The organism is Halomonas mongoliensis (assembly GCF_052496345.1).
Genome location: NZ_CP199288.1, coordinates 2,964,737 through 3,191,167, shown reverse-complemented (window position 1 = coordinate 3,191,167; position 226,431 = coordinate 2,964,737). Strand labels below are relative to the sequence as shown.

Below are 226,431 nucleotides of genomic sequence, written 5' to 3'. Positions count from 1 at the left end.
GCCGTGGGGCTGCCGAGCTCGGAGGCGCGCAGGCCGCCGCGGCGGGCGCGCCGTACCAGGTCCTGCAGGCGCTCCATCAGCGCCGGCAGGGCCAGCGCCGCGGCATCGGCAAGCGCCGGGGCGATCAGGCCGCCCCCGCGCAGGTGAATGGCCATGCCCAGATCGACCCGCTCGGCCGGCTGGAAGCCCGCCTCGCCGTAGTGGCCGTTGAGCTGCGGGTAGCGCGCCAGAGCCCGGGCGGTCGCCTTCATGAACAGCGCGGCCATCAGCAGTCGCGTCTCGGGCGGCCGCTCGCGGTTGTAGTCGGCAAGCCAGGCATCGGGGGCGTGCAGGTCCACGCTGGTGGCCAGGTAGAAGTGGGGGATCTCGCGCTTGGCGCGGCTCATGGTGGCGGCGATGGCGCGGCGCATCTCGTCAGGGTCGAAGCCGCCCCGGGGCGCGGGACGGGACGCCCTCCCGGCGGCCCCGTCGAGGTCGCGCAGCACGATGGCGCCTTCGGGCCCGCTGCCGCTCAGCGCGCCCAGCGCCACGCCGAGCTCCCGCGCCCGGCGCCTGGCGGCCGGCGAGGCCGCACTCCGCAGCCCTTCGGGTGTGGCCGCGGCGACAGGCGCTGCGCTGGCGGGTTCGGCGGCAGGCGTCGGGCTCGGGGCCGACTCCGCCGCGGGGGCCGGCGCCACGCCGGGCGCGGGTGCCATGGTATCGGCCTCGGGCGCCGACATGGCGGCGGGGATCTCGCCGGCGGGAATCTCGCTCACCACCCGCTCGCCGCTGCCGATGCGGGCCAGGGGCGTGCCCACCGGCACCTTGGTGTGCGGCCCCACATAGCAGGCCTCCACCACGCCGCTCTCGAACACCTCGACGTCGATGGCGCCCTTGGCGGTCTCCACCACGGCGATGACCTGCCCCTTCGTCACCCGCTCGCCGGGCGCCACCAGCCACTCCACCAGGGTGCCCGCCTCCATGTCGGCGCCCAGCGAAGGCATCAGGAAATCGCTCATGGAGCGGCCCCCATGGCCCGGCGGGCCGCGGCCAGGATGTCCGCCACCTGGGGCAGCGCGGCGTTCTCCAGGTGCTGCGGGTAGGGAATGGGGATCTCGTCGCTGCAGACCCGCTCGATGGGGGCATCCAGCGCCCAGAAGGCCTGCTCGGCGAGGATGGCGGCGAGCTCGCCGGCCAGGCTGCCGGTCTTCCACCCCTCGTCGACGATCACCGCGCGGTGGGTGCGGCCCACCGAGTCGAGCAGCGTCGCGGTGTCCAAGGGGCGCAGCACGCGCAGGTCCACCACCTCGGCGTCGATCCCCTCCTCGGCCAGCGCCTCGGCCGCCTCCAGGGTCTTGGGCAGGCTGCCGCCGTAGGTGATCAGGCTGAGGTCGCGCCCCGGGCGGTGGATGGCGGCCCGCGCGATGTCCACGCCCTCCGGGCAGGGGGCGAGCTCGCCCTCGCGGTTGTAGAGCATCACATGCTCGAAGATCAGCACCGGGTTGGGGTCCTGCAGCGCCGCCCAGAGCATGTAGCGGGCATCCTCCAGGGTGCCGGGGGCCAGCACCTTGAGCCCCGGCACGTGGGCGTACCAGTTCTCCAGGCTGTGGGAGTGCTGGGCGGCCACCTGGCGGCCGGCGCCGGTGGCCATGCGGATCACCAGGGGCACGGCGAACTCGCCGCCGGACATGTGCAGCAGGGTCGCCGCGGTGTTCACGATCTGGTCCATGGCCAGCAGGCTGAAGTTGACCGTCATGATCTCGACGATGGGCCGCGCTCCACCCAGCGCCGCGCCGATGCCGGCGCCGGTAAAGCCGTTCTCGGCGAGCGGCGTGTCGCGGATGCGCTCGGGGCCGAAGCGTTCCAGCAGCCCGCGGCTGACCGCATAGCAGCCGCCGTAGTGGCCGATGTCCTCGCCCATCAGGAAGGTGCGCGGATCGTGCTCCAGGGCCTCGATCAGGCCGAGCCGGAAGGCCTCGCGAAAGCTCAGCACCACCGGCTCGGGCTCGGCGGCGGGCGGCGGCGAAGGCGCCTGGCTCGCCTCGCGCAGCACATGCTCGAAGCGGCCGGCCTCGGGCTCCCACTCGGCGGCCTCGGCGAAGGCCACGGCCCCTGCCACCTCCGCGGCGATCTCGGCCTCCAGCGCGGCGAGCTCCTGTTCGGGCAGGAGCCCCGACTGCTGCATCCACTGCGACAGGCGCTGGATGGGGTCGCGGGTCTTCCACTCCTCCACCTCGGCCTTGTCGCGGTAGAGCTCAGGGTCGAACATCGAGTGGGCGCGGAAGCGGTAGGTGCGGCACTCCAGGAAGCGCGGCCCTTCGCCCGAGCGCAGCGCCGCCAGCAGCCGCGCGCTGGCCGCCTCGACCCGGGCGATGTCCATGCCGTCGACGCTCTCCGCGGGCACCCCCAGCGCCTCGGCCTTGCGGTAGAGCTCGGTCTGGGCGTGGGCGTAGCGCAGCGCCGTGCCCATGGCATAGAGGTTGTTCTCGCAGACGAAGAGCACCGGCAGCTGCCACAGGGCCGCCAGGTTGAGGCTCTCGTGGAAGCTGCCCTCGGCGGCGGCGCCGTCGCCGAAGAAGCAGACGGTGACACGGTGTCGCCCGGCGAGCCTGTCCGCCAGGGCCAGGCCCACGGCCAGCGGCAGGCCGCCGCCGACGATGGCGTTGCCGCCGACGAAGCGCGCGCTGGCGTCGAAGAGGTGCATGGAGCCGCCCCGGCCCATGCTACAGCCGGCCTGCTTGCCGTACATCTCGGCCATCACCCGCTCCATGGAGATGCGGTTGAGCAGCGCGTGACCGTGCTCGCGGTAGGTGGAGACCACGGCGTCGTCGGGGGCGAGCCCGTGCATCACCCCGGTGCCCACCGCCTCCTCGCCGATATAGACGTGCAGGAAGCCCCGGATCTTCTCCTGGGTGTAGAGCTCCACGCAGCGCTCCTCGAAGCGGCGGATGCGCAGCATCTGGCGCAGCAGGTCGAGCAGGTGCGCCCGGGAGAGGCGCGGCTTGTCGGTCGATGGCGTGCTCATTCGAAGCCTCCCTCCAGCGTCGAGGTATCGCCTTCCGGCAGCCCCAGCTCCCGGGCGCGCAGCAGGCGGCGCATGATCTTGCCGCTGCGGGTGCTGGGCAGGCGCTCGCGGAACTCCACCTGGCGGGGCGCCACCGCCGGCCCGAGGCGCTGGCGCGCGAGCCCGAGGATCTCCCTGCGCAGCGCCTCGTCGGGCGCATGGCCGGGCTTGAGCGACACGAAGGCCTTGACGGTCTCGCCGGCGATCTCGTCGGGGATGCCGATCACCCCGGCCTCGGCCACCGCCGGATGCTCCATCAGCACGCTCTCCACCTCGAAGGGGCCGATCAGGTGCCCGGCGGATTTGATCACGTCGTCGGCGCGGCCGATGAACCAGAAGTAGCCCTCGGCGTCGCGGCGGGCCAGGTCGCCGGTGAGGTACCAGGCCCCGGCGAAGCACTGCCGGTAGCGCGCCTCCTCGTGGAGGTAGCCGCGAAACATCGAGGGCCAGGGGGCCTTGAGCACCAGTTCGCCGGTCTCGTCCGGGTCCTCGATCAGTTCGATGCCGCTGTCGGTGCGTCGCGCCACGCCCGCCTCGATGCCCGGCACGGGGCGCCCCATCGAGCCGGGCTTGATGGGCATGCTGGCGAAATTGGCGATCATGATCCCGCCGGTCTCGGTCTGCCACCAGTTGTCGTGGAACGGCAGCCCCAGGGTCGCCCGCCCCCAGTGGACGGCCTCCGGGTTGAGCGGCTCGCCCACGCTGGCCAGGAAGCGCAGGCTCGAGAGGTCGTACCGGCGAGCCAGCTCCGGGCCCACCTTCATCAGCATGCGGATGGCGGTGGGCGCGGTGTACCACACCGCCACCCGCTGCTCCTCGAGGATGCGGTACCAGCGCTCGGCGTCGAACTCCTCCTCGTCCACCACCAGGGTCACGCCGTTGGTGAACGGCGCGATGATGCCGTAGGAGGTGCCGGTGACCCAGCCGGGGTCGGCGGTGCACCAGTAGATGTCCCCCGGGTGCAGGTCCAGGGCGTAGTGGCCGGTGATGTGATGGGCCACCACCGCCTCATGGACGTGGAGCGCGCCCTTGGGGCGCCCCGTGGTGCCGCTGGTGAAGTGCAAGAGCGCCGGGGCCTCCGGTTCCATGGGGCGAGTCGGGTAGTCCGGCGACTGCGCCGCGAGGGCCGGCTCCACCGCCAGGGTGCCCGGCGGGGCCTCCTCCACCTCGCCGATCAGCAGCACCTGCTTCACCGAGGGCATCCGGTGGAGCCAGCCGGCCAGCTTGCGACGATAGAGGCGCTCGGTGGTGACGATGGCCACGGGCGCGCCGATCTCCACCCGGGAGCGGATCGGCTCCGGCCCGAAGGCGGAGAAGAGCGGCGTGAAGACGCCGCCGAGCTTCAGCGTGCCCAGGGCGGCGGCGTAGAGGTCGGGGGTGCGATGGGCCAGGCAGTAGACGCCGTCGCCGGGCTCGAGCCCCAGCGACGCCAGCAGGTTGGCGAAGCGGTTGGCCCGCTCGGCGAGTTCGCGGTAGCTGATGTCGACGGCAGCGCCCTCGCGGGGCAGGAAGCGGATCGCCGTCTGCTCGGCGGTGGGGGTGTCGAGATGACGATCCAGGGCCGCGTGGGCAATGTTGATGCCGCCGCCGGGCATGACGGGAAGCCGGCTCCGGGCATCGCGCCAGCTGAACGACGCGCAGGCGGCGGCGTAATCGGGCAGGGTCGGGCTCGGGCGCATCGGCCACCTCCTTGGATCGCCGCCACGGAAACAGCGCGGCGCTTCTCAGGAAAGCGTAGTGCGCTTTTCCCGGGCGTCACCATGATGAGGGTCATGTCGGGCGATGCCCCGGGTGTTGGCCCAAGGTGGCGGCGCGACGCCGCCCTCGCTCAGGCCGGGGCGCGCATCCCCGCCCGGCGGGCCCGGGCGGCGTGGAGCTTCCTGTAGCTCTCGATCAGGCGCTGGTGCTTCTCCAGCCCCTCCAGCGCCAAGCTGGTGGGCGTGAGGCCGTGGAAGCGCACCCTGCCCAGCACCGAGCCTATCACCGCCTCGATGGTCGCCTCGCCGAACATGCGGCCGAGGTTGTGGCGGAAGTCGTCGAGTTCGAGCTCGTCATCCAGCACGATCTCCAGCACCGCCTGCACCGCGCGGTAGAAGAGGTTGCGCTCGACGGTGTTGTCATTGAACTGCAGGAACATCTCGACCCGCTCCAGGGCCTCCTCCTGCTGGCCCAGCGCCAGGTTGATCAAGAGCTTCAGCTCGAGGATGGTGAGCTGGCCCCACTCGGTGTTCTCGTCGAACTCGATGCCGATCAGGGTGATGATGTCCATGTGCTCGTCGAGCTGGCTCTCCTCCAGGCGCTCGAGCAGGTCGGCAAGCCGGTCATCCTCCAGGCGGTGCAGGTTGAGGATCTCCTCACGGTACTGCAGCGCCACGTTGGTGTTGTCCCACACCAGATCCTCCACCGGATAGACCTCGGAGAAGCCGGGCACCAGGATGCGGCAGGTCGGTGCGCCGAGCTCGTCGCGCACGGCCACATAGGCCTCGAGCTCCAGCTCCTCGAGGATGCCGAACAGGGTCGCCGCCTCCTGCTCGTTGCTGTTGGCGCCGCTGCCGGAGAAGTCCCAGTCGCAGAAGTCGATATCCGAGCGGGCGCTGAAGAAGCGCCAGGAGATCACCCCGGAGGAGTCGATGAAGTGCTCGACGTAGTTGTTGGGCTCGGTCACCGCCATGGAGTTGAAGGTGGGCGGCAGAAAGTCGTTGAAGCCCTCGATGCTGCGCCCCTGCAGCAGCTCGGTGAAGGTGCGCTCCAGGGCCACGTGGAAGCTCGGGTGGGCGCCGAAAGAGGCGAAGACGCCGCCGGTCTTGGGGTTCATCAGGGTGACGCACATCACCGGGAACTGGCCGCCCAGCGAGGCATCCTTGACCAGCACCGGGAAGCCCTGGGCCTCCAGCGCCTCGATGCCCTCGACGATCTCCGGATAGCGCGCCAGCACCTCGGCCGGCACGTCGGGCAGCGCCAGCTCCTCCTCGATGATCTTGCGCTTCACCGCCCGCTCGAAGATCTCCGAGAGACACTGCACCTGGGCCTCGGCCAGGGTGTTCCCCGCGCTCATGCCGTTGCTGAGGTAGAGGTTCTCGATCAGGTTCGAGGGGAAGTAGACCGTCTCGCCGTCGGAGTGGCGCACGAAGGGCAGCGAAACGATGCCGCGATCCGCCCGGCCGGAGTTGGTGTCGATCAGGTGCGAGCCGCAGAGCTCCCCCTCCGGGTCGTAGATCTCCCGGGTGTAATCGTCGAGGATCTCCGCCGGCAGCGCGTCGCCCGGCCCGGGCTGGAACCACTTCTCGTCGGGGTAGTGGACGAACTCGGCGTCGGCGATCTCCTCGCCGAAGAACTGGTCGTTGTAGAAGAAGTTGAAGTTGGTACGCTCGATGAACTCGCCCAGCGCCGAGCAAAGCGCGCTCTCCTTGGTGGCCCCCTTGCCGTTGGTGAAGCACATCGGCGAGGCGGCGTCGCGGATATGCAGCGACCACACATGAGGCACGATGTTGCGCCAGGAGGCGATCTCGATCTTCATGCCGAGCTCGGCCAGGATGCCGGTCATGTTGGCGATGGTCTGCTCCAGCGGCAGGTCCTTGCCCTCGATCCAGGTGTAGTCGTCGCCGTCCGGCTGGCCCATCAGCAGCGCCTGGGCGTCCTCGTCGATGTTCTCGACCACCTCGAGCTGGAACTCGGGGCCCTCCTGCACCACCTTCTTCACCGTGCAGCGGTCGATGGAGCGCAGGATGCCCTGGCGGTCCTTCTCGGAGATGTCCTCGGGCAGCTCGATCTGGATGCGGAAGATCTGCTTGTAGCGGTTCTCCGGGTCGACGATGTTGTTCTGCGACAGCCGGATGTTCTCGGTGGGGATGTCCCGGGCGTTGCAGTAGACCTTGACGAAGTAGGCCGCACACATCGCCGAGGAGGCCAGGAAGTAGTCGAAGGGCCCCGGCGCCGAGCCGTCGCCCTTGTAACGAATGGGCTGGTCGGAGATGACCGTGAAGTCGTCGAACTTGGCCTCCAGGCGGAGGTTGTCGAGATAGTTGACCTTGATTTCCATGGGGCACCGGGGGGGTTGGCGTGGGCAGCGGGGGCGGAAAACCCGCCATTATCCAGCTTTTCGCGCCGGGCGTCATGGCAGGTAACAAAATTGCACCGCACACGCCAGGAAACATCATAATGATGTGCACCAGGCATCAAATCGCAGTACGCTTGGGGGTAGCCCCCTTCAGGAGACGCCGCCATGGCTACTGCCGAACTTCACGAGGTCGTCAGCGAGAGCCTGGACCCGGCCATCTTCGACGACAGCGCCGCTTTCATCCGCGCCGTGCGCCGCGGCGTGCCCGGCAGCGTGGTGCGCGAGGCCATTACCGCCCTGGGCAACACTCCCGAAGCACGCGAGCTCTTCGTGACCCTGCTGGAGACCACCTCCGGCAACCTGCACCGCTACTACAAGCGCGCGGCGCTGGGCCGCACCGAGAGCGAGAAGGTGCTCGATACCCTGCGTCTGGTGCACTACGCCCAGGCGGTGTTCGATGATGCCGAGCTGGCCGCCGACTGGCTCGCGACCCCGGTCGCCGCCCTGGCGGGCGAGACGCCGCTATCGCTGTGCGACACCTTCCAGGGCCGCCGGCTGGTGCGTGACGCCCTGGGCAAGATCGAGTACGGCGAGTTCAGCTGATGGCCAACCGGCTCTATCGCATCGCCCCGGCACGCTTTCTCGAGGCCTATGCCGGTACCGGCGCCAGCTACCGGGACGGGGCGCGCTGGAACCGCCCGGGCGACCCGGTGCTCTACTTCGCCACCTCGCCCAGCCTGGCCATGCTGGAGATGAGCCACTACCTGCCATCGCCCCGCCACGTGCCGGCAAGCTACCGGCTCGGGGTCTACGAAGTGGAAGCGGAGGAGGACGCGGCCGAGACCCTGGCCCCCAGCGCGCTGCCCGACGACTGGGCCGGCTTCCCCTACCCTGCCGCCACACAGGCGCTCGGCTCGGCGTGGCTGCGCTCGCGCCGTGGTCTGATCCTCAGAGTACCGAGCTGTGCGGTGCCCGGCGGGCTGGAGAGCATCGCCGTGGTCAACCCGCTGCATGAAGCCATTGCGGGGCTGCGGCTGGTGGACACCCTGGCGGCGCGCTACAACCCGCGGGCCTTTCGGCGGGGTTGAGGGCACGCCGGGCGGGGCCGTGCGGCCCCGCGCCTCGGCCTACTGGGCGCAGTAGCCGCCGTCCACCACGTAGGTGTTGCCGGTACAGCCCGAGGCCAGGTCGGAAAACAGATAGACCGCCATCCCCGCACACTCCTCGTTGCTGACGTAGCGGCCCAGGGGAATGCGCGCCGTGAAGGCCTGCTGCACCTCGGCACCGTGGCCCGGATTGGCCTGGTCCTCGATGGAACGCATCATGCGATTGTCCACCGGGCCGGGGTTGAGGGTATTGACCCGGATGCCCTCCGGGCCGAGCTCCGCCGCGAGACAGCGCATCATGCCCACCACGGCATGCTTGCTGCTGACATAGGGCGTGAGCCCGGACGCGCCGCGCAGGCCTGCCACGCTGGAGGTGATCACGATACTGCCGCCGCCCGTCTGGCGCAGCGCCGGCAGCGCCGCCTCCACCCCGAAGCGCACGCCGTGCACGTTCACCGCGAAGACCGTTTCCCAGGCCGTATCGGAGCGGCTGTCGAAGGGGCCCACCTCGCCCTCGATGCCGGCGTTGAGAAACACCCCGTCCAGCCGGCCGAAGTGCTTGAGCGCCGCCGCGACCATGCGCTCGTTGTCCTCCCGCCGGCTAACGTCCACGGCGAGCCCCACTGCGCGCTCGCCCAGCGACTGGGCGATTGCCTCGACGGGCCCGGCCTCGCGGTCAGTGATCACCACGCTTGCCCCCTGGGCGTGCGCCATCCGCGCTGTGGTCTCGCCGATGCCGCCCGCACCGCCGGTTATCGCGATCACTTTTCCCTTCAAGCTGCTCATGACATGCTCCCTGAGGTGACGAGGATTCTCGAGCCGCCATCGGGCTCGGGCTAGGAAAGTCTAGCCGTTCTTAGACAACTTGATACCTGGCGCACCCCGGCCTGCGACAACCTGTCAACGAGAAGGCCCTTTCGCCACGCATCCAGGGGAATCGCGATGATGACATGGCGCCATACCGCCCGAAGGCTGGCCACTGCCGGCATGGCGATGGTCTCGATGATGGGCCTGGCCGCCGCCAATGACCCAGGCCAGGCGTCTCAGGGCATCTCGGGAGTGCCAGTGCCCTCGGCGATATCCGAGCGAACGACAAGCGACACGGGACGGAGTGAGCCCATGACCTACCTGATCGACTTCCAGGACCCGGGCGAAGCCAACCGCTGGCGCGCCATCAACGATAACGTGATGGGCGGCGTCTCTCGCGGCGGCCTGACCGTTGAGGACGGCACTGGCGTCTTCAGCGGCGAGACCTCGCTTGAGAACAACGGCGGCTTCGCTTCGGTGCGCCGCGACCCCGAGGCCTTCGATCTCGCCCGCCAGGCGGGCATGGCGCTGCGGGTGCGAGGCGATGGGCGTACCTACCAGCTGCGCCTCTATACCGACCAGCTGCCACGGGGTGCCGCCTATCGGGCCGAGTTCCAGCCCACCGCCGACCAGTGGCAGCGCATTGAGCTCTCCTGGCAGGACTTCAAGCCGATGTTTCGCGGCCGACTGCTGGAGGGCATCCCGCCTATCGATCCCGCCGGTATCCGGCAGGTGGGCCTGATGATCGTCGACCGCCAGGCCGGCCCCTTCCGCCTGGAGCTGGCGTGGCTCGATACGCCCTGAGGGGTGCCTTGCCGGGCAGCAGGCACCGCCCGACTTCAGACTTAAGTGGAATATTGTTAGCATACTGTCGCTCTAGTCCGCGCCGTGGCTGTCTCGGCGCGCTCCTCCTCCGCCACTAGAGCATCCGGATGTCATCCCAGAACACCCCCGCCCCCACCGGGGCTTCGCTACTCTCACGCCTCGGCGACCCCATCGTGCTGCTGCTCACGGTCGGCTTTATCGTGGCCTTCGTCGGCCTGTCGCTCTTCGACATCGACCGGGTCGCCGACACCATCGGCGCCGGCTTCGCCTGGACGGCGGCCACGTTAGGCACCTACTTCCAGCTCCTGCTGCTGCTGACCTTCCTGGTCGCCATCGGCGTGGCCATCTCGCCGGCGGCGAGCGCACGGGTCGGCAACCTGGAGAGCCCGCAGATCGGCACCTTCAAGTGGCTGTCGATGATCATGTGCACTCTGCTGGCCGGGGGCGGCGTCTTCTTCGCCGCGGGCGAGCCGGTCTACCACTTCGTGGTGACCCCGCCGGCCTTCGACACCGAAGCGGGCACCGCCGAGGCCGTGGCCGGGGCCCTGGCCCAGTCGTTCATGCACTGGGGCTTTCTGGCCTGGGCGGTGCTGGGCTCGCTCTCCGCCATCGTGTTGGCCCACGCCCACTACGTGAAGGGCCAGCCGCTGCAGCCCCGCACCCTGCTCTATCCGGTATTCGGCGAGCGCGTCATGAAGGGCGCTCTGGGCAGCATCGTGGACGCCTGCTGCGTGATCGCGGTGGTCGCGGGCACCGTCGGCCCCATCGGCTTCCTCGCCACCCAGGTGAGCTTCGGCCTGCATGAGCTGTTCGGGGTCAGCCAGGGCTACGGCACCCAGCTCGGTATCCTGGCACTGCTGGCGGTGGTCTACGTCACCTCGGCCATGACCGGCATTCACAAGGGCATCCAGACGCTGTCGCGCTTCAACGTCTTCCTGGCACTGGCCATCGCCGCGGTGATCCTGGTGGCGGGCCCGACCCTGTTTCTGGTCAACGCCTTCGCCCAGGGCTTCGGGGAGTACCTGTCGTCGTTCTTCGCCATGGCGACCATGACCGCCGAGACCGCCCCGGCCTGGTGGATGCAGTGGTGGACGGTGTTCTTCTTCGCCTGGTTCATCGGCTATGCGCCGCTGATGGCGATCTTCGTGGCGCGCATCTCGCGGGGCCGCACCATCCGCGAGATGATCCTCGCCGTGGCCGTGATGGCCCCGGTGGCCACCGCCATCTGGTTCACGCTGCTCGGCGGCTCAGGCATCTACTACCAGCTGACCGGCGCCATCGACCTCGGCGAAGCCCTCAACAACTTCCAGTTCGACGTGGCGACCCTGACCGTGGCCCAGGCCCTGCCTGGCGGGGCCCTGATGGCGCTGGCCATCCTGCTGCTGACCAGCATCTTCGTGGCCACCACCGGCGACTCCATGAGCTACGCCATCGCCGTGGTCTGCGCCGGCCACGATGCCCCCCACCGCCTGGTGCGCGCCTTCTGGGGCATCGCCATGGCGCTGATGGCAGGCATCCTGCTCTACATGGGTGCGGGGCAGATCAGTGCCCTGCAGCAGTTCATCGTGATCACCGCCATTCCGGTCTCGCTGATCCTGCTGCCCACGCTCTGGACCGGCCCCCGCGCCGCCTACGCCCTGGCCCGGGAGCAGGGCATCCTGCCGCCGGCGGAGCACCTGACCGGCCAGGCCCGTTAAGCGACAGAAGCTATTCACCTTGGCAACCGGTTCAGGCACCATGAGGTTTCGAACAGCCGTCAAGAACGGATCGGCAACGGCCCACCGCTGGAGGAGCCCCATGCAACCGCTGAGCTACTACTACTACAACGTGCTCGAAGGTCTCGAGAAACCGCACGACGTGCCCACCGACCGGCTGCAGGAGGGCTACGACATCCTCTACCGGCACGGCGGGCGCATCGAAATGGACCTGATGCACAAGGCTCGGGAAGGTGACGCCAGGGGCCAGCCCTACCGCTGGTATGAAGCGCTGGACGAGGAGCAGCGGGCGAAGCTGCACAAGGCGCTGGACGACGATGACCCCGCCAAGATCCTCAAGATCATTCAGCGCAACGGCTATGCCGGCGTGCTCTACCACCACGCCTGGGAGCACTTCCGCGACGCCTCCTGAGCCGGCCAGCGTCTCCCTCTATTGCCTACGCCAGGGCCCGCGCAGTCGCGCGGGCCCTTCTCGTACCAGGGAAGAGCGCCGCGGGGCCGAACGCTGCGCTCACCTCACGGAATCGACCACGCCGGCAAAGCGCACGCCGCTGAGCAGGGCCATCTCGCGCTTCCAGGTGGCCAGGTCGTCGGCGTTGAGGCCGGCCAGGCTGTCGTGACCGCAGGCCCGCGCCATCACCTGCATCAGCGCCGTGGAAGCGCGCAGGAAGCGCTCGAGCTGGGCCGCGGACTTCTCGACGTCGAGGCGCTGGCGCAGATCGCCGCGCTGGGTGGCGATCCCCGCCGGGCAGTTGTTGGTGTGGCAGATGCGCGCCGCCACGCAGCCGATGGACTGCATGGCGCTGTTGGCGATGGCCACGCCGTCGGCGCCCAGCGCCAGGGCCTTGACGAAGTCGATGGGCAGGCGCAGGCCACCGGTGACGATCAGGGTCACCCGGCCACTGGCCCCCTCGGCGTCCAGGTAGCGGCGCGCCCGGGCCAGCGCCGGAATGGTCGGCACGCTGATATGGTCGCGAAACATGGTGGGAGCCGCCCCGGTACCGCCCCCGCGGCCGTCGAGGATCAGGTAGTCGGCCCCGGCATCCAGGGCGAACTGGATGTCGCGCTCGATATGGTTGGCGCTGAGCTTGAAACCCACGGGTATGCCGCCGGTGATCTCGCGCACGCGGTCGGCGAAGCGGCGGAAGTCCGCCACGTCGTGCAGGTCCTCGAAGGTGGCCGGCGAGACGGCGGGCTGGCCCTCCTCGAGCCCGCGCACCTCGGCGATCTTGCCGGTCACCTTGCTGCCCGGCAGATGGCCGCCGGTGCCGGTCTTGGCCCCCTGGCCGCCCTTGAAGTGGAAGGCCTGCACCTTCTCGAGCAGGCGCTCCTCATAGCCGAACCTGGCGCTGGCCAGCTCGTAGAAGTAGCGGGAGTTCTCGGCCTGCTCTTCGGGCAGCATGCCCCCCTCGCCGGAGCAGATCCCGGTGCCGGCCCGCTCGGCGCCGCGGGCGAGCGCTATCTTGGCCTCCTCGGAGAGGGCACCGAAGCTCATGTCGGAGACCAGCAGCGGCATCCCCAGGGCCAGCGGCTTTCTCGCCTCGGGGCCCACCACCAGGCGGGTGGACACCTCGGCGTCGTCGAGCAGCGGCTGGGTGGCCAGCTGCGCCACCATCAGCTGCAGGTCATCCCACTGAGGCAGGCGATGGCGCGGCACCCCCATGGCGGCCACCGGGCCGTGGCGCCCCACCCCGTCCAGCCCCTCCCGGGCCAGCTGGTGAATGAACGCGACAGTGGGCTCCTCCTCGGTGGCCTCGGCCTTGGGGGCCCGCTCCTCGCCGCCCTCGTCATCGGGTTCCGGCGCCTCCTGGCCCACCTGATCGCTGGCGAACTGCTTGTGGGTACCGTCGCAGTAGGGGGCGTCACCGGTCTGCTTGCACTGGCAGAGGTACGCCTCGCCGTCCTTCTCGGCGGTGAACATCTGCGGCGTGAAGCCGGTGCCCTTGTGGGAGCCGTCGCAGAAGGGCTGGTCGCCGGAGCGGCCGCAGCGGCAGAAGGCGTACTCCTTGCCTTTCTCCAGGGTGACCTTCTTGGGCTTGTTGTCGGCGATGACAGGCTGGCTCATGGCTGGCTCCTGAGTGCGTGGGAAGGTGGCATCGCCGTCAGTCTGGAAGAGGGAGCCAGCCCCCGCCAGTGGCGACGCGGGCGCTGGGTAAACGCAGGGGTCCGGCAGCGCCGGCCCAGCCTCGGCCCCTCGCCGGGGCTCACTCAAGCCGCAGCCGCATGCCGCGAAAGCGCCGCCGGTAGTGGCTGGGGGTGAGGCCGACGCGGCGGCGGAACAGGGCCCGGAAGAAGCTCGGATCGGCGTAGCCGACCTGCTCGGCCACCTCATCGATGGGCGCCTCGTCGCTCTCCAGCATCTGCTTGGCCTCCTCCAGGCGCAGGGTGTGGACGTAGTCCATGGGCGTCATGCCGGTGGCCTGCTTGAAGCGGCGCTTGAAGGAGCGCTCGGTCAGGCCGCTCCGCTCCACCATGCCGGCCACCGGCGAGTGGGTGTCGTAGTGCTGCGCCACCCACACCTGACAGGCGGCGATCACCGCATCCTCCGCCTGGCGAGCACTGATGAGGGCGGCGTAGGGCTGCTGCCCCTCGCCGTGCCAGTCGATCAGGTAGACCCGCGCCAGGTGCATCGCCTCGTCGACTCCCACCAGCCGCGCCACCAGGAACAGCGCCAGGTCCATCCAGGTGGTGCCGCCGCCGGCCATGATCAGCCGCTCGCCCTCCCCGCTCACCACCAGCGCGCGGTGGGCATGCACCTCCACGCCGGGATAGCGCCGCGCCAGCACGTCGCAGTAGGCCCAGTGGGTGGTGGCGGCCTGCCCCTCGAGCAGCCCCGCTTCGGCCAGCAGCAGCGCGCCGGTGCAGGCGGCGGCGAGCAGCACGTCGCGGTCGTGGGCCGCGCGCAGCCAGGCGAGCTCCGCCTCGTAGCGCCCGGCCAGGGGCTCCTCGGGGGCCACCAGCAGGTCGGGAATGCAGATCGCCACGGGCGCAGGCAGGTCCGCCAGGGCGCCGTCGGGCTGGATCCAGGCGCCGTTAGCGGTGCGAAAGCCCCGCCCGTCCCGGGAGAGGATGCAGGGGTTGAGCAGCGTGGGGCCGCTGCGGCCGTGCACCAGCAGCTCCCAGTCGCGGCCGGTGGCGCCGAACAGGTCGTACATGCCATAGAGGGTCGAGGCGGTGGTCTCGGGCACCGCGAGAAGTGCGATGGTGGCGGCGGGCTCGCCCATGGCAGGAAACCCCCGGTTGCGGCACGAAGCGCCTGCGTGTCAGCGATGCCGCGGTCCTAAGCTGGTCGCGTCACTCCCCACAACGACAAGAGGACCCGATCATGTGTGACATCGCCATACCCCATGCCCACAAGGCTAGCACCGACGACTTCGAGTCGCGTCTGGTTTCGGCGCTCAACGAGGGCGGCGTGATGCTGCTCACCTCCCTCGGCCACCGCACCGGCCTGTTCGAGGCCCTGGCCGGCGCCGGGCCGCTCTCGCCCGAGGCGCTGGCCGAGCGGGCCGGCCTTCAGGAGCGCTACGTGCGCGAATGGCTCGGCGGCATGGTGGCCGGGCGGGTCATCGAGACCGACCCGGAGCGCGGCACCTACTGGCTGCCGGCCGAGCACGCCGAACTGCTCACCGATGCCGGCCCCGCCAACCTCGCCATCTATGCCCAGTTCATCTCGATGCTGGGCAGCGTCGAGGACGACGTGGTGCGCTGCTTCCGCGAGGGCGGCGGCGTGCCCTACTCGCGCTATCCGCGCTTCCAGGAGGTAATGGCCAGCGACAGCGGCCAGACCGTGCTGCCGGCGCTGTTCGACGCCATCCTGCCCCTGGCGCCGGGCCTGCCCGCGCGGCTCGAGGCCGGCATCCGGGTGCTGGACTGCGCCTGCGGGCGCGGCCGGGCGCTGCTGGCCATGGCCGAACGCTACCCGGCCAGCCGCTTCGTCGGCTACGATCTCTCGGCGGAGGCGATCGAGTGGGGCCGCGAGCAGGCCGCAGCGGCGGGGCTCGACAACCTCAGCTTCGAGATCCGCGACCTGAGCGACTTCGACGCCACCGCCGAGCCCGGCGCCTTCGAGCTGGTCACCACCTTCGACGGCATCCACGACCAGGGCCAGCCGCGCCGGCTGCTCAAGGGCATTCACCGCAGCCTGACGCCGGACGGCGTCTACCTGGTGCAGGACATCCACGCCTCGAGCCACCACCACCTGGACCGGGAACACCCGCTGGGCGCACTGCTCTACGCCGTCTCGGTGAGCCACTGCATGACGGTATCGCTGGCCCAGGGCGGCGAGGGGCTCGGCACCATGTGGGGCCGCGAGCGGGCGCTCTCCTACCTGGAGGAGGCGGGCTTCCGCGATATCCGGGTGCAGCAGCTCGAACACGACATCCAGAACGACTACTTCGTCTGCCGGCCCTGAGCCAGGGCCCCGCCCGATGCCTCGAGGACGCCGGGCGAGCCCCCTCGCCTGGCGTTTTGCGCTCGGCTAGAATGAAGGGTTTTCCCTCTCGGATCGTCACAGAGCCAACATGCAAGCCACCCTCGAACAGCGCGCCCTCAAGGTCTCCATCATCGTCACCCTCGTCGTCTCGAGCCTGGGGGTCACCTTCGGCCTGCTGGCCGGGTCCCAGTCGATCCTCTTCGACGGCGTCTTCTCCACCATCGACGCGGCCATGTCGGGGCTCTCGCTGGTGGTGGCGCGGCTCGCCATCCGCGAGGCCAGCCAGCGCTTCCAGCACGGCTACTGGCACCTGGAGCCGCTGGTGGCGGCGCTCAACGGCGCCATCCTGATGCTGCTCTGCTTCTACGCCTTCCTTAACGCCGTTCAGGGGCTGATGGAGGGCGGCCGCGAGCTCGACTTCGACCTCGCCATCGCCTATGCGGTAGTGGTGGCCATCGCCTGCTTCAGCATGGTGATCTACCAGAAGCGCCTGAACCGCCGCGCCGACTCCGAGTTCGTGCGCATCGACATCCAGGGCTGGCTGATGGCCGCGCTGATCACCACCGCCCTGCTGGTGGCCTTTGCCATCGCCCTGCTGCTGCAGGACACCGCCTGGGCCCACCTGACCCGCTACGTCGACTCCGCGCTGCTGATGGTGCTCACCGCCTGCTTCATGCCGGTGCCGCTGGGCATCGTGCGCCGGGCGGTGCGCGAGATCTTCCTGATCGCCCCGAGCGCGGTCGACCGCGAGGTGCACGCCGCCATGGTGCCGGTGATGGCCCGGGAGGGGCTGCTCAACTACCACAGCCACGTGGCCAAGGCCGGTCGCGGCCACTTCATCGAGATCCATATCGTCACCGCGCCCGAGTTCGGCGCCGGCCAGGGGGTGGCGGTGATGGACGAGATCCGCGAGCAGATCAGCGCCGGACTCTCCATCCCGCCGGAGCGGCGCTGGTTTACCGTGGCCTTTACCGCCGACGAGCGCTGGGCCTAGGCACGGTTCACCCCTCCCGAGAGATCCACTCGCCGTCGCGCTGCTCGGCGCGCCCCTCCCCCTCCAGCTTGAGCAGGTGGGCCAGCGCCGAGCGCGCCGCCACCCCGAGCCGCGCCTCGGGCACGTCGTCATAGGCGTGGCGGGTCAGCGCCTCGAGGCTCGCCGGACCAAAGCGCACCAGGGCCCGGGCCACCTTGTGCTCCCGGGCCAGGCGGTGAGTGATCAGGAAGTCCAGGGCCGCATGGGCCTCGCCGATGAGGAAGCCGTGACCCGGAGCGATGGTATCGAACGCCTCCTGCCCCAGGGCGTGCAGGGCCGCGATATAGGCCGCCATGTCACCATCCGGCGGGTTGATCACCACCGTGGAGCCCTGCATCACCTGGTCGCCGGCAAACAGCAGCCGCGCCGGCTCGAGCAGGTAGCAGAGGTGGTTGGAAGCGTGCCCGGGAGTGTGCAGCACCTTGAGGGGCCCCGCCGGCGTGTCGAGGCGCTCGCCGTGGCGGGGCCGGTGGGCCGGGGCGAAGGTGGCGTCCTGGCTGGCGCCGGGTGGCGGCGGCAGGCCCACCAGCCGGGCGCCGGTGCGCGCCTTGAGCCAGGCCGCCCCCGGCGAGTGGTCGATATGGGTGTGGGTCACCAGCACCCGGGAGAGGCGCCCGCCGGCCAGCGCCAGCAGCCGCTCCAGGTGCTCAGGGTCCGCCGGGCCGGGGTCGATCACCACATGATCCCGGCCATCGCCCAGCAGGTAGCTGTTGGTGCCGGGGCCGGTCATCACCCCCGGGTTGGGCGCGGTCACTCGGGTCACCCCGGGGGCCAGGGCCACCGCCCGGCCGGGCACGATCTCGGCGTGGGCCGTGCCGTGGCGGTGCGGGTCCAGGCGGCGCACCTCCGCATAGGCCGGCGCATCCGGCTCCACCTGCCAGTCGGCGCCCCCCTTGCGGGCGGGCCAGGAGCGGCTCGGGCGTGGCGTCGGCGGGTTGGCGTGGGCATGGCGCAGCAGCGCCTCGGCATCGCGGAACTCGGCGAGCAGGCGCAGCGTGCGCAGGGTGGGATAGCCCAGCGCCAGCCGGCCATGGCGGTGATCGGCCAGGGCCTCGGCGGGGGTCAGCCAGGCGTGGGCGATGGTCTCGCTGCCGTCATGGCTCGCTTGCTGCCCCGGCGGCGCCAGGGCCACGAAGAAGCGCGTATCGAAGCGCCGCGGCGCCCCCGGCGGCGTCACCCAGTGGCCCACGTAGGCCAGCCGGTCCAGCGGCAGCGAGAGGCCGTGGCGCTCGCACAGCTCGCGGAAGCCGACCTCCTCGCCGCGCAGCACCTCGCGCCCTTCGGTCAGGATCGGGTGATCCCCCGGCACCGGCTGCCCCTGCCCGTCCAAAGCCAGCAGCAGGCCCGCCTCCTCCAGGCACTCGCGCAGGGCGGCGATCATGTAGTCGGCGCCGCCCTCGTCGAGGCTCAGTGTCTGGCTGACGGCGGCATCATCGCGGCCCGAGGCACAGGCCCGGACCTGCGGATCGCGGGTGTCCACGGCGCCGCCGGGAAAGACAAAGTAGCCGGGCAGGAAGGCGGCCTTCCAGGTGCGTTGCAGCAGCAGCACCTCGAGCCCCCGGTCGCTGTCGCGCACCAGGGCCAGGGTCGCGGCGGGACGTATCGCGGTCATGGGCGGCCCGGGGCCGGGTTGGCCGGCAGGAGGTCATCGAGCTGGGGCATCACGGGGGTCCTTGTGGTGAGGAGGGCATCCCCAGCAATACCATGCCAGCCGCCCCCGGCCAATCGGCCCATGGCAGGGGGCAGCGCCGCTCCCTACTCGTCCACCACCACCTCGAAGCCGCCGTAAATCAGCCGCTTGCCATCGAAGGGCATGGGGTGGGGTTATCGTTCATGGGATCTCTCCTCCGGTCGGGGGACGCGACGGGGCGGTCTCGGGTGCCGGGTCACGGGGCGGCAGCTCGCGGATCGGCCGCACCTCGACGGTGCCGAAGCGCGCCGGCGGAATGCGCCCGGCGAGGCGCAGCGCCTCGTTGAGGTCGCGGGCCTCGAGCAGATAGAAGCCCGCCAGCTGCTCCTTGGTCTCGGCGAAGGGGCCATCGGAGACCAGCGGCTCGCCGTCGCGCAGCCTCACGCTGACCGCGCTCTCCACCGGCTGCAGGGCCTGGCCGCCGAGGAAGTGCCCCTGCTCGGTCAGCCGTTCCACCCCGGCCACGCACTCCTGATTGAGGTCGTGCCACTCCTGGTCGGTCATGGCGGCGATCAGGCTCTCCTGGTAGTAGACCAGGGCGGCATACTTCATGACGCACCTCCCGTTTCCTGATCTAGGCAGTGGCCGGTCCGGCAGGCGATCATCCAGGGCATCCCGAAGCGGTCGGTGAGCATGCCGAAGCGCCGCGCCCAGAAGGTCTCGGCGAAGGGCATGGCGACCTCCCCGCCCTCGGCAAGCCGTCGGAACACCTCGGCGGCCTGGGCCTCGTCGTCATACTCCAGGTGCACCCGGGCGCCCTGGGGAGCACGGTAGTCCTCTCCCGGCATGTCCGCCCCCATCAGCCGACGACCGCGCAGGTTGAGCGAGGCGTGGATGATGCGATCGTGCCAGTCCGCCGGGACCTCAGCGGCGGTCGGGGTCTCGCCGTAGGGAATCAGCGCCTCCAGATGGCCGCCGGTGACCTCGGCGTAGTAGGTCATCGCCTCCCGGCAGGTGCCGGGGAAGGTCAGGTGCAGGTTGAGCTCGTCGGGCAGCCGCGCCTGGACGCGATGCTGCTCGAGGCCGGCGCTCGGCGCGAAGTCCTCGAGGGTGTAGTAGCGGCGCAGCTCCAGGGTGACGTTGCCGTTGCTGTCCTCCGGGGGCCACTGACTGGCCCAGCGGATCGCCTCCTCCAGGGAGTCGACCTCGAGCACGCTGTAGCCGGCCAGCAGCTCCTCGCTGGGCGCAAAGGGTCCGGCGACCACCCTGGGCTCGCCGTCGCGAAAGACCAGACGGCAGCCCTCGCGACTCGGCCTCAGGCCATCCCCGGAGACCATCACCCCGGCCCTGAGCATCCGCTGGTTGTAATCGGCCATGGCGGCGAGCACCTCCACGTCCGGCTGGGGGTCCGACTCCGTCCGGGCATCGGCCTTGCGCATCATCATATAACGCATTCCATCTTCCTCCGTTGTGGCTTGCCCCCTGGAGTCGCGCCGGCTCGACGGGAATCGACAACCGCCGGGAGATTTTTTCGTCACCTCAGGGGCAGCGCTCGAGCTCGGCCAGCCGGCGTTCGAGGTAGCGCCGCTCGGCTCCCTGGCCGCACAGCGCGAGAGCCTGCCGATAGGCGAGGCGCGCCTCGTCGGACCGGCCGGCGCGGCGCAGCAGGTCGGCCCGGGCGGCATGGAAGAGGTGATAGTCGGCCAGGGCAGCCTCATCCCCCAGCGTCGCCAGCTGGTGCAGGCCCGCCTCCGGGGTATCGCGCATGGCCACCGCCACGGCCTGGTTGAGGGCCACCACCGGCGAGGGCTGGCGGCGCTGGAGCGCCGCATAGAGCCGCACGATGCGCCCCCAGTCGGTGTCCTCGGCCCGGGGCGCCTCGGCGTGCACCGCGGCGATGGAGGCCTGCAGGGTGTAGGGGCCGGTGGGAGTGAGTTCCAGCGCCCGGGCCAGCCAGGCCCGGCCCTCCTCGATGCGCTCCCGGTCCCAGCGCCCTCGATCCTGCTCCTCCAGGGGGATCAGCTCGCCGTCGGCGCCCTGGCGGGCGGCGCGGCGGGCATCATGCAGCAGCATCAGCGCCAGCAGGCCGAAGGCCTCGCCCCGAGGCAGCAGTTCGACCAGCGCGCGGGCGGTGCGTATCGCCTCCTCGGCCAGGCTGACGTCGAGCAGCGCCTCGCCGTCGCTGCGCGAATAGCCCTCGTTGAACACCAGGTAGAGCACCCGCAGCACGCCGGTCAGGCGCTCCGGCAGGGCCGCGGCCTCAGGCACCTCGTAGGGCAGGCCCAGCTCGCGCAGGCGCCGCTTGGCTCGCACGATACGCTGGGCCAGGGTAGCGGGCCTGGCCAGCAGGGCCGCGGCCACCTGCTCGGTGGTCAGGCCGCACATCTCGCGCAGGGTGAGCGCCACCCGGTCCGCCATGGCCAGCGCCGGGTGGCAGCAGGTGAAGAGCAGGCGCAGCATGTCGTCCTCGATCGTCACGGCATCGAGCCCGGTCCGCGGGGGCTCCTCCTCCAGAGGGGGCTGCTCCCGGGCATGGCGGCGAATCACCTGGCGCCGCCGGATCTGGTCGACGCCGCGGCGCTGGCCGACGCGAATCAGCCAGGCGACGGGATGCTCGGGCACGCCCTCCCCCGGCCACTGCTGCACCGCACTGGCGAAGGCCTCCTGCATCGCCTCCTCGGCGAGGTCGAAATCACCGGTCAGCCGGATCAGGGTAGCCAGCACCCTGGCAGAGTGCTGCCGGTAGAGCCGCCCGATCTGCTGCTCCATGCGCATGGGGAATCACCGCTGCCTGGACATCCCTTCAGCATAGACGGCAAGCCGCATCACCCTGGCCGTTGACCAGCAGGGGGCGAGGCGACGCCCATGCCGGGCCCCGCCTCGCCTGTCGTCGAGTCGAGAAGCGCCGCAATGGGCGCCATGGATCAGTGGGCGCCATGGAGAGGGCTGCCGTGCCCCCCATGATCAGGCACGAGGCCCGGCAGCCAGGCCGGATCCACCATCATCAGCAGCCCGAGCAGGATCAGCAGGCCTCCGACGGGGCGCGCCAGGCGCGCCCCGTGACGCCCCACCTTCTCGTAGAGCATCAGGGCGGCCAGCGGTGCCATCCAGGTCAGGTTGGCGATCCCGACCACGAACATCACCAGCATCAGCGCCCAGCAGCAGCCGAGACAGAAGGCCCCGTGGCGCAGCCCCAGGGCGAAGCCGCCGGCCACGCCGCGCCGGTAGTGGTTGAGCAGGAAGGCGCGAGGGGCTCGGCACTTGTCCAGGCAGGCCTCCTTGAGGGCGGAGAACTGGAAGGCCCCGGCGAGCACCAGCACGCCACCGGCCAACCATTCGGGCCGCTGGTGCAGCCAGTGCCAGCGGGCACCGAGCCCCTCCAGCAGGGCCATGCCGACCAGCGCCGCCACGCCGAAGGCGGTCCAGACCACCAGGTAGCCGGAGAGGAAGCTGACCCGCGCCAGGCGGGGGTGAGGCTGCCCCGCCGCCACCTGGCGATAGAGCCCGACCATGGGCAGGGTCGTGGGCAGCATCATCGCCGCGATATGCACCTGCCAGGCCACCAGGAAGAGCGCCAGGCTGGCCCAGAGGGCCAGTCCGTCGACCACCAGCCGGTGATGGTGCACCCACTGCACCTCGCCGGTCACTTCGGCGGTGATGGCCAGCAGCCAGGCCAGCAGAATGGCCCCCATCAGCAGTGGCGCGCCCGCCCAGGCAGGGCGCGCTTGTGTAACGGCACTCATGGCCGATGCTCCATCATCCAGGGGGTCTGGATGGCGTTGTGGCCGTCGAAGGACCACGCCATGCCGTGCTGGGGCAGGGTCACCCGGTAGCGTACCGACTTGCCGAGATAGGCCGGCGCCCCCTTCACCGTGGTGAAGGCGCTGCCGTAAAGCGTCGCGGTGCTGCCATCCGGCGAGGACTGGATGGGCGCGAACTCCGCCTCCACCATCCCCTCGGCCTCCAGGCGCCCGCTGGCCTCAGAGGCCTCATGGGTAATCGGCACCCGCTCGACGGCGACCACCTCCCCGACCAGGCTCGCCAGGTCGGCCAGCGGCCCGCCCAGCTTGCCGCCGAAGGCGTCCAGCAGGGCCTCGGCCTGCGCATCGTCGGCGCGGCTGTCGACCAGCAGCACCGAGCGCCAGCCGCCGGCCAGGGCATTACCCGGGATATGGGCCACATTGATCAGGCTCAGCCCCGAGACGTCGACCCCACGGGCCTCGCCCTTCTCCAGATGAAAGGTAATCACGCCGAAGCATTCGCCCCGGTCCGGGTCCTCGCCGATAAAGCAGGGGCAGGACACCGCGCAGGAGCAGAGCTCCAGCATGGTGCCTTCCAGACGGTAGCTCGCATCGGCCGTTGCGGTGTCTGTTGCTGCGGTATTTGTCGTTGTGATGTTCATGGCGCACCTCCACCAGCGTCAGGGTTGGATTTCCCCGGGTGGTGAGATGTCGTGAGCGGTCACGGCACCGGCCACGCCGGGGCAGTCGCGCTCCACAGGCCGCCTGGTGCGGCCGGGTCCCTGGCAACCTCCTGGCGCTTCGTCATGACGCCCGGGTCGCCGCCGAGAAGGTGAAATCCAGCATCCGATCGAGGGGGGCCGGATCTCGCAGCAGGCGGCTGCGCAGGGCAGCGCCTTCCCAGCAGTTGAGCAGCAGATTGGCCAGTTCTCGCGGGTCGGCATCCTGGGGGAGTTCACCCTGCTGGCGCGCCTCCTCCAGACAGCTGGCGATACGGCCGCTGATCTCGCCGAAACAGGCTTCGATCCTGGCCGCAAAGGTGGCATTCACGCCGGAGAGCTCCTGTCCCAGGCCGCCCAGCATGCAGCCCATATAGCCATCCCGACGGTACTTGTCCCGCGACAGCTCGAAGAAGCGCCGGGCTCGCGCAAGCGGGGCGAGCCGGGTGTCGCCCAGGGAAAGGTCCAGGCCCTGGTGCACCTCCTCCATGTAGCGATCGACGACCTGCAGGGCGAAGTCCTCCTTGCTGCGAAAGTGATGATAGAAGGAGCCCTTGGGAATGCCGGTCTCCTTCAGCAGCACCTGGATCCCCAGGTCGTTGTAGCCGTGCTCCAGCAGCAGACGAAGCCCCGCCTCGAGCAGCCGTTCGCGGGTTGTCGCCATCTCACCTCCACTAGACTGACCGGTCTACTCACAATCTAGACCCGCCAGCCGAGCTGTCAAGGCAACCCGGCACGGCTCCGTCGCATGACGACCGGCGCGGGCGCTATAGTGTCGACACCACCCGCCGTGACGCCGGAGGCTCCATGCCCGAATTTCGCAACGATCCCACCCTGCCGGTTCCGCTCTTTCCGGGCAGCCATATGGTGCTGGACGACCGCTACGTGTTTCTGTCGGGGCTGACCGCCGTGGATATCCAGGGCGGCGAGACGGTGCTGGGAGATATCGAGGGCGAGACTCATCTGGTGCTGCGGCGGATCCGTCGCATGCTGGCATCGGTCGGCTGCGGCATGGAGCAGGTGGTGCGGGTGGACGTGCATATCACCAACCTGGAGGATATCCGCCGCATGGACGCCGTCTACGCCGAGTTTTTCGAGACGCCACGCTATCCGGCCCGCACCTGCACCCAGTCGCCGCGGCTCTTCGGCGGCGCCCGGGTGGAGATCACGGTGATGGCCCGGCGCCCGGCCGATGACGAGAGAGGTGATTAGGGCCCCAGCCACCCCGACTCACGAATCGCCCGCCCCACTTCGCGCAGCGTCGCCTCCGAGCGCTCGATATCCCGCTCTCCCCGGGTGCAGGCGACCACCACCCAGCGCCGCTCGGTGGCCCCCGCCCCGCGAAAGGCGATGCCGGCGTCGCAGCTGCGCAGGTGCTGAGTGCCGGTCTTGTGGGCGAAGCGGATATCGGGACCCAGGCCCGCCTTGAGCCGCGCCTCGCCGCTGGTGGTGCGCGCCATGATGGCCAGCAGCTCGGCGGTGGCCGCGGGGCCCAGCGCCCGCCCCTCGCCGATGGCGGCGAGCAGCGCGCCGAAGGCGTCCAGGCGCCCGGCGTTGAGCCCGCTCGCGTAGTAGGCCGCGAAGGCGGCATCCAGGCTGGGCAGCGCCAGGGCCGCAGGCGTCACGCCGAGTCGCTCGGCCAGGGCATCGAGGCGCTGCTCGTCATCCTCGACCTGGCGCAGCAGGATGAAGTCCATCCCGGTGAGTTCTCGCGCCCCCGGATGCAGTTGCCCATAGGCCTCGCGGCGCACCGCCAGCAGCGTGGTGATGGGACCGAGCCCGCCCCCGGAGAGCGCCTGGGCGCGGGCGTTCACGGCGCCAAGCCCCAGCCGGCCGATCAGCAGGTCGGTGGCGGTGTTGTCGCTCTCGGTGAGCATCGGCTCGAGCAGCTCGCCCAGGGTCAGGGTCGTGCCCGGCTCCGCCCAGTTGGTGGGCCCGGCGCCGTCCACATAGTCGCGCTCCTCGAGCACCAGGGGCTCGTCGAGGGAGAGCTCGCCCGTCTCCCGGCGCGCCAGCAGCGCCACGGCCACCGGCACCTTGATCAGCGAGGCCAGGTACCAGGTTTCATCGTCGCGCCAGCCGAACGGCTGTCCCCCCTGCGTCAGGCCGCCCGCCCCCAGCTCCTGAACGTAAAGGCCGATCTCGTCATCGCCCTCGGCCTCCAGGGCGGCCAGCCGGGCCTCGAGCTCGGACTCCCAAGCGCCGCCGGCCAGGGCCGGGGCGGCCATGACCAGGCTCGAGAGCACAATCGCGGCGAGCCACCTCATCCCCGCTTCTCCCGGAACCAGCCGGTCAGGGCGATCCAGCCAGCGGTGGCCAGCACCAGGGCCACCCCGATGCCCAGCACCTGGGGGTAGTCGTAGACCCGCCAGGCGTCGAGCAGGAACCGAAAGACGCCGAAGATCACCACGATATGGAAGATGAAGGCCTTGAGGGCGTCGCTACCGATCAGGGTGAGCGGGCGCAGCCAGCGCGCCGCCGCCGCGCCGCCCTGCAGGCAGAGCGCCAGGATCACCAGGGCCCCGCCCAGGCTGAAGAGCATGAAGGCGAGCTCCGGCGGGTGCTTGCCCGCATTGCGCGCCACCGCCATCAGGGCGTCGTGGACCGAGGCCTCCGGGGCGGCGACGGCCAGGGAGAAGAAGGCGAGCAGCATCAGCGCCCCGCCACCGGCGATGGCGAGCAGCAGCCGGGCGCGCCAGGCGCGCCAGTAGCCGCGCAGCAGCGCCTCACCGACCAGCAGGCCCAGCAGCACCAGCGGCAACCGCGAGAGCTGGCCCCAGGTGTAGTGGTCGGCATCCTCCACCAGCAGCGCCTTGAGCGGCTCGATGCCCCAGAAGGTGGCGTGGCGCTCCAGCCAGCCGGCGGCCAGGGCGATGGCCACCGGCAGCAGCAGCCGCGACCAGAGCGGCAGCCGGCACCAGAGCGGCAGCACCCAGGGCAGCCAGAGCAGGGCGATGGCGTAGAAGCCGAGGATCTCGACCCAGATCGGGAAGCGCTGATAGAGCAGGGCGTCGAGGATGTCCTCCCGGGGGAAGATGGCCATCATCTCCACCACGGTGAGCACCTTGTACCAGAAGAGCACCTCCAGGCCGCGCAGCATCAGGCGCAGGCGGCGCCTGGGCCAGTCCGCCTCCCCTACCCGGGGCAGGAAGGCCACGGCGAGCGCGATGCCGAACACCACGATGAACAGCGAGGAGGAGAACTTGGTGACGAGATGCACCGGCACCAGGCCCCAGTCGGGCAGCTGGCGGATGCCATAGAGCCCGCTCACCGCATGGCTGAGGATCATCAGCGCGATGGCGACGCCCCGGGCCAGGTCAATGGCCTCGATACGCCCCTCCGCCCGGGGCAGCTGGGCGCGTTCGGCGAGCCGGTCGCGGATTGCCTTCCCTTGCATCTATCGATCTCCTGAAGGCCGTCTCCCGGCGCTAGTCGTCCAGCACTTCGATGCTCTCGATGGTGAGGCGTCGCCCCTCCTCCCGGGAAAAGGCGAACTCACCCTCCACCCGCACCCGCTCCCCAAGCAGGGAGGCAACCTTGTCATGGGGGAAGAGCTCTACCCGGTTGAGGCCCTCATCCTCGACCCAGTAGTGCAGCGGCTCCTCGAAGTGGCGCACCACCCCTTCGGTGACCACCCGACTGCCGTCGAGGGCCTCACCGTCGGTGGCCAGCACCGCCAGGGGCGCCTCCCGGGGGCCCGGGTCGCCACCGCAGCCGCCGAGCCACAGCAGAAGGATCAGGAGAGGCATCAGCAGGCGAGACATCATCGGGGACCTCGTGGGCAGGGGGATTGAGTAGTGACCGTGCAGAGCCGGCTCGAAGGCCAGGCCCATGCTACACCGTCAGGGCCTTATCGACCCCGTCTCGATACATGCCGGTGCTCCGATACTTTTGAGTCTAGGGCCCCAGCCAACCGGCTGCATAGCGGCAAGCGGACTATCCTCAAGGGAGGGACAACACGTTCAACCTGAAGGGAGGCAACCACCGCCAGTTCACGGCCCAACCGGCCGAAGGAGAGAGTGCCATGACCATCCCGATGACCCTGCAGGAGTACCTGAGGTCCTGCGATATCGACTTCGAGGAGCTACCCCACCCCCGCGAAACGACCGCCAGCCGTATCGCCGAGAAGTCTCATATCTCCGGCGACCGCATGGCCAAGGCGGTGATGCTCCAGAGCGACTCCGGCTATCGCCTCGCCGTGGTGCCCAGCAGCTGCGATGCCGATCTCGAGCAGCTCTCCCAGCTGCTCCACGAGAAGGTGGCGCTGGCCTCCGAGCAGCAGATCCAGGAGCACTTTCGCGACTGCGACCCCGGCGCCACCTCCCCGGTCGGCCAGGCCTGGGGCCTGCAGGTCTACGTGGACGACATGCTCCGCCACCAGCCCGACGTCTACTTCGATGCCGGCGACCACGAGACCCTGATCCATATGAGCGGGCGGGAGTTCGACCGCCTGATGCACGATAGCCCCCACGGGCGCTTCAGCCGCCACTACTGACCCGGGCACATGAGGTGGTGCCCGCCGGGCCGCGATCCGCGTTGATCGCGGCCCTTTCCTGCCGGGGCGCCGACTGCGCTATGGTAGCGGCCTGAGTCCCGCCGACCTGCCCCCAGGAGCTCCCATGCCGCGCCTTGCTTTCCGCTCGTCTCCCCCATGCCTTGCCGCTCCCCTCCTTGCCCTGCTCCTCACCGGACTGCCCGCCGCCGCCCTGGCCGATGAGTGCCCTGCCCCCGGCCAGTGGCAGCACCATGGCCAGGCAGCAGACGCCGCCGCGCTGCTGGCCGACCTGGCCGAGCGCCGCGTGGTGCTGCTCGGCGAACAGCATGAGCGCCTGGCCCACCACCGCTGGCAGCTGCACACCCTGGCCGGCCTGCACGCCCATGAGCCGCGAATGGCCATCGGCCTGGAGATGCTGCCCCGGGAGGCGCAGCCGGTGCTGGACGCCTGGGTGGCCGGCGAGCTCGACGAGGCCGGCTTCCTGGCCGAGAGCGACTGGCTGGGCAGCTGGGGCTATGACCCAGACGCCTACCTGCCGATCCTGCACTTTGCGCGCATGCAGCGCATCCCGCTGCTGGCCCTCAACGTCACCCCGGCCCTGCGCCAGCGCATCGCGGAAGAGGGGTGGGAGGCGATCCCCCCGGAGGAGCGCCACGCCATCACCCCGCCCACCTCCGCCTCCGAGGGGTACCGGGAGGCGCTGGCCGAGGTCTATGCCAACCACCCCAGCGCCGAGGACCCCGAGGCGGGGCTCGAACGCTTCGTGGCCGCCCAGCTGGTCTGGGACCGCGCCATGGCCCAGGGGCTGGCCGATGCCAGCGCCGACACGCCCCTGGTGGTGGGCCTGATGGGGCGCGGCCATGTGACCTACGGCCACGGCGTCCCCCATCAGCTGGCCGATCTGGGCATCGAACAGACGGCGACGCTGCTGCCCTGGAGCGCGGAGGAGAGCTGCACGCCCCCAGAGGGCATCGCCGACGCCCTCTTTATCCTGGGCGACGAGACGCCCTTCGAGCCCGCCGAGCCCCAGCGCCTCGGCGTGCTGATCGGCACCGCCGAGGGGGGCGTGCGGGTGATGAGCGTCATGGAAGAGAGCCTGGCGGAATCCCTGGGCCTCAGGCGCGACGACCTGATCACCGAGGCCGCCGGCCGCCCCCTGCGCCGCCCCGGCGAGCTCACCGACCTGGTGCGCCGCCAGACCCCGGGCACCGTGCTGCCACTCACCGTCAGCCGGGATGGCGAGCGCGAGGAGCTGCTGGCCCGCTTCCCGCTGCGTAACGGGACGCCCTGAGCCATGCCGTGCCGCCTGAAGCCCCTGAGCACCGGCCGAGCCATGGCGCGGCTGGCGCCTGCCCTGCTGGCCGCCTCCGCCTGGGCGGGGCCGGCCGCGGCGTCCAGCGCCCCGGAAGGCGCCGACGCGCCTCTCCAGGAACCTGCCCAGCGACACCTGAGCCTGCGCCTGGATCCCGCGGGGCGCACCCTCGCCGGCGAGCTGGTCCAGGCGCTGCCCCGGGGCGGCCAGTTCCGGCTGCTGCCCGGCCTTGAGGTCGAGACGGCGCGCTGCGACGACGCGCCGCTGGCGGTGGCCCACGAGGGCGAGGGGCTGTGGCGGGTCGCCCCCTGCCCGGGCCAAATCTCACTAAGCTGGTCGGGCCGCCTCGGCGAAGGCAGCGGCGAACGGGGCCTCCGGCTCTCGGAGGCCGGCAGTCTGCTGCCCACCCGGGCCGGCTGGTATCCCCATCTGGCCGAACGCGCCGGCCCGCTGGTGGTCGAGGTCGAGACGCCCTCCACCCAGCGCGCGGTGGCCAGCGGCTCCCTGGTGGAGGAGCGCACCACGGCCGAGGGTCGGCTCGCCCGCTTCCAGCACCCCCACACCCTGGCGCTGGAGGTGGCAACCGGCCCCTGGCAGCGGCGCGAACGCGAGGTCAACGGCGTGACGCTGCGGGTGCTCTTTCCCGAGGCCCTGGACGCCGCCTTCGGCGCCACCTACCTGGACAGGGCCGCCGCGCACCTTCAGGCCTTCGAGCAGCGCCTGGGGGACTTTCCATTCACGAGCTTCAGCATCGCCGCCTCGCCGGCGCCGGTAGGCGTGGCCTTTCCCGGCTTCACCCTGCTCGGCGAGCGAGTGATCCCGCTGCCCTTCATTCCCGAGACCTCACTACCCCACGAGATCATGCACGCCTGGTGGGGCGCCGGCGTGCTGGTGGAGTACGCCGACGGCAACTGGGCCGAGGCGCTGACCACCTACCTGGCGGATCACGCCGTGGCCGAGGCGGCCGGCGAGGACGCCGAGCTGCGCCGGGGCTGGCTGCGCGACCTGGCCGCCCTGCCCTCCGGGCAGACCGGCAGGCTGCGCGACTTTCGCGGCGGACCGGACCCCGCCGGGCGCCTGATCGGCTACCAGCACGGCGCCCTGCTCTTCCATATGCTGCGAAAGCGCCTGGGGGACGACGCCTTCGACGCGGCCCTGGGCGAGCTGGCCGACGCCTGGATGCATCGCCGCGCCGACTGGCAGGCCCTGGAGGCCGCCTTCAGTGCCGCCGCCGAAAAGGACCTGGCGCCCTTCTTCAGCGCCTGGCGCGACCGCTCCGGCCGCCCCGACCTGGCCCTGGAGGGGGTGCGCCTCGAGGACGAAAGCGGCACCTTCTGGCTGCGCGGCGAGCTGGTGCAGCGCGGCGACAATGCCCCCTGGCCGCTGACCGTGCCGCTGGTGGTGGAGACGGCGTCGGGGCCGGTGACCCTGAATCAGGACATGGAGAGCGAGCGCCAGCCCTTCGGAATCCCCCTGGGCGAGCGCCCCCTGGCGCTGGAGGTGGACCCCGACGCCGACCTGGCCCGCCACCCGGGCGCCCTGCCCAGCCTGCTGCGCCGCCTGCTGCTGGACGCCGACACCAGGCTCGTCGCCCTGACACCGGCGCTGGAACCCCTGGCCGAGCGCGCCCTGGCCCGTCGGCTCGAGACGTGGCCCGCCGAGGCCGGGCTGGATGACGCCCCGCCGCTGCTGGTGGTGGGCACCACCGAGCAGGTTGCCGAATGGCGCCGGTCGCAGGGCCTCAGCGCCCCGCCGCGGGACGCCCTGAAACAGGAAACGCTGGAAACGGCGGGTCGCGCGCGCTTCTGGATGCACCCGGACCACCCCATCGGCCTGCTCAGCGGCGACGATGCCGAAAGCCTCGCCCTGCTGGCCGCCCGACTGCGCCACCACGGCCAGCGCAGCCACCTGGTACTGGATGAAGACGGCGAGACCCGCCGCGCCGGCACCTGGCCGGCAGGCGAGAATCCGCTAAGGGTGGCGTTCCCCCCGGAGTGACCAGAGAGGGCCAGGGGATGGCCAGCGCGCGCCCGGCCAGGCATCATGGGCGCCGCTTTTCCTGATCCCAGCCCGACTCAAAAGAGGTCCATTTCACCGATGCGAATCATCATCCGCACCTTCTTTCGCGGCCTGCGCCTGGTGCTGGCGCCGGTCGTGCTGATCGCCGAGAAACTCTCCACGCCCCAGTCCGTGGAGCGCACCCCGGAAGAGCAGGCCGAGGTCGACCGCGCCTGCGAGAATCTCGCCCTCTACCAGTTCCGCACCTGCCCCTTCTGCGTCAAGGTGCGCAAGGAGATCGCCCGCCTGGGCCTGAAGAAGATCGAGGTGCGCGACGCCCAGCTCGACCCCGAGCACCGCAAGGCCCTGGCCGAGGGCGGCGGGCGCATCAAGGTACCCTGCCTAAAGATCACCCACGAGGACGGCAGCGACGAGTGGCTCTACGAGTCCGACGCCATCAACGCCTGGCTGCACAAGCGCTTCGGCAAGGCCGCGTGACACTCTCCGTTTGACACCCCCCGCCTGCCGCGGGACCGATTCGGCGCCGCCGCGGGTCACCGCAACGAGGGCGCTGGCGCCGAGCCTTCGGCCTCCACGCCCGCCAGCAGCCGATTGGCCAGGGCATCGGCCCGCTCGGCGCGCAGATAGGGCAGCGTGACCGGCCCGTTGGCCAGATGGAGATGCAGCGTCGCCACGCCGCGGCGGCGCTGCAGCCAGCTCTGCTGCACCTCTACCGCCACCAGGCTGCCCGTGGGAAACAGCCGGGTGCGCTGCCCCAGAAGCCCCTGGCGCACGATCAGGTACTCCCCCTCCCGGGCCCAGCCCAGGGCGCACCAGCGCAGCTGGGCCAGCAGCGCCGCCAGGGCGGTCAGCCCCCCAAGACCCACCAGGAAGACCGCCGAAAGCACTCCGGGCCCTGCCCCCGGGGCCAGCGAGCGCAGCGCCAGGCCGCCGGATGCGGCGTCGCCGGCGGATTCGCCGTTCAGCACGGCGCCAACCAGCAGCCAGGCGCCGACCAGCGCGGCGGCCAGGAGCGCCAGCAGCATCCGCAGAAAAAGCACCCGCCGATAGAGCGGCTCGACCCGCGCCAGGGGCGTGGCCATCGCAAGCCCGGGCCAGAACACGCCGGCTAGCCGGCGCCCGTCGGCCAGGCCGAGCCCCGGCACCACAAAGCGCCGCGCCTCGGCCTCCGCGCCCCCCGCCGCGCCAAACTGGTGACAGACCAGATAGCCGCGCCGCAGCAGGCGGCCGAGGCCGGTCTGCACCCACTCCACCACCTGCAGCCGCGACAGCATCAGCACCTGCTCGCGACGGTTGAAGAGCCCGCTCACCTGGCGCTGGCGCTCGCCGTCGTCGTCGTGGAGCCGGTAGCCGTGAAAGCGCCACCAGGCCGCCAGCACCGAGAGCAGCGCCAGCCCCAGCAGCAGCGCCGCCATGCCCAGCGCCACCGCCGCCGGGGCTGAGGTCGGCAGCCAGGCCGGCGGTGTCGTCTGCGGCAGCGTCTCGTGCAGCCAGCGCTCCAGGGGACGCACCAGCGGCGAGAGCATGGCGGCGATCACGTAGACCGAGCGGCTGGCCAGGCCATGCAGCACCAGGGCGCCGGGGGTGATGCGATAGCGCAGGCGCGGAGCCGGCCGGGCCGGCTCAGCGGCGGCCTCGTCGGGCTCCGACGCTGCCTTGGCTACGCCCCCGGCGGGGCGCAGACGGCGGTCCAGGGCCTCGGCCACGTCGCGCCGAATACCCGGCAGGGCGATCCGCGAGGCCTCGCCGGCCCGGGTCTCCACCTGCCACTGCACCAGGCCGAAGGGGCGCATGTAGAACGGCTGATGGATCTCCACCTGCTGAACGTGCTCCGCCGCCACCTTGAACTCGCGGCGCTCGAGCAGCCCCCGGCAGATGATCAGCAGATCGCCGTCGAGGCGAAAGCGGAAGCGCCGGTAGTAGGCCAGGCTGAGCAGCAGCGCCGCGCCCAGCAGCAGCACGCCCCCCAGGGCCATTTCGCGCAGGCCGATGCGCTCGACCATGGCCAGGCCCGCGCCGGCACCGGCCACCAGCGGCAGATGCTGGCGCAGCAGGGAGGCGCCGCCGCTGATCAGCAGGAGCCCCATGGCCCAGGGCGAGAGGCGCTGCCAGCCCTCAAGCGCCGGGGCGTCAGGGTCAGGCTGCGTCATCGCCGTCCTCCCTCGGCGCCGGCGTGCCGCTCACCCTGGCCAGCAGATGCTGCTTGACCGCCTCGGCGCGCTCGGCGGGAAGCCCTTCCAGCACCAGGTCGGCGCCGCGCCCGCCAGCCGTGAAGCAGACCAGCCGGACCAGCCCGAAGCCGCGCTCCAGGGGGTTGCTGAGGGTCTCCACGTGCTGCAGGCGGGCGACGGGCAGCACTCGGCTACGCTGCACCAGCAGGCCGCGGCGATAGATCAGGTCGTGCTCGCGCAGGGCGTAGCCGCGCCGGCGCGCCTCGACCCAGCCCAGGCCGGCCAGGAGGAGCCCCAGCAGCAGCACCCCGCCCGCCGCCGCGGGCTTCCAGCGCGCCAGCTCCTCGGCCGGGGCGGGAAAGAGCCACACCAGCCCCGCCACCAGGGCCCAGCGGCCAATGACCGACAGCGCATGGCAGGGTGCCAGGCGCCGGGAGACCGGCGTCAGCGCGACCCGCTCCCAGCGCGGCAGCGCCGCCGGGTCGAGGGCCTCATTGTGAAAGGACATGGCAGGCGTCTCCTGTTTTCCGGTGCGTGTTCCATGCGGCCGAGCAACGCGCGGCCAGCTCAGTTCGCGGGCGGGGCCGGCTCGTCGAAGAGCCAGCACGCCACCCGACGCGCCGGGGCGGTGGCGATCTCCGGCGGCGCCTCCACCTCGCAGCACCCGGCGATGGCCCGGGCGCAGCGCGGGTGGAAGCGGCAGCCGGCCGGCGGGGCGATCAGGCTCGGCGGCTCGCCGGGGGGAACCTCCCGCTGGCGGGTGGCGTTGGCCGCGTCGGGGTCGGAGAGCACGCCCAGCAGCGCCCGGGTATAGGGGTGCTCGGGGGCATCCAGCAGCGCCTCCACCGGGGCGCTCTCCACCACCTTGCCGGCGTAGAGCACCAGGATGCGCTCGGCATAGTGGCGCACCGTGGCCAGGTCGTGGGTCACGAAGGCGAGCGTCAGGCCCCGCTGGCGCTGGATGCCCCGCAAGAGCTCCAGGATCTCCACCCGCACCGAGGCGTCGAGCATCGACACCGGCTCATCGGCGATCACCAGGGCCGGCTCGAGGATCAGCGCCCGGGCGATCACCACCCGCTGCTGCTGGCCGCCGCTGAGCATATGCGGAAACTTGCCCAGAAACTCCTCCACCGGGGTGAGGCGCACCTCCTCCAAGGCCGCGCGGATGCGCCGCTCGCGCTCGGCGCGGTCGCTCACGCCATGCACCTTGAGCGGCTCGGCCAGGATGCGGCGCACGTCCAGGAAGGGCGGCAGCGCCCCGAAGGGGTCCTGCTGCACATAGCCCACCCGGGCGCGCCACGCCTTGAGCTCGGCGCCCCCGAGCGAGGCCAGATCGCGCCCCTCGCAGCGCACCTCCCCCGCCGTGGGGCGATGCAGCCCCAGCAGGGTGCGCACCAGGGAGCTCTTGCCGCAGCCCGACTCGCCCACGAAGGCCACCGCCTCGCCCCGGGCCAGGGTAAAGCTGACGTCGTCCACGGCGCGCACCGCCCCCACGCGCAGAAAGCCCCACTGGCGCAGCTCGAACCAGGTGTGCAGGCCCCGGGCCTCCACCAGCGGCGTCTCAGCCATGCTCACCTCCTCCGCTCGGCGCATGGAGCCAGCAGCGCACCCGGTGGCGGCTCTCTCTCACCCCGCCACTCACCTCGTCCCCCACGCCTGGCTCTCCCCCTGGCTCCACGCCTGCTCCCGCCCCGTCGGCGGTCTCCGGCACGAAGGCCGGCGGCGACTCAGCGCAGCGGGCGAAGCGCGCCGGGCAGCGCGCGGCGAAGCGGCAGCCGCCGGGCGGGTCGAGCAGGCTCGGCGGCTGACCGGCGATGGCCCGGGGCCGGCGGCGCTCATGGAGCCGGGGCACGCTTTCCATCAGCATACGCGAATAGGGATGGGCCGGGGCGGTGAAGAAGCGCTCGGCGCTGCAGGTCTCCACCAGCTCGCCGGCGTACATCAGCGCCACCCGGTCGGCCAGCTCGCTGGAGGTGGCCACGTCGTGAGTGATCAGGATAAAGCTGGTGCCCTGGTCGCGCTTGATCTCCTTCAAGACATTCATGATCGCCGCCTGGGTCAGCACGTCCAGGGCCGAGGTGGGCTCGTCGAGGATCACCAGCTCCGGCTCCGCCACCAGCGCCATGGCCAGCACCGCCCGCTGGCGCATGCCGCCGGAAAGCTCGAAGGGGTAGCGGGCCATGAAGTCCAGCGGCAGCCCCACCCGCTGAAACACCTCGGCGGCGCGCTCGAGGGCCCGGCGCCTCGGCCAGCGCTTCAGTTCGCGCAGCGGCTCGGCCACCTGCTCCCCCACCTTGACCACCGGGTTCAGGGCGTTCATGGAAGCCTGCATCACCAGCGCCAGCCGCGACCACTGCACCTCGCGGCGAAAGCGCTCATCGGAAAGCTCGCTGATCAGGGTCTCCCCCAGCCACACCCGGCCGCCGTGGTGGGCCAGGTTGCGAGGGTGCAGGCGCATCAGCGCCCGGGCGAGCGAGCTCTTGCCGCAGCCCGACTCGCCGAGCACCACCAGCGCCTCGCCGCGCTTCACATCGAAGGTGAGCCCGTCCACGGCGCGCACCGCTCCCTGGCGGGTTCGGTAGTGCAGGGCCAGCGCCTCGACCCGCAGCAGGGCTTCCCCCGCCGCGACGCCTGTCGTCGTTGTCGCCATTACAGGCTCCTCAGCCGCGGATTGAACACCCGATCCAGGGCGAAGCCGAGCATGGCGAAGCCCAGGCCGGTCAGCATCAGCAGCAGCGCCGGCGACACCACCCAGTAGACGTAGCCGTTGTAGAGCGCGCTCTGGGACTGGGCGTCGTTGAGCACCTTGCCCCAGGTGGGCAGCTCCGGATCGCCGAGCCCCAGCACCGCCAGGGACGCCTCCAGGAAGACGAAGGTGGGAATCAGGGTGACGAAGCTCGGCACCAGCACCGGCAGGATCCGCGGCAGCATGTAGCGCATCACGATGCGCAGGTTGGAGGCGCCGTAGGCCCGGGCCGCCTCGATATAGGGCGCCTCGCGGATCGGCAGCAGCATGGCGCGGTAGGTCTTGATGCCGGCGCTGAAGATGCCGAGCAGCACCACCACCCCGAGCATCAGCCAGATGCTCGTGGAGTAGAGGGTGCCCACCATCACGAGTATCGGCAGCACCGGCAGGATCATGTTGACCTCGGTGAGCCGCTGGATGACGGCGTCCACCCAGCCCCGGTACCAGACCCCCACGGCGGCGATCACCAGGGTGGTGAGGGTGGTGCCCACCGCGGCGATCAGCCCGAAGGCGAGCGCCACCGGCGTGCCCCAGAGCAGCGCCAGGCTCAGGGCGCGCCGCTGATGGTCGGTGCCGGCAATGCCGTGAACCCGCCCGTAGACCACCAGCTCCGCCTCGAGGGGCGCCTCGGCGTCGAAGAGCACCGCCTCCAGCACCAGACCGTAGCGCCCCGTCTGCAGCCTCGGCGCGCCCGCCTCCCCCTCGGCCTTCTCGGCGGAGAAGAGCCCGATATGGGGCGCCAGGCCGCCCAGGCGCTGCGCCAGGGCGCGATCCTGGGAGATGGAGATACGCTCGCGCTCGCCGAGCCGATGGCCCCCCAGAGGGATCTCGCGGCCGTCGGGGGTCTGCCACAGCAGGCGCACGAAGGGCGGCCGGGCGTGCCCCTCGGCGGCAAGAAAGAGGTTGAGCTCGCTCGGGAAGTCGTCGAAGGCGTAGTCGAAGGTGAGCGGCAGCGTCAGCCGCCGCCCCCCGGGGAAGGGGTGCACCTCCGCCTCGACGTCGCGACTGGCGATCACCCGAGTGGTGGGCGCCCTGCCGCCGCCCAGGCGGTCGACCCACACCGGGGCGGCATTGACCGGGTGGTGCTGCCAGCGCTCGCCGCCGCGCCAGCGCTCCAGGGCCTCGCCGTAGGGCACCGCCAGGGGGGCCGCCAGGGCCACCCCGACCAGCACCAGGATGATGGCCACCCCGGCGATGGCCGAGGGGTAGCGGGCCAGCTCCCGCCAGCGGGCGCTGCGCCAGGCGATCATGAGCGCCCTCCCCTGACCCGCACCCTGGGGTCGAGCAGCGCATAGAGGAAGTCGAGCAGAAAGACCGTGGCCGCCAGCAGATAGGCGAAGATCACCACGCCGCCTATGATCACCGGGGTATCCCGGTGGCCGATGGCCTGGAAGAGCAGCGAGCCGAGCCCCGGCCAGTTGAACACCTGCTCGAGGATGATGGCGCCGCTCCACAGGCCGATCAGCATCAGCAGAAAGCTGGTGATGATGGGCGCCAGGGTCGGGCGCAGGATATAGCGCCGCTCGATGCGCCGGGCGCTGAGCCCCTTGGCGCGGGCCATCTCCACGTGGTCCTCGCTCGAGTGGATCAGAAAGAAGGTGCGCCAGGAGTAGATGGAGACGAAGATCGAGGAGAGAAACATCGCCGCCACCGGCAGCAGCATGTGGCGCGCCAGGCTCGCCGCGTACTCGAGCCGGCTCTCCGGGGGCGGCGCGGTGACCATGCCGCCGGCGGGCAGCAGCGGGAAGAGAAAGGCGAAGAACAGGATCAGGAAGATGCCGTAGAACCAGCCCGGGGCCGCCGAGCTCGGCGCCAGGGCGATGACGGTGCGATCCAGGGCGCTGCCGTAGCGCCGCGAGAGATGCAGGGCGGCAAATACCGCAGTGAAGAAGACCAGCAGGTTGGCGCTGCCGAAGAGCAGCAGGGTCGCCGGCAGGCGCTCGACGATGATGTCGCGCACCTCCCGGGAGCCGCGGTCGCTGTGCATCTGCTCGGCGCGGCCCAGGTCGAGGCTCATCGCCCGCCTGAGGTAGTCGAAGCTGCGCACGATGAAGGGCTGGTCGAGGCGCAGCCGCTCCACCTCCAGGGCCACCTGGCGCTCCACCAGGGCGCTGCGCTCCTCGCCGGGCATGTCGAAGAAGGCGGGATCGGCGCGCACCGCCTCCACCGCTTCGCTGCGGATCTGCACCAGGCGCAGTTCATCCACCTGGCCGCCCATATTGGCCACCAGGATGGTCAGGTAGACGCCCACCACCACCGTGGCCAGCAGCACCAGCAGGCGGGCGGCGGCATAGAGCAGCAGATGGCGCAGGTCGCGCAGCCGGGAGCGTCGCAGGTCGGGGCGGACGGGCCTCCCCGCGGAGACGGGCTTCATCGGGGCACCTCCTCGCCGGGTGGCACAGTCTCGCCGGATGGCACAGTGGCAAAGACATGGGAGGCGAAGGCCGGCAGCGCCACCCGGCGGCTGATCACGGCGAGCTCCAGGCTATTGGCGCCGCTGCCCAGCCCCGCCAGGGTCTCGGCATCCAGGCGCACCCGCCACTGGCCCTGCCCCAGGGGCTCGGCCTCGCCGCGGCCTGCCAGGGCGCCGTCGCCGTCGAAGAGCAGGTAGCTCACCTCGCGGAGTTCCTCCTCGGGATAGGGCGCCCCCTCCACGGTCACCGCCAGGCGAAACTCGGCGCCCTCCCGCCCCTCGCGCCCACCGGCGGCCAGGCCGTTGGCGCCGGGGGCCCGGCCCGCCGCCACCACCAGGGGGCCGTCGAGCAGCAGCTCGGGGATGGGGGCGCGGCTCAGCCCCAGCCAGCGGTCGGCGGGATCTCGAAAGCCCTCGAAGCGGCGCAGCACCACGCTGCCCTCCACCGGATGCACCGAGTGCAGGCGGTAGGGGCCGCTGCCCACCCAGAAGTGGCCGAAGGCGCGCTGCCAGGCGTCCAGGGCGGCAAAGCGCCTCTCCGGCTCCCCGGGCGCCAGCCAGTCCCCCAGAGCGTCGCCATAGGGTAGCGACAGCGGTTCCTGCAGCTGTTCCTGCACCCCAGCCAGCAGCCGCTCGAGCACCGGCAGGCTGGGGCCGGCCACCAGGCTCAGCCAGTCCACCCGCTGGCGGTCCGCCTTGTTGGAGGAGAAGGCCAGCTCGCCGCGGCGCTCGCCGAGGATCCCCAGCATCAGCACGTGCCAGGGCAGCGGGCTCGGCGCCCGGGCGGCGACGATGCTCTCGGCGTCGGGAAAGATCTGGTCGCTGTAGACCTCGATGACCAGGGGCTCGGTGGAGAGGATTCGCCAGCCGCGGAAGTGGCGCCGGAAGGCCTCGAAGGTGGCCAGATGAGCGGGATCGAAGAGCGGGCTTGCCTCGCTTGCGCGCTCGAAGTCGAGGATCCAGGGCAGCACGAAATCCGCGGGGGTCAGCCAGGAGCCGTCGTGCCAGCGCCGGGCGAAGAGCTCGGGATCGTAGTGGACCCGCACCCGGGTGCGGGCGGTGAGCCCCTCCGGATGGGCCTCATCGACGGGGATGAAGCGCCCGTGCAGGGCGTCCCAGTCGACCCAGGCGTCGCCGGGCACGGCGATCTGCGCCTCCCGGGTCAGCGTCAGCCAGTCGAGGGTCTGCTCCACCGGAATGCCCGCTTCTACCGCCAGCTCGGCGCGGGCGATGCGCTGGGGGTGGTAGAGCCCGGTATAGGGGTCGGGCAGCACCACGGGGTCCTGGGTGGCCCGGGTGATCATGCGATCGAAGGCCCAGTTGCTCCCCGCCACCGGGTTCCAGGGCTCCCCGAGCAGCCCCGGCAGGCCCACCACCAGGCGTCCGCCGAGCCGGTCGGTATAGCGCAGGGTGTAGGGCCACAGCGCCGAGCCGGAGACGCCGCCGGCCAGGTCCGCCGCCACCTCCACGTTGGCGGCTCGGGCCGAGGCGTTGAGCTGGTCCACCAGCCAGACCCGGGAGGAGTCCACCAGGGCCAGCTCAAGGGCGCGAGCCATCATCGCCTGGCGCTCCTCCCAGCTGGCATAGTCCCGCCGGGAGAGCCGGTCGGCGAGCTCGTCGAACTCGGGCGCGGGGCGATAGGCCTGCCACAGCGGCTCGGCGCGGCCGCGGGGCGTGTAGTAGAAGCTGAAGTTGTCGGCCTGGTCGCGCTGGATGACGATGGAGATCCAGGCCCCGGTGTAGAGGTGCCACTCGCCGGCGGCGGGGTCGGTGGCGATCCAGAGCCTGGAGGCCTCCTCGGCGGTGCGGTAGCGGCGCTCCACTTCGAAGCCGAGCCCCTGGAGCAGATTGGCGAGATAGTCCCCCACCCGGCGGCGCTCGTCCTCGGTGCGGATCAGCAGGCGCAGGCGCACCGGCTCCTCGTCGAAGAACCAGCGCCCGGCCCGGCGCTCGGCGCCGAGCTCGCCCATGCCGGCGTCGATGGCCTCCCGGGCGCGGTCCGGGTCATGGGCGTAGCGCAGCTCCAGGGCCCGGGACTCTTCGGCGAGCCTCGCGTAGTCGGGAAAGGCGGTGGAGAGCGGCAGGGTGCGCGGCACCGCCAGGCCGCCGTAGAGCTCCTCGGCCACGTGGCGCCGGTCGACCAGCCAGTTGAGGGCCTCGCGGATCTCGGGCAGGGCGAAGGGGTTGAGGCTGCCGTCGGCCAGGATCGGCCCCGCCGGGTTGAGGGTGAGCTCGCTGGACGTGCCGAAGGCCAGGTCCATGTCGGCCTGCACCGAGTCGCGCAGGCGATTGACCACGGTGGGGCTGGAGATGCCCTGGCTGAAGAGCTGATGGCTGCCCGCCTCGATCAGCCCGGTGACCCGGCCGAGGTCGGTCTCGCGCAGGAAGACGATCTCGTCGAGCAGCGCGCCCTGGCGCTCGGCCAGGGCCGCGGCGTCCACCGCGCCCGCCACCGTTCCCGCCCGCTGCCCCGCCTCCCGCTCCGTGCGCTCACGGTCGGGAGACAGCGCCACCAGGAGTACCGCCGCCAGCAGCAGCGCGCTGATGCCCAGACCCACTCCCTTCATGCCCCGCTCCGACTCGCGCACCCATTGGCTCCAAGCCTACTGTGACCTAGCCGTGGCGCTGAAGGACAGGCAGAGGAGCGGGCAGGCATTCAACGCTGTCCCAGGGGGCGGCCGCCGCTGGTGGACCCCGGCGCCCGGGACGCCTACACCTGAGACATGCCCCCCGATCCTGCACTCACCGAGCGCGGCCCCGTGGCGGTGCTGCGCTTCCTCGGCCTGGTGCTGCTGGGCGCCGCGGTCGGCGGGGTTGCCGCCCTGGCCGCGGTGGGCTTCGTGACGGCGGTGCTCTGGCTCAACGAGCTGCTGCTGATCTCGCCACGCAGCCGCATGATGGTCGACCACCCCGGCCTCCTGGTGGCCGCCACCCTGGTCGTGCCGGCCCTGGGCGGCCTGCTGGTGGGGCTGCTTCACCGCGCCATTCCCGAGCGCCGCCCCCATGCCCCGGCCGACGTCATCGCCGCGGTCCAGACGCGGCGGGGCCGTCTGCCGGCCCGGGCCGGGGGGATCACGGCGCTGAGCGCCATGGTTTCCCTGGGCGCCGGCGCCTCGGTGGGCCAGTACGGCCCCCTGGTCCACCTGGGGGCGACCCTGGGCTCCCAGGGGGCCAGGCTGCTGCGCCTGGGGCGCTCCGAGGACAACATCACCATCGCCTGCGGCGTGGCGGCCGCCATCGCCGCCGCCTTCAACGCGCCGCTGGCGGGCATCGTCTTCGCCCACGAGGTGGTGCTGCGCCACTACGCCCTGCGCGCCTTCGCCCCGGTGGCCGCGGCGGCCATCGTCGGCTACGTGGTGGCCACCACAGTGCTGGACCAGGGGGCCCTCTTCCACGTGGCCGATACCGCCGTGCCGCGCCCCTGGGAGTTCGCGCTCTTCGTCGTCATCGGCGGACTCGGCGCCCTGGTCGCCGGGGCCTATATGCACGCCATCCTCCGCGTCGGCAAGTTCGCCGCCGGGCTGCCCCTGCCGGCCCCGCTGCGCCCGGCGCTGGCCGGTGCCCTGCTGGGGCTTACCGCCCTCTGGGTGCCGGATATCCTCGGCATGGGCCAGGAGACGCTACGCTTCGCTACCATCGCCGGCGCCTTCGGCGGCGGCGAGCTGCTGCTGGTCCTGCTGCTCAAGCTGGCGGCCACCGCGCTCTGCCTGGGCATGGGCTTCAGCGGCGGGGTCTTCAGCCCCGCCCTGGTGATCGGCACCCTGTTCGGCGCCCTCTGCGGCACCCTGGTCGGCCTGGTCGGCGGCGCCACCCCGGACACCTTCATCTTCTATGCGGTCTGCGGCATGGTGGCGGTCACCGCCCCGGTGATCGGCGCGCCGCTGACCAGCCTGCTGATCGTCTTCGAGCTGACCGGCAGCTACGCCCTGACCACCGCCGCCCTGGCCAGCGTGACCCTGGCCAGCCCCATCGCGGCCCAGCTGTTCGGCCGCTCCCTGTTCGATATCCAGCTTGGCCGGCGCGGCCTGGACCTCTCCGCCGGCCGCAGTCGCGCCGTCCTCCAGGCCACTCCGGTCACCGAGCAGCTGACGCCGGAGTGCGTGACCCTGCCGCCGGAGACGCCGGTGGGCGAGGCGATCGCCGCCCTGGGCCGGGCACGCCACGGCGAGGCCTACCTGGTCGATGCCCGGGGGCGCTACCGGGGCTGTGTCCTGCTCCACGACCTGGAGGCCGCCCACCAGGCCGGCGGCGCCGGGCACCCTGTCGGCGACCATAGCGACGCCGACCGGCCGGTGCTGCACCCCGACAGTTCGCTGTGGGAGGCCATGGCGCGGCTCGAGGAGGTGACCGGCGAGGCCCTCGCCGTGGTCGATGCCGACCGGGGCGACGCCTTCCTGGGGGTGGTCTACGAGGCAGGCATCGCCCGGGCTCACCGGATCCAGAGCGATACCCTGAGACGGGAGGAGCATGGCAGTGGCTAGACGACTGATCCTCGCCCTGGGGCTGATGCTGGCCGGCCTGCCGGCCTCCGCCGCGACGCCTGCCGACGACGCCCTGGTGGTGCTGAGCTGGGGCGGCGCCTACGAGCGCGCTCAGCGGGAGGCACTCTTCGCCCCCTTCACGGCGCTGACGGGGCGGGAGGTGGAGGTCCATCAGTACGACGGCGGCCTCGAGGCCCTGGGCCGGGCCGTGGCCGACGGCGAGGTGCCCTGGGACCTCATCGACATGACCCGCAGCGACGCCATGGCGGCCTGCGAGGCGGGCCTGCTGGCGCCGCTGCCGCCCGACCTGGCGGCGCCGGCGCCGGACGGCACGCCGCCGGCCCGAGACTTCCTCCCCGACGCCATCGGCCGCTGCGCCCTGACCCATACGGTGTTCGCCACCGTGGTGGCCTACCGGCGCGATGCCTTTCCCGGCCGTCGCCCCACCGCCATCGCCGACCTCTTCGACCAGCAGCGCTTCCCCGGGCCCCGGGCCCTGCAGCGCACCCCGGCGGTCAACCTGGAGTGGGCCCTGCGCTCCTACCGGGTCCCCCGGGAGGAGCTCTATCGCCTTCTCAGCACCCCGCGGGGCCTGCGCCTGGCCCTGGAGCGGCTCGCCGAGCTGGAGACGATCCACTGGTGGGAGGCCGGCGACACCCCGGCGCGGCTGCTCGCCGAGGGCCGGGTAGTGATGGCCTCGGGCTACAACGGCCGCTTCTTCGACGCCATGCTCCGGGAGGATGCCCCCATCGAGATCCTCTGGGATGCCCAGGTCCAGGAGCACGAGGCCTGGGCGATCCCCCGGGGCGCGGCCCGCCCCGAGGCCGCCCGGGAGTTTATCCGCTTCGCCACCACCACCGAGCGGCTCGCCGAGCTGGCCCGGCGCATTCCCTATGGGCCGGCGCGTCGTTCGGCCGCCCTCCAGGTCACCACCCACCCGGAGAGCGGCCTGGACATGCGCCTGCATATTCCCACTCACCCCCTCAACGCCGCCGGCGCCATCATCAAGGACGAGGCGTGGTACGCCCGCACCCGGGCGCGGCTGGACGACCACTTCGAGGCCTGGCTGGCCACCGACGGCTGCCACCGCTCCGTAAACGTCCCCTGCCCCTGAGGCGGCGCCGCAGCCCGGCTGGCCGGCATCAGGCCCCGGCGGCCGAAGAATCGCGCCGGGCCCGCAGCAGCAGGTTGCGCGGCGTCAGCGAGCGCGCGCAGAAGGTGCCGAGCTCGACCGCATAGCCGGCCTCTTCGAGAAAGGCCAGGCGGTCCAGGGCCAGCCACACCTCCAGGGGCCGGCGGTAGAGGTGGCGGACCAGCTCCAGGCGCGCCACCTCCCTATGGCGCCGCCACCCCTCGGCCTCGAGGGCGGCCCAGTCGACCTCCTCGGGCAGCGCGAGGCCCTTCTGCGCCGCCGCCCAGCGGCAGAACTCGGAAAAGCGCGACGGCATCCTGCCGTAGGCGAGGCTCGGCACCGGCAGGTAGGCATCGACGCCGCGCACCCGGCGCTGCAGCCGGTCGAAGCCGAGCCGCCAGGCCGAGGCGCGCTCCCGGTGGCGCTGCACGCCCCGAGGGGCGGTCACCGTCTCCTGCACGGCCAGGGTCAGGGCGTCGCGGTCGAGCGTAAGACCGGCAGCCGCGGCGAGGGCGCGCCCCCGGGCCGAGAGCGGACGATAGCGCTCGTCGGCGGTGCGCTGATAGCAGCAGGGCGCCAGCACCACCTCGCTGCCCGCCTCCGCGGCCAGCGTCAGCAGGCGCCGGTGCAGATCGCCGCAGGCGTGCAGCGCCACGGCCCGGCTGCCGGCGTGGAGCCAGCGCCCGGCCTCTTCGGCCATCACGTCCTGGACCCGAAAGCGCACCGCGGCGCTTTGCCCCTGGGCCAGGACGCTACCCGCCGCGCAGAGCGCCGGGTCCCACTCCAGTGCCGTGACCTCGACGCCGTGTCGCTGGGCCAGGGCCCGGGCCAGGTGCCCCTTGCCGGCACACCACTCCACCAGGTCCACCGGCGCCTCGTCAGGGCTCGCCGGCACCTGAGGCACGAAGGCCTCGAGCTGGCGCCGCTTGCGCTCGGCGATGCCTTCGGCCCAGGCCTCCGGCAGGGTGACGTGACGCGACAGGTCCGGCAGCGCCACCAGCTCGGCCAGCGCTGCCACGGGCAGCCAGGCGGCCAGGGGGGAGTCGGCCAACGCAGCGCTGGCAAAGGGGTCCGCCTGCAGGCGGGCGAGCGTATCATCGTCCAGGGCCAGCAGCGCCTCGGCGAGCCCGGGCCAGCGCGAACGCCAGGCGGGCTCCGGCTCCTGGAAAGGCAGGCAGCGCCACAGCGGCGCGCCCTCGGCCAGCCGCTCGGTGAGCCGCTGGAAACGTGTGTCATGCATCACGGCGTCGACTCAGATAGCGTTGCGCAGCCCCAGCTCGTAGGGGTGAGGGTCCAGATAGGTCTGGCGGCGAATATACCCGGAGCCGTGGCGCTTGAGGTAGTGGCTGAGCAGGCGGATCGGCACCGCCAGATGCACGTGGCCCTGGCGGTACTCCTCGATGGCGGCGAGCAGGTCCTGGCGGGTCTCGGCGTCCAGGGCCTCCTTGAGGTAGCCGAAGACGTGCATCAGGGCGTTGGTGTGGGTCTTGCGGGTGGCCGGCCGCGCCAGGGCCGTCATGAAGCGCTGCAGGTAGTGCGCCATCGCCTCCTCCAGGGGCAGCCTGCTGGACTCGGCCAGGTAGCGCCCCAGCTCGCGGTAGGCCTCCACGTGGTGGGCCATCAGCAGGTACTTCTGGCGGCTGTGGAACTGCAGCAGCTCGTGGTAGCTGGGGTTAGCCTCCACCTGGCGCTTCCAGTCGTCGAGGGCGTAGACCCGGGTAATGAAGTTCTCGCGCAGCACGGCGTCGTTCATGCGCGCCTCCTCCTCGAGCGGCAGGGTCGGGAAGTGGCGCTTCAGGGCCCGCACGAAGGCGCCGGCGTCGGAGTGGCTGGGCATGCCGTTCTCACCGTAGACCTTGACCCGCTCGAGGCCGCAGCTGGGCGAGCCCTTCATCAGGATAAAGCCGCGCAGGTGGCGGTGCTTCGCGATAAAGGCCTGGCTCACCTCCTCGAGCCGGTCGGTGACATCCAGGCTCGCGTCCACGGTGCCCACCACCCGGGGCTCCTCCCCCGGGCTGCCCACCAGACGGATCGGTTCGCGGGGCACGCCGAGGCCGGCCTCGAGCTCGGGGCAGAAGGGCTCCAGGGCGAAGCGCTCGGCGAGCACCTCCAGGCAGTAGCGCGACCGCTTGTGGCCGCCGTTGTAGCGCACCTGCTCCCCCATCAGACAGGCGCTGATGCCCACCGGAATCCCCGCCCGGCTTGCCACCGTCTCACTCATTCCTTTCTTCTCCTGTGTTATAACCCCCTCGACGTCACCATCAACAGCTATAGGGAGGGGGCCATGGGCCGCTTCGTCGTAACTCTCGCACTGCTCGCCGCCCTCGTCTACGGCGGGCTCCACTGGTACTACGGCCACGCCGCCGAACGGGCCATCGAGGAACAGCTGGAGGCCCGGGGCCTCGACGCCGTGGAGCTGGAGGGGGTCGACTACGGCTGGCTGGCACCGGTCAGCCGGGAGGCGCGGATCACCGCCCGGGTACGCTACCGCGGCGCCTCGGCCAGCCTGGATATCCGGGTGGTGGGTCACCCGCTGTTCGACGATGAGGTGCGCCTGGAGCTCGACGGCCTGCAGGCCCTCAGGCTCAGCATCGGCCTGGGTGGCTGAGGCCGGCCAGCGAGCATGCTATGCTCGCTTCTTCACTCTTCACTCACTCATTCAGGGGCCGGCAGAGTCGCCGGCCTTCACTGCAACACTCTCGGGAGAGATCCATGGCCAGGGCAACCGCGCGTCATATTCTGGTAAGCAGCAAGGAAAAGTGTGAGGCCTTGAAGGCCGAGATCGAGGGCGGCCGCGACTTCGCCGAGGTGGCCCGCGAACACTCTAGCTGCCCCTCCGGCCGCCAGGGTGGCGATCTGGGCAGCTTCGGCCCGGGCCAGATGGTCCGCGAGTTCGACGAGGTGGTCTTCTCCGGCGAGCTCAACAAGGTGCACGGGCCGGTGAAGACCCAGTTCGGCTTCCACCTGCTCGAGATCACCAGTCGCAGCTGAGCCTTCGGCAGCGTGAACTGTTCTGATCAAACCGAAGCCGCGCATGGCCGCCATGTGCGGCTTTCTTGTACCATACCTGTATAAAAACCAGCCGCGTATCAAAATCATCCCTGCATCCAGTGGCCCAGCCCTTCGGGTCAGGCCACCGCTTCGCGACCAGGAGGCCCCCTTGCACCATGATCCGGTGATCAGCGTCGAGCGACTCTCGAAGACCTATGCCGGCGGCTTCCAGGCGCTGAAGGAGGTCTCCCTGGAGATTCGGCGCGGCGAGATCTTCGCCCTGCTGGGGCCCAACGGGGCCGGCAAGACCACCCTGATCAGCGTGATCTGCGGCCTGGTCAACGCCACCTCGGGCCGGGTGCTGGTGGATGGCCACGACAACGTGCGGGAGTTCCGCGCCGCCCGGGAGCGCATCGGCCTGGTGCCCCAGGAGCTGACCAACGACGCCTTCATCCGGGTCTGGGACACGGTCGCCTTCAGCCGCGGCCTGTTCGGCAAGCCGAAGGACCCCGACCATCTGGAGAAGGTGCTGCGCTCGCTGTCGCTGTGGGAGAAGCGCCACAACCGCATGATCACCCTCTCCGGGGGCATGAAGCGCCGGGTGCTGATCGCCAAGGCGCTGGCCCACGAGCCGGAGATCCTGTTTCTCGACGAGCCCACCGCCGGCGTCGACGTGGAGCTGCGTCGGGACATGTGGGAGGTGGTGCGCCAGCTGCGCGACAGCGGGGTGACCATCATTCTCACCACCCACTATATCGAGGAGGCTGAGGAGATGGCCGACCGCATCGGCGTCATCCGCGGCGGCGAGCTGGTGCTGGTGGAAGAGAAGCGCACCCTGATGCGCCAGCTCGGCAGCAAGGAGCTGACCCTGCATCTGCGCGAGCCTCTCGAGGCGATTCCTGCCGCCCTCGACCGCCACGCCCTGGCCGTGGCCGAGGAGGGCCACGCCCTGGTCTACAGCTATGACGCCAGCGAGGACGACGAGGAGTCGAGCGGCATCGCCGAGCTGCTGGCCGATCTCGAGGCCGAGGGGATCGGCTTCAAGGACCTGAACACCCGCCAGAGCTCGCTGGAAGAGATCTTCGTCAGCCTGGTCAAGGAGCGCCCATGAACCTGCACGCCGTCAAGACCCTCTACCAGGCCGAGATGGCCCGCAGCCTGCGCACCGTGCTGCAGAGCATCGTCTCGCCGGTGATCTCCACTTCCCTCTACTTCGTGGTGTTCGGCGCCGCCATCGGCACCCGCATCAGCGAGGTGAACGGGGTGAGCTATGGTGCCTTTATCGTCCCCGGCCTGATCATGCTGCTGCTGCTCACCCAGAGCGTCTCCAACGCCTCCTTCGGGATCTTCTTCCCGCGCTTCTCGGGCACCATCTACGAAGTGCTCTCGGCCCCGATGTCCTACCGGGAGATCGTCATGGGCTACGTCGGGGCGGCGGCCACCAAATCCATCGTGCTGGGGCTGATCGTGCTGGCCACCGCCCGGCTCTTCGTCCCCTACAGCATTGAGCACCCGCTGATGATGGTGCTCTTCCTGGTGCTCACCGCCCTCACCTTCAGCCTGCTGGGTTTCATCATCGGCATCTGGGCCGACGGTTTCGAGAAGCTGCAGCTGGTGCCGCTGCTGGTGATCACTCCCCTCACCTTCCTCGGCGGCACCTTCTACTCCATCGACATGCTGCCCCCCTTCTGGCAGGCGGTGACTCTGGCCAATCCGGTGGTCTACCTGGTCAGCGGTTTCCGCTGGAGCTTCTACGGCATCGGCGACGTCAGCCCGGTAGTGAGCCTCGTCGTGATCACCCTCTTCCTGGCCGCGGCGCTGGCAGTGGTAGAACGCATCTTCCGCACCGGGTACCGGCTCAAGCCGTGACGCGCACGGGCCGCCGTTATCGGCGAGAGCCCTTCGTTCCAGGGGCTGGCGGCCCCTTCTAGCGGGCCATGGGCACGCGATCCCAGGCTTGCCGGGCACTGAACTCCCCCTCGATGACCAAGGGCAGACTGTCGGTCAGTCGATCCAGCGGCGTGACCTGGCCATCGAGCCTCAGGTGACCCGACAGGGTCTCCTCATCGACCCGCTCCAGTATCACCTCGCCGTCGCTTCCCAGGCCGGCGGCCACGACACGGCTTCGCCCCGGCTCCGTCAGGTCGGTGAGTGCCAGGTAGGCCACCAGCTCGCCGGGCTTAGCCTGATCCGGCCCCTCGGCCACCGCTAGCCGCTGCGGATCATCCGGCATGGCCGCGTCGACGCGCAGCAGGGTGAGGCAGGCGGCCTGATGCAACTCGGGATCGTAGGACTCCAGGGTCAGCATGAAGCCGCGGCCGAAGCTATCGTCCTGACTGCCGAAGCTCGCCTCGCCTAGCACCTCGCCGTCGATGCTTCCCTGCATCTGTCCCCGGAAACTCGCGTTCTCCTGCATGGCGGCCAAAAGGGAATCGGCGCCCCCGAGTTCGACACTTCCAGCTCGATTTTGGCCTGAAATCGGCACTCATGGCATGGGAATTCAGAGACTTAGCCATTTCTGGCCGAATTCTTTGTAGTGACACGTTTTTCTCTTGGCACCTTGCCAGGCATGGATTGACCGGTCTATCGTGGTGACATGTTCGTCAAAGTCACCAAATCCGGCCCTCGCCGCTATGTGAAGCTCGTCGAGTCCTATCGCGACGAGGCCGGCAAGCCGCGCCAACGCGTGATCGCGACGCTGGGACGTCTTGAGGCCGTCACGGCCGGGGAATCCAGCGCGCTGATCAACGGCCTGCTGCGCGTCACCGGCCAGCCAACACTCGAGGAAGGCACCGGCGAGACCGACTTCGCGCCGGCGCGCTCCGTGGGTGATACTTGGCTGCTGACGTCACTCTGGAAAGAGCTCGGCCTGGATGACGCCTTCCGGCGTGTCTTGCGTAGCAAGCGCCAGTTCGATGCCGAGCGGCTGCTGCGGGTCATGGTGTTCAATCGGCTATGTGATCCGGAATCCAAGCTCGGGGTGCTGCGCTGGCTGGAAGATGTACTGGTGCCCGACGTCGACACGGCCTCGATCAGTCACCAGCATCTGCTGCGCACCATGGATACCCTGTCGGACTGTAGCGAAGCCCTCAATGACGTTCTGGCACAGCAGCTCAAGCCACTGATCGACCAGGAACTCTCGATCGTCTTCTACGACCTCACCACAATTCGGGCAGAAGGCAGTACCTCACTCGACGGTGATGTCCGTCAATACGGTCCCTCGAAGGAGGGCGGCATCGCCCGCCAGTTCATGCTCGGTGTCGTGCAGACGGCGGAAGGCTTACCCATTCACCACGAAGTCTTCGATGGCAATGTCGCGGAAACCCGCACGTTGCTGCCGACCATCGAGACGGTGGTCAAGCGCTTCAATGTGCGGCGAGTCGTACTGGTCGCCGACCGTGGCCTGCTCTCGCTGGACAATCTGGCTGCTCTGTCCGCCGTGCGTATCGAGGATCGCCCTCTGGAATTCATTCTGGCGGTGCCGGGCCGCCGTTATGGCGAATTCGATGCGCTGCTGAAGGCGTTTCATCAAGCGCACTGCCAGGATGTCGACGCCGAACACGAAGCCTACGGCGAGATGACATGGCAGGATCATCGGCTGATCGTGGCGCACCGGCCGGAGGTCGCCAAGGCGCAGACGGCGGCACGTGATCAGAAGATCGAGGCGCTGCAGGCCGATGCACGCCAGTGGTTCGAGAAGCTGGACAACCAAGATGCTGGGCGTCGCTACCGCGGCAGAAAGCTCTCCGATGCCGGCGTCACCGCCAGGTTCTACAAGGCCGTCACCGACGCTCACCTCGGGCATATCCTAAAGGTCGATCTGACCGCCGAGACGTTCAACTATGTCCTGGATCAGCGCGCGCTCGATCGCGCCAGGGTGATGGACGGCAAGCTGCTGTTGGTCACCAACATGGCCGACCACGACCCGAAGGAGATCGTGGAGCGCTACCGGGCGCTGGCAGACATCGAGCGCGGCTTCCGGGTGCTGAAGAGCGACATCGAGATCGCGCCGGTCTATCACCGGCTGCCGGATCGCATCCGTGCCCATGCGCTGATCTGCTTCCTCGCCCTGGTGCTTTACCGGGTGCTCCGGATACGGTTGAAGGCCAGCGATCACTCACTGTCGCCGACGCGGGCACTGGAGATTGCCCGCAAGATCCAATTCCACCAGGTCCTGCTTCACCGTCGCGAGACGGCGAGCGGCCTGACCAAACTGAAGCCTGAACAACGCGATCTCTTCGAGGCCATTGGACTACCGGCGCCGACTGCATCTCGCTTGTAGTGCCAATTTTGAAAACGCGTTTCCAGGCTAATCAGTGGCTTACGCTTCTATCTGTCGAACTCGGGGGCGCCCATCTCCTCCGGCAAGGCCGGACACAAGCCCAGGCGATTGACCATCATCAGCGGCGTCTCCAGATAGTCCAGGCTTGCCGCATCCAGCCGACTCATGCCCTCGAGCACCGCATAATCGAGGGGCTCGGTCTCGGTATTCAGCTCCGTGGTCAGCAGCTCGAAACGATAGCCCTGTGCCTGTCCCGGCGGCTCATCACCCTCGACACGCCAGCCGTCGGCTTCCAGCTCGGCCAGCCCCTCCGCCGAGATCTGCACTTCCTGCATACGCGCCCCGGCCAGCATGCCCAGCGGCGCCAGGGCCGAGATCAGCTGCTCATGGTAGTACTCCTCGAGCCCGCTCACCGAGTGGGGGGCAAAGACGAGGTTGAAGACATAGCGACTCAGCTGCAGGGGAGCCGGAGAGAAGGCAAGATCCTCGAACACCCAGACGGTCCCTAGATTCAGGGCGTGGTAAGGGTGCCACGCCTCGTCCCGCCAGCGGCTCTTGTCGCTGACCACCGCCAGGGTATAGGCACTGGCCTCGCGGCCGGCCAGCTCCCGGGTCGCCCCGGTCGGCTCCACGGCCACCCTGACCGCGTCGGTTCGCTGACGATTGTCGAAGACATCCTGATATTCCAGGGGCGGTCGCCCCGACTCCGCCGGCATCCGGGATACCAGGGCATCGAAACGCGAGGCGACCTGATGGGGGCGGTTGTCCAGCGCCTCGCCGGTATAGAGGGGGTCGAAACCGCTGACCTGGCTCAGGTGCTCCTCATCGGGAGCCACCAGGGTAACATCCGGGCCCTGGGTCAGGTCCCAGAACAGGTCGTCCCCCTGGATCGTCATGTGCATTCGGTACTGGTAATGGTTGCCCTCCGTCTCGACCGTCAAGGGGGCCACCGTCACCGGTGAAGCCTCGGCCTTGACGCCCCAGGACATTGCCATCAAGGCGGCTCCCATCATGGCCCGACCAAGGGGCCGCCGCCTCTCCATTGCCACCATCATCACCTCTCCTCCTTCGTGGTGCTTTCCTGCCTGCGTCGATCGCTGGTCCCGGTGGTCCTAGCGGGCCGCCTGTTCCCGCACGGCATCGAGATCCCAACCGCGCATCAGCTCGACGGCGGCATCCTGGGATTCCAGGTTCTGCCCTTTCACCTGCATCAAGATGCGACCATCCAGCAGCAGGGTGACCTCGGCTCGCGAGCGGTTGGGCTCCCACTTGACGATGGCCGACTCGCGGCCCAGGCGTATCCGCTCGGTATTGGGCTGGGCCGCGACCAGGGCCGGGTTGTTGAACATGGCGGCCATGCCCTGAACCATAGGGTTGTCGATCATCATGCTCGCCTCCAGCTGACCGTTGCCGTCATCCTGACGGTACTGTCGTTCGAGCATGCTGCCGCCGCCGCCCAGCATGGCCGCGGCGCCTCCGCCGCCGGCCGACGCTACCTCATCGGCACTCCACCCGGCCGGAGCCTCGGGGAAGGTGGCGGCGATACGCCCCGACATCAGCTTGCGAATATCATTGATGGCGAACTCCAGTTCGGTAATGGCCCCGCCGTAGTCCTCCTCCTGGTAGAGTTCGAGCCCCAGCTCGATCTGCTCCACGACCTCGTCCTGGGCCAGGGCAGTCATCGGCAAGAGCAGCGCGGTTCCCAGAGCGGCGATACCCAGGCGGCGATTCAAGCTTCCCATGATGTGTCTCCTTGCTCGTGTGATCCTTTCGTTTCGCTGGCTCAGCGATCGAAGTCGAGTTCTTCGAGGCGTCCCGACAGCTGGACCTCATCCTCGCCGCTGGCCTCGAGGCTGATCTCGGCATCGAAGACGCCGTTGCGCTCACTGAAGCGAATGGCGCCATCGATCTCCTCTACCTCATGACGCATCAGAGATACTCGGATGGCGCCGTCACCGGCCTGATCGGACAGCGCATACTCGCCGGCGCCGACCTCCGTCGGCACATCGAGGACGATGCGGTTGCCTATCGATACGGCGAAATCATTGGGTGTTTCATGAATCGATACCCGGCCCAGGTATTGTTCGCTGTCGCCATTGACGGTGATCGCGTAGCGCGCCTCCCGCTGGGGGGTGAAGTCGAGCCCTTCCACGGCGCCCTCCGCCACGACACGACGCGCTTCCTCGCCCCGCCCCTCGGCGGCCTCGAGGCGCCAGGCGGCGCTGACCTGCTCCCCCAGCTCGGCCAGGTAGAGCTCACCGGCGACCTGGCGGGAGAACCCCCAGGCATTGCCGTGCCCCCGCACGTGGGCCTGAACCTCGCGCTCCTCCGCGTCGCTGAAGCCGGCGATGGTGTAGCGCTGTCCGGCCTCGGCGCCGGCCGGCAGCACCAGGGTCACCCAGGCCCTGACAACCTCCTCGGGCGAATCCTCATGAATGGCATCGGTATAGAGGGTCAGCGCATAGGGGCCGTCGGCATTGCTGCCACGCCGTGCCGCTCCCCCACCGCGTCCCGGGCGATAGCTGTCGACACTGACCCCGCCATAGCGAGGGTCCTCCGCCGTGGTGTATTCACCCATCGAGGTCACCGCTCCGCTCAGTGTCAGGCGAGACCCGGGGCCGGCCAGCTCATCCAGCCAGGCCTGCATCGCATCATCTGTGCCTCTGCCATCGGCCGCGGTATCGCCATTGCCGTCACCGCAGGCGGTCAGAATGCCCACCGCGGCCAGCCCAACAACACAGCGAGGTACGAATCGGGCCAAGGGTAATAGAGTCATGGATCATCTCCTCCTCGGTTACGGAGTCACTGTCCCTCGGTGACCGGAGACGCCTCGGTATCGGACACCCGGTTCTTGAGCTTGCGAAACTTGCGCGAGAGACCATCGAGCTTGGCCTCCCACTCCGGATCGGGCGTCTGCCCCTCGATGGCCTTGAAGTAGGCCTGCATCATGCAGGTGATGGCGAAGGGCTCGAGCACCGCCACCTTGACGCTCCAGGCAAACAGCAGCGCCACCACCACGCCGGTGGCCGACCAGCCGCCGGGAATCAGGTAGGCCACCGCCGCCGCCGGCGCCAGCATCACCAGGAAGATCACGAAGGAGAGCCCGTAGACGATCAGCGCCAGCCAGGCGGCGTTCTTGAACATCGGCTTGAGATTCTGGCCGTAGAGCACCAGGCCGTCGCGAGAGGCGCCCCAGGGGTCGTCGGCCCGGGTGCGGAAGCTGTAGGCGAGAATCACCTCGTCGATAAAGCCCACGGCGATACGCAGGAACATCTGCACCACGCGCAGGAACTGCTGCGCCCCGGGAATCGGCAGCAGGCGGAAGACGCCGCGCACCAGCCCGGTCAAGGCCTTCAGCACGCCCTTGATCAGCTGATCCACGGCGAACAGGACGCCGGCCTGACCGAAGCGCTCCTTGACCGAGGCGGTGGCGTGCTGGATCTGGCTGCGCCCCTGGGGCAGCGATTGCCCCTCGAGCAGCTCCACCAGCACGGCGATGTGTCCCGCCTTGACCATATAGAGCAGATACTCGCGCAGCACGTACATGATCACGCCGACGATGCCGAAACCGATGGCGCCGCCCCAGAAGGTGGTGGCCGCCCGGAAGCCTTCTTCACCGAAGCCGCCGATGCCCCAGCCGACGCCGGCCCCCACGCCGGTCATCAGCACATAGGCCAGCGCCACGCCGAAGTAGACCGCCAGCCGGAAGAGCAGAAAGGGCATTGTCTTGACCATCAGTCCCACCGACTGACCGATACGAAAGTCCCACATGGTTCCCCCTATGGCATGACCAGGTAATCCGATAGGCACAGGCTAGACGCGGATCGGTCCGGCGGCCCCCTTCATCCAAACGGGGCACCGGCCGCGCGAACCCACTAGATGCAAAGCTGCGTGGTCCACTCCTCCGGCTCGGTGGGGCCACGCCAGCACTGGTGCTTGCGCTCCACCCGCACCAGCTCCCAGAGGCCTTCCTCCCGCGGCTCGAAGGTCAGCCGGTAGCGCCAGGCTCGCAGGGCATCGTCCTTCAGGTTGCTCAGGGTCAGCATGACGCGCACCTCCCCCGACTCCAGCATCCGCTGCTCGATCTGCTCCACGGTCACCGGGTTGGGCAGCTCCCGGCTGTAGTGCTCGCGCGCCAGGGTCACGGGATCACGCGCGACGGTCTCTCCGGGCAGGTCGAGGACAAGATAGTCCGCCTCGTCACCGCTGCTCTGATCCACGGCGGCGGCATCGGCAGTCGCTGCGGCCAGCCAAATGCGCAGAATCGGGGAGGGATAAGTCGGCGGCCGGCCGGCCCAGGCCAGGTGGGTGCCCTCCTCGCTCACGGCAAGGGCGGTTGGCGGTCCCTGCCGGGGCATGGGCAGCTCGTCGGCCGCCGCCTCGGCGTTGCTCGCCGTCAGCAGCCCCTCGGGGACCTGCCCGGCACGTTCGACCACCTCGCCGGTCGCCAGGGAGTAGCGCTGAGCATCCCGGCCACAGGCCGCCCAGACGCTCTCCCCATAGGCCGTGAAGGCGACCTCCCGGCACCCCAGGCTACCCGCCAGGGACCTCAGCAGCTCCCCTGTTGCTGGATCCCAGAGCTTGAGCGATGCCTTGGGGATCACGCCGGGATTCCAGCTAGTGCTCGCCAGAACGCTGCCATCGGGGCTGAAGGCCAGGCCGGTGACGGGAAGCATCCACTCCACCTCCGGGGAGCGATGGCCATCCAGCTGCTGTTTCAGCCTGCCGGTGGCTATCTCCCACACCTTCAGGGACGACTCGCTGCCGCTCGCCAGTCGCATACCGTCTGGAGAGAGCGCCAGCTGTATCGCGCTCTCCTCAAGCTCCAGCTCATGCTGGATGTCGGCGGCCTGCCAGTCCGCCGCAGCGGCGCCCTGGGCCAGGGCCGGCAGCATTGCCGCCATGCTAAGCACCAACATGCGGCAGGCCGTCGGGCGTCGGGACATGGCGGCGTTGGGCCGGTCTAACGCTGCCGATAGAAGCATTGTCGATACCTCCTCTTGCCGTGCCTTTATGCGTTCGGAGCCTGCTATATATGGCATGAGTGGTTAGGGGTTGCCCTGGCTGCCTGGCGCCGCTACCGGCTCGGGGTCTTCGGCCTCCATGCGCAGATAGGCCTCCAGCTCGCCGCGAATCTCCGGGACGATGTCATCTGCGTGGGTGATGCGCATGTAGAAGATCGAGAAGTAGATCACCTTGACCGAGGCGGCCATACGCTCCAGCACCACGCTGAACAGCTTGGCGATCCACAGGGCGATCAGAATGGGCAGGGCCGTGATGGGCAGGGTGTCCGGCAGCGGCCCGGCACCGGCCATCGCCGTGCCCCCCAGGGGGTCCCCCAGGTAGTAGGGTGACTGGGGATCGCCCACCCAGATGCCGATCAGCAGGCCCACCAGCACCATCAGGGCATAGATCGGGAACATGATGGTGCCCACGGCCCGGGCCGCCACGTCGATCCCGAACACACCGGCCAGGGTCTCGGGCACGTTCTCCTTGAGCCGCTTCATGCGCGATATGCTCTCGCGAATGCCGTAGCCGTCGATGACCACCGAGGGCAGCAGATAGTGGTTGACCAGGTCCCACACCTCACGGAGCCCTTTCAGCAATATCGCCATCAGCACGCCAACGCGACCGATACGCAGCGCCCAGCTCAAGGCCCCGTTGAACACCATCTCGAACAGCGCGATGAGCCGGCTGGCCCCCTTGAACCCCTTGACCCTGGCCTTGGCTTCCGACGCCGTGCGCCGATGACCTTGCAGGGCCTCGCTGACCAGCCAGCTCTGCCGGAGCTCCTGACGCACGTAGTAGAAATACTTGTAGATGAACATCAACAGGCACAGCAGCAGCGCCGGGGTACCAATGTCACCGTTGTTGACCCACAGGGCGATCACGCTGATGAAGAATAGGCTGGCCATCACCACCCCGTAGACGGACATGCGAATCCAGGGCCTGAGAATCCCCGGGTCGCGGCCCACTAGGGTGAAGGTGTGCTTGAGCAGATAGCCCAGCTGAACGACACGCTCCTTGACAGCGGGCTGGCGTAACGTATTGGAATCAATCATATATCCCTCGATGCAAGATCATTGTCAGAGCGCCTCGATCCCGCTTAGCGGGACAACGGCAGCGCCAGCGTCTCGACGACGGCTACCCCGCCATATTCGAACTCCAGCGTCTCGACGTCCGCGGGATAGCGATAGAGCAGCTGGAAGTGACGCGGCTCATCCCCGGCCGGCAGCCAGAAGGGTTCCGGCTGCGGCATGGGCCCGGCCTGGTAGACCCCCAGCAGCTCCCCCTCCGGCGCACGCGGCCGCAAGCGATGCCCGACCTCCATCATGCCGCCGACCTCGCTCTGGTTGGCCATGGCCGCCTCGATCCAGACCAGCGCTTCCCCCTCCTCGGCGACGTGGCCGGCGAGGGCGTCGACTCGCGCCAGGTCGTGGACCCGGAAGCGAATCGGGCCGTCCTCGATCACCGCTCGCGGCTCGGCCTCCGGCTCGCGCTCGCCCTCCTCCAGCGTAAAGCGCAGGGCCGGACGAATCTCCGAGGAGATATCGGTGCCGCCGAACTGCGGCATATAGGCCACCAGCTCTACGTGCTCGGCCGCCTCGGGTATCGGGAACACCGCCTCGCCGCCGGCCCAGGCATCGGGCAGCAGCGCCGGGTCCGTCTCCAGGGTGCTCAGTGCGAGGTCGCGCACATAGCCATGGCGCCCGTCCACCACCGCCTGCAGCAGCCCCGCCGCCTCGATATACTCCATCACTCGGCGTAGCGAGGCCTCGGCGTCGGGTTCGGCGGAGGGGTCCAGCGCCCGGGCGTCCACCGGGGTACGCCACTCGCCCTGGCCGCGCAGGTCCACCACCAGCCACTGCATGCCCTCGGGGGCCGCTTCGCCCTGCCAGCGTTCATGGCGAGCGGCACCATGAACGCCAAGCGCGAAGAGGTCATGGCCCGCCTGTCGACCCGTGGCCTCACGCCCCTCGCCGGGGTCGGCACGCTCACCGAGCAGCGGCACGACGATGGGCGCGTACTGGTCGTGGTAGTAGTGCAGCGACAGCTGCGACAGAGCGTCATCGGGCACGGCGAAAGCGACTTCCCCCTGGCGCCGAGCACCGGAGCGGGGCAGCACGAACTCATCCCTGAGGGACGAATCTGCCGGCAGGGTCGGCCTCACCACCTGCCGGTCATCCACCAGCAGGTAGAGCTGGCGCTCCAGCGAGGCGACCAGCAGCGGCTCGGGATAGCCCAGGCCAAACACCAGATCGCTGGGCATCCAGCTGTCGAAGCTCACCTCGAGGGTGACCCAGCGACGCCCCGCCGGGGCCGGCTGGCCATTGAGCTCATCCTGGAAGGCCATCTCCTGGACCTGCAGGGTGAACGCCCGATTGCACCCCAGGGCGGGCAGGCGCTCCTGTACTGCCTCGGCGCAAGGCGACTGAGCAAGCGCTGGCGTTGCAGCCCCCAGGGCCAGCAGCCCGAGCAAGCCCACCGCGCCCCCGCGTATGCTTGGCTGATTCATTGGCACCTCCTCAATTGCAGCGGCCCCAGGAGTCCACGATGAATTCGGCGCCGGCGCCGGCCACGTCGCCGGCCGCCTGGCTGATGCCCGCCGAATTGAGCCGATCGAAGGCCCCTCCAGACACCAGCTCGCGCCCGATGATGATGTTGATGTCGTGGGCCTCGGCCAGGCCGCTCAGGCCATAGCTGGCGGCGCGGCTGATCATCTCCTGGGCCGCGGCATCCTGGGTGCAGCAGAGTGGGTCGCTGGCGGTAAACAGGCAGTCCCAGATGCTCTGCACCATATTCACGGCGCCCACGGCATTGTCGCCGGCGCTCATCAGGGTCAGGATCCCCTCGATGTACTGGCCGCGACGATCTCGTCCGTAGCCCAGCAGGTCACCGGTGGCAGGATCGAGCTGCCACCAGGTCGGCGCCTCCTGGCGTGCCGGTGCCTCGGGCAGCAGCAGCGCCTGCCCCGCGTCCAGTCGTGCCGCGAAGTGGGCGCGTAGATCGGCACTCGGCGCCCAGTCGAGGGCCGCCAGGTCGTCCAGGCGCTCCACCTGCCGCCAGTCGGCGCCCTCGTCGAGGTCGTGCAGAAAGGCCCGGGCGGTGTTGCCCAAGGCGGCGGATGGCGCCACGGCGAGTTCGGCCTCCAGCAGCGTATCCAGCGCCCCCTGGGCCAGCCGGGTCTCGGCCACCGCCTGGCCGTCGGGCACTGCGACCCGGTTGTCGAGAATGTCGAACCCCTCCCGGCGGCGGTACTCGCCCCCCTCGAACTCCATCAGGGTCACATAGCCCAGCAGGTTGAGGCGGGTCAGGGCGACCCGCTCGGGATAGGGGCTGTAGGCCAGCCGCATGGCGGCGAGCTGATCCAGCGCCGCGCGGCGAGCGCTGCGCGCCTCCAGGGCCTCGCCGATAAAGCTGTCATCGCCATAAGCGCCGAGGTAGGCCCCGGCCAGGGCCGCCTGGCGATTGTCCATCAGCCCCTCGTAGTGCCAACCGGCCAGCCGGGCCGGCGGCACCCAGGTCGTCTGACCGAGCACCTCCAGAGTGCTCAGCAACTCGATGGCGCGCTGCTCGCGAAGAGCGTCATCGACCGCGAACGCCTCGACGCCCGCATCGCGCCGGGCGGGACCGATCAGATCCATCATGGGACGCTCGACGGTGTGCGGCTCGTGGCCCGGCGCCTCGACGTGGAAACGCGCCATCACGGCGGTCAGCTCCGGCGGAGTGTCGGGTGCCTCGCTGCGCCGCCCGCCGACGCCGATCTCGCCCAGGGCACTGCTGGCCTCGCCGAAGGCCCCGGCGATAGAGGCATCCGAGCCGAGCTCGACAACGCTGCCATCCGCCATGATGCCCTTCTCGCGCGCCAGGCTGTCGCCCAGGCGCAAATAGGGCACCCACTGCTCCTGACCGAACAGCGCCTCGGGCAGGGTGTCGAGTGCGAGGCCGCCGTCGAGCAGCGCCTGGGGCGACGGCAGCTCCATGGGGTAGAGCTCCAGCTGCAGCTGCTGCCCCAGCAGCTCGGCGGCCGGCAGCCGGTGAGACAAGGCCACGGCTTCATCCAGCCGGCCCTCCTTGAGCTGCTCGGCGGCCACCTCGACGGTCAGCCAGTGGCGAACGTCGTCGGGCAGCGCCTCGGGGTAGACCGACTCGACCTCTCCAGCGGCGACCAGGCGCTCGCCCGCGGCGTGACCGGGCAGGGCCGGATCGAAGTCCGACCAGCCATCGGCAGTGCGTCGCTGCACCCACCAGTGCTCGGTCAAGGCGGGCTCCGGCATCCCTTGGCGGCCGGCAGCCTGCAGGCTATCTCCCAGCATGGCCATCAAGGCCTGCGTCTGGTGCCGGTTCTCATCCAGCAGCCGCGACTGCCGCTCTTCGGCCGCCTCTCGCTGCGCCAGCAGCGACTCGGCCATGGCGTCTGGGTCGCTCTCGAGACGCTCGGCCAGGGCGGCGATGGCTGCATCCGAGAGATCCATCTCGGCGGGGCCATCAGGCCGCCGGGCAACCGGCTCTCCCGCCCAGGTTGACTCGAGCCGCGCGAGCGCTTCCTCGGGCAGCGCGGCCCGGGCCAGACGCACGGTATGGCCGGCCTCCTCCATCAGCGCCGCCAGCAGCAGCGCCCGGTCCAGGCTGGAGCCCATCCGATCCAGCATCACCCCCTCGGCGCCGCGCAGCTCCCCGGCGTAGGGCAGCCAGCGGGTCTCGTCGCGCACCCAGGCAAAAAGCGCCCCGGGATCGAGACCCACCGCCTGCTGGGCCTCGGCCACCCGCAGCGTTTCCCAGGGCAGCTCGTCGTAGGCGTCGCGCACCGCGCGATCGAGGCTCACTACCCGCTGCTCGAGATAGCGCGCGTCGCTCTCGCTCATGCCGGGCGAACCGGGGCACATCATCGCCGCCGAGGCCATTGGCGCCAGCGCCAGCGAGGCACCCAGCAGGGCCAGCCTAGTCGTCACGTCCCACCTCCAGTGTCTTGCTCTGATTCGCCCCGATAGTGAAGGCCCGACGCCGCTCACCGGCCTGAGTCTCCACCACTAGCTCGTAGTCGCCGACCTCCAGTTCGACGGGCGCGTCGCCGACCCGGCCCCGGGCAATCACGGCGCCCTCGCCGTCCCGTACCCGCCAGGTGGCCGCCAGCGCCTGGGCCAGCCCCTCGATCAGCTCGTCTCCGTCCTGGCTGTCGAAGTACTCGCCGCCGCCGCGGGCGGCGAAGCGCTCGAACTCGGCCTGCAGGCCGATCTCGTCGATATGGAAGCCGACGATGTTGAGGCGCACGTCCAGCCCCTCCTCGATCAGCTCGTCCACTGCCGCGGCTACGTCGCCGTCGCAGGTCTCCTCGCCGTCGGTGAGCATTACCACCAGGCGCGGCTGCTCCTCGAAGCCGGTCAGGTCGTCGCGCACCGCCTCAATGGAGGCGGCCAGCGGCGTGCGCGCCAGGTTGATGGCCTGGATGCCCGCGACCACCTCGCGCACCTCGTCGTGATTGCCGGCGCGGGGGGGCACCAGCAGCTCGGTCTCGCAGCTGTGGGGCTCGGTATGGCCGTAGGCGCGCAGTGCCACCGGCACCTCCTCGGGGATTCGCTCGTCAAGGGTCTGCTGGACGATGCGACGGGCCACCTCGATGCGCCGGCCCCCCTCCATCCGGCGCAGCATGGAGCCCGAGGCGTCGAAGATCAGATGCACCACGCCACCGGCCACCGCCGGCTGCTCCGGGTCGGCGCTGACCACCTGCAGGCTGCCGGGCTCGGGGGGCGCCTGGTAGCGCGACTCGGCCTCGATGAAGAAGGTGGTGCCCTGGCGCAGCTCGCGCATGCCGGTCTCGAAGGCGCGAATCAGGTCATCGCGGTCGGTGGCATAGGCATAGCGCCCACCGCCGACGTTGGCCCAGCTCTTCATCAGATTCTGGTACCAGCGGGTCTCGTCGCTGGAGCGCTCCCGATTGTGGGAGATCTCCAGCGCCAGGATGCGCGGCTGCACCCGGGCCAGGTCACGCCAGACCGACATCTCCCGTGACTGCAGTTCGGCATCGGTGATCAGCACGATGATCGGTTCGACGTCCAGCCGCTCCAGTGCACGCGATGCCAGCTGCAGGGCGGGCTCCGAGTCGGAGCTGCGAAAGCCGCCTTCGTAGCCGGCCAGGGTGCGGCGCAGCTTGACCGGATCCTCCGCCCAGCCGCGCATCAGCAAGGGGCCGCCCAGGGGCATCAGGTTGGCCACCTCCTGCTCGGGGTCCAGGCCGTCGGCGAAGCGGCTGACCGCCCGCAGGATCGACGGCTGGTGATGGCTGAGGCTGCCGCTGGCATCCCACAGGAAGGCGATGGCGCGCCTGGGCTCGGTGACGTCGAGGCGATAGTCGCCGGGGGCGATGTCGATGGCCACCCCCTCGCGCCAGCCGCCGGCCTGGCGCGTCCAGTCCAGCACCAGCGTCTCCCCGTCGGGTCCTTCGAGGCGGCTCTCGAGCCGGCCGTGTAGCCCTTCGCGCAGACGCACGGCCAGGGTGTTCTCCCCATCGGCGACCTGCAGGCGGTAGCTGCGGGTATCGCCCGGCTCATGCACACGCGCGCTGATGCGCGCCTCGAGTGCCCAGGGGGCGTCGGGGCTGCTGGTCGTATCCTCTACTTCGGCGGGCAGGTCCGGCTCGGCCAGCGCCCGCTCGAAGGGGCCGGCCTGCTCATCCTGGCCCCAGTAGCCGAGGATCGACTCGCCGCTGCCCAGGGGATCTGCCTCGAAGGCGGAGAGCTGGGCGGGGCGCCGCCAACGCGGGCTCCGTTCATCCTCGGCGTCGGGCTCGAGAATCTCCAGGCGCAGATAGCGCGCCCAGACCGGTTCATCGAACGTCAGTTCGGCGCGCAGGTCGTCGTCGCGCTCCAGGCGCCAGTCGGCCTGTCGCTCCCAGGGCCCTACCGGGCTCTCGGTGGCGGTGTAGACCCGCACGTTATCCACCAGCAAGCCTTCCCACTCATCATCGTCCTGCCAGGCCAGCCGCTCGAGCCGGGCGGCCCGCTGCTGGTGGAAGCCGAATACCAGGCTCGCAGGTTCTCCGTCGTGACGTATTCCGCGGCGCATCCGGCGCTCGCTGGGATGAAACCGTGAGCGGGCCGCCAGGGTGAACTCATGCAGATTGCGATGCTCCGGGTCGCTGTAGATCCAGTGCCCCCCGCGGCTGCCCGCCAGCAGATCGGGGGTCGCCTCGGCCAGCGCCGCCGAGGGCTCGCCGAGCACACGAAGCTGGCCGATGCCGCTGTCCGCCCGGCGCGAGAGCTGGCCCCAGAAGCGCAGCGGCCGCACGCTCACGTAGCGGGCTTCCACCGGCGTCTCCAGCGGGAAGATCTGCTCCCCATCGGTGGCCTCCAGCGGCAGCACGGTCAGGGGCTCCAGGGTATCCGGTGAATCGCCCACGCTGATCTCGACCTCACGCCAGCGCTCCACCGGGGCGTGGCCCGAGCGCTGATTGATCACCAGGGCGTGAATCTCGCCGCCCTCGCCGGCCAGCCGCAGGGGCGGCAGCGCCTCGCCCGGCTCGCCCTGGAACCCCAGGTAGCTGCCGGCCGAACTCAGGCCGTCGATCAGATAGCCCAGGCCGTCCACCAGGCGCTTATACGCCTGCTCCAGGGGCTCGCCGCTATCCGGGTCGACGAAATGCGCCCCCAGCCCGCTCCAGGCCAGGTCGACTCGCCCCAGCAGCGCCTGCTGCGCGGCGTCATCCTCTGCCCCACCCCCGGCGATGGTCTCCACCGCGGTCAACCGCGCTTCGGCGACCTGGCCGCCGAAGTGCACGAACAGCGCCACTGGCTGATCGTCGGCAAGCCCCGGCGGCAGGGTCCAGGTCAGGGTCAGGTCGCGCCGCTCACCGGGGGCAAGGGTCACGCGCTCCTCGAGACCCTCGACGCGCCAGCCGGCATGGCTGGCGTGGGCCGCCAGGGGAATCTCATGGGTCTGCTCGCCGGTGTTCTCGACCCTGAGCACGCTGTCGATGGATTGCGGCCGGCCGTGCCAGGCGGCCAGCATCATCCCCGCCACCTCGAGCCTGCCCTCGATATCGGCCTGCCAGGCCTGCTCCCGGGCGTGGCGCTCGGCGAGCAGTGGATCGTCCACCTCAAGTTCGATGTCGCCGCGTCGCCCGGAGGTGGTACGCAGGTACCAGGGGCCGCCGGCAGGCACCTCGACGCGATCCACTACCGACCGGCGCCGCTCGCTCTCCACCGCCTCGCGCTCCAGGGCGTCACCGTTCTCATCGACGATCTCGAAAGGCGCCCGCGCCAGCCGGTTGGGGCCCAGCCGAGTCACCGTGATAGACCGCGGCTCCTCCCCCTCGGGCAGCCGGAACCACTGGTACTCCTGCCCCAGCTCGCTATGGGCCAGGCTCAGCTTTCCATCGCTGGGGAAGGGGGCCGCGCGGGCCTGGGCCACGCTCATGGCATGGCCCGATGCCTCGCCCCAGGGAGATGCTAGGTCATAGCTCACCGCATAGGTTCCGGCAGGGCTGCGGTGGTTCATGGCCAGGTAGTACTCTCCGGCCGGCAGCCGACCGGTGAGCACCAGCGCTTCGTCGTCCCTGTCGAGAGTGCCGCCCCGGGCAATCTGATCATCTCCCCAGTAGAGGGTCGGGCGGATACTGCCCTCGTCGGGCGGAGTGACCTCGATGCGCACGCCGTTCTCGCCGGGCAGATAGAAGCGATACCAGTCCACCCGTGAGGGGTGATGCAGATTGCCTCGCAGGGGTTCTCCGGCCTGGAGCTCATTGGCGAGTCCGGTTTCGTGGTTGGGCTCGCGCTCCCAGCCCTGTCGATCGGGGTCGTGGGTCTCGGCCACCAGTCGGTAGTCGGTGTCCCCGCCCTCGATATAGACGATGTACTGCCCGGCAGCCAGCTGCAGGTTGTCGACACCAACGCCCTCGAGCTCGCCGAGTCCCGCGGTCACCCCGCCGGCCAGGTAGTGGCGCCCGCTCTCGCTGGCGCGATAGACCAATACTTCGTCGATGCCCTCGCCGACGGCCTGGATGCGCCAGGTATCGCTGGAATCGGCGACATGGAGCCGGAAGTAGGCTCGGCGTTCGCCGAGCATGCTGCCGGTCAGGGGCATGCCATCGCCCAGGGGCATGGCCCAGTCGCGATGGTCCACCGGCTCCACCACCTCGCCGTCGGCCGGTGGCGCATCCGATGCCAGACTCACCCGCAGCGTATCGGGGTCGGGGCGGCGGTCGGCCAACGAGACCGCCAAATAGTAGTCGCCGGGCGGTGGCTGGAGGCGCGCGAAGCGTACCTCGCCCTCGCCTTGCCGGCAGGCTTCCTGCTCGGTGATCAGATCGCCCAGGCAGGCCTCCAGCATCTCCCCGCCCAGCCCTTCGGCCTGGATCGACCAGGCCTGGTCGATAAGCCGCTCGGCCGGCAGCGGGATACGGAAATACATGCGCTCGCCGGACAGCAGCTCGGCCTCGAAGGACTCATCCGGCACCAGGGGGTGGGCCTCGGCAAGGGAGCCCGCGACCATCTCCGGTTCCGGGTCGGGCACGGGGCCCGCCTGCTCGAGACGCAGCATGACCCGGCCGATGGCCTGGCCCTCGGGGTGGCGAATCTCAACTTGGCTTCCCTCAGGCAGCGCCTGGGCATCCCAGCGCTGTGCCAGGGCAAGTCCGCTTGCCTCTTCGGCCAGCGGAGCGCCCTCGGCGTCGACCAGCCGAATGGTAAGTTCCGTGTCGAGCTCGCCCCAGGCCGCCAGGCGCCATAGCCACTCGCCGGCCTCCTCGAGTTCCAGCGGCAGCGACCAGCGGTCGGTATCGAGCTGGAAGGCCCAATCACGCCCCGGCGCCACCATCAGCTCGTCGGGAGGGGTGTCGGCATCGGCCCGGCCATGCAGGGCCACTTCGCCGACCGGCTCCAGCGTCAGCTGGTACTCGCCGGAGAGCCCGGACAGGGTGATCAGATAGTCGCCGTGGGAGACCAGCAGCGGCTTGCGGCGCTGCACCGGCCGCTGGGGAGGGGATTCCAGGGCGAACAGCGCCTGGGGCGATGCAGACGCCTCCTCCTCCGGCGCGCGCTCCTGCGCCTCGCCGAAGGCCGCCACCCCCGCAGCCGGCTCATCGGCCGCTGCGGCGGGAGGCAGCGCGAGCGTGGCCGTCAGCGGCGCCTCGCCCTGCATCTGCAGCTCGAGGCGCCACAGCCGGTCCGCCTCGGCGTCATCCACCGCCCACAGGTACTTGTCGACGTCGCCTTCGGCCACCTCGCCCACCAGCCTGGCGGCGCCGCGAAAGCGCTGGGCGGTGTCGAGGGTATCGTTAGGTTCGCGCTCGAAGATCATCTGCGGATAGGCAGCAGCCGGCTGAACGAAACCCAGCATCAGCGCCGCGAGCAGGCCTGCCCTCCAACCATTGGCTCGCGTCATTGCTCTGTCTCCCCTCCGGCCTCAGTCATATGACGTATCCCTGCAGGTTAGCGCTTTCAGCATGCGGCGCCCCATGCGTTTAAAGGGGGCAGCCTGAGACAGGCAGCGCTAAAGTGGTGAGGAGACAGACGCTTGCAAGACGTATGCGACACATCACGGGAGGACGGATGTCATTCAGGCTCTTGCTCATCGCGGCCGCCCTGGCTGCCTCAGGCACGGCGCAGAGCCAGCCGACCGAGCTGCCCACCCCCGAGGGCCAGGTACTGCTGGTCGTCACAGGCGAGATCGCCGCTACCAACAAGGCCGACGCGGCCCACCTCGACCGCACCCTGCTCGAGGCGCTGCCTCGCCATGAGCTCGAGACCAGCACCTCGGTGACCGACGGCGTCAACCGCTTCGAAGGCTTTCTGATGCGCGACCTGCTGGAATGGGTCGGCGCCGAAGGCGATACCGCCGCGGCGATCGCCCTCAACGACTACCTGATCGAGATTCCCATGGCGGACTTTCACGACTACGACGTGCTGGTGGCCGACACCATGGACGGCGAGGCGCTGACGCCTCGGGACAAGGGGCCGCTATGGATCGTCTACCCCCGGGACGACCACCGTGAGCTGCAGGACATCCGCTATGACTATCGCTGGGTCTGGCAGCTGTATCGTCTCGAGATTCAGTGATGTCCTCGGGCCGTCCCGCCTATGTGCTTCCGGGAGTGGCGATCCTGGCCTTCGTCGCCTTCCTGGGCTTCGCCCTGTTTCGTCTCTTCCTGATCGAAGAGGACATGCGCGACAACGTCGACGAGAACATGCTGTGGGTGACGACCCAGGCCCAGGTGGCCAGCCATCGCTTCGAGCAGGCCGTCAGCCGCCAGGCGCTCGGCCACCCCCACGACTCGCCCTCGCTGCGGCTCGACGTCCTGTTCAGCCGCCTGATGCTGATGGATGAGGGGCCCCAGCGCCGCTACCTGCGCCGGGTCGACCTCGAGGCGCCCCTGGACGATGTCCTGGCACGCCTCGAGGCCATCGACGCCCTGATGCAGCCGCCGGCAGAAGGTGTTGCCGAGCGCGCCCGGGCCATTCAGCGCGAGCTCGACCCGCTGATGACGGGACTCAACCGTATCGCCACCGGTGTGATGAAGGAGGAGTGGGAGGCCACCGGCGCCCGCCTCGACCGCTATCACGCCAGCCTCCTGCAGGTAATTGCCGCGGCGGTAGGCATCCTGATCTGTGGCCTGCTGCTGACCAGCCTGCTGATCCACGCCCTGCGCCAGCGGCGCACGGCTCAGCGGGATCTGATGGCCCACCGCGACCACCTGGAAGAGGAGGTCGAGCGTCATATCGGTCGCTACCGGCAGACCGCCGAGGCGCTGGCCCGCTCGCTGAAGCGCGAAAAGGGGGTCAGCGAGTTCTACCGCAGCTTCGCCGGCATGGTCTCCCACCAGTTTCGCACGCCCCTGGCGGTGATCGATTCGGGGCTGCAGCGGCTGATTCGCCGTCACGACGACATGCCGCCGGCACAGCGCCTGGAGCGCTATCACCGGCTCCGCGAAGCGGTGGCACAGATGACGCGCCTGGTGGAGAGCTCCCTGACCGCGGCACGCCTCGACGGCGACCAGGTGGAATCACGCCCCGCAGCGTGCAGCCTCACCGACCTGGTGGCGCAGGCGTGCCGCCTCCAGCGGGAAGCCCACGGCGAAGCGCGTCTCCAGGTATCGGAACCGCAGGCGCCGCTGGAGGCCTGGTGCGATCGCAGCCTGGTGGAGCAGATCCTGGCCAACCTGCTCTCCAATGCGCTCAAGTATTCCCCCGCGGCTGAACCGGTCAGGGTGCAGCTGGGCGCCGAGGGTGCCAGGGTCTATTGCCGCATCGAGGACCACGGCATCGGCATCCCCGACGAGGAGCTGCCGCGCCTTTTCGAACGCTTCTTTCGCTCGAGCAACGCCCGGGGGATCTCGGGCCTCGGCCTGGGCCTGAACATCGCACGCCACCTGGCCCGGCTCCAGGGCGGCGACGTCACGGTGTCTTCCGTGGAAGGCGAAGGCACCACCTTCACCCTCTGGCTGCCCGCCGCGACCTGGAGGAATCAGGATGTGGAACCCAGCTGATCACGACACCCAGCTCGGTGTGATCCTCTGCGCCGAGGACCAGGACTCCCTGCGCACCGATATCTGTGACGAGCTCAGGGAGGCCGGCTACGGCGTGCTGGAGGCGACCAACGGCGACGAGACCCTGCGCCAGATTCATGCCGCCACCCCCGACCTGATCCTCTGCGACATCAATATGCCGGGGCCCAACGGCTACGAGGTGCTGGCCGAGATACGCCGCCAGCGCCCCGACCTCGCCGACACCCCCTTCGTCTTTCTTACCGCCCTGAGCGACGCCCGTGAGGTCGTGGAAGGCAAGCGGCTGGGCGCCGACGACTACCTGGTCAAGCCCGTCGATTTCGACCTGCTGCTGGCCACCGTGGAGGCGCGCCTGCGCCAGGTGCGCCGCATGCGCGACAAGGCCGCCCGGGAGGTCAACGAGCTGCGTCAGGCCATGGCTCGGCTTCACCAGAAGGCCTCCGACCGCGCCCTTGAGGGCGTCACGCGGGCCCTCGACCTGGTGGCGCCCGGAATGCTGCTGCTGACCCACTGCGGCGAGGTACTATTCGCCAACCGTGCCGCTCGTGCCCTGGCCGATGAGTCCAACGGCCTGCGTCTCGGTGAGACCCTGTCCGCCACCCGGCCGGGCCAGGCCCAGCGGCTTCGCCGCGCCCTGAACGCGGTCATGGATGCAAACAACCGCAGCGACGAAGTCGAATGTCTGCGCCTGCCCCGCCAGGGCGAGCGCCGCGACCTGCTGATAATAGCCTGTTCGTTGAACCCTCCTCCTCAGGAACCGGCCGCCGTGGTGCTGATCTCCGACCCGGAACAGCGCTCCCATATCCCACAGCAGGTGCTGGCCCGGCTCTTCGGCCTGACCCCCACCGAGGCCCGCATCGCCCTCGCCCTGGCCGAAGGACGGCGCAGCGAGGAGGTCGCTGCCCAGATGAGCATCTCACCGACCACGGTGGCCTTCCACCTGCGCAACCTCTTTCAGAAGACCGACACACGACGGCAGGCCGAGCTGATTGCCGTCATCCTGACCGGTGCGATGGCGGTGGCGCTGGAGGAGAAGGCCGTCCATCAGAAGTAGCAACCGCCAGGCGACCTCCCGGGCGGTCACGCCGCATCGGCGATGAGGGTGGTATCATCCAGCCCCCTCATCCACGCTGCGGGAGCCCCCATGCCGATTCTCAACGCCATCGTTCATCGCATCGAGAAGCCCGCCGACGCCCCGGCCAGGCTGCTGCCGGCCCAGTCGCCGCTGCCTCTCTCTGACGCCCTGGACGCCCTGCAGGAAGGTCTCAACAAGGCCTACCACGGCAAGGGCAAGGCGTGGGGGCGCTTCGCTGACGAAGGCAGTGAGCAGGCCTCACCGTTCGCCAGCGAGCTCGCCGATTACATGGCCGAGCGGCTCGACTTCGCTACCCTGTCCCGCACCTTCGCCGAGCGTCTGACCGCCCTTCTCGACGCCCACCTGTCGGTTTCCGGCGACCTGGTCATGCTGGATACCCGCTTCGGCGACGCCCGTTTCCTGACCCTGGCCCTGCTCCACCACCGCGAGGGATTCGCCGTGGACGAGCACCTGGCCCTGGTGCCGGCGCACCAGCTCAATCTGGCCCAGATGAGCCTGGCAGCCCGCCTCGATCTCGCCCAGTGGCAGGCGGGCGGCTCCCGCCAGTACCTCTCCTGGGTCCGTGACCGCGGCGGCAAGGCCCTGTCCGAGGGGTTCGCCGCCCTGCTCGGTGCCGAGGAGAGCATCGACGCCTCGGGAGAGACCCGCACCCTGCTCAAGGCGTTCAGCGACTATGTGGAGCAGGAGAACCTGCCCGAGGAGGCGAGCCGCGAGAAGACCGATACCCTCATCGACTACGCCAGCGACCAGGCCAGCCGCGGCGAACCGGTCACCCTGGAGGAGCTCTCCGAGCTGCTCGACGAACAGCAGCCGAAGGCCTTCTACGATCACATTCGTAACGCCGACTATGGCCTCTCACCGGAGATCCCCCCGGATCGCAGGACTCTCAACCAATTCAAGCGCTTCACCGGGCGTGCCGGCGGCGTCTCGATCAGCTTCGACTCCCACCTCCTTGGCTCCAGCGTGGAGTATGACGAGACCCAGGACCGGCTGATCATCAAGCAGGTTCCCAAGCAGTTGAAAGAGCAGCTAAAAGGAAAAAACTGATTCATAAAGTATGAGATTACCAATCTAAGCACATGATAAATCTTTAAAAACTTATCATGTAAGCCCTGGCTCACATGGCATGTAGGTAATATTGGACACGGCAATGAATGCACTGGCGCTGCGCAAATTTCGGAGCCAAGCTAGCTCGAAATACAGCGCGTTGTGCGTCGAGTCATTGGCGGCGGGCAGCGAATAAGAAAACTGAAGGATTCGCAGGGAACGCACGCCTGAGCGTCATCGGGGGCGTGCCCGAAGGTGTCGCGAATGGCAGTCAACTTAGGAAATGCCGGCCTCCTGAACTGGCGGGCAGAATTTCACGACCCGAAGATGGAAGCGCTGTTCAGGCACTCCATCCTTTCCCATAACGCCTGCCAGCTGAGCCTGGCTCTGTGCGTGATCGCCCTGCTGTTCCTGGTGTTCGCCCTGGCCGACTACAGCCTGCTGGGCAAGAGCGAGGGCTTTCTCCTGCTGCTCAGTGCCAGGCTGGTCACCGTCACCACCTGCCTGCTGCTGGCCCTGGCGGTATGGCGGCAACCGGCGCTGGCACAGCGGGCGCTCCCCGTGAACCTCGTGGGCCTGTTCAGCATTACCGTCCTGCTGCTGACGCTGCTGGTGCGGCCCCTCCATGAGGGCCTGCACGTCGCCTCCCTGGTGGTCGCCAGCATGGCTCTCTACCTCTTCCTGCCCAACCGCCTGCCCTGGATGCTGGCCGGCAACGCCTACCTGCTGGTCGGCTTTGTGGGCACGACGCTTTTCAGCGCCAGCCTGCCACCGGTGCTGATCATGACGAGCCTGCTCCTGCTGCTCTTCACCAACCTGCTGGGCTGGCTTTCCATCACCCACCTCAAGCGGCTCAAGCGGCTGCAGTTCTCCATGCTGCTGGAGGAGCGCAGTGCCAACCGACGCCTCAAGGAGGAGATCGCCGAACGCAAGGCGCTGGAGGCACGCCTGCGCTACATGGCCTGTACCGATGGCCTGACCGGCGTTGCCAACCGCCGCCACTTCTTCGAGCTGGCCACCCAGGAGCTGCGCCGCGCCCGGCGCGATGGCACCCCGCTGGCCATCTGCATGGTGGATGTGGATCTCTTCAAGCGGCTCAATGACCATCATGGCCACGCCGTCGGGGATATGGTCCTGACCCGGGTGGCCGACTGCTGTCGCAGCGTGCTTCGGGAGTGCGACGTGGTTGGACGCTATGGCGGCGAGGAGTTCGTCATCGTGCTACCCCTGGCCGACCTCGCCACCGCCGCTATCGTCGGCGAGCGGCTCCGTCAACAAGTCAGCGCCCTCCAGCTCCCCATGCTGCCCCCGCAGACACCGCTGAGCGTGACGGTGGGCATCAGCCAGCTGGCCCCCGGTGAGTCGCGCCTCGACCCGGCCTTGCTGCGAGCCGACCGGGCTCTCTACGCCGGCAAGGCGGCAGGCCGCAACTGCGTCGTTGTCGCCGGCGCGCCCCCGCCCGGGGCGTCACACCGCTACGCCGGCGCCCTCTGGCGGCCGGAGCTCACTATCCTGCTAGATGAGGCGCCAGCCACTGCCGCAGCTGTGCAGGCTGCAGCAGTCCCGGCTGCCGAGCCACCTCCTGACCGTTTCTGAACACGATCAGGGTGGGAATGCTTCGGATGCCGAAGCGCCCGGCCAGGGGCTGCTCCGCCTCGGTGTCGAGCTTGGCGAAGCGCATGCGCGGCTCCAGCTCGCGAGCCGCCTCGGCGAAGATCGGCGCCATCATCTTGCAGGGCCCGCACCAGGCGGCCCAGAAGTCCACCACCACCGGCAGCTCGCTGCGCTCCACCAGCGCACGGAAGTTAGCCGCGGTCAGCTCGACCGGCTCACCGCTGAAGAAGGGGGACTTGCACTTGCCGCACCTGGGGCCATCCGCCAGGCGCGCCTGGCTGACGCGGTTGATGGCGTGGCAGTGCGGGCAGCCCAGGGTCAGGGTGTCGGACATGGGAATCTCCGGATAAAAGGGGGATGAAGGGAATATGGCGCTCGGCACCGGCGCCTTCAAGCGGCATCGCGTCGCGCCCCAGCCGCCCTTCATGCAGCCGGGCCAGGAGCCTGCTATGGTCGCCACACGCTCTCCGGCTCTCGACGAGGCAGTCAATGGACTCACGCCCGAACCCCAGGGTGCTGCTGCGCCTGCTCGGCCTGCTGGCCCCCTATCGCTACCGCCTGGCCCTTGCGGCCCTGGCCCTGCTGGTCGCCTCCGGCAGCGTCCTGCTGCTCGGCCAGGGGCTGCGCCTGGTGATCGACCGCGGCTTCATGGCCGCCGACGGCGACGCCCTGAGCCGCACCCTGGGGCTGATGCTTGCCGTGGTGGCGGTGCTCGCCCTGGCCTCGGCGCTGCGCTACTACCTGGTGACCTGGATCGGCGAGCGGCTGGCCGCGGACCTACGCCGCCGGGTCTTCGACCACCTGCTGACCCTGGAGCCGGGCTTCTTCGAGAGCGCGCGGGCCCCCGGCCAGGCCGCCGGCGAGATCGTCTCGCGGCTCACCGCCGATACCAGCGTGCTGCAGAGTCTCTTCGGCTCCTCGGTCTCCCTGGCCCTGCGTAACCTGCTGATGCTGGTCGGGGCCGTGTCCCTGATGCTGGTGACCCAGCCCTGGCTCTCGGCCATCGTCCTGCTCGGCATTCCCGCCACCGTGCTGCCGATTCTCTGGTTCGGGCGGCGGGTACGCCGGCTCTCTCGCACCAGCCAGGACCGGGTGGCGGAGCTCGGCCGCTATGCCGACGAGGCGCTCTCCGGCATCCGCACCGTCCAGGCCTTCACCCACGAGGCGCGCGACCGGCGCGACTATGCCATGCGGGTTGAAGAGGCCTTCGCCAGCGCCGTGACTCGCACCCGCCAGCGGGCCTGGCTGACCGGGCTTGCCATGCTGGCGGTCTTCACGGCGGTGGGCATCATGCTCTGGCAGGGCGGCCAGGCGGTGCTGGCCGGCACCATGACCGCCGGCGAGCTCTCGGCCTTCGTCTTCTATGCGGTGCTGGCGGCCGGCGCCGTGGCGACCCTCGCCGAAGTGGCCGGCGACGTGCAGCGCGCCGCGGGGGCCGCCGAGCGCCTGCTGGAGCTGCTCGATGCTCGGCCACACATCGCGCCGCCGGCGCATCCGATGCCGCTGCCCGAGCCGCTCGCCGGCGAACTGCGCTTCGAGGACGTGCGCTTCACCTACCCGGGGCGAGAGACCCCGGCGCTGGCCGGTCTGGACCTCACCATCCGACCGGGCGAGCGAGTCGCTCTGGTGGGGCCCTCCGGGGCCGGCAAGAGCACCCTGCTCGCCCTGCTGCTGCGCTTCCACGACCCCGACGCCGGCACCCTGCGCCTGGACGGCATCGACCTGCGCGACCTGGACCCCGGCGCGCTGCGCTCGGCCCTGGGCCTGGTGGCCCAGGAACCGGTGCTCTTCTCGGGCACGGTGGCCGACAATCTGCGCTACGGCGACCCCGATGCCAACCCCGAGGCCCTGCGCCGAGCGGCCCGGGACGCCAACGCCCTGGCCTTTATCGAGGCGCTGCCACAGGGTTTCGACACCCCCCTCGGCCCCGGCGGGGTGCAGCTCTCGGGCGGCCAGCGCCAGCGCCTGGCCATCGCCCGGGCGCTGCTCAAGGATCCGCGAGTGCTGCTGCTGGACGAGGCCACCAGCGCCCTGGACGCCGAGAGCGAGCGGCTGGTGCAGCAGGCCCTGGCCCGGCTGATGGTGGGGCGCACAAGCCTGGTGATCGCCCACCGGCTGGCCACGGTGGTGGCGGCAGACCGGCTACTGGTGCTGGATGAAGGCCGCCTGGTGGCCGCCGGCCGCCACGCCGAGCTGATGGCATCGAGCCCGCTCTATCGCCACCTGGCCGAGCTGCAGTTCGGAGGACGCACCCCCGCAGCCGATGTCATCTCCACATCCTGAACCGGCCTCGCCCGCTCAGAAGAGCCCCAGCTGACGGTCGATCAGGCTGGCGAAGTCGTCGCCCACGAAGGGCAGGATGGCATCGGCCACCGGCTGGAGCTGGCGGGTCAGGTAGTGGTCGGTGTCGATGGGCGAGCGGTGCGCCTCCAGGGGCTCGGGGCCGGCCAGGGTCATCACGTAGCGGATCCAGCCGCCCTGCTGGTACTGGCGGGGCCGGCCCAGGCGGTCGTTCTCGGCATCGGCGAGCCTGGCCGCCCGCACGTGGGGCGGCAGGTTGCGGCGGTAGTCGTCCAGGCGCCGGCGCAGCCGCTTGCGATAGACCAGCCGCTCGTCGAACTTCCCCGACCGAGCCCGCGCCAGAAACGCCTGCACATAGTCGCGCACATACTCCCGCCAGGGCTCGCCGGTGAAGACCCGCCGGTAGAGCTCCCGCTGGAACGCCTTGGCGAGCTCCGTCCAGTCGGTGCGCACCGTCTCGAGCCCCTTGAACACCAGACGCTCCTGGCCCTCCGCGTCCCGCACCAGCCCCGCATAGCGCTTCTTGCTGCCCGCCTCGGCGCCGCGAATGGTGGGCATCAGAAAGCGCCGGTAGTGGGTCTCGAACTGCAGCTCCAGGGCACTCGCGAGGCCATACGCCTCGGCCAGGTGCTCGCGCCACCAGGCGTTGACCTGCTCCACCAGCCGATGGCCGATCGCGGCCGCCTCCGCTTCCTCGCAGGGGCGCCCCAGCCAGACGAAGGTGGAGTCGGTGTCGCCATAGATAACGGTATACCCTTCGCCCTCGATCAGCTCCCGGGTGCGGTGCATGATGGCGTGGCCGCGCATGGTGATCGAGGAAGCCAGCCGCGCATCGAAGAAGCGGCACCCCTTGGAGCCCAGCACCCCGTAGAAGCTGTTCATGATGATCTTGAGCGCCTGGGAGAGCGGCGCATTGCCGGCACGCTTGGCGGCCTCGCGCCCGGCCCACACCCCCTCGACGATGGCCGGCAGGGCGTGGCGGGTGCGCGAGAAGCGCGCGCCGCGAAAGCCCGGCACCGAGGCGGCGTCCGAGGGGTCGGCGAGCCCCTCCACCAGCCCCGCCGGGTCGATCAGGAAGCTGCGGATGATCGAGGGGTAGAGGCTCTTGAAGTCGAGCACCAGTACCGAATCGTAGAGGCCGGGGCGGGAATCCATGACGAAGCCGCCGGGGCTCTCGGCATCCTCTCCCTCGCCCAGACTCGGCGCCACCAGGCCCAGGCGGTGCAGCCGCGGCAGGTAGAGATGGGTGAAGGCAGCCACCGAGCCGCCGCTGCGGTCGGCGGGCAGACCGGTCACCGCGGCCCGCTCGAGCAGGAAGTTCAGCAGTTCGGCCCTGGCGAAGATCCGCGTGACCAGCTCGCAGTCCTTGAGGTTGTAGCGGGCCAGCGCCGGCTTGTCCTCGGCGAACATGCGCAGGATCTCGTCCAGGCGCTGGTAGGGGTTGTCGATCGCCTTGCCCTCGCCGAGCAGTTCCCGGGCCACGTTCTCCAGGCTGAAGGAGGGAAAGTGCCAGGTGGCCGAGCGCAGCGCCTCGATGCCGTCGATGATCAGCCGCCCGGCGGCCGCGGCGAAGAAGTGGTTGGGCTGATGGCCGTGGGCGCGCCATTCGAGCTCGCTGCCACCGCGGCCGAGCCTGAGCGGCACGCCGAGCCGCTCGGCATGGTCGCGCAGCACCCGCAGGTCGAACTGCACCAGGTTCCAGCCGATGATGGCGTCGGGATCATGCTCGGCGAACCAGGCGTTGAGGCGCCTGAGCAGCTCGGCGCGACTCGCGCAGTACTCGAGCGCAAAGTCACGCTCGCCCTCCCCGCCGTTGGCCGGCCCCAGCATATAAACCTGGCGCTGCCCGCACCCCTCAAGGGCGATGGAGTAGAGCTCGCCCCGGGCGCTGGTCTCGATATCCAGCGACACCGTGCGCAGCCGCGGGCGATAGGCCGGGGCCGGGCGCAGGCGCGCCTCGGCCAGGCCGCCCTGTCCATCTACCTTGCCCGTGACCTCGACGGGGGCGGTGATAAAGCGCTCCATCAGACAGCGCTCCGGGGGGCGGATATCGGCCTCGTAGAGCGCAAGGCCGGCCTCGCCCAGGCGCCGCTCGAGCCGAAGCAGCTGGCGGTACTGTTCACAATAGAGCCCCAGCACCGGGCGGTGATGGAAGTCGCTAAGCTCGAGTTCGCGCAGGGTGACGCCCGGCTCGCCGGCCAGCACTGCCTCGGCCGCCGCTCGCTGCTCGACGGGCAGGAAGGCCACCGATGTCTGAACCGGCAGGCGCACCTTGAGCGGCCCCTGGTCGGTGGCAAGCCAAAGGGTGACCTCGGTGCCCCGGGGCGTGTCCTCCCAGTGGCGGGTCAGAATAAAGCCTTGGCGGGTGATGCCCTCACCCCGGGCGCTGCCATGGTGCGTCAACTGCCCTACTCCAGACCCGCCAGCCGGCGCAGGCCCGCGGCGGCCTCTGCCGTGGCTAGCCACGCCACCAGGCCGAGATTGAGCAGCACGCAGCCCCAGAGGATGGCGCCGAAGGGCTGCTTGCGGGTCTTGTGACGGAAGGCGCGCCGCGCCAGCAGCGCCCCAGGCCAGCCCCCCGCCAGGGCCACCAGGTGCAGGGTCGACTCGCGGATGCGGCGGCGATCGCGCCGCGCCGCCGCCTTGTCGATGCCATAGAGGAGCACGGCCGCCAGGCTCGCCGGCAGGTAGAGGCCGATCAGCCAGGTCATATGGCCGGCACCTCGATGATCAGATCCGCTGTGAACAGCGGCGGGTCGAACTCGTCGGGATAGCCGCCAGGGTTGGCGACCACGCGAGTGCCCTCGATCTCCAGATCCACCGGCTCATGCACATGGCCGTGGACCCAGAGGTCCATGCGGCCCATCAGCCGCGGCAGATGGGAGGCGAAGGCCGGCGAAAGGGCATCACCGCGGTAGCGCGGCGGAATACCCTCGGCCAGGGGGGCATGGTGGCTGATCACCACCCGGGGACCGCTGAACGGCTCCGCAAGCTCCGCCGCAAGCCAGGCCAGCGCCTCGGCGTGCAGGCGGCGGCTCTCGGCCGGGGTGAAGACCTCCCCTTCCGGCTGCTCGATGATGCGGAAATCCGGCATCAGGGCCAGCGCCCTGGCCTCGGTCAGCGCCGGGTCGTGATCGGGCTGGTCGGCATGGAGGGCGAAATCGGTCCATAAGGTCGTGCCGTGGAAACGTACACCGCCGAGGGTCAGGGTGTGATTGTCCAGTAGATGGATGCCCAGCCGGGCGGCCTCGCCGGCCAGTTCACGGCGCAGGGCCGGCATGCAGGTGCCGTAGAATTCGTGGTTGCCAGGCACATAAAGGATCGGCGTGCCCGCGAAGCGCTCTGCTGCCCAGGCGAGCCCACGGATGCCCGAGTGAATGTCACCGGCCAGGATTACCGCATCGGCGCTGACCTCCGGCAGCTCCCTCGCAGTGTCGAAGTGTTCCAGATGAAGATCCGAAAGTACCCTCAGGCGCATCGTCGGTCCCTTGCAGCGAGCCATTTCGGCCAGTGTGATACACCCGCCGGAGGAACTCTACTGCCCGGTCAGCACCTCGAGAACTCGCCGGGTGCCCTCCCGGTTGCGCCGCTGCTGGTCGCGATACTCATCGGTGTCGATCTCGGGCCAGCGCTCGCCGCGGCGCTTCACCACCGGCAGGCCCGGCTCACCGTGGTGCCAGAGCCGGTGGGGCACCTCCACCTCCCGGACCCCGCCGCCGTCCAGGTCGACATGCCAGACATGGTGGTAGTCCCTGGGGCGGCGGTGGGTCCCCGGCGCGTCGAGGCGCAGCAGCCTGGGGCTGCGGGTCGTCTCGACCAGGGTGCCGCTCCAGGCCTGGCGCGCCTCCCGGGCCGGCGCCAGCCAGAGCTGCCAGGCCGCCACCGGCAGGGCCAGGACCACCAGCAGCAGGATGCGGCGAAGCGTGCGTGGGACCTTCTCCATGTGTGCCTCCCTGGTGCCGCGCTACTCGTAGTGCACCGCCAGCCAGACGGTCGCCTCGTTCGGCTCGGTCCAGGCGACCCGGTGCCGTCGGTGGGCGAGGATCAGCAGATGGTCCCCCGGGCCGAGCGTCACCTCCTCGCCCTCCTCGAAGGCGACCACGCCGCACCCCTGGAGCACCAGCACCCACTCGTGGCGCGGCTGTTCGTACCAGCCGCTCTCCGGCGAGGCATGCCCCCGGGAGACGATGCGCTCCACCGTGACCGAGTTCCCTTTGACGAGCTCCTCGAAGCGCTCCTCGAGGAGAGTGTCGGGAATCCCCTCGAACAGGTTGGCTACCATCGTCAGCTCCTCTTCAGCCCTTGATGACACCTTAGCAGCCCCCTCAGGTCCTGCGCCCAGAGCCACGGACGCGATGCGGCGATTTGACCCGCGACAATACGGGAGATGCCGTGGCATGGTAGTTTCAGTCTATCAATCGACCGTTTAGTTATATCCCGCCACTCATCGAGGAGAACCGCCATGCACAAGGATTGGAAAAAGACGACCCAGGATCTCTCGGCCCTGATGCAGGAGGTCGGCAAGGGCAACCCCGACGTCGTCAAGGGCTTTACCCAGATGGCCAAGGGCGCCAACAAGGACGCGGCCCTCTCTCACAAGCACAAGGAGCTGATGGCCCTGGCCATCGGGATCAGCGTGCGCTGCGAAGGGTGCATCGCCTTTCACGCCAAGGCGGCAGCCGAGCTGGGGGCGACCCGCGAGGAAGTGATGGAGATGATCGGCGTGTGCATCTACATGGGCGGAGGCCCCTCCTTTACCACCGCCGCCCAGGCGCTGGAAGCCTTCGACGCCTTCGTCGCCGAGCGCGATTGACGCCGTCGGCGCCGGTGCCTGCCGGCGCCAAGCGCTTCCTTTTCGGCGACGTCCGCTGTAGTCAAACCCACACAGCGCCGACCAAAGTGCAAGGCCCCGCGGGGCGGGGCTTGCTTAACATTGTCGACAGCTTACCGTAGAATCGCGGCCAACTGGACGGGGGGTGCCGTACCCCTGACTCCCGCGCCAGAGGAGCCGTATCGGCAGGTTACGTGCCGGGTCGGGTCACTCTGGCTTCACTAGCAATGAGGGCCCCAACGTGCTTGAAGCCTATCGCCAACATGTCGAGGAGCGCGCCGCCGAAGGCGTGCCGCCGAAGCCGCTGAACGCTGAACAGGTCGCCGCACTGGTCGAGCTGCTGAAGAACCCGCCGGCAGGTGAAGAGGAGTTTGTCCTCGACCTGATCACCAACCGCGTTCCGCCGGGTGTTGACGAGGCCGCCTACGTGAAGGCCGGTTTCCTCACCGCCATCGCCAAGGGCGAGGCCGAGTCGCCGCTGATCGACCGGATCCACGCGGTGAAGCTGCTCGGCACCATGCAGGGCGGCTACAACATCGTCTCCATGGTCGAGCTGCTGGACGACGACGCGCTGGCCAAGGAAGTGGGCGAGCAGCTCAAGCACACCCTGCTGATGTTCGACGCCTTCCACGACGTGGAAGAGCGTGCCAAGGCCGGCAACGCCGTGGCAAAGGACGTCATCCAGTCCTGGGCCGACGCCGAGTGGTTCCTCTCCAAGCCCGCCCTGGAAGAGAAGATCACCCTCACCGTCTTCAAGGTGCCCGGCGAGACCAACACCGACGATCTCTCCCCCGCTCCCGATGCCTGGTCGCGCCCGGACATCCCAGTGCACGCCAATGCCATGCTCAAGAACGAGCGTGAGGGCATCAAGCCCGAGGTGCCCGGCACCACCGGTCCGCTCAAGCAGATCGAGGAAGTGAAGGCCAAGGGCTTCCCGGTCGCCTACGTGGGTGACGTGGTCGGCACCGGCTCCTCGCGCAAGTCCGCCACCAACTCCGTGCTGTGGTTCTTCGGTGACGACATCCCGAACGTGCCCAACAAGCGCGCCGGCGGCTTCTGCTTCGGCGGCAAGATCGCCCCGATCTTCTTCAACACCATGGAAGATTCCGGCGCCCTGCCCGTGGAGATGGACGTTTCAAAGCTCGAGATGGGCGACGTCATCGACGTCTACCCCTACGAGGGCAAGGTGTGCAAGCATGGCACCGACGAAGCGCTCAGCACCTTCGAGCTGAAGACCCAGGTAATCCTGGATGAAGTCCGCGCCGGCGGCCGTATCCCGCTGATCATCGGCCGCGGCCTGACCACCAAGGCGCGCGAGTCCCTGGGCCTGCCCGCCTCCGACGTCTTCCGCCTGCCCGAGCAGCCGGTCGACACCGGCAAGGGCTACACCCTGGCTCAGAAGATGGTCGGCAAGGCCTGCGGCATGGAGGGCGTGCGCCCGGGCATGTACTGCGAGCCGAAGATGACCACCGTAGGCTCCCAGGACACCACCGGGCCGATGACCCGTGACGAGCTCAAGGACCTCGCCTGCCTCGGCTTCCAGGCCGACCTGGTGATGCAGTCCTTCTGCCACACCGCCGCCTACCCGAAGCCGGTGGACGTCAACACCCACCACACCCTGCCCGACTTCATCATGAACCGCGGCGGCGTCTCCCTGCGCCCGGGCGACGGCATCATCCACAGCTGGCTGAACCGCATGCTGCTGCCCGACACCGTGGGCACCGGCGGCGACTCTCACACCCGCTTCCCGCTGGGCATCTCCTTCCCGGCAGGCTCCGGCCTGGTGGCCTTCGCCGCCGCCACCGGCGTGATGCCGCTGGACATGCCGGAGTCCGTGCTGGTGCGCTTCAAGGGCAAGCGTCAGCCCGGCGTCACCCTGCGTGACCTGGTCCACGCCATCCCCTACTACGCCATCCAGAAGGGGCTCTTGACCGTCGAGAAGTCCGGCAAGAAGAACGCCTTCTCCGGTCGCGTGCTGGAGATCGAGGGCCTCGAGGACCTCACCGTGGAGCAGGCCTTCGAGCTCTCCGACGCCTCCGCCGAGCGCTCCGCCGCGGGCTGTACCATCACGCTGTCCGAAGAGAGCGTGAGCGAGTACCTGAAGTCCAACATCACCCTGCTCAAGTGGATGATCGCCAACGGCTACGGTGACGAGCGCACCATCAGCCGCCGCATCCAGGGCATGGAGGAGTGGCTGGCCAATCCGAGCCTGATGCGCGCCGACAAGGACGCCGAGTACGCCGAGGTCATCGAGATCGATCTGGACGAGATCGATCAGCCGATCCTCTGCGCCCCGAACGATCCGGACGACGCCCGCCTGCTCTCCGACGTGGCCGGCGAGAAGATCGACGAGGTCTTCATCGGCTCGTGCATGACCAACATCGGTCACTTCCGCGCCGCGGGCAAGCTGCTCGAGAAGCAGCCGGCCGGCAGCCTGAAGACCCGTCTGTGGCTGGCCCCGCCCACCAAGATGGACCAGCACCAGCTGACCGAAGAGGGCTACTACGGCATCTACGGCCGCGCCGGCGCACGCATGGAGATGCCGGGCTGCTCGCTCTGCATGGGTAACCAGGCTCGCGTTGCCGCCAAGAGCACCGTGGTCTCCACCTCCACCCGGAACTTCCCGAACCGCCTGGGCGATGGTGCCAATGTCTACCTCGCCTCCGCGGAACTGGCGGCCGTGGCCGCCGTGGAAGGCCGCCTGCCGAGCGTCGATGAATACCGCCGCTACATGGGCGAATTCGACGCCATGGCCGGCGAGATCTATCGTTACATGAACTTCCACGAGATCGAGGAGTATCAGAAGATCGCGTCCAACGTGATTCCGGTCGCTCAGGAAGCCTGATCGCCGCTATTCTGATATCCTCAGCTTCGACTCCGATGCTCGCAACATCGAATGGCCGCCTCCGCGGCGGCCTGAGCCGATGACAGAAGCGCCCCTCCGGGGGCGCTTTTTTCGTTGCTCCGCCCGACTAGCGGTAGCGACCCTCGAGAATTGTCAATCTTTTACAATCGTCAACAAGAGGAGAGCCAGGTCGATGTGAAACAATGGCGTTACCATGACCGCGCCACGAGCCCTCAAACAAGACGTCCCGATCATGACCACCCAGACCGCCCAGCTGAGCGTTGCCACCCAGGCGCTCTTCGATCGCCTGCCAGTCGGCACCTATGCCGTCGAGGTACAGCCGGACGGAGGGCTGCGCTTCCACTACGTCAGCGATCGCTGGCTGCAGATGTGCGGCCTCGCCCGCGACGCCCTGATGGCCAACCCCGGCCTGGCACTGGACGTGATCCATCCGGATGACCGTGACGCCATGCTCCAGGCCAACCTCCTCGCCCTGGAGACCCAGCAACCCTTTCACTGGGAGGGGCGGCTCCGGGGTCAGGAGCGCGATACCTGGGTAGCGATCTCCTCCAACCCCCGCCGCCTCGAGGAGAACCGGACGCTCTGGGAAGGCGTCATGATCGACATCAGCGCCTACAAGCGGCTGGAAAGCGAGCTGCGCGCCTCCCAGGCCCGCCTGCAACGCCTGCTGGAACACCTGCCCATTGCCACCTCCGTGGTCGAGCTTGGCAGCGAGGGGCGAGTGCTGTTCAGCAACGCCGAGTTCCACCGCACCTTCGGCTACACGCCGGAGGAGGCGCCCACCGTCGACGAGTGGTTCGCCCTGGCCTACCCTGACCCGCAGCATCGCGCCAAGGTGCGAGCCCTCTGGTCTGCCGCGCAGCGGGAGGCGATGGCAGGCACCGGCCAGATCAAACCGCTGGAGTTCGGGGTCAGCTGCAAGGATGGCAGCGTGCGTGATGTGCTCATCAGCGCCACGGTCGACGAAGGCGTCATGATCGTCTCCTTCCAGGACATCACCCAGCAGAAGCTGACCCAGGCCGAGCTGCGCCTGAGCGAATACAAGTTCCGCACCCTGGTCGAGGATGCCTACGCCGTCATCTATACCCTCAACCTCGAGGGCGAGTTTCAATTTCTCTCCTCCAACCTCTTCACCCTGCTGGGCTATGCGCCGGAGGAGCTGTCCGGCCTGCATTTCGCCAGCATTGTGCATCCCGATGACATGGCGCACTGCAAGGCCTTCATGGAGCGCGTCTATGCCTCCAATACGCGACAGGGCAACCTCGAGTATCGCGTCAGGCATCGCGACGGCCAATGGCACTGGCACGTCACCAACGCCTCCCCGCTCCATGATGCCGACGGCCAGCTGATCGGCATGATCGGCAATGCCCACGACATCAGCGAACGCAAGGCCCATGAAACCCGCATATCGCGCCAGGCGACCTATGACGAGCTGACCGGCCTGCTCAACCGCGCGGCCTTCTTCGAGCGCCTCGGGCAGATGCTGGATGTGACGCCGATAGAAAGCCAGCCGTCCATCGGGCTGATGTTTATCGATCTCGACCACTTCAAGGAGATCAACGATACCCATGGCCATGCGGCGGGTGATCGGGTGTTACAGATTCTCGCGGCGCGGCTGCAGTCGGCGCTGCGCGCCTCCGACCTCTGCGGGCGCATTGGCGGCGATGAGTTCATCGGCCTGCTCGTCGGCGTAAGCGACGCCGCCACGGCGACCCGGATTGCCGTTCAGGTCCTGCGGAAGCTCGTCGAGCCGATTACCCTTGGTGACCTGTCGCTGATGCCCTCCTGCAGCATCGGCATTGCCCTGTCGTCGCGCCATGGAAGCGAGGTTGCCGAGCTGGTTCGCCGGGCCGACGAGGCCATGTATCGCGTCAAGCAGAGCGGGCGCAACGGAGTTTGCCTGGCGGATTGAGCCGGCGCACCGCGTTTGCCCAGTTTGCCACCAAAGCCGTCCTGCGGCCCCCCTGCGGGCTGTGGCATCATCGGGCTTGACGCCTTTCCGCAACCCGAGCCCAAGCAAGGAGCCCGACGTGAGCCATATCATTACTCCCGATATCTGCGACGCCCACCCCGAAGTGCGCGTGCTGGACCCGCTGTTCGTGAACTTCGGCGGCCGCGAGTCCTTCTGCGGGCCGATCCGCACCGTGAAGTGCTTCGAGGACAACTCCCTGGTCAAGGAGGCGGTAGCCGAGCCCGGCGAGGGGGCGGTGCTGGTGGTGGACGCCGGAGGCTCGACGCGCTGCGCCATGCTGGGCGACATGCTGGCCGAGCAGGCCGCCGACAACGGCTGGAGCGGCGTCATCATGTACGGCTGTGTGCGCGACGTGGACGTGCTGGCAGAGACCGAGCTGGGCGTCCAGGCGCTGGGCGCCCACCCCCGCAAGAGCGAGAAGCGCGGCGAAGGCCAGCGGGATATCCCGGTGACCTTCGCCGGCGTGACACTCTCCCCGGGCGAGTGGCTCTACGCCGACAACAACGGCATCGTGGTGGCCAGCGAGCGCCTGCCGCTGGAGGGCTGACGCCCCCCTGAGGCGCCGGGCCCTTGCGGTCCGGCGCACCCGGGTGTCACCCTTGGCCCCATACTCCTGACACTGACGATGCCATGCTGGCTCTCGCACAGCTGAACCGGGACCTGCTGCGCACCCTGCGCGAGCACCTGCGCCCGCTGATCGCCTATCATCTCTTCTTCACCCTGCTGGCCTCGCTGCTGCTGCTGCCGGCGGTGGCCTGGACCCTGACCCACCTGCTGGCCCGCTTCGGCCGCACCGTCATCACCAACGCCGAGCTCATCGATATCCTGATGAGCGCGGGCGGGGCGCTGTGGCTGCTTGCCGCCGTGGGCCTCACCTTCCTGGTGCTCTACCTGCAGCAGGCCGGGATGATCCTGGTGGCGGCCCGCCCCCGGGACAACCATCTGCGCCTGGCCTTCGAGGCGCTCTGGTGGACCCTGCGCCGACTGCCCCAGCTCGCGGCCCTGGTCGTGGTTCAGGTGGGGGCGCACCTGCTGCTGCTGATTCCGGTGGCGCTCGCCATCGCCTGGCTCTACGGCACCTTCCTGGGTGGGCTCGACCCCTACTATGTGCAGCGGGTGCGCCCTCCCGCACTCTGGCAGTTCCTGGCCATCAGCCTGCCACTGGTGCTGGCCTGGGCGGCGATCGCCGCCACTCTCTACTTTCGCTGGATCCTGGCCCTGCCGCTGGTGGCCATGGAGGGCCTCTGGCCCCGCCCTGCCCTCAAGCGCAGCCACCGGCTCACCCACGGTCGCAAGGGCCCCATCGCCCTGGCAGTGGTGGGCCTGCTGCTGCTGATCATCGCCCTGCCCTTCCTGACCACCCTGCTCTTCGACCGCCTCTTCACCCCGCTGCTCTGGTGGCTGCCCGAACGCAATGCCGTCCTGATACCGGCGACCCTGGCCTATCTCACCGCCTATGTGCTGATCACCCTGGCCATCACCTTCGTCGGTATTGCCGCCAACGCCCTGCTCTCGGTCTGCCTCCTCCTGCGCCTGGCCCACCGCGAGCCGCGCCCGGCGCCGCCTCCCAAGGGGGCCCATCCGGGGCGCCTGGCCTGGGCCCTGGAGCTCGGGGTGATCGCCTTCGCCCTCTCCCAGGCGTGGCTGATCGTCAACAGCTTCGAGCTGCGCGACGAGGTCGCCATCATCGCCCACCGCGGCAGCTCCATGGCCGCCCCGGAGAACACCCTGGCCGCCGTGGAGCAGGCCATCCTGGATGGCAGCGACTACGTGGAGCTGGATGTGCGCCTCACCGCCGACGACGAGATCGTGCTGTTCCACGACCGCAGCCTCACCCGGCTGACCGGCGATCCGCGCGACCTCGGCGAGCTGACCCGGGAGGAGCTGGCCGGCTTCGACGTGGGCAGCTGGTTCGGCGACGCCTTCCAGGGGGAGCGGATACCGGGCCTCGACGAGGCCCTCGCGGCGGTGCGCGGCAGGAGCGCCCTGATGATCGACCTGAAGCCCGACCCCGGCCGGGAGCTGGCCCTGGCCGAAGGCGTGTTGGCAAGGCTGCACCGGGAAGCGCAGCTGAGGCGAGCCTGCCATGAAGAGGCCCCGGACCCCCAGGCGGCGGCGGCCTGCGGCGACCCCGACGTGATCGGCGAGACCCGACTGGCCACCATGTCACCGGCCCTGGCCCGAGAGATCAAGGCCCGGGAACCCGCGCTCAGAGTCACCCTGCTGGCCCAGCTGATCCTGCCCGGCACCCTGGACCGGCGCGGCTTCGATGCCCTGGGGCTGCGCCACAACCGCATCACCGAGAACGAGATCCGCCTGGCCCGGCGCTATGGCTACGAGGTCCACGCCTGGACCATCAACGACCGGGCGCGGATGTCTCAGCTGATCGATCTGGGCGTGGACGCCATCATCACCGACCGTCCCGCGCTGCTCGCCGAGCTGCTGGACGACCGCCGCGAACTCGGCGACGGCGCCCTGCTGCTGGTGAAGCTCAGGAACTGGCTGCGCTCCTGATGGCCAGAGGGGCTAGTCGCCCATTACCACCCCTTCCCGGCGCGGGTCGGCGCCGCCGAAGAAGCCCGTCTCGGTGCGCTGGATCGCCTGCAGGCCGCTGACCAGCTCGCGCTCGCTGGCGTCGTGGCCACGGGCGTTGAGCGCCTCCAGGGTCTCGGTCGGGAAGCGCCCCTCCTCCAGGAACACCGGCCCGCCCAGGGTGATGGCGTGGGGCAGGTCCAGCGCCTCCTGGGCATCCAGCCCCCAGTCGAGCATCGCCACCAGCGCCTTGGCAGTGTAGTGGATGATCGCCGCCCCGCCGGGTGAGCCCAGGCTCGCCACCAGCTCCCCGCTCTCGCGGTCGAACACCAGGGTCGGGCTCATGCTGGAGCGCGGCCGCTTGTTTGCCTCCACCCGGTTGGCGATGGGCTGGCCATCCTCATCCTGCGGGGTGAAGGAGAAGTCGGTGAGCTCGTTGTTGAGCAGGTAGCCGCCGGCAAGCCCGGTGCCGCCGTCGGCGAGAATCCGCGAGCCGAAGGCGGCCTCGATGGTGGTGGTCATGGCGATGGCGTTGCCATGCTCGTCGACGATGCTGATATGGCTGGTGCCGTACTCCGGCTGCTCGGGCTGGCTGGCCCAGGTCACGGCGAGCTCCCCGGGATTGCCGGGCGCTGCCCCGCCGCTGCCCAGGCTCTCCTCGCCGATCAGCGCGGCGCGCAGCGCCAGGTAGTCGGGCGCAAGCATCACCGACCAGTCCCCGCCCGGAGCCTCCACGAAGTCCGGGTCGCCGATGTAGCGGCCGCGGTCGGCGAAGGCCAGCCGCGAGGCCTCGAGGAACTGGTGCAGCCAGGGCTCGCTGGGCACGCCCTCCGCCACGGGCGTCTCCACCTCGGGCAGGTGCTCCAGGATGCCGAGGATCTGCATCACGGTGAGATGCCCCGATGAGGGCGGTGGGAAGCCGCAGACCTCGTAGGCCTGCCAGGCGGTGCAGATCGGGTCGCGCCGCTTCGCCGCGTAGCCGGCCAAATCCTCAGCGGTGATGGCGCCAGCGCGGCTGTGGTGGCCCTGCACCCGGGCCACCAGGTCCTCGGCGATGGGCCCCTCGTGGAGGGCGGCGCTGCCGTGCTCGGCGATCTCGCGCAGGATGGCGGCCAGGGCCGGGTTCTTCAGCCGGGTACCGGCCTCGAGGGGCTCGCCGTCCGGGTAGTAGAAGGCGCCGCCCAGGGGGTCGTCGCGCAGCGGCTGCTCGCTTGCGAGGCTGGTGGCCAGGCGCGGGCTCACCGCGAAGCCCTCCTCCGCCAGCCGGATCGCCGGGCCGAAGAGCTCCGCCCAGGGCAGCCGGCCGTGCTCGGCGTGGGCCAGCTCCAGCATGCGCACGGTGCCGGGCACCCCCACCGAGAGCCCGCTGGCGGCGGCCTCCATGAAGGGCAGCGGCTCGCCCTCCTCGTCGAGGAAGAGCTCACCGCTCACGGCGGCCGGCGCGGTCTCGCGGCCGTCATAGGCGGCCACCTCGTCACCGTCGTGGTGCATCAAAAAGGCGCCGCCGCCGATCCCGCTGGACTGGGGCTCCACCAGGGTCAGCACCATCTGCACCGCCACGGCGGCATCGATGGCACTCCCCCCCGCTTTCAGGACCTGGTAGCCGGCGTCGGTGGCCAGGGGGTTGGCGGCGGCCACGGCGAAGCGCTCCGTGGCCCAGCCGGGCTTCTCCTGGGTCTCGGAGGCGACCTCGGGGGCGATGGCCGGCAGGTCGTACTGGAAGGCCACCTCGGCTTGGGCGGCGAGCGGCAGGCCGAGCATCAGGGCGGCGGTCACCGGCACCAGCAGGCGGCGGCGGAAGGGAACGGCGGGCAGGGTCATGGACAGGCTCCTTGTCACATCGAATCAGCGGGAGTCTGTCAGCATAGACGAAAGACGCCCGGCCGACTGGAGGTCGACCGGGCGCCATGGCCCTCTGGCGTTGCGAGGGGCTTAGCCCAGGGTTTCACCGGCCAGCATGAACCAGGTCTCGAGCACCGCATCCGGGTTGAGGGAGACAGAGTCGATTCCCTGTTCCATCAGCCACTTGGCGAGGTCCGGGTGATCCGACGGGCCCTGGCCGCAGATGCCCACGTACTTGCCCTGGGCCCTGCAGGCCTGGATGGCCATGGCCAGCAGCTTCTTGACCGCCGGGTTACGCTCGTCGAAGAGATGGGCGACGATGCCCGAGTCGCGATCCAGCCCCAGGGTGAGCTGGGTCAGGTCGTTGGAGCCGATGGAGAAGCCGTCGAAGTGCTCGAGGAACTCGTCGGCCAGCAGGGCGTTGGCCGGCAGCTCGCACATCATGATCACCTTGAGGCCGTGCTCGCCGCGCTTGAGGCCGTTGGCGCCGAGCAGCTCGACCACCTGGCCCGCCTCCTCCGGGGTGCGCACGAAGGGCACCATGATCTCGACGTTGGTCAGGCCCATCTCCTCGCGAACCCGCTTCAGCGCCCGGCACTCCAGCTCGAAGCAGGGGCGGAAGGCCTCGGAGATGTAGCGGGCGGCGCCGCGGAAGCCGAGCATGGGATTCTCCTCGCCGGGCTCATAGAGCTTGCCGCCGATGAGGTTCTCGTACTCGTTGGACTTGAAGTCCGACAGGCGCACGATGACCCGCTCCGGATAGAAGGCCGCCGCCAGGGTGCTGATGCCCTCCACCAGCTTGTCGACGTAGAAGTCCACCGGGCTCGCGTAGCCGGCGGTGCGCAGGTCGATGGTCTGCTGCAGGTCGGCGGGCAGGCGGTCATAGTCGAGCAGCGCCTTGGGGTGCACGCCGATCATGCGGTTGATGATGAACTCCAGGCGCGCCAGGCCGACGCCGGCGCTGGGCAGGCTGGCGAAGCCGAAGGCGCGGTCGGGGTTGCCGACGTTCATCATGATCTTGAAGGGGATCTCGGGCATGGCATCGACGCTGGTCACGCTGCGATCGAAGGCCAGCAGCCCCTCGTAGACATGGCCGGTGTCGCCCTCGGCGCAGGAGACGGTCACATCGATCCCGTCGGCCAGCACCTCGGTGGCGTCGCCGCAGCCCACCACCGCCGGAATGCCGAGCTCACGGGCGATGATCGCCGCGTGGCAGGTACGCCCGCCGCGGTTGGTGACGATCGCCGAGGCCCGCTTCATGATCGGCTCCCAGTCGGGGTCGGTCATGTCGGTGACCAGGACATCGCCCTGCTTCACCTTGTCCATGTCCTCCGGCGAGAAGACCACCTTGACGGTGCCCTGGCCGATGCGCTGGCCGATGGCACGACCGGCGATCAGGTTGCGGCCCTTCTCCTTGAGCTGGAAGCGCTCCAGGGTGCCGCCCTCCTGCTGGGAGACCACGGTCTCGGGGCGGGCCTGGACGATATAGAGCTTGCCGTCGTCGCCATCCAGGGCCCACTCGATGTCCATGGGGCGCCGGTAGTGCTCCTCGATGGTGACCGCCTGGCGGGCCAGGGCCATCACCTGCTCATCGTTGATGCAGAAGCGGCCGCGCTCCTTGAGCGGCACGTCCACGGTCTCGACGGACTTGCCGGCGCTGGCCTCCTTGCCGTAGACCATCTTGATCAGCTTGGAGCCCAGGTTGCGGCGCAGCACCGCGGGGCGCCCGGCGGCCAGGGTCGGCTTGTGGACATAGAACTCGTCGGGGTTCACCGCCCCCTGCACCACGGTCTCGCCCAGGCCCCAGGAAGCGGTGACGAAGACCGCATCGCGGTAGCCGGACTCGGTGTCCAGGGTGAACATCACGCCGGAGGCGCCGGTCTCGGAGCGCACCATCTTCTGCACGCCGGCGGAGAGCGCCACGTTCTCGTGGGCGTAGCCGCGGTGTACCCGGTAGGAGATGGCGCGGTCGTTGAACAGCGAGGCGAACACCTCATGCACGGCGCGCTTGATGTTGTCGAAGCCCTCGATGTTGAGGAAGGTCTCCTGCTGGCCGGCGAAGGAGGCATCCGGCAGATCCTCGGCGGTGGCCGAGGAGCGCACCGCCACTTTGAGGTTGGGGTGCTGGGCGAGGAGCTGGTCGTAGGCGCTGCGCAGGTGCTGCTCGAAGGTGGGCGGCAGCGGGGTGTCGATGATCCACTGACGGATCTCGGCGCCGGTGCGGGCCAGGGCGGTGACATCGTCCACGTCCAGGGTGGCGAGTGCGGCGTTGATGCGCTCGTTGAGCCCTTCGTGGGAGAGGAATTCGCGGTAGGCGTGGGCGGTGGTCGCGAAACCACCGGGCACGGTCACCCCGGCACCCGCCAGGTTGGAGATCATCTCGCCGAGGGAGGCGTTCTTGCCCCCAACGCGCTCCACATCGTCCATGCCCAGCTCATCGAACCACAGAATATAATCGTCCACGGAACCCCCTTGGCTTTCGACGACAGGTGATCATGCCAGCGAGGCATGATGGGATGGTCGGCACTCTACCAAGAGCTGGCCATATTCGCCATTGGTCTAACAGCGAAGGCAATGGAGGATTTTTACAACAATGGGCCCTTTTCGGGCTTTTATGTAGTCGCCTAACAATATGTCCGATAAATGAGGCTTGTTAGCCGTCGTCGCGGCACCGACAATGGCCGGACTTTCACCACGAGACGTTGGCTACCACATGACCCGTACCGCCTTCTTCATCTCCGACGGCACCGGCATCACCGCCGAGAGCCTTGGGCGCAGCCTGCTGGCACAGTTCGAGAACGTCGAGATCCGCATGGTCACCAAGCCCTATATCGACTCTGTCGAGAAGGCCGAGAACCTGGTGGAGGTGATCAACGGCACCGCGGTGCACGATGGCGAGAAGCCGATCATCATCGACACCATCGTCGATACCCGCATCCGCGACGTGATCCGCCAGGCGGAAGGCTTCAAGATCGACATCTTCTCCACCTTCCTGGAGCCCCTGGAGCAGGAGCTGAGCACCCGCTCCAGCTACAGCGTCGGCCGCACCCACGCCATCGGCACCGATGAGGTCTATATGGACCGCATCCACTCGGTGCACTTCGCCCTGGACAACGACGACGGCGCCCGCACTCATCAGTACGACAAGGCCGATGTGATCCTGGTCGGGGTATCGCGCTGCGGCAAGACCCCCACCTCGCTCTACCTGGCGCTGCAGTTCGGCATCCGCGCCGCCAACTACCCCCTGACCGAGGACGACCTCGACGAGGACGGCACCCTCAAGCTGCCGAAGGCCCTGGCGCCCCACCGCCACAAGCTGTTCGGGCTGACCATCGACCCGCGCCGGCTGGCGGCGATCCGCCACGAGCGCCGGCCCAACAGCCGCTACAGCTCCATGGACCAGTGCATGCAGGAGGTCGAGCAGGCCGAGAGCCTCTATCGTCAGCTCCACGTCCCCTGCATCGATACCACCCGCTTCTCGGTGGAGGAGATCTCCACCCGGATGATCGCCGAGATGGGGCTGACCCGCCGCTTCTCGCCCCGCTAACGCACCACCCCGGCCCTTCTCAGCCGGGCGATATCGTCCGGCGACAGGCCCACCTCGGCCAGGATGGCATCGCTGTCCTGGCCGAGGCGCGGTGGCGCCACCGCGCTGGTGGCGGACTCGCCGTCGAAGCGCAGGGGGCTGGCCACCTGGGGCACCTCAAGCTCGCCCCGCCTGAGGGTGCGGCGCATCCCGCGGTGCAGCACCTGGGGATCGTCGAAGACCTCGGTCAGCGTGTTGATGGGCCCCGCGGGGATACCCCTGGCCTCCAGCTCGGCGAGCCACTCATCGCGGCCACGCGTCATCAGGATCGCCTGGATCAGCGGCACCAGCACCTCGCGGTTGCCGACCCTCGCCGCATTGGTGGCGTAGGCCGGGTCCTCGGCCCACTCGGGGTGGCCGAGCAGCCGAGCGAAGCGGGCAAACTGGGCGTCGTTGCCCACGGTAAGCACCAGGTGGCCATCGGCGCAGGCGAAGGCCTGGTAGGGGACGATATTGGGGTGGGCGTTGCCGTGGCGCTCGGGATTCTCCCCGCCGACCAGGGCGTTGAGGGCCTGGTTGGCCAGCGTCGCCACCTGGACATCGAGCAGGGCCACATCCACATGGCGACCGACCCCGGTGCGGCGGCGCTCCTGGAGCGCCGCCAGCACCCCCACGGTGGCGTAGAGCCCGGTCGTGACGTCGGTGATCGCCACCCCGGTCTTCATCGGCATGCCGTCCGGCTCGCCGCCGAGGCTCATCAGCCCGCCCATGGCCTGGATCATGAAGTCGTAGCCGGCGCGGTGGGCGTAGGGGCCGTCCTGGCCGAAGCCGGTGATGGAGCAGCCGATCAGGCGCGGATTAAGCGCCTGGAGGCTGGCGTAGTCGAGGCCGTACTTGGCAAGCCCGCCCACCTTGAAGTTCTCCAGCAGGATATCGGCGCCCTCGGCCAGCCGGCGCACCAGCGCCTGCCCCTCCTCGCTGGCGATATCCACGGCCAACGACTGCTTGCCGCGGTTGGCGCAGAGGTAGTAGGCGGCCACCTGCTCCAGGGAGTCCCCCTCGGCCAGCCAGGGCGGCCCCCAGCCACGGGTGTCGTCGCCTCGCTCGGGGTGTTCGACCTTGATCACCCGGGCGCCCAGGTCGGCGAGCAGCTGGCCGGCCCAGGGGCCCGCCAGCACCCGCGACATGTCGAGCACCGTGATGCCTTCCAGCGGTCCGCTCATCTTGGGCTCCCTGTTACCCGGTAAAGGCCTGGAGGCCGGTCTGGGCGCGACCGAGAATCAGGGCGTGGACGTCATGGGTGCCCTCGTAGGTGTTGACGGCCTCGAGGTTCATCACGTGGCGGATCACGTGGTACTCGTCGCTGATGCCGTTGCCGCCGTGCATGTCGCGGGCCACCCGGGCGATGTCCAGCGCCTTGCCGCAGTTGTTGCGCTTGATCAGCGAGATCGCCTCGGGCACCAGCTGGCCATCGTCGATCATGCGCCCCACGCGAAGCGCCGCCTGCAGGCCCAGGGCGATCTCGGTCTGCATGTCGGCCAGCTTCTTCTGGATCAGCTGATTGGCGGCCAGCGGGCGGCCGAACTGCTTGCGCTCCAGGGTGTAGTTGCGTGCCGCATGCCAGCACGCCTCGGCCGCGCCCATAGCGCCCCAGGCAATGCCGAAGCGGGCGCGGTTGAGACAGGAGAACGGGCCCTTGAGGCCGGTGACGTTGGGCAGGCGCGCCTCGTCGGAGACCTCCACGTCCTGCATGGCGATCTGGCCGGTGATGGAGGCGCGCAGGCTGAACTTGCCCTCGATCTTGGGCGCGGTGAGGCCCTTCATGCCCTTCTCGAGGATAAAGCCGTTGATCACCCCTTCGTCATCCTTGGCCCAGACCACGAAGACGTCGGCGATGGGCGAGTTGGTGATCCAGGTCTTGGTGCCGTTGAGGCGCCAGCCGCCGTCGGTGCGGGTGGCGCGGGTCGCCATGCCGCCCGGGTCGGAGCCGTGGTCTGGCTCGGTGAGGCCGAAGCAGCCGACCCATTCGCCGATGGCCAGCCTGGGCAGGTACTTCTCGCGCTGGGCCTCGCTGCCGAAGGCGTGGATGGGGTACATCACCAGGCTCGACTGCACGCTCATGGCGCTGCGATAGCCGGAGTCGACCCGCTCCACCTGCCGGGCGACCAGGCCGTAGCTGACGTAGTTGAGCCCGGCGCAGCCGTAGCCCTCGATGGTGGAGCCCAGCAGGCCGAGCTCGCCCATCTCGTTCATGATCTCGCGGTGGAAGATCTCGTGGCGGTTGGCCTCCAGCACCCGGGGCAGGAGCTTCTCCTGGCAGTAGTCGTGGGCGGTCTGGTGGACCATGCGCTCGTCTTCGGTGAGCTGGTCGACGAGGCGGAAGGGGTCTTCCCAGGTGACGGGGGTGATCTGGCTCATGGCGTAGGTTCCGTGGCGGCTCAAGGATTAATTTCTACATTTTTGATTAATGTAGACCAAAGGGGTCGATCTGCCAAGCATAAACCCAGGCTGCCAGGCATAAAAAAGGTCCCCCGAAGGGGACCAGGTGGAGCACGCCAGCTCACTCGTGGATCGCCGGGTGATTCAGCGATCATGCCTTTGCTATTGCGAAGAGCGGGCCAGAAGTCAGAAGACCGCTTTACTTACAAAAGGATAGGAGAACCCGCGGCCTCAGACAGGCATTCCAGCGAAGCCGCGGCGTGCGGCACTGCACCATCCGGGCGCCCCGCAGGCGCGAAATGCGCCATGGCGAGGCAGTATCAGGCGCCAGTCGACGGGGCCCGACTCCGACGAGTGACTCACAGTCGCTCCCTGTGGATGCGCCCGCCCTTCATGATCAGCCGCAGGTTGCGCTCCGGGTCGTTGAGGAAGTCGAGGTCGCGGCTCGGGTCGCCGTCGACCACCAGCAGGTCCGCCAGGGCGCCGGGCTCGATGCGCCCGAGGGTGCCGGGATAGGGGTTGCGCGGACCCGAGAGCGCGAGCAGCTCGCCGTTGCGCCCGGTGGCCATGGCCAGGGCCGTCAGGGGGTCGTAGAAGCGGGTGAGCTTGGCCAGGTGGCGCAGCTGGTTCGGCGTGTTCTGGGGGCTGAAGAGGATATCGGTGCCCCAGGCCGTCTTGACGTCGAAGCGCTGGGCCATCTCATAGGCGCGCACCGTGCCCTCGGCGACCCGGCGCTGGGACTCGCGGCGCGCGGCGTCGGGATAGACGTTGGCGTCCTCGTCCTGCAGGAAGGGCTGCAGGCTCCACCAGGCGCCCTCCCCGGCCATCATGCGCACGCTCTCCTCGTCGGCCAGCTGGCCATGCTCGATGGAGCGCACCCCCGCCCGCAGGGCGCGCTGGATTCCCCGCGGCGTGTAGACGTGCACCATCACATAGGTGCCCCAGTCTTCGGCGGCCTCCACCGCGGCGCGCAGCTCGCGCTCGGTAAACTGGGTGCTGTCCAGGGGATCGTAGGTGGAGGCTACGCCACCGCCGGCCATCAGCTTGATCTGGGAAGCGCCCAGCATCAGCTGCTCCCGGGTGCGGCGCAGCACCTCGGCCTCGCCGTCGGCGATCGCCGCCACCCCCTGGCGCTCCTGTTCGCTGAGCGGCGTGGCGCTGCCGCGGGGCACCTCGTGGCGCAGGCGGAAATCGCCGTGGCCCGACGTCTGGGAGATCATGGCGCCGGCGGGGAAGATCCTGGGACCGGCCACGATGCCCTCGTCGATGGCGCGCTTGAGCGCGAAGGAGGGCCCGCCCACGTCGCGCACGCTGGTCACCCCGCGCATCAGGGTGCGCTCCGCCTCCCGGGCCGCCACCAGATGCACGTAACCCACGTCGGCGGTCATCGCCGCCACCTGAGTGATGCCCGCCAGGGTGGTGTGCCAGTGGGCGTCGATCAGCCCCGGCATCAGCACCCGCCCGCCGCAGTCGATCACCTCGGCCCCTTCGGGGTCGGCGTCACCGGGCAGCAGCGCCGCGATGCGCCCCGCCTCCACCCGCACCGCCACATCGTCGCGCAGCGGCGCCCCGCTGCCGTCGAACAGACGCAGGCGGGTCAGCAGCAGCGGACCCTCGCGCTCCTTCGGCGCCTCCCCCACCGCGGAGGGGGCGTGCAGGCCGGCAAACAGCGCCATGACGGCGGCGGTTCCGCCCAGGAAGTGGCGGCGGCTGATCTCCGCCATCATGCGCGCGTGGAAGCGCTGCAGCAGCGGCGAGCCGCAGCAGCAGGCCCCGTGGGTGTGAAGCCCTGCGAGGTGGGTGGGTTGAAGCGGCTGAGGCATGGCGGTTTCCTTCGTCATGGCGTGGCGCGGCCGGTTGGCGTCCGCGCGGTCAGCGTTTGACACTAGCGCGCTCTTCTGGCGGCGGCCAGCCCCGTTCGCGGCCGATGCGCTTGATGCCGAAAGCTCGGTCGCGCATTCTGACGCTTTCCCGGATGGAGAGCAGCTCGTGACGCAACCCCGACTCGGCTTCATCGGCATCGGCCTGATGGGCGACCCCATGACCCGCCGGCTGCTGGAGGCCGGCTTCGATGTGACCGCCTGGAACCGAACCCCCGCCAAGGCCGAGGCGCTGGGCCAGGCCGGCGCCCGGGTGGCCGCCAGCGTCGGCGAGCTGGTGGCGAGCGTGGAGGTGGTGATGCTTTGCCTGGCCAATACCGCCGTGGTGGAGCAGGTGGTGTTCGGCGAGGGCGGCGTGGCGGCGCACGGACGCCCGGGCCAGACCCTGATCGACCTCTCCAGCAGCGACCCGGCGGCCACCCGCGACTTCGCCGCACGGCTCGAGGCGCAGTGCGGGATGGGCTGGATCGACTGCCCGGTCTCCGGCGGGGTGGCCGGCGCCGAGGCCGGCAGCCTGGTGATGATGGCCGGCGGCGAGGCGGACGCCATCGATGCCATCCGCCCGGCCCTCGCCCCCATGGCCGCGCGGGTCACCCACATGGGCCCGGTGGGCGCCGGCCAGGTCACCAAGGTGTGCAACCAGATGGTGGTGGGCTGCCAGGCCGCGGTGCTCGCCGAGATGGTAGCGCTGGCCGAGGCCAGCGGCGTGGCGGCCAGCCGGCTCGTCGAGGCGCTCTCCGGGGGCTTCGCGGACTCCAGGCCCTTCCAGATCCTCACCCCGCGCATGGCGGCGAACGACTTCGCCGACCCGCCCTGGCACCTGCGCACCCTGCTCAAGGACCTCGACCTGGCGGTGGCCCAGAGCCAGCGCAGCGGCAGCGCCACCCCCATGAGCGCCCTCGCCGCCCAGCTGATGCGCGCCCATTCCACCCGTGGCCACGCTGAGCAGGACCCGGCGATCCTGGTGGAGGCCTACCGCCCGACGCAGCGGGCGTGATTTGTCGCCATCGCCGCCCTTCCGTACACTTGTTCGAATATCCCCACTCCTGACGATCTGTCGAGGCACACACTCCATGGCGTTTGATTCCACTTCCACTTACGTGGCCACCGAGGCCCTGAAACAGGCGGTCAACGCCGCCGTGACCCTGGAGCGCCCGCTGCTGATCAAGGGCGAGCCGGGTACCGGCAAGACCCTGCTGGCCGAGGAGCTGGCGGCCTCTCTGGGCACGCGGCTGATCACCTGGCATATCAAGTCCTCCACCAAAGCCGCCCAGGGGCTCTACGAGTACGACGCGGTGAGCCGCCTGCGCGACTCCCAGCTGGGCGTCGAGGGCGTGGAGAACGTCGCCAACTACATCAAGCCCGGCAAGCTGTGGGAGGCCTTCACCGCCGACGAGCGCGTGGTGCTGCTGATCGACGAGATCGACAAGGCAGACATCGAGTTTCCCAACGACCTGCTCCACGAGCTGGATCGCATGGCGTTCCACGTCTACGAGACCGGCGAGACCGTGACCGCGCGCCACCGCCCGATCATCGTCATCACCTCCAACAACGAGAAGGAGCTGCCCGACGCCTTCCTGCGCCGCTGCTTCTTCCACTACATCGAGTTCCCCGACCGGGCGACCATGCAGGCCATCGTCGACGTGCACTTCCCCGACATCGCCCCGAAGCTGGTGGGCGAGGCGCTGGAGGTGTTCTTCGAGCTCAGGGAGGCGCCGGGCCTCAAGAAGAAGCCCTCCACCTCGGAGCTGGTGGACTGGCTGAAGCTTCTGATGGCAGACGAACTGGCCCGAGAGGCGCTCTACCAGCGCGACCCGGTGAAGGCGATACCGCCGCTGGCCGGCGCCCTCGTCAAGAACGAGCAGGACACCCAGCTGCTGGAGCGGCTGGCCTTCATGCTGCGTCGCCAGGGCAACCAGAGGCGCTAATCCATGTTTATCGGCCTGTTCGAGACCCTGAAGCGTGCCGGGGTGCCGGTGTCGCTGCGCGAGCTGCTTGATCTCCACGCCGCGGTGGAGCGCGGCGTGGTATTCGCCGACATGGAGGCCTTCTACCAGCTGGCGCGAACCGTGATGGTCAAGGACGAGCGCCACTTCGACCGCTTCGATCGCGCCTTCGCCGCCTGGTTCGAGGGGCTCGAGAACCTCGACGCCGCCATCGAGGCGCTGATCCCGGACGACTGGCTGCGCCGGGAGTTCGAGAAACAGCTCTCCGCGGAGGAGAAAGCACAGATCGAGTCCCTGGGCGGCCTCGAGAAGCTGATCGAGACCTTCAAGAAGCGCCTCGAGGAGCAGAAGGAGCGCCACGCCGGCGGCAACAAGTGGATCGGCACCGGCGGCACCAGCCCCTTCGGCGCCTACGGCTACAACCCCGAAGGCATCCGCATCGGCCAGGAGGGCTCCCGCCACCGCCGGGCGGTGAAGGTGTGGGACGAGCGGCGCTTCCGCGACTACGACGACTCCCTGGAGCTTGGCACGCGTAACATCAAGATGGCGCTGCGCAGGCTCAGGAAGTTCGCCCGTCAGGGGGCGGCGGAGGAGTTCGACATCGACGCCACCATCCGCGAGACCGCGCGGGACGCCGGCCTGCTCAACGTGCAGATGCGCCCGGAGCGCCACAACGCGGTAAAGGTGCTGCTGCTGCTCGACGTGGGCGGCTCCATGGACGACCACATCCGCACCTGCGAGGAGCTCTTCTCCGCGGCGCGCTCGGAGTTCAAGCACCTGGAGGCCTACTACTTCCACAACTGCCTCTACGAGGGGGTGTGGCGCAGCAACGCACAGAGCCAGTCGCGGCGCCACACCGAGCGCATCCCGACCATGGACGTGCTGCACACCTACGGCGAGGACTACCAGGTGGTGATCGTCGGCGATGCCGCCATGTCGCCCTACGAGATCACCCACCCCGGCGGCAGCGTCGAGCACTTCAACGACGAGGCCGGCGCGGTGTGGCTCAGGCGCCTGGTCGACACCTTCCCCCGCCTGGCCTGGCTCAACCCCATGCCGCGGCGCGCCTGGGAGTACACCCACTCCACCCAGCTGATCCGCCAGCTGATCGACGACCGTATGTACCCCATGACCCTCGAGGGGCTGGAGAGCGCCATGCGGGACCTGGCAAAGTAGCCGGACGGGTGCCCGGCGCCTTCAAGCGTCGTCGGTGCTCCTGCCAAGCCGGGCCTCGTCGTCGATGCCGGCCATGCGCACCAGGGCCAGCGCCTCGTCCAGACTCGCGACCTCCTCGACCCTCATCAGCTCGCTGTCCAGGCTCACCGCCTTGCCGGTCTTCTCGGAGAGCAGCCGCTCCAGGGAGGCGACGTCCATGCCCTCCTCCAGCCGCATGGCATCCACGCCGGCCGAAGTGTGCCCGCTGGGCAGGTAGATGGTGCCGTTGGAGAAATCGACCGCGTAGGCGACCACGCCGGGGACGATGAAGAAGAGCAGGCCGACGCCGTTGGCGATCGCCACCACCGGGTCGATGCGGCCGCTCACCTGGCCCTTGCGCTCGGGGTGGAAGACGGTACCGCAGCCCACCAGGGCGGTGACGGACACACCGAGGACCAGGCCGGTCAGGCCGCGACGCAGAGTGCTGGACATGGCAGTAATGGGCTCCAGGATCACGATGGGGTCGATGTCGCGGACAGGCACTGCCGAAGCCCGCGGCACTGGGCATAATCACGGGAGTCTACCACAGCCCCCACCTGCACCAACGTCGACTTCAGTGTGGCGTGAGGCTTGGCCGCCCTCACCTGCCTGGTCCCTGCGGCTGCCAAGCCGATAGCCCTTGCCCTGCGCCAATCGCGACACTCAGCGCCACAGGCCCGAGACGACCCAGACGATCACACCGACGTAGCCCCCGACGCCAATGACGGTGCAGATCAGCGGCCAGTAGAGCTCCCACCAGCCAATCGGGCCGTTGTCGCGCCAGGTCAGCACATAGGAATCATCCACCTCCACCGGGTTCTCCCGCTCCACTTCCTCAGGCCACTGCGGCACCTTGCTGGTCCACATCGCAAACATCCGGCCAATGGTATTCAGGCCCAGGAAAGGAGCAAACACCAACTGCAGATAGGGCCAGTGAGCGCCCAGCATGAAGCTACGTACAATGCTCCATCGCCAGCCCTCCTTGCGCCCATCCACCGGCACAAGATACCCGGCGTCGTCCTTGAGATAGCGCCAGGTGCGCTCTACGCCATCTTCAGCCTCCATATAGGGCTGCAGGAAGGCCCAGAACTTGTCGATTGAATCAGCGTTGCCCAACGGTGAGGGATATCCCAGTGAAAACGACTCGCGCACCGTTTCTCCATCAGCATCGAGAACATGGGCGCGCAGGTCATAGGTAGTACCAGACAGCGGGCTTTTCTCCTTTCCCAATGTCAGGAACAGTGAGTCCCATGGCACCGTCAGTACGCTGCCGTCCTGACGGAAGACGTGCACCTGACGCGTCCTGCGATTCAGACGCATGGGATAGTGGGTCCAACGACCGCATTCGGTTCGTATCAGCCACCAGCCACCCCAAATCATTGCCAGGAAAAGTGGTGTCAAAAAGCTTAATCCAATCCAGTCGACCATTTCCAAGGGTGCAGTGCGGCCAGAAAAAAAGAGGGCAATATATATACCCGCACACCCCCCGATGGAAAGCAGAACAACCAAGGCCCCAACCCAAGTATTGAACCCCTTGATCGAATACCAGCGATCCACCAGATCAATATAGTTGCTGTTAAATCCAATCACCGACAAAAAATCCATCGGCGGCGCGCTGCGCGCCTTCTTCTGCTGATAACGTACCGCGCGCTCGGCCTCGGTCAGCGGGCGATCCACGGGAAAGCGAATATTGCGGTAATCCAGTCCAGCGTAATCCATGTATCAGCCTTTCATCTCATTAAGGGCAAGCTCGAGTTCATGCACTTCCAATTCAGGATTCTGGTAGCGCTCGTCTTCCTCAAACTTCCCGAAATAGCAGCACTCCAGCCAATCCTTAACCTTGTTATCCTTGAATATCTCGATCAAGACGGCAATAACGATGACCAGCACTACCAAAACGATACCCACGCCGGTAGAGGCAGCACCAAAAATCATTGCACCTAGCTTTGTAAATGCCACAGTAGCAATCAACATCGACCCCATACTTGCAAAGTAGAGCCACCCTACTGCATTACCTTCCTTCAACTCCTTCCACCCCCTAACACCATCCCATATGGCCATCACACCTCCCACGCCGATGCCCAAACCCCTGCCAGCAAAGCGCAAGAAGCGACCGAGATAACGTTCGATAAATCGCCCCAGTCGACTGCCTGCCTGAGAGGCACTTTCCGACCATCTGCCCACTGTCTCTGACAGCACTCCCACCAAACCCGCGATGCCGGCATGATACCGCCAGCGGTTTTCGTTCTTCTCGTGTTCCAAGCTATTGGCCAGGTCATCGGCCAGCTTGCCCAGCGCGATGATCTGCAGTATGCCGGCTACCACGCCCAATCCTGCCTCGGTGGGCAGAAGCTGACGCCAGCGCAAACGTGTCATTTCCTTACGATCCTCCGAGGTCAGGATCACGGCCTTGGCAAAGCGGCGGGCATTGCCCTGGTCATCCTTCCCGGGAAAATCTCCAACGACCCTGGGATCGGCCATGATCAGGTAGCGGTGCCGGCCGGTACCTTCGACGGGGGTGCCAAAGATGCGCGCCTTGCGCATCTGTATATCGATCGCCCGGTTCAGATCGTCCAGTGTTCCCACTTCGGGATTGATTGCCACCATACGAGCGACCAGCTCTGCAATCGCTTGCCCTTTGCCCATCGTCACATCTACCAGCATCACTGGCGCACGGGCAATGACGCCCATTGCCACCAATGCCGGTCCTACAACCCGATCGACCGCGCTAGCGGCCACCTTACCGAAGGGGCCGCCCACTGCTGATGTCAGCCGCACCACTGCGTTCTGGCTTCCATCACTGAGTGCATCAAGCGTCTCGCCGTAGCCGGTTATCAGGGCATCCCACGGGAGGCCACGCAACGCTTCCGGCTGTAGGCCACCCCGCACTTGCCCTTCCCACTGTTTCAGTATTAGCTCCTGGTTGTAACCCAGGGCTCTCAGCAACAGGTTGCGCCGCTCAACGGCCGTCGCGGAGAGCCAGCGCTCGTAAAGCGCTGCGCAAGGGGCATACTCCTGAGTGTCCTGAATGCATAGCAGCAGCGTATCGACAAAGGCCGCACCGGAGTCGGGATTCAGGTCATCATGCTGGGCGTCCAGCTGTTCATAGAGACTATCGCCCTGCATCCACTGCACATGTGCATTAGCCAGCGGCGCCAGCTGCTCTGTGTCAAACGCCTGCATTTCTTTTTGCCAAGTACTCTCCCAAGACTCCAGCCTCGGCTTGTCGAGCTTGCTGCTGTAATCGCTCCAGGCAGAGTCTCGGGCAGCTGCAAGTTGCTCGGGGGTGGGATCGCGCCAGCGCTCCAACATCTCCTGCTGCCGTTCACGTACTCTGGTGCTTAATGCTCCTGCTAGCGCTGCCCCGCCAGCCCCATGGCCTCCTCCATAAACCAACTGATAGGCCCTGCGTTCGGTGCGATAGATCTGCCGGTTCTCGGCGTCATCACGAATACTCTGGCGGATATTGGCTATGGCCGAGGAGATCGCCAACGGTCGCGCGTGGGCAGGGTCGGCCATCTTCTCGTGCAGTCTCACTCCCATCAGCACCGCCAGATCGGCGGCGATACCCACCGGGTCCTCCAGCGCCACCATCACCGGTGGCGTGTCGAGCGGTTCGGCCTGGGCATTGGCCCATCGCTGCAGCCCCTCGGCCTGCCACCCTCCGATCCCATTCATGGGCGCCAGGCTATGGCCGAAGGGAGTCGACGTTGCAGCGCCGTTTTCCTCGCAGGCGACAAACTGCAGCATGGGATTGGGCAATTGCCAGGGATAGCCGGCTTCGGCCACGCGCTCCTCGAGCTCGCCAAGCGGGGCGGCATGCTCGGCGCTACCGCCACGCCACTCGACCAGCGAGAGTTTTCGCATGTGGTCCCGCCGCCGCAGGCCGCCGTCGCCCACCTCGGCGTTGGTGGCGTGCTCGTGCCAAACGCGTTTGGTCCAGGCGGTATCGGAGAAGGCCAGGTAGATATCCCCGGCCTCATCGGCATTGGGAATGGTGATGCAGCGTCCCGGGTAGTGATGGTCCGGGTTGAGCGTGCAGCTGAACTCCTCTTCCCGGGGCGGCGGTTGCAGCAGGGCATCGATCCCGCCCTGAACCTGCTGCGGGTCCATCGCCGCCAGGACGTCATGCCGGACCTCCGTGACATAGGGAAACAGGTAGCCCCGCTCCGTCACCACGTAGCCGGACCAGCTGCCGCGCAGTTCGTTGAAGACATACAGATAGCCACCCCGCAGCAGCCGCAGGGTGTAGGTCTGCCCTTCCGGCAGGGTGATATCGGCCACGCCGGCGCCGAAGGGCGCGCTCAGCGGCGGCCCGACCGGCTCGCCACTCTCGCTATCGGTGCGGGTGATGGCATAGCGCAGGGGCAGGATCGGCAATCCCCCCTTCTGGCAATAGGGGCATGCCGCGATGGATTGCTGTTGGGTCGCGTCGCTCATCGAGCCTCCTTGCGTCTGTCCTGGCCATCCAGCTCGGCGGCCATGCTGGCCATCCTGGCCTGATCGAGATCGGCGCAGGCCGCCCGGTAAGAGCTGCCCTGTTCACGAACGCGGGCGAGACGGGCCTGGAGCTCTGGATGGATGTGAATCTGTGGGTGAAACCGTACCGCCTGCTCGGCGTAGTGCTGGCGATCCTCCTCGTCGGGTAGTCGCTGACGCTCCGCCCGTTCCAGCAGGGCATCGACCCACCGCCACAGGGCCTCGTCCTGTTCTCGGGCCGGCTCCATGAGCGCCAGGGCGTCCAGGGTACGGTTGAGCAAGGCCAGCCGATCGATGCGGGCCCATTGCGCTCGGCTGAGCAGCAGATGGAGCACGCCAGGCGTCTCATCCGAGTGGTGCCGCTGGCAGTGCCAGTGGCCCTGCGTATCCGGCCAGCACCAGGCGTCGATCGGCCCTAGCAGGCGGTCCCTCTGTTCGGCCTCCAGCTGCCAGCACAGGTGACGAAAGACGTGGGGGTCGTAGAACCGCAGCCACCAGCGCCGCTTGTCCCCCGCGCGGCGCTGTTCCAGGTGGCGCTTGAAATGCTGGGCGACCCGTGCCGCGGGAGCGCGGCTTTCCAGCAAGGCGCAGAAGAACGCCACGCCACGCCGCTGGTGCTGCTCGATGCGCTCGGCCAGTGCCGCCCGAGCCTCGGCCGACAGCGCCTCCAGATGGATGAGCTGCGGCAACAGATGCGGTCGGGCATTGACGCTCGGGGTAACCAGCGACTCCCCGGGCAGGTCGGCCCAGGCGGCGATGTCCACCGTCAGCGGATTGAGCAGCGCGTAGGAGTGCGTCTGCAGCCACGCCAGCGGCAGCGCATCGGCCCTCTCGATATCGGCTGGCTCCCGAACCTCTTGCATCCTGCCGTCACCCCCCCAGGGCGGTGGCGCCCGCCCGCTGCTGGTCGGCGCCCTTCAGCTGGGATTCACACCCCCCTTCCGGCAGTCCGGGCAGGGCCTCGCCCAGGCGCGCCGGGCCACCGAAGCTGTGCTGGGCGCCCTTGACGTCGATGCGCCCGGGGGCGTGAATCTCGATGTCGCCGCCCTTGAGGCGCACGTAGGCGCCGCCGCAGACCAGCAAGATCTCCTCCGCCGCGCTTAAGTCGATGACCTGCTCGGTGGAGGCGACCTTCACGTCCTTCTCGGCGGCCAGCTCCAGGTTGTCGCTCTGGGCCTGCACCTCGACCTTGCCCCGGGCGGCGAACAGCTTGATGCCGGCGCGCTGCACGAACAGCGAGAGTTTCTCGGAGAGCGAGGCGATCAGACTGCGTCCGGCGGCCAGGTTGATGTCCTCGCCGCTGGTCACGCTCAGCGAGCGGCCCTGGGCCAGGTGGCTGGATTCGGGGGTGCTCAGGGCGATGCCCGCCGGCGAGGCGAGATGGCAACGGGCCACGCTACCGCCGGGAAAGGCACCTTGGCTGCCTTCCCTGGCGAGTAGTTGGTGAGCGCAACATCCGTGTTGCACCAGATAAGATATCGACGGGCGGCGGCTACTCCCGAAGGCACAGACCGAGCCGTGCCATCGCTACCCGCAGCGGGGGGGGCCTGACGCTCACGGGATCATCCGCGAGCCTGTACGTAGAAAAGATGCCATCCTAGCGCTCTCCACTCGCCACCTTCGAAACGCGGCGTCTCAAAAGTACCCCCGGAACAGGAAGTAGAAGATGGTCAACGCCTGCGCCCAGCCAAGCAGAAAGCAGAACAGCGGCCAGAGGGCTTCTCCGGCCTTGAGCGGGCGCTCGTTCTGGCGATTGCGCACATAAGGGTCGTCCGGGGCCACCTGGCACTTTTCCTCGACCCACTCCGGCCAGCGCGGTACCCGGCAGGTCCATTTGGCGAGGATGCGGCCCGTGCCGGCCCAGGCGACCATCAGCGCAAAAACCACTTGGAAGAGACGCGAGTCGGCCATAATGCGGGTCGCCTGGGTCAGAGAGTCGAAAAAACCTTCTCGCCGCCCTTCCAATGCCAGCACGCGCTGGTCGACCCGATAGGCCTGAACATGGCCGTCCGGTTCTTCCATATAGCGGCGCACCAGCTCCCAGATTTCCAGCGCGCCGCGCATCATCTTGCCACCTTCATATTTAAAAAAGACCAAATGATGCACGATATTGCCGGCATCATCCTTGACATAGCCACGCACCTCTTCACGCCCCATACCACGCCGCTCCTCCGAGGCAGAAGCTTTGCTTTGATAGAAGTGAATATCGTCCCAGTTCATGGTGACCACGCCCATATCCTGCGACCAGGCGTAGACCTTGCGGTCGACCCGATTAAAGCGTATGGGATAATGGGTCTTGCGGAACATATCCCAGCGAATCAGCATATTCATAATGGCAAATATAAAAGAAAGCACCAAGCAACAAAATGCCATCATAACGTATACAATCGCAGGTAGTGATTCATACTTCAGAAGAGCCACTGCTGCTAGAAAAGTTAGATATAGCGTTACAGCTAATACGGCCGCTCCAAAAAATGAATTAATTCCTCTCAAGCGATTCCCTGAATCGACGAACTCCAGAAAGGTGGAGTTGACCGTGATCACCGAATCATTGAAGCGGCCAGCTTCGATTCCCGGTACTCTCTGCTGTTTCTCCAGTGAGGGGTTATGCTTATCGAAGCCTCGTATTTTCGACAGGGTGCTAGAGAATCCCCAGTTGGCCCGTATATAAAGATTGAAAAAGTCCCTAGCTGTGGTGTGCATTCTCAGCTTCCTTCCTGAGTGATGGCCTTGAGGCGTTGCATTTCGGTCTCCAGCACCTCCGTGCCCAAGCCCAGCTCGCCGCGCACACCAAAGGCACTTTCGGCCAACCATTCTTCCATGTCATCCTCGGTAAACCGCCAGATCGCCATCGTCCGGTCGTCGCCAATCAAGACGAGCAGGCAAAAGGCGTAGACGATGATGGCCAGGTCTTCATGAGCGGTTCCTGCGGCGCTCCCAGAGGGTGATGACAGCAACCAGGACGAGTGCAGGGATCGCGGTGCTCAGCGCAAACTGTGCCATCGCTTCACTGTCGGAGGTGGCGCGGCCGGTCATGAGCGCAAAGCCGAAGACCATCTGCACCACGGATGCCAAGATGGCGTAGATAATCAGGAATCCTTTAACGTACTTGATAATCAAGTCTCCTTGCTGATGTTGAAGTCAAGCATAAGCAGCCCGACAGAGACAGTCTTCTGAGGTCGACTGGGGACTTTACTCAGACGGTCGAGCAGGACGCGGCGTCTCAAAAGTACCCCCGGAACAGGAAGTAGAAGATGGTCAACGCCTGCGCCCAGCCAAGCAGAAAGCAGAACAGCGGCCAGAGGGCTTCTCCGGCCTTGAGCGGGCGCTCGTTCTGGCGATTGCGCACATAAGGGTCGTCCGGGGCCACCTGGCACTTTTCCTCGACCCACTCCGGCCAGCGCGGTACCCGGCAGGTCCATTTGGCAAGGATGCGGCCCGTGCCGGCCCAGGCGACCATCAGCGCAAAAACCACTTGGAAGAGACGCGAGTCGGCCATAATGCGGGTCGCCTGGGTCAGAGAGTCGAAAAAACCTTCTCGCCGCCCTTCCAATGCCAGCACGCGCTGGTCGACCCGATAGGCCTGAACATGGCCGTCCGGTTCTTCCATATAGCGGCGCACCAGCTCCCAGATCTCCAGCGCGCCGCGCATCATCTTGCCACCTTCATATTTAAAAAAGACCAAATGATGCACGATATTGCCGGCATCATCCTTGACATAGCCACGCACCTCTTCACGCCCCATACCACGCCGCTCCTCCGAGGCAGAAGCTTTGCTTTGATAGAAGTGAATATCGTCCCAGTTCATGGTGACCACCCCCATGTCCTGGGACCAGGCGTAGACCTTGCGATCAACCCGGTTGAAACGCATGGGATAGTGAGTCTTGCGGAACATATCCCAGCGGACAAGAGTATTCGCCGCGGGCAAAATCAAAACAGATATCACCACAATAGCAAGCCAAAAAATAGCAAAAAATATACCAGGCACTTCCCCGCCTTTAGCAACAAGTATATAAAGCAATCCTCCCAAGCCTAAAAGAAGCGGGACCGTCCCCATAAGTCCGAAAGCAGAATTGACACCTCGCAAACGATTCCCGGAATCGACGACTTCCAGAAAGGTGGAATTGACTGCGATCACCGAATCATTGAAACGACCAGCGTCAATATCCGGTGCTTTCTGTTGTCTCATCAGTGGGGAACTATGTTTGCCGAAGCCCCGCATCTTTGTCAGGGTACTGGAGAACCCCCAGTTGGCCCGAATATAGAGATTGTACAAATCCCTGGCGGTGGTACGCATTCTCAGCTTCCTTCCTGAGTGATGGCCTCGAGGCGCTGCATCTCGCTTGCCAATGCCGCCGTACCCAAGCCCAGCTTGCCACGCACGCCAAAGGCACCCTGTGCCAACCACTCCTGCAGATCATCCTCGGTAAACCACCAGATCGCGATCGTCGCTCCTATGGCGATAACGCCAAGCACACCCGCTACCCACCATAAGCCCACCACGGATAGGCCAGCGAGTATACCTGCCCCCCCCGCTGCCTTGGCGGCGGTACTTGCTGCAGCCAAAAAGACAAAAAGGCTTGCTCCGATAGTAAATGACCCCGATATGAAATATAGCCCCGCCATTGTCCACGCTTTGTCATCCAACTTTTCAACTCCCTCCCATATATCCATCACTCCTAAAGTAAGCCCCCCAGCTAGCCCGAAGCGAAGCCCCCAGCGCAGGGCTACATGCTGTGCACTTACCAACAGGTGGTTCGAGGTCACGAAGGCCCGCCTGGCCTGGCTCAGGGTCGCGGCGATCAACTCCAGCCCCGCCCCGCTGGCCGCCAGGCCCGCGCCCATCAGACGCCCCTTTTGGCGAGCCGGAGCATCCAACAGCCGGTCCATGTTCGATAGGTAGCTGTTGAAGGCACAGATCGCTAAGAACGCACTCAATACCCCCGCCGAGACCTGGCGATTGGCCACCAGCGTGCCAAGCTTTTCACCTACGCCACCTCGGCTGCCAATGTCTGACATCGGCTCCAGTGCCCCCATGGACTGATTGATCAGCCGGGTCTCGGCGCCGTAATCACTTAGCGTTCCCAACTCGATCTGGCGCACCGCAAACACGATGTCCTGCTGACCGGCAGCGGCGTTGCTCATCTGCCGTAGCGAGCGTGTCTCGATTTCCAGCTTGCGCTGAAAACGCTGCTGGTCGACCTGTTCGAGCTGGGGGTAGAGGTGTCTCAGCTTGTTACTCAGTGCTGGAATCGCTTGTTTCAGGGTGGTGGCTCGCTGACGGAAGACACGCACCGGCTGCCCGGCGGTCACACCCAGTGCCACTAGCAGGGGCCGAGGAAGATGCTCACCGTTGACCGCACTCATCATCGGCCCGAGCAGACGACCGACCAGCCAGGCAGGCGAGACCATCTCGTCGGGCAAGCCTGCGGTCAGACCGGTGAAGCTGGCAATCAAGGTCCCCCAGGAGAGCGTGCTGAAGACGTCTCCCGCCTCTCCTTGGCGTTCTGCTTGCCGAACGTTGGCCGCTGCGTCGGCGGCAGCCAGCACCTGCTCCCGCAGCGCCTCATGGTTGAGGCACAGCGCCCTGAGCAGCAGGTTGTCGTTGGCAATGTCGTCGGAGGAGAGCCACACCACATATTGCTTGAACGCGGGTGCGTAGCTCTGGGTGCCCAGCAAAGCGGCGGAGACGACCGAAACGAAGGTGATGCCCGACTCGATGTTGCGGTCATCGAAGCGACTGTCCAGGTAGGCCAGCAGCTCACCACCTGTCAGCCACGCCAGGTAGGCCTCGACCAGCGGACGCATGGTCTCGGTGTCGTATTCTGCAAGCGCAGGCTGGTAGGTATCCTGCATCCACTTGTCGGGTTCGTCGTCTCGAAGCTTATCGCCGTACTTTCGCCACGCAGAATTGCCTTTGTCATCGAGCTCTGCGTCGCTGATGCTATCAATCACGTCAAGCTGAAAGTCATCGACTTCTTGCCTGAATTCGGCGTTTTCCCGTTGGCGGTGCTCGAAGCGGGCCTTCAAGCTGGCTTCCATGCCGGGAGGGCCGCCGTAACTGTTGTAGTACTCATCACGCAGCCGCCTCTCGACGATGCTGTCGACATGCTCAATCCGTGCCCTCTCCTGGATACCGTCGCGCAGCGCATTGACGACGCCTGCCGTCACGAAGGGACGATGAAGAAGCTCACGCTGGTTGAACTCTTCCTCTCGCACCTCGAGCAGGCTGGCGAGATCACTGGTCACCCCTGCCGCATCGTCGAGCACGAAGAGCGCCGGCGTCATGCCACTCGGTTCGGCCTGTCGCGACGTCCAGCTCACGAAGCCATCGATATCGTTTCTCATGCCGTTGACCGGCGCCTGGCTGTGGCTCAGGGCGTGGACCTCGGGGGTGGCAGTCTCGCCGATTTCATCATCCCGCCGCGGTTGCTGCATGGTCCATGAGAAGGCGGCCTCTGCCAGATAGTTACCGAGCTCAGCCAAGGGCTTGACATAGCGCCCATCGCCGCCCTTCCACTGCGGCAGGGAGAGGCGGCGCATGGTATCGCGGCGGCCATTGCGGTTGGTGGCATATTCCTTCCAGACCCGCTTGGTCCAGCGATCGTCCGAGAACGTCATGTAAATATCATCGGCTTCATCGGCAGCGGGAATCGTTACACAGCGGCCAGGATAGACATGCTCAGGGTTGGCGCGACAGGGGAATTCATCGTCTTCGATAGGCGCGTTGATCTCGGCATCAAGTACGCCCGGGGCATCCGGGTCGAATGCCAGCAGTTCCCGGTGCGTGACGTCGATATACCGGGCGAGAAAACCTTCCCGGGTGACATGGTAACCCTGCCAGCGCCCTCTCGCTGCGTTGTAAAGGTAGAGAAACCCTTCCCTGAGGAGCCGCAGCGTGTAGTGCTGGCCATCCGGCAGGCTGATGCGGGAAACCGCTTCATCCTTCAGCTCTTCTGGCACCTCGGGCACATCAGTACTGGGTGCGTCACTACGTGCAACGGCGTAGCGCACCGGCAGGATCGGCAACCCGCCCCCACCGCAGAAGTTGCAATCCGGCCGGCCGCTGTCACTGCTCATGTCATGCTCCTCAGGTCAGAGATGATGGTATTCCACGTTGTCTCATCCAGATGCCCCAGGCGTGCGGCGAAACCAGGCGCACCATGGGCGGACTGTTCCAGGAGGTGGCGTATACCCGGGTGTGTTACGAGATCGGGATGATGTTCGGCAGCGCTCTCGGCCAGACACTGCTGGTCCTCCAACGGCAGGCCGAAGGTCTCGTCCACGTACCGCATGGTCTCATCCAGCCACTGCCAGTGCGCCGCGTCCTGTGGCCACTGCGGAGCCGTAGAGGCCAGGCGGCGTAGGCTCTGGTTCAGGGCGGCAACGCGGTCGAGAGTGCCCCACTGCTGTCGATTCAGCTCCAGCCAGTCGATGACAGGCCCTTCACCTGGACGCTCAATGCTCTGCCATCTCCCTTGGGCATCGGGCCATGACCAGTGAGTGACCGGCCCCAGCAGGCGCTTGAGCTGCTCGATGGTGAGCAGCCAGAGAAGGTGGCGGAATACGTCTGGGTCGTAGTAGCGAAGCCACCAGTATTGGCGGTTGCCGGGCCGACGCTGCAGTAGCTGCCGGCGCAAGTGAGCGGCCGTGGTATCGAAGCCTTTCTCACTGACGATAAGCGCCGAAAAAAAGGATACCCCGCGCCTGCGATAGCGCTCGGCACGGCCCATGAGCTCGCCCTGTTGCGATGCCGTCACCTTATCGAGGTCGACCAGTTGAGGCAGACGATGGGGGCGCACGGGTGCCGGTACCGTTTCGAGGGGCTGTACGGGGAGGTCTTTCCAGTCCTGTGCCTGAACCCTTAACGGGTTGAGCAATGCGAACTGGAACCGCTCGAGAAGATTCGAGCTGAAGGCAGCCATCTTGACCATCGGCCAGGCGCCTGTGACTTGCCGTGGATGCTGCGCCATGTTCAACGTCCTACGGGTGCGGTGCCGGCAGATGCCTTGTCGGCACTGGCAAACTGCTTCTCACACCCCCCTTCCGGCAGTTCGGGCAGGGCCTCGCCCAGGCGCGCCGGGCCGCCGAAGCTGTGCTGGGCGCCCTTCACATCGATGCGCCCGGGGGCGTGGACCTCGATGTCGCCGCCCTTGAGGCGCACGTAGGCGCCGCCGCAGACCAGCAGGATCTCCTCCGCCGCGCTTAAGTCGATGGCCTGCTCGGTGGAGGCGACCTTCACGTCCTTCTCGGCGGTCAGCTCCAGGTTGTCGCTCTGGGCCTGCACCTCGACCTTGCCCCGGGCGGCGAACAGCTTGATGCCGGCGCGCTGCACGAACAGCGAGAGTTTCTCGGAGAGCGAGGCGATCAGGCTGCGCCCGGCAGCCAGGTTGATGTCCTCGCCGCTGGTCACGCTCAGCGAGCGGCCCTGGGCCAGGTGGCTGGATTCGGGGGTGCTCAGGGCGATGCCCGCCGGCGAGGCGAGGTGCAGCCAGGGGGCGCTGAGGCGTGCGGCTTCGCCGCGCCCGCCCTGGCTGGCGCCCTGGGCGGTGGCGTGGTCGGGGTCGGCGTCGCCGGCCTGGCCGTAGGTCGCCTGGGTGTCGTCGCTGGCCTGCTTGAGGTGCTCGCGGGCCGCGAGGGGCTCGGCGCGGTGCTCGACGGCGCTGTCGCTCAGGCTCTCGGCCAGGCGCCAGGCGCTCTGCAGTTGCTGGGTGGCGGGGCTGAGGTCGAGCTGGTCGCCGCCGGCGCCGAGCTGGCCCCAGCTGGTGAGGTAGAGCCCCTCGTTGGCGCGGATGGCGCCGTAGGCGTCGGAGCGCAGCTCGAAGCCGGTGCCGCGGAAGGCGCCGCGGCGGTTGCCGTGCTGGTGGATCAGGTAGCCGAGGTTGAGCTGGCTCCTGGCGTGCTCGGAGTTGAGCCTGATGCGCTCCTGGTCGGTGGCGTCGTCGAACACCAGCTCGTTGTAGCCGTGGCCGCGGTAGGTCTTGGTCTTGAAGCCGGAGAGCAGGCCGTGGCTGTGCCACTCGGGGGTCTGGTCGCCGTTGTAGACCCGCCCGGTGATCAGCGGCCGGTCGGGGTCGCCCTCGAGGAAGTCGACGATCACCTCCTGGCCGATGCGGGGGACGAAGACCCCGCCCCAGCCGGCGCCGGCGCTGGGCTGGGCGACGCGCAGCCAGGCGCTGGCATTGGCGTTGCCCTGCCCCTCGTCATGGGCGTGGCGGTCCCAGTGGAACTGCACCTTGACCCGGTTGAGGGGGTCGGTGTGGATCTCCTCGCCGGGGGGGCCGACCACCAGGGCGGTCTGGGGGCCGCCGACCACCGGGCGCGGGTGGTCGAGGCCGCTGCGATAGGGCTGATGGAGGCGCTGGGCCTCGAGCTCGACCAGGTAGTGGCCGGTGCCGGCCTGGCGGTAGTCGTCGCGTTCGGCGTGGTCGAGGCCATGGGCGCGGCGGGCGGCGTCGAGCTGCGGCTGCAGGCTGCCGGGCAGGGCCTTGAGGTGGGCCGAGACCGGCAGGGCGTTCTCGGCGTGTACGGTCAGGCCGAGCACCAGGAACTGGCGCTCGCTACTGTCTCCATGGTCATGGCGGGGGTGCTGCGTCAGCTCGAACCAGCGGCCGACCTGGAGCTGACGGGCGCCGCCAGCGCCGTGGAAGCGCTTGGCCCGGGACTCCAGGGCCTCCAGGCGGTTGAGGGTGAGGCGCTCGCCGCGGCCATGGTCGAGGTAGTAATACTCGCCGGGATAGTCGTAGGCCTCGAGGGGCGGCAGGTTGCCCTGGTCGCCGACGGTGTCGAGCCCGGTGCGCTTATCGAGGGCCGGCTGCTTGTAGTCGAAGGTGGCCAGGCTGACCCGGGTGGGCTGCTGGCGGCGGCGCCCGCCCCACTGGGTCAGGGTGTCCGTGCGCTCGGTGGCGGCCTGGCGGTGGAAGCGGATGGCCTGGGGCGCCACCGGGGCGCAGGTGTCGGCGTCATCGGTGATCACCAGGCAGTGGCCGCTGGCGTCGTCCTCCTCGCCGGCGTGCTCGAAGTAGCACCAGAGCCCCTCCTGCTCCATCAGCCGCTGCACGAAGTGGTAGTCGCTCTCGCGGTACTGCACGCAGTAGCTGCGCGGCGGCACCTCCCGGCGCAGGTCGAAGCGCCAGCGCACCACCCCCTCGCCCAGGGTGGCGGCGTGGGCCGCGAAGACCGCCTCGAGGATCTCGACCACGCTCCTGTCCTGGAAGATCCGGCTGTCGCGGCCGAGCTCGAGCAGGGCCAGCCAGGGCACCAGGGTGAGCTGGTAGTAGAAGACGCCGCCATCCTCGCCGAGCAGGGCGGCGGACTCCACCAGCCCCGAGAGCGGCCGGTAGGTGCCGTCGGCCTGGCGGATGGCCAGGTCGGCGGGCTGGGCGATCAGGGTCTTGAGCTCGAGGTCGCCGCGCTGGGAGACGCAGTCCAGGGTGTAGGTGAAGGGGCGCGAGAGGCGCTCCTCGCCCACCAGGCGGTGGGGCACGAAGTCGGTGCCGCCCAGGCGCAGGGTCAGCAGCCGTTCGTGCTGATGCAGCGGCCCCGTCCCGAAGTGGGCCAGCCAAGCGTCTGCGCCATCCATGAGCATCGCCTCGATCTCCCTGTTGATCCAGTACCTTTCGTCAGACCCGAACCCTACAGGAAGATGGCAGGCACCCACACCGGCCACAGGACGCCCCGCGCGCAAGCCATCTCTTAATTACGTGTAAGAGATCTCTTACAGGGAGTCTCCCTGCGGCACTCGCGGCGCATGGTGACCAGGACCCGTAAAGAGCCAAGCATTTTTGCCGCCCTTCCCGCTTGGCCGTACAATGCGCCTATCATGCCGCCCTTGCGGCGGCCCCAGCTTGACCATCGAGGACACCCCGGACCCATGCGCGCCACCCAGATGCTGATTGCCACCCTCAAGGAAACCCCCGCCGACGCCGAGGTCATCAGCCACCAGCTGATGCTGCGTTCGGGAATGATCCGTCGCCTCACCTCCGGCCTCTATACCTGGCTGCCGGTGGGCCTGCGCACCCTGCGCAAGGTCGAACAGATCGTGCGCGAGGAGATGGACCGTGCCGGCGCCCAGGAGGTGCTGATGCCGGCGGTGCAGCCCGCCGAGCTGTGGCAGGAGTCCGGCCGCTGGGAGCAGTACGGCCCGGAGCTGCTGCGCCTCAAGGATCGCCACCAGCGCGACTACTGCGTCGGCCCGACCCATGAAGAGGTGATCACCGACCTGGTGCGCCGCGAGATCGCCAGCTACAAGCAGCTGCCGGTCAACTTCTACCAGATCCAGACCAAGTTCCGCGACGAGATCCGCCCGCGCTTCGGGGTGATGCGCTCCCGCGAATTCATCATGAAGGACGCCTACTCCTTCCACGTCGACGAGGCCTCCCTGAAGGAGACCTACCAGGCGATGTACGATGCCTACACCCGCATCTTTACCCGCCTGGGCCTGGACTTCCGCCCGGTGCTGGCGGACACCGGCGCCATCGGCGGCGACAACTCCCACGAGTTCCACGTGCTGGCCGACTCCGGCGAGGACGCCATCGTCTTCTCCAGCGACTCCGACTACGCCGCCAACATCGAGAAGGCCGAAGCGCTGCCGGCACCGCTGGGCACCACCCCCGAGCGCGCCGCCCCCGCCGAGGAGCTGCGCCTGGTCGACACCCCCGATGCCAGGACCATCGCCGCCCTGGTGGAGCAGCACGGCCTGCCCATCGAGAAGACCATCAAGACCCTGATGGTCCACGCCGCCGAAGGCGGCCTGATCGCCCTGCTGGTACGCGGCGACCACGAGCTCAACGCCATCAAGGCCGAAAACCTCCCGGAGGTGGCGGAGCCCCTGACCATGGCAAGCGAAGAGGAGATCCGCGCCGCGGTGGGCGCCGGTCCCGGCTCGCTCGGCCCGGTGGGCCTGGAGCTGCCGATCGTCGTGGATCGCAGCGTGGCGCTGATGAGCGACTTCGGCGCCGGCGCCAACGTCGACGGCAAGCACTACTTCGGCATCAACTGGGAGCGCGACGTCGCCCTGCCCAGGGTCGCCGACCTGCGCAACGTGGTGGAGGGCGACCCCTCCCCGGATGGCCACGGCACCCTCTCCATCAAGCGCGGCATCGAGGTGGGCCACGTCTTCCAGCTGGGGCGCAAGTACAGCGAGGCGATGGACGCCACCGTGCTCGGCGACGAAGGTCGCGCCCTGCATCCCTGGATGGGCTGCTATGGTATCGGTGTGACCCGCGTGGTCGCGGCTGCCATCGAGCAGAACCACGATGCCAGCGGCATTATCTGGCCCGACGCCATCGCCCCCTTCCAGATCGCCATGGTGCCGATGAACGCCCATAAGTCCCAGCGGGTGCGCGAGGAGTCGGAGAAGCTCTACGCCGAGCTGACCGCCGCCGGCTTCGAGGTGCTGCTGGATGACCGCGACCTGCGCCCCGGCGCCAAGTTCGCCGACCATGAGCTGATGGGCCTGCCCCACCGCCTGGTGATTGGCGACCGCGGCCTGGATAAGGGTGAGCTGGAGTACAAGGGACGCCGTGACAGTGACGCTACCATGGTACCGGCAGGTGAGATCCTCGACTTCCTGCGCGGCAGGGTCCAGCGCTGAGCGCAGCGCCGTGAGCCGGGCCCTGCCCCTGCTCGCGGCGCTCTGGCTGCTGCCCCCCGCCGCAAACGCCGAGGAAGCGGGCTTCCTCGGCTCGCTGGAGGCCCAGCAGCGCCCGCTGCTGGTGCAGCCGCTTCCCCCGCCACCGGCGTCGCTGCGCACCACCCTGGACGAGTCGCTGAGCACTCCCCGCCACCCCGCCGAGATCTGGGCCGCTCGCCAGTGGCAGAGCGCCATGGAGCCCTCCCTGGCACGCTTCGTCAAGGATGAGGCCCTGCGCGGAGAACTCCTGCAGCGGATCTACCTGGAGGCCCGCCTGGCCAACCTGCCACCGGAAATGGTCCTGGCGGTGATCCAGGTGGAGAGCGCCTTCCGGGCCGATGCGGTCTCCTCCGCCGGCGCCGTGGGGCTGATGCAGATCATGCCCTTCTGGATCCGCGAACTGGGCCTGCCCGCCGATGACCTCATGGACCCCTGGCGCAACCTGCGCTATGGCACCACGATACTGGCCCACTACCTGGCCGTGGAGCGCGGCGACTTCACCCGGGCGCTGGCCCGCTACAACGGCAGCCTGGGCCAGACCTGGTACCCGGAGCGGGTGATGCGCGCCTGGCAGCGCCACTGGCGCCCACCCGGCAGTGGCGATCGCGTCACCGTACAGCGCTGACCCCAGGAGGATGACCCATGGAGCCGCACGGACGCGAGCCACCCCCCTCAGCTGCCCTGCATGCCACCGAGCGCGTCGATCGTCGCCTGCGCCAGGGGCTCGGGCTGCTGCTGAGCCTGGCGCTGGCGATCATCATCGGCGTCCTACTGCTGGCCGCCGCCGAGCAGAACCGCCAGCAGGCAGGCCACACCCTTGAGCAGATCGCCGTTCAGCTTTTACAGCTCCAGGAGCGGCTCGCCGGCGTGGCACTGGACTACGCGGTCTGGGACCTCAGCCATCTCGCCATTCACCGGCCCGATGGGCCGGACCTCGACTGGCTCGAGATCGAGATGGGCACCAACCTGCATGATAATCTCGGCATCGACCTGGCGCTTATCGTCGCGCCGGATGGGAAGATCCTGTGGGAGGTAGACAAGGGCGAGATCCTCCCACCGCGCCAGCGCAGCCAGCCGCTGCCCGCCGCACTGCCTGGAGAGGCACCGACGGCCACCTTCCTTAGGCTGGATGGCGAGCTGCTGGTAGGAGTCGCCGCTGCGGTCCAGCCGGAGAGCGATCGCCACCCGCCCGCCAGCGAGCCGCACCGGCTGCTGTTTGCCTACCGCATGGCCCAGAAACCCCTGGCCCAGCTTCAGGCGACTACCCGCCTGGCCGATCTGCGGCTGCTGGCGTCGCCGCCAGCCCAAGGGGCGCGCCTTCCTCTGGCCGACTTCGAGGGCACCCCCCTGGGCTGGCTGGCCTGGACGCCGGCCGCACCGGGCTCCCAGATGGTCAAGAACGCCCTGCCCGCCCTGCTGGTCACCCTGGCCGGACTCACCATCCTGGCCGCCGGGCTCTTTCGCTACCTGAGTCGCCAGACCGAGGCGAGCCTGGCCAACCTCCACGCTCTGCAGCAGACCCAGGAACGGCTCACCGACCAGCAGCGCGCCTGGCACGCCCTGCGCGACATGCAGCTGGAGGAGGTGGACGAGGAGGCCTTCATCGCGTCGCTGCTGGCTCGAAGCGCCGAGCTGCTCGATGTGGATGACGTCAACCTCTGGGTAATGGAGGGAGGGCGGCTGGTCTGCGAGGCCAGCCTGCACAGGCCGGAACTGGTCGGCCAGAGCCTGGGAGGGCGCCGACTGCAGACCTATCTGGCGCAACTGCGTCACCATCCGGCACTGGTCACCGACGACGCCCAGAATGACCCGCGCCTCGCGGGCCTGGCCCCCTATCTCAGGCAGCAAGAGATCGTCTCGCTGCTCGATATCGGCCTCTTTCTGGCAGGCGAGCTGCGCGGCGTGCTCTGCTGCGAGGATCACCGCCCGCGCCGCTGGCGGGATGACGAGATCAACGCCCTGATGGGGCTCACGGGGCTGCTCACCCAGTTCGCCGAGTCCCTGCGACGTCGCGAGGTGGAGCTGAGCCTGGACCGCCAGTTGAACCATGACGAGGTCAGCGGCCTGCCGACCCTGCACGGCCTCCACGAGACAATCACCCTTCTCCTGGAGCAGGGTGAGTGCCAGGTTGGCATCCTGCACCTCAAGGGGCTGACCCAGATCAACGATACCCTGGGCACCGCCATGGGCGATGCCGCCTTCCACGCCGTGGGGCGCCTGCTGAGCCGTCGCCTGGCGGCCCCCGCCCTCGCCGGAAGCGCCGCCCGGCTGCCCGCCAATCGCCTTCTGCTGCTGCTCCCCGGCGCCGACTCCTCGCTGCGCCAGCAGGCGCTGGAGGACCTGCTCGAGGAGCTCGATGGACAGGAGTGGCTGGGCGCTCAGCAGGCGGCCAGCCTGCGCTTCACCCTGGGCCTGGCGAGCTGCCCCCGGGACGGCCACGATATCCACCGGCTGCTGCAGCGCGCCGAGCTGGCCCTAGACACGGCCCGGGAGATGCCGGTACACCACCTGGCCCGCTACGAGCCCGCCATGGGGGAGTGGCAGGCCCGTGTCAGCCGACTGGAGCGGGAGCTGCGCGAGGCCATCGCCGAAGGGCAGTTCCGCCTCTACCTGCAGCCACAGTTCACCCGCGACGGCCGCCTCCACGGCGCCGAGGCGCTGCTGCGCTGGGCGCACCCCGAGCGGGGCCTGCTGGCGCCCGGCGCCTTCATCGCCGAGGCGGAGCACAGCGGCCTCATTCGCCCCATCGGCGACTGGGTACTGGAGGAGACCCTGGCCCTGCTGGCCGGCCCGCTCCGCGACTCCCCTCAGGTACTCGCCATGAACATCTCGGTGCAGCAGCTTCGCGATGACGGCTTTACCCTGCGACTGGCCGAGGCGCTGGAGCGCCATGGGGTAGCGCCCGGGCGGCTGGTGCTGGAGGTGGTGGAGTCGATGCTGGTGACCCCGGACATCCGCGAGTGCCTGGGCGCCCTACAGGCGCTGGGGTTCGCCATCGCCCTGGACGACTTCGGCACCGGCTACTCTTCCCTGCGCTACCTCCAGGAGCTGCGCGTCGAGGAGATCAAGCTGGACCGCGCCTTCATCGAGCCGCTGAAGCACGCCGACGATGCGCCCCTGGCCCGCTCCATCATCGCCCTGGCCCAGGCCCTGGAGCTGCGGCTGGTGGCCGAGGGGGTGGAGACCGAGGCCCAGGCCAGCTTCCTGCGCCGCCAGGGGGTCGACCTGCTGCAGGGTTACCTGCTGGCCAGGCCCGAGCCGCTGGAGGCCTTCCTGGCCAGGGTCAGCGACCACCGCCAGCGGTGATCTCTCGGCAGGCTGTTCAACCGGAGCCGACCCCGCAAGCAGGTCCCGGCACCGTTGCCGAGACATGCCGGCGGCCAGTCACCAGACGAAAAAAAGCCGACCCAAGCGGGTCGGCTACTGGGGGGATGACTCCCCCCTCCCCTGACGACTTTTTGCGATGAATGGCTCAGTGCTTCTTCTTGCGGTGGTCGCGAATGATGAAGCCGATCCATCCACCCATGAAGGCGATCATCATCGCGACGGTGACCAGGCCAAATACTACGGCGTCATCCCAATACATGGTGGTGTCCTCCCGTCTCGATCTGTTGGATGGACTTTAGCCCGGGAAGGGGGGGAGAAACCTGACCTGCATCAATTTCGCTCCCGCCCCCGGTTCCGGGCGCGGAGAATCTTGATGCAGGTCAGTTTTCAGAGGACCTTCTTGTCCTCTACCTGGGTGTGATCGGTATCCGGCGGCAGCGGGTGCCCCTTGGCCAGCTCGGCGCGGGTGGCGTCGCGCACCTCGAGGACCTCGAGCCGGTAGCGCAGGGTGCGGCCCGCCAGGGGGTGGTTGGTATCGATCAGTACGCTGTCATCGCGCACCTCCAGCACGGTGACGACCTGAGGGCCGTCGTCGCCGGGGGTCTGGAAGCGCATGCCCGGCGCCAGGTCCGGCACCGGGAAGGCAGCGCGGCCCACTTCCCGAACCAGCGCCTCGTTGCGCAGCCCATAGGCCTCCGCCGGCATCAGGGTCACGGTAAGCTCGGCGCCCGGGGCCTGACCGCCCAGGGCGCGCTCCAGCCCCGGAACGATGTTGTGGTGGCCGTGGAGGTACTCCAGCGGCTGCTGGCGGGCACGGGAGTCGTCCAGCACTTCGCCATCGGCATCGCTGAGCACGTAGTGAAGGGTCACGACCCGCTGGGGGGCGATCGTCATGGCATTCTCCTGCGGGTGAATGAAGGGGAGAGAAGAAAGAACCGCCGTCAGCTTCGCTTCAGTTGAGCGATCGGCATCTCCAGGCGCTGCTGGCGATGCAGCAGGTTGAGCAGCACGATAGCGCGCTCCTCCCCCTTGTGGCTGGCGAAAACGGCCTGGAGCTCCTTGAAGGGGCCCTCGGTGATGGTGACCGCCTCGCCGGCGCGGAAGTAGAGGTTGCGGTCGGTGGTGCTGCGCTCGCTGCCGTGCTCGCGCAGGGTGGCCACCAGACCATCCTCCACCGCCACCGGCATGTCGCCGAAGCCCACCAGCTTGAGCACGCCGCGGGTCGAGCGGATCGGGCGCCAGTTGCTGACCAGCCGGTCGAGGCGAATGAAGAGGTAGTAGGGGAAGAGCGGCTCGCAGACCCACTCGAGCTTGCCGCGGCGCTTCTTCTGCACCTCGAGCACCGGGTGGAACACTTCGTAGCCCTGGTTGGCCAGGTGCTCGGCGGCGCGGAAGGACTCGCCGCCCTTGCACTGGATCACGTACCAGCGGGGGACGGCATCATCGCCGGACTCGAGGGTCGCATCGTTGTCGTTCATGAGACTCCTGTCGGAAAAGGCCGGGAGGCTGGTATCGGTGCGGGCCCTCTGCAACAATCGGCCCGAGAGACAGATTCTACCATCGATGGTGACCGCCTGTGATGGCTCGCCGCCACCCCGGGCGGCTCGCAAGGAGTGCCCTTCCCGATGCCAAGCCCCCTGCCCAGCCCGACGCCGCACCGCAGCTGGCGCGACGCCCTGGCGATCTACCTGCGCGCGCCGGTGATCACCATGCTCTTCCTCGGCTTCTCCGCCGGCCTCCCCTTCCTGCTGGTGTTCTCGACGCTCTCCGCCTGGCTGCGCAGCGACGGCGTGGAGGTGGCGGCCATCGGCTTCTTCTCCTGGGTCGGCATCCTCTACTCGATCAAGTTCTTCTGGGCCCCCGTGGTGGATCGCCTGGCCCTGCCGCTGCTGACCCGCACCTTCGGCCAGCGCCGCGGCTGGATGCTGCTGGCCCAGGCCATGATCGCCGCCGGCCTGGTGGGGCTGGCCAGCCTTGACCCGCAGAACAACCTGGCCCTGGTGGCGGGCTTCGCGCTGCTGGTGGCCTTCGGCTCGGCCACCCAGGACATCGCCATCGACGCCTTTCGCATCGAATCGGCGCCGGACGATATCCAGGCGGCCATGGCCTCCACCTACATCATCGGCTACCGCGGCGGGCTGCTGGCCGCCGGCGCCGGCGCCATGTACGTGGCCTCCTGGCTCTCCTGGGAGGCGGCCTACCTGACCATGGCGGCCCTGGTGGGCATCGGGGTGGTCACCGTGCTGCTGCGCCCGGAGCCCGAGCGCCTCTCGCTCACCACCCAGCTGATCCACGAACCGCGGGTGCGCGCCTTCCTGCGCGCCAGCCGCGGCAAGCCGCGCCAGCTGCGCCGCCTGGGGGCCTGGGTCATCGGCGCCATCGTCTGCCCCTTCACCGACTTCTTCAGCCGCCACCGCCTCAAGGCGCTGTGGCTGCTGGTCTTTATCGCGGTGTTCCGGATCAGCGACCTGGCCATGGCCTCCATGGCCAATCCGCTCTATATCGACATGGGCTTCTCGCTTGCCACCATCGCCAACGTGACCAATGTCTTCGGCATCGCCATGAGCGTGACCGGGGGAATCCTGGGGGGGCTTTTGGTGGCGCGCTACGGCATCGGGCCGATCCTGGTACTGGGGGCGGCCGCCGCCACCCTGACCAACCTGCTCTTCGCGGCCCTGGCCCTGGCCGGCCAGAGCCTGCCCATGCTGGTGATGGCGATCGTCGGCGACAACCTGGCCAACGGCCTGGCCAGCGCGGTCTTTATCGCCTTCCTCTCCAGCCTCACCTCGCGGGCCTATACGGCCACCCAATACGCGCTCTTCTCATCGCTGATGACCCTGCCGGGCAAGTTCCTCAGCGGCTTCGGGGGGGTGGTGGTGGCCGCCGAGGGCTACGCCACCTTCTTCGTGATCGCCACGGCCCTGGGCCTGCCGGCCATCGCGCTGGCGATCTGGATCAGCCGCGACCGCGACCTGGTGCCCGCCCCGCTGCCCCGCGGGGCCTGATCGCCGCCGTCACTCAGCGAGCGGCGCGCTCCGGGTTCGCCTCGAGCCATGCCTGGAGCCAGGCCAGGGCTCCCGGCGTCGTGCGCCACTGATCGCGCATCAGGGTGCGGTACTGCCACGCCTCGGCCCGGGAGCCCGGCTCAACGTCGCCCTCCCCGGCACCGCTGGGAAACCCGGGCCGGGGGGTCTCGGCGCACAGCAGCGCCAGGGCATGGCCGTTGTGCTGCCGTGCCTCGGCCAGCGCCTCGACACCCTCCTCCTGGCGGCCCAGGCGGTAGAGCGCCAGCGCCCTGCCCAGCAGCAGCCCGAGGGCCCCTTCCCCCAGCGGCTCGCCCGCCGGCGGATGGCTGACCGCCAGCGCCTCGGCGTCGCGCCCGTCGCGGAGCAGCTGGTCGAGCACCAGCTCCCGCAGGCCGAGGCTGTCGTGGTCGTCGAGCGCCAGCAGGCGCTCGGCCAGCTGCCGGGAGCGCTGACGCGCGCCGCGCTCCATGCCCACCACCAGGGCCAGGCCCGTGCGCAGCAGCAAGGCATTGTCGGCATCTTCCCAGACCAGGGCACCGGGCCCCTCCGCGGCCACCTGCTCCAGCCAGCGCTCCAGCCGTTCGGCCAGGGGCACGAAGAGGCTGGGGGCCATCCAGGGGAGGCTGCCGAAACGGGTCGTCAGGGCCAGGACCAGCCCCTCCACCACCGCCGGGGCGTCGAGCCACTCGGGGTGGGCGCAGAGTTCGGGCAGCCACTCGCCGGCGACCGGCCAGGGGTCGCCCTCGAGCCCCAGGGAGGCATCACCGGCCGCCTCCACCGGGAAGTGGTCACGCCAGGCCGCCAGCAGCGAGGCCTCCCGTTCGCTCTGCCGGTACTCGAGGCGCCCCTCGGCGCCCCCGGAGACCCGCAGCTTCGGGGCGGTGGGCAGCACCTCCAGCAGGGCCTGCAGCGACGCCAGGGGGCCGGCCAGGTCCTCCTCGGCGTTGAGCAGCTGCTCGGCCAGGGTAGCGCCGGGATTGTCGGCCAGGTCGGCCAGGAACTGCAGCTGGTCGGGGTCAAGCTCGCCCTGGCGGGCCAGCCGCCGGAACCAGAAGCGCGCCCGCTCGGCGGCCTCCTGCTCGTGCCCCTCGTGGAGCAGCAGCATCGCCTCGATATAGGCCAGGGTGGGGGAGTCGGGCAGCGCCTGCTGGGCGCGCACGAAGGCGGCACGGGCGCTGTCCAGGTCGTCGGCGTCCAGGTGCATCAGGCAGAGGCGCTCCAGGGCCACGCCGCGCAGGAAGAGCGGCCCCTGGTCGAGCACGGCGTCGAGCAGGGCCTCGCGCTTGCGGGTGAAGCCGCGCTCCTGGTAGAGGTCGAGGAGGATCTCGAAGGCGGGCTCGGCCTGCTCCGGCAGCCGGGACCAGTCGCCGCGCTCGAAGAGCGACTCGAGGATCTGCTGGGCGCGGCCGCGCTGGCCGGTCTCGGCGGCAATCAGCCCCGCCTCCAGCAGCGCCTGGGCCGGGGCACGCCCGCTGGCCAGGGCCGCCTTGAGGGTGTCGCCCTTCCACTCGCGCAGCGAGAGCATCCACATCAGGTGGCCAGGCACCGGACCGGGCAGGCGCACCGCGCCGCAGCACTGCTTGGTCTTGCGACCGGAGTCGCACCAGCAGGGCTCATTGCGCCCCGGGCGGGCCAGGGGCTCGGCGGCAAAGTCGAGCCGCTCCAGGGGGGTCTGGGACCAGAGCTCAGGCGCCAGGGCCTGGGCCATGGGCAGTTTGCCCCCCACCAGCGACGGCCCCTCCTCCCGGGCCCAGGCCACCAGCGTCGGATAGCGCTCGTCGCGCCGAATCACCTTGAGGGCTCCCGAGGCATACCCCAGCAGCTGTTCGACCCATACCGCCAGCATCGCTCTCTCCACCGTCCGAAAAACGGCCCAGTCTACCAGCCCGCCCGGGCGCTGGGCAGCCGCCTACGCCTAGCCTTTCGCCCAGGCCAGCAGGGGGCGGGTGCGTCCCTGCATGTCGAGCCGGGCGCCCAAACGCACCAGATTCCAGTAGTGGCCGTTGAGGGTCCGCGACAGCAGCAGGGTATCCGCCGGCGGCTGCAGGCGGTCCATGGCGGCCCACACCTTGGGCGTCAGGTCGCGCAGGCGGCGGTGGACCCGCACGTCGCCGAAGTCCTGCTCGCCGGGCGCGAAGAGCGGCGCAACCGCCTCGGCGGACTCCCGGTAGAGCGCCAGCGGTGCCCCCTGCCCCTGGCGCCCGCCCAGCTGCAGCAGCGCCTCATCCATGGCCATGGGATCCTGGGCCAGGGTAGCGTCGAGCAGACGCATCATGGCGCGCAGTCGCGGCTCCGGCACCGGGATCACCGCACCCAGATCGTAGATCACCAGCCGCCCCTGGTCGTCGGCGGCGAAGTTGCCCGCGTGGGGGTCGGCATGGAGCTCGCCGTGGGTAAAGAGCTCCTCGGTGATCCAGTCGGCCAGGACGGTGGCCACGCCCTGGCGCAAGGCATCGTCCGCGCCCTCCAGCTCCCGCAGCGGGGTGCCCGGCACATAGCGCATGGCCAGCACCCGCTCGCCGGAGAGCGCAGGCAGCGGCTCCGGGATCACCAGGCGCTCGAGGTGGGCATACCGGGCCCGGTAGCGGGCCAGCGCCTCGGCCTCGGCACGGTAGTCAAGCTCGCCGCGCAGGCTCGAAGCCAGCTCCTCGAAGAGCGCGTCCAGGCGCGCCTGGGGGACCTTGAACCAGCGCCCCAGACGCATCAGCCGCCGCACCTGGGCGAGATCGCTCTCCAGCACCTCGGCAAGCCCCGGATACTGCACCTTGAGCACCAGGCTCTCGCCGTCGAGGGTCACGGCGCGATGCACCTGTCCCATGGAAGCGCTGGCGAAGGGGCGCTCCTCGATCTCCCGGAAGGTCGCCTCCAGGTCGCCGTAGTGGGCCTCCAGGGTGCGGCGGATCGACGCCCAGGGCATCGGCTCGGCCTGGCGCTGCAGGCGCGCCAGCTCCTCGGCCAGGTCCGGGGGCAGCAGGTCATCCCACTGGGACATGATCTGAGCCAGCTTCATGGCCGGCCCCTTGAGCTCCGAGAGCCCCTCGAAGAGCGCCTCCCCCAGCCCCCGCCAGTCGGCCTGGCCGCCCAGCCGGGTGCGCAGCAGCGCTCCGCCGGTCCTGGCGCCCAGCCCCAGCAGCCGCCTCGTCCTGCCGCGTTCTCGCATGTCAGACTCCCGATGGGTGATGGTCAGCGGTCAATAGTGATACAGGAATTGTACATCATAAGAGCGAAATGACACCTGGCCAATCGGGATCGACACTGGAAGAATCTCCATATCGATGCCGACGAGTCCGCCATGCGCCTGATCATCGCCGAGAAACCCAGTATGGCCCGGGCCATTGCCGCCGCCCTGCCCGGCGCTCCCCGCAAGCAGGAGGGCGCCATCGCGGCGGGGGATACCCTGGTCACCTGGTGCCTGGGCCACCTGCTGGAGCAGGCCCCGCCCGACGCCTACGACCCGGCCCTCAAGCAGTGGCGCCTAGACACCCTGCCGATCCTCCCCGAGCGCTGGAAGCTGACCCCTCGCCCCAAGGCGCGCGGCCAGCTGGCGGTGATCCGCCGGCTGCTCAAGCAGGCCCGGGAGGTGGTCCACGCCGGGGACCCGGACCGGGAGGGGCAGCTGCTGGTCCAGGAGGTGATCGAGCACCTGGGCTGGAAGGGGCCCGTCCTGCGGCTGCTGGTCAGCGACCTCAACCGCCCGGCGGTGCAGCGCGCCCTGGCGCGGCTGGAGGATAACGCCCACTACCGCCCCCTCTACCGGGCCGCCGAGTGCCGCGCCCGGGCCGACTGGCTCTACGGCATCAACCTGACCCGGGCCTGGACCCTCACCGGGCGCCAGGCGGGCCACGACGGCGTGCTCTCGGTGGGCCGGGTGCAGACCCCGGTGCTGGGCCTGGTGGTGCGCCGCGACGCCGAGATTCGCGACTTCACGCCGCGGCCCTTCTTCGTGCTCTGGGCGGACCTCGCCGTGGCCCGGGGCCGCCTGCGCGCCTGGTGGGCTCCCGGCGAGGGCCACCCCCTGGACGACCAGGGCCGACTGCTCGAACGCGAGCCTGCCGCGGCCCTCGCCGAGCGCCTGCCCGGCGCCGAGGGGCGACTCACCGCCCTCGCGACCCAGGAGAAGCGCCAGCCCGCCCCCCTGCCCTATTCGCTCTCGGCGCTGCAGGTGGACGCCGCGCGGCGCTACGGGCTCTCCGCCAAGGCGGTGCTGGATACCTGCCAGGCCCTCTACGAGCGCCACCGGCTGATCACCTACCCCCGTTCCGACTGCCGCTACCTGCCGGAGGAGCACTTCGCCGCCGCCCGGGCCACCCTGGAGGGCGCCTGCCGGGCGGACGACACCCTGAGCCGCTGGCTGGCCGGGGCCGACTTCTCGCGGCGCTCTCGCGCCTGGAACGACAAGCAGGTGGGCGCCCACCATGCCCTCGCCCCCACCGGCCGCCCCATGGAGCCGGCGCGCCTCTCGGCCACCGAGGCCAATGTCTACCGGCTGATCGCCCGCAACGTCCTGGCCCAGTTCTATCCTGCGCTTTCCACCCGGGAGGTGAAGGCGGAGTTCACGATTCTGGACGAGCGCTTCCGCGCCCGAGGGCAGGAGATCCTCGAGGCGGGCTGGAAGCCGCTCTTCACCACCCGGGACGAGGCACCGCCGCTGCCGCCGCTGACCGAGGGCGAGGCGTGCCGGGTCGACGAGACCGGCGTGGAGGACCGCGAGACCCGCCCCCCGGAGCCCTTTACCGACGCCAGCCTGATCAAGGCGATGATGAATATCGCCCGCTACGTGGAGGACCCGGCGGTGCGGCGCACCCTGCGCGAGCACGACGGCCTGGGTACCGAGGCCACCCGGGCCGGCATCATCGAGACCCTGGTGGAGCGTGGCTACCTGGTTCGCCGCGCCAAGGCGCTGCGCGCCACCCGCCTGGGCAGCGCCCTGATCGCCTCGCTGCCCGAGGCCGCCGGACGGCCGGAGCGCACCGCCCTCTGGGAGCAGCGCCTCTCGGCCATCGCCGAGGCGACGGCCGAACCGGCCCCCTTTCTTGCCGAGCTGGTGGAGGACCTGCGCCGGCTGCTGGCCCACGCCGACGCCGCCGGGCTGCGCCGGTCCCTGGCCGAGGCCCGGGGCGAAGAAGCGGCCGCGGCCTCGACGGCTCGCAGCGCCAGCCGTTCGGGGCGCACTCGCTCCGGCAGCGCCCGCAGCGGGCGAACCGCAGGCCAGAACCCCAGGGGCAAGCGTCGCCCCGCTCGCCGCCGGAGCCCCTCATGACCCCTCTGCCCCACCACTGGATCATCGGGCCTGGCGCCCTGGGCCGCCTGATCGGCCTGCGCCTGGCCACGTCGGGCAGCCGCGTCACTCTGGCCGGCCGCCGCCCCCTGCCCGAGCGGCAGACGCTGATCACCCCCGAAGGGACGCGTCTCGACGCCACCCTCTTCACGACCACTCTGGCCAACCTGGCAGGCACCCCCGACGTCGTGCACCTGACCACCAAGGCCTACGGCGCCGAGACGGCCCATGCCGCCCTGGCCCCTCGCCTGCCGGCGGGCACCCCCCTGGTGCTGTGGCAGAACGGCTTCGGCTGCCAGCCGCGGCTTACGGCGCGCCACGACGGACCCGTGCTGTGCGCCACCACCACCGAGGGGGCCTTCGTGGAAGGCGACGACCGGGTGGTCCACGCCGGCCACGGCGAGACCCTGATCGGGGACCTCTCCCCCTCGTCGAACGCTGCCCATGGTGAGCTGGCCCGCAGGCTGGCGTCCGCGCTGACCCAGGCCGGCCTGCCGGCGCGGGCGGTGGACGATATCCGCCGGCGACTCTGGCAGAAGCTCGCCGTCAACGCCGCCATCAACCCCCTGGTCGCCCGCTTTCGCATCCTCAACGGGGAGCTGCGTGCCCCCCGCTACCGCCCCCTGGTGGAGTCGCTGATCGCGGAGGTGGCCGCCATCCTCGCCGCCGAGGGCATCGACCCGCCCGAGGGCCAGGGAGCGCCGGGCTGGCAGGCCCTGGTGTGGCGGGTCATCGAGGGCACCGCCGGTAACCGCGCCTCCATGCTGCAGGACGTGCTGGCCGCTCGCCCCACCGAACACGAGGCCATCCTCGGCCCCCTGCTGGATGCCGCCGACGCCCACGGGCTCCAGGCCCCGGGACTGGCCGAGCTGGCCGCCTGGCTGCGCCAACGGGAGCTGGCGGGCATCGGGAACTGTTGCTAGGCTACAGGCTTATCCATCACTCGCCCTGCGGCCCCGCCATCTCCGGCCCGGCCGCAGCGCAAGGAAAGGAATCATGAAAACGGGTTCCGCCTTCGCTCTCCTGCTGGCCCTGGCCGTGATGGCCGCAGCTCCCCCGGCCAGCGCCAACGACACGCCCTCCTTCACCGGCCAGGACGCCGAGCTGATGCGCCTCGACAACGGGGTGGTGATCGAGGGGCGCGATATCGAGACCCCGGACGGCTACACCTCCGGCTTTCGGCTTATCGCCGGCTACTCCCCCTTCCGGCTGCCGAGGCTCGACCTCGCCGCGGAGCTCAGCTACCGCGAAAGCGACGAGGTGCCGACCCGCCTGGGCGAGCAGCAGCTCCTGATCAACTCGGTAAGCGTGGGCGGCAGCCTGATGGCCGGGGTGCGCATCGGCCGGCTGGGCCTCTACGCCAAGTCGGGCGTGGCGGGCTGGGAGGGCGACGCCGTGATTCCCCGGGACGCCCTCAATACCGCCGGTACCACCCGCGTCACCGGCCTCGGCGCCCGCCTCCAGTTCGACCGGGTGGTGAGCCGGCTGGAGCTGGAGGAGTTCGACGCCCCGGATATGGCCCACCTCAACCTGCTCACCGCCTCGCTGCATATTCCGTTCTAGGGTTGAGGTATTCCAGTCTGAGAGGTCTCGACACGCTCGAGAAACCCCGCAGGCTAGTGCCCGCGGGGCTCCTTGTCTCTTGCCCCTTGTTCCTCCCGGGAGAAGCCCGGGCCTACCCCGTATTGCGCAGCCCCGCGGCGATGCCCGCCATGGTCACCATCAGCGCCCGGGAGAGATCGGCGCTGATCGCCCCGTCGGCGTCCCGGTTACGCTGCAGCAGCTCTGCCTGGAGGCCGTGGAGCGGGTCGATATAGGGGTTGCGCACCGCGATGGCCTGGCGAATCAGCGGCGTCTTCTCCAGCAGCTCCTCCTGCTCCAGGATCTCCAGCAGCACCTCGTGGAGCTTGCCGAAGCGCTCGCGCAGCCGCTCCCCCAGAGCCTTGAGCGCCGGCTCGTCCACCAGGCGGTGCTCATAGTAGGCGGCGATGCCCACGTCGGCCTTGGCCAGCAGCATCTCCAGCATGTCCAGATAGGTACCGAAGAAGGGCCAGCGGTCACGCATCTCCTGCAGGACCTCGCGGCCGCCCTCCTGCTCCAGGCGCCGAGCGAAGGCCTCGCCGCTGCCCAGCCAGGCCGGCAGCATCAGGCGGATCTGGGTCCAGGCGAAGATCCAGGGAATGGCGCGCAGGGTCTCGACGCCGCCGTCCTGGCGCCGCTTGGTGGGCCTCGAGCCCAGAGGCAGCCGCCCGAGGGAGCCTTCCGGCGTCACCGCTCGGAAGTAGGGCACGAAGTCGGGATCCTCGCGCACCACGCCCACGTAGGCGCGGTGGGCCACCTCGGCCAGGCGGTCCATCTCCTCGCGCCAGTGGGGCTCCGGGTCCGGCGGCGGCAAGAGGGTCGCCTCCAGCACCGCACAGGCGTAGATCTCCATGGAGCGCAGGGCGATCTCCGGCTGGCCGAACTTGAAGCGGATCATCTCGCCCTGCTCGGTGACCCGCAGGCTGCCGTTCACCGAGCCCGGGGGCTGGGAGAGAATCGCCGCGTGGGCGGGGCCGCCGCCGCGACCCACGGTGCCACCGCGGCCGTGGAAGAGGGTCAGGTCGACCCCCTGGCGCCGGCACACCTGCACCAGGGTCTCCTGGGCGCGGTACTGGGCCCAGGCGGCGGCCAGCTGGCCGGCATCCTTGGCGGAGTCCGAGTAGCCGATCATCACCTCCTGGCGGTCGCCGGTCAGCGTCCGGTACCCGGGCAGGGAGAGCAGGCGGTCGATGACGTCGCCGGCGTGGTTGAGGTCATCCAGGGTCTCGAACAGCGGCGCGATGGGCAGCTTGACGTCGCCCCCCACCTCCTTCATCAGCAGCGCCACGGTCAGCACGTCGGAGGGCTGGCCCGCCATGGAGATGATGTAGGTGCCGAGCGCCTCGGCCTGTTCGCTGGCGATGACGCGGAAGGTGTCGATCACCTCCCGGGACTCCGTGGAGCACTCCCAGCGCCGCGGAATCAGCGGCCGCCGGGAGGCGAGCTCCTCGAGCAGGAAGGCCTGGCGCTGCTCCTCGCTCCAGTCGCGATAGTGGCCGAGCCCCAGGCCGTCGGTGAGCTCCTCCATCACCTGGGCGTGGCGGCTCGCCTCCTGACGGATATCGAGCTTGGTCAGGGTCACGCCGAACACCGCCACCCGGCGCAGGGTATCGAGCAGGGCGCCGTTGGCGATGGTGTCGAGGCCCACATCGCACAGCGAGCGGTAGCAGGTGAGCAGCGGCGCGAAGAGCTGGTCGCGGCTCTCGATGATGGGGCCGCCGTCGAAGGGCCTGCCGTCCAGGCACGCCTTGGCCCAGTCCCGGGTCGCCTCGACCCGGGCCAGCAGGCGGCGCAGCAGCTCCCGATAGGGCTCGGCGACCTCCCCGACCTCGGCCTTCAGCGCGCTGTTGGCCTTCCACATGGAGAGCTCGGCCTTGAGCTGCTCGAGGTCGCGCAGGTAGAGATCCGCGGCCATCCAGCGCCCCAGCAGCAGCACCTCCCGGGTGACCCGGGAGGTGACGTTGGGGTTGCCGTCCCGGTCGCCGCCCATCCAGGAGGCGAAGCGGATCGGCGCGGCATCCAGGGGCAGGCGCTCGCCGGCGCTCTCCAGCAGCAGGTTGTCCAGGTCGCGGTGGAAGTCGGGCACCGCCTGCCACAGGGAGTTCTCGATCACCGCGAAGCCCCACTTGGCCTCGTCCACCGGGGTCGGCCGCTCGTGGCGGATCTCGTCGGTGTGCCAGGCCTGGCTGATCAGCTCCTCCAGGCGCCCCTTGGCCCGGGCGCCCCGCTCCGGGTAGTCCGGGGAGGATTCGATGGCGCTCAGGCAGTCGTCGATGGCGTCATACTTCTGAATCAGGGTACGGCGGATGACCTCGGTGGGGTGGGCGGTCAGTACCAGCTCCACGCGCATGCCGGCCAGGGTCTCCACCAGCTTGCGCGGCGTGTTGCCGGCCTGGCGGGCACGGGCCAGCAGCTCGCTGAGCACCGGCTGGCTGCCGGGCCGGTAGTCCTCCACCCGGCGAAAGCGGGCCCGATAGTGCTGCTCGGCGATATTGGCCAGGTTGAGAAACTGGTTGAAGGCCCGGGTCACCGGCAGCAGGTCCTGATCGGGCAGCCGACGCAGGTAGTCGATCAGCTCCCGCTGGCTGCTGCCGTCGCCCTGACGCCCGCGCTTGGCGAAGCCGCGGATGGTCTCGATCTTGTCGACGAAGCCACCCCCCAGGTCGTCGGCGATGGTGCGCCCCAGGCTGTCGCCCAGGATGCGAACGTTGTCGCGCAGGGATTCGTGCAGATCATGGCTCATGGCCGAGAGTCTCCCGGAGTCTTGCCCGCCGCGGCGGGGCATGCAGATGATGGGAATTCCAGACGTTTGGCGGCCTGCCAGTGGCGCTCCATGGCGGCGAGATCGGCCTCGCCCGGGGCCAGCCCGTCGGCCGCCAGCGCCGCCTCCAGGTGGCGGAAGCGGCGCTCGAACTTGGCGTTGGTGGCGCGCAGGCACCGCTCGGGGTCGGCCTTGAGGGTGCGCGCCAGGTTGGTCACCGCAAAGAGCAGGTCGCCCACCTCCTCGACGGCGTGGTCATGGTCGCCGGCGGCCAGCGCCTCCTCGACCTCGTCGAGCTCCTCGCGGATCTTGGCGACCACCCCGCGGGCATCGGGCCAGTCGAAGCCGACCCGGGCGGCGCGCTTGGAGAGCTTGGCGGCCCGGCTGAGGGCCGGCAGGGTGCGGGGCACGTCATCGAGCACCGAGGACAACGCCTCGCCGGACGCCCGGGCGGCGCGCTCCTCGGCCTTGAGACTCTCCCACCGCGAGTGCACCTGGCGGCTCTCGATCTCCTCGGCGCTTACCCCGGGCGGGCGCCGGGAGGCCAGGGTGCCGTCCGGGAACACATGGGGGTGGCGGCGCAGCATCTTGTCGGTCAGCACCTGCACCACGTCGTGGAAGTCGAAGCGCCCCTCCTCCTCGCCAAACCGGGCGTAGTAGACCACCTGGAAGAGCAGGTCGCCGAGCTCGCCGGGCAGCTCCTCCCAGGCGCGGCGCTCGATGGCGTCGGCCACCTCGTAGGCCTCCTCCAGGGTATGGGGCACGATGGAGTCCCACCCCTGCTTGAGGTCCCAGGGGCAGCCCTGCTCGGGGTCGCGCAGCACCGCCATCAGGGTCAGCAGGTCGTCGAGGTCATGGCGATGGCTCATGTGCCCTTCCCCTTGCGCTTGCCCGCCTTGGCACCGCTGCGCAGCCGGCGCACCTCGATGACGTTGGAGAGCTGCTGGATGCGGGAGAAGAGCCGGCCCAGGGTCTCCAGGCCGTCCACCTCGACCGTGATGCGCATGCGGGCGATGCCGTCGTCGGTATCGGTCAGGGTGTTGACCGCCAGCACATTGACCTTCTCGTTGCCGAGCACGCCGGTGACGTCGCGCAGCAGGCCGGAGCGGTCCCAGGCCTGAACCTCGATATTGACCGGATACTGGGTGCGGGCCCGCTCGCCCCACTCCACCTCGATGATGCGCTGGGGCTCCTCCAGGCGCAGCTGCAGGATATTGGGGCACTCCTGGCGATGCACGGTGACGCCGCGCCCCTGGGTGATAAAGCCGACGATGGGCTCGCCGGGCACCGGATGGCAGCAGTTGGCCATGCTGGTCTTGAGGTTGCCCACCCCGAGCACGGTGATATCGCTCTGCCCGCCCTTGCCCGGCGCACGCCTGGGCTTGGCCAGCAGGCGGTCGAGCTGCTCCTGGTCGTCGTTCTCGCCGAACAGCTGCTGGGCCTGGTGCAGCACCTGGCCGATGCGCAGGTCACCGGCCCCCAGCGCCGCATACATGTCGTCGGGGCTCTGGTAGTTGACCTTGCGCGCCAGGGTCTCGAGGTCCATGTCCTCCAGATCGAGGCGCTTCATCTCGCGCTCGAAGAGCGCGCGCCCCTCCTCGAGATTCTGGTCCCGGGCCTGGTGCTTGAACCAGGCCTGGATCTTGGCCCGGGCCCGGCTGGTGCGCACATAGCCGAGGCTCGGGTTGAGCCAGTCGCGGCTGGGCCCCCCCTTGCTGGCGGTGAGGATCTCCACCTGCTGGCCGGTCTTGAGCCGGTAGGTGAGCGGCACGATGCGGCCGTTGACCTTGGCGCCCCGGCAGCGGTGCCCCACCTCGGTGTGCACCCGATAGGCGAAGTCGATGGGGGTCGCGATGCGCGGCAGGTCGATGACGTGACCGTCAGGGGTAAAGACGTAGATGCGGTCCGGCGCGACATCGCTGTTGAGCCCCTCGCTCAGGTCGCCGAGTTCGCCGACCTCCTCCTGCCACTCGAGCACCTGGCGCAGCCAGGCGATCTTCTCCTCGTAGCTGGAGCTCTTGGCCTTGGTGTCGTGGCCCTTGTAGCGCCAGTGGGCGCAGACCCCGAGCTCGGCCTCCTCGTGCATGGCAAAGGTACGGATCTGGATCTCCAGCACCTTGTTCTCGGGGCCGAGCACCGCGGTATGCAGCGACTGGTAGCCGTTCTTCTTGGGGTTGGCGATGTAGTCGTCGAACTCGTTGGGCACGTGGTGCCAGCGGGAGTGCACCAGCCCCAGCACGGTGTAGCAGTCGGCTACCTCGGGCACCAGGATGCGCACCGCCCGAATGTCGTTGACCTGGGAGAAGTCGATGCGCTTGCGCTTCATCTTGCGCCAGATCGAATAGATATGCTTGGCGCGGCCGTCGACGTCATAGCGGGGTATCCCCTGGGCCTCGAGCATGCCCTTGAGGGCATCCACCACCTCGACGATATAGCGGTCGCGGTCGAGGCGCTTCTCGGCCAGCTGGCGGGCGATCGCCTTGTAGTCGTCCTCGTGGAGGTAGCGGAAGGAGAGATCCTCCAGCTCCCACTTGAGATGGCCGATCCCCAGCCGGTGGGCCAGGGGCGCATAGATGTCGAACACCTCCCGTGACACCCTAAGCTGCTTCTCCCGGGGGGCGTCCTTGACCTGACGCAGGGCGCAGGTGCGCTCGGCGATCTTGATCAGCGCCACGCGCACGTCGTCGATCATGGTCACCAGCATCTTGCGCAGGTTGTCCTGCTGGTCGTGCTGGCTCATCTCGTGACTGGGCAGCTGGGTAGTGCTGATCGCCGCCATCTGCAGCACCCCGTCGATCAGCCGGGCCACCTCCTGGCCGAACTGCTTGCCGACCGCCTCGATGCCGACCAGCCCCTCCCGCACGGCCCGGTAGAGCACCGCGGCCTCCAGGGTCGCCTGGTCGAGCTTGAGCTCGCCGAGGATATCGGCCATCTCAAGCCCCATGCGAAAGCTGGAGCCGTCCTGGAGCCAGGCACGATGGGAGCGCCCGGACTCACCCTCCAGCCGCTCGGCCAGCCGGCAGGCCTCACGCATCTCGTCGGGGTCGCGCAGCTTGACGTCCTCCTGCAGCCGCTCGATCCAACGTTCGATGTCGACCTGCCCCGTCGCGGTCAGGGGCTGGTCCTCTCGGACTTTAACCATCGGGTGACGCTCCTTGCCGCCGCTGTCCCTCCCCGGGGAGCTCGAACAGCAGCATCGATTCCAGATGTGAGGTGTGCACGAACATGTCGGCCACAGCAGCGCGCGTGACCCGATATCCCCCATGCACAAGGCGTGCCGCATCCCGCGCCAGGGTGGCCGGATCGCAGGCGACATAGAGCACTCTGGGAACCCGCGCGGCCGCCAGGGCCAGGACCGCCGGCTCGGCGCCCTCTCGAGGCGGGTCCAGCACCACCACCTCGGGCCCCACCTCGTCGAGCAAACGGGCCACCGCTCCCGCCTGCGCCAGGTCGGCCTGACGGGACTCGACCCTCGGGACGCGCGCACCGGCATCGAGCCGCGCACCATGGCGGGCCGCGTTGTCGGCCAGCCGCTCGACCATGGCCGGGCTGCCCTCCACGGCGGTGACCGAGGCGCCGGCCGAGGCCAGCGGCAGGCTGAAGTTGCCCACCCCGGCGAAGAGGTCGAGCAGCGGCGTCCCCTCCAGGTCCGTCAGCCACTGCAGCGCCGTGGTCACCATCTGCCGATTGACCTCGGCGTTGGCCTGCAGGAAATCTCCGGGGGCGAAGCCCAGGGTCAGCTCGCCAGTGGCGGAGGCGTCGGCAGCCGAGGGGACACGACAGCTCAGCGCCGGCGCCGGGGTCAGCCACTCGAGCCTGGGCGACTCGCGACCGACCAGCCAGGCCAGGTGCAGGGCATGGCCGGTGGCGAAGGCCTCCCAGCGGCCGCGATCCTCGCCATGAGGCTTGAGCTGGCGCACCACCAGCACCGGCCCCTGGTCGCTGTCGAGCAGCTCCAGGTGGCCGACCTGACGCGGCGCCGAGAGCGACGCCACCTGCTGGTGCAGCGGCGCCAGCAGCGCGCCCAGCTCGGGCACCAATATGGTGCACTGCTCGATATCCACCAGCCGGTGGCTGTGGCGAGCCCTGAAGCCGAGGTGAACGCCGCCCTCGGCGTCCACCTTGACGCCCAGCCGGGCGCGGCGGCGATAGCCGTCGCTGGCGCCGGCCAGCAGCGCCATCTCGTCCGGCACCTCGACGCCCTGGCGGGCCAGCAGATCCCGCAGCACCGCCTGCTTGTGGCGGCGCTGGGCCGCGACCTCCAGGTGCTGGAGGTCGCAGCCGCCGCAGCGGGCATAGTGGGGACAGGGGGGTTCGGCGCGCTCCGGCGATGCCTCCAGCACCTCGCGCAGGTGGGCCTCGTCGAAGCGCTTGCGGGTGCGGTGCACCGCGACCTCGACCCGCTCGCCGGGCAGAGCCCCCTCCACGAAGAGCGCCTTGCCGGCGGCATCGTGGGCCAGGCCGCGCCCGTCGTGGGCCAGCCGTTCGATGATCACGCCAGCGGTGTCGTCAGCGCCCCCCTGCCGCCCGGGAGCGGACTGCGGCGCCTGGCGCCCCTGGAGGCCCGAGACTCCCGACCGTTCACGGCGCGGCCGCCGCTTGCCCAGCATGGCCATCTCAAGCCTCCGGGGCGAACAGGCCGGTGGAAAGGTAGCGGTCGCCGCGGTCGCAGACGATGAACACGATCACCGCATTCTCGACCTCCTCGGCGATGCGCAGGGCGCCCGCCAGGGCGCCGCCGGAGCTGACCCCGGCCAGGATGCCCTCCTCCCGGGCCAGGCGGCGCATATGCGCCTCCGCCTCATGCTGGCCGATATCCAGGACGCGGTCCACGCAGCTGGCATCGAAGATGCTGGGCAGGTACTCCTGCGGCCAGCGGCGAATGCCGGCGATGCTGGCGCCGTCCTCGGGCTGCAGGCCAATGATCTGCACCTCGGGGTTGCGCTCCTTGAGGGCCCGAGAGACGCCCATGATGGTGCCGGTGGTGCCCATGGAGCTGACGAAATGGGTCACGCGGCCCTGGGTCTGCTCCCAGATCTCCGGGCCGGTACCGCGATAGTGGGCCAGGGGATTGTCGGGATTGGCGAACTGGTCCAGGCGCTTGCCCTCGCCCCGGGCCAGCATCGCCTCGGCGACGTCCCGGGCCTCTTCCATGCCCCCCGCCTTGCTCACCGTGATCAGCTCGGCGCCGAAGGCGGCCATGGCCTGCTTGCGCTCCTCGGAGGCGTTCTCGGGCATGATCAGCACCATGCGATAGCCCTTGATGGCCGCCGCCATGGCCAGGGCGATGCCGGTATTGCCGGAGGTTGCCTCCACCAGGGTGTCACCGGGGGAGATCTCCCCGCGCGCCTCGGCCTGCTCCAGCATGGAGAGCGCCGGGCGATCCTTTACCGAACCCGCCGGATTGTTGCCCTCCAGCTTGGCCAGCAGCACGTTGTTGCGGCCGGCGGTGATGCGCTTGAGGCGAACCAGCGGCGTATGGCCGACGACCTCCTCGATGGTGGGAAAATGCATGCAACCTTCCTTGTGGAAACGGGTTTTCAATCATTATATCCGTGCCACCCCGGGGTGGACAGGCGTGCCCCGCGGCTGTGTCATACTGAACGCCATCTTCTCCAGAGAGCCCGTCGATGTCACTGAAGTTCCGCCTGCTGCTGGCCACCCTGGTCGTCCCCTGGCTGCTGATGGCGCTGTTTGCCGCCGTCACCCTGAGCCTGCACCACGCCGAGCATGTCACCCGGCTCGAGGAGCGGCTGACCCGCGCCGTCGAACTGCTGCTGCCGAGCCTGGGGGAGGCGGTCGCCTTCGACGACCCCCAGCGCCTCGAGGCTGCCGCGGCTCCGCTGCTCAGCCTCGAGGTGGTGCGCGCCCTGGGGGTGGCGGGGCCGGACGGGACGCTGGGGGTGGAGCTGGGCAGGCTCAGGTCCCTTCCCGAGGCCCAGGGCGCAGGCCCGCTCTGGATCGAGAAACGCGACACCCGCTGGCAGCTGTCGGCGGCGCTTCCCGGCGCCGAAGGCGATCGGCTGATACTGGATATCGATGCCAGCCCCGTGATTCTGGGCCACTACCGCCAGGTGGGGATCACCGGCCTGCTGCTGGGCGCGGCGCTGCTGCTGCTGGGAGGGCTCTTCTCGGTCACCTATCGGCGCCTGCAGCGCCCCCTCGCTAGCGCCGACGAGGCCCTGGCTCGGCTGGCCCTGGGCGAGAGCATTCCCCAGCAGCCCCTCCGCCCCGGCGAGCTCGCCGGCCTGACCCGGCGCATCAACGCCCTGGCCGACTTCCTGGACCAGGCTCGGCTGGAGACCCAGCGCCAGATCGAGCAGGCCACCGCGGAGCTCGAGGAGTCCATGGAAACCATCGAGGTGCAGAATATCGAGCTCGACATCGCCCATCGACGGGCCGTGGAGGCCAACCGGATCAAGTCGGAGTTCCTGGCCAACATCAGCCATGAGATCCGCACCCCCCTCAACGGCATCATCGGCTTCTGTCACCTTCTCGAGCGCTCCCCCCTCGAGCCACGCCAGCGGGAGTGGCTCGACCACGTGCAGCGCGCCTCGGGCAACCTGATGCTGCTGGTCAACGATGTCCTCGACTTCTCGCGACTGGAGGCCGGCCGCCTGGAGCTCGAACGGCTTCCCGTCGACATGGTGGCGCTGGTGGACGAAGTGCTGGCCCTGCAGGCGCCGCTGGCCCACCAGAAGGGGCTCGACCTGGTGGGTCTGGTCTATGACGACGTGCCCGCCTCCCTGACCGGCGATCCGATGCGCATCCAGCAGGTGCTCACCAATCTGGTCCATAACGCCGTCAAGTTTACCGAGCAGGGTGAGGTGGTGGTGCGGGTCATGGTGGAGCAGTCCGACCCCGGCCGGGTGACCCTGCGCATTACCGTGGTCGACACCGGCATCGGGCTCTCCATGGAGCACCAGCGGCGACTCTTCCAGGCCTTCCAGCAGGCGGAACCCAGCCACTCCCGGGAGTTCGGCGGCAGCGGCCTGGGCCTGACCATTTGTCGCCAGCTGGTGGAGCAGATGGGCGGCGAGATCGGGGTGCAGAGCGAGCCGGGGCAGGGAGCCACCTTCTCCTTCACCCTGGCCCTGGAGGGCAGCGAGGCCCTGCTGCGCGAGCCGGAGCTGCAGCTCGACGGCCAGCGGGTACTGATCGAGGAGCCCCATGCCGCCACCCGACGCGCCCTGCGCCATCTGTTCACCCGCTGGGGAGCCCAGCCCGTGGACGCCCTGCCGCCAGGGGAGTCCCCCGCCCTGCTGGTCGCCTGCCTGCCCAGCGCCTCGATGACCTCCACGGAAGCTTCCGCCTGGCACCATAGGCTCGTCGAGCTAGAGTGCCCGGCCCTGCTGCTGGCCAGCGCCAGCCCTATGGACCTGCCCGATCTGGTGCTGCCCCATGGTGGCGAGGTCCTGGCCAAGCCCGTCTCTCGAGCCACCCTGGCCGGGGTCACTGGCGCACTGATGGGCGGGCTATCGGCCCGCAGCGGCGAGCCGGACGGCGCCGTCCCGGAGTCGTCCCCCCTGCGCCTGCTGGCCGTGGACGACAGCGACTCGAACCGCCTGCTGCTGCGTGAGCTGCTGGCGGGGCCGGGCCTCGAGATGACCCTGGCCGCCAGCGGAGAGGAGGCGCTGACGCTGGGGCGGCAGCAGACCTTCGATCTGGTGCTGATGGATATCCGCATGCCCGGGATGGACGGCGTCGAGACCACCCGAGCCCTGCGCCGCCTGGGCCCGACCTGGCGGCGCACCCCGGTGGTGGCGGTGACGGCCCATGTGCTGGAGAAGGAGCGGCAGCGCCTGCTGGCCAGCGGCCTTGACGACGTCCTGGTCAAGCCGGTGGACGCCGCCCAGCTGGGCGAGGTGCTCTATCGCCACCTCGGCATCCCGCCCGCGGAAGACCGGCAACCGGCCCTGCCGGCTCCCGTCGGGGAGCCCAGCGAGCCGGCACGCCGCGATGATGGCGAGCTGCCCACCGTGGACCTGGAGCTGGGTACCCGCCTGGCGGCGGGGCGGGGTGACCTGGCGCGCCAGCTGCTGGTGCAGCTGGCGGAGAACCTGCCGGAGAGCGAAGCGGCCATCGAGCGGGCCCTGAACAACGGCGACAATGAGGCGCTGCTGGACGCCATCCATGGCCTGAACGGCGCCTGCCGCTACTGCGGGGCCCCGCGACTGGGGCTGATCGCCGAATCCCTGGAGACCCGGCTGCGCACGGGGGGCCGGGAGGGGCTGGAGCCGCTGCTGCAGGACCTGTTCTGCGCCATGGCCGACCTGCGCGAGTGGGCTCGCCGCGAGGCCCCCGCCTCCCGGGCCTGAGCCCTACCCCTCGAGAACCACGAAGGCGACCGCCAGAAGGTCCTCGTCGCTGATCGAGAGGTGGGTGGCCCGCACGCCGGCCGCCTCGGCCAGGTCCTGGGCCTTGCCCGAGAGGCGCAGCGCCGGGCGCCCCAGGGCATCGTTGGTGACCTGGATCTCCGTCCAGCGCATGCCCAGCCTCAGGCCGGTACCCAGCGCCTTGACGAAGGCCTCCTTGGCGGCAAAGCGCTTGGCCAGGTAGGCCGCCGGCGCGGGATGGCCAGCCAGCCGCTCCCTCTCCAGCTCGCCCAGCAGGCGCAGCGCCAGGCGCTCGCCATGGCGCTCCAGGGCCTGCTCGAAGCGGGCGACGCGGGCGATATCGGTGCCGATGCCGAGGATCATGGCGCCGATCTCAGCCGTCAGTGGTGGTGATCATCATGGTCATGCTCCTCCAGAGAGGCCAGGAAGCCCGCCTCCTGGCCGGCAATGGCCAGCCGCTTCATCTCGGCCACCGCCTCCTTGAGGCCGACGAAGAGCGAGCGTGCGATGATCGCGTGGCCGATATTGAGCTCGTGAATGCCCGGAATCGCGGCGATGGCCTCCACGTTATGATAGTTCAGCCCGTGGCCGGCATTGACGGTCAGGCCGAGCTCCAGGGCCATCTCCGTCGCCGCGGCCAGCCGCGCATGCTCCCTGGCCGCCGCCTCGCCGGTCACCTCGGCATAGGCGCCGGTGTGCAGCTCGATCACCGGCGCGCCGGCGCGGAGTGCCGCCTCGATCTGGGCGGGGTCGGGGTCGACAAATAGCGATACCTCGCAGCCCACCGCCGCCAGGCGCGCGCAGGCCGCGGCGATGGCCTCGAAGCCGCCGACCACGTCCAGTCCACCCTCGGTGGTCAGCTCCTCGCGCTTCTCGGGCACCAGACAGACATGGGCCGGACGCACCTCCTCGGCCAGGCGGATCATCTCCTCGGTGACCGCCATCTCGAGGTTCATGCGAGTGTTGAGCACCTCGGCCAGCAGGCGCACATCGCGCTCCTGGATATGGCGACGATCCTCGCGCAGGTGCACGGTGATGCCGTCGGCGCCGGCCTCCTCGGCCAGCAGCGCTGCCTGGACCGGGTCCGGATAGCGGGTACCGCGGGCCTGACGCAGGGTGGCGATATGGTCGATATTGACGCCGAGCAGGAGTCGGGGGGGATGCATGGCACGATCCTTGGATATGCGGGAAGTCGAGAGGTGTTCAGTGTGACCCAGCCCGGCGGCGCTCGGCAAGCTGGCGCATCAGCTCCCGGGAGCGCAGGGGGCGTGCGCCCAAAAGCGGCGCCAGGGCCGCCCGGGCCACCGCCTTGGCGGGGCCGGCAAGGCCCGGGGCATCCCAGTCACCGGCCGCCAGCAGGCGCAGGGTGCGGCCGTCCAGCCCCGGCTGCCCGGGACGGAAGGCGCGGCTGGCAGCGTCGAAGACATAGCGCGCCTGGGGATCCAGCTCGCCGCCCTCCGCCGTGGCGAAGCGCGGCATGGCGTCCAGCGACTCCAGCAGCGCCGCCTCCAGGCGGCGCAGCCCGCCGGCCCGGGCGTCGGGACGCGGCAGCGCCTCGAGCAGCGCCGTGTAGAAGGCGAAGACCTCGGCCACCGGCAGCTCCACCGGCAGGGTGCGGGTCAGGAGCTCATTGGCATAGAGGCCGCACAGCAGCCCCTCTCCGGCCAGCAGCGCCACCGACCCGCGACTCTCCATCAGCCGCAGGCGCTTGAGCTCCCCCTCCCCCGACCAGGTCACATGCAGCGGTGCGAAGGGCTGCAGGCGGCCCCGGGAGCGCGAGCCGGGGCGCTGCACCCCCTGGGCCACCGCCCGCACTCGCCCGTGGTGCAGCGTCAGCAGCTCCACAAGGGCGCTGGTCTCGCGATAGGGGCGCTTGTGCAGCAGGAAGGCGGGTTCGGGGGTCATTCAGTCGAGGTTGTAACCCAGGCTCTTCAGCGCCCGCTCGTCATCGGACCAGCCGCGCTTCACCTTGACCCAGAGGTTGAGCATCACCTTGGCGCCCAGGGCGCGCTCCATGTCCAGGCGCGCCTCGCGACCGATGCTCTTGATGCGCTCGCCGTTCTCGCCGATCAGGATCTTCTTCTGCCCCTGGCGCTCCACCAGGATCAGGGCGCTGATATGCACCACCCGCCCCTCGTCGCGGAACTCCTCGATCTCCACGGTCATCTGGTAGGGCAGCTCGTCGCCGAGCTGGCGCATCACCTTCTCGCGCACCAGCTCCGCGGCCAGGAAGCGCTGGCTCTTGTCGGTGACCTGATCCTCGGGGAAGAAGTGCACGCTCTCGGGCAGGTGCTTGGCCACCTCGGCCTCAAGCTCCGGCACGTTGGTGCCGTGCTTGGCGGAGATCGGTACGACCGCCGCGAAGTCGCGCTTGGCGCCGATCTCTTCGAGCCAGGGCAGCAGGCTCGTCTTGTCCTGGAGACGGTCCACCTTGTTGACGGCGAGGATCACCGGCGCCTTCACGTGCTCCAGGCGCTTGAGGACGATCTGGTCCTCCTCGCTCCAGCGGGTGCGGTCGATGATGAAGACCACGCAGTCCACGTCGCGCAGGGCCTGGGTGGCGGCCTGGTTCATGAAGCGGTTGATCGCCTTGTTGCGATCCTTAGCCATGATATGGATGCCGGGGGTGTCCACATAGATGAACTGCGCCTCCCCCTCGGTCTTGATGCCCATCACCTGGTGGCGGGTGGTCTGGGGCCGCCTCGAGGTGATGGAGATCTTCTGGCCTAGGATGCGATTCATCAGCGTGGACTTGCCAACGTTGGGGCGACCGACGATGGCCACGAAACCACAGGTCTGGGTCATGAGCGGACTCCCTGAGCGTTTGTTCTGGCGGGTTCGAGCAGCGCCAGCGCCTTCTCGGCGGCCTGCTGCTCGGCGTGGCGCCGGCTGGCGCCCACGCCGACGGTGTGCTGGGGCAGCACCTCCACATGGCACTCCACGGTGAAGGTCTGGGCGTGGGCCTCGCCCTCCACGTTGACCACCTCATAGCGAGGCAGCGGCGACTGGCGCGACTGCAGGAACTCCTGCAGGCGGGTCTTGGGATCCTTCTGGGTGTCCTGCAGGCTGGTGCTCTCGAGCCGCGCCGCGTACCAGGCCAGCACTCGCACCCGCACCGCCTCCATCCCCGCATCCAGGTAGATGGCGCCAATGACCGCCTCGACGGCGTCGGCGAGGATCGACTCGCGGCGGTGGCCGCCGCTCTTCATCTCGCCGGAGCCCAGCCGCAGGTGCTCGCCGAAGCCCATCTCCCGGGCCAGCTCGGCCAGGGTCTGGCCCTTGACCAGCCGCGCACGCAGCCGGGAAAGCTGCCCTTCCCGGGCATCGGGGAAGCGCCGAAACAGCGCCTCGGCAATCACGAAGTTGACGATGGAGTCGCCGAGGAACTCGAGGCGTTCATTGTTCTGGCCACCGGCGCTGCGATGGGTCATGGCCAGCTCCAGCAGGGCGGGATCCCTGAAGGTATGGCCGAGGCGCCGACTGAAGGCGTTGAGGGAGTTGCTCACGTAGGTCCTGTTGTCTGATGGCTTGTCCGCCCGGCCTCGGTGACCGGCTCGGGCGCAGCGGCAGCACCCGAGGGTGCCGCCCGCTTACTGGATGCGCCGCACGCTGGAGAAGCTGGGCAGCCCGCCGTCCCAGTGCATCCAGACCGCGAAGGCGCGACCGACGATGTTCTCTTCCGGCACGAAGCCCCAGTAGCGGCTGTCGTTGGAGTGGTCGCGGTTGTCGCCCATGGTGAAGTAGTGCCCGTCCGGCACCACCACCTCACGGACCTGGGGGCCGGGGTCACGGGGATTATTGTAGATCTTGTACTCGGCGCCGCCCAACCGCTCGGCCAGCAGCAGCTCGCCGGGGGCCCCGGCGGGACTCTCCTCGAGCAGCGCCTTGGGCACGGCCTCGCCGTTGACGTAGAGCTGCTTGCCCTCGTAGCGCACGGTGTCACCGGGCAGCGCCACCACCCGCTTGATGAAGTTCACCGCGGGCTCGTTGGGAAAGCGGAACACCATGACATCGCCGCGCTGGGGGTCGTTCATCTCGACGAAGCGGGTGTGCACCACCGGCAGGCGCAGGCCGTAGGTGAACTTGTTGACGAGGATGAAATCCCCCACCTCGAGCGTCGGGCGCATGGAGCCGGAGGGGATCTGGAAGGGCTCCACCACGAAGCTGCGCAGCACCAGCACCACCAGCAGCACCGGAAAGAAGGAGCGCGAGTAGTCCACCGGCCAGGGCTCCTTGAGCACCTTCTCGCGGGCGGCAGGGTCGAGCCCCTCCGTGGTGCCGGCCTCGGCGTTGGCCACGGCGCGACGCCGAGCGGGACGCAGCCAGAGAATATCCACCAGCCAGATCAGGCCGGTGAGGGCCACGGCCACCACCAGCAGGAGAGAGAAGTCCATTGCGGTTATCCGTTCCTAGCGTATCGAATCAGTCATTGACCTTGAGCACGGCCAGGAAGGCGTCCTGGGGAATCTCCACCCGGCCCACCTGCTTCATGCGCTTTTTGCCCGCCTTCTGCTTCTCGAGCAGCTTCTTCTTGCGGCTGACGTCGCCGCCGTAACACTTGGCGGTGACGTTCTTGCGCAGCGCCTTGACCGTGGAGCGCGCCACCACCTGGCCACCGATGGCCGCCTGGATGGCCACGTCGAACATCTGACGCGGGATCAGCTCCTTCATCTTCTCCACCAGCAGCCGGCCGCGGCCGTGGGCGTGGTCGCGGTGGATGATCACGGCCAGGGCATCGACCTTGTCGCCGTTGATCAGCACGTCCAGGCGCACCAGCTTGGCCGTCTGGAAGCGCTCGAAGCCGTAGTCGAGGGAGGCGTAGCCCTTGGAGATCGACTTCAGGCGATCGAAGAAGTCCATCACCACTTCGGCCATGGGCAGCTCGTAGGCGAGCTGGATCTGGCTGCCGAGGAACTGCATGTCCTTCTGGGTGCCACGGCGGTTCTCGCACTCGGCGATGACGTTGCCGACGAACTCCTGGGGCACCAGGATGCTGGCGCGCACGATGGGCTCACGCATCTCCTCCACGTCGGCCATATCGGGCAGCTTGGAGGGGTTGGAGACATAGCGGGTCTCGCCGTTCTTGAGCGCCAGCTCGTAGACCACCGTCGGCGCCGTGGTCAGCAGGTCCAGGTTGTACTCGCGCTCGAGACGCTCCTGGATGATCTCCATGTGCAGGGTGCCGAGGAAGCCGACCCGGAAGCCGAAGCCCAGGGCGTCGGAGTTCTCGGGCTCGTACTCCAGGGAGGCGTCGTTGAGCGCCAGCTTCTCCAGGGCGTCGCGGAAATCCTCGTAGTCGTCGGCGCTGACCGGGAACATGCCGGCGTAGACCTGGGGCTTGACCTTCTGGAAGCCGGGCAGACGCTCGACGTCGGGGGTCTTGGCATGGGTGATGGTGTCGCCCACCGGCGCGCCCTGGATCTCCTTGATCCCGGCCACGATGAAGCCCACCTCGCCGGCGCGAAGCACGTCGGTCGACTTGCGCAGCGGCGTGAAGATACCCACCTCGTTGGCCTGCCAGTCGCGGCCGGTGGACTTGATGCGGATCTTCTCACCCTTCTTGAGGGTGCCGTCGAAGATCCGCACCAGGGAGACCACGCCCAGGTAGTTGTCGAACCAGGAGTCGATGATCAACGCCTGCAGCGGGGCGTCGGGGTCCCCCTTGGGGGGCGGGATGTCGCGCACCAAGCGCTCCAGCAGCCCATCGATGCCCAGGCCGCTCTTGGCCGACACCTGGCAGGCGTCGGTGGCGTCCAGCCCGATGATCTCCTCGATCTCGTGGGCGACCTTGTCCGGGTCGGCCTGGGGCAGGTCCATCTTGTTGAGCACCGGCAGCACCTCGAGGCCCTGCTCGATGGCGGTGTAGCAGTTGGCCACCGACTGGGCCTCGACGCCCTGGGCGGCATCCACCACCAAAAGCGCCCCTTCGCAGGCGTAGAGCGAGCGCGAGACCTCGTAGGAGAAATCCACGTGGCCGGGGGTATCGATGAAGTTGAGCTGGTAGGTGCTGCCGTCCTGGGCGTGATAGTCCAGGGTCACCGACTGGGCCTTGATGGTGATGCCCCGCTCCCGCTCCAGGTCCATGGAGTCGAGCACCTGCTCCTTGAGCTCGCGCTCGGTCAGCCCGCCGCAGCTCTGGATCAGGCGGTCGGCCAGGGTCGACTTACCGTGGTCGATGTGGGCGATGATCGAGAAATTCCGGATATGCTTGAGCTTGTCGGATGCGGTGTCTTGGGCCATCGAGTGCGTTCTACCTGAAGGGAGTTCGGGCCAGGCCGGCAGCGCGGCGGCCGCCGGCAGGAGGCCGGGATTGGGGCGTATTGTACCGGCATGCGCCGGCCAGATACAGCGAACCCGGAGGCCGAGGCCTCCGGGTTCGCTCGTGACGGGCTGGAGGCTACTCCGCGCGCAGCCTCAGGGCGACGAACAGCGAGCGGCCGTCGCGATAGAGGCGCACCGGCACGGCGCGGTCGACGGGCAGCTCGCTGACCAGCTCCATCAGCTGGTCGGGGCTGGATACCGCCCGATGGTCGATGCTGACCAGGATATCGCCCGGGCGGATGCCGGCCGCCGCGGCGGCGCCGTCGGGGTCGAGCTCACGCACCCGCACGCCGCCCTCGATGCCGATGGCCTCGCGCTCGGCGCGCTCCAGTTCGCCCACCGAGACCCCCAGGCGCGCCTGGCGGCTCTCCTGAGGACGGCTGGCAGTGGCGCGCTCGGCGTCGGGCCAGTCACCCACGGTCACCTGCAGCTGGCGACGCTCGCCGTCGCGCATCAGCGCGAGTTCCACCTCGCTGCCCGGCGCCACGCGACCGATCAGCCGCGGCAGGGTGCTGGAGTCATGGACGCGGCTGCCATCCACCTCGAGGATGACGTCCCCGGCCTGCAGGCCGTCACGGGCCGCCGGCCCCTCGGGGTCGAGGTCAGCGATCAGGGCACCGCTCGGGCTCTCCATGCCGAAGGATTCGGCCAGGTCCCGGGAGACGGGCTGGATCATGACGCCAAGCCAGCCGCGGCGCACCTGACCCTCGTCACGCAGCTGATCGGCCACGTCCATGGCGACGTTGATGGGAATGGCAAAGGAGAGCCCCATGAAGCCGCCGCTGCGGGTGAAGATCTGGGAGTTGATCCCCACGACTTCGCCATCGAGGTTGAACAGGGGGCCGCCGGAGTTACCCGGGTTGATCGCCACGTCGGTCTGGATGAAGGGCACGTAGGCGTCCCGCGGCAGGGTGCGGTCGATGGCGCTGACGATGCCCGCGGTCACCGAGTAGTCGAAGCCGAAGGGCGAGCCGATGGCGGCCACCCACTCCCCTACCCGGAGGGCATCGGAGTCGCCAAGCTTGAGCGTCGGCAGATCGCTGGCATCCACCTTGAGCAGGGCCACGTCGGTGCGCTCATCGCTGCCCACCAGCTCGGCGGTCAGTTCACGCCGGTCGTTGAGGCGCACCAGAATCTCGTCGGCGCCGTCGACCACGTGGGCGTTGGTGAGGATGTAGCCCTCCTCGCTGATGATGAAGCCCGACCCCAGGGACTGACGCTCCTGGGGTCGCCCGGGCGCCTGGCCCCCCGGCGGCGAGGGAAAGCGGTCACCGAAGAAGTGGCGGAAGATCTCGGGCAGCTCCTGGCCGCCGAAGCCGTGGAAGGGGTTGTCGCGACTCTGCACCGTTCGCGTGGTGGAGATATTGACGACTCCGGGGGCGGCCTCCTCCACCAGCACGGTGAAATCGGGCAGGCCCCGGGCCGCGGCGGACTGCCAGGCCAGCAGGGCGGCGACCAGCAGCACCCACAGGGTAAGAGGACGAATCATGCGCATCATGAAGGCTCCTGCAGTACTTGGGGACAAGGGTGAGCCGGGTCAGCTTGCGACGGCTCGAACACGGGATTCCCGATAGGGTTGGATAGCGCTCTTCACCAGGGGGTCAGGGGGCCTCCGGCCACTCCAGCGCCTCGGCCACCCTCAGCAGCACCCGGACGGGCAGCTCCCCCATCACCACCAGCTGGCGAGGCTCCCCCCCGAGGTCGCGGTGGCGCACAGCGGCATTGGAGACGCCCAGGCGATGCAGCCCCGGGGCCAGCAGCTCCACCTCCTCCATGGGCGCCACGAAGACGCTGAGGGTGGAGAGGCCATCGCTGTAGAGGCGGTGGACCACGCCCTCGCCGTGTCGGGCGCTGCGGGTATCCACCGGTTGAGGCGTGAAGCCGTCGGGCAGCCAGCCGAGGCGCCAGGGGTCCGTGGGCGGTTCGCGCCTGGCGTCCAGGGTCACCGCCCCCTGATAGAGGCGTGGGCGCTCCAGGGCGGTCAGCTGGAAGGTCTCCAGCGGCCGGCCGGTCTCGTCGAGCAGGGTCTGCTTGAGGGTCAGCCCGGTGGCCTGATCGAGCCACAGGCGATGGCCGAAACGGAAGCTGTCCAGCGGGGCGATATCGAGGCGGCGGGCGCGGCGATTGGCGATACGCTCCTCACCACCGAGGCTGAGGCGGTAGTGGGCATCGACTCGCTCGGCGATGCCGGCCGGGGAAGGCGGCGCCTCGCCCCCCTCCCCGGCCCAGCCCAGCCGACCGATGCGGCCGCGCCGCTCGAAGACCATGGGGGGGCCATCGAGGAAACTGGCCACGCCGCGCTCGATGCCGTCGCGCACCTCGTGGGAAAGGGCCAGGGTACGCACGCCGTCATGGCCGATGCGTACGGCGTGAGCCTCATAGAGGTAGCAGTGGCCCGCCCAGAGGCTGCGCTCCAGCCACTGCTGAGCGGTGACGGGTGCGGGCTCAGCCTCCAGGGTGCGGCAGTCGAATCGCTCGTCATTGGCCTGGGCAGCGGTGCCGATCAGCAGCCCCCCCAGGCAGGCGGCCAGCCACAGGCGCCAACGTGGTGCGCGCATCGCCAGCCTCCGCGTCAGCGCTGGCCGAGGCCGTCGGCGCCGGTGGCGCGCAGCAGCGGCATCCAGGTGTCTCCACTGCGATAGGCGGCCCCTTCGGCGTGACGATCCAGGTAGGACTGCAGCAGGCGAGCCTGCTCCTCGTCGCCCATCAGCGACTGCCGCTGAGTCGGGGCCATGAACATGGGCGGCGCCTCGGCGCCGGCGCCGACGGTCATCAGCCCCTGGCCGCCGCCCTGGGGCAGCTGGAAGAGCGGCAGGTCCACCAGGGAGGGCCGCTGGGTGCTGCCGCCGTCGCCGGAGGCGAGGCTGGCCGGCGCCGGCTGGGCAGCGCCGCCGGCCGCCATGCCGGGTTCGCCGCCGTCCGGCGCACCGCCGGAGTAGAACTGCACCCCGGTGATCACCATCAGGGAGACCGCCGCGGCGATGCCGGCGCTGCGCGCAAAGGGCAGCGTGCGCCTTGGCGCAGCCGCCGGGACGACAGGCTCGGCGACGGGCGCCTCTTCTTCCTGAAGGCGCGCCATGATGCCGGCGGAGAGATCGGTGGAGACGTCGAGGTCGGGCTCGCGGCGCATCAGGCTGCGCATCAGGTGGTAGCGGCGCCACGCCTCGGCGGCATCGGGCGCGCTATCCAGCGTCTTGAGCAGGCGGCGCAGCTCGAGCTCGTCCCCCTCGTTGTCCATCAGGGCAGAAAGCGACTCCCGTGCGTTCTGACTCATTCTCAACACCCTCTCAGTGGCAGGGCATTCCGCCCTGCTCCCTCGTTGTCAGCCTGGAATCGGCATTCCCGGTAGGGCCGGGAATGCCGACGCAATCTCCGCCGGCGGCGGATCGAACACTGCTTCTGACGCCAAAGGCGTCGGACAGTTCAGCCCATCGACAAAAAGTGTCACTCGACCTCGCGGTTGCGGGAGGTGGTGACCAGCGGCTGGATATGCTGATCCACCGCTTCCCGCGCGCGAAAGATCCGCGAGCGCACCGTCCCCACGGGGCACTGCATGATATTGGCGATGTCCTCGTAGGAGAGCCCCTCCAGCTCGCGCAGGGTGATCGCCGTGCGCAGGTCGTCGGGCAGGTTGTCGATCGCCTCGAAGACCGCCGCCTCGAGCTGGTCCCGGGCCATGGAGGCCTCCGGCGACTCGCTGTCGGCCAGTCGCCCGCTGTGGTCGACGATCTCGGCATCGACAATGTCCAGGTCACTGCCCGGCGGGCGACGCCCTCGGGAGACCAGGTGGTTCTTGGCGGTGTTGATGGCGATGCGATACATCCAGGTGTAGAAGGCGCTCTCGGCGCGAAACTTGCCCAGCGCCCGGTAGGCCTTGATAAAGGCCTCCTGGGCCACATCCTGCACCTCGGCATGGTCGTGCACGTAGCGCCCGATCAGGCCGATGATCTTGTGCTGGTACTTCTTGACCAGCAGGTCAAAGGCGCGGGTATCGCCCTTCTGGGCGCGCTCGACGAGCTGCTGATCGGTCTCCCTGGCGCCCATTCACACCCTCCCCGACGAAGGCCGAGGAGCGCGCGGCGGCAGCGCAGGAGAATCAGCGGTCAAACAAGAGTGTGCATGCATGGCGTCAACCTGGAGCCCTCGAGGGCGGCAAAATATCAGGGGCCTTGGCCCAGTGTCGCACAAGTGTTCCCGTTTCCTGTTCATCCATCAAGTCATTGTACGGTAAGCAGCGTGCTGTATTGGTTTGCCCGGCCTGGGACTCCCGGGATGCATCAGGGTTCCCCGATTGATTACAGGCGCCCCCGCCGGTGTATAGTAGGGGGACTAGAATAGAGCGCCCCCGAGCCATCGCGCCCCAGGGCCATCAGCGCAGACACGACACAAGGTAGCCGCATGACAGATCAGCAGGTCAGCAACCTCAACGTCCTCGCCCAGGACGTCCTCATCACCCCCGAAGCCCTGAAGCGCGAGATCCCGCTCACCGAGGCCGCCGAGCGCACCGTCATCGAGGGGCGCGAGACCATCCAGCGCATCCTCGACGGCGAGGACCCCCGCCTGCTGATGGTGATCGGCCCCTGCTCCATCCACGACGTGGACGCCGCCCTGGACTACGCCCGCCGCCTGCGCCGCCTGGCGGACGAGGTCAAGGAGAGCATCTATATCGTGATGCGCGTCTACTTCGAGAAGCCGCGCACCACCGTGGGCTGGAAGGGGCTGATCAACGACCCCCATCTGAACGGCTCCTTCGAGATCGAGGAGGGGCTGCATATCGCCCGCAAGCTGCTGGTGGAACTGGCCGAGATGGGCCTGCCCCTGGCCACCGAGGCCCTGGACCCGATCTCGCCCCAGTACATTCAGGACTGCATCAGCTGGTCGGCCATCGGCGCCCGCACCACCGAGTCCCAGACCCATCGCGAGATGTCCTCCGGTCTCTCCTGCCCGGTGGGCTTCAAGAACGGCACCGACGGCAGCCTCGAGGTGGCGGTCAACGCCCTGCAGTCCGTCGCCCATCCGCACAACTTCCTGGGCATCGACTACGCCGGCCGGGTGGCGATAATCCGCACCCGCGGCAACGCCTATGGCCACGTGGTGCTGCGCGGCGGCAACGGCCGCCCCAACTACGACAGCGTCAGCGTCGCCCTGGCCGAGCAGGAGCTGAAGAAGGCGGGCATCAAGCCCAATATCATGATCGACTGCTCCCACGCCAACTCCAACAAGGACCCGGCCCTGCAGCCCCTGGTGCTGGAGAACGTTACCAACCAGATCCTCGAGGGCAACCGTTCCATCATCGGCCTGATGGTGGAGTCGAACATCGGCTGGGGCAACCAGAAGGTGCCGGAGGACCTGAGCCAGCTGCAGTACGGCGTCTCCATCACCGACGCCTGCATCGACTGGGACACCACCGAGCACGCCCTGAAGACCATGAACGAGAAGCTCGCCCCGACCCTGGCCAAGCGGATTCAGGACGCCTGAGCCCCGCTCGATCGGCGATAGCGCCACACCCAGCGGGTCCGCCATCTCGGCGGACCCGCTGTCGTTCCGGGGTGGGTCAGGCCTGGCGGACGCCGTCGATCTCGCGCACGAAGGGCGGCAGGGCATCGAGCAGGGCCCGGCCGTAGCGGCGGGTCAGCACCCGCCGGTCGAGCAGGGTGATGCGCCCCACGTCGGCCTCCTTGCGGATCAGCCGCCCGCAGGCCTGGACCAGCTTGATGGAGGCGTCCGGGACGCTGATGCGCATGAAGGGGTTGCCGCCCTGGCGCTCGATCCACTCGGCCAGCGTCGCGCCCACCGGATCGTCGGGCACCGCGAAGGGCAGCCGGGTGATCACCACGTGGGTAAGATACTCCCCAGGCAGGTCGATCCCCTCGGCGAAGCTCGCCAGGCCGAAGATGATGCTGCCCTCCCCCGCATCGACCCGCGCCCGGTGCCGGGTGATCAGCTCACGCTTGGGCAGCCGGTCCTGGGCCAGCACCCGCCGGGAAAGCCCCCTGGGCAGCGCCTTCTCCACCGCCCGCAGCTGGGCCCGGGAGGAGAACAGCGCGAGTACCGCCTCCTTCTCATCCAGGGCCTTGACGAAGTCGACGATGGCGCGCTCATGGCCTTCGCGGTCGGCGGGGTCGACGGCCTCCCGGGGCACGCTGAGCACCGCCCGAGAGTAGTCGAAGGGGCTCGGCAGGCGCTGGTAGCGGTAGCGGTTGGCAAGCCCGGCGCGCTCCTGCAGGCGCTCGAAGCGCCCCAGCGCCGTCAGCGTGGCCGAGGTCACCACGGCGCCGAAGGTGGCGCCCCAGAGGGTCTTGGCCAGGGTGTGTGCCGCCGAGACAGGGCTCGCCGAGAAGGTCAGCTCCGGGTCGGCGCCGAAGCGCTCCAGGGTCAGCCAGCGCGCCCGGGGCGGCTCCCCCTCGGGGTCGGCCTCGCTGAAGGCCTGCCAGAGCGCATGGGCCTCAAGGGCGCGGCCGTGGAGCAGCGCCAGCAGGGGCAGCCACGCCTCGGCCTGCTCTTTCGGCAGCCCGGTGTGCTTCTCCGGGTCGAGGCTCTCGCGCAGGATGTCGGCCATGCTCTCCAGGGTGCGAGAGAGCTCGGCGAAGATCACCAGCAGGGCCCCGGCCAGCTCGCGCAGGGGCTCCGGCGCACGCCCCATCTCGAAGCGGTGCTGCCGGGCCTCCTCGCCGTCGGCGAGCCCCTCGGGGCGCCCGGCCAGCTGGTGGCCCAGGGCGAAGGCCTCGCCGAGCCTGGGCTCCAGCGCCTCGATGGCCTGGGGCAGCGTGGCCAGCAGCCGCGCCAGGGTCGGCTGCACCGCCAGGGCCTGGTTGAGCTCGGTGAGGGATTTCTTCAGGGTGCGCAGCCAGGCCAGGGCGGCGCCTACGGCGAAGCGGTGGGTAAAGTGGTTGATCGCCTTGTCGGGCAGGTGGTGCGCCTCGTCGAAGACATGGATGCAGTCGCCGGGATCGGGCAGCACCACCCCACCGCCCAGGGAGAGGTCGGCCAGCACCAGGTCGTGGTTGGCGACGATGATGTCGGCCTGCTCCAGGTCGCGCCGGGCGCGGAAGAAGGCGCAGGCCCCGAAGTGGCCGCAGCGGCGGTTGGTGCACTGCCGGTGATCCACGGTGAGCCGCCGCCAGTGGGCGTCGTCGATGGCCTCGGGCCAGCTGTCGCGATCCCCCTCCCAGCGGCCGTTGCCGTAGGCCTCGCCCAGCGACTTGGCCAGGGCCTGGAAGTCGTCGCCGCCGCTGGCGAGCTCACGCTCGAAGAGCGACAGGGTGGGGTTTTCCTCGACGCCCTCGAGGGTCTGGTCGAGGCGCGCCACGCAGACGTAGCGCCCGCGCCCCTTGGCCAGGGCGTAGCCGAAGTCGAGGCCGCTGTGGGCCTTGAGGGCGGGCAGGTCCTGGTGCAGCACCTGCTCCTGGAGGGCCACGGTGGCGGTGGCGATGACCAGCCGCTTGCCGCGGGCCTTGGCCACCGGCAGCGCCGCCAGCAGGTAGGCCAGGGTCTTGCCGGTGCCGGTGCCGGCCTCGAGCACGCAGACGTGCTCGTTGCCGACGCGCTTGCCGGCATCGTCGACCTCGATCCCCCCCAGGGTGCGGGCGATCTCGGCGATCATCAGCCGCTGCCCGTAGCGGGGGGTGAGCTCCAGGCCCTCGAGCACTCGGCGGTAGGCGGCCTGGATCTCCCCCTTCAGGGCCTCGTCGAGCATGGCCTCAGATCAGGCCTTCCGGCGGGTGCTCGCAGGGCAGCTTGTCGCCGATGAAGCGCTCGATCTCGGGCAGCGAGAAGGCATCCTCCTCGCCCACGAAGCTGATCGACACGCCCTTGGCGCCGGCGCGGCCGGTGCGGCCGATGCGGTGGACATAGTCCTCCGGGTCTTCCGGCAGGGTGTAGTTGATCACGTGGCTGACATCCTCGATATGGATGCCGCGGCCGGCCACATCGGTGGCCACCAGCACCTGGATCTCGCCCTCGCGAAACTTCTCGAGGGTGGAGATGCGCTGATTCTGGGGCACATCGCCGGAGAGCATGGCGGCGTTGATGCCGGCCTTGCGCAGCAGGTCGTCGAGCTTGCGCACCAGGTCGCGGCGGTTGCCGAACACCATGACGCGGTCGAAGCTCTCCTGCTGGAGCAGGTTGACCAGCAGTTTCTGCTTGTCGGCGTCGCCGACCAGGTAGACCCGCTGGTCGATGTCGGCGGCATTCTCCACCGTGACCGCGATCTCCACGTGGGCCGGCTCATGGGTCCACTGGCTGGCCAGGTTGAGGATGTCCTCGGTGAAGGTGGCCGAGAAGAGGAAGGTCTGGCGCTCCTCCTTCTTCGGCGTATGGCGAATGATGCGCTTCACGTCGGGAATGAAGCCCATGGAGAGCATGCGGTCGGCCTCGTCGAGCACCAGCACCTCGACCTGGGTCAGGTCCACGTCGCGCTTCTGATGGAAGTCGAGCAGGCGGCCGGGAGTGGCCACCAGCAGATCGAGCCTGTCGCCCAGGGCCTCTCGCTGCTTCTGATAGTCCATGCCGCCGACGACGCTGGCCACCTTGAGGTCGGTGAAGCGCGCCAGCGCCCTGGCATCCTTCTCGATCTGCAGCGCCAGCTCCCGGGTCGGGGCCACGATCAGCGCCCGCGGGGCGCCGGGCTTCTGGGCGTTGGGGGCCTCCTCCTCGAGGAAGTAGGCCAGGATCGAGATCAGGAAGGCGGCGGTCTTGCCGGTGCCGGTCTGGGCCTTGCCGACCACGTCGCCACCCAGCAGGGTCTGGGTCAGCGCCTCGGCCTGGATCGGGGTGCAGTACTCGAAGCCCTGGGCATGGATGGCTCGCATCAGCGGCAACGGCAGGTCGAAGTCATGGAAGCGCCACTTGCCTGCCACGGCAGGCACCTGGAACTGGCGCAGGTCCCAGCCGGAGGCGTTGCGGCGGCGCGGCTTGCGACGACGACGCTTGGGCTTGCGATCCTGGGCCGGTGCGTTGATCTGATCCGACTCGCTCATAGGCTGCTGTCTGTCCGTGTGGATGGTTGGGTGCATGACACAAACGGGCATTGTACCAGCCTATACGACGAAGGGCGCGCCCCGTGGCACCCCACGCCTGTGGTGGCGGCGACGAGGCTGGTAGAATGGGCGCCAACCAGAGGAGCTATCCATGACACGTCGCAAGAAGACCCGTTCGCTGGCCGACAAGGTGCAGATCCGCACCGGCCGGCGCAAGGACTACAAGAAGTGGCGCCACGAGAACCCCGACCAGGTGGCCTCGTCGACCCGCTACACCCAGAAGAAGCGCCAGCAGCGCAAGCTACAGGCCGCCCGCAAGCTGGCCCGCCAGGAGGCCGGCCAGAGCATCGCCATCCACCCCGAGCAGGGTAGCGACCCGGGGAGCTCGGAGCCGTGATGCGACTGGTCTCGTTCAATATCAACGGTATCCGCGCCCGTCCCCACCAGCTGGAGGCGCTGGTCAACGCCTCGCGCCCCGCGGTGATCGGCCTGCAGGAAACCAAGGTGCACGACGCCGAGTTTCCCCGGGAGGCGGTGGAGGCCCTGGGCTACCGGGTCTTCTTCCACGGCCAGAAGGGGCACTACGGCGTGGCGCTGATGATCGACCCCGCCCAGTGCGGCGAGCCGGAAAGCGTGCACTACGGCTTCCCCGACGACGGCGACGACGCCCAGCGGCGCATGATCGGCGTGCGTCTGCGCCCCGGCGGCGGCGAGCCCCTGACGGTGTGGAACGGCTACTTCCCCCAGGGGGAGAACGTCGAACACCCGGTGAAGTTTCCCCACAAGCGGGCGTTCTACGCCCAGCTCATGCGGCTGCTGGAAACGCACCACCGCCCCGACGAGCACCTGGCGGTGATGGGCGACTTCAATATCTCCCCCGAGGATAGCGATATCGGGATCGGCGAGCCCAACCGCAAGCGCTGGCTGCGCGAGGGCAAGACCAGCTTCCAGCCGGTGGAGCGGGAGTGGCTCGAGGGCATCAAGGCCTGGGGGCTGACCGACAGCTACCGGGTGCGCTACCCGGAAGTGGACGACCGCTTCAGCTGGTTCGACTACCGCTCCAAGGGCTTCGACCGCGAGCCGAAACGTGGGCTGCGCATCGACCATATCCTGGTCACCGCGCCCCTGGCCGAGAAGGTGGTAGACGCCGGCATCGACTACGCTCTTCGCGGCATGGAGAAGCCCTCCGACCACGCCCCGGTGTGGACCGACCTCGATCTTTGAGGCACCGTCAGCGCAGCTGAAACTCCAGCCGCTGGCGGGCCCGACGCGTTCGGCCATCGGCCTTGAAGCGCCACTCCTGCACCGCCTGCTCCGCGGCCTCCTCGAAGACCTGACGCGGCCGCGCCTCCACTACGCGGATGCTGCCGCCCTCCACGCGCCCGTCCGGGCGGATCAGGAACTCCAGCTCCACATACCCTTCCAGGCCACGACGCTGAGCGCGCCGAGGGTAGCTGGGCGGCACCCGGCTGAGAGGCTCGGCGGCACCGATATCCACCGGGCCGCTGTCGGCCATCGGCGGCGCCTCCTGCTCCACGCCCTGTGTCGGGGGAGCCGGGGCGTCGGAAGCGGGCTGGGCAGGCGCAGCCTCGGCAGGAGCAGGCTGAGGCGCCGGCCGCGGTTCGGGCTGAGGCCTGGGCTCGGGCTCGGGCTCGGGCTCGGGCTCGGGCTCGGGCTCGGGCTCGGGCTCGGGCTCGGGCTCGGGCTCGGGCTCGGGCTCGGGCTCGGGCTCGGGCTCGGGCTCGGGCTCGGGCTCGGGCTCGGGCTCGGGCTCGGGCTCGGGCAGGCTGATGCCATCGGAGCTCTCGGGCAAGGGCTCCAGCGCCACCTCCGGCTCCGGCTGGGCCTCCACGGGGTCGGCCGGGGGTTCCGGCGCCACCTCCTCCGGCGCCTCGGCGACGTCGCTCTCCTCCACCGCTTCCGCCATCGAGGCCAGGCGCAGGGGCATGGCCATCTCCAGGGGCTCGACCTCCTGCTCGGGCGGGGTCACCAGCATGGCCAGCAGCCAGAACAGCACCGCCGCCAGTGCAGTGCCCCCCAGCCCGGAGAGGGCCAGCCGCATCATGGCGCGCTCCGGGTAGCCGCCACCGCCACGTCCTCGACCCCGGCCTCACGCAGTCGATCCATCACCTCCACAAGCAGCCCGGTGGTGGCCTGGCGATCGGCCTGGATCACCACGCTGCCGCTGCCGCTGATCAGCCCAGCCACCTCCGGCCCCACCCGGTGAACGTCGACCGGCTGGCCATCCACCCAGACGGCGCCCTCCCCGGTCAGCGCCACCATCACCTGGGCATCGGGACGCGGCGTGGCAGCGCTGGACTCGGGGCGCTCGATCTCGATGCCGCTCTCCTTGATGAAGCTGGTGGTGACGATAAAGAAGATCAGCATGATGAACACCACGTCCAGCATCGGCGTGAGGTTCACCTCGCCGCTCTCTCCCTCGGCGATCAGGCGACGTCTACGCATGCCTCGTCTCTCCCTGCTGCTCCGCGGCGCGGGCCAGGCGGTCGTGCAGCCGCTGCTCCTCGCGCCGGATGATGAATTCAAGGCGGGTGGTGACCAGCAGGCCTGCCACGGCCACCGCCATGCCGGTCAGGGTCGGCAGGGTCGCCCGGGCCACCCCATCGGCCATGGACCGAGCCTGGTGGGTCTCGCTCATCGCCAGGCCGTCGAAGACCACGATCATGCCGGTCACGGTGCCCAGAAGCCCCAGCAGCGGGCAGATGGCCACCAGCAGCTTCATCCACGGCAGCGGCCGGCGCAGCCGGGCGATCAGCGCCTGGCTCCACACCTCGCGCAGGGTACGGGCGCTCCAGCTGCCGTGGTCGGGCCGCGCCACCCAGCGCCTTACCAGGGCGCGCCGCTCGGCCCGCCAGGTCACGCGGAAGTACCACCAGCGCTCCAGGGTGAGGGTGAACAGCACGGCGGCTACCACCATGATCAGCACCAGCACGGCACCGCCCGCCTCCACCAGCCGCTGAAGCGGCTCCACCAGCGCCATCGGCAGCTCAGGCATGGGCAAGGCGCGCCTCCCTCGGGCCGGGCTCCGGGACGGCAGCGGGCGAAGGCTGTGCCTCCAGGTGCTCGGCCAGTGCCGCGCTGGCATTGCCCTCCAGCAGCCCCACCAGACCTCGGCTGCGGCTGGTCAGGGCCGTATGGGCGAAGAGCAGCGGCACGGCGGTGACCAGCCCCAGCACGGTGGTGACCAGCGCCTGGCTGATGCCGCCGGCCATCAGCTGCGGGTCGCCGGTACCGAAGACGGTGATGGCCTGGAAGGTGACGATCATGCCGGTGACGGTGCCCAGCAACCCCAGCAGCGGCGCCACCGCCGCCAGCAGCTTGACCAGCCCCTGGCCCCGCTCCAGGCGGGGCAGCTCCGCCAGCAGCGCCTCATCCAGGCGTGCCTCCAGGGCCTCCGGCGGGAGACCGTGGCGCAGGGCGCGAAAGCGCTCCAGCACCCGCCCCAGGGGGTTGTCGTCGCGAAGATGCTCCAGGTCGCTGAGCTGGCGGCGCAGGCGCCAGCGCACCGCGGCCAGGTAGAGGAACTGCAGCAGCGCCACCAGCAGGCCCAGCGCGCCCAGGGTAACGACCACATAGCCAACCACGCCCCCCTGGTGGAAACGCTCCATCAGGCTGGGTTGACGCGCCAGCGCATCGAGCAGCTCGCCACGAGTGGGGTCGAGGAGCAGGGCCTCGCCGCCGGCCCAGGCAGCCGTGAGTCGAGCGCGCTGGTCGCGATCCAGCCCCTCGACCACCGCAAGGCGCCGGGCAGAATCATCGCCGCTGGGGCGCAGCAGGTCACCGCCCCCCAGCAGCAGCAGGTCACCGACCCTGGCAGCGTCGCGGGAGGCGATCTGTCCGTCGCCCCCCGCCACCGGGGCCTCGAAGCGCCGCCAGCGGCCGCTCTCAAGGGTCCAGGCCTCTAGGTGACGCAGCAGCTCGGCGGCGGCAGCGGCGCCGGAAGCGCCCTCCTCCGGCCGCTCCGGCAGCGCCAGCTCGCTGCCCAGCATCAGCCAGCTATCGTTCAGCGCGTCCCGCAGCTCACCCACCTGGCGCACCGCCAGGGCCAGCAGCGCCTCGCTCTCCGGGACCTGCGCCACCTCCGGCCAGGCGGGCAGGGATCCTGTCGACGCCAGCCAGGGCGCGCCCGGGCGAATGGAGACAGGCAGCGCCAGCAGCTCGGGGGCGCGACGCTCCCGGGCGATGGCGACCCCCTTGCGCAGCTCGGCCATCGCCGGGCCCTCCAGGGACCGCCAGCGCGCCTCGTCCCGGGACCAGACCCCACCCTCCCGGCCGTCCGGCGTCAGGAAGTAGAGGCCCACCCGGCCCAGGCGCAGATAGTCCACCTCGCGGCCGTCGTCCCCCACCAACAGCCCGCGCCAGCTATCGATCTCGCGGCCATAGGCAAGCTCCTGACGCCAGGCGGCCACCAGCTTCTCCGCCTGGCCGGCGGCCTCCAGCGGCCGGTCGCCCAACGCCTCGCGGAGCTCGGCGACCCGGGCACGGCGCTGGTCGACCAGAAACGGCAGATCCGCCTCGACCATGGCCTCCAGGGCGCCCAGACTGCGGGAGAGCTCTGCCGTCAGCGGCAGGGCAAGGCCCAGCGCCTCCGCCCGGATCCCGGCACCCCCGGACGCGTCACGCCCCTCGTCGGCCACGGCCGGCATGGCCAGGGCCATCAGGCCCAGGCAGATGGCCACCATGACCCCCTGCAGCCCGACACTCCTTCTGCGCTTGCTCACCCTCACTCTCCCGAATCCTGTACAGCAGCGATGGTCCTCCATGCCGGCCGATGCCGCCATGGCCTGGATCAAGACAGTCGCCATTGATAATGATTATCCATTCTATCCAAGCTCCGGGCCATAAAAAACCGGCCCTCGTTCGAGGACCGGCAACGGCATGTTCGATTCGTCGATCGTGCCTACAGCTTGCTTTCCAGCTCGGGCAGGATCTCGAACAGGTCGCCGACCAATCCATAGTCGGCCACCTGGAAGATCGGCGCCTCCTCGTCCTTGTTGATGGCGACGATCACCTTGGAGTCCTTCATGCCGGCCAGGTGCTGGATGGCACCCGAGATGCCCACGGCAATGTAGAGCTCAGGCGCGACGATCTTGCCGGTCTGGCCCACCTGCATGTCGTTGGGCACGAAGCCGGCGTCCACCGCGGCGCGGGAGGCACCGATGGCGGCGCCCAGCTTGTCGGCGATGCCGTCGAGCAGCTTGAAGTTCTCGCCGTTGCCCATGCCGCGGCCACCGGAGATCACCACCTTGGCGGCACCCAGCTCGGGGCGGTCGGACTGGGCCAGCTCCTCCTTGACGAAGGTGGACTGGGCGTTGTCGGCGACGCAGTCTACCGCCTCGATGGCGGCGCTGCCGCCCTCGGCCACCGCGTCGAAGCCGGTGCTGCGCACGGTGATCACCTTGAGGGCGTCCTCGCTCTGCACCGTGGCGATGGCGTTGCCGGCGTAGATCGGGCGCTTGAAGGTATCCGGGGATTCGACGGCGATGATCTCGGAGATCTGCGCCACGTCCTTGAGGGCGGCCACCCGGGGCAGCACGTTCTTGCCGGTGGTGGAGGCCGCGGCCAGCACGTGGCTGTAGTCGCCGGCAAGCTCCGCCACCAGCGCCGCGGTGGGCTCGGCCAGCAGGTGGGCGTAGGCGGCGCTGTCGGCCACGCGGACCTTGCTGACGCCGTCGAGCTTGGCCGCGGCCTCGGCAACGGCACCCACGCCTTCACCGGCCACTAGCACGTCGATATCGCCGCCGATGGCCTGGGCGGCGGCAACCACATGGGCAGTAGCGCCGGCTAGGGCGCCATCGTGATGTTCGGCGAGTACCAGGATGCTCATGAGATCACCTTCGCTTCGTTCTTCAGTTTGTCGACCAGCTCGTCCACGGAGCCCACCTTGACGCCGCCCTGACGCTCCGCCGGCGGCTCGACCTTGAGCAGCTTGACTCGACTGCCTACCGAAATGCCGAGATCCGCCGGGGACTTGACGTCCAGCGGCTTCTTCTTGGCCTTCATGATATCGGGCAGCTTGGCGTAGCGCGGCTCGTTGAGGCGCAGGTCGGTGGTGACGATGGCAGGCAGGGTCAGCTCGACGGTCTGCAGGCCGCCGTCGACCTCGCGGGTCACCTGCACCTTGTCTCCCTCGACGTTGACCGCCGAGGCGAAGGTGCCCTGGGGCAGGCCGGTCAGGGCGGCGAGCATCTGGCCGGTCTGGTTGTTGTCGCTGTCGATGGCCTGCTTGCCGAGGATCACCAGGCCCGGCTGCTCCTCCTCGACCAGCTTGGCCAGCGCCTTGGCGGCGCCCAGGGACTCGACGCGCTCGTCGGTCTCGACGTGGATGGCGCGATCGGCGCCCAGCGCCAGGGCGGTACGCAGCTGCTCCTGGGCGGCCTTGGGGCCGATGGTGACGGCGACGATCTCGGTGGCCACGCCCTTCTCCTTCAGGCGCACCGCCTCTTCCACGGCGATCTCGCAGAAGGGGTTCATGGCCATCTTGACGTTGGTGAGATCGACGTCGGAGTGATCCGGCTTGACCCGGATCTTGACGTTGTAGTCGATGACGCGTTTGACCGCGACGAGTACTTTCATGGTGTCCTCGCTAGGCTCTTCGAGTATGGAACCATCCTGGTGACTGGGCGCGACGCTGACCGCCGGCCTTCGCCTGTTGGGGCCGCTTATAACGGGCCGGCATGCCCTTAGTCGAAATTCATGCGAGCGTTTGATAGGCACCGCACGGATAAACATTTCCAATGTGCCATAGCCGACGGCCTGGCAACAATCCTATCTTTGCCCACCCCCTCGCGGCCTAATCCGTATCGAGGGGGTGACCTGAGTCGTCTATTATGCCTATCATGGAGTCAGGCAAGAAGCAAACGACCGTTTTAATTACTGTCGACGTTGGTGGCAGGCCGTCAACGGCGGAGTGAGGGAGGAGCAGCAGGTGGAACAGGTAGAACGCGATTCGATGGAATTCGATGTGGTAATCGTCGGCGCCGGCCCCTCGGGCCTGGCCGCCGCGTGCCGACTGATGCAGCAGGCCAATGCCGCCGAACAGGAACTGACCGTGTGCGTGGTGGAGAAGGGCTCCGAGGTGGGCGCCCATATCCTCTCCGGCGCCGTCTTCGAGCCCCGCGCCCTGGCCGAGCTCTTCCCCGACTGGGAGGAGCGCGGCGCGCCCCTGACCACCCCGGCGACCCGCGACGAGGTCTACCTGCTCAAGGACGCCGAGAAGGCTCAGAAGCTGCCCAACGCCCTGGTGCCGAAGAGCATGCATAACACCGGTGGCGACATGCCGCGCTACGTGATCAGCGCCGGCAACCTCTGCCGCTGGCTGGCCGAGCAGGCCGAGGGGCTCGGGGTGGAGATCTTCCCCGGCTTCGCCGCCCAGGAGGCGATCGTCGAGGAGGGCGTGGTCAAGGGCATCCTGATCGGCGACATGGGCGTGGGCGCCGACGGCGAGCCCAAGGACAGCTACATGCCGGGCATGGAGCTGCGCGCCAGGTACACCCTCTTCGCCGAGGGAGCCAGGGGCCATATCGGCAAGCGCCTGATCCAGGAGTATGACCTCGCGGCCGGCAAGGACCCCCAGCACTACGGCATCGGCTTGAAGGAGCTGTGGGACATCCCCGCCGAGCAGCATGAGCCCGGCCTGGTGCTGCACGGCTCCGGCTGGCCGCTGGACAAGAACACCCACGGCGGCTGGTTCCTCTACCACGCCGACAACCAGCAGGTGGTGGTCGGCCTGATCATGGACCTCTCCTACCAGAACCCCTGGCTCTCCCCCTTCGACGAGTTCCAGCGCATGAAGCACCACCCGGTGCTGGCGAAGCACCTGGAGGGCGGCAAGCGCGTCGCCTACGGCGCCAGGGCCATCGTCAAGGGCGGCCTCAACTGCCTGCCGAAGATGACCTTTCCCGGCGGCCTGCTGATCGGCTGCGACGCCGGCACCCTCAACTTCGCCAAGATCAAGGGCCTGCACACCGCCATGAAGTCGGGCCTGGTGGCCGCCGAGGCGGTCTTCGAGGCGATCGCCGGCGGTGACGAAGGGGGCCAGGAGCTCACCGCCTTCACCGAGAAGTGGGAGGCGAGCTGGGCCTACGCCGAGCTCAAGGAGAGCGCGAGCTTCGGCCCGGCGATCCACAAGTACGGCACCGTGGGCGGCGGCGCCTACAACTTCGTCAACCAGCTGCTCGGCGGCAAGCTGCCCAACGTCCACGACACCACGCCGGACCATGCGGCGCTCAAGCCGGCCGCCGAATTCGAGAAGATCGACTACCCCAGGCCCGACGGCAAGCTCTCCTTCGACAAGCTCTCCTCGGTGTTCCTCTCCAACACCAACCACGAGGAGGATCAGCCCTGCCACCTGAGGCTCGCCGACCCGGAGCTGCCGATCCGCGACAACCTGCCGACCTACGCCGAGCCGGCAAGCCGCTACTGCCCGGCCGGGGTCTACGAGGTCGTGGAGGACGACGACGGCAAGCCGCGGTTCCAGATCAACTTCCAGAACTGCGTGCACTGCAAGACCTGCGACATCAAGGACCCGGCCCAGAACATCACCTGGGTGGCGCCGGAGGGTGGCGGCGGGCCTAACTACCCCAACATGTAAGCCAGCCAGCCGTTTGGATGAAGCCGCCCCCGCCGCCTTGCTGCGGGGGCGGTTTTTTCTTCCAGCTTCAGGCTTATGGCTTCAAGCTACCGGCGGTAGCCGGGCTCAGTCGCCGGTCGCCACCGGCCGCGCGGGGTCGCGGATCCATTCGCTCCAGGAGCCGGGATAGAGGCGCGGCAGCGGTCGGCCGGCCACGGCGTAGGCCAGGATGGTATGGCAGGCGGTGACCCCGGAGCCGCAGTAGGCGATCACCTCACCGGCCTCGGGAAGCTCGCCGGCCAGCTGGCCCGGCGGCTTGAAACGCCCCCAGGGGGTCAGGTTGTCGGCACTGGGGCGACACACCGCGCCGGGGATATGCCCCGCCACCGGGTCGATGGGCTCGACCTCGCCGCGGAATCGCTCGCGGCTGCGAGCATCCACCAGCAGCACGCCCTCCTCCTGCAGCCGGGTCGCCTCGCACCACCGATCGTCGCGATAGGCCGGCCGCCAGTCGCTGGTCGGGGCGCGGCACGATCTCCCTCGACGACCTCTCCCCCGGCGCCCATCCACGCCTTGATGCCGCCATCCAGCAGGCGCACGTCGGGGTGTCCGGCCCAGCAGGCGAGCATCCACCAGGCCCTGGCCGCGGCCAGCTGCCCGCCCATGTCGTCATAGACCACCACCGGAAGCTCCGGGGTGATGCCGAGGCGCTGGAGCGTGGCGGTAAAGGCCTCCCGCGCGGGCAGCGGATGGCGCCCACCCCGCCCGGGAGGGCCCGCCAGGTCACGATCCAGATCGAGATGCACGCTGCCGGGCAGGTGCGCCTCCCACCATAGGGTATGGCCGGCGTCGGGATCACCCAGGCGTGCCCGACAGTCGAGGAGCCGTGGCGGGCGATGGCCGTCGAGGGCCTCGGCCAGCTCCGGCGCAGTCATCAGGGGACGGCTCATGAGCGTTCTCCTTCCAGCAGTTCGATGGGGGCCCGACGGGCGATCAGGCGACGCCGCCCGGCGTGGCGAAAGCGCACCTCGATCACCGGGTTGTCGGGGTCCCCCTCCACCAGATCGATCTCGCCCTCGCCAAAGACAGCATGGCGCAGTCGCTGCCCCACGTCGAAGGTGCGGTAGTCGGGGCCAGCCTCGGCCACCCCCGACGGGGACGCCGGCACCAGCGGCAGGGAGGCCCCGAGCCGGGCGAGATAGTGCTCGACCAGGGCGGGACGAGTAACGCCAAGGGGCGCCTGGGCCGCACCGCTCCCCTCCTCCAGGGCCTCGGCCACCCGCTGGCACTCCTCCCAGGCGCTCTCGGCCAGGAAGCGACTCGGCCGGTGGTCCCCCCCGTCGTGGAGCAGCAGCAGCCGCTCCCGGGCCCGGGTGATGGCCACGTAGAAGAGCCGGCGCTCCTCCTCGAGGCGCTGGGCAGAAAGCGGGTTGTCCCGGGTGTAGTGGGGGAAGTCCTGCTCGTTGACCCCGGCCAGCGCCACCAGGGGCCACTCCAGCCCCTTGGCGCCGTGCACCGTGGTGATCAGCACCCCCTCGCGTGCGTTCTCCACCGGACGCCCCAGCAGCTCGATAAAGCCTTCGGGATCGTTGCCGAGCTCGCCGGCCTGCTCCAGCAGCACGTCGAGCAGGCGCACATCCTCCTCGCCCTTGTCGCGGCGGGCGGCGGCACGCTTGAGGACCTTCTCCGCCTCCACGGCCTCCACCACGTGCTCGAGCAGCCGGGCGGGAGGCCAGGCGCCCAGGCGCGGCAGCTCGCAGAGCAGCGCCCAGCGCTTCTTGAGGGTGCGCCGCTGGTGAGGCTTGAGGCCGGTCAGCAGCGGATCGTGGCGCTCCGGCCAGCGCTGGCTCTCGGCCAGCTGGCGGGCCAGGGCTACCAGCCGCTCCCGGGCCACGAAGGGCGTGGGCTGGCCGAGCAGCAGCGTCAGGTGGGCGGGGTCGGCGAGCAGCGCCGGCTCCCGGGCCAGGCGCAGATAGCCCGCCAGGGCCTGCACCAGGGGCAAACGGAAGACGAAGCGATCTTCCCGGGAGAGCCGGAAGGGAATCCCCTCTCGCAGGAGAGCCAGCTGCAGCGGCACCGAGAGCGACCAGCTGCGCACCAGCAGGCAGGCCTCGTTGAGCGCCCTCCCTTCGGCCTGCCAGGCCGACAGCGCCTCGAGCAGCGGGCGGCTGCCGCAGGCCAGGGCGAGACGGGTTCGGGGGTTTCCGGCCGCCGCCAGGCAGAGCTGCTCCGGGCGCCGGCGGTTGGCCTCGATGGCGTGGTTGGCCGCCAGGGCCAGGGCGTGGCCGTGGCGAAAGGTGGTGGAAAGGGGGTAGTCCACCGCTTCCCCGAAGGTCTCGGTGAAACGCTCCAGCATGGTGTCGGGGTGGGCCCCGCGCCACTCGTAGATGCACTGGTTGGCATCCCCCACCGCCATCACCTCGGCACGCTCGCCGGCCAGCACCGCCAGCAGCCGCTGCTGGGCCACGTTGATATCCTGGTACTCATCGATGATCACATGGTCGAGGTAGCCCTGGACGCGACCGCGCAGCGCCGCCTCGGTCTCCAGGGCCCGAAGCGGGCGATAGAGCAGGTCCGCGTAGCCCATCAGGCCGTGGTCGGCGAGCAGCATTTCGGCGTGCTCGAAGGCGGCCACGAAGTGCTCGGTGGACTCGCCAAAGTCGAGCCGGGCGTAGAGCTCCGCCGGCGGCACCATCTCGGCCTTGACCAGGGCGCAGAAGTGGGCGAGCGCCTCCAGGCGCTCGGCATCCAGGGCCGCCTCCCCGGTGTCGGGGCTGTCGACCAGGGCGCGCTGGGTGGCCTGGCGCAGCAGGCGCTCCACCTGCCAGTCGGCGGTCAGCAGCTGGCGCGGCGAGAGCGCCCCCCAGCGGGTCAGACTGCCGGTAAGGCGGTGGCCCAGGGAGTGGAAGGTGCGCACATCGGGCAGCCGCTGCCCCTTCGGGGCCATGGCGGCGAGCCGCCCCTGGAAGTCCTCCCGGGCCGAGCGGTTGAACATCAGCACCAGGATCCGCTCCGGCGCCACGCCCCGGGCCAGCAGGTGCAGCACCCGAGCCACCATGGTGGTGGTCTTGCCGGAACCGGCCACCGCCGCTACCCGGGCATGGCCGGCGCCGTGCTCGACCACGGCACGCTGCTCCGCGGTGAGCCTCACGCCGCCCCGCTGTCGTCCAGGCGACCCAGGGGCTGCCAGACGCCGCCGCTGTCCAGGCCGAGCTCCTCGCCGCCGCCGGGGAGCGCGCGGCACTCGGCGGCCTCCACCAGGCGGTAGTAGAGGTTACGGCCCAGCCGCGCGGCCAGGCCGAAGCGCACCGCCACCTCGGGCACCGGCTCGCCGGCGGGGGTCTCGCTCGGGCTCAGGCGGTGGGTCTCGTCGAGCATCAGGCGGTCTCCCACGTTGGTGGTCAGCCACCAGCGCCCCTCGGCATCGCGTTCGGCGTCCACCGCCAGGAAGGGGCGATCCTCCACCCGAATCAGCTGCTTCTCGGCGGGCGTCACCAGGGCGTAGCGACCGTCCGGCTCGCGGCGCAGTATCGTCGAGAGCAGGCGCACCAGCCGTGGCCGCGCAATGGGGGCTCCCTCGTGGAGCCAGCGGCCGTCGGCGGCGATCACCAGGTCCATCTCGCCCACCCGCTCGGGATGCCAGCGATCCACCGGCGGAATCTCGCCGACCGGATCGATATGGGCCAGCAGCGGCTCGAGGTTCATCAGGCCCCCTGCAGGAAGCCGGCGTCGCGGAGGATCTCGCGCATCTCTGCGGAAGCCTCCGGCGCGGCGGCGCGGAACAGGCGGTAGAAGTTGGCGGTGGTCTGCATGGCGACCTCCTCCACGCTGATGCCGCGCTCAGCGGCGATGCACTCGGCGACCTCCACCACCCAGGCCGGCTCGTTGGGCTTGCCGCGATGGGGCACCGGCGCCAGATAGGGGCTGTCGGTCTCGATCAGCAGCCGGTCCAGGGGCACCCGGCGGGCCACCTCGCGCAGCGCCTCGGCGTTGCGGAAGGTAACGATGCCGGAGAGCGAGATGTAGAAGCCGTGGCGCACCGCCTCCCGGGCCATGTCGAGATCCTCGGTAAAGCAGTGCAGCACCCCGCCGATGGCCGGGTCTGTGTGCTCGCGAATCAGCGCCAGGGTCTCTTCGCGGGCCTCACGGGTGTGGATGATCACCGGCAGCGCAAGCTCGGTGGCGGCGATCAGCTGGCGACGAAAGCGCTCGCGCTGGACCTCCCGAGAGGGCACCGTCTCCGGCGACCGCTCCAGGTAATGGTAGTCCAGGCCGCACTCGCCGATGGCCACGGCGCCGAAGCGCTCGGCGACCTCCTTGATCGCCTCGGTCTCGGGCTCCCGGTCGACGCTGTGCAGCGGGTGGACCCCGGCGGAGATCACCACGTCGTCATGCTCACGGGCGATGGCCGCCACGCCGGGCACCTCCTCCAGGGTGACGCCGATGGCCAGGAACTGCTTGACGCCCCGGGCCCGGGCAGCGTCGAGCGTCGCGGCAAGGTCACCGCCGTGGGTGCGGGGGTCGAGGCGGTCGAGATGGCAGTGGGAGTCGACAAACATGGGGGTACCAGTCGCAGAGCGGTAAGTGATCGTGGATGTGGGAGCGCCATGCGCGACGCTCCCACCGGGAATATCAAAGCGTATAGGTCAGCGCACCCTTGTCCAGGTGGCCGGCCAGCAGGTTCTCGATGCGGTCGCGCACCGCCTGGTCGCCGGCACTGAAGTGGATGCCGATGCCGGGCATGCGGCGCCCGCTGACGCCCTCGGGGGAGACCCAGGCCACCTGGCCGGTGACCGGCACCCGGTCATTCTCGCCGGGCAGCGTCAGCAGCAGGTAGATCTCCTGGCCGAGCTCGTAGCGCTCCCGGGTGGGCACGAAGATGCCGCCCCGCTCCAGCATCGGCATATAGGCCGAGAGCAGGGTCTGGACGTCCTGGATATTCAGCGACAGCGCCTTCTGGGCAGCCATGGGATCTCCTCGTTCACGAGCGCAGCAGCGCGGACCAGCGCACCAGCCAGGCTTCCAGCACCAGCTGGGGGTTGGGATTGCCGCCGGCGGCCAGCAGGCGGCGCTGTTCACGGGCATAGTCGAGCAGGCGGAACCAGTCCCGCACCCGGCCATTCTTGACCGCCTGGCGGTAGAGCGGCAGCAGATCGGGGTTGCGCACGCCCTCGGGCTCTCCCGACAGCCCCAGCCGAATCAGGTCCTCCAGCCAGGCGATACCGTACCACAGGGTCGCCTCCACCGACTGGCGCTCCAGGCGGGCCGCCTCGGCCACCGGCTCGGCGCCGCGCACCAGGGCCTCGAAGGTCTCCAGCAGCTGCTGGCGAAGGGCCCGGGACGCCGGCTCGGCCTGGGCAAGAGCCGCCAGGGGCAGCCCGCCGGCCAGGCCCAGCCAGAACCGCGCCTCCTCCTCGTCACCCAGCCGCTGGGCGAGCCAGGGCAGGCAGGCCGCCTCTTCCGGCGGGGCCAGACTCCAGTGCTGGCAGCGCGAGCGAATGGTGGGCAGCAGCCGTGAGGGGATATCCGCCAGCAGCACGAAGAGGGTGCGACCGCCGGGCTCCTCCAGGCTCTTGAGCAGGGCGTTGGCGGCGGCCACGTTCATGGTTTCCGCCGGCGAGATCAGGATCACCCGGTAGCCGCCCTGCTGGGCGGTCTGGGCCACGAAGGCGTTGACCTCACGGATGGCGTCGATGCGAATCTGGCGCTTGCCCTCCTCCAGCTCCACCCGCAGCAGGTCCGGGTGGTAGCCGGAGGCGAGCATGGCGCAGCCGTGGCAGGTGCCGCAGGCGGTCTGCCCGGGGGCGGCACAGAGGGTGCGGGCGATCAGCGCGTCGGCCAGGGAACGCTTGCCCACACCCCGCGGCCCGGAGAGCAGCAGCGCATGGGGGAGCCGGCCGGCGTCGGCCAGCCGCGCAAGCTCCGCGAAGCGCGGCACCAGCCAGGGCAGCGGCGCCGGGTCGAGGGGAGGTGTGGCGCTCAGCTCTGCCATGCGGCCACCCGTGCCTCGAGAAGCACCTCGATCTGCTCCCCCACCGCCGAAAGCGTCCGGGAGGCATCCACCACCGCGAAGCGCTCGGGGTCGGCAGCCGCCCGAGCCAGGTAGGCCTGGCGAACCGCGCTGAAGAAGTCGCCCCGCTCGCGCTCGAAACGATCCGGGGCCTCGCCGCGGCGAGCCACCCGTTCGCGCGCCGCCTCGATGGGCATATCCAGCAGCAGGGTCAGGTCGGGGGAGAGGCCCTGCTGTACGAAGCGCTCCAGCTCAGCGATGCGCGCTGCGGGAATGCCGCGCCCGCCCCCCTGATAGGCGAAGGTGGCGTCGGTAAAACGGTCGCAGACCACCCAGGCACCGCGGGCCAGCGCCGGGCGGATCACCCGGGCCAGGTGCTGGGCCCGGGCGGCAAAGACCAGCAGCAGCTCGGCGTCCTGGTCCAGGGGCTCCTGTTCGGCGGGGTCGAGCAGCAGGCGGCGAATCGCCTCCGCCCGGGGGGTGCCGCCGGGCTCCCGGGTCTGCACCACCTCGAGGCCCCGGGCCTCGAGGAAGGCGACCACCCGCGCCAGGTTGGTCGACTTGCCGACCCCCTCGCTGCCCTCCAGGGTGATAAAGCGTCCGCGCGCGGCCATCCGTGCCTCCTTACTGGCGGTTGCGGATATACCGGTTCACCGCATTGTTGTGCTCGCGCAGGGTGCGCGAGAAGTGATGGGTGCCGTCGCCCCGGGAGACGAAGTAGAGCGTCTCGCCGGGCAGCGGGTCCACCGCGGCCTCCAGCGACGCCCGGCCGGGCATGGCGATGGGCGTCGGCGGCAGCCCGTCGATCACATAGGTATTGTAGGGGGTCGCCTCGCGCAGGTCGGCCCGGGTGATGCGGCCGTCGTAGCGCTCGCCCATGCCGTAGATCACCGTGGGGTCGGTCTGCAGGCGCATCCCGGTCTCCATGCGCCGCTTGAAGACGCCGGCGATCTCGCGGCGCTCCTCCGGCGCCCCGGTCTCCCGCTCGATCAGCGAGGCCATGATCAGCGCCTCATAGGGCGACTCGATGGTTAGGTCGTCGGCGCGCCCTTCCCATACCTCCTCGAGGATGCGCTCCATGCGGGCCAGCGCCTGGCCCAGGATCTCCAGGTCGCTGACTCCCTTGTGGTAGCGGTAGGTGTCGGGGAAGAACCACCCCTCGGGGTGGACGCCCTCACGGTCGAGCAGGGCCATCACCTCCTCGTCGGAGAGACCCGCGGTGCGGCTCTCCAGCTTGGGAGCGCTATCCAGAAGCTCACGCATCTGGCGGAAGGTCCAGCCCTCGGGAATGGTCAGCGGATAGGTCACGACGCGGTCGCTGCCGAGCAGCGCGATCAGCTCACGGCCGCTCATGCCCGGCTCCAGCATGTACTCGCCGGCGCGCAGCCGCGGCACGCTGTCGGGCTCCAGGCGGGTCAGCAACCGAAAGGCCCAGTCGTCCTGGATGATCCCGCGCTGGGCCAGGTCGGCCACCGCACGGTTGTAGCCGGCGCCCCGGGGCACCTCGTAGAGAGTCGGCTCGTCCACGGCGATGGGGGCCTCGAGGCGAGACTCCCAGTAGCGATAGCCGCCGAACAGGGCCGCGCCGGCCAGAAGGGCCAGCACCAGCAGGATCTTTACCACGCGCATCGGCGTCCTCGTCGTGTCGTCGCTCGTTGAGAGCGGGTCAGGTTGAAGCGGGCGGCGGATAACCCAGCAGCCGGTGGGCCTCGGCCTGAAAGTCCCGGTGTGCAGGGCCGAGGCTCCAGCGCCCGACCGGCTGACCGTCGGCGGCGTCGAGCCGTACCACGGGCCAGGCGCCCTGCACGGAATTGGCCACCCACACCGCCTCGGCCGCCAGGAGCGCCTCGGGCCCGACATCGACCTCCGCGATCGCCAGGCGTTCCATCAGCGCCTCGCGCAGGGTACCGGCCACACCGCAGCGCGCGAGCCGCGGCGTCTCCAGCTGCCCATCACGCTGCCAGAAGAGATTCATGGCGGTGGCCTCCACCAGGCGACCCTCGCTGTCGCAGAGCAGCCCCTCGGCGATGGCATCGTCGCTCCACTCCGCCCGAGCCAGGACATTTTCCAGCCGGTTGAGATGCTTGAGCCCGGCCAGCAGCGGCTGGATGCCGAGGCGCAGCCGGCAGTGGCGTAGGCGGACACCCTCCTCCCAGCGGTCGGTGGCAGGCGAAAAGGGCATAAGCTGCCAGCGAAGCCGCGGGGCGGGGTTCGCCGGCGGCCGGTAGCCGCGTCCGCCGCTGCCCCGGGTCAAGGTCAGCTTGAGCACCGCCAGCCCCTCGCCCGCCTCGGCCAGGGGAGCCGCCAGCTCGTGCTCGGCGGGCATCGGAATGCCCAGCACGTGGCAGCCCCGGGCCAGCCGGGCCAGGTGCTCGTCCCACAGCCGCGGGCGGCCGTCACGCACCAGGATGGTCTCGAAGAGACCATCGCCATAGGCGGCCCCCCGGTCATCCAGGGGCCAGCCAGCGGCCGCTCCGCTCACGCCCTTACCCCGCTCAGACCCGAGAGAAGATCAGGGTGCCATTGGTGCCGCCGAAACCGAAGGAGTTCGACAGCGCCACGTCGATCTTCATCTCCCGGGCGGTGTGCGGTACATAGTCGAGGACGCAACCCTCCTGGGGGTTGTCCAGGTTGATGGTGGGCGGCGCCACCTGATCGCGAATGGCCAGGATCGAGAACACCGCTTCCACGGCCCCGGCGGCGCCCAGCAGGTGGCCGATCATCGACTTGGTGGAGCTGACCGCCACGGACTTGGCCGCCGCGCCCATCACCTTCTCCACGGCGCGGCTCTCGGCCAGGTCGCCGGCCGGCGTCGAGGTGCCGTGGGCGTTGATGTAGTGGATCGCCGAGGGGTCCAGGTTGGCATCGCGAATGGCGTTGGCCATGGAGAGCGCCGCGCCGCTGCCGTCCTCGGGCGGGGCGGTCATGTGGTAGGCGTCATCGCTCATGCCGAAGCCGGTCAGCTCGGCATAGATGGTCGCACCGCGGGCACGGGCGTGCTCGTACTCCTCCAGCACCAGCACCCCGGCACCGTCGGAGAGCACGAAGCCGTCGCGGTCGCGATCCCAGGGGCGGCTGGCCGCCACCGGGTCATCGTTGCGGGTCGAGAGCGCCCGGGCCGCGGAGAAGCCGCCGAGGCCCAGCGGCGTGGTGGCCATCTCGGCCCCGCCGCAGACCATGACGTCGGCGTCACCGTAGGCGATGGTGCGCGCGCTATAGCCGATATTGTGGGTGCCGGTGGTGCAGGCGGTGGTGATGGCGATGTTGGGGCCGCGGAAGCCGTGCTGGATCGCCAGGTTGCCGGAGATCATGTTGATGATCGAGCCGGGCACGAAGAAGGGCGAGATACGCCGAGGGCCGCTCTTCAGCATGGCGCTGTGGTTGTGCTCGATCATCGGCAGGCCGCCGATGCCAGAACCGATGGCCACGCCGATGCGGGAGGCATTCTCCTCGGTGCACTCGATCCCCGAGTCCTGGATCGCCTGGGCCCCGGCCGCCACGCCATACTGAATGAAGAGGTCCATCTTGCGGGCCTCCTTGGGGTTCAGGTAGGGACTGATATCGAAGTCCTTCACCGAACCGCCGAAGCGGGTATTGAAGGCGCTGGCATCGAAGTGCTCGATGGGGGCAATGCCGCTCTTGCCGGCCTTGATGTTGGACCAGCTCTCCTCGACGGTATTGCCCACCGGCGTGACCAGTCCAAGCCCGGTCACCACTACCCTTCTACGTGCCATCAGCATTCCTCCAGACATCCAGTACGACAGGGCTCCCCTGCGGGGAGCCGTCCATTGTGCGCATTATAACGACTCTCTTCGCCGGATGCCGCCCCGACAGGCACCGCGGTGACGACAATCTCGGGGAGCCGCGAGACCCCGCCAGGCGCCCACAGCCACAAAAAAGCCGCCTCGAGGGGGCGGCTTTTTTACAGGGAGAGCAACCTCTCCCTCGTCCGGCGGCATCGACCGCCACCAGGCTTACTGGTGGGCGTTGACGTAGTCGATGGCTTCCTGGACGGTAGTGATCTTCTCGGCTTCCTCGTCCGGAATCTCGGTGTCGAACTCCTCCTCGAGCGCCATGACCAGCTCGACGGTATCCAGGGAGTCGGCGCCCAGGTCCTCGGTGAAGGAGGAGCTGTTCTGGATGTCCTCTTCCTTGACGTTCAGGCGCTCGGCCACAACCTTCTTCACGCGCTCTTCGATGGTGCTCATTATGACGTACTCCAGTCGTTCAAATTGGCCGTCCAGATGACCAGCCGTTGGGGTTCCAGATCCGCAGGCGGAAGCTGCGGGGTAGTTTATAGAGGCCCCGGGGTCGGCGCAACCGCCGACCCGCCAGGCCTCAACGCATGTTCATCCCGCCGTTGACGTGCAGCGTCTCGCCGGTGATGTAGCTCGCCGTCTCGCCGGTGAGGAAGCCAACCGCGGCGGCGATCTCCTCGGGCTGCCCCAGCCGGGACAGGGGAATCTGGCCGAGCAGCATCTTGTGCTGCTCTTCGGGCAGCGCCTCGGTCATGTCGGTGGCGATGAAGCCCGGCGCCACCGCATTGACGGTGATGGCGCGGGACGCGACCTCGCGGGCCAGCGCCCGGGTGAAGCCCTCCATGCCCGCCTTGGCGGCAGCATAGTTGGTCTGCCCCAGGTTGCCCATGGTGGCCACCACCGAGCTGATATTGACGATGCGCCCGAAGCGCGCCCTGGTCATGCCGCGCAGGCACGCCTTGCTGACGCGATAGACGGACTTGAGGTTGGTATCGACGACGTCGTCCCACTCCTCTTCCTTCATGCGCATCAGCAGGTTGTCGCGGGTGATCCCGGCGTTGTTGACCAGGATGGTCGGCGCCCCGAACTCCTCGCCGATCGCCTTGACCAGGGCATCGACGCTGGCCTGATCGTTGACATCGAGGCGGCGCCCGCCGCCCTGGATACCCTGGGCCTTGAGGTCGGCGTCGATCTTCTCGGCGCCGGCATCGCTGGTTGCGGTGCCGATGACGATCCGGCCCTGACGCCCCAGTTCGTGGGCGATGGCGCGGCCGATACCGCGGCTGGCGCCGGTGATCAGGGCAACGCGGGTTTCAGTGGTCATGGTGGTCTCGCCTCGTGCTAGAGAATGGGATCAGCCGTTGTCCGAGCTGCCGTTGGCCACGCTGCGGGCCAGCTCCAGGGCCGCATCCAGGCTGTCGGGGTCGTTGACCGCCAGCCCCTTGCTGCCCCGGGCGATGCGCTTGCCCAGGCCGGTGAGCACCTTGCCGGGACCGCACTCGATAAACACCTCGGCACCGCGGCCCGACATGGCCTCGACGCAGGAGGTCCAGCGCACCGGACGATAGAGCTGCTCGATCAGGCGAGTGCGCAGGGTCTCGACGTCGGCATGGGCCTCGGCGTCAACGTTCTGGATAACGGTGTAACGTGGCGCCCGCAGCTCCATCTCGGCCATGACGGCGGCCAGGCGCTCGGCGGCGGGCTCCATCAGGGCGCAGTGGGAGGGCACCGAGACCGGCAGCGGCATGGCCCGCTTGGCGCCGGCGGCCTGGCAGGCGGCGATGGCGCGCTCCACCGCCGCCTTGGCGCCGGCGATCACCACCTGGCCCGGCGCATTGTAGTTCACCGCGGCGACCACCTCACCCTGGGCCGCCTCGGCGCAGGCCTGCTCGACGGCGGCATCCTCGAGGCCGAGGATCGCCGCCATGGCGCCCTGACCCACCGGCACCGCCGCCTGCATGGCCTCGCCGCGCAGGCGTACCAGCTTGACGCCCTCGGCAAAGGAGATCACCCCGGCGCAGACCATGGCGCTGTACTCGCCCAGGCTGTGACCGGCCATGGCGCCCGGGCGCGGCCCCTCGAGCTCCTGCCAGACCCGCCAGATGGCAACGCTGGCGGTCAGCAGCGCGGGCTGGGTGCAGGCAGTGGCGTTAAGGGCCTCCTCGGGCCCCTCCTGCACCACCTGCCAGAGGTCGTAGCCCAGGGCGTCGGAGGCCTCCTCGAAGGAGGTGCGCACCACGCTGTAGCGTTCCGCCAGCTCACGCAGCATGCCGATCTGCTGGGAGCCCTGCCCGGGGAACACGAGGGCGAGGGATTGAGTCATCTTGGTCACCTTTGCTCTTGTTGGCTGTCATCGTCGCCGGGACGGCCCGGCGCGAGGATTCTTGAGTCGCTGACGTGCCGCTCCACCGCCTCGGAGCGCCCCTTCGCGCTCCGCCGCGGGACCAGGCCCGCCGCCAGACAGCGCGGCAGGTCGTGACGCACCTCCTGCACTGCCCGCTGTACCGCATAGTGGAAGCCGATGGCATCGGCACTGCCGTGGCTCTTGACCACGATGCCGGCCAGCCCCAGCAGGCTGGCGCCATTGTAGCGCACCGGGTCGAGCTCGCCGCGCAGGCGGCGCAGCGCCGGGCGCGCCAGCAGCCCCACCAGGCGACTACTCCAGTGCGCCTCGAAGGTCGCCTGGACCCGCGCCACCAGCATCCGCGCGACCCCTTCACTGGCCTTGAGCACGGCATTGCCGACGAAGCCATCGCACACCACGACATCCACGTCGCCGCTAAAGATGCCATCGCCTTCCACATAGCCGCGATAGTCGAGGCCGGCCAGCGCGCGCAGGCGTGCATCCGCCTCGCGGACGCTGGCGGTGCCCTTGGTCCCCTCCACGCCGACATTGAGCAGCGCCACCCGAGGCGCGGCCAGACCGTCGACGTGGCGCGCCATCAGCTCGCCCATCAGGGCGAAGTCCACCAGCCGCTCGGCGGAGGCCTCGACGTTGGCCCCCAGGTCGAGCAGGTAGCAGCGCCCCTGGTCGCGGGTCGGAATGGCGGTACTGATCGCCGGACGGGGAATATCGGCCACGGTCCCCAGGGCCCGACGCCCCAGGGCCATCAGCGCCCCGGTATTGCCGGCGCTGACGCCGGCCGCCGCCTCCCCCGCCGCCACTGCCTCCAGCATGGCAGCCATGCTGGAGTGACCGCCGTGACGCAGGGCATCGGAGGGGCGCTGGCCGGGCGCGATGATGCCGGCGGCATCCACGACCTCCAGACGTGAACCAGCCGCGGCGAGACGCCGCGGCAGGCAGGAGATCTCTTGCTCCAGCTGACGGCGGGGACCGTACAGCCGAAGCGCGAGACGAGAGTCCTGGAGGGCCGCACTGGCCGCTCCCCGTACGGTGGCGCGGGGACCGAGGTCACCGCCCATCGCGTCGATGGCGATCCGCACGAGAGCTCAGCGGCCAGGCGTTACCGAAGGGAGCGCCGTCGCCTCAGGCGTCGACGACCTTGCGGCCACGGTAGAAGCCGTCCGGAGAGACGTGGTGGCGCAGGTGAGTAGTGCCGGTTTCCTTGTCCTGGGACAGGGCCGGAGCGCTCAGGGCGTCGTGGCTGCGACGCATGCCGCGCTTGGAACGGGTCTTGCGGTTCTGTTGAACTGCCATGGGATGTCACTCCAGAGTGAATCGATGATGAATCAGGATTTTCCCTTGAGCTGCTTGAGCACCTCGAAGGGGTTAGCTGCGGGACCGCGGGATGCCGCGGCATCCTCCCCGCTGGTCAGCTGGTCGCGAGAGACCTCACAGTCGGCCTCATCGTGGTAAACCACCTGGGGGAGGCTGAGGATCAGTTCATCCTCGACCACCGTCAGCAGGTTCAGCTGTTCGTTTTCCACCAGCACCGGCTCATGGGTGCTCGGCAGCTCGGCTGCCAGAGCGTCGCTGGTGACCATACCCAGCAGGAACTCGCTCTCTACATGCTGCGCCAGCGGCGACAGACAGCGGCGACAGGGCAGCTGCAGCTCCGCCTCGAGGTGGCCGCGAATGACTCGCCGCCCCTGGGCGTCGATGGAGAAGTCGAGGGTGACCCGCACATCGCCGCTCTGGGCGCCGACCTCATCGGTCAGGCGCGAAAAATCGGCGAGGGCCATCAGGCCCTCGAGGCGTTCGGCGCGGGCCGCGAGCTTGTAGGGCTCGACCCTGCTGGGAAGTCGTGTGGTCAACATAGGCGCGCAATGATAGGCACTCCCCTCGCCCCTGTCAAAAGGCCTTTGCGCCCGGTGCCCTACCGCGCTGCCACGCTCTCGCCACGCCCGGCTCATGCTACCCTGCTGCCCTGTCACTCAAGCGGAGATTCCCATGACTCGCCTCGTCCTCGCCTCAGGCTCCCGCTGGCGCCGCCAGCTGCTCGACCGGCTGGAGATCCCATATGCCTGGCAGAGCCCCGATATCGACGAGACCCCGCACCCGGACGAGACGCCCACCGCTCTGGTGCACCGCCTGGCGCTGACCAAGGCGCAGACCCTGGCGGAGGCGTGGCCCGACCACCTGATCATCGGCTCGGACCAGGTGGCGCTCTTCGAGGGGGAGATTCTCGGCAAGCCCGCCGACGAGGCCGCCGCCCGCCGCCAGCTGGCGCGCTTCTCCGGACATCGGGTGCGCTTTCTCACCGGCCTGGCGCTGGTGGACACCCGGCGCGGCCAGCACCGAGTCACCCACGAGCGCTATGACGTGGTGTTCCGCGACCTGGATGAGGGGGAGATCGCCCGCTATGTGGAGAGAGAGAAGCCGCTGGAGTGTGCCGGCAGCTTCCGCATGGAGGGGCTGGGCATCGCGCTGTTCGAGAAACTCGAGGGCGACGACCCCAACACCCTGATCGGCCTGCCGCTGATCCGCCTCTGCGCCCTGCTGCGCGAGGCGGGCCTGGATCCGCTGAACCAGGAAGCCTGACTCCGCGGCTGTTCCGGCGCCCGACTCCGAACGCTTCAGTTCAGCTGGTAGCGAACCGGCGAATCGGCCCGGGGCAGCCCCATCCATTCCAGGGCCACGCGACCGAACTGGCGCGACAGCCGTTCGAAGGGGTCCAGGCGAGGCGTATAGTCGCGCACCTTCGGCTCCGGCAGCCGCTCCCGGGCCAGTTCGCCCAGGCTGCCGATGCCGTCGATCAGGCCGAGCTCGAGGGCCTGCTCACCGCTCCATACCAGGCCGCTGAAGACCCTCTCGTCGTCGACCAGGCGCTCGCCGCGCCCCTCGCGCACCGCGGCGATGAACTGGCCGTGAGTGGTCTCCAGCACCGTCTGCCAGAACTCGAGCTGCTCCGGCGCCACCGCCGAGAAGGGGTCGAGGAAGGCCTTGTTGTCGCCGGCCGCAAAGACGCGGCGCTCCACCCCTAGGCGCTCGATCGCCTCCTCGAAGCCGAAGCTGGCGAAGATGACCCCGATGGAGCCCACCAGGCTGGCCGGGGCGGCGATGATCTCGTCGGCAGCAGCGGCAATATAGTAGGCGCCGCTGGCCCCCACGTCCTCGATCACCGCGATGATCGGCTTGTCGCCCTCGGCGCGCAGCCGCATGATCTCATCGAAGATCCGCTGGGACTGCACCGGGCTCCCCCCGGGGCTGTCGATATGCAGCACCACCGCCCTGCTCTGCTCCGCCTCCCAGGCGCGATTGAGCCCGCTGATGACCCGCTCGGCGCTGGCCGGCGACTCCGAATCGATCACCCCGCGCACCTTGACCACGCCCAGGTGCGGCTCGGCGGCCGCGCTGCTGCCGGGCGGCCCCGCCAGCAGGCTGTAGAGGGTGGCCGACAGCGACGCCAGGATCAGGGCGGCAAACAGGAAACGGAAGAAGAGCTTCCAGCGCCGGGAGCGGCGCTGCTCGGCCAGCACCCCGCCGATCCAGCGATCCATCATCTCCATCTGCTGCAGGCGCTGGCGCTCACGCAGGGCCTCGGCGCTCTCTGCCTGCGCCGCGACCGGCTCCTCCGGGGTGCGGCGCGCCTCGCGCTCCGCCCGAGCCTGCTCGGGGGTGCGCTCCGGCCCCTGGGTCCAGGGGTCCCCGCCCTCGCCTGGGGCCTCGTCACGTTTCCGATCGTCGTCACTCATGCCTTATCTACCCTGCAGCCAGTTGAAGAGTTCGGGCACCGCCTCGGCGGTAAAGGCCGGCTGGCTGGCGGCCAGCCGCTCCGGGGCGTGTACCCCCCAGGTCACCGCCACCCGGTCCATGCCGATGGCCCGGGCCATCTCCAGGTCATACTCGGTATCTCCCACCATCACCGCCTCCTCCACCGCCACCTCGAGCTCCTCCAGCAGCTCCTCGAGCATCAGCGGATGGGGCTTGGAGCGGGTCTCGTCGGCGGTTCGGCTGGCGTGAAACCAACTCCCGCTGTCGCTGTCGCGGAAGACCCGGTCGAGGCCGCGGCGACTCTTGCCCGTGGCCACCGCCAGACGCTGACCGTCACGGCCGCGCAGGCCGGCCACGCCGGCCTCCACCCCCGCGAAGAAGCGCATGGGGGTGTCGTTACCCTCCACGAAATGCCAGGCGTAGCGGCTGCGCAGCAGCTCGGCACGGTCGGGGTCGATGCCCGGGCAGAGGGTGGCAATGGCCTCGGGCAGGCCCAGGCCGATGATATTGCGGACGGCGTCGGCGGAGAGCTCTCCCCAGCCGGCGTCCCGGGAGGCGGCCTGCATGCAGTCGACGATGCGAGCCGCCGAGTCCATCAGGGTGCCGTCCCAGTCGAAGATCACCAGTCGATAGCGCATTCTCTCTTCCTGATTGAACTCTCTTGCCGTTGGGACAAGGGGGTGTGGACTAAGGGTGTCACGTCTCGCGGCGGGCGCGGGCCAGTACCGCCTCGAGCTCCTCGGGCAGCGGCGCTCGGATCCGCACCGGGCGGCCGCTGGTGGGCTCGGGGAAGCTCAGCGACTCGGCGTGCAGGAAGAGCCGCGTGACGCCCAGCACCTGGCTCAGGCGCTCGCTGTCGCGCGTGGCATACTTGTCGTCGCCGAGCAGCGGGTGGCCGGCGTGGGCGGCGTGGACCCGAATCTGATGGGTGCGCCCGGTGACCGGTTCCGCCTCCATCAGGGTGGCCCGGGGAAAAGTCTCACGCACCGCGAAGCGGGTACGGGCCACCTTGCCCTGGGCATCGACCCGCACCCGGCGCTCGCCGTTGGCCAGGGTGTAGCGGTCCAGCCGGGCGGCGACGTAGTCTCGCCGGGCCGGCCAGCGCCCCGCCACCAGGGCCAGGTAGCGCTTGTCCATCTGCTGCTGCTTGAGGGCATCGTTGAGCGCCAGCAGGGCCGGGCGCGACTTGGCCAACAGCAGGCAGCCCGAGGTGTCGCGATCCAGCCGGTGCACCAGCTCCAGGAAGTCGAGCTCCTCGCGCACCTGGCGCAGCGCCTCGATCAGACCGATCTTGACCCCGCTGCCGCCGTGAACGGCGAGCCCAGCCGGCTTGTTGATCACCAGCCAGTCACGCCCCTCCACCAGCACGCTGCCGGCCAGCAGGTTACGCAGATTGTCGCTCACCTCCCGCACCGCCTCCCGGGGCGAGAGCTTGAGTGGAGGTATGCGCACCAGGTCCCCGGTCGCCAGGCGGGTGTCGGGCTTGACGCGCTTCTTGTTGACCCGCACCTCCCCCTTGCGCACGATCCGATAGATCAGCGCCCGGGGCGCCCCCTTGATGCGCGTCATCAGGAAGTTATCGACCCGCTGGCCATCCTGCCCTTCCGTGACCTCCACCCACTGCACATCGCGCCCTTCGGCCATGCCGAGACTCCACTGCTGGAAACTGCCAAAAGCCGCATTCTATCGCAGTGCGGCGCCCGGCGCGCCAATTGCTGGCCCTACCCTTTACTGTTATATTGCCAGCGCGCTCCCATGGCCCGACACCAGGCCCGCCAAGCGCCTGCCCGACAGACACGCAGGCCGGAGCCGAAAGATCAGGCCGCGACGACGCTTGAGCGTCCCGCCGCCCAGCGACAAACGAAATAGAGCGATACAGCGCCACGCCCGGATCCCCCCGTCGTTACCCCCCGTCATGGAACGTCGGCTGGACACGGGACACGTTAAACAGCGTGCCGGAGACCGGCGTCGGCGAATCGATGAATGCCAGGTGTTGGCGGTGACCGCAGGGCCGGATGGGTGACCCCCACCGAGACATGTCCTGCCTCCGCCCCGTACTCAACAGGCTCATGCCGTGATGCTGCCCCGCAGGGAGCCTCACGGTCGGACGCTACTGCGCATGGAAGACATGCGCTGAGCACAGGCACGCAGCACACAGAGGTTCGCCACGTCGAACTCGCCGGCGCCCCATAGTGCGAGTCAACATGAAACGGATGCTCATCAATGCGACCCAGCCCGAAGAGCTGCGCGTCGCCCTGGTCGATGGACAACGCCTCTACGACCTGGACATCGAATCCGGTGCCCGGGAGCAGAAAAAAGCCAATATCTACCGCGGCAAGATCACCCGCATCGAACCCTCCCTGGAAGCCGCCTTCGTCGACTTCGGCGCCGACCGCCACGGTTTCCTGCCGCTGAAGGAAATCTCCCGCGACTACTTCATCAAGGAACCCTCCTCCGGCCGCCCCAGCATCAAGGAGGTGCTGAAGGAAGGCCAGGAGCTGATCGTCCAGGTGGACAAGGAGGAGCGCGGCAACAAGGGCGCGGCACTGACCACCTTTATCAGCCTCGCCGGCCGCTTCCTGGTGCTGATGCCCAACAACCCCAAGGCCGGCGGCATCTCCCGTCGCATCGAGGGGGAGGAGCGCAGCCAGCTCAAGGAGGCCATGAACCACCTCACGGTGCCCGACCGCATGGGCCTGATCGTTCGCACCGCCGGCATCGGCCGCAGCGCCGAGGAGCTGCAGTGGGACCTCGACTACCTGGTGCAGGTGTGGGAATCGATCACCAGCGAAGCCGGCAAGCGTTCGGCCCCCTTCCTGATCTACCGCGAGTCCAACGTCATCATCCGCGCCATGCGCGACTACCTGCGCCAGGATATCGGCGAGGTGCTGATCGACAGCGAGGCGGTTCACCAGGAGGCCCTGGCCTTTATCCGCCAGGTGATGCCCTCCTACCAGCAGAAGATCAAGCTCTACGTTGACGAAGTGCCACTCTTCTCGCGCTTTCAGATCGAGTCCCAGATCGAGACCGCCTACGAGCGCGAGGTGAAGCTTCCCTCCGGCGGCTCCATCGTCATCGACCACACCGAGGCCCTGGTCTCCATCGATATCAACTCCGCCCGGGCCACCCGCGGCAGCGATATCGAGGAGACGGCGCTGCAGACCAACCTGGAGGCGGCCGACGAGATCGCCCGCCAGCTGCGCCTGCGCGACATCGGCGGCCTGGTGGTGATCGACTTCATCGACATGAGCCCGGCGCGCAACCAGCGCGAGGTCGAGAACCGCATGCGCGACGCCCTTAAGCTGGATCGCGCCAGGGTTCAGATCGGTCGCATCTCCCGCTTCGGCCTGATGGAGATGTCCCGGCAGCGCCTGCGTCCCTCCCTGGGCGAGACCAGCGGCGTGGTCTGCCCCCGCTGCGACGGTCAGGGCACCATTCGCGACGTGCGCTCCATCTCGCTGTCGATCATGCGCCTGATCGAAGAGGAGGCGATGAAGGAGCGCAGCGCCCAGATCCGCGCCATCCTGCCGGTGCCGGTCGCCACCTACCTGCTCAACGAGAAGCGCGCCGTGCTGGCCGAGATCGAGCGTCGCCAGGACGTCAGGGTCGTGCTGCTGCCGAGCCCCGACATGGACACCCCCCACTACGATGTCCAGCGCCTGCGCGACGACCACGTGGAGGAGGAAGGCACCCAGAAGTCCAGCTTCGAGCTCTCGACCGAGACCGAGGTAGGCCGCGAGCCTGAACCCAGCTTCGGCAAGCCGGTGGCCCGCGCCGAGGCCGCGGTGAAGACCGTCATCCACCACGAGCCGGCCCCCGCCTCCCTGCAGCAGGAGGAGGCGCCGGCCAAGCCCGCCGCGGCCGCCAAGGCACCCGCTCAGGCCAAGGCGCCCACGCCAGCCAGAGCCACCCCGCCGGTAGCCGCCGAGCCACAGGGGGGCGTACTGGGCCGACTGGTCAAAGGGATCGCCAAGCTGCTGGGCAGCGACGAGGAGAAGCCCGCCGAGCGCCGCGAGACGCCCGCCGGTACCGGCCAGCCCCAGCGCAAGCCGGCCCGGGATGGCGACCAGGGCGAGCGCGGCGGGCGTAGCGGCAACCAGCGCCAGCGCCGCCAGCGCAGTGACGACACGCGCCGCAGCGGCGCCCCGCAGGCCCGCCAGCAGGAGAGCGGCGGCCGCGGCGAACCGCGCCAGGAGAGCAGCGGCGGCAACGCAGATGGGCGCACCGGCAACCGCGGCAGCCGCGGACGCGGGCGCCAGGAGGCTGGCCGTCAGGACGCTGGCCGCCAGGAAGAGAGCCGTCAGCAGACCCGCGAGCCCCAGAAGGGGCGCGACGACAGCCGCCGCCAGCGCCCTGCCGAGAAGTCCTCTCCCTCCCAGGAGAAGGCAAGCCCGGCGGCCGAGGCCCGCAGCGAGGCCCCGGTGGATGATGGCAAGCCCAAGCGCAGCCGCAACAATCCGCGCAACCGCAGCCGCCAGCACGCCATCCACCCCAAGGCGGTAGAGGAGCAGCAGCGCCTGCAGGCGGAGGCGGCCAAGGCCGACGCCGCGGATAATGCCCAGCAGGCGGAGCCTAAGCCCGAGCCCCAGGCAGCAGCCCCCAAGGCCGAGCCCAAGCCTGAAACCAAGGCGGACGCCAAGCCCGAGGCCCAGGCAGACGCCCCCAAGGCCGAGCCCAAGCCTGAAACCAAGCCGGAAGCCAAGCCCGAGGCCCAGGCAGACGCCCCCAAGGCCGAGCCCAAAGCGGAAGCCAAGCCCGCAGCCCAGGCAGAAGCCCCCAAGGCCGAGCCCAAGGCGGAAGCGAAGCCCGAGCCCAAGGCAGAAGCCCCCAAGGCCGAGCCCAAGCCTGAAACCAAGCCGGAAGCCAAGCCCGCAGCCCAGGCAGAAGCCCCCAAGGCCGAGCCCAAGCCTGAAACCAAGGCGGACGCCAAGCCCGAGGCCCAGGCAGAAGCCCCCAAGGCCGAGCCGAAGCCGGCAGCCAAGCCCGAGCCCAAGGCAGAAGCCCCCAAGGCCGAGCCCAAGCCTGAAACCAAGCCGGAAGCCAAGCCCGAGGCCCAGGCAGACGCCCCCAAGGCCGAGCCCAAGCCTGAAACCAAGCCGGACGCCAAGCCCGAGGCCCAGGCAGAAGCCCCCAAGGCCGAGCCGAAGCCGACAGCCAAGCCCGAGCCCCAGGCAGAAGCCCCCAAGGCCGAGCCCAAGCCTGAAACCAAGGCGGACGCCAAGCCCGAGGCCCAGGCAGACGCCCCCAAGGCCGAGCCCAAGCCTGAAACCAAGGCGGACGCCAAGCCCGAGGCCCAGGCAGACGCCCCCAAGGCCGAGCCCAAGCCTGAAACCAAGCCGGACGCCAAGCCCGAGCCCAAGGCAGAAGCCCCCAAGGCCGCGCCGAAGCCGGACGCCAAGGCTGAGACGCCGGCCGAGAGCCGTGCCAGCCGTCGTCGCCGCCGCGCCCATAACGATCCGCGAGAGATCCGGCGGCGCGAGCAGGAGGCCAAGGCCCAGGAGGGCAAGAAGAGCTGAGGCTCCGCCCTCCCGCTGAAAACGACCGCGCCCGCAGCCATGGCTGCGGGCGCGGTCGTTTCGGGCTATCGCTCAGGGAGGTCTCGGCGGCTCAGGACCTCTCCCCGGCCAGCCGCGGCTCGCGCTCGAGTTCGACGCCGAAGCGCTCGGCTACGCGGCCGGCCACCCGTGCGGCGAAGGTCAGGAGCTCAGCGGCGCTGCCGCCACCGAAGTGGACCAGCACCAGCGCCTGGCGCTCGTGAACGCCGAAGCGCCCCTCCCGCCAACCCTTGAGCCCGCACTGGTCGATCAGCCAGCCGGCGGCGAGCTTGACCCGCCCGTCGGGCTGGGGAAAGTGCGGCATCTCGGGGTGCAGGGCCAGCAGGCGCTCGGCCTGAACCGCGGCCACCACGGGGTTCTTGAAGAAGCTGCCGGCGTTGCCCAGCACCGCCGGGTCGGGCAGCTTCTCGCGGCGAATGGCGCAGACCGCCTCGGCCACCCGGAGCGGCGTCGGCTGCTCCCCCGCCCGCTCGGCCAGGTCCCCGTAGCCCAGGCGCGGCCGAGGTGTGCGCGAGAGCCGCAGCACCAGGCGAGTGATCACCACCTGACCGTCCAGCGCCCCCTTGAAGATGCTGTCGCGGTAGGCGAAGGCACAGGCCTCCGCCGTCATCCAGCGCTCGCCACCATCGGCCAGAGAGACCACCTCCACCGCCTCCAGCACCTCGCAGAGCTCGACCCCATAGGCGCCGATATTCTGGATCGGCGCCGCGCCGCAGCTGCCGGGAATCAGCGCCAGGTTCTCGGTGCCCCAGAGGCCACGTCCGGCCAGGGCCATTACCAGGTCGTGCCAGACGACGCCGGCCTCGGCGTGGACCCGCACCGCCTCGCCCTCACCCTCCTCCAGCCACCAGCGAGCCATGGCCGGGCGAATCACCAGCCCAGGCAGGCGCTCGGGCAGGATCAGGTTGCTGCCGCCGCCGAGCAGGGTCAGCGGCCACCCCTGCCGACGCGCCTCGACCAGGGCGGCCTGCAGCGCGGCCAGGCTCTCGGGCGCGGCAAAATGCTCGGCAACGCAGGGCAGCCCCAGGGTATTGGCACTCGACAGGTCACGCGGGGGATAAGGCAGCGAACTCAAGGACGGCGCTCCAGCGTCGCCTCGATCTCGGCCAGCAGGCCGCGAGCCCCCTGCTCCACCAGGTCGAGCACCGCTTCGAAGCCCTCCTCGCCGCCGAAGTAGGGGTCAGGCACGGCGGCGTCGGGCCGGCCGGCGAATTCGAGGAAGAGCCCCAGGTGGGCGTCCAGCGCCTGGGGCGCCCGAGCGCGCATGGCCGCCAGGTTATCGTGGTCCATGGCCAGCAGGTAGTCGAAGGTGGCGAAGTCCTCATCGTGCAGCTGGCGGGCGCGCAGCGTCGAGAGATCGATGCCGCGGCGGGCGGCCGCCTCGCGGGTGCGAGGGTCCGGCGCCTTGCCGACGTGCCAGTCGCCGATGCCGCAGGAGTCCACCTCGACCCGGTGAGCCAGGCCCCGCTCCTCGAGCAGCCGACGGAAGATGCCCTCGGCGGTCGGCGAGCGGCAGATATTGCCCAGGCAGACAAAGAGCACGCGCATCACTCACCTCCCCGGCCGTCGGCGGCGTCCAGCAGGCCCCGCACTCGGGCGAGATCCTCGGCGGTATCGACCCCGGCGGGATGCGGCTCCCTGGCCAGGGCCACCTGAATCGCGTGGCCGTGATGGAGCGCGCGCAGCTGCTCCAGGTGCTCGAGCCGCTCCAGGGGCGACGGCACCCAGTCGCGATACTCGGCCAGGAATCCGGCGCGATAGGCGTAGAGACCGATATGGCGCAGCCAGGCGTCGGTCTCGAGCAGCTCGGGGCGGGCGGCGAAGGCGTCACGGTCCCAGGGGATGGGGGCCCGCGAGAAGTAGAGCGCCCGCCCGGAGAGGGCGCGCACCACCTTCACCACGTTGGGATTGAAGAGGCTCTCCACGTCGCTGATCGGCTCGGCGAGGGTGGCGATGGAGGCCTCCGGGTCGTCGAAGAGCCGGTCGGCCACCTGGTCGATCAGCGTCGCCGGGATCAGCGGCTCGTCGCCCTGGACGTTGACCAGCACGGCGTCAGCGGCCAGCCCCAGGCGCTCGGCCACCTCGGCCAGGCGGTCGGTGCCGGAGGGGTGGTCGGCGCGGGTCATCACCACCTCGGCCCCCTCGGCCACCATGGCCGCTTCGATGCGAGCATCGTCGGTAGCTACCACCACCCGGGCGGCGCGGCTCTCGCAGGCACGCTGCCAGACATGGGCCACCATGGGACGCCCGGCGATCTCGGCCAGGGGCTTGCCGGGCAGCCGCGAGGAGGCGAAGCGCGCCGGAATGACGACGATGAAGTCGCGCTCGGCCATCACGCCTCCCCCGTGCGTCCGGGTGAGGCGTGGAGCTTCTCCTCGGCGGAGAGCTGCCGCGCCTCCTCGGGGAGCATCACCGGGATGCCGTCGCGGATCGGGTAGGCCAGACCGTCGAAGAGGCAGATCAGCTCCTCGGCCTCGCGGTCGTACTTGAGCTTGCCCTTGCACAGCGGGCAGACCAGCATGGCCAGCAGTTCCTTGTCCATCGTGTTCACCTCACTCCTGATGGCGAACCGGCGGCGTGCCGGCTCGCGGATTCGTGTCGGTCGCTGCCGCCCCCAGGGCGGCCAGCCGCGCCTCGAGCCACACAGCGAAGGCCTTCTCGGGCTGCGCCTCCACCTCCAGCACCCAGCTGTCGGGAGGCGCCAGGCCCCGGCACTTCGCGGCATCCTTGGCGGTCATCACCAGGGGTCGGCCATCGGCGAAGGCGAGCTCCTCGGCGCGGTAGGCGTGGTGGTCGGCGAAGGGGTGGGGGATCACCTCGACGCCGAGGGTGGCCAGGGTCTCGAAGAAGCGCGCCGGCCGGCCGATGCCGGCCACGGCGTGGACCGGCCCCGCGAAGGGCGGCGGCGACAGGGCACGCCGCGCGCCGTCCCCCAGCCGCCGCCAGGCCACGGGGGCCAGGGTCATCCCGAAGGCGCCCGCCGGGGCCGCGAAGCGCGCCTCGCCGTTGACCACCACCCCATCGACGCTGGCCAGTCGCGACAGGGGCTCGCGCAGCGGCCCTGCCGGCAGACAGCGGCCGTTGCCGAAGCCCCGCGCCCCGTCCACCACCACCAGCTCCAGGTCGCGGGCCAGCGCCAGGTGCTGAAGGCCGTCGTCGCTGATCAGGATATCGCAGCCCGCCGCCAGCAGCGCTCGCGCCCCACGGGGACGGTCCGGGTCGACCACCACCGGCACCCCGGTCTGGTCGGCCAGCATGCGCGGCTCGTCGCCGCACTGCGCCGCCGGCGTCTGTTCATCGACGCGCAGCGGGTAGGCATCACTCTTCCCGCCATAGCCCCGGGAGAGGATGCCCGGACGATAGCCGCGCTCGGCCAGCCAGGCCGCCAGCCAGGCCACCAGGGGCGACTTGCCGGTGCCACCCAGGGTCAGGTTGCCCACCACGATCACCGGTACCGGGGCCTGCCACGCCGTACGACGCCCCTCGGCGTAGGCAGCGGCGCGACGCGCCACCGCGGCGCGGTAGAGCCGCTCCAGGGGCCGCAGCAGGGTCAGCCAGGAGGCTCCCGCATAGGCCGCCGCCAGCCAGCGCTCGCCCAGCCCGCTCATGCCGGGTCTGCGTCCTGGAACTGCAGGCGGTGCAGGGCGGCGTAGGCACCATCGCGGGCCAGCAGCTCGGCGTGGGAGCCCTGTTCGATGATCTCGCCCTGCTCCATCACCAGGATGCGGTCGGCACGCTCGATGGTGGAGAGGCGGTGGGCGATCACCAGGGTGGTACGCCCGCGGCAGACCTCTTCCAGCGCCGCCTGGATATGGCGCTCGGACTCCGTATCCAGGGCCGAGGTGGCCTCGTCGAGGATCAGCAGCGGCGCGTCCTTGAAGATCGCCCGGGCGATGGCCAGGCGCTGGCGCTGGCCGCCGGAGAGCATGACGCCGTTGTCCCCCACCACGGTGGCATAGCCGCCGGGAAGGCGTTCGATGAACTCGTGGGCATGAGCGGCCCGGGCGGCGGCCTCGATGGCCGCGGGGTCGGCGTCGGGCACGCCATAGGCGATGTTGTCGGCGATGCTGGCGTTGAACAGGGTCACCTGCTGGGAGACCAGGGCGATCTGGCGGCGCAGCGGCCCCAGGCGGTAGTCGTCAAGGGGCACGTCATCGACCAGCACCCGCCCTTCGATGGGCCGATAAAAGCGCGGCAAGAGCCCCACCAGGGTGGACTTGCCGCTGCCCGAGCGGCCGACGATGGCCACCATCTCACCCGGCGCCACCTCCAGGTCGATCCCCTTGAGCACCTCGGGCTGCCCCTCGGCGTAGCGAAAGCGCACCCCCTCGAAGCTGACCTTGCCAGCCAGGCGGCCGGGCTCGTGATGGCCCTCGTCGCGTTCGGCGGGCTCCTCCAGCAGGCCGAAGAGCTCCGCGGCGGCGGCCAGCCCCTTCTGGATCTCGCTGTTGATCTCGGTGAGCTGGCGCACCGGCTTGGCCATCAGCGAGGCCGCGGTGATAAAGGCCACGAACTCGCCGGCGGTCATGTTGTCCATCAGCGCCGGCGACATCGCCAGCCACACCAGCACCGCCAGGGCCAGGGCCACCAGCAGCTGGATCACCGGCGTGCTGATCGCCTTGGTCAGCGCCTCCTTCATGCTCTGCTGGCGGTTGTACTCGCTGGCCGCGGCGAAGCGGGACTTCTCGAAGCCCTCGGCGCCGTGGGTACGCACCACCCGGTAGCCGGAGAGCGCCTCGGAGGCCACGTGGGTGACGTCCCCCATGGAGGCCTGGATGCGGGCCGAGATGCGCCGGAAACGCTTGCTGGCGTAGCTGACCACCCCACCGATCAGCGGCGTGACGGTCAGGAAGAGCAGCGTCAGCATCCAGTTGGTCCACAGCAGGTAGCTGATCAGGCCGATCACGAAGAGCCCCTCGCGCAGCAGGATGGTCAGCGCCTTGGTGGCCGCCCCGGTGACCTGCTCCACGTGGTAGGTGACCCGGGAGATCAGGTGGCCGCTGGAGTGGCTGTCGAAGAAGCGCCCCGGCAGATGGAGCATATGGTTGAAGACGTTGCAGCGCAGGGCGTGGACCACGTTGCGCGCCACGTTGCTCATGAAGTAGGTGCCGAGGAAGGTGCCGAGGCCCCGGGCGGCGAACATGCCGACCACGAAGAGCGGCAGGAAGAGGCGAAAGGCGGCATCGGGGTCCTGGATGCCGTCGATCAGGCGCTTCATCATCTCGGCAAGCGCCGTGCTGGAGGCGGCATAGATGACGTAGCCCACGATGGCCAGGCCGAAGGAGCGCCAGTGGGGGCGCACATAGCTCAGCAGGCGCTTGTAGAGCGTCCAGCCGGAGTGTTGGGGGGTCCCGTCCTGATTCACGGCGTCTCCGCTTGTGGGGAAATGGTCTCGCCGGTGCGGCTTTCGGTGGTGGCGATGCGCACCCGCTGGATGCCCTGCAGGCCGGCCTGGTCGAGCACCCGTACCACGTCGGCGTGGCTGGCGCGGCCATCGGCCTCCACCACCAGCCCGTGCTCGCGAGCCTGCTCGGCCTCGGCGGCCAGGGCCGCAGGCAGCTCGGCCGGGGCGAGCTCGCGCTCGCCGAGCCGGTAGGCGCCGGCCGCGGTGACCACCAGGGTGACCGGCGAGACCTCGGCGGCGGCCCCGCTGGTCGTCTCGGGGAGTTCGAGCTCCAGGGCCTGGCGAGTCTCGAAGGTGGTCGAGACCATGAAGAAGATCAGCAGCAGGAACACCACGTCGATGAGCGGCGTGAGATTGACCTCCACCGGGTCGCGGCGGGTGCGCGCAAACCTCACGGGCGCCTCACCTCCGGCGCCAGGCGGCCATCGGCCTCCAGGCGCTCGTCGTCACCGCCGCCCTCGTGACGCTCGGCCAGGGTCAGGTCGCCGCCGAAGTGGGCCAGAAATTCCACCACCTGGCTCGACTGCTCCTCCATGCGCACGGTGATGTCCTCGACCCGGCGCAGGAAGTAGCGGTGGAACATCAGGGCGGGAATCGCCACGGTCAGGCCCGCCGCGGTGGTCACCAGGGCGCGGGAGATGCCGCCGGCGAGATCGGCGGTGCGACCGGCCCCGTCGCCGGCGACGATCACCGCAAACACCTCGATCATGCCCACCACGGTACCCAGCAGGCCGATCAGCGGGGCGATGGCGGCGATGGTACCGAGCGGGCTCAGGAAGCGTTCCATGTCGTGGACCACCGCGGTGCCGGCCTCCTGCAGCCGAGCCCGCACCTGATCGTGGCCGAGCCGGGCATTGCGCAGCCCGGCGGCCAGCACTCCGCCCAGGGGCGAGTGGCTCTCCAGCCAGTAGAGGTTGACCTGCCCCCTGGCCACCAGGGTGCACACCTCCTGGCCAAGGCCACGGGGGGCGATGCGTCCGGCGCGAAGCGTCCACAGCCGCTCGATGATGATGACCGTGGCCAGCAGCGAGCAGCCCAGCAGTGGCAGCATCAGCCAGCCCCCGGCGATCAGGGCCTCCATCATGTCCATGCGCACTCCCTCGAAGGTGCCCCGTGATCCAGCGTTGAGTCTCAGGGCGATTCTAACGCAAGGCAGTCGCCTCCGACACCGCCGCGCCGCCAGGGCAGCCGGCGCCGGTGCTCCACGGGGACCGCTCCCTCGTCCCCCAGCCGGAAGGCCAGCGCGCCGTCCAGGGCGGTGCTCCACTGGCAGCTGTCGGCGGCCCGAAAGCGGCGCACCACCTCAGCATGGGGATGCCCGAAGGCGTTGTGGCGCCCGGCACTGTAGACCACGTGGCGCGGGGTCAGCCACTGCACCAGCTGGGGGCCCGAGCTGGTGTGACTGCCGTGGTGGCCGGCCACCAGCAGGGTGACCGGCGCCTCGGCCTCGAGCAGAACCGAACGCTCCACCCGGCGACCCACGTCACCGGTGATCAGCAGCCGCTCACCGCCGGCGTTGACCTCCAGCACGCAGGAGCGGTCGTTGCTGGAGAGCGCCGCCGTATCGGCCGGCGGCCACAGGAAGCGGAAGCGCACACCGTCACGCTCCCAGGCCTGGCCCTGCAGGCAGTACTCGAAGGACACCCCGATCTCCTCGCCGGGAGGCGCAAGGAAGCGCCCCACGCGATGCGCCTCGGCCAGGAGCGGCACTCCGCCGGCGTGATCGATGTCGTCATGGCTGACGATCACCTCGTCGAAGCGCTGGCCCGGCGGCCAGAGGGTGCTCACCGGCGCAAAGCCCGAGATAAAGCGAGGCCCCGTATCATAGAGGGCCCGATAGCCGGCGGTGCGCAGCTCCACCAGCTGCCCCTGCCCCACGTCCAGCACGCGCACCTCCAGCTGCCCGTGGGGGATACCCGAGGGCGAAAGGCTCAGCGCTACCGCGATCAGCGCCAGGCTGCCCGCGGCGCGCAGTGACCCCGCCAGCCCCGGCAGCACCCAGAGCAGTGCCATCACCCCCAGGCAGAACGCCAGGGGCGTGACCAGATGTGGCTCGGGCAGCCACAGCGGCAGCAGCGCCACCGCCCGCTCCAGGCTCCAGGCCAGGGCCTCGGCGAGCCGGGCAAACAGCCACCAGCAGAGCGCTGAGAGCGGCGGCAGCGGGACCAGCAGCCAGCCCAGAAGCCCAAGAGGCACCAGCAGGCTACTCACCAGGGGAACCGCCACCAGGTTGACCAGGGGCGCGGCCGGGGCCAGCCGGGCGAAGGCCAGCAGCACCGCCGCGGCCATCAGCGGCGCCAGCAGCAGCTGGGTCCTGACCAGCGCCCAGGCCCAGCCGTGCAGGCCGCGTGGTCGCGGGCGCCCCTGCCAGGCCAGGATCAGCAGCGCCACCGCCAGGAAGGAGAGCCAGAGCCCTGGCCGCCAGGCGTGGCGCGGGTCGAGGAGCAGCACCACGGCCAGGGCCAGCCACCACCCCTGCCAGGGACCCGGCGCATGCCGGCCGCTGGCCACCCAGAGCCCCACCAGGGTCATCACCAGGGCACGCAGCGCCGGCGGTTCGAGACCGGAAAGGCCGGCATAGCCGGCGGCGGCAGCCCCGGCCAGCCACCAGGGCCATACCGCCAGCCGCCAACCGCTCGGGATGATCAGGCGCGCCGCCCCTCTCCCCAGCAGCAGGGTAAACCCCGCCACCAGCCCCACGTGGAGACCCGAGATCACCATCAGATGGGTGGTACCGCTGGCGTTGAGCAGGCCCCAGTCGTCGGCGGTCAGCCGCTCACCGGCGCCCAGGGTCAGCGCCGCCAACCAGCGCTCGGCCCGGGGCGGAAGCCCACGGGTCTCCAGATGAGAGAGCGCGTGCTCGCGCAGCCCGGGCCTCGCCTCGGCCAGGCGCCGGGGCGGCGGCTCCCGCCGCATATAGCCGGTGGCCTGGATGCCCTCCCGCCACAGCCAGGCCTCATAGTCGAAGGTGTGGGGGTTGGCGAAGCCCGCCGGCGGGCGCAGGCGCACGGTAAGCGCCCAGCGTTCGCCGGGGTGCATCGCCGGCGCCTCGAAGGCACTCAGCCGCACGCGCTGCAGGCGTTCGCAGCCAGGGCGCCCCGCGGCCAGCGGGTGGCAGTCGCTCACCTCCAGGGTGAGGCGGGTCAGGCGCTCCTCCCGAGAGACGCTGATCAGCTGCCCCTCGATGGCGAGATCCTCGCGCAGGAGGCCATCGGGAAGGATGGCACCGCGAGCCAGCAGCAGCCCCGCCGCCACCCAGGCCAGGGCCGCCAGGGGCAGCCACACCAGCGGACGCCGCCAGGCCAGCGCCAGCAGCAGCAAGGCGCCAAGCCCCTCGAGCAGCCCCGGGGGCGGGCGCGTTCCCAGCCACAGGCCACCCGCCACGGCCAGCGCCAGGAGGGTGGCCATGCCATAGCGCATGCCCCTGCTCCAGGTCCGTGCATCGCCGCCCGCTCGCCGCCGATGGAAGTGTCGCGACCATGGCGGAAGCGGGCCCATCCATGGATAATAGCCTGCGTCCCGATGCTGCGAGCCCGACGACATGCCGCGCCGCTTTCTCCAGCGCTACATGCCCCACCCCGAGACGCTCAGGCGCCAGCGCTCGCTGCGTTTCATGAGTCACCTCATCGGCAACCCCGCCCTGTGGGTGCTGAGTCGGCGCAGTGTGGCCAACGCCTTCTCCGTGGGGCTGTTCAGCGCCATGCTGCCGATCCCTTTCCAGATGGTGGTCGCGGCCCTCGGCGCCTGGGTGGCACGGGCCAACCTGCCCCTCTCCGTGGGCCTGGTCTGGATCACCAATCCGCTGACCATGCCGCTGATCTTCTACGGCAACTACCGCATCGGCGCCTGGCTGATGAACACCCCTGCCCGGGAGGTGCCCGAGCGGCTCTCCACCCGCTGGATCGCCGAGCAGATGGCCGACATCCTCCCCGCCCTGGCGGTGGGCTCGGTGGTCACCGCCATCGTGCTGGCACTGCTCGGCAACCTGGCCATCCGACTGATCTGGCGCTGGCAGGTCTCGCGCAGCTGGAAGGCGCGGCGACGCAGGCGGCGTCGGCGCCCACCGCCGGACGACGACCCACGGTGACTCCCCCAGCGCAAAGGGCCCTTGACGCAAACGGCCGGCTCCATGCGGGGCCGGCCGTTTGCTCATCGCACTGCGAGGGGGCGGCCTCGGTCAGGCGCCCTCCGCCGCCGGCAGCTGCTCGGTCAGCCGCCCCTCGTCCAGGCGCATGACGCGGTCCTGATGGGCCGCCAGGGCGGGGTCGTGGGTCACGATCACGAAGGCGCAGGCGGTGGTGCGGGCCAGCTCGTCCATCAGCGCCAGGATGCTGGCCGCGGTGTGCTGATCCAAGTTGCCGGTGGGCTCATCCATCAGCACCAGGCTCGGGTCGGTGACCAGGGCCCGAGCGATGGCCACCCGCTGACGCTCGCCGCCGGAGAGCTCACCGGGCTTATGATCGGCCCGTGCCGCCATGCCTACCTTCTCCAGCAGCCCCCGGGCGCGCACCTCGGCCTGCTTCTTGGACTGCCCGCGCACGATCAGCGGCAGCGCCGCATTCTCAAGAGCCGTGAACTCCGCCAGCAGGTGGTGGAACTGATAGACGAAGCCGATATGGCGGTTGCGGAAGCGCCCCAGCGCCGCGTCGCCCAGATCCAGCAGCGATTCGCCGGCGATGCGTACCTCGCCCCGGGTGGGCTGGTCCAGCCCGCCCAGCAGGTTGAGCAGGGTGGTCTTGCCGGAGCCTGAGCTGCCGACGATGGCCACCCGCTCGCCGGCGTGCACGGTCAGCGCCAGGCCGTCCAGCACGGTAACGTCCTGGGGGCCCTCATGGTAGATGCGGGTCAGGTCGAGGCACTCCAGCATCGGCGCCCCCGGCGCCGGGGAGGCGCCCTGCTCGGCTGTGGCTTGCATGGTCGTCTCACTCATAGCGCAGCACCTCCGCCGGCTGGACCTTGGCCGCCCGCCAGGCCGGATAGAGGGTGGAAAGGAAGGTCAGGCCCAGGGCCGCGGCGACGATGTCGCGCACGTCGGCCCAGTCGAGGCGCGAGGGCAGGTTGCTGATGAAGTAGACCCCGGCATCCAGGAACTGGATGCCGAACAGGCTCTCGACGCCGTCGATGATGTCGGAAATGGTCAGGGCCAGCAGCACCCCGAGCGCTACCCCGACCAGGATGCCGATCACCCCGATGGCCAGCCCCTGGACGATGAAGATGCCCATGATGGAGCGCGGCGTGGCGCCGATGGTACGCAGGATGGCGATATCGGCGTGCTTGTCGGTGACCACCATCACCAGGGTGGAGACGATGTTGAAGGCCGCCACGGCGATGATCACGGTGAGCAGCAGCGCGATCATGCGCTTCTCCATCTGGATCGCCTGGAAGAGGTTGCCGTGGGAGAAGGTCCAGTCGACGCCGCGGTAGCCGGGGCCGAGCTCGTTGATGATGGCCCGGGTCTCCGCGGAGGCCGCAAAGAGGTCATCGAGCTCCAGGCGCAGCCCCCCCACGGCGTCACCCAGCCGCGCCAGCGTCTGCATGTCCTCGATATTGGCGTAGGCCAGGGCGGCGTCCAGGTCGGCGCCGACGCTGAAGATGCCGCTCACCGTGAAGCGCTTGAGGCGGGGAAAGACCCCGGCCGGGGTGATCGAGGCCTCCGGGACCAGCAGGGTCACGCTGTCGCCCACCCCGACCCCGAGCCGCCGGGCCAGGATGGAGCCCAGCACGATGTTCCACTCCCCGGGCTGCAGATCATCCAGCCCGCCCCGCTGCATATGCCGGCCGATGATCGAGACGCGGTCCTCCCACTCGGGATGGATGCCGTTGACCATGGCGCCCTCGTTGCGGCCACCCACCGAGAACATGCCCTGCTGCTCGACGTAGGGGGCGGCACCGATCACCCGCTCGCGCTCCATCAGCCGCTCGGCCAGCGCTTCCCACTCCACCATGCCGGTGCGCGACTCGACCTTGGTGTGGGGCACCATGCCGAGAATGCGAGTGCGCAGCTCGTGGTCGAAGCCGTTCATCACCGAGAGCACCAGGATCAGCACCGCCACGCCCAGCATCAGGCCCAGCATGGAGGTCAACGAGATGAAGGAGATAAAGTGGTTGCGGCGCTTGGCGCGCACATAGCGCAACCCGATCAGGAATGGCAGACGGTCAAGCATGGAGGCGTTCCTTGTCAGCGGGCGCCCATGGTAAGGCTTTTTGCACGACGCTGCATCGGGGCGCGGCACGCTTGCCGCAGATTTGCACGCCCATCCGTCAGGGCAGGCGTATCGAGGTCACCGGCGAGGGCGCGGGCATGGCGATGCAGGCGCCCTGGGCATGGTCGATGCCCAGTTCGCGCACCCGCGCCAGCACCTCGGGGCTGTGGACGAACTCCGCCACCGTTTCCAGGCCCAGCTCCCGGGCAAAGCCCACGATGCCCCGGGCCAGCGCCAGGGCCTCGGGGTCGCCGTCCAGGTGGCGTACCAGGCTGCCGTCGATCTTGAGCAGGTCCACGTCCAGGCGCAGCAGGTGCTCGAAGTTGGCATAGCCGGTGCCGAAATCGTCGATGGCGATCCTCACTCCCATGGCCCTTGCCCGGGCGATGGTATCGCTGACCGCGGCATAGTTGGCGATCTTCTCAGACTCGAGGATCTCGAGGATCAGCCGCTGACCGAGGCCGCTCTCGGCGACCCGGGAGAGCAGCGGCTCGCTCACCTCGGGGTCCACCAGGTCCTCGGCGGAGAGGTTGAGGGAAAAGCTCTGGTCGCTCTCGGCCATGGCCGCCAGGCAGCGCTCCACCATGGCCAGGGTCAGCCGCCGATAGAGGCGGCTACCCCTGGCCACCGCCAGGAACTGGCCGGGGCTGACCGGCTCCCCCTGCTCGTCGATCAGGCGCATCAGGCACTCCTGCTTGGTGACCCGGCCGCTGGCCAGCTCCACGATAGGCTGGAAGTAGGCCACCACCCGCCCCTCGTCGAGGGCCGCGGTGAGTCGGTTGGCCCAGGCCAGGTTATGCTCGTAGCCTTCGCGCACTCCCATCCCCGGGTCATGCAGACAGAACCCCAGCTGGTGCTGACGCGCCTGGCGCAGCGCCATGCCGGCGGCGGCGATCAGTGCCTCTCGGCCCTCCTCCTCGAGCTGCCAGGTGGAGGCAAGCCCGAGGGTGACATGCAGCATCAGCTCCTGCCCCCGCCACTCGAGCCGTGTCGTGCCCACTTCCGCCTGCAGCGCCTGCAGGCGGCCCTGCAGCGCCTCGGCCGAGAGCCGGCCCGGTAGCCAGATGGCCTGCTCGTCGGCGGGCATGCGGTAGAGCCGGCTGCCTCGCCACTCCACGCCCTGAAGCAAGGCCCTGAGCCGGGCGGTGAGGTGGCGGATCACCTGGTCGCCACAGGCCTGCCCGAAGACGCCATTGAACTGCTTGAACCCCTCGACGTTGACCAGCAGCAGAGACCCCGCCCGCTGCCTCTCCAGATCGGCCAGCAGCCGGGCACGATTGGGCAGGCCGGTAAGCGGATCCGTGTAGAGGGTGCGCAGCTGACGCAGCATCCCGGCGACCAGCAGCAGGATCACCAGCGCCAGCAGCAGCACGCCGGCCCCCACCGCCGACATGATGCGCAGGTTGGCCTGCCGCATGGGAGCCAGCACCGCATCGGCCTCGGCCTGGGGCACGCCGATGCCAAACACCATGCCGGCCCGGGAGGTGGCATAGAGCAGGCTCCACGCCTCCCCCTGGAGGGGCAGGGAGCGGCGTACCAGCATGCCCGGCGCCTCCTCGGCCATCTCTCGGTTCAACTCCATCTCCACCACCGCCTCGATCAGCGGCTGGGCTCGCCGCTGGTCCTCGGCCCGAGCCAGGCTGGAGAGGTTGCGATTCTCGCGATCCACGAGGAAGGCGAAGGCGCTGGGCGTCACCTCCACGTCGCTGACCAGGCCGATGATATCGCCGGCCACCCAGTCGCTGGCGGCCATGCCGAGTACCCATCCGTCGGCGCTACGCACCGGCGCGCTGGCGCTGATCACCACGTCATCGATGCGCTCCTTGTAGTAGGCGGCGGTCCAGTGAAGGCTGTCCTCGGTGCTCCTCCAGGTCTCCAGCCGGCGGCGCAGCCAGTCGCTCTCCTCCCACCCCGCCTCCAGCCACGCTGTCCGCAGCCGCCCACCCTCGCGCCAGGCATAGAGGCCAAGAGGAGGCGCCGCCTGGGTCAGCCACAGGGTGACCCCGCGCGCCTCGGGGAAGTCGTGGAGCACCTGATGAAGCGCCTCTTCCGCAGCGTCCCGCTCTCCACCAAGCTCGACCAGCAGCCGACCGATACGCGCCAGGTCCTGAGTGTTCTGCTCCATGCGCCGATGGTGGGCGTCGATGCGCCCCAGGTTGGCCCGGAAGGTCTCGCGGATCTGCTGCTCGCGCAGTTCGGCCAGCGTTGATTCGGCGATGCGCAGGTTGAGCCCGGAGAGCAGCCACATGCCGCCAAGGAAGAGCGCCACCAGCAGGGCCAGCAGCAGCATGATGATATGGCGCCCGGCCAGCCCGAAGGCCGGCGGTTTCATCGGGAGGCCTCCAGGGTATCGCCACCGGCGGCACGGAAGGGCTGCGCCAGGGCCACGGCTAGGAAGGGTCGAGTCGGCGGGCGCATGGGGCTCCTTGAAATGACGACTGCGGGATCGGCAGCACGGCAACCTGCGATGCTCCTAGAATATCACCGACGCCCGTGTCCGGCCGAGGTCGCCCTGACTACCAGCACGACTTGCATCGTTGTCCATTGATGCCTACATTCGCCGGCTGACACTGCGCACCTGGCAACTCATCTACCGCGGGGCTTCACGACCATGGCCAAACGCCTGCTTCCCGAATGGCATCCACAGGATGCGGTCCAGCTCACCTGGCCCGGCCCCGAGAGCGACTGGGCCCCGCTGCTCGAGCGCATTGAGGCCACCCTGGAGGCCATGGTGGTGGCCATTGCCCGCTACCAGCGGGTGCTGGTCAGCGTGCCCGACACCGCCACCCGCACTCACCTGGCCGGCCGCTTCTCGAGCCTCGGCGTGCCCGCCGAACGGCTCTCCCTGGTAGTGGTGGAGAGCGACGACACCTGGACCCGGGACCACGGCCCCCTGGCGGTGGAGGAGCGGGGCGAGCTGCGCCTGCACGACTACGTCTTCACCGGTTGGGGCGGCAAGTTCCCCGCGGCCCGGGACAACACCCTGACGCGGCGCCTGGCGGATGCCGGCGTCTACGCCTGCCCGGTGAGCGAGCGCGGCCTGGTGCTGGAGGGAGGCGCCATCGAGAGCGACGGCGCCGGCACCCTGCTCACCACCGAGGCCTGCCTGCTCAACCCCAACCGCAACCCCGGCCTCGACCGGGAGGCAGTGGAGGACTGGCTCCACGAGGACTTCGGGGTGACCCGGGTGCTCTGGCTGGCCAACGGCCACCTGGAGGGGGACGACACCGACAGCCACGTGGACACCCTGGCGCGCTTCTGCGACCCGGCCACCATCGCCTATGTGCGCTGCGACGACGAGGACGACCCCCACTACCCGGCGCTGGCCGCCATGGAGGCGGAGCTCAAGGCGCTGCGCCGCCGGGACGGCGAACCCTACCGCCTGGTGCCGCTGCCCTGGCCGCGTCCCTGCTTCGACCCGGTCGACGGCCACCGCCTGCCGGCCACCTACGCCAACTTCCTGATCATCAACGGTGCGGTGCTGGTGCCCACCTACGGCGACGCCGCCGACACCCGGGCGCTGACCGCCCTGGCCGGCGCCTTCCCGGGGCGCGACATCATTCCCATCGACTGCCTGAGCGTGATCCGCCAGCACGGCAGCCTGCACTGCCTGACCATGCAGCTGCCCCAGGGCAGCCTGGCAACACTCACCTGAATCAAGAGGCGTCGGGGAAAGTCCGCAGAGGGGGTCCTACGCCATGGATGGCGTCGGTAGCGTACAGGGAGGTATTCACAGCGCCCCCTCGGAGGACTGTCGCCGAATAGCCTCGGATAATTTGCAACCGAGGAGGCTTTAACATGCCCCGCCATCTGAAGGTCGGCCTGGTCCAGCAGCCCGCCTGGCCCGACAAGGCCAGGAGCCTCGCCGAGAGCGAGGCCGGCATCCGCGAGCTGGCCGCCGCCGGCGCCGAGCTGGTGATGCTCCAGGAGCTGCACGCCACCCACTATTTCTGCCAGTACGAGGACACCGAGCTCTTCGACCTGGCCGAGCCCCTGGACGGCCCCACCGGCACCCGCCTGGCGGCGCTGGCCGCCGAGCTCGATATCGTGCTGGTGGGCTCGCTGTTCGAGCGCCGCGCCCCGGGGCTCTACCACAACACCGCCGTGGTCTACGACCGCAAGCAGGGCGCCGTGGGCCACTACCGCAAGATGCATATTCCCGACGATCCGGGCTTCTATGAGAAGTTCTACTTCACCCCGGGAGACGCCGACGACGCCCGCGGCCAGGGCTTTCACCCCATCGACACCTCGGTGGGCCGGCTCGGCCTGCTGGTGTGCTGGGACCAGTGGTACCCGGAGGCGGCGCGGCTGATGGCGCTGGCCGGGGCGGAGCTTCTGCTCTACCCCACCGCCATCGGCTGGGACCCCGCCGACGACGACGCCGAGAAGAGCCGCCAGAAGGACGCCTGGACCCTGATCCAGCGCAGCCACGCGGTGGCCAACGGCGTGCCGGTGATCGTGGCCAACCGGGTCGGCCACGAGCCGGACCACTCCGGCGTCGGCCGCGGCATCGACTTCTGGGGCGGCAGCTTCATCGCCGGGCCCCAGGGGGAGCTGCTGGCCCACGGCGGCGTCAACGCCGAGCGCCTGCTGGTGACCCTGGACATGGAGCGCGGCGAGGATGTGCGCCGGATCTGGCCGTATCTGAGAGATCGCCGCATCGACGCCTACGGCGACCTCACCCGCCGCTATCGGGATTGAATGAAAAGCGGGGCGCTTCCACTGGAAGCGCCCCGCCTGCGTCAGAGGGGGATCGAGGCGACGCCCTACTCGTCTTCCTCGGCGCGGGGCAGCACCCAGTTGAGCAGGATGCCCACCAGGGCGGCGAGGCTCACCCCCTGCAGGGTGAACTGGCCGCCGCCGAACTGCATGCCACCGATGCCGAAGACCAGGATCAGCGAGATCACCACCAGGTTGCGCGGCGCGGTCAGCGAGTGGCCGGCGCGCACCAGGGTGTTCATGCCCACCACGGCGATGGAGCCGAACAGCAGGGTCATGATGCCGCCCATCACCGGCCCCGGGATGGTCTGCAGCAGGGCGCCGAGCTTGGCCACGAAGGCCAGGCCGATGGCGAGACAGGCCGCCACCACCATGTACTTCGGGTTGAAGGCGCGGGTCAGGGTCACCGCCCCGGTCACCTCGGAGTAGGTGGTGTTGGGCGGACCGCCGAACAGCGCCGCCGTGGTGGTGGCCAGGCCATCCCCCAGCAGGGTGCGGTGCAGGCCGGGCTTCTCCAGGTAGTTCTTCCGGGTCACCGAGCCGATGGCCACCATGTCACCGATATGCTCCACCGCAGGCGCGATGGCCACCGGGATCATGAAGAGGATCGCCGCCCAGTGGAAGCTCGGCGCGGTGAACGACGGAATCGATAGCCAGGCCACCTCGCGCACCGGCGAGAAATCCACCAGGCCCATGATGAGGGCCAGCACATAGCCGGTGACGATACCGCCCATGATCGGGATCAGGCGCAGCAGGCCGCGGCCGAACACCGCCAGGGTCAGGGTCACCAGCAGGCTGATCATGGAGAGGAAGATCGCCGGGCCATAGCCGATATGGTCGCTGGTCTCGCCGGTGGCCATGCTCACCGCCACCGGCGCCAGGGCCAGGCCGATCACCATGATCACCGGCCCCACCACCACCGGGGGCAGCAGGCGGTGCAGCCAGGCGGTGCCCTTGAGGCGCACCGCCTGGGAGATCGCCACATAGACCAGGCCCGCGGCCATCAGGCCGCCCATGGTGGCCGGGATGCCGAAGTTGACCACCGAGCCCTGGATGGGGGCGATGAAGGCGAACGACGAGGCCAGGAAGACCGGCACGGTGACCCGGGTCACGCCGTGGAACACCAGGGTCCCCACCCCGGCGGTGAAGAGCGCCACGCTCGGATCCAGGCCAGTGAGCAGCGGCACCAGCACCAGGGCCCCGAAGGCCACGAAGAGCATCTGGGCCCCGGTGAGCAGGGTACGGGGGAGCGATTCGACGGGCGCAGCGGCGGCTGACGTCGAGGGGTCGGTCATGACGGTTCTCCGAAAAAACGCCCCTGGCGCGAGGGCTCAGGGGCGCGATGTCGATGGATGGTGAGTCAGCGGGTGCCGAAGATCTTGTCGCCGGCGTCACCCAGGCCGGGCACGATATAGCCGTGCTCGTCCAGGCGCTCGTCCACACCGGCGGTGTAGATCTCGATGTCCGGGTAGGCGTCCTGCACCCGCTTGATCCCCTCGGGAGCGGCCACCAGCACGATCACCTTCATCTGCTTGCAGCCCCGCTCGCGCAGCATGTCCAGGGTCGCCACCATGGTGCCGCCGGTGGCCAGCATGGGATCGATGACGATGGCCAGGCGCTCGTCCAGGTCACCCGCGAACTTGGCGAAATAAGGCACCGGCTCCAGGGTCTCCTCGTCGCGGTAGAGGCCCACCACGCTGATCCGGGCGCTGGGGATCAGGTCGGTGACGCCGTCGAGCATGCCGAGGCCGGCGCGCAGGATCGGCACGATGGTGACCTTCTTGCCCTTGAGCAGGTTCACGGGGATCTTGTTGCCGCTCCAACCGTCGATCTCCTGGACCTCGAGCTCCAGGTCCTTGGTCGCCTCATAGGTCAGCAGCTTGGCGAGCTCGCCGGCCAGTTCACGGAAACTCTTGGTACTGATGCCGGCTTCTCGCATCAGGCCCAGCTTGTGCTGGACCAGGGGATGCTGGATGGCGTGGACGCTCATGGGCAGGACCTCTTCACTCTTCGGGCGGCAGGAGACAACGCCGACCTTGGTCGCATGGACCCGGCCGACAAATTGCGGGCCATTCTACCCGCATCCCCCGTTGAGGTTAAGGCGTGCACTCATCGGCATGGTCGGGCAGCTGCCAGTCGATGGGGGTGCGACCCTGCTCCACCAGGAAGGCGTTGGCCCGGGAGAAGTGGTGGTTGCCGAAGAAACCGCGGTGGGCGGAGAGCGGCGAGGGGTGCGGCGACTCCAGCACCAGATGCCGGGAGGTGTCGATCAGCGCCCGCTTCTGGCGGGCCTGGCTGCCCCAGAGCAGGAACACCGAGGGCTGGCCGTGCTCGCTCACCGCTGCGATGGCGCGGTCGGTGAAGGTCTCCCAGCCGCGGCCCCGATGGGAGCCGGCGTTGCCCTGCTCCACCGTCAGCGAGGCGTTGAGCAGCAGCACTCCCTGGCGGGCCCAGTGCTCCAGGTTACCGTGACCCACCGGGCGGAATCCCACGTCCGCGGCCAGCTCCTTGTAGATATTGGCCAGGGACGGCGGAATGCGCACTCCCGGCCTCACCGAGAAGCAGAGGCCGTGGGCCTGGCCGGGCCCGTGGTAGGGGTCCTGACCGAGTATCACCACCCTGACCTTTTCGAGGGGGGTCAGCTGGAAGGCGCGAAACCACTCGCTGGAGTGGGGATAGATCACCTTCCTGGCGGCCTTCTCGGCGGCCAGGAAGTCGCGCAGCGCCTGCATGTAGGGCGCCTGGAGCTCGGCACCCAGCCACTGCTGCCAGCTCTCGGGAAGCGGTGTCGCCATCCTGGCCTCTCGACTCAGCGCTTGATCTGGTCGGCCAGGGGCTCGACGTAGGCGATACCCATGTCCCAGGGGAACTGAATCCAGCAGTCCTGGGCCACCTCGGTCAGGTACTGGTCCACCAGGGGCTTGCCCTCGGGCTTGGCGTAGACGGTGACGAAGTGCGCCTTCGGCAGCAGCTCGCGCACCTTGCGGGCGGTCTTGCCGGTATCCACCAGGTCATCCACCAGCAGCCAGCCATCGCCATCGTGATCGACGCCCTTCATGACGTCGAGGCCGCCCTGGTTCATATGGTCATAGCTCTTGATGCAGACGGTATCGATCAGCCGCACATTGAGCTCCCGGGCGATCAGGGCCGCGGGAATCAGCCCACCCCGGGTGATCGCCACGATGCCCTTGAAGTCACGTTCCACCAGCTGGTGGCAGAGCTCGCGGACATCGCGGTGCAGCTGATCCCAGGAGACGGTGAAGTGCTTGTGGTAGCGGTTGCTGCTCATGGGGTCATTCGTCCTCGGTGAAGGAACAGACGGCGAAGACGTTGTAGCCCGCCTCGTGGATGCGCGCAGAGCCGCCGAGATCCGGCAGGTCGACGATGGTGGCGGTCTCCACCACCTGGCCACCGCTGCGGCTGATCAGCTTGGCGGCGGCCAGCATGGTGCCGCCGGTGGCGATCAGGTCGTCGACGATCAGGATACGGTCGCCCGGCTTGAAGGCGTCGGAGTGCAGCTCCACCTCGGCCTCGCCGTACTCCAGGGTGTAGGTCTCGCTGATGGTGCGAAACGGCAGCTTGCCCTTCTTGCGCACCGGCACAAAGCTGCAGCCGAGCTCGTAGGCCAACGGCGCCCCCACGATAAAGCCCCGGGCATCGATGGCCGCGATGGCATCGAGGTCCAGCTCCTGATAGCGGTGCACGAAGCTGTCGATCAGCTTGCGAAAGGCCGCGCTGTTCTGCAGCAGCGGCGTGATATCGCGGAAGTTGACCCCCGGCTGCGGCCAGTCGGGGACGGTGCGGATCACGGACTTGATGTAGTCGCCGTAGATGCTCATGGCGGGTCTCGGTAGTGAATGGTCAGTCGAGGAACAGGAACTTCAGCGCAAACAGCAGCGCCAGGATGATCACCGCCGGGTTGAGGTCCCGGAAACGGCCGGAGAGGGCCTTGATGGCGGCATAGCTGATGAAGCCAAGGGCAATCCCCTCGGCAATGGAGAAGGTCAGCGGCATGGCCAGGGCGGCAATCAGCACCGGCGCGGCATCGGTGGGGTCTTCCCAGTTGGCATGGGCCAGGCTGCCCGCCATCAGCACCGCCACATAGAGCAGCGCACCGGCGGTGGCGTAGGCCGGAATGGAGCCCGCCAGCGGCGCGAAGAAGAGGCTGATCAGGAAGAGCCCCCCCACCACCACGGCGGTCAGGCCGGTGCGTCCGCCGGAGGCGATACCGGCGGTGGATTCGATATAACTGGTGGTGGTGGAGGTGCCCAGCACCGCGCCGGCCATGGAAGCGCCGCTATCGGCCATCATGGCGCGGCCGATGCGCGGCAGCTTGCCATCCTTGTCGAGCAGCTTGCCGCGGTGGGCCACGCCCACCAGGGTGCCGGAGGTGTCGAAGAGGTCGACGAAGAGAAAGGCGAAGATCACGCTGAGCATGGCGATATCCAGCGCGCCCCACAGGTCCAGCGCCATGAAGGTGGGCGCGATGGAGGGCGGCATGGACATGATGCCGCCATATTCGTTATGGCCAAACAGCATGGCAGCCACGGTGATGCCGAGGATGCCGATCATCACCGCTCCGGTCACCTTCAGGTAGGCCAGGGCCGTGATCACGAAGAAGCCCAGCAGGGCGTAGATGGCGGCGGGCTGGGAGAGATCCCCCAGCGCCACATAGGTGGCCGGATTGGAGACCACGATGCCGGCGTTCTTCAGCGCGATCATGGCCAGGAAGAGGCCGATGCCCGCGGCGATGCCCAGGCGCAGGGAGAGCGGGATCGAGTGGATGATCCACTCGCGCACCTTGAAGATGCTGAGCAGGAAGAAACAAAAGCCGGAGAAGAAGACCGCGCCGAGCGCCGCCTCCCAGGTGTAGCCCATGCCCAGCACCACCCCGTAGGTGAAGAAGGCGTTGAGCCCCATGCCCGGCGCCTGGGCAATCGGGTAGTTGGCCCAGAGCCCCATGATCAGACAGCCGATGGCGGCGGCCAGGCAGGTGGCGACGAAAACCGCGCCATAGTCCATGCCGGCCTCGGAGAGGATGCTGGGGTTGACGAAGATGATGTAGGCCATGGTCAGGAAGGTGGTGATCCCGGCGATGACCTCGGTCTTGATGCTGGTGTTGTGCTCGGACAGCTTGAACTGCTTGTCGATCAGGCTCTTCATGGGGCTCATTCCTGCGCGCTTGGACGTGGCGACGGTCCCTGGGGGGCGAGAAGGGTCACGAGAAAAGCGGCCTATGGTACCCGCATCCCCGTCGGGATGCGAGAGACCGGAAGGCCGCTGACTCGCACTGTTCACAGTGCTCTTCACACTACTCTTCACACTGTATAAGCAAAGACCGGGCCAGACGCCAGCCGTGCCACCAACGCAGACCTGACGGAGCGGTCAAGCCACCGCCAGGCTCAGATCCCCCGGGCGGCCAGCACCCGCTCCACGGTCTCGACGATGGCCTGGGTCTGGGGGTCGATCTCGACGTTGACGCTGTCCCCCGGCACCCGGTCGATCAGGGTGGTGCGCGCCAGGGTCTCGGGGATCAGGTTGACGCAGAAGCGCGGCCCGTGGGTGGCGCAGGCGGGGCGCACCTCGCCGATGGTCAGGCTGGCCCCGTCGACGCCGATATAGCCCTTGTCGAACAGGAAGCGGCCCAGGGCGTGGGGCAGCTCGAACCAGAGGCGGCGATTGTTGGGCGCCTCGTCGAGCTCCACCAGCTCCGCCACGGCCATCACATGGCCGGACATCGAGTGCCCGCCGATCTCGTCGCCGAAGCGGGCGGCACGCTCGATATTGACGCGATCGCCCACGCTCAGCGCACCAAGGTTGGTCACCCGCAGCGTCTCGCGCATCAGATCGAAGCTGACCCGCTCGCCGTCGATGGCGGTCACCGTCAGGCAGACGCCGTTGTGGGCCACCGAGGCGCCGATCTCGAGCCCGCGCCGCAGGGCCTCGGGCAGGACCAGGATATGGGTGCGAAACTGCTCGGCCTCTTCGATGGCGACCACCTCGGCGGTGCCCTGAACGATACCCGTGAACATGGCGTCTCCTCGACTGCAGCTGGACCCCCGCAGGGGCAAGGGCACAGAGTGTAGAGAAATCCCACCCGAGGCGTCCACGACACCCCCCGAAAGAACAGAATATTATCCCGCAACTGGCAATTATAAAGACGAATTCACTGACAGCTACGCATGCTTACCGAAACAACCACCGCGACAATTGACAGCTTTCGGCCGCCGCCCTAAGCTTCACGGCTACATTGAACGGCGCCGATTTGTACCCGGCTTGCGGGCGCCAGCGCGGCGACACGCCCTTCCGGGCCGTGCCACCGCGTGAAGTGCAGCTAAAAGGGTGTGTCCAGCGTTGATGGCCACCCGCAAGGGTGGCCTTTTTTTACCCTGGCTGCACCGCCCGCCCCGGCGCCCCGCTTGCGGTGCTTCCGATGATTCGACTCCATAACGTATCCAAGACCTATGCGCTGAAAGGGCGACGCGGCAGCCCCGCTCGGACCATAGAGGCGCTCAAGAATATCGACTTCCACGTGCCCGCCGGCCAGATTCACGGCGTGATCGGCCTCTCCGGCGCCGGCAAGTCGACCCTGATTCGCTGCGTCAACCTGCTCGAGCGCCCCACCACCGGCACCGTCACCGTGGACGGCCAGGAGCTCACCGGCCTCTCCCGCCAGGCGCTCAACCAGGCGCGCCACGGCATGGGCATGATCTTCCAGCACTTCAACCTGCTCACCAACCGCACGGTATTCGCCAACGTGGCCCTGCCCCTGGAGCTGATGGGCATGAGGCGCGCCGAGATCCGCGAGCGGGTCACGCCGCTGCTGGAGCTGGTGGGCCTAGCCGACAAGGCGAACCAGTATCCGGCCCAGCTCTCCGGCGGCCAGAAGCAGCGGGTGGCCATCGCCCGGGCGCTCGCCAGCCGCCCCAAGGTGCTGCTCTGCGACGAGGCCACCTCGGCCCTCGACCCTCAGACCACCGCCTCGATCCTGGCGCTGCTGCGGGACATCAACCAGAAGCTCGGCCTGACCATTCTGCTGATCACCCACGAGATGGAGGTGGTCAAGTCGATCTGCCACCGGGTCAGCCTGATCTCCGGCGGCGAGCTGGTGGAGGAGGCCGAGGTGGGCGACTTCTTCACCGCCCCGCGCACCCGGCTCGGCCGCGAGTTCCTCAACGACTTCCTCAAGCTGGAGCCGCCCCGGGCGCTGATCGAACGCCTCGAGGAGAGCCCCGGCGAGCACACCCATCCGGTGGTGCGCCTGGCCTTCTCCGGCGACGCCGTCTCCACGCCGCTGATCTCGCGGCTTGCCCGGGAGTGCGGCGTCGATGTCAGCATCCTGCAGGCCAAGGTGGAGTCGATCCAGGAGCGCACCCTCGGCCTGATGATCGCCGAGCTGATGGGCCCAGCGGAGCAGACCCGCACGGCCATCGACTATCTCGAATCCCATGATCTGCACGTGGAGGTGCTTGGCCATGTCCAGCGCGATGATTGACCTGATCCTCCGGGCTACCCTGGACACCCTCTATATGGTGGCCGTCTCCGGGGTGATCTCGGCCCTGGTGGGCATCCCGCTCGGGGTGCTGCTCTATGTGACGCGTCCCGGCCAGGTGCTGGCCCAGCCGGCGGTCAACGGCGTGCTCGGCATCGTCACCAATATCGGCCGCTCGATCCCCTTCATTATCCTGATGGTGGCGATCATCCCCTTCACCCGCATGCTGGTGGGCACCTCCATCGGCACCAACGCCGCCGCCGTGCCGCTGACCATCGCCGCCATTCCCTTTATCGCCCGCCTGGTGGAGGGCGCGCTGAACGAGATCAACCCGGGCCTGGTGGAGGCCGCCCAGTCCATGGGCGCCACCCCCTGGCAGATCATCACCCGGGTGCTGCTGCCCGAGGCCCGCGGCGGCATCTTCACGGCGCTGACCGTCACCGTGGTGACCCTGGTCAGCTATTCGGCCATGGCCGGCGCCGTGGGCGGCGGGGGCCTTGGCGACCTGGGCATCCGCTACGGCTACAACCGCTTCAACCCCACCGTCATGCTGATCACCGTGGCGATCCTGGTGGTGATGGTGCAGGGCTTCCAGAGCCTGGGGGACTACTTGGTCCGCAAGAGCGATCACAAATGAAAAGACACCGATTTCCTGCTGCGCTCGACATCCCGGCCGCCGGCGCTGCCGGTGCGCCGGCCCGGTCGCTGTCCTCATGTAGCAGGCTACATTCCGGAAGCTGCGCTGCGGCGGCAGCCGGCCTGACTTCGCTCGCAACGTAAATCGGTAGCTTTTCCGCCTCTATTAATAGCTATTTTGCATTTAAAGTATTATTTTTATTCTTTTATAATCTCACCATCATCAAGGAGACCCGACATGCGCAAGACACTGCTCAGCACCCTGCTCGCCTCCAGCCTGGCCCTCGGCGCCGGCAGCGCCCTGGCCGACGAGCACCGCATCAAGGTCGGCACCGTGGCCGGCCCCGAGACCGACGTGATGCAGGTCGCCGCCGAGATCGCCCTGCGCGAATACGGCCTGACCGTGGAGATCATCGAGTTCACCGACTATGTGACCCCCAACGCCGCCCTGGCCGACGGCAGCCTGGACGCCAACGCCTACCAGCACGAGCCCTACATGCTGGCCATGGTCAACGACCGCGGCTACGACTTCGCCGTGGCCGGACGCACCTTCGTCTATCCCATCGGCGCCTACTCCGAGAAGTACGCCAGCATCGACGAGCTGCCCGAGCGGGCCCAGATCGCCCTGCCCAATGACCCCTCCAACGAGGGTCGCTCGCTGATCCTGATGCACAACGAGGGGCTGATCCAGCTGGACGACCCGGAAAACCTCGAGGCCACCCCCCTCAACGTGGTGGAGAACCCCAAGCGCTTCCGCTTCCGGGAGATCGAGGCCGCCCAGCTGCCCCGCGTGCTGCCCGACGTGGACATGGCCTTCATCAACAACACCTTCGCCCAGCCCGCCGGCCTGAGCCTGGACGACGCCCTGATCAAGGAGGGTCCGGAGTCCCCCTACGTCAACCTGATCGTGGTGCGCGGCGGCGACGAGGAGCGTGAGGCGATCCAGCAGCTGGTGCGCAGCTACCAGACCGAGGAAGTGAAGGCCAAGGCGGCCGAGCTGTTTGGGCCGGCAGCGGTGCCCGGCTGGGAGTAAGAAAAACGGAGAAGAACAGGGGCCGGCCTTAGCCGGCCCCTTCTATTTCAGGAGCCATGATGACCGTCGACTATCCCCTGCTCGCCCGCCAGCTCGCCGCACTCCTCGATACCCGCGACTGGCTGACCAACAGCGCCCAGACCGCCGCCTTCCTGATGCAGGAGCTCCCCGAGCTCAACTGGGCGGGCTTCTACCTGCAGCGCGAGCCGGAGACGCTCTGCCTCGGCCCCTTCCAGGGCAAGCCCGCCTGCCACACCATCCCCTTCAGCAAGGGGGTCTGCGGCGCCGCGGCGCGCACCCGCACCACCCAGCGCATCGACGATGTCCACGCCGTGGCCGACCATATCGCCTGCGACGCCGCCTCCCGGGCCGAGCTGGTGGTGCCCATCCTGGCAGACGATCGGCTGTGGGGCGTGCTGGACCTGGACAGCCCCAGGCGCGGCCGCTTCAGCGTCGACGACCAGGCCGGCATCGAGGCGCTGGTGGCAGTCTTTGTCGAGCGCACGGAGCTGGCGCTGGCCTGACGACAGGCAGGTGCAGCAGAAAGCAGAACGCCCCCGCAGCAGGGCTGCGGGGGCGTTCCGGAATCTGGTAGGACCAGGCGGATTCGAACCGCCGACCTCTACCATGTCAAGGTAGCGCTCTAACCAACTGAGCTATGGTCCTGTTGTCGATGCATGCTGGTAGGACCAGGCGGATTCGAACCGCCGACCTCTACCATGTCAAGGTAGCGCTCTAACCAACTGAGCTATGGTCCTGTTTCAGCAGCATATTGCCGGAGCTCTCTTGCCCCGGCAACGGATGCATATATTACCGATCCTCAGAGATTTTGCAAGCACTCAGCGCTCGCTTTTGACCCGCTCCACCGCCTCCTGCCAGCCGCGATAGAGCCGCTCCCGCTCCTCCTCCGGCATCCGGGGCGTGAAACGACGCTCGCACTGCCAGAGCTCGGCGATCTCGTCGAGGTCACGGTACCAGCCCAGGCGCAGCCCGGCCAGGTAGGCGGCCCCCAGCGCCGTGGTCTCAAGCACCGTGGGGCGGTCCACCGCCACGCCCAGCATGTCGGCCAGGAACTGCATCACCCAGCCATTGGCCACCATGCCGCCATCCACCCGCAGGGTGTCCGGCGCAGCGTCCATGTCGTCGCTCATGCAGGCCTGCAGGTCCCGAGTCTGGTAGCAGACCGCCTGGAGGCCGGCGGCGACGATCTCGGCGATGCCGGTATCCCGGGTCAGGCCGAAGATGGCACCGCGGGCCTTGGGGTCCCAGTGGGGCGCCCCGAGCCCCGTGAAGGCCGGCACCAGGTAGACGCTGTGGCCGGCCCGGGTCTGGCGCGCCAGGGCCTCGGTCTCGGCGGCGCTCTCGAAGAGCCGCAGGCCGTCGCGCAGCCACTGCACGGTGGCGCCGGCCACGAAGATGCTCCCCTCCATGGCATAGGTCGGCTTCCCCCCCAGGCGGTAAGCCACGGTGGTCAGCAGGCGGTTGCGCGACAGCGCCGGCGTATCGCCGGTATTGACGATCATGAAGCAGCCGGTGCCGTAGGTGCTCTTGCCCATGCCCGGCCGGAAGCAGGCCTGCCCCACCAGCGCCGCCTGCTGATCGCCGGCCACCCCGGCGATGGGCGGCTCTGCCCCCAGCCACTTTCGCTCGAGAGTGCCGAAGTCATCGCTGGAGTCCTTCACCTCCGGGAGCAGCGCCTCGGGAATCTCGAACAGCTCGAGCAGCGCCGGGTCCCAGCGCTGCTCGTGGATATTGAACAGGGCGGTGCGCGAGGCGTTGGTGGCATCGGTGGCGTGGACGCGACCGCCGGTCAGCCGCCAGATCAGGAAGCTGTCCACGGTGCCGAAGGCGAGTTCGCCGCGCTCGGCCCGCTCCCGGGCCCCCTCCACGTGATCGAGGAGCCAGGCGAGCTTGGTGGCCGAGAAGTAGGGGTCGATCAAGAGGCCGGTGCGCGCCTGGACCGTCTCGAGGTGGCCGGCATCCCGCAGCGCCTGGCAGGCGTCGGCGGTGCGCCGGTCCTGCCAGACGATGGCGCGGTGGAGCACCTCTCCGCTCTGCCGATCCCAGAGCAGGGCGGTCTCGCGCTGGTTGGTGATGCCCACCCCGGCCAGCCGCTCGGAGCCGACGCCGGCCCGGTCGATGACCTCCCGGCAGGTGGCGAGCACGCTCTCCCAGATCTCCTCCGGGTCGTGCTCCACCCAGCCATCCCGGGGGAAGTGCTGGGTGAACTCCCGCTGGGCCATGGCCACCCGCCGCCCCTGGCGGTCGAAGAGGATGGCCCGGGAGCTGGTGGTGCCCTGGTCGATGGCCAGGATCAGGTCATCCCCACGGCTCGCGTCACGGCTCATTGGGGAATCCCCCCGCGGGTCAGCGCCGCCGGGTCGAGGAGCCGCTCGAGCTCCTCGCGAGAGAGGTCGGTCTGCTCCTCGGCCACGTCGATGATGGGGCGCCCCGCCTGGTAGGCCGCCTTGGCGATGGCCGCCGCGGCGTTGTAGCCGATCACCGAGTTGAGCGCCGTGACCAGGATGGGGTTACGCGCCAGAGGCCCGGTCAGGTTCTCCTCGCGCACCTTGAAGGTGGCGATGGCGCGATCGGCCAGCAGCCGCGCGGTGTTGCTCATCAGGGTGATGGCGGTCAGCAGGTTGTGGGCCACCAGCGGCAGCATGACGTTGAGCTGGAAGCTGCCGCTCTGCCCGGCCACCGTCACCGCCGCATCCAGGCCGATGACCTGAGCGGCCGCCTGGGCCGCGGACTCCGGAATCACCGGGTTGACCTTGCCCGGCATGATGGAGCTGCCCGGCTGCAGCGCCTCGAGCTCGATCTCGCCGAGGCCGGCCAGGGGGCCGGAGTTCATCCAGCGCAGGTCGTTGGCGATCTTCATGATCGCGCAGGCGAGCCCCTTGAGCTGGCCGGAGAGCTCCACCGCGGCGTCCTGGGCGGCCAGGCTGGCGAAGAAGCTGTCGTTGGGCGCAAAGGTAAGTCCGGTCTGGGCCGAGAGATGGGCCGCTACCCGCTCGGCGAGCTCCGGGTGGGCATTGATGCCGGTACCCACCGCCGTGCCCCCCTGGGCGAGTCGGCAGAGCCGCACCTGGGCCGCATCGAAGCGTTCGATGGCCTGGCCGACCTGGCTCGACCAGGCGCCCAGCTCCTGGCTCATGCGCAGCGGCATGGCGTCCATCAGGTGGGTGCGGCCGGTCTTGACCACGCCGTCGAGCTCGGCGGCACGGGCATCGATGGTCTCGCGCAGGTGCACCAGCGCCGGTCGCAGCCGGCCGGTCAACTCCAGCGCCGCCGCAACGTGAATGGCGGTGGGGATCACGTCGTTGCTGGACTGCCCCATGTTGACGTGGTCGTTGGGGCCCACCTCGAGCCCCTCCCGGCTGGCCAGGGTGGCGATCACCTCGTTGACGTTCATGTTGCTGGAGGTGCCGGAGCCGGTCTGGAACACCTCCACGGGAAAGTGCTCGTCGTGCTCGCCGCGAATCACCGCCTCGGCGGCGGTGGAGATCGCCTCGGCGCGCGCCGGATCCAGCAGGCCAAGCTCCGCATTGACCTGGGCCGCCGCCAGCTTGATACGGGCGATGGCGTGAATGAAGGCGGCGGGCATCGGCTGCCCCGACACCTGGAAGTTGTTCACGGCGCGCTGGGTCTGGGCGCCATAGAGGGCGTCGGCCGGCACCTCCAGCTCTCCCATGCTGTCGTGTTCCTTGCGCATCTTGCTCATGGCGGGCTCCTCGAAGGGGGATGGAACCAGGCTGGCTGGGGTTTGGGTTCACCATGGCGCCGCCGACGGCGTCCTGCAAGTCCGAGGAGAGAGTACGAAATCGCTCGACAATGTTGCAGTGCACAAACCGCTCTGCTATTGTGCAATGCAACAGGGCAGGTAACCTGCTCATTCACACCAGATGAACCAGGAGGTTCGCCATGATGAACGCCTTCAACTTCGACTCCAAGCAGTTCGACACCCAGCAGTTCGACGCCCTCTTCTTCGGCCCGGCTCGCGCCTACGCCTCCCTGGCCGTCGACTACACCGAGAAGCTGGCCCACGCCCAGCTGGACGCCACCAAGGCCTACACCGACACCGGCCTGGCCCAGCTGCGCACCCTGATGTCCGTCAAGGATGCCGAGAGCCTCAAGAGCTACATGGAAGGCCAGCAGAAGGTCGCCAAGGACCTGGCCGAGCGCCTGAAGGGCGATGCCGAGAAGGTCGTGGCCCTGCAGCAGGACTTCGTCCAGCAGAGCCAGAAGCTGACCGAAGAGAACGTCAAGCAGGCCCAGGCGACCGCCACCAAGGCGACCGCCCAGAAGTAAGCCGCCGGGCCGGCCATCGGCCGGCACCTGCTGCGCCCAAGAAGACCGCCGCCCCTCGGGGCGGCGGTCTTCGTTTGTCCCTTCGCGGGTTCCATCGGCCTCGAGCTGCGCTATGCTGGGCGCTGGCACAGGGCGCCGATGAATGATTCAGGGAGTGACACCATGAAACGCTGGATACCCATGCTGCTGCCGGCCGTGCTGCTGGCGGGCTGCGAGATCATGCCCCCTGCACCGACCCCGACCGAGCGCATCGAAGTGATCGACCGCGAGGTCGAGCCCCGGGAGGCTCCCGAGCGCGTCGAGGCTCCTCGCGAGGTGCCGCCGGGCCGCGTGGCGCGGGAGGTGGCCTTCCCCGCCGAGGAGTATGCCGCCCTCGAGAAGCAGGGCAGTGCGGTCATCAGTGGGCAGCTGACCATCGGCGGGCGCCCGGTGCCCAATGCCGGCGTCTCGGCCGCGCCGGTGACCACCTACTCCGCCGAGGCGGCCGAAATGGCACTGGCCGGCATCGCCGTGGAGCCCGCCGACCCCCGCGCCCGGGCCTACACCCACACGACGCGAACCGACGGCAGCGGCCGCTTCCGCCTCGCCGGGCTGCCCGCCGGGGATTTCTACCTCTCGGGCGCAGGCCCGGACCCCGCCAGCGGCGAGCCTCGGGTGGTGATTCGCCAGGTCCAGCTGCGCAATGGCCAGCACCTGGAGAGCAACCTCAGCCGCTGAGCCCTACCAGCCCAGCGCCTGCTTGACGAAGGGAATGGTCAGCTTGCGCTGGGCGGAGAGCGAGGCCCGATCCAGGGTGGCCAGGATCTCGAACAGCTCGCCCAGCCGCCGCGGCCCCCGGTGGAGGATATAGCGCGCCACCTCGTCGGGAAGCGCCATGCCGCGCACCCGGGCGCGCAGCTGCAGCGCCGCCAGGCGGCCAGCGTCATCCAGCCCCTGGGCGTGGAAGGTGACGCCCCAGGTCAGCCGCGAGGCCAGGTCAGGCAGCCGGATCGGCAGCTGCCGAGGAGGCGCATCGGCGGCGACCACCAGGCGCTTGCCGGCATCCCTCAGGCGATTGAAGGCGTGAAAGAGCGCCTCCTCCCAGCGCTTGCGCCCGAGCACCTGCTCCAGGTCGTCGATGGCCACCAGGTCGAGGCGCTCGATCTCCTCGAGCATCAGCGGCGGAAAGTGACCGAGCTCCGCCAGGGGCAGGTAGAGGGCGCGCAGCTCGCGGTCAGAGGCGGCATGACAGGCGGCCTGCAGCAGGTGGCTGCGGCCCACGCCCTCCCCGCCCCAGAGGTAGAGGAAGGGTTCGCCGCCCTCGTCAAGCTGGTGGACCAGCCGATCCACCAGGCTGGCATTGGGGCCCGGGTAGTAGTTGACGAAGGTGGCATCGTCGCGAAGACCGACGCCCAGCGGCAGCTGGGCAGGCGCTCGGCTCATGGCGCCTCCTCGTCGTGGGGGCGGTCGAGGTCGCGACGTGCAAGGGTGGCGTCGTACAAGGTGCTGCTCTTGTAGCGGTCATTGAGTTCACGCAAGAGTACCATGATCACCGCCGCCGCCGGCAGCGCCAGCAGCACCCCGGTGAAGCCGAACAGATTGCCGCCGGCCAGCACGGCGAAGATCACCGCCACCGGGTGCAGGCCGATGCGATCCCCCAGCAGCTTGGGCTGCAGCACCGTGCTCTCGATGATCTGGCCGACGCTGAACACCGCGACCACGCCCAGCAGGGCCAGCCAGGTGCCGAACTGAAAGAAGGCCACGATCAGCGCGATGCTGATGCCGACGATAAAGCCCAGGAAGGGCACAATGCTGGCCAGCCCCGAGATCAGGCCGATCAGCACCCCGAAGCGCACGCCCATCAGGGTCAGGCCCAGGCCATAGATCACCCCGAGGCTCAGCATCACCAGCAGCTGGCCGCGCAGGAAGGCGGAGAGCACCTCGTCACAGCGCCCCGCCAGGCGGACCACATCGGCCTCCCAGCCCCGCGGCAGCAGGTCGCGGAGGCTGCCCATCAGCCGCTTCCAGTCGAGCAGCAGGTAGAAGGTCACCACCGGGATCAGCGACACATAGGTCACCCAGGTGACGAAGGCCATGCCCGAGCGCCCCACCTGCCCCAGCACCTGGGCCAGGTAGCCGCCGGCATCCTGCCAGTGCTCGGCCAGGGTCTCCTGGACATTGTCCAGCTCTGCCGCCACGTCGAAGCCGGTCCAGGCCTGGATCTGCGGCGCCAGCACCGTCTCCAGCCACTCGAAGATGCCGGGAGTCACTTCACCGAACTGGCGCAGCTGCTGCACCAGCAGTGGAATCAGCACCAGCAGCCCCACCGCCAGCAGCGCCAGCAGCACCAGGAATACCGCACTGACCGCCAGCGGCCGCGACAACCCCCAGCGCTCCAGGCGGTTGGCCAGGGGGTCGGCCAGATAGGCCAGGATCATGCCGGCGAAGAACGGCATCAGCATCGCCTCGAGGCGTAGCAGCAACCACACCAGGGCGACCGCCGCCGCCAGCACCCACCACTCTCTGCGCATCCTACCCTCCCTGTGGCGCCGTCATCGGCACGCCTCACGGCTGCCTGAACGGCGTCTTGATGCTACAATCTCGCACCCGATCTTGATCCAGTGCCCGAACTTCCCAGGCGGCCTTGCCACTCCCGTGCGGCCGACCCGGGCCGACGACCTACCGACAGGACCCGAGATGACCGACTCCTCCTCTTCCCGCCCCTCGCTCAGCTACAAGGATGCCGGCGTCGACATCGATGCCGGCAACGCCCTGGTCGACCGCATCAAGGGCGTCGCCAAGCGTACCACTCGACCCGAGGTGATGGGCGGACTGGGTGGCTTCGGCGCCCTGTGCCAGCTGCCGAGCGGCTACCGCGAGCCGGTACTGGTCTCCGGCACCGACGGCGTGGGCACCAAGCTGCGCCTGGCCATGGACCTTGGCCGCCACGACACCATCGGCATCGACCTGGTGGCCATGTGCGTCAATGACCTGATCGTGGCCGGCGCCGAACCGCTGCTCTTCCTCGACTACTATGCCACGGGCAAGCTGGATGTGGACATCGCCGCGGACGTGGTCTCCGGCATCGGCGAGGGCTGCGAGCAGGCCGGCTGTGCCCTGGTGGGCGGCGAGACCGCCGAGATGCCCGGCATGTACGAGGGCAGCGACTATGACCTGGCCGGCTTCTGCGTCGGCGTCGTCGAGAAGTCCGAGATCCTCGACGGCAGCAAGGTGGCCGAGGGCGACGTGCTCCTGGGCATCGCCTCCTCGGGCCCCCACTCCAACGGCTACTCGCTGATTCGCAAGATCCTCGAGGTGTCCGGTGCCAGCCTCGACGCCGACATCGGCGGCATGGCACTGGGCGACGCCCTGATGGCGCCCACCCGCATCTACGTCAAGCCGCTGCTGTCGCTGATCCGCGAGAGCGGCGTGCCGGTGCATGCCCTCTCCCATATCACCGGCGGTGGCCTTACCGAGAACCTGCCCCGGGTGCTGCCCGACAGCCTCGCGGCCAAGGTCGATGTGACCAGCTGGGCCCGTCCGGCGGTCTTCGACTGGCTCCAGGAGCAGGGCAACGTGGCCGAGGAGGAGATGTACCGGGTGCTCAACTGCGGCATCGGCATGGTGGTGGTGGTACCGGCCGAGAAGGCCGACCAGGCCCGGGCCCATCTGCAGGCCCTGGGCGAGACGGTCTACCGGCTGGGCGAGATCGTCGCCCGCAGCGGCGAAGAGCCCCGGGTGCGTCTGGAGAACCTCGAGGCATGAGCGACGCCAGCGACACCCTGAACGACTTCACCTCGGAGCCGGTAGGCGCGCGCCGGGTGGTGGTGCTGATCTCCGGTAGCGGCAGCAACCTGCAGGCGCTGATCGACGAGCAGACCCACGACCGCCTGGGTGGCGAAATCGTGGCGGTGATCTCCAACGAGCCGGACGCCTATGGCCTGGTGCGCGCCCGGGAGGCCGGCATCGACGCCGTGGTGCTGCCCCACCGGGAGTACGAGAACCGCGACGCCTACGACGGCGCCCTGATCAAGGTGATCGAGCGCCACGAGCCCGACCTGATCGTGCTGGCCGGCTTCATGCGCATCCTCACCCCGCGCTTCGTGCAGCGCTTCCTGGGGCGAATGCTCAATATCCACCCCTCCCTGCTGCCCGCCTACCAGGGGCTCGACACCCACGCCCGCGCCCTGGCCGACGGCGTCGCCGAGCACGGCTGCAGCGTGCACTTCGTGACCGAGGAGCTCGACGGCGGCCCGGTGGTGATCCAGGCCGCGGTGGACGTCGCCGAGGGCGAGACCGAGGCGAGCCTCAAGGAGAAGGTGCACGCCCGGGAGCACCTGATCTATCCCATCGCGGTGAAGTGGTTCCTGGAAGGGCGCCTGCAGTTCGCGCCCGGCGGCGCCACCCTGGATGGCACCCCGCTGCCGGCACAGGGCGTGCGGCTCTCCCACGCCGACGCGGCCGAGGAGCTGGACGAGGAGTAGCGGCCAACAAAGCAAGTCAAGGTTGGATGAGCACCGGCTCATCCAACCTCGTTTCCTATCAATCCCTCGCTCGGAAAGCTGGCGATTTAAGTCGCGAGCGATGACAGGCTGGTCGCCGCCGGAGCGCAGGAACCGGAGTGTAGCCTGCTACATGAGGATTCCGATCGGACCGGCGCACCGGCACCGCCGGCGATCAGGATGTCGAGCGCAGCAATAAATCGACGCTTTCTCAGGTGCGGGGGAGAGTGACGCCCCGCTGCCCCATATACTTGCCGCCGCGATCCTTATAGGAGGTCTCGCACACCTCGTCGGACTCCAGGAACAGCATCTGGGCCACGCCCTCGTTGGCGTAGATCTTGGCCGGCAGGTTGGTGGTATTGGAAAACTCCAGGGTCACATGCCCCTCCCACTCCGGCTCCAGCGGCGTCACGTTGACGATGATGCCGCAGCGGGCATAGGTGGACTTGCCAAGGCAGATGGTCAGCACGCTGCGCGGGATGCGGAAGTACTCCACGGTGCGGGCCAGGGCGAAGGAGTTGGGGGGGATCACGCAGACATCGCCCTGCACATCCACAAAGCTCTTCTCGTCGAAGGCCTTGGGGTCCACCACCGCGGAGTGGATATTGGTGAAGACCTTGAACTCGTCGGCGCAGCGCACGTCGTAGCCGTAGCTGGAGGTTCCGTAGGAGATCACCCGACGGTCGTTCACGTAGCGAACCTGATCGGCCTCGAAGGGCTCGATCATCCCCTCCTGCGCGGCCATGCGGCGAATCCACTTGTCGGACTTGATGCTCATCGAAACCTTTCCTGCTGGGGTGGGAACGGAGGCGTCGGGCCGGCAGCCAGCGCCCGGGGCCGCCATGATAGCGGCCCCGGCCCCGGGCGTCACGCCGGCCCGGCCATTCGGGGCTCAGTCGCTGAAGGAGATGCTCGGGCCGGCATCGGCCTGACCGGCCACCTGCTCCGCCACCTGGCGGGCCATGTCGCGGAAAGTGGCCGTCACCTCCCCATCCGGCTCGGCGACCACCGTGGGGCGCCCACCGTCGACCTGCTCGCGGATGGAGAGCGCCAGGGGGAGGCGACCCAGCACCCGGGTCTCGTACTCGGAGGCGATGCGCTCCCCACCCCCTGCGCCGAAGATCGGCTCGGCGTGGCCGCAGCTGGAGCAGACGTGGAGGCTCATGTTCTCCACCACGCCCAGCACCGGCACCTTCACCTTCCTGAACATCTCGATGCCCTTGCGCGCGTCGAGCAGGGCGATGTCCTGGGGCGTGGTGACGATGACGGCGCCATCCACCGGGACCTTCTGGGCCAGGGTCAGCTGGATGTCGCCGGTACCCGGCGGCATGTCGATGAACAGGAAGTCGAGGTCGTCCCACAGGGTCTGGGTCAGCAGCTGCTGGAAGGCACCGGCCACCATGGGCCCGCGCCACACCATGGGCTCCCGGGTATCGACCATGAAGGCCATGGACATGGCCTGCAGGCCGTGGGCCTCGAGCGGGTGCATGCGGTTCTCGCCGGCCGCCACGGGGCGCACCCCCTCCCCTACGCCCAGCATCTGGGCCTGGCTGGGGCCGTGGATGTCGGCATCCAGGATGCCGACCCGGTACCCCTCGGCCGCCATGGCCAGCGCCAGATTGACGGTGACGGTGGACTTGCCCACGCCCCCCTTGCCGGACGCCACGGCAACGATGTGCTTGACCCCTTCGATCACGGGCTGCTCCTTGCTGGTTCTTTGTGCATGTCAGGACGGACAGGGGCCGCCCCGCACTGGGTGCAGTATACGACGAACGGCGGACCCGAGGGTCCGCCGTTCACTGCCGGCTTATGGCAGGAAAACGAAGCGCCGTTCACGCCGCCTCGGCGTCCTCGCTCTCGTCACTCTCTTCGCTCTCCTCGGGCTGCGGCTCTTCGGCGCCCGACTCCGCCTCCTCGGCAGACTCGGCGTCGGGAGCCCCCAGACGGGTCTCCAGGTCGGCGAGCTCGCTGCGCCAGCTGGCCAGCTGGGCCTCGAGGCGCTCGAGCTGCTCCTCGCGTCGCTCCGCCTCGGCATCGATGGCGGCCACCTCGTCGCGACCCACCTCGATCGCCACCAGCAGGTCGTCGCGCTCGGCGCGGGCCTCCTCGAGCGCTTCACGGATGGCATCGCGCTCATCGCGGGCCTCGCCGACCTCCTCGGCCACCTCGTCGCGCCAGATCTCCAGCGCCTCAATCTCCTCTTCGAGGGCCTCGAGATGGGCCTGGCGCTCCTCGAGCTCGGCCTCGACCCCGGAGAGTTGGCCCTCGGCCTCCTCGATCCGCTCGCCCAGGGAGGCCAGCTCACCCTCGGCCTCGTCACGGGCCGCTTCGGCCTCTTCGCGGGCCTCGAAGGCCGCCTGACGCTCCTCCTCAGCCTCCTGACGGGCACCCTCTGCCTCCTGGCGCGCCTGCTCGGCGTCCTGACGGGCAGCCTCGGCGGCGTCGCGGGCCTCCTCGACGGCGGCCTGCTCCTCGCGCAGGGAGGCGAGGGCCTCCTGCAGTTCGGCCTGCTCGGCCTCCAGGGCCTCGAGCTCCGCCTCAAGCGCATCACGCTGTTCGGTCAGGGCCTCGAGGCGCGCCTCGGCGTCGGCGATCTCCTCGTTGAGACGCTCGAGGTCGGCACGGGCCTCGGCCTGCTCCTCAGCCATGGCGGCCTCGGCGGCATCGCGCTCGTCCTGCAGCTCGGCCAGGCGCGCCTGCAGCGCCTCGATCTCCTCGCCGGCGGCATCGCGCTCCTCGAGCTGGCTGGTCAGCGCCTGGTTGCGCGACTCCATGGCGGAGAGCTCGGCCTCGAGGGCCTCGCGAGCGTCGCGGTGGGAGCCCGAGTTGGACTGGGCGATGAGGGCCCAGATGACGGCGACGGCCGCCACGCCCGCCAGTCCCTTGACGCGGTTATCCTTGAACGGTGATGGCTGGGAGGTTTCCGACATGGGTAGTTCCTCGCTGCATTCCGGTAATCGTCACCGCCCGGCACGGCCGAGCGACATGCACACACCGTCCCAGCATACCTAGGGCCGCCAGCCGGGGAAAGGGAGGCGACGGGGGGCTCAGAACCTCTCGGTGGGTTTGAGGTAGCGCCACTCTCCCGGCGGCACCGCCCCCAGCGATACCCCGCCGAGGCGCAGCCGGCGGGTCGCCACTACCGTCAGCCCGACCGCCCGGCACAGGGGCTCCAGCAGGCCCGACGCCCTCCCCTTGATGGCAAAGCGCAGGCGGGTTTCGCTCTGCCAGCTGACCCTGGCGGGCCCCGGGAGCTGGCCGGGCAGCGCAGTACCGCTGCGCAGAGCCTCGAGCCCCGCCTCATCGAGGCTGCCGATCACCTCCACCTGCCACTCCTCCTCCAGCCGCGAGCCCCGCTCGCCCAGCCGCCGGGCCACGCCGCGATCCTGGGTGAAGACCAGCAGCCCCTCCTCGCCGGGGGCCAGCGGCAGCAGGGGCACCAGGCCGCGAAAGTGCGCCTTGAGCGGGGCCTGGCCGGCAGGGTCCTCGCCCCAGTGCGTCGCCTTGCGAATCAGCCGCCGGGCCAGCTCCTCCTCCTCGGCGGCCTGGAGCTGCGCCGGGCAGTTGAGCAGCAGGGTCGTCGGCGGGATCTCCCGGGGCATCGCACCGGGAAGCAGCTCGATGCGCTGTTCGCTCACCTTGAACTGGGGCTCCTCCACCACCCGGCCGTCGACGCTGACCCAGCCGCCGGCGATATAGAGCTCCGCCTCCCGACGCGAGCAGGGCAGCTGGCGCGCCAGCCGCTTGGAGAGCCGCTCTCCCGACGCCTTGTCACTCATGATCTTTCTCTCCGTGATGATAGGGGCTCGCAGAAGGCGCCTCGAGACGCCAGCGCGACAGCCAGGGGATGCCCCGCACCTCCACGCCCAGGCTACGCAGCCAGCGGGCGGTGACCAGGTTGGACTGGTGGGTCCACCAGTAGGCGCGAGGATAGGGAACGAAGAGGAGGTCGAACTCCTCACTGTAGGCAGGCGATGCTAGCAGCGCCTCGAAATGGGCATCCAGACGCCGCTTGAGGGCAATCACCCGGGCCTCTTCGGCCACCAGGGGGTAGACGGCGACCAGCCCCTCCGGGGCCAGGCCCGACAGCGCCTCCGGGCCGGTTATCGCCTCGTGCACGCCGCGCCCCAGGCCGCTCCGGGTGGGCCAGAGCAGGGCCGCAGCACCGGAAAGCAGGTGACGCTCAGCCTCCACGTACCAGCGCCACTCGCCGTAGCTGTAGCGCACCATGCCACCCTCCCGGCGCGGCAGCACCAGGCTGGCGTGGCGTCCGTGGTCGAGCAGGTAGACCGTCACGGGCGAGACGGGTGCCTCCGGTGGCGTCAGCCGTCCCGCGCAGCCGGCCAGAAGGAGCAGCACCAGGAGCAGCGGGGCCCGGCGCAGGGCGTAAGCGCTACGCATCTCAGCTGGCCAGCCAGATGCAGTGCTTGGCCCCCTTGCCGGGGCGATGGGCGCGCACCGTGACCGTCTCGACCAGGAAGCCGATCCGGCGCAGGCGCTCGGTAAAGGCGGGATCCTGGCCCGCCGACCATACCGCCAGCACCCCGTCGGGGCGCAGGGCCGCCTGGGCGGCGGCCAGCCCCTTGGGAGAGTAGAGCCAGTCGTTCTCGCGCCGGGTCAGCCCCTCGGGACCGTTGTCCACGTCGAGCATGATGGCATCGAAACCGCCGGACTCGCGGCGCAGCAGCTCGCCCACGTCACCCAGGCTGACCCGGGTGCGCGGGTCGTCGAGCGGGTGGCCCGCGGCGGCGCCCAGGGGCCCGCGGTTCCACTCCACCACCCCCGGGACCAGCTCGGCCACCACCACCTCGGCGTCCTCGCCCAGGACGGCCAGGGCCGCGGCCAGGGTAAAGCCCATGCCCAGGCCGCCCACCAGCACCCGGGCGCCGGGGCGGTCGGCGATACGCTCACAGGCCAGCTCGGCCAGGGCATCTTCGGAGCCGTGCAGGCGGGTGTTCATGAGCTCGCCGGGGGCCCCGGCGATGCGGATGGAGAATTCGTCATTGCGCTGCAGCAGCCGAAGCTCGCTGCCCTTGCCGGGAATGCTGGCGGTGCCGATCAGTTCGAACTTGGCCATGGTCTCTCGCTGCCGTGGGGATGGGGTGAAGCCGAGGCGTGACATTATGCTGACTGTCGTCCCGCCGTACCATTATTTGGCCGTTGCCCCGCCGGCAGGCAGCGGCATTGGCAACGAGTGCTGGGCGGGGCGTATGATGCAGGTACGCCCATGGATGGCCTCCGCCATGACTGCATCGCCGCCCAGGCGCCCCTCGCGCCCCCAGCCCCTCCTCACGCTGCCGCCGCGGGTGGCACGCTTCCTGTGGCGGGTGCTCACCGCCTTCCTGCGCAACCGCGGCATCCTGCTGGCCGGCGGCGTCGGCTACAATATCCTGCTCTCCATCGTGCCGCTCTTCGCCCTGCTGGTGGTGCTGCTGGCCCGGGTGGTGGACGAGGCGCACCTGCTCGACGTCCTCAGCATCCAGGTACAGCACCTGGCCCCGGCCCACGCCGAGGTGCTGCTGGAGGCGGTGCGCGCCCTGCTCGACACCCGCGAGGTAATCGGCATCCTCGGCTTCCCGATCCTGCTGCTCTTCAGCTCCTTCGCCTTCCGCATGCTGGAGGACGCCCTGGCGATCATCTTCCACGCCCCGGACACCCATCACCAGGG

At 69.2% G+C, this 226,431-nt stretch carries 197 protein-coding genes and 2 tRNA genes (2 of these 199 only partly in view); 60 read left to right on the top strand and 139 right to left on the bottom strand.

The genetic code is table 11. From position 1 onward, the window contains the following. From ACRYRV_RS14960 to ACRYRV_RS14945, 4 genes are all read right to left on the bottom strand, one after another. Positions 1-998 carry the 5' portion of a dihydrolipoamide acetyltransferase family protein gene (locus tag ACRYRV_RS14960; protein WP_444984606.1) on the bottom strand. Its footprint begins 244 nt before the window's first position, so the window shows 998 of its 1,242 coding nt (coding positions 1-998); it begins with the start codon at positions 996-998; the stop codon falls past the left edge of the window. Next, on the bottom strand, positions 995-3,004 hold the full coding sequence (gene pdhA / locus ACRYRV_RS14955; RefSeq protein WP_444984607.1) for a pyruvate dehydrogenase (acetyl-transferring) E1 component subunit alpha: 2,010 nt from the start codon (positions 3,002-3,004) through the stop codon (positions 995-997). The genes ACRYRV_RS14960 and pdhA overlap by 4 nt, the downstream gene beginning before the upstream one ends. Next, entirely contained in the window at positions 3,001-4,722 is a 1,722-nt protein-coding gene (acsA, locus tag ACRYRV_RS14950; RefSeq protein ID WP_444984608.1) for an acetate--CoA ligase, read from the bottom strand. The genes pdhA and acsA overlap by 4 nt, the downstream gene beginning before the upstream one ends. 149 nt (positions 4,723-4,871) lie before the next feature. After that, complete coding sequence (locus ACRYRV_RS14945; RefSeq protein ID WP_444984609.1) at positions 4,872-7,082, bottom strand: OsmC domain/YcaO domain-containing protein; 2,211 nt, start codon at positions 7,080-7,082, stop codon at positions 4,872-4,874. Positions 7,083-7,265: 183 nt separating this feature from the next. Here ACRYRV_RS14945 and ACRYRV_RS14940 point away from each other — a divergent pair, with 183 nt between their 5' ends. Together ACRYRV_RS14940 and ACRYRV_RS14935 are read left to right on the top strand one after the other, a co-directional pair. Continuing rightward, the gene (locus ACRYRV_RS14940) at positions 7,266-7,703 is read left to right on the top strand and encodes an antitoxin Xre/MbcA/ParS toxin-binding domain-containing protein (protein ID WP_253443321.1); all 438 of its coding nucleotides are present in this window, start codon (positions 7,266-7,268) and stop codon (positions 7,701-7,703) included. Continuing rightward, entirely contained in the window at positions 7,703-8,188 is a 486-nt protein-coding gene (locus ACRYRV_RS14935) for an RES family NAD+ phosphorylase (protein ID WP_444984610.1), read from the top strand. Before ACRYRV_RS14940 ends, ACRYRV_RS14935 begins: the two co-directional genes overlap by 1 nt. A gap of 39 nt (positions 8,189-8,227) precedes the next feature. Here the strand turns inward: ACRYRV_RS14935 and ACRYRV_RS14930 are convergent, their stop codons facing one another. Beyond that, entirely contained in the window at positions 8,228-8,992 is a 765-nt protein-coding gene (locus ACRYRV_RS14930) for an SDR family NAD(P)-dependent oxidoreductase (protein ID WP_253443325.1), read from the bottom strand. Positions 8,993-9,325: 333 nt separating this feature from the next. Between ACRYRV_RS14930 and ACRYRV_RS14925 the strand changes: the two genes are divergently transcribed. From ACRYRV_RS14925 to ACRYRV_RS14915, 3 genes are all read left to right on the top strand, one after another. Continuing rightward, entirely contained in the window at positions 9,326-9,817 is a 492-nt protein-coding gene (locus ACRYRV_RS14925) for a CIA30 family protein (protein ID WP_444984611.1), read from the top strand. A 128-nt stretch (positions 9,818-9,945) separates the two neighbouring features. Further along, positions 9,946-11,535 carry a BCCT family transporter gene (locus ACRYRV_RS14920; RefSeq protein ID WP_444984612.1) on the top strand — a complete coding sequence of 530 codons (1,590 nt, stop codon included), beginning with the start codon at positions 9,946-9,948 and terminating at the stop codon, positions 11,533-11,535. A 100-nt stretch (positions 11,536-11,635) separates the two neighbouring features. Further along, positions 11,636-11,965, top strand: a complete 330-nt coding sequence (locus ACRYRV_RS14915) for a hypothetical protein (protein WP_253443331.1) — start codon at positions 11,636-11,638, stop codon at positions 11,963-11,965. A 99-nt stretch (positions 11,966-12,064) separates the two neighbouring features. On the opposite strand, the gene ACRYRV_RS14910 is transcribed toward ACRYRV_RS14915, so the two are convergent. Together ACRYRV_RS14910 and ACRYRV_RS14905 are read right to left on the bottom strand one after the other, a co-directional pair. Next, positions 12,065-13,618 carry a glutamate synthase-related protein gene (locus ACRYRV_RS14910; RefSeq protein WP_444984613.1) on the bottom strand — a complete coding sequence of 518 codons (1,554 nt, stop codon included), beginning with the start codon at positions 13,616-13,618 and terminating at the stop codon, positions 12,065-12,067. Between the two features lie 139 nt (positions 13,619-13,757). Then, complete coding sequence (locus tag ACRYRV_RS14905; protein ID WP_309636492.1) at positions 13,758-14,777, bottom strand: GlxA family transcriptional regulator; 1,020 nt, start codon at positions 14,775-14,777, stop codon at positions 13,758-13,760. A 101-nt stretch (positions 14,778-14,878) separates the two neighbouring features. Here ACRYRV_RS14905 and ACRYRV_RS14900 point away from each other — a divergent pair, with 101 nt between their 5' ends. Next, positions 14,879-15,964 carry a class I SAM-dependent methyltransferase gene (locus ACRYRV_RS14900; protein ID WP_444984614.1) on the top strand — a complete coding sequence of 362 codons (1,086 nt, stop codon included), beginning with the start codon at positions 14,879-14,881 and terminating at the stop codon, positions 15,962-15,964. A gap of 109 nt (positions 15,965-16,073) precedes the next feature. Next, positions 16,074-16,979 (top strand): cation diffusion facilitator family transporter, encoded by a 906-nt coding sequence (locus tag ACRYRV_RS14895; protein WP_444984615.1) that lies wholly within the window; start codon positions 16,074-16,076, stop codon positions 16,977-16,979. 7 nt (positions 16,980-16,986) lie between these two features. Here the strand turns inward: ACRYRV_RS14895 and ACRYRV_RS14890 are convergent, their stop codons facing one another. From ACRYRV_RS14890 to ACRYRV_RS14860, 7 genes are all read right to left on the bottom strand, one after another. After that, a complete protein-coding gene (locus ACRYRV_RS14890; RefSeq protein ID WP_444984617.1) occupies positions 16,987-18,630 on the bottom strand; it encodes an MBL fold metallo-hydrolase in 1,644 nt (547 codons plus the stop codon). Positions 18,631-18,849: 219 nt separating this feature from the next. Then, positions 18,850-19,260: a YciI family protein gene (locus tag ACRYRV_RS14885; protein WP_253443339.1), complete on the bottom strand. Its 411-nt coding sequence runs from the start codon at positions 19,258-19,260 to the stop codon at positions 18,850-18,852. Continuing rightward, the gene (locus tag ACRYRV_RS14880) at positions 19,257-20,102 is read right to left on the bottom strand and encodes a YciI family protein (RefSeq protein WP_444984618.1); all 846 of its coding nucleotides are present in this window, start codon (positions 20,100-20,102) and stop codon (positions 19,257-19,259) included. The genes ACRYRV_RS14885 and ACRYRV_RS14880 overlap by 4 nt, the downstream gene beginning before the upstream one ends. An 85-nt stretch (positions 20,103-20,187) precedes the next feature. Continuing rightward, positions 20,188-21,423 carry an RNA polymerase sigma factor gene (locus tag ACRYRV_RS14875; RefSeq protein ID WP_444984619.1) on the bottom strand — a complete coding sequence of 412 codons (1,236 nt, stop codon included), beginning with the start codon at positions 21,421-21,423 and terminating at the stop codon, positions 20,188-20,190. 149 nt (positions 21,424-21,572) lie between these two features. Then, positions 21,573-22,391 (bottom strand): DUF2182 domain-containing protein, encoded by an 819-nt coding sequence (locus ACRYRV_RS14870; RefSeq protein WP_253443343.1) that lies wholly within the window; start codon positions 22,389-22,391, stop codon positions 21,573-21,575. After that, positions 22,388-23,050 (bottom strand): DUF1326 domain-containing protein, encoded by a 663-nt coding sequence (locus tag ACRYRV_RS14865; RefSeq protein WP_444984620.1) that lies wholly within the window; start codon positions 23,048-23,050, stop codon positions 22,388-22,390. Before ACRYRV_RS14865 ends, ACRYRV_RS14870 begins: the two co-directional genes overlap by 4 nt. 142 nt (positions 23,051-23,192) lie before the next feature. Next, positions 23,193-23,771: a TetR/AcrR family transcriptional regulator gene (locus tag ACRYRV_RS14860; RefSeq protein WP_309636486.1), complete on the bottom strand. Its 579-nt coding sequence runs from the start codon at positions 23,769-23,771 to the stop codon at positions 23,193-23,195. A 143-nt stretch (positions 23,772-23,914) separates the two neighbouring features. Here ACRYRV_RS14860 and ACRYRV_RS14855 point away from each other — a divergent pair, with 143 nt between their 5' ends. Continuing rightward, positions 23,915-24,319, top strand: a complete 405-nt coding sequence (locus tag ACRYRV_RS14855) for a RidA family protein (protein WP_253443349.1) — start codon at positions 23,915-23,917, stop codon at positions 24,317-24,319. Here the strand turns inward: ACRYRV_RS14855 and ACRYRV_RS14850 are convergent. From ACRYRV_RS14850 to ACRYRV_RS14840, 3 genes are read right to left on the bottom strand one after another with little or no spacing between them, the layout of a single operon-like run. Further along, a complete protein-coding gene (locus ACRYRV_RS14850) occupies positions 24,316-25,374 on the bottom strand; it encodes a serine hydrolase (RefSeq protein ID WP_253443351.1) in 1,059 nt (352 codons plus the stop codon). The two genes, ACRYRV_RS14855 and ACRYRV_RS14850, sit on opposite strands and share 4 nt — an antisense overlap. Continuing rightward, complete coding sequence (locus tag ACRYRV_RS14845; protein ID WP_444984621.1) at positions 25,371-26,504, bottom strand: acyltransferase family protein; 1,134 nt, start codon at positions 26,502-26,504, stop codon at positions 25,371-25,373. Before ACRYRV_RS14845 ends, ACRYRV_RS14850 begins: the two co-directional genes overlap by 4 nt. A 31-nt stretch (positions 26,505-26,535) precedes the next feature. Then, positions 26,536-26,874 carry a hypothetical protein gene (locus ACRYRV_RS14840; RefSeq protein ID WP_309636483.1) on the bottom strand — a complete coding sequence of 113 codons (339 nt, stop codon included), beginning with the start codon at positions 26,872-26,874 and terminating at the stop codon, positions 26,536-26,538. A 257-nt stretch (positions 26,875-27,131) separates the two neighbouring features. Between ACRYRV_RS14840 and ACRYRV_RS14835 the strand changes: the two genes are divergently transcribed. The 4 genes from ACRYRV_RS14835 (at position 27,132) to ACRYRV_RS14820 (ending at position 31,410) form a co-directional block, all read left to right on the top strand. Next, positions 27,132-27,602 (top strand): aminoacyl-tRNA deacylase, encoded by a 471-nt coding sequence (locus ACRYRV_RS14835; RefSeq protein ID WP_253443358.1) that lies wholly within the window; start codon positions 27,132-27,134, stop codon positions 27,600-27,602. 124 nt (positions 27,603-27,726) lie between these two features. Next, entirely contained in the window at positions 27,727-28,893 is a 1,167-nt protein-coding gene (locus ACRYRV_RS14830; protein WP_444984622.1) for a ChaN family lipoprotein, read from the top strand. Between the two features lie 3 nt (positions 28,894-28,896). After that, positions 28,897-30,912 carry a M1 family metallopeptidase gene (locus ACRYRV_RS14825; RefSeq protein ID WP_445005906.1) on the top strand — a complete coding sequence of 672 codons (2,016 nt, stop codon included), beginning with the start codon at positions 28,897-28,899 and terminating at the stop codon, positions 30,910-30,912. A gap of 99 nt (positions 30,913-31,011) precedes the next feature. After that, positions 31,012-31,410 (top strand): glutaredoxin family protein, encoded by a 399-nt coding sequence (locus ACRYRV_RS14820; protein ID WP_253443364.1) that lies wholly within the window; start codon positions 31,012-31,014, stop codon positions 31,408-31,410. 56 nt (positions 31,411-31,466) lie between these two features. Here the strand turns inward: ACRYRV_RS14820 and ACRYRV_RS14815 are convergent, their stop codons facing one another. The 7 genes from ACRYRV_RS14815 to ACRYRV_RS14785 are packed head-to-tail and all read right to left on the bottom strand — an operon-like array spanning position 31,467 to position 40,830. Continuing rightward, on the bottom strand, positions 31,467-33,083 hold the full coding sequence (locus ACRYRV_RS14815; protein ID WP_444984623.1) for a PH domain-containing protein: 1,617 nt from the start codon (positions 33,081-33,083) through the stop codon (positions 31,467-31,469). After that, entirely contained in the window at positions 33,070-33,612 is a 543-nt protein-coding gene (locus ACRYRV_RS14810; RefSeq protein ID WP_444984624.1) for a PH domain-containing protein, read from the bottom strand. The genes ACRYRV_RS14815 and ACRYRV_RS14810 overlap by 14 nt, the downstream gene beginning before the upstream one ends. 59 nt (positions 33,613-33,671) lie before the next feature. Next, entirely contained in the window at positions 33,672-34,673 is a 1,002-nt protein-coding gene (locus ACRYRV_RS14805) for an ABC transporter ATP-binding protein (RefSeq protein WP_444984625.1), read from the bottom strand. After that, on the bottom strand, positions 34,666-35,754 hold the full coding sequence (locus tag ACRYRV_RS14800) for an ABC transporter ATP-binding protein (RefSeq protein WP_444984626.1): 1,089 nt from the start codon (positions 35,752-35,754) through the stop codon (positions 34,666-34,668). Before ACRYRV_RS14800 ends, ACRYRV_RS14805 begins: the two co-directional genes overlap by 8 nt. Next, complete coding sequence (locus ACRYRV_RS14795; protein WP_444984627.1) at positions 35,754-37,100, bottom strand: ABC transporter permease; 1,347 nt, start codon at positions 37,098-37,100, stop codon at positions 35,754-35,756. The genes ACRYRV_RS14800 and ACRYRV_RS14795 overlap by 1 nt, the downstream gene beginning before the upstream one ends. Continuing rightward, a complete protein-coding gene (locus ACRYRV_RS14790) occupies positions 37,097-38,224 on the bottom strand; it encodes an ABC transporter permease (protein WP_444984628.1) in 1,128 nt (375 codons plus the stop codon). The genes ACRYRV_RS14795 and ACRYRV_RS14790 overlap by 4 nt, the downstream gene beginning before the upstream one ends. Continuing rightward, complete coding sequence (locus ACRYRV_RS14785) at positions 38,221-40,830, bottom strand: ABC transporter substrate-binding protein (RefSeq protein ID WP_444984630.1); 2,610 nt, start codon at positions 40,828-40,830, stop codon at positions 38,221-38,223. The genes ACRYRV_RS14790 and ACRYRV_RS14785 overlap by 4 nt, the downstream gene beginning before the upstream one ends. Before the next feature lie 156 nt (positions 40,831-40,986). Here ACRYRV_RS14785 and ACRYRV_RS14780 point away from each other — a divergent pair, with 156 nt between their 5' ends. Both ACRYRV_RS14780 and ACRYRV_RS14775 read left to right on the top strand, forming a co-directional pair. Beyond that, a complete protein-coding gene (locus ACRYRV_RS14780; protein WP_444984631.1) occupies positions 40,987-42,744 on the top strand; it encodes a chloride channel protein in 1,758 nt (585 codons plus the stop codon). Then, positions 42,731-43,858 (top strand): extracellular solute-binding protein, encoded by a 1,128-nt coding sequence (locus tag ACRYRV_RS14775; RefSeq protein ID WP_444984632.1) that lies wholly within the window; start codon positions 42,731-42,733, stop codon positions 43,856-43,858. The genes ACRYRV_RS14780 and ACRYRV_RS14775 overlap by 14 nt, the downstream gene beginning before the upstream one ends. A gap of 28 nt (positions 43,859-43,886) precedes the next feature. Here the strand turns inward: ACRYRV_RS14775 and ACRYRV_RS14770 are convergent, their stop codons facing one another. Further along, positions 43,887-45,116, bottom strand: coding sequence for a methyltransferase (locus ACRYRV_RS14770; RefSeq protein WP_444984633.1), 1,230 nt, complete (start codon positions 45,114-45,116; stop codon positions 43,887-43,889). 12 nt (positions 45,117-45,128) lie between these two features. Further along, the gene (locus tag ACRYRV_RS14765) at positions 45,129-46,097 is read right to left on the bottom strand and encodes a YbgA family protein (RefSeq protein ID WP_444984634.1); all 969 of its coding nucleotides are present in this window, start codon (positions 46,095-46,097) and stop codon (positions 45,129-45,131) included. 63 nt (positions 46,098-46,160) lie between these two features. Between ACRYRV_RS14765 and ACRYRV_RS14760 the strand changes: the two genes are divergently transcribed. The 4 genes from ACRYRV_RS14760 (at position 46,161) to ACRYRV_RS14745 (ending at position 48,736) form a co-directional block, all read left to right on the top strand. After that, the gene (locus ACRYRV_RS14760) at positions 46,161-46,484 is read left to right on the top strand and encodes a hypothetical protein (RefSeq protein ID WP_253443393.1); all 324 of its coding nucleotides are present in this window, start codon (positions 46,161-46,163) and stop codon (positions 46,482-46,484) included. 104 nt (positions 46,485-46,588) lie between these two features. Beyond that, the gene (locus tag ACRYRV_RS14755; protein WP_253443395.1) at positions 46,589-46,867 is read left to right on the top strand and encodes a peptidylprolyl isomerase; all 279 of its coding nucleotides are present in this window, start codon (positions 46,589-46,591) and stop codon (positions 46,865-46,867) included. A gap of 169 nt (positions 46,868-47,036) precedes the next feature. Continuing rightward, complete coding sequence (locus ACRYRV_RS14750) at positions 47,037-47,978, top strand: ABC transporter ATP-binding protein (RefSeq protein ID WP_444984635.1); 942 nt, start codon at positions 47,037-47,039, stop codon at positions 47,976-47,978. Further along, on the top strand, positions 47,975-48,736 hold the full coding sequence (locus tag ACRYRV_RS14745) for an ABC transporter permease (RefSeq protein WP_299310339.1): 762 nt from the start codon (positions 47,975-47,977) through the stop codon (positions 48,734-48,736). Before ACRYRV_RS14750 ends, ACRYRV_RS14745 begins: the two co-directional genes overlap by 4 nt. Before the next feature lie 58 nt (positions 48,737-48,794). Here the strand turns inward: ACRYRV_RS14745 and ACRYRV_RS14740 are convergent, their stop codons facing one another. Next, on the bottom strand, positions 48,795-49,253 hold the full coding sequence (locus ACRYRV_RS14740) for a hypothetical protein (RefSeq protein ID WP_445005905.1): 459 nt from the start codon (positions 49,251-49,253) through the stop codon (positions 48,795-48,797). Between the two features lie 210 nt (positions 49,254-49,463). Here ACRYRV_RS14740 and ACRYRV_RS14735 point away from each other — a divergent pair, with 210 nt between their 5' ends. Then, entirely contained in the window at positions 49,464-51,149 is a 1,686-nt protein-coding gene (locus ACRYRV_RS14735; protein ID WP_444984110.1) for an IS1634 family transposase, read from the top strand. A 47-nt stretch (positions 51,150-51,196) separates the two neighbouring features. On the opposite strand, the gene ACRYRV_RS14730 is transcribed toward ACRYRV_RS14735, so the two are convergent. The 9 genes from ACRYRV_RS14730 to ACRYRV_RS14690 all read right to left on the bottom strand — a co-directional run bounded on the left by ACRYRV_RS14730 (position 51,197) and on the right by ACRYRV_RS14690 (position 66,527). Further along, a complete protein-coding gene (locus ACRYRV_RS14730; RefSeq protein WP_445005904.1) occupies positions 51,197-52,144 on the bottom strand; it encodes a hypothetical protein in 948 nt (315 codons plus the stop codon). A gap of 117 nt (positions 52,145-52,261) precedes the next feature. Then, positions 52,262-52,891: a hypothetical protein gene (locus ACRYRV_RS14725; protein WP_309636469.1), complete on the bottom strand. Its 630-nt coding sequence runs from the start codon at positions 52,889-52,891 to the stop codon at positions 52,262-52,264. Positions 52,892-52,932: 41 nt separating this feature from the next. Continuing rightward, the gene (locus ACRYRV_RS14720; protein WP_444984637.1) at positions 52,933-53,796 is read right to left on the bottom strand and encodes a hypothetical protein; all 864 of its coding nucleotides are present in this window, start codon (positions 53,794-53,796) and stop codon (positions 52,933-52,935) included. Positions 53,797-53,951: 155 nt separating this feature from the next. Further along, positions 53,952-54,920, bottom strand: coding sequence for a hypothetical protein (locus ACRYRV_RS14715; RefSeq protein ID WP_444984638.1), 969 nt, complete (start codon positions 54,918-54,920; stop codon positions 53,952-53,954). A 104-nt stretch (positions 54,921-55,024) separates the two neighbouring features. Continuing rightward, a complete protein-coding gene (locus ACRYRV_RS14710; RefSeq protein WP_444984639.1) occupies positions 55,025-56,053 on the bottom strand; it encodes a WD40 repeat domain-containing protein in 1,029 nt (342 codons plus the stop codon). A gap of 144 nt (positions 56,054-56,197) precedes the next feature. After that, complete coding sequence (locus ACRYRV_RS14705; RefSeq protein WP_309636465.1) at positions 56,198-57,211, bottom strand: hypothetical protein; 1,014 nt, start codon at positions 57,209-57,211, stop codon at positions 56,198-56,200. A 44-nt stretch (positions 57,212-57,255) separates the two neighbouring features. Beyond that, positions 57,256-58,665: a hypothetical protein gene (locus ACRYRV_RS14700; protein ID WP_444984640.1), complete on the bottom strand. Its 1,410-nt coding sequence runs from the start codon at positions 58,663-58,665 to the stop codon at positions 57,256-57,258. A gap of 10 nt (positions 58,666-58,675) precedes the next feature. Continuing rightward, positions 58,676-61,102 carry a hypothetical protein gene (locus ACRYRV_RS14695; protein WP_445005903.1) on the bottom strand — a complete coding sequence of 809 codons (2,427 nt, stop codon included), beginning with the start codon at positions 61,100-61,102 and terminating at the stop codon, positions 58,676-58,678. Continuing rightward, positions 61,092-66,527: a hypothetical protein gene (locus tag ACRYRV_RS14690; RefSeq protein WP_444984642.1), complete on the bottom strand. Its 5,436-nt coding sequence runs from the start codon at positions 66,525-66,527 to the stop codon at positions 61,092-61,094. The genes ACRYRV_RS14695 and ACRYRV_RS14690 overlap by 11 nt, the downstream gene beginning before the upstream one ends. A gap of 167 nt (positions 66,528-66,694) precedes the next feature. On the opposite strand from ACRYRV_RS14690, the gene ACRYRV_RS14685 reads away from it, so the two are divergent. The 5 genes from ACRYRV_RS14685 to ACRYRV_RS14665 all read left to right on the top strand — a co-directional run bounded on the left by ACRYRV_RS14685 (position 66,695) and on the right by ACRYRV_RS14665 (position 72,385). Then, positions 66,695-67,201 (top strand): molybdopterin-dependent oxidoreductase, encoded by a 507-nt coding sequence (locus ACRYRV_RS14685; RefSeq protein WP_309636461.1) that lies wholly within the window; start codon positions 66,695-66,697, stop codon positions 67,199-67,201. Then, complete coding sequence (locus ACRYRV_RS14680) at positions 67,201-68,628, top strand: sensor histidine kinase (protein WP_444984643.1); 1,428 nt, start codon at positions 67,201-67,203, stop codon at positions 68,626-68,628. The genes ACRYRV_RS14685 and ACRYRV_RS14680 overlap by 1 nt, the downstream gene beginning before the upstream one ends. After that, positions 68,612-69,700, top strand: coding sequence for a response regulator (locus ACRYRV_RS14675; protein ID WP_309636459.1), 1,089 nt, complete (start codon positions 68,612-68,614; stop codon positions 69,698-69,700). The genes ACRYRV_RS14680 and ACRYRV_RS14675 overlap by 17 nt, the downstream gene beginning before the upstream one ends. A gap of 90 nt (positions 69,701-69,790) precedes the next feature. After that, the gene (gene yejK / locus ACRYRV_RS14670) at positions 69,791-70,789 is read left to right on the top strand and encodes a nucleoid-associated protein YejK (RefSeq protein WP_309636458.1); all 999 of its coding nucleotides are present in this window, start codon (positions 69,791-69,793) and stop codon (positions 70,787-70,789) included. Between the two features lie 264 nt (positions 70,790-71,053). Continuing rightward, the gene (locus ACRYRV_RS14665; protein WP_309636457.1) at positions 71,054-72,385 is read left to right on the top strand and encodes a GGDEF domain-containing protein; all 1,332 of its coding nucleotides are present in this window, start codon (positions 71,054-71,056) and stop codon (positions 72,383-72,385) included. On the opposite strand, the gene trxC is transcribed toward ACRYRV_RS14665, so the two are convergent. Next, positions 72,297-72,737 carry a thioredoxin TrxC gene (gene trxC, locus ACRYRV_RS14660; protein ID WP_444984644.1) on the bottom strand — a complete coding sequence of 147 codons (441 nt, stop codon included), beginning with the start codon at positions 72,735-72,737 and terminating at the stop codon, positions 72,297-72,299. The two genes, ACRYRV_RS14665 and trxC, sit on opposite strands and share 89 nt — an antisense overlap. Before the next feature lie 155 nt (positions 72,738-72,892). On the opposite strand from trxC, the gene ACRYRV_RS14655 reads away from it, so the two are divergent. Continuing rightward, the gene (locus tag ACRYRV_RS14655) at positions 72,893-74,686 is read left to right on the top strand and encodes an ABC transporter transmembrane domain-containing protein (RefSeq protein WP_444984645.1); all 1,794 of its coding nucleotides are present in this window, start codon (positions 72,893-72,895) and stop codon (positions 74,684-74,686) included. Positions 74,687-74,701: 15 nt separating this feature from the next. Here ACRYRV_RS14655 and ACRYRV_RS14650 read toward each other — a convergent pair whose 3' ends face one another. From ACRYRV_RS14650 to ACRYRV_RS14630, 5 genes are read right to left on the bottom strand one after another with little or no spacing between them, the layout of a single operon-like run. Next, positions 74,702-77,107 (bottom strand): DNA polymerase II, encoded by a 2,406-nt coding sequence (locus ACRYRV_RS14650; protein ID WP_444984646.1) that lies wholly within the window; start codon positions 77,105-77,107, stop codon positions 74,702-74,704. 5 nt (positions 77,108-77,112) lie between these two features. Continuing rightward, on the bottom strand, positions 77,113-77,415 hold the full coding sequence (locus ACRYRV_RS14645; RefSeq protein WP_444984647.1) for a DUF1294 domain-containing protein: 303 nt from the start codon (positions 77,413-77,415) through the stop codon (positions 77,113-77,115). After that, positions 77,412-78,182, bottom strand: a complete 771-nt coding sequence (locus ACRYRV_RS14640; protein WP_444984648.1) for a metallophosphoesterase — start codon at positions 78,180-78,182, stop codon at positions 77,412-77,414. The genes ACRYRV_RS14645 and ACRYRV_RS14640 overlap by 4 nt, the downstream gene beginning before the upstream one ends. A gap of 57 nt (positions 78,183-78,239) precedes the next feature. Beyond that, complete coding sequence (locus ACRYRV_RS14635) at positions 78,240-78,647, bottom strand: hypothetical protein (RefSeq protein ID WP_444984649.1); 408 nt, start codon at positions 78,645-78,647, stop codon at positions 78,240-78,242. A 21-nt stretch (positions 78,648-78,668) separates the two neighbouring features. Further along, positions 78,669-78,986, bottom strand: coding sequence for a cupin domain-containing protein (locus tag ACRYRV_RS14630; protein WP_444984650.1), 318 nt, complete (start codon positions 78,984-78,986; stop codon positions 78,669-78,671). Between the two features lie 180 nt (positions 78,987-79,166). Between ACRYRV_RS14630 and ACRYRV_RS14625 the strand changes: the two genes are divergently transcribed. From ACRYRV_RS14625 to ACRYRV_RS14605, 5 genes are all read left to right on the top strand, one after another. Next, positions 79,167-79,517: a carboxymuconolactone decarboxylase family protein gene (locus tag ACRYRV_RS14625; RefSeq protein WP_253443438.1), complete on the top strand. Its 351-nt coding sequence runs from the start codon at positions 79,167-79,169 to the stop codon at positions 79,515-79,517. Positions 79,518-79,776: 259 nt separating this feature from the next. Continuing rightward, positions 79,777-82,380 carry a bifunctional aconitate hydratase 2/2-methylisocitrate dehydratase gene (gene acnB / locus ACRYRV_RS14620; RefSeq protein WP_444984652.1) on the top strand — a complete coding sequence of 868 codons (2,604 nt, stop codon included), beginning with the start codon at positions 79,777-79,779 and terminating at the stop codon, positions 82,378-82,380. Positions 82,381-82,633: 253 nt separating this feature from the next. Next, positions 82,634-84,313: a diguanylate cyclase domain-containing protein gene (locus ACRYRV_RS14615; protein ID WP_444984653.1), complete on the top strand. Its 1,680-nt coding sequence runs from the start codon at positions 82,634-82,636 to the stop codon at positions 84,311-84,313. Between the two features lie 118 nt (positions 84,314-84,431). Continuing rightward, on the top strand, positions 84,432-84,920 hold the full coding sequence (gene rraA, locus ACRYRV_RS14610; protein ID WP_253443442.1) for a ribonuclease E activity regulator RraA: 489 nt from the start codon (positions 84,432-84,434) through the stop codon (positions 84,918-84,920). An 83-nt stretch (positions 84,921-85,003) separates the two neighbouring features. Then, positions 85,004-86,887, top strand: coding sequence for a glycerophosphodiester phosphodiesterase family protein (locus tag ACRYRV_RS14605; RefSeq protein WP_444984654.1), 1,884 nt, complete (start codon positions 85,004-85,006; stop codon positions 86,885-86,887). Positions 86,888-86,899: 12 nt separating this feature from the next. Here ACRYRV_RS14605 and ggt read toward each other — a convergent pair whose 3' ends face one another. After that, positions 86,900-88,726, bottom strand: a complete 1,827-nt coding sequence (ggt, locus tag ACRYRV_RS14600) for a gamma-glutamyltransferase (RefSeq protein ID WP_444984655.1) — start codon at positions 88,724-88,726, stop codon at positions 86,900-86,902. A 111-nt stretch (positions 88,727-88,837) separates the two neighbouring features. Further along, a complete protein-coding gene (gene ppsA / locus ACRYRV_RS14595; RefSeq protein WP_444984656.1) occupies positions 88,838-91,210 on the bottom strand; it encodes a phosphoenolpyruvate synthase in 2,373 nt (790 codons plus the stop codon). Between the two features lie 250 nt (positions 91,211-91,460). Between ppsA and ppsR the strand changes: the two genes are divergently transcribed. Further along, a complete protein-coding gene (gene ppsR / locus ACRYRV_RS14590; protein ID WP_299316728.1) occupies positions 91,461-92,294 on the top strand; it encodes a posphoenolpyruvate synthetase regulatory kinase/phosphorylase PpsR in 834 nt (277 codons plus the stop codon). On the opposite strand, the gene ACRYRV_RS14585 is transcribed toward ppsR, so the two are convergent. From ACRYRV_RS14585 to ACRYRV_RS14575, 3 genes are all read right to left on the bottom strand, one after another. Continuing rightward, the gene (locus tag ACRYRV_RS14585; RefSeq protein WP_444984658.1) at positions 92,291-93,496 is read right to left on the bottom strand and encodes a CaiB/BaiF CoA transferase family protein; all 1,206 of its coding nucleotides are present in this window, start codon (positions 93,494-93,496) and stop codon (positions 92,291-92,293) included. The two genes, ppsR and ACRYRV_RS14585, sit on opposite strands and share 4 nt — an antisense overlap. A 13-nt stretch (positions 93,497-93,509) precedes the next feature. Then, positions 93,510-94,691, bottom strand: coding sequence for an acyl-CoA dehydrogenase (locus ACRYRV_RS14580; protein WP_444984659.1), 1,182 nt, complete (start codon positions 94,689-94,691; stop codon positions 93,510-93,512). Between the two features lie 380 nt (positions 94,692-95,071). Next, a complete protein-coding gene (locus ACRYRV_RS14575; RefSeq protein ID WP_444984660.1) occupies positions 95,072-96,535 on the bottom strand; it encodes an amidohydrolase family protein in 1,464 nt (487 codons plus the stop codon). A 166-nt stretch (positions 96,536-96,701) separates the two neighbouring features. Between ACRYRV_RS14575 and ACRYRV_RS14570 the strand changes: the two genes are divergently transcribed. The 3 genes from ACRYRV_RS14570 to ACRYRV_RS14560 all read left to right on the top strand — a co-directional run bounded on the left by ACRYRV_RS14570 (position 96,702) and on the right by ACRYRV_RS14560 (position 99,714). Further along, positions 96,702-97,589, top strand: a complete 888-nt coding sequence (locus ACRYRV_RS14570) for an NAD(P)-dependent oxidoreductase (protein ID WP_444984661.1) — start codon at positions 96,702-96,704, stop codon at positions 97,587-97,589. Between the two features lie 76 nt (positions 97,590-97,665). Further along, positions 97,666-98,520, top strand: a complete 855-nt coding sequence (locus tag ACRYRV_RS14565; protein ID WP_444984662.1) for an AAA family ATPase — start codon at positions 97,666-97,668, stop codon at positions 98,518-98,520. A gap of 3 nt (positions 98,521-98,523) precedes the next feature. Continuing rightward, complete coding sequence (locus ACRYRV_RS14560; RefSeq protein ID WP_253443462.1) at positions 98,524-99,714, top strand: vWA domain-containing protein; 1,191 nt, start codon at positions 98,524-98,526, stop codon at positions 99,712-99,714. Between the two features lie 21 nt (positions 99,715-99,735). On the opposite strand, the gene ACRYRV_RS14555 is transcribed toward ACRYRV_RS14560, so the two are convergent. From ACRYRV_RS14555 to ACRYRV_RS14500, 12 genes are all read right to left on the bottom strand, one after another. After that, entirely contained in the window at positions 99,736-100,185 is a 450-nt protein-coding gene (locus tag ACRYRV_RS14555; RefSeq protein WP_444984663.1) for a hypothetical protein, read from the bottom strand. Positions 100,186-100,395: 210 nt separating this feature from the next. Next, entirely contained in the window at positions 100,396-101,451 is a 1,056-nt protein-coding gene (locus ACRYRV_RS14550) for a DUF6708 domain-containing protein (RefSeq protein ID WP_444984665.1), read from the bottom strand. Between the two features lie 3 nt (positions 101,452-101,454). Continuing rightward, a complete protein-coding gene (locus ACRYRV_RS14545) occupies positions 101,455-104,172 on the bottom strand; it encodes a T6SS effector BTH_I2691 family protein (RefSeq protein ID WP_445005902.1) in 2,718 nt (905 codons plus the stop codon). Further along, a complete protein-coding gene (locus tag ACRYRV_RS14540) occupies positions 104,169-105,074 on the bottom strand; it encodes a DUF4123 domain-containing protein (RefSeq protein ID WP_444984668.1) in 906 nt (301 codons plus the stop codon). The genes ACRYRV_RS14545 and ACRYRV_RS14540 overlap by 4 nt, the downstream gene beginning before the upstream one ends. A gap of 7 nt (positions 105,075-105,081) precedes the next feature. Next, positions 105,082-105,678, bottom strand: coding sequence for a DUF2345 domain-containing protein (locus ACRYRV_RS14535; protein ID WP_444984669.1), 597 nt, complete (start codon positions 105,676-105,678; stop codon positions 105,082-105,084). Between the two features lie 168 nt (positions 105,679-105,846). Further along, positions 105,847-106,914 (bottom strand): DUF6708 domain-containing protein, encoded by a 1,068-nt coding sequence (locus tag ACRYRV_RS14530; RefSeq protein ID WP_444984670.1) that lies wholly within the window; start codon positions 106,912-106,914, stop codon positions 105,847-105,849. Between the two features lie 2 nt (positions 106,915-106,916). Beyond that, complete coding sequence (locus tag ACRYRV_RS14525) at positions 106,917-107,063, bottom strand: hypothetical protein (protein ID WP_444984672.1); 147 nt, start codon at positions 107,061-107,063, stop codon at positions 106,917-106,919. A 61-nt stretch (positions 107,064-107,124) separates the two neighbouring features. Then, on the bottom strand, positions 107,125-107,331 hold the full coding sequence (locus ACRYRV_RS14520; protein WP_444984673.1) for a hypothetical protein: 207 nt from the start codon (positions 107,329-107,331) through the stop codon (positions 107,125-107,127). 103 nt (positions 107,332-107,434) lie between these two features. Next, a complete protein-coding gene (locus tag ACRYRV_RS14515; RefSeq protein ID WP_444984674.1) occupies positions 107,435-108,508 on the bottom strand; it encodes a DUF6708 domain-containing protein in 1,074 nt (357 codons plus the stop codon). Between the two features lie 2 nt (positions 108,509-108,510). Further along, positions 108,511-111,291, bottom strand: a complete 2,781-nt coding sequence (locus ACRYRV_RS14510; RefSeq protein ID WP_444984675.1) for a T6SS effector BTH_I2691 family protein — start codon at positions 111,289-111,291, stop codon at positions 108,511-108,513. Then, positions 111,288-112,184, bottom strand: coding sequence for a DUF4123 domain-containing protein (locus tag ACRYRV_RS14505; protein ID WP_444984676.1), 897 nt, complete (start codon positions 112,182-112,184; stop codon positions 111,288-111,290). Before ACRYRV_RS14505 ends, ACRYRV_RS14510 begins: the two co-directional genes overlap by 4 nt. Positions 112,185-112,186: 2 nt before the next feature. Continuing rightward, positions 112,187-114,793 (bottom strand): type VI secretion system Vgr family protein, encoded by a 2,607-nt coding sequence (locus ACRYRV_RS14500; RefSeq protein WP_444984677.1) that lies wholly within the window; start codon positions 114,791-114,793, stop codon positions 112,187-112,189. 291 nt (positions 114,794-115,084) lie between these two features. On the opposite strand from ACRYRV_RS14500, the gene ACRYRV_RS14495 reads away from it, so the two are divergent. From ACRYRV_RS14495 to ACRYRV_RS14485, 3 genes are read left to right on the top strand one after another with little or no spacing between them, the layout of a single operon-like run. Continuing rightward, the gene (locus tag ACRYRV_RS14495; protein ID WP_444984678.1) at positions 115,085-116,806 is read left to right on the top strand and encodes a proline--tRNA ligase; all 1,722 of its coding nucleotides are present in this window, start codon (positions 115,085-115,087) and stop codon (positions 116,804-116,806) included. Positions 116,807-116,816: 10 nt separating this feature from the next. Beyond that, on the top strand, positions 116,817-117,470 hold the full coding sequence (locus ACRYRV_RS14490) for a lytic transglycosylase domain-containing protein (RefSeq protein WP_444984679.1): 654 nt from the start codon (positions 116,817-116,819) through the stop codon (positions 117,468-117,470). A gap of 17 nt (positions 117,471-117,487) precedes the next feature. Further along, positions 117,488-120,151: a bifunctional diguanylate cyclase/phosphodiesterase gene (locus ACRYRV_RS14485; RefSeq protein WP_444984680.1), complete on the top strand. Its 2,664-nt coding sequence runs from the start codon at positions 117,488-117,490 to the stop codon at positions 120,149-120,151. Between the two features lie 166 nt (positions 120,152-120,317). Here ACRYRV_RS14485 and ccoM read toward each other — a convergent pair whose 3' ends face one another. The 3 genes from ccoM to rfaH all read right to left on the bottom strand — a co-directional run bounded on the left by ccoM (position 120,318) and on the right by rfaH (position 121,650). Beyond that, on the bottom strand, positions 120,318-120,431 hold the full coding sequence (gene ccoM / locus ACRYRV_RS14480) for a cytochrome c oxidase subunit CcoM (protein WP_299310565.1): 114 nt from the start codon (positions 120,429-120,431) through the stop codon (positions 120,318-120,320). A gap of 128 nt (positions 120,432-120,559) precedes the next feature. Continuing rightward, positions 120,560-121,066, bottom strand: coding sequence for an FKBP-type peptidyl-prolyl cis-trans isomerase (locus ACRYRV_RS14475; protein ID WP_253443472.1), 507 nt, complete (start codon positions 121,064-121,066; stop codon positions 120,560-120,562). 47 nt (positions 121,067-121,113) lie between these two features. Further along, entirely contained in the window at positions 121,114-121,650 is a 537-nt protein-coding gene (gene rfaH / locus ACRYRV_RS14470; protein ID WP_253443474.1) for a transcription/translation regulatory transformer protein RfaH, read from the bottom strand. Between the two features lie 159 nt (positions 121,651-121,809). Here rfaH and ACRYRV_RS14465 point away from each other — a divergent pair, with 159 nt between their 5' ends. After that, on the top strand, positions 121,810-123,177 hold the full coding sequence (locus tag ACRYRV_RS14465) for an AmpG family muropeptide MFS transporter (protein WP_253452162.1): 1,368 nt from the start codon (positions 121,810-121,812) through the stop codon (positions 123,175-123,177). Between the two features lie 13 nt (positions 123,178-123,190). Here ACRYRV_RS14465 and ACRYRV_RS14460 read toward each other — a convergent pair whose 3' ends face one another. Both ACRYRV_RS14460 and ACRYRV_RS14455 read right to left on the bottom strand, forming a co-directional pair. Beyond that, positions 123,191-125,044, bottom strand: a complete 1,854-nt coding sequence (locus tag ACRYRV_RS14460) for an SEC-C metal-binding domain-containing protein (RefSeq protein ID WP_253443476.1) — start codon at positions 125,042-125,044, stop codon at positions 123,191-123,193. A gap of 69 nt (positions 125,045-125,113) precedes the next feature. Then, complete coding sequence (locus ACRYRV_RS14455) at positions 125,114-126,358, bottom strand: ABC1 kinase family protein (RefSeq protein WP_309635688.1); 1,245 nt, start codon at positions 126,356-126,358, stop codon at positions 125,114-125,116. A 132-nt stretch (positions 126,359-126,490) separates the two neighbouring features. Between ACRYRV_RS14455 and ACRYRV_RS14450 the strand changes: the two genes are divergently transcribed. The 3 genes from ACRYRV_RS14450 to ACRYRV_RS14440 all read left to right on the top strand — a co-directional run bounded on the left by ACRYRV_RS14450 (position 126,491) and on the right by ACRYRV_RS14440 (position 130,039). After that, positions 126,491-128,458: a DNA topoisomerase III gene (locus ACRYRV_RS14450; RefSeq protein WP_444984681.1), complete on the top strand. Its 1,968-nt coding sequence runs from the start codon at positions 126,491-126,493 to the stop codon at positions 128,456-128,458. Beyond that, positions 128,455-129,399: a ketopantoate reductase family protein gene (locus ACRYRV_RS14445; RefSeq protein WP_444984683.1), complete on the top strand. Its 945-nt coding sequence runs from the start codon at positions 128,455-128,457 to the stop codon at positions 129,397-129,399. Before ACRYRV_RS14450 ends, ACRYRV_RS14445 begins: the two co-directional genes overlap by 4 nt. Before the next feature lie 73 nt (positions 129,400-129,472). Next, entirely contained in the window at positions 129,473-130,039 is a 567-nt protein-coding gene (locus ACRYRV_RS14440) for a hypothetical protein (RefSeq protein WP_444984684.1), read from the top strand. Positions 130,040-130,151: 112 nt separating this feature from the next. Here ACRYRV_RS14440 and ppc read toward each other — a convergent pair whose 3' ends face one another. The 5 genes from ppc to cysM are packed head-to-tail and all read right to left on the bottom strand — an operon-like array spanning position 130,152 to position 138,332. Further along, positions 130,152-132,800: a phosphoenolpyruvate carboxylase gene (ppc, locus tag ACRYRV_RS14435; protein WP_444984685.1), complete on the bottom strand. Its 2,649-nt coding sequence runs from the start codon at positions 132,798-132,800 to the stop codon at positions 130,152-130,154. After that, positions 132,797-133,687, bottom strand: a complete 891-nt coding sequence (gene mazG / locus ACRYRV_RS14430) for a nucleoside triphosphate pyrophosphohydrolase (RefSeq protein ID WP_253443486.1) — start codon at positions 133,685-133,687, stop codon at positions 132,797-132,799. Before mazG ends, ppc begins: the two co-directional genes overlap by 4 nt. Beyond that, positions 133,684-135,960 (bottom strand): GTP diphosphokinase, encoded by a 2,277-nt coding sequence (gene relA, locus ACRYRV_RS14425; RefSeq protein WP_253443487.1) that lies wholly within the window; start codon positions 135,958-135,960, stop codon positions 133,684-133,686. Before relA ends, mazG begins: the two co-directional genes overlap by 4 nt. After that, complete coding sequence (locus ACRYRV_RS14420; protein WP_444984686.1) at positions 135,953-137,434, bottom strand: TRAM domain-containing protein; 1,482 nt, start codon at positions 137,432-137,434, stop codon at positions 135,953-135,955. Before ACRYRV_RS14420 ends, relA begins: the two co-directional genes overlap by 8 nt. 1 nt (position 137,435) lies before the next feature. Then, the gene (cysM, locus tag ACRYRV_RS14415; RefSeq protein ID WP_309635682.1) at positions 137,436-138,332 is read right to left on the bottom strand and encodes a cysteine synthase CysM; all 897 of its coding nucleotides are present in this window, start codon (positions 138,330-138,332) and stop codon (positions 137,436-137,438) included. A 116-nt stretch (positions 138,333-138,448) separates the two neighbouring features. On the opposite strand from cysM, the gene ACRYRV_RS14410 reads away from it, so the two are divergent. Then, a complete protein-coding gene (locus tag ACRYRV_RS14410) occupies positions 138,449-141,136 on the top strand; it encodes an ATP-binding protein (protein ID WP_444984687.1) in 2,688 nt (895 codons plus the stop codon). 3 nt (positions 141,137-141,139) lie between these two features. Here ACRYRV_RS14410 and ACRYRV_RS14405 read toward each other — a convergent pair whose 3' ends face one another. From ACRYRV_RS14405 to rpoE, 11 genes are all read right to left on the bottom strand, one after another. Beyond that, entirely contained in the window at positions 141,140-141,517 is a 378-nt protein-coding gene (locus tag ACRYRV_RS14405; RefSeq protein ID WP_309635680.1) for a holo-ACP synthase, read from the bottom strand. A 17-nt stretch (positions 141,518-141,534) separates the two neighbouring features. Continuing rightward, the gene (pdxJ, locus tag ACRYRV_RS14400) at positions 141,535-142,320 is read right to left on the bottom strand and encodes a pyridoxine 5'-phosphate synthase (RefSeq protein ID WP_444984688.1); all 786 of its coding nucleotides are present in this window, start codon (positions 142,318-142,320) and stop codon (positions 141,535-141,537) included. Between the two features lie 37 nt (positions 142,321-142,357). Next, positions 142,358-143,059, bottom strand: coding sequence for a DNA repair protein RecO (recO, locus tag ACRYRV_RS14395; protein ID WP_444984689.1), 702 nt, complete (start codon positions 143,057-143,059; stop codon positions 142,358-142,360). Next, entirely contained in the window at positions 143,060-143,959 is a 900-nt protein-coding gene (era, locus tag ACRYRV_RS14390) for a GTPase Era (protein WP_253443497.1), read from the bottom strand. After that, positions 143,956-144,660 carry a ribonuclease III gene (gene rnc, locus ACRYRV_RS14385; RefSeq protein ID WP_253443498.1) on the bottom strand — a complete coding sequence of 235 codons (705 nt, stop codon included), beginning with the start codon at positions 144,658-144,660 and terminating at the stop codon, positions 143,956-143,958. Before rnc ends, era begins: the two co-directional genes overlap by 4 nt. An 84-nt stretch (positions 144,661-144,744) precedes the next feature. Then, complete coding sequence (gene lepB / locus ACRYRV_RS14380) at positions 144,745-145,548, bottom strand: signal peptidase I (protein WP_444984690.1); 804 nt, start codon at positions 145,546-145,548, stop codon at positions 144,745-144,747. Between the two features lie 28 nt (positions 145,549-145,576). Beyond that, on the bottom strand, positions 145,577-147,394 hold the full coding sequence (gene lepA / locus ACRYRV_RS14375) for a translation elongation factor 4 (protein WP_253443500.1): 1,818 nt from the start codon (positions 147,392-147,394) through the stop codon (positions 145,577-145,579). A 157-nt stretch (positions 147,395-147,551) separates the two neighbouring features. After that, a complete protein-coding gene (locus ACRYRV_RS14370; protein WP_253443501.1) occupies positions 147,552-148,973 on the bottom strand; it encodes a DegQ family serine endoprotease in 1,422 nt (473 codons plus the stop codon). Between the two features lie 103 nt (positions 148,974-149,076). After that, a complete protein-coding gene (locus ACRYRV_RS14365; RefSeq protein ID WP_444984691.1) occupies positions 149,077-150,033 on the bottom strand; it encodes a MucB/RseB C-terminal domain-containing protein in 957 nt (318 codons plus the stop codon). A 14-nt stretch (positions 150,034-150,047) separates the two neighbouring features. Beyond that, on the bottom strand, positions 150,048-150,749 hold the full coding sequence (locus tag ACRYRV_RS14360; RefSeq protein WP_444984692.1) for a sigma-E factor negative regulatory protein: 702 nt from the start codon (positions 150,747-150,749) through the stop codon (positions 150,048-150,050). 170 nt (positions 150,750-150,919) lie between these two features. Next, positions 150,920-151,519: an RNA polymerase sigma factor RpoE gene (rpoE, locus tag ACRYRV_RS14355; RefSeq protein WP_299313053.1), complete on the bottom strand. Its 600-nt coding sequence runs from the start codon at positions 151,517-151,519 to the stop codon at positions 150,920-150,922. Between the two features lie 354 nt (positions 151,520-151,873). On the opposite strand from rpoE, the gene ACRYRV_RS14350 reads away from it, so the two are divergent. After that, entirely contained in the window at positions 151,874-152,953 is a 1,080-nt protein-coding gene (locus ACRYRV_RS14350) for a 3-deoxy-7-phosphoheptulonate synthase (protein WP_299313051.1), read from the top strand. Positions 152,954-153,029: 76 nt separating this feature from the next. Here the strand turns inward: ACRYRV_RS14350 and dinG are convergent, their stop codons facing one another. Both dinG and rhlB read right to left on the bottom strand, forming a co-directional pair. Next, positions 153,030-155,171, bottom strand: a complete 2,142-nt coding sequence (gene dinG, locus ACRYRV_RS14345; protein ID WP_309635672.1) for an ATP-dependent DNA helicase DinG — start codon at positions 155,169-155,171, stop codon at positions 153,030-153,032. Between the two features lie 4 nt (positions 155,172-155,175). Next, positions 155,176-156,453, bottom strand: a complete 1,278-nt coding sequence (rhlB, locus tag ACRYRV_RS14340; RefSeq protein ID WP_309635671.1) for an ATP-dependent RNA helicase RhlB — start codon at positions 156,451-156,453, stop codon at positions 155,176-155,178. A 151-nt stretch (positions 156,454-156,604) separates the two neighbouring features. On the opposite strand from rhlB, the gene ACRYRV_RS14335 reads away from it, so the two are divergent. Next, entirely contained in the window at positions 156,605-156,850 is a 246-nt protein-coding gene (locus tag ACRYRV_RS14335; RefSeq protein WP_309635670.1) for a hypothetical protein, read from the top strand. Next, entirely contained in the window at positions 156,850-157,677 is an 828-nt protein-coding gene (gene xthA, locus ACRYRV_RS14330; protein ID WP_444984693.1) for an exodeoxyribonuclease III, read from the top strand. The genes ACRYRV_RS14335 and xthA overlap by 1 nt, the downstream gene beginning before the upstream one ends. A gap of 7 nt (positions 157,678-157,684) precedes the next feature. Here xthA and ACRYRV_RS14325 read toward each other — a convergent pair whose 3' ends face one another. The 6 genes from ACRYRV_RS14325 to ACRYRV_RS14300 form a co-directional block, all read right to left on the bottom strand. Then, a complete protein-coding gene (locus ACRYRV_RS14325) occupies positions 157,685-158,518 on the bottom strand; it encodes a TonB family protein (RefSeq protein WP_445005901.1) in 834 nt (277 codons plus the stop codon). Beyond that, a complete protein-coding gene (locus ACRYRV_RS14320) occupies positions 158,515-158,919 on the bottom strand; it encodes an ExbD/TolR family protein (protein ID WP_309635667.1) in 405 nt (134 codons plus the stop codon). Before ACRYRV_RS14320 ends, ACRYRV_RS14325 begins: the two co-directional genes overlap by 4 nt. Then, positions 158,912-159,469, bottom strand: coding sequence for a MotA/TolQ/ExbB proton channel family protein (locus tag ACRYRV_RS14315; RefSeq protein WP_309635666.1), 558 nt, complete (start codon positions 159,467-159,469; stop codon positions 158,912-158,914). Before ACRYRV_RS14315 ends, ACRYRV_RS14320 begins: the two co-directional genes overlap by 8 nt. Then, positions 159,462-161,195 (bottom strand): DUF3450 family protein, encoded by a 1,734-nt coding sequence (locus ACRYRV_RS14310; protein ID WP_444984695.1) that lies wholly within the window; start codon positions 161,193-161,195, stop codon positions 159,462-159,464. The genes ACRYRV_RS14315 and ACRYRV_RS14310 overlap by 8 nt, the downstream gene beginning before the upstream one ends. A 179-nt stretch (positions 161,196-161,374) precedes the next feature. Continuing rightward, entirely contained in the window at positions 161,375-162,301 is a 927-nt protein-coding gene (locus ACRYRV_RS14305; protein WP_444984696.1) for an electron transfer flavoprotein subunit alpha/FixB family protein, read from the bottom strand. Continuing rightward, a complete protein-coding gene (locus tag ACRYRV_RS14300) occupies positions 162,298-163,050 on the bottom strand; it encodes an electron transfer flavoprotein subunit beta/FixA family protein (RefSeq protein WP_253443518.1) in 753 nt (250 codons plus the stop codon). Before ACRYRV_RS14300 ends, ACRYRV_RS14305 begins: the two co-directional genes overlap by 4 nt. A gap of 352 nt (positions 163,051-163,402) precedes the next feature. On the opposite strand from ACRYRV_RS14300, the gene ACRYRV_RS14295 reads away from it, so the two are divergent. Then, positions 163,403-165,067 carry an electron transfer flavoprotein-ubiquinone oxidoreductase gene (locus ACRYRV_RS14295; protein WP_309635663.1) on the top strand — a complete coding sequence of 555 codons (1,665 nt, stop codon included), beginning with the start codon at positions 163,403-163,405 and terminating at the stop codon, positions 165,065-165,067. A 105-nt stretch (positions 165,068-165,172) separates the two neighbouring features. Here the strand turns inward: ACRYRV_RS14295 and ACRYRV_RS14290 are convergent, their stop codons facing one another. The 17 genes from ACRYRV_RS14290 to ACRYRV_RS14210 all read right to left on the bottom strand — a co-directional run bounded on the left by ACRYRV_RS14290 (position 165,173) and on the right by ACRYRV_RS14210 (position 179,032). Further along, positions 165,173-165,496: a sulfurtransferase gene (locus tag ACRYRV_RS14290; protein ID WP_444984697.1), complete on the bottom strand. Its 324-nt coding sequence runs from the start codon at positions 165,494-165,496 to the stop codon at positions 165,173-165,175. Continuing rightward, the gene (locus ACRYRV_RS14285) at positions 165,382-165,981 is read right to left on the bottom strand and encodes a sulfurtransferase (protein WP_444989536.1); all 600 of its coding nucleotides are present in this window, start codon (positions 165,979-165,981) and stop codon (positions 165,382-165,384) included. The genes ACRYRV_RS14290 and ACRYRV_RS14285 overlap by 115 nt, the downstream gene beginning before the upstream one ends. Before the next feature lie 11 nt (positions 165,982-165,992). Then, the gene (locus tag ACRYRV_RS14280) at positions 165,993-168,197 is read right to left on the bottom strand and encodes an ATP-dependent helicase (protein WP_444984699.1); all 2,205 of its coding nucleotides are present in this window, start codon (positions 168,195-168,197) and stop codon (positions 165,993-165,995) included. Further along, on the bottom strand, positions 168,194-168,751 hold the full coding sequence (locus ACRYRV_RS14275; protein ID WP_444984700.1) for a DUF1285 domain-containing protein: 558 nt from the start codon (positions 168,749-168,751) through the stop codon (positions 168,194-168,196). The genes ACRYRV_RS14280 and ACRYRV_RS14275 overlap by 4 nt, the downstream gene beginning before the upstream one ends. After that, complete coding sequence (locus tag ACRYRV_RS14270; RefSeq protein ID WP_444984701.1) at positions 168,751-169,605, bottom strand: TatD family hydrolase; 855 nt, start codon at positions 169,603-169,605, stop codon at positions 168,751-168,753. Before ACRYRV_RS14270 ends, ACRYRV_RS14275 begins: the two co-directional genes overlap by 1 nt. Positions 169,606-169,678: 73 nt before the next feature. Next, positions 169,679-170,014 carry a PilZ domain-containing protein gene (locus ACRYRV_RS14265; protein WP_309635658.1) on the bottom strand — a complete coding sequence of 112 codons (336 nt, stop codon included), beginning with the start codon at positions 170,012-170,014 and terminating at the stop codon, positions 169,679-169,681. 13 nt (positions 170,015-170,027) lie between these two features. Continuing rightward, positions 170,028-171,038 (bottom strand): DNA polymerase III subunit delta', encoded by a 1,011-nt coding sequence (locus tag ACRYRV_RS14260; RefSeq protein ID WP_253443532.1) that lies wholly within the window; start codon positions 171,036-171,038, stop codon positions 170,028-170,030. Further along, on the bottom strand, positions 171,026-171,670 hold the full coding sequence (gene tmk, locus ACRYRV_RS14255; RefSeq protein WP_253443535.1) for a dTMP kinase: 645 nt from the start codon (positions 171,668-171,670) through the stop codon (positions 171,026-171,028). The genes ACRYRV_RS14260 and tmk overlap by 13 nt, the downstream gene beginning before the upstream one ends. 10 nt (positions 171,671-171,680) lie before the next feature. Further along, on the bottom strand, positions 171,681-172,685 hold the full coding sequence (gene mltG / locus ACRYRV_RS14250; RefSeq protein ID WP_253443537.1) for an endolytic transglycosylase MltG: 1,005 nt from the start codon (positions 172,683-172,685) through the stop codon (positions 171,681-171,683). A 37-nt stretch (positions 172,686-172,722) separates the two neighbouring features. Next, positions 172,723-173,538, bottom strand: coding sequence for an aminodeoxychorismate lyase (pabC, locus tag ACRYRV_RS14245; protein ID WP_444984703.1), 816 nt, complete (start codon positions 173,536-173,538; stop codon positions 172,723-172,725). Positions 173,539-173,551: 13 nt separating this feature from the next. Continuing rightward, a complete protein-coding gene (gene fabF / locus ACRYRV_RS14240; protein ID WP_253443541.1) occupies positions 173,552-174,790 on the bottom strand; it encodes a beta-ketoacyl-ACP synthase II in 1,239 nt (412 codons plus the stop codon). Between the two features lie 240 nt (positions 174,791-175,030). Further along, positions 175,031-175,264, bottom strand: coding sequence for an acyl carrier protein (gene acpP / locus ACRYRV_RS14235; RefSeq protein ID WP_008956801.1), 234 nt, complete (start codon positions 175,262-175,264; stop codon positions 175,031-175,033). Between the two features lie 130 nt (positions 175,265-175,394). Continuing rightward, positions 175,395-176,138: a 3-oxoacyl-ACP reductase FabG gene (gene fabG / locus ACRYRV_RS14230; protein WP_253443543.1), complete on the bottom strand. Its 744-nt coding sequence runs from the start codon at positions 176,136-176,138 to the stop codon at positions 175,395-175,397. A 30-nt stretch (positions 176,139-176,168) separates the two neighbouring features. Further along, positions 176,169-177,137, bottom strand: coding sequence for an ACP S-malonyltransferase (gene fabD, locus ACRYRV_RS14225; RefSeq protein ID WP_444984704.1), 969 nt, complete (start codon positions 177,135-177,137; stop codon positions 176,169-176,171). 5 nt (positions 177,138-177,142) lie between these two features. Further along, positions 177,143-178,258 carry a phosphate acyltransferase PlsX gene (plsX, locus tag ACRYRV_RS14220; RefSeq protein ID WP_253443547.1) on the bottom strand — a complete coding sequence of 372 codons (1,116 nt, stop codon included), beginning with the start codon at positions 178,256-178,258 and terminating at the stop codon, positions 177,143-177,145. A 43-nt stretch (positions 178,259-178,301) separates the two neighbouring features. Next, a complete protein-coding gene (rpmF, locus tag ACRYRV_RS14215; RefSeq protein ID WP_023005526.1) occupies positions 178,302-178,472 on the bottom strand; it encodes a 50S ribosomal protein L32 in 171 nt (56 codons plus the stop codon). Between the two features lie 32 nt (positions 178,473-178,504). Then, positions 178,505-179,032: a YceD family protein gene (locus ACRYRV_RS14210; RefSeq protein WP_444984705.1), complete on the bottom strand. Its 528-nt coding sequence runs from the start codon at positions 179,030-179,032 to the stop codon at positions 178,505-178,507. Between the two features lie 133 nt (positions 179,033-179,165). Here ACRYRV_RS14210 and ACRYRV_RS14205 point away from each other — a divergent pair, with 133 nt between their 5' ends. Then, the gene (locus tag ACRYRV_RS14205) at positions 179,166-179,756 is read left to right on the top strand and encodes a Maf family protein (RefSeq protein WP_444984706.1); all 591 of its coding nucleotides are present in this window, start codon (positions 179,166-179,168) and stop codon (positions 179,754-179,756) included. A 35-nt stretch (positions 179,757-179,791) separates the two neighbouring features. On the opposite strand, the gene sppA is transcribed toward ACRYRV_RS14205, so the two are convergent. The 3 genes from sppA to ACRYRV_RS14190 are packed head-to-tail and all read right to left on the bottom strand — an operon-like array spanning position 179,792 to position 182,573. Continuing rightward, positions 179,792-180,910 carry a signal peptide peptidase SppA gene (gene sppA, locus ACRYRV_RS14200; RefSeq protein WP_444984707.1) on the bottom strand — a complete coding sequence of 373 codons (1,119 nt, stop codon included), beginning with the start codon at positions 180,908-180,910 and terminating at the stop codon, positions 179,792-179,794. Positions 180,911-180,913: 3 nt separating this feature from the next. Continuing rightward, complete coding sequence (locus ACRYRV_RS14195) at positions 180,914-181,567, bottom strand: HAD-IA family hydrolase (RefSeq protein ID WP_309635650.1); 654 nt, start codon at positions 181,565-181,567, stop codon at positions 180,914-180,916. A gap of 58 nt (positions 181,568-181,625) precedes the next feature. Continuing rightward, the gene (locus ACRYRV_RS14190) at positions 181,626-182,573 is read right to left on the bottom strand and encodes an RluA family pseudouridine synthase (protein WP_253443556.1); all 948 of its coding nucleotides are present in this window, start codon (positions 182,571-182,573) and stop codon (positions 181,626-181,628) included. A gap of 560 nt (positions 182,574-183,133) precedes the next feature. On the opposite strand from ACRYRV_RS14190, the gene rne reads away from it, so the two are divergent. Then, complete coding sequence (gene rne, locus ACRYRV_RS14185; protein WP_444984708.1) at positions 183,134-186,445, top strand: ribonuclease E; 3,312 nt, start codon at positions 183,134-183,136, stop codon at positions 186,443-186,445. Positions 186,446-186,536: 91 nt separating this feature from the next. Here rne and murB read toward each other — a convergent pair whose 3' ends face one another. Genes murB through ACRYRV_RS14140 form a run of 9 tightly spaced genes read right to left on the bottom strand, consistent with a single transcriptional unit; the run spans position 186,537 to position 195,308 of the window. Continuing rightward, positions 186,537-187,559, bottom strand: a complete 1,023-nt coding sequence (gene murB / locus ACRYRV_RS14180) for a UDP-N-acetylmuramate dehydrogenase (RefSeq protein WP_309635648.1) — start codon at positions 187,557-187,559, stop codon at positions 186,537-186,539. Further along, complete coding sequence (locus ACRYRV_RS14175) at positions 187,556-188,032, bottom strand: low molecular weight protein-tyrosine-phosphatase (protein WP_253443562.1); 477 nt, start codon at positions 188,030-188,032, stop codon at positions 187,556-187,558. Before ACRYRV_RS14175 ends, murB begins: the two co-directional genes overlap by 4 nt. After that, positions 188,032-188,817, bottom strand: a complete 786-nt coding sequence (gene kdsB, locus ACRYRV_RS14170; protein WP_444984709.1) for a 3-deoxy-manno-octulosonate cytidylyltransferase — start codon at positions 188,815-188,817, stop codon at positions 188,032-188,034. The genes ACRYRV_RS14175 and kdsB overlap by 1 nt, the downstream gene beginning before the upstream one ends. Next, the gene (locus ACRYRV_RS14165) at positions 188,817-189,026 is read right to left on the bottom strand and encodes a Trm112 family protein (RefSeq protein WP_253443566.1); all 210 of its coding nucleotides are present in this window, start codon (positions 189,024-189,026) and stop codon (positions 188,817-188,819) included. The genes kdsB and ACRYRV_RS14165 overlap by 1 nt, the downstream gene beginning before the upstream one ends. 10 nt (positions 189,027-189,036) lie before the next feature. Further along, entirely contained in the window at positions 189,037-190,092 is a 1,056-nt protein-coding gene (gene lpxK, locus ACRYRV_RS14160; RefSeq protein ID WP_253443567.1) for a tetraacyldisaccharide 4'-kinase, read from the bottom strand. After that, positions 190,089-191,849 (bottom strand): lipid A export permease/ATP-binding protein MsbA, encoded by a 1,761-nt coding sequence (msbA, locus tag ACRYRV_RS14155; RefSeq protein ID WP_253443569.1) that lies wholly within the window; start codon positions 191,847-191,849, stop codon positions 190,089-190,091. The genes lpxK and msbA overlap by 4 nt, the downstream gene beginning before the upstream one ends. Next, entirely contained in the window at positions 191,846-192,283 is a 438-nt protein-coding gene (locus ACRYRV_RS14150; RefSeq protein ID WP_253443571.1) for an ExbD/TolR family protein, read from the bottom strand. Before ACRYRV_RS14150 ends, msbA begins: the two co-directional genes overlap by 4 nt. Further along, on the bottom strand, positions 192,280-192,978 hold the full coding sequence (locus tag ACRYRV_RS14145; protein WP_253443572.1) for a MotA/TolQ/ExbB proton channel family protein: 699 nt from the start codon (positions 192,976-192,978) through the stop codon (positions 192,280-192,282). Before ACRYRV_RS14145 ends, ACRYRV_RS14150 begins: the two co-directional genes overlap by 4 nt. A gap of 41 nt (positions 192,979-193,019) precedes the next feature. Beyond that, entirely contained in the window at positions 193,020-195,308 is a 2,289-nt protein-coding gene (locus ACRYRV_RS14140; protein ID WP_444984710.1) for a DNA internalization-related competence protein ComEC/Rec2, read from the bottom strand. 121 nt (positions 195,309-195,429) lie between these two features. Here ACRYRV_RS14140 and ACRYRV_RS14135 point away from each other — a divergent pair, with 121 nt between their 5' ends. After that, positions 195,430-195,975, top strand: a complete 546-nt coding sequence (locus ACRYRV_RS14135) for a DUF2062 domain-containing protein (RefSeq protein ID WP_299313483.1) — start codon at positions 195,430-195,432, stop codon at positions 195,973-195,975. 90 nt (positions 195,976-196,065) lie between these two features. On the opposite strand, the gene ACRYRV_RS14130 is transcribed toward ACRYRV_RS14135, so the two are convergent. The 3 genes from ACRYRV_RS14130 to ACRYRV_RS14120 all read right to left on the bottom strand — a co-directional run bounded on the left by ACRYRV_RS14130 (position 196,066) and on the right by ACRYRV_RS14120 (position 200,423). Beyond that, positions 196,066-196,803, bottom strand: a complete 738-nt coding sequence (locus ACRYRV_RS14130) for an ABC transporter ATP-binding protein (protein ID WP_444984711.1) — start codon at positions 196,801-196,803, stop codon at positions 196,066-196,068. A gap of 7 nt (positions 196,804-196,810) precedes the next feature. Beyond that, entirely contained in the window at positions 196,811-198,052 is a 1,242-nt protein-coding gene (locus ACRYRV_RS14125) for a lipoprotein-releasing ABC transporter permease subunit (RefSeq protein ID WP_444984712.1), read from the bottom strand. Between the two features lie 97 nt (positions 198,053-198,149). Continuing rightward, positions 198,150-200,423 carry an EAL domain-containing protein gene (locus tag ACRYRV_RS14120; RefSeq protein WP_444984713.1) on the bottom strand — a complete coding sequence of 758 codons (2,274 nt, stop codon included), beginning with the start codon at positions 200,421-200,423 and terminating at the stop codon, positions 198,150-198,152. Between the two features lie 279 nt (positions 200,424-200,702). Here ACRYRV_RS14120 and ACRYRV_RS14115 point away from each other — a divergent pair, with 279 nt between their 5' ends. Further along, complete coding sequence (locus tag ACRYRV_RS14115; protein WP_444984714.1) at positions 200,703-201,746, top strand: agmatine deiminase family protein; 1,044 nt, start codon at positions 200,703-200,705, stop codon at positions 201,744-201,746. 143 nt (positions 201,747-201,889) lie between these two features. After that, the gene (locus ACRYRV_RS14110) at positions 201,890-202,792 is read left to right on the top strand and encodes a carbon-nitrogen hydrolase (RefSeq protein WP_444984715.1); all 903 of its coding nucleotides are present in this window, start codon (positions 201,890-201,892) and stop codon (positions 202,790-202,792) included. 65 nt (positions 202,793-202,857) lie between these two features. Here the strand turns inward: ACRYRV_RS14110 and ACRYRV_RS14105 are convergent, their stop codons facing one another. The 7 genes from ACRYRV_RS14105 to ACRYRV_RS14075 all read right to left on the bottom strand — a co-directional run bounded on the left by ACRYRV_RS14105 (position 202,858) and on the right by ACRYRV_RS14075 (position 208,842). Next, complete coding sequence (locus ACRYRV_RS14105) at positions 202,858-204,105, bottom strand: uracil-xanthine permease family protein (protein ID WP_444984716.1); 1,248 nt, start codon at positions 204,103-204,105, stop codon at positions 202,858-202,860. A gap of 65 nt (positions 204,106-204,170) precedes the next feature. Next, entirely contained in the window at positions 204,171-204,800 is a 630-nt protein-coding gene (gene upp, locus ACRYRV_RS14100) for a uracil phosphoribosyltransferase (RefSeq protein ID WP_444984718.1), read from the bottom strand. A 106-nt stretch (positions 204,801-204,906) separates the two neighbouring features. Further along, complete coding sequence (gene ung / locus ACRYRV_RS14095) at positions 204,907-205,605, bottom strand: uracil-DNA glycosylase (RefSeq protein ID WP_444984719.1); 699 nt, start codon at positions 205,603-205,605, stop codon at positions 204,907-204,909. Positions 205,606-205,619: 14 nt separating this feature from the next. Beyond that, entirely contained in the window at positions 205,620-206,099 is a 480-nt protein-coding gene (gpt, locus tag ACRYRV_RS14090) for a xanthine phosphoribosyltransferase (protein WP_444984720.1), read from the bottom strand. Between the two features lie 4 nt (positions 206,100-206,103). Continuing rightward, complete coding sequence (locus ACRYRV_RS14085) at positions 206,104-206,649, bottom strand: adenine phosphoribosyltransferase (RefSeq protein WP_299316805.1); 546 nt, start codon at positions 206,647-206,649, stop codon at positions 206,104-206,106. 22 nt (positions 206,650-206,671) lie between these two features. Beyond that, on the bottom strand, positions 206,672-207,973 hold the full coding sequence (locus tag ACRYRV_RS14080; RefSeq protein ID WP_299316806.1) for an NCS2 family permease: 1,302 nt from the start codon (positions 207,971-207,973) through the stop codon (positions 206,672-206,674). Between the two features lie 239 nt (positions 207,974-208,212). Next, entirely contained in the window at positions 208,213-208,842 is a 630-nt protein-coding gene (locus ACRYRV_RS14075; RefSeq protein ID WP_444984721.1) for a riboflavin synthase subunit alpha, read from the bottom strand. 401 nt (positions 208,843-209,243) lie between these two features. Between ACRYRV_RS14075 and ACRYRV_RS14070 the strand changes: the two genes are divergently transcribed. The 4 genes from ACRYRV_RS14070 (at position 209,244) to ACRYRV_RS14055 (ending at position 212,495) form a co-directional block, all read left to right on the top strand. Then, a complete protein-coding gene (locus tag ACRYRV_RS14070; protein WP_444984722.1) occupies positions 209,244-210,305 on the top strand; it encodes a methionine ABC transporter ATP-binding protein in 1,062 nt (353 codons plus the stop codon). Beyond that, complete coding sequence (locus ACRYRV_RS14065; protein WP_253443600.1) at positions 210,286-210,939, top strand: methionine ABC transporter permease; 654 nt, start codon at positions 210,286-210,288, stop codon at positions 210,937-210,939. The genes ACRYRV_RS14070 and ACRYRV_RS14065 overlap by 20 nt, the downstream gene beginning before the upstream one ends. Positions 210,940-211,176: 237 nt before the next feature. Further along, positions 211,177-211,971 (top strand): MetQ/NlpA family ABC transporter substrate-binding protein, encoded by a 795-nt coding sequence (locus tag ACRYRV_RS14060; protein WP_253443602.1) that lies wholly within the window; start codon positions 211,177-211,179, stop codon positions 211,969-211,971. A gap of 56 nt (positions 211,972-212,027) precedes the next feature. Then, positions 212,028-212,495, top strand: coding sequence for a GAF domain-containing protein (locus tag ACRYRV_RS14055; protein ID WP_444984723.1), 468 nt, complete (start codon positions 212,028-212,030; stop codon positions 212,493-212,495). Positions 212,496-212,560: 65 nt separating this feature from the next. On the opposite strand, the gene ACRYRV_RS14050 is transcribed toward ACRYRV_RS14055, so the two are convergent. The 4 genes from ACRYRV_RS14050 to ACRYRV_RS14035 form a co-directional block, all read right to left on the bottom strand. Beyond that, a tRNA-Val gene (locus tag ACRYRV_RS14050) sits at positions 212,561-212,637 on the bottom strand. A 15-nt stretch (positions 212,638-212,652) separates the two neighbouring features. Then, positions 212,653-212,729: transfer RNA gene (locus ACRYRV_RS14045), tRNA-Val, on the bottom strand. An 81-nt stretch (positions 212,730-212,810) separates the two neighbouring features. Beyond that, a complete protein-coding gene (glpK, locus tag ACRYRV_RS14040) occupies positions 212,811-214,319 on the bottom strand; it encodes a glycerol kinase GlpK (protein ID WP_444984724.1) in 1,509 nt (502 codons plus the stop codon). Next, positions 214,316-215,695: a class II fumarate hydratase gene (locus ACRYRV_RS14035; RefSeq protein ID WP_444984725.1), complete on the bottom strand. Its 1,380-nt coding sequence runs from the start codon at positions 215,693-215,695 to the stop codon at positions 214,316-214,318. The genes glpK and ACRYRV_RS14035 overlap by 4 nt, the downstream gene beginning before the upstream one ends. A 203-nt stretch (positions 215,696-215,898) precedes the next feature. Between ACRYRV_RS14035 and ACRYRV_RS14030 the strand changes: the two genes are divergently transcribed. Next, positions 215,899-216,282, top strand: a complete 384-nt coding sequence (locus ACRYRV_RS14030) for a phasin family protein (protein ID WP_444986267.1) — start codon at positions 215,899-215,901, stop codon at positions 216,280-216,282. Between the two features lie 162 nt (positions 216,283-216,444). Next, a complete protein-coding gene (locus ACRYRV_RS14025) occupies positions 216,445-216,999 on the top strand; it encodes a hypothetical protein (protein WP_444984726.1) in 555 nt (184 codons plus the stop codon). A 3-nt stretch (positions 217,000-217,002) separates the two neighbouring features. Here the strand turns inward: ACRYRV_RS14025 and hda are convergent, their stop codons facing one another. Next, on the bottom strand, positions 217,003-217,704 hold the full coding sequence (hda, locus tag ACRYRV_RS14020; protein WP_444984727.1) for a DnaA regulatory inactivator Hda: 702 nt from the start codon (positions 217,702-217,704) through the stop codon (positions 217,003-217,005). Next, positions 217,701-218,792 carry an AI-2E family transporter gene (locus tag ACRYRV_RS14015; RefSeq protein WP_253443616.1) on the bottom strand — a complete coding sequence of 364 codons (1,092 nt, stop codon included), beginning with the start codon at positions 218,790-218,792 and terminating at the stop codon, positions 217,701-217,703. Before ACRYRV_RS14015 ends, hda begins: the two co-directional genes overlap by 4 nt. A gap of 166 nt (positions 218,793-218,958) precedes the next feature. On the opposite strand from ACRYRV_RS14015, the gene purM reads away from it, so the two are divergent. Continuing rightward, positions 218,959-220,026 (top strand): phosphoribosylformylglycinamidine cyclo-ligase, encoded by a 1,068-nt coding sequence (purM, locus tag ACRYRV_RS14010; RefSeq protein WP_309635629.1) that lies wholly within the window; start codon positions 218,959-218,961, stop codon positions 220,024-220,026. Then, entirely contained in the window at positions 220,023-220,745 is a 723-nt protein-coding gene (gene purN / locus ACRYRV_RS14005) for a phosphoribosylglycinamide formyltransferase (RefSeq protein ID WP_253443620.1), read from the top strand. Before purM ends, purN begins: the two co-directional genes overlap by 4 nt. Before the next feature lie 229 nt (positions 220,746-220,974). Here the strand turns inward: purN and dcd are convergent, their stop codons facing one another. From dcd to ACRYRV_RS13975, 6 genes are all read right to left on the bottom strand, one after another. Then, entirely contained in the window at positions 220,975-221,541 is a 567-nt protein-coding gene (dcd, locus tag ACRYRV_RS14000; RefSeq protein WP_253443622.1) for a dCTP deaminase, read from the bottom strand. 114 nt (positions 221,542-221,655) lie between these two features. Next, complete coding sequence (gene apbC, locus ACRYRV_RS13995) at positions 221,656-222,456, bottom strand: iron-sulfur cluster carrier protein ApbC (RefSeq protein ID WP_374710987.1); 801 nt, start codon at positions 222,454-222,456, stop codon at positions 221,656-221,658. 139 nt (positions 222,457-222,595) lie between these two features. Beyond that, a complete protein-coding gene (locus tag ACRYRV_RS13990) occupies positions 222,596-223,693 on the bottom strand; it encodes a kinesin (RefSeq protein WP_444984728.1) in 1,098 nt (365 codons plus the stop codon). Positions 223,694-223,810: 117 nt separating this feature from the next. Beyond that, a complete protein-coding gene (locus ACRYRV_RS13985) occupies positions 223,811-224,542 on the bottom strand; it encodes an RNA pseudouridine synthase (RefSeq protein WP_444984729.1) in 732 nt (243 codons plus the stop codon). Then, positions 224,535-225,164: a hypothetical protein gene (locus tag ACRYRV_RS13980; RefSeq protein WP_444984730.1), complete on the bottom strand. Its 630-nt coding sequence runs from the start codon at positions 225,162-225,164 to the stop codon at positions 224,535-224,537. Before ACRYRV_RS13980 ends, ACRYRV_RS13985 begins: the two co-directional genes overlap by 8 nt. 1 nt (position 225,165) lies before the next feature. Further along, positions 225,166-225,840, bottom strand: a complete 675-nt coding sequence (locus ACRYRV_RS13975) for a spermidine synthase (protein WP_444984731.1) — start codon at positions 225,838-225,840, stop codon at positions 225,166-225,168. 166 nt (positions 225,841-226,006) lie between these two features. On the opposite strand from ACRYRV_RS13975, the gene ACRYRV_RS13970 reads away from it, so the two are divergent. Continuing rightward, positions 226,007-226,431, top strand: partial view of a YihY/virulence factor BrkB family protein gene (locus tag ACRYRV_RS13970; protein WP_444984733.1) — the start only. Its footprint extends 514 nt past the window's final position; only the first 425 of its 939 coding nucleotides appear in the window; the start codon lies at positions 226,007-226,009; the stop codon falls past the right edge of the window.

Bases quoted from the DNA above. Each gene is read 5' to 3' on its own strand.
- pdhA (WP_444984607.1), bottom strand. From the start codon at position 3,004: ATGAGCACGCCATCGACCGACAAGCCGCGCCTCTCCCGGGCGCACCTG.
- acsA (WP_444984608.1), bottom strand. From the start codon at position 4,722: ATGCGCCCGAGCCCGACCCTGCCCGATTACGCCGCCGCCTGCGCGTCG.
- ACRYRV_RS14945 (WP_444984609.1), bottom strand. From the start codon at position 7,082: ATGGAAATCAAGGTCAACTATCTCGACAACCTCCGCCTGGAGGCCAAG.
- ACRYRV_RS14940 (WP_253443321.1), top strand. From the start codon at position 7,266: ATGGCTACTGCCGAACTTCACGAGGTCGTCAGCGAGAGCCTGGACCCG.
- ACRYRV_RS14935 (WP_444984610.1), top strand. From the start codon at position 7,703: ATGGCCAACCGGCTCTATCGCATCGCCCCGGCACGCTTTCTCGAGGCC.
- ACRYRV_RS14930 (WP_253443325.1), bottom strand. From the start codon at position 8,992: ATGAGCAGCTTGAAGGGAAAAGTGATCGCGATAACCGGCGGTGCGGGC.
- ACRYRV_RS14925 (WP_444984611.1), top strand. From the start codon at position 9,326: ATGACCTACCTGATCGACTTCCAGGACCCGGGCGAAGCCAACCGCTGG.
- ACRYRV_RS14920 (WP_444984612.1), top strand. From the start codon at position 9,946: ATGTCATCCCAGAACACCCCCGCCCCCACCGGGGCTTCGCTACTCTCA.
- ACRYRV_RS14915 (WP_253443331.1), top strand. From the start codon at position 11,636: ATGCAACCGCTGAGCTACTACTACTACAACGTGCTCGAAGGTCTCGAG.
- ACRYRV_RS14910 (WP_444984613.1), bottom strand. From the start codon at position 13,618: ATGAGCCAGCCTGTCATCGCCGACAACAAGCCCAAGAAGGTCACCCTG.
- ACRYRV_RS14905 (WP_309636492.1), bottom strand. From the start codon at position 14,777: ATGGGCGAGCCCGCCGCCACCATCGCACTTCTCGCGGTGCCCGAGACC.
- ACRYRV_RS14900 (WP_444984614.1), top strand. From the start codon at position 14,879: ATGTGTGACATCGCCATACCCCATGCCCACAAGGCTAGCACCGACGAC.
- ACRYRV_RS14895 (WP_444984615.1), top strand. From the start codon at position 16,074: ATGCAAGCCACCCTCGAACAGCGCGCCCTCAAGGTCTCCATCATCGTC.
- ACRYRV_RS14890 (WP_444984617.1), bottom strand. From the start codon at position 18,630: ATGACCGCGATACGTCCCGCCGCGACCCTGGCCCTGGTGCGCGACAGC.
- ACRYRV_RS14885 (WP_253443339.1), bottom strand. From the start codon at position 19,260: ATGAAGTATGCCGCCCTGGTCTACTACCAGGAGAGCCTGATCGCCGCC.
- ACRYRV_RS14880 (WP_444984618.1), bottom strand. From the start codon at position 20,102: ATGCGTTATATGATGATGCGCAAGGCCGATGCCCGGACGGAGTCGGAC.
- ACRYRV_RS14875 (WP_444984619.1), bottom strand. From the start codon at position 21,423: ATGCGCATGGAGCAGCAGATCGGGCGGCTCTACCGGCAGCACTCTGCC.
- ACRYRV_RS14870 (WP_253443343.1), bottom strand. From the start codon at position 22,391: ATGAGTGCCGTTACACAAGCGCGCCCTGCCTGGGCGGGCGCGCCACTG.
- ACRYRV_RS14865 (WP_444984620.1), bottom strand. From the start codon at position 23,050: ATGAACATCACAACGACAAATACCGCAGCAACAGACACCGCAACGGCC.
- ACRYRV_RS14860 (WP_309636486.1), bottom strand. From the start codon at position 23,771: ATGGCGACAACCCGCGAACGGCTGCTCGAGGCGGGGCTTCGTCTGCTG.
- ACRYRV_RS14855 (WP_253443349.1), top strand. From the start codon at position 23,915: ATGCCCGAATTTCGCAACGATCCCACCCTGCCGGTTCCGCTCTTTCCG.
- ACRYRV_RS14850 (WP_253443351.1), bottom strand. From the start codon at position 25,374: ATGAGGTGGCTCGCCGCGATTGTGCTCTCGAGCCTGGTCATGGCCGCC.
- ACRYRV_RS14845 (WP_444984621.1), bottom strand. From the start codon at position 26,504: ATGCAAGGGAAGGCAATCCGCGACCGGCTCGCCGAACGCGCCCAGCTG.
- ACRYRV_RS14840 (WP_309636483.1), bottom strand. From the start codon at position 26,874: ATGATGTCTCGCCTGCTGATGCCTCTCCTGATCCTTCTGCTGTGGCTC.
- ACRYRV_RS14835 (WP_253443358.1), top strand. From the start codon at position 27,132: ATGACCATCCCGATGACCCTGCAGGAGTACCTGAGGTCCTGCGATATC.
- ACRYRV_RS14830 (WP_444984622.1), top strand. From the start codon at position 27,727: ATGCCGCGCCTTGCTTTCCGCTCGTCTCCCCCATGCCTTGCCGCTCCC.
- ACRYRV_RS14825 (WP_445005906.1), top strand. From the start codon at position 28,897: ATGCCGTGCCGCCTGAAGCCCCTGAGCACCGGCCGAGCCATGGCGCGG.
- ACRYRV_RS14820 (WP_253443364.1), top strand. From the start codon at position 31,012: ATGCGAATCATCATCCGCACCTTCTTTCGCGGCCTGCGCCTGGTGCTG.
- ACRYRV_RS14815 (WP_444984623.1), bottom strand. From the start codon at position 33,083: ATGACGCAGCCTGACCCTGACGCCCCGGCGCTTGAGGGCTGGCAGCGC.
- ACRYRV_RS14810 (WP_444984624.1), bottom strand. From the start codon at position 33,612: ATGTCCTTTCACAATGAGGCCCTCGACCCGGCGGCGCTGCCGCGCTGG.
- ACRYRV_RS14805 (WP_444984625.1), bottom strand. From the start codon at position 34,673: ATGGCTGAGACGCCGCTGGTGGAGGCCCGGGGCCTGCACACCTGGTTC.
- ACRYRV_RS14800 (WP_444984626.1), bottom strand. From the start codon at position 35,754: ATGGCGACAACGACGACAGGCGTCGCGGCGGGGGAAGCCCTGCTGCGG.
- ACRYRV_RS14795 (WP_444984627.1), bottom strand. From the start codon at position 37,100: ATGATCGCCTGGCGCAGCGCCCGCTGGCGGGAGCTGGCCCGCTACCCC.
- ACRYRV_RS14790 (WP_444984628.1), bottom strand. From the start codon at position 38,224: ATGAAGCCCGTCTCCGCGGGGAGGCCCGTCCGCCCCGACCTGCGACGC.
- ACRYRV_RS14785 (WP_444984630.1), bottom strand. From the start codon at position 40,830: ATGAAGGGAGTGGGTCTGGGCATCAGCGCGCTGCTGCTGGCGGCGGTA.
- ACRYRV_RS14780 (WP_444984631.1), top strand. From the start codon at position 40,987: ATGCCCCCCGATCCTGCACTCACCGAGCGCGGCCCCGTGGCGGTGCTG.
- ACRYRV_RS14775 (WP_444984632.1), top strand. From the start codon at position 42,731: ATGGCAGTGGCTAGACGACTGATCCTCGCCCTGGGGCTGATGCTGGCC.
- ACRYRV_RS14770 (WP_444984633.1), bottom strand. From the start codon at position 45,116: ATGCATGACACACGTTTCCAGCGGCTCACCGAGCGGCTGGCCGAGGGC.
- ACRYRV_RS14765 (WP_444984634.1), bottom strand. From the start codon at position 46,097: ATGAGTGAGACGGTGGCAAGCCGGGCGGGGATTCCGGTGGGCATCAGC.
- ACRYRV_RS14760 (WP_253443393.1), top strand. From the start codon at position 46,161: ATGGGCCGCTTCGTCGTAACTCTCGCACTGCTCGCCGCCCTCGTCTAC.
- ACRYRV_RS14755 (WP_253443395.1), top strand. From the start codon at position 46,589: ATGGCCAGGGCAACCGCGCGTCATATTCTGGTAAGCAGCAAGGAAAAG.
- ACRYRV_RS14745 (WP_299310339.1), top strand. From the start codon at position 47,975: ATGAACCTGCACGCCGTCAAGACCCTCTACCAGGCCGAGATGGCCCGC.
- ACRYRV_RS14740 (WP_445005905.1), bottom strand. From the start codon at position 49,253: ATGCAGGGAAGCATCGACGGCGAGGTGCTAGGCGAGGCGAGCTTCGGC.
- ACRYRV_RS14735 (WP_444984110.1), top strand. From the start codon at position 49,464: ATGTTCGTCAAAGTCACCAAATCCGGCCCTCGCCGCTATGTGAAGCTC.
- ACRYRV_RS14730 (WP_445005904.1), bottom strand. From the start codon at position 52,144: ATGGCAATGTCCTGGGGCGTCAAGGCCGAGGCTTCACCGGTGACGGTG.
- ACRYRV_RS14725 (WP_309636469.1), bottom strand. From the start codon at position 52,891: ATGGGAAGCTTGAATCGCCGCCTGGGTATCGCCGCTCTGGGAACCGCG.
- ACRYRV_RS14720 (WP_444984637.1), bottom strand. From the start codon at position 53,796: ATGCAGGCCTGGCTGGATGAGCTGGCCGGCCCCGGGTCTCGCCTGACA.
- ACRYRV_RS14715 (WP_444984638.1), bottom strand. From the start codon at position 54,920: ATGTGGGACTTTCGTATCGGTCAGTCGGTGGGACTGATGGTCAAGACA.
- ACRYRV_RS14710 (WP_444984639.1), bottom strand. From the start codon at position 56,053: ATGGCGGCAATGCTGCCGGCCCTGGCCCAGGGCGCCGCTGCGGCGGAC.
- ACRYRV_RS14705 (WP_309636465.1), bottom strand. From the start codon at position 57,211: ATGATTGATTCCAATACGTTACGCCAGCCCGCTGTCAAGGAGCGTGTC.
- ACRYRV_RS14700 (WP_444984640.1), bottom strand. From the start codon at position 58,665: ATGAATCAGCCAAGCATACGCGGGGGCGCGGTGGGCTTGCTCGGGCTG.
- ACRYRV_RS14690 (WP_444984642.1), bottom strand. From the start codon at position 66,527: ATGACGCGAGCCAATGGTTGGAGGGCAGGCCTGCTCGCGGCGCTGATG.
- ACRYRV_RS14685 (WP_309636461.1), top strand. From the start codon at position 66,695: ATGTCATTCAGGCTCTTGCTCATCGCGGCCGCCCTGGCTGCCTCAGGC.
- ACRYRV_RS14680 (WP_444984643.1), top strand. From the start codon at position 67,201: ATGTCCTCGGGCCGTCCCGCCTATGTGCTTCCGGGAGTGGCGATCCTG.
- ACRYRV_RS14675 (WP_309636459.1), top strand. From the start codon at position 68,612: ATGTGGAACCCAGCTGATCACGACACCCAGCTCGGTGTGATCCTCTGC.
- yejK (WP_309636458.1), top strand. From the start codon at position 69,791: ATGCCGATTCTCAACGCCATCGTTCATCGCATCGAGAAGCCCGCCGAC.
- ACRYRV_RS14665 (WP_309636457.1), top strand. From the start codon at position 71,054: ATGGCAGTCAACTTAGGAAATGCCGGCCTCCTGAACTGGCGGGCAGAA.
- trxC (WP_444984644.1), bottom strand. From the start codon at position 72,737: ATGTCCGACACCCTGACCCTGGGCTGCCCGCACTGCCACGCCATCAAC.
- ACRYRV_RS14655 (WP_444984645.1), top strand. From the start codon at position 72,893: ATGGACTCACGCCCGAACCCCAGGGTGCTGCTGCGCCTGCTCGGCCTG.
- ACRYRV_RS14645 (WP_444984647.1), bottom strand. From the start codon at position 77,415: ATGACCTGGCTGATCGGCCTCTACCTGCCGGCGAGCCTGGCGGCCGTG.
- ACRYRV_RS14640 (WP_444984648.1), bottom strand. From the start codon at position 78,182: ATGCGCCTGAGGGTACTTTCGGATCTTCATCTGGAACACTTCGACACT.
- ACRYRV_RS14635 (WP_444984649.1), bottom strand. From the start codon at position 78,647: ATGGAGAAGGTCCCACGCACGCTTCGCCGCATCCTGCTGCTGGTGGTC.
- ACRYRV_RS14630 (WP_444984650.1), bottom strand. From the start codon at position 78,986: ATGGTAGCCAACCTGTTCGAGGGGATTCCCGACACTCTCCTCGAGGAG.
- ACRYRV_RS14625 (WP_253443438.1), top strand. From the start codon at position 79,167: ATGCACAAGGATTGGAAAAAGACGACCCAGGATCTCTCGGCCCTGATG.
- ACRYRV_RS14615 (WP_444984653.1), top strand. From the start codon at position 82,634: ATGACCACCCAGACCGCCCAGCTGAGCGTTGCCACCCAGGCGCTCTTC.
- ACRYRV_RS14605 (WP_444984654.1), top strand. From the start codon at position 85,004: ATGCTGGCTCTCGCACAGCTGAACCGGGACCTGCTGCGCACCCTGCGC.
- ggt (WP_444984655.1), bottom strand. From the start codon at position 88,726: ATGACCCTGCCCGCCGTTCCCTTCCGCCGCCGCCTGCTGGTGCCGGTG.
- ppsR (WP_299316728.1), top strand. From the start codon at position 91,461: ATGACCCGTACCGCCTTCTTCATCTCCGACGGCACCGGCATCACCGCC.
- ACRYRV_RS14585 (WP_444984658.1), bottom strand. From the start codon at position 93,496: ATGAGCGGACCGCTGGAAGGCATCACGGTGCTCGACATGTCGCGGGTG.
- ACRYRV_RS14580 (WP_444984659.1), bottom strand. From the start codon at position 94,691: ATGAGCCAGATCACCCCCGTCACCTGGGAAGACCCCTTCCGCCTCGTC.
- ACRYRV_RS14575 (WP_444984660.1), bottom strand. From the start codon at position 96,535: ATGCCTCAGCCGCTTCAACCCACCCACCTCGCAGGGCTTCACACCCAC.
- ACRYRV_RS14565 (WP_444984662.1), top strand. From the start codon at position 97,666: ATGGCGTTTGATTCCACTTCCACTTACGTGGCCACCGAGGCCCTGAAA.
- ACRYRV_RS14560 (WP_253443462.1), top strand. From the start codon at position 98,524: ATGTTTATCGGCCTGTTCGAGACCCTGAAGCGTGCCGGGGTGCCGGTG.
- ACRYRV_RS14555 (WP_444984663.1), bottom strand. From the start codon at position 100,185: ATGTCCAGCACTCTGCGTCGCGGCCTGACCGGCCTGGTCCTCGGTGTG.
- ACRYRV_RS14550 (WP_444984665.1), bottom strand. From the start codon at position 101,451: ATGGATTACGCTGGACTGGATTACCGCAATATTCGCTTTCCCGTGGAT.
- ACRYRV_RS14545 (WP_445005902.1), bottom strand. From the start codon at position 104,172: ATGAGCGACGCGACCCAACAGCAATCCATCGCGGCATGCCCCTATTGC.
- ACRYRV_RS14540 (WP_444984668.1), bottom strand. From the start codon at position 105,074: ATGCAAGAGGTTCGGGAGCCAGCCGATATCGAGAGGGCCGATGCGCTG.
- ACRYRV_RS14530 (WP_444984670.1), bottom strand. From the start codon at position 106,914: ATGCACACCACAGCTAGGGACTTTTTCAATCTTTATATACGGGCCAAC.
- ACRYRV_RS14525 (WP_444984672.1), bottom strand. From the start codon at position 107,063: ATGGCGATCTGGCGGTTTACCGAGGATGACATGGAAGAATGGTTGGCC.
- ACRYRV_RS14515 (WP_444984674.1), bottom strand. From the start codon at position 108,508: ATGCGTACCACCGCCAGGGATTTGTACAATCTCTATATTCGGGCCAAC.
- ACRYRV_RS14510 (WP_444984675.1), bottom strand. From the start codon at position 111,291: ATGAGCAGTGACAGCGGCCGGCCGGATTGCAACTTCTGCGGTGGGGGC.
- ACRYRV_RS14505 (WP_444984676.1), bottom strand. From the start codon at position 112,184: ATGGCGCAGCATCCACGGCAAGTCACAGGCGCCTGGCCGATGGTCAAG.
- ACRYRV_RS14500 (WP_444984677.1), bottom strand. From the start codon at position 114,793: ATGGATGGCGCAGACGCTTGGCTGGCCCACTTCGGGACGGGGCCGCTG.
- ACRYRV_RS14495 (WP_444984678.1), top strand. From the start codon at position 115,085: ATGCGCGCCACCCAGATGCTGATTGCCACCCTCAAGGAAACCCCCGCC.
- ACRYRV_RS14485 (WP_444984680.1), top strand. From the start codon at position 117,488: ATGGAGCCGCACGGACGCGAGCCACCCCCCTCAGCTGCCCTGCATGCC.
- ccoM (WP_299310565.1), bottom strand. From the start codon at position 120,431: ATGTATTGGGATGACGCCGTAGTATTTGGCCTGGTCACCGTCGCGATG.
- ACRYRV_RS14475 (WP_253443472.1), bottom strand. From the start codon at position 121,066: ATGACGATCGCCCCCCAGCGGGTCGTGACCCTTCACTACGTGCTCAGC.
- rfaH (WP_253443474.1), bottom strand. From the start codon at position 121,650: ATGAACGACAACGATGCGACCCTCGAGTCCGGCGATGATGCCGTCCCC.
- ACRYRV_RS14460 (WP_253443476.1), bottom strand. From the start codon at position 125,044: ATGCTGGCGGTATGGGTCGAACAGCTGCTGGGGTATGCCTCGGGAGCC.
- ACRYRV_RS14455 (WP_309635688.1), bottom strand. From the start codon at position 126,358: ATGCGAGAACGCGGCAGGACGAGGCGGCTGCTGGGGCTGGGCGCCAGG.
- ACRYRV_RS14450 (WP_444984681.1), top strand. From the start codon at position 126,491: ATGCGCCTGATCATCGCCGAGAAACCCAGTATGGCCCGGGCCATTGCC.
- ACRYRV_RS14445 (WP_444984683.1), top strand. From the start codon at position 128,455: ATGACCCCTCTGCCCCACCACTGGATCATCGGGCCTGGCGCCCTGGGC.
- ACRYRV_RS14440 (WP_444984684.1), top strand. From the start codon at position 129,473: ATGAAAACGGGTTCCGCCTTCGCTCTCCTGCTGGCCCTGGCCGTGATG.
- ppc (WP_444984685.1), bottom strand. From the start codon at position 132,800: ATGAGCCATGATCTGCACGAATCCCTGCGCGACAACGTTCGCATCCTG.
- mazG (WP_253443486.1), bottom strand. From the start codon at position 133,687: ATGAGCCATCGCCATGACCTCGACGACCTGCTGACCCTGATGGCGGTG.
- relA (WP_253443487.1), bottom strand. From the start codon at position 135,960: ATGGTTAAAGTCCGAGAGGACCAGCCCCTGACCGCGACGGGGCAGGTC.
- ACRYRV_RS14420 (WP_444984686.1), bottom strand. From the start codon at position 137,434: ATGGCCATGCTGGGCAAGCGGCGGCCGCGCCGTGAACGGTCGGGAGTC.
- cysM (WP_309635682.1), bottom strand. From the start codon at position 138,332: ATGCATTTTCCCACCATCGAGGAGGTCGTCGGCCATACGCCGCTGGTT.
- ACRYRV_RS14410 (WP_444984687.1), top strand. From the start codon at position 138,449: ATGTCACTGAAGTTCCGCCTGCTGCTGGCCACCCTGGTCGTCCCCTGG.
- ACRYRV_RS14405 (WP_309635680.1), bottom strand. From the start codon at position 141,517: ATGATCCTCGGCATCGGCACCGATATCGCCCGCGTCGCCCGCTTCGAG.
- pdxJ (WP_444984688.1), bottom strand. From the start codon at position 142,320: ATGCATCCCCCCCGACTCCTGCTCGGCGTCAATATCGACCATATCGCC.
- recO (WP_444984689.1), bottom strand. From the start codon at position 143,059: ATGACCCCCGAACCCGCCTTCCTGCTGCACAAGCGCCCCTATCGCGAG.
- era (WP_253443497.1), bottom strand. From the start codon at position 143,959: ATGACCCAGACCTGTGGTTTCGTGGCCATCGTCGGTCGCCCCAACGTT.
- lepB (WP_444984690.1), bottom strand. From the start codon at position 145,548: ATGGACTTCTCTCTCCTGCTGGTGGTGGCCGTGGCCCTCACCGGCCTG.
- lepA (WP_253443500.1), bottom strand. From the start codon at position 147,394: ATGGCCCAAGACACCGCATCCGACAAGCTCAAGCATATCCGGAATTTC.
- ACRYRV_RS14370 (WP_253443501.1), bottom strand. From the start codon at position 148,973: ATGATGCGCATGATTCGTCCTCTTACCCTGTGGGTGCTGCTGGTCGCC.
- ACRYRV_RS14365 (WP_444984691.1), bottom strand. From the start codon at position 150,033: ATGCGCGCACCACGTTGGCGCCTGTGGCTGGCCGCCTGCCTGGGGGGG.
- ACRYRV_RS14360 (WP_444984692.1), bottom strand. From the start codon at position 150,749: ATGAGTCAGAACGCACGGGAGTCGCTTTCTGCCCTGATGGACAACGAG.
- rpoE (WP_299313053.1), bottom strand. From the start codon at position 151,519: ATGGGCGCCAGGGAGACCGATCAGCAGCTCGTCGAGCGCGCCCAGAAG.
- ACRYRV_RS14350 (WP_299313051.1), top strand. From the start codon at position 151,874: ATGACAGATCAGCAGGTCAGCAACCTCAACGTCCTCGCCCAGGACGTC.
- dinG (WP_309635672.1), bottom strand. From the start codon at position 155,171: ATGCTCGACGAGGCCCTGAAGGGGGAGATCCAGGCCGCCTACCGCCGA.
- rhlB (WP_309635671.1), bottom strand. From the start codon at position 156,453: ATGAGCGAGTCGGATCAGATCAACGCACCGGCCCAGGATCGCAAGCCC.
- ACRYRV_RS14335 (WP_309635670.1), top strand. From the start codon at position 156,605: ATGACACGTCGCAAGAAGACCCGTTCGCTGGCCGACAAGGTGCAGATC.
- xthA (WP_444984693.1), top strand. From the start codon at position 156,850: ATGCGACTGGTCTCGTTCAATATCAACGGTATCCGCGCCCGTCCCCAC.
- ACRYRV_RS14325 (WP_445005901.1), bottom strand. From the start codon at position 158,518: ATGATGCGGCTGGCCCTCTCCGGGCTGGGGGGCACTGCACTGGCGGCG.
- ACRYRV_RS14320 (WP_309635667.1), bottom strand. From the start codon at position 158,919: ATGCGTAGACGTCGCCTGATCGCCGAGGGAGAGAGCGGCGAGGTGAAC.
- ACRYRV_RS14315 (WP_309635666.1), bottom strand. From the start codon at position 159,469: ATGCCTGAGCTGCCGATGGCGCTGGTGGAGCCGCTTCAGCGGCTGGTG.
- ACRYRV_RS14305 (WP_444984696.1), bottom strand. From the start codon at position 162,301: ATGAGCATCCTGGTACTCGCCGAACATCACGATGGCGCCCTAGCCGGC.
- ACRYRV_RS14300 (WP_253443518.1), bottom strand. From the start codon at position 163,050: ATGAAAGTACTCGTCGCGGTCAAACGCGTCATCGACTACAACGTCAAG.
- ACRYRV_RS14285 (WP_444989536.1), bottom strand. From the start codon at position 165,981: ATGACTGCGCCGGAGCTGGCCGAGGCCCTCGACGGCCATCGCCCGCCA.
- ACRYRV_RS14275 (WP_444984700.1), bottom strand. From the start codon at position 168,751: ATGAACCTCGAGCCGCTGCTGGCCCATATCGATCCGGTCGGCGAGATT.
- ACRYRV_RS14270 (WP_444984701.1), bottom strand. From the start codon at position 169,605: ATGTTTGTCGACTCCCACTGCCATCTCGACCGCCTCGACCCCCGCACC.
- ACRYRV_RS14265 (WP_309635658.1), bottom strand. From the start codon at position 170,014: ATGGCTGCCCAGAAGGCGCTGTCGCTGAATATCCAGGACGTCCAGACC.
- ACRYRV_RS14260 (WP_253443532.1), bottom strand. From the start codon at position 171,038: ATGGCAGAGCTGAGCGCCACACCTCCCCTCGACCCGGCGCCGCTGCCC.
- tmk (WP_253443535.1), bottom strand. From the start codon at position 171,670: ATGGCCGCGCGCGGACGCTTTATCACCCTGGAGGGCAGCGAGGGGGTC.
- mltG (WP_253443537.1), bottom strand. From the start codon at position 172,685: ATGCGCGTGGTAAAGATCCTGCTGGTGCTGGCCCTTCTGGCCGGCGCG.
- fabF (WP_253443541.1), bottom strand. From the start codon at position 174,790: ATGGCACGTAGAAGGGTAGTGGTGACCGGGCTTGGACTGGTCACGCCG.
- acpP (WP_008956801.1), bottom strand. From the start codon at position 175,264: ATGAGCACCATCGAAGAGCGCGTGAAGAAGGTTGTGGCCGAGCGCCTG.
- fabG (WP_253443543.1), bottom strand. From the start codon at position 176,138: ATGACCACTGAAACCCGCGTTGCCCTGATCACCGGCGCCAGCCGCGGT.
- fabD (WP_444984704.1), bottom strand. From the start codon at position 177,137: ATGACTCAATCCCTCGCCCTCGTGTTCCCCGGGCAGGGCTCCCAGCAG.
- rpmF (WP_023005526.1), bottom strand. From the start codon at position 178,472: ATGGCAGTTCAACAGAACCGCAAGACCCGTTCCAAGCGCGGCATGCGT.
- ACRYRV_RS14210 (WP_444984705.1), bottom strand. From the start codon at position 179,032: ATGTTGACCACACGACTTCCCAGCAGGGTCGAGCCCTACAAGCTCGCG.
- ACRYRV_RS14205 (WP_444984706.1), top strand. From the start codon at position 179,166: ATGACTCGCCTCGTCCTCGCCTCAGGCTCCCGCTGGCGCCGCCAGCTG.
- sppA (WP_444984707.1), bottom strand. From the start codon at position 180,910: ATGAGTGACGACGATCGGAAACGTGACGAGGCCCCAGGCGAGGGCGGG.
- ACRYRV_RS14195 (WP_309635650.1), bottom strand. From the start codon at position 181,567: ATGCGCTATCGACTGGTGATCTTCGACTGGGACGGCACCCTGATGGAC.
- ACRYRV_RS14190 (WP_253443556.1), bottom strand. From the start codon at position 182,573: ATGGCCGAAGGGCGCGATGTGCAGTGGGTGGAGGTCACGGAAGGGCAG.
- rne (WP_444984708.1), top strand. From the start codon at position 183,134: ATGAAACGGATGCTCATCAATGCGACCCAGCCCGAAGAGCTGCGCGTC.
- ACRYRV_RS14175 (WP_253443562.1), bottom strand. From the start codon at position 188,032: ATGCGCGTGCTCTTTGTCTGCCTGGGCAATATCTGCCGCTCGCCGACC.
- kdsB (WP_444984709.1), bottom strand. From the start codon at position 188,817: ATGGCCGAGCGCGACTTCATCGTCGTCATTCCGGCGCGCTTCGCCTCC.
- ACRYRV_RS14165 (WP_253443566.1), bottom strand. From the start codon at position 189,026: ATGGACAAGGAACTGCTGGCCATGCTGGTCTGCCCGCTGTGCAAGGGC.
- lpxK (WP_253443567.1), bottom strand. From the start codon at position 190,092: ATGAGCGGGCTGGGCGAGCGCTGGCTGGCGGCGGCCTATGCGGGAGCC.
- ACRYRV_RS14145 (WP_253443572.1), bottom strand. From the start codon at position 192,978: ATGGACATGATGGAGGCCCTGATCGCCGGGGGCTGGCTGATGCTGCCA.
- ACRYRV_RS14140 (WP_444984710.1), bottom strand. From the start codon at position 195,308: ATGCGCTATGGCATGGCCACCCTCCTGGCGCTGGCCGTGGCGGGTGGC.
- ACRYRV_RS14135 (WP_299313483.1), top strand. From the start codon at position 195,430: ATGCCGCGCCGCTTTCTCCAGCGCTACATGCCCCACCCCGAGACGCTC.
- ACRYRV_RS14130 (WP_444984711.1), bottom strand. From the start codon at position 196,803: ATGCAAGCCACAGCCGAGCAGGGCGCCTCCCCGGCGCCGGGGGCGCCG.
- ACRYRV_RS14125 (WP_444984712.1), bottom strand. From the start codon at position 198,052: ATGCTTGACCGTCTGCCATTCCTGATCGGGTTGCGCTATGTGCGCGCC.
- ACRYRV_RS14120 (WP_444984713.1), bottom strand. From the start codon at position 200,423: ATGAAACCGCCGGCCTTCGGGCTGGCCGGGCGCCATATCATCATGCTG.
- ACRYRV_RS14115 (WP_444984714.1), top strand. From the start codon at position 200,703: ATGGCCAAACGCCTGCTTCCCGAATGGCATCCACAGGATGCGGTCCAG.
- ACRYRV_RS14110 (WP_444984715.1), top strand. From the start codon at position 201,890: ATGCCCCGCCATCTGAAGGTCGGCCTGGTCCAGCAGCCCGCCTGGCCC.
- ACRYRV_RS14105 (WP_444984716.1), bottom strand. From the start codon at position 204,105: ATGACCGACCCCTCGACGTCAGCCGCCGCTGCGCCCGTCGAATCGCTC.
- upp (WP_444984718.1), bottom strand. From the start codon at position 204,800: ATGAGCGTCCACGCCATCCAGCATCCCCTGGTCCAGCACAAGCTGGGC.
- ung (WP_444984719.1), bottom strand. From the start codon at position 205,605: ATGGCGACACCGCTTCCCGAGAGCTGGCAGCAGTGGCTGGGTGCCGAG.
- gpt (WP_444984720.1), bottom strand. From the start codon at position 206,099: ATGAGCAGCAACCGCTACCACAAGCACTTCACCGTCTCCTGGGATCAG.
- ACRYRV_RS14085 (WP_299316805.1), bottom strand. From the start codon at position 206,649: ATGAGCATCTACGGCGACTACATCAAGTCCGTGATCCGCACCGTCCCC.
- ACRYRV_RS14080 (WP_299316806.1), bottom strand. From the start codon at position 207,973: ATGAAGAGCCTGATCGACAAGCAGTTCAAGCTGTCCGAGCACAACACC.
- ACRYRV_RS14075 (WP_444984721.1), bottom strand. From the start codon at position 208,842: ATGTTCACGGGTATCGTTCAGGGCACCGCCGAGGTGGTCGCCATCGAA.
- ACRYRV_RS14070 (WP_444984722.1), top strand. From the start codon at position 209,244: ATGATTCGACTCCATAACGTATCCAAGACCTATGCGCTGAAAGGGCGA.
- ACRYRV_RS14065 (WP_253443600.1), top strand. From the start codon at position 210,286: ATGTCCAGCGCGATGATTGACCTGATCCTCCGGGCTACCCTGGACACC.
- ACRYRV_RS14060 (WP_253443602.1), top strand. From the start codon at position 211,177: ATGCGCAAGACACTGCTCAGCACCCTGCTCGCCTCCAGCCTGGCCCTC.
- ACRYRV_RS14055 (WP_444984723.1), top strand. From the start codon at position 212,028: ATGATGACCGTCGACTATCCCCTGCTCGCCCGCCAGCTCGCCGCACTC.
- glpK (WP_444984724.1), bottom strand. From the start codon at position 214,319: ATGAGCCGTGACGCGAGCCGTGGGGATGACCTGATCCTGGCCATCGAC.
- ACRYRV_RS14035 (WP_444984725.1), bottom strand. From the start codon at position 215,695: ATGAGCAAGATGCGCAAGGAACACGACAGCATGGGAGAGCTGGAGGTG.
- ACRYRV_RS14030 (WP_444986267.1), top strand. From the start codon at position 215,899: ATGAACGCCTTCAACTTCGACTCCAAGCAGTTCGACACCCAGCAGTTC.
- ACRYRV_RS14025 (WP_444984726.1), top strand. From the start codon at position 216,445: ATGAAACGCTGGATACCCATGCTGCTGCCGGCCGTGCTGCTGGCGGGC.
- hda (WP_444984727.1), bottom strand. From the start codon at position 217,704: ATGAGCCGAGCGCCTGCCCAGCTGCCGCTGGGCGTCGGTCTTCGCGAC.
- ACRYRV_RS14015 (WP_253443616.1), bottom strand. From the start codon at position 218,792: ATGCGCAGAGAGTGGTGGGTGCTGGCGGCGGCGGTCGCCCTGGTGTGG.
- purM (WP_309635629.1), top strand. From the start codon at position 218,959: ATGACCGACTCCTCCTCTTCCCGCCCCTCGCTCAGCTACAAGGATGCC.
- purN (WP_253443620.1), top strand. From the start codon at position 220,023: ATGAGCGACGCCAGCGACACCCTGAACGACTTCACCTCGGAGCCGGTA.
- dcd (WP_253443622.1), bottom strand. From the start codon at position 221,541: ATGAGCATCAAGTCCGACAAGTGGATTCGCCGCATGGCCGCGCAGGAG.
- ACRYRV_RS13990 (WP_444984728.1), bottom strand. From the start codon at position 223,693: ATGTCGGAAACCTCCCAGCCATCACCGTTCAAGGATAACCGCGTCAAG.
- ACRYRV_RS13985 (WP_444984729.1), bottom strand. From the start codon at position 224,542: ATGAGTGACAAGGCGTCGGGAGAGCGGCTCTCCAAGCGGCTGGCGCGC.
- ACRYRV_RS13980 (WP_444984730.1), bottom strand. From the start codon at position 225,164: ATGCGTAGCGCTTACGCCCTGCGCCGGGCCCCGCTGCTCCTGGTGCTG.
- ACRYRV_RS13975 (WP_444984731.1), bottom strand. From the start codon at position 225,840: ATGGCCAAGTTCGAACTGATCGGCACCGCCAGCATTCCCGGCAAGGGC.